Annotated in this window: 212 protein-coding genes, 5 tRNA genes and 2 riboswitches (2 of these 219 only partly in view); of the genes, 118 read left to right on the forward strand and 99 right to left on the reverse strand. The window is 65.6% G+C overall.

Translation table 11 applies throughout. The features are described 5' to 3' along the window. Positions 1–153, forward strand: the final stretch of a protein-coding gene (locus U1769_RS09835) for a DUF5681 domain-containing protein (RefSeq protein WP_332715181.1). The gene continues 390 nt to the left of window position 1, outside the view; the window shows 153 of its 543 coding nt (coding positions 391–543); its start codon lies off the left edge, out of view; it ends in the stop codon at positions 151–153. 158 nt (positions 154–311) lie between these two features. Here the strand turns inward: U1769_RS09835 and U1769_RS09840 are convergent, their stop codons facing one another. The 4 genes from U1769_RS09840 to U1769_RS09855 form a co-directional block, all read right to left on the reverse strand. Continuing rightward, complete coding sequence (locus U1769_RS09840; protein ID WP_332715183.1) at positions 312–713, reverse strand: UrcA family protein; 402 nt, start codon at positions 711–713, stop codon at positions 312–314. Between the two features lie 124 nt (positions 714–837). Next, positions 838–3351, reverse strand: coding sequence for a DAHL domain-containing protein (locus U1769_RS09845; protein ID WP_332715185.1), 2514 nt, complete (start codon positions 3349–3351; stop codon positions 838–840). A 71-nt stretch (positions 3352–3422) separates the two neighbouring features. Continuing rightward, entirely contained in the window at positions 3423–4163 is a 741-nt protein-coding gene (locus tag U1769_RS09850) for a response regulator (RefSeq protein ID WP_332715187.1), read from the reverse strand. Between the two features lie 206 nt (positions 4164–4369). Beyond that, a complete protein-coding gene (locus tag U1769_RS09855) occupies positions 4370–5986 on the reverse strand; it encodes a GMC family oxidoreductase (protein WP_332715189.1) in 1617 nt (538 codons plus the stop codon). A gap of 440 nt (positions 5987–6426) precedes the next feature. Between U1769_RS09855 and U1769_RS09860 the strand changes: the two genes are divergently transcribed. Beyond that, positions 6427–7548: a GAF domain-containing protein gene (locus U1769_RS09860; protein ID WP_332715191.1), complete on the forward strand. Its 1122-nt coding sequence runs from the start codon at positions 6427–6429 to the stop codon at positions 7546–7548. A gap of 72 nt (positions 7549–7620) precedes the next feature. On the opposite strand, the gene U1769_RS09865 is transcribed toward U1769_RS09860, so the two are convergent. Next, a complete protein-coding gene (locus U1769_RS09865) occupies positions 7621–8859 on the reverse strand; it encodes an FAD-dependent oxidoreductase (RefSeq protein WP_332715193.1) in 1239 nt (412 codons plus the stop codon). A 165-nt stretch (positions 8860–9024) separates the two neighbouring features. Here U1769_RS09865 and U1769_RS09870 point away from each other — a divergent pair, with 165 nt between their 5' ends. Further along, the gene (locus tag U1769_RS09870; protein WP_332715195.1) at positions 9025–9390 is read left to right on the forward strand and encodes a hypothetical protein; all 366 of its coding nucleotides are present in this window, start codon (positions 9025–9027) and stop codon (positions 9388–9390) included. Positions 9391–9411: 21 nt separating this feature from the next. Here the strand turns inward: U1769_RS09870 and U1769_RS09875 are convergent, their stop codons facing one another. The 7 genes from U1769_RS09875 to U1769_RS09905 form a co-directional block, all read right to left on the reverse strand. Further along, complete coding sequence (locus U1769_RS09875; RefSeq protein ID WP_332715196.1) at positions 9412–9861, reverse strand: MaoC family dehydratase; 450 nt, start codon at positions 9859–9861, stop codon at positions 9412–9414. A gap of 23 nt (positions 9862–9884) precedes the next feature. After that, positions 9885–11129 (reverse strand): alkaline phosphatase family protein, encoded by a 1245-nt coding sequence (locus tag U1769_RS09880; RefSeq protein ID WP_332715198.1) that lies wholly within the window; start codon positions 11127–11129, stop codon positions 9885–9887. Between the two features lie 128 nt (positions 11130–11257). Next, the gene (ychF, locus tag U1769_RS09885; protein ID WP_332715200.1) at positions 11258–12358 is read right to left on the reverse strand and encodes a redox-regulated ATPase YchF; all 1101 of its coding nucleotides are present in this window, start codon (positions 12356–12358) and stop codon (positions 11258–11260) included. Between the two features lie 93 nt (positions 12359–12451). Continuing rightward, positions 12452–13054: a TIGR02466 family protein gene (locus U1769_RS09890; RefSeq protein WP_332715202.1), complete on the reverse strand. Its 603-nt coding sequence runs from the start codon at positions 13052–13054 to the stop codon at positions 12452–12454. Continuing rightward, entirely contained in the window at positions 13051–13626 is a 576-nt protein-coding gene (gene pth, locus U1769_RS09895) for an aminoacyl-tRNA hydrolase (RefSeq protein WP_332715204.1), read from the reverse strand. The genes U1769_RS09890 and pth overlap by 4 nt, the downstream gene beginning before the upstream one ends. 93 nt (positions 13627–13719) lie before the next feature. Then, positions 13720–14421: a 50S ribosomal protein L25/general stress protein Ctc gene (locus tag U1769_RS09900; protein WP_332715206.1), complete on the reverse strand. Its 702-nt coding sequence runs from the start codon at positions 14419–14421 to the stop codon at positions 13720–13722. A gap of 203 nt (positions 14422–14624) precedes the next feature. Next, positions 14625–15527 carry an SDR family oxidoreductase gene (locus U1769_RS09905; RefSeq protein WP_332715208.1) on the reverse strand — a complete coding sequence of 301 codons (903 nt, stop codon included), beginning with the start codon at positions 15525–15527 and terminating at the stop codon, positions 14625–14627. A gap of 99 nt (positions 15528–15626) precedes the next feature. Between U1769_RS09905 and U1769_RS09910 the strand changes: the two genes are divergently transcribed. Continuing rightward, positions 15627–16472, forward strand: coding sequence for a helix-turn-helix transcriptional regulator (locus tag U1769_RS09910; protein WP_332715210.1), 846 nt, complete (start codon positions 15627–15629; stop codon positions 16470–16472). Positions 16473–16479: 7 nt separating this feature from the next. Here the strand turns inward: U1769_RS09910 and U1769_RS09915 are convergent, their stop codons facing one another. Continuing rightward, positions 16480–17406 (reverse strand): TraB/GumN family protein, encoded by a 927-nt coding sequence (locus tag U1769_RS09915; RefSeq protein ID WP_332715212.1) that lies wholly within the window; start codon positions 17404–17406, stop codon positions 16480–16482. A 188-nt stretch (positions 17407–17594) separates the two neighbouring features. On the opposite strand from U1769_RS09915, the gene U1769_RS09920 reads away from it, so the two are divergent. The 5 genes from U1769_RS09920 (at position 17595) to U1769_RS09940 (ending at position 24875) form a co-directional block, all read left to right on the forward strand. Beyond that, on the forward strand, positions 17595–18434 hold the full coding sequence (locus U1769_RS09920; protein ID WP_332715779.1) for a glycine--tRNA ligase subunit alpha: 840 nt from the start codon (positions 17595–17597) through the stop codon (positions 18432–18434). Positions 18435–18591: 157 nt separating this feature from the next. Continuing rightward, positions 18592–20997, forward strand: coding sequence for a glycine--tRNA ligase subunit beta (gene glyS, locus U1769_RS09925; protein ID WP_332715214.1), 2406 nt, complete (start codon positions 18592–18594; stop codon positions 20995–20997). A gap of 75 nt (positions 20998–21072) precedes the next feature. After that, positions 21073–23739, forward strand: a complete 2667-nt coding sequence (gene ppdK / locus U1769_RS09930) for a pyruvate, phosphate dikinase (protein WP_332715216.1) — start codon at positions 21073–21075, stop codon at positions 23737–23739. A 42-nt stretch (positions 23740–23781) separates the two neighbouring features. Then, positions 23782–24357 (forward strand): DUF1214 domain-containing protein, encoded by a 576-nt coding sequence (locus U1769_RS09935; RefSeq protein ID WP_332715218.1) that lies wholly within the window; start codon positions 23782–23784, stop codon positions 24355–24357. Further along, complete coding sequence (locus U1769_RS09940; protein ID WP_332715220.1) at positions 24357–24875, forward strand: DUF1254 domain-containing protein; 519 nt, start codon at positions 24357–24359, stop codon at positions 24873–24875. Before U1769_RS09935 ends, U1769_RS09940 begins: the two co-directional genes overlap by 1 nt. On the opposite strand, the gene U1769_RS09945 is transcribed toward U1769_RS09940, so the two are convergent. The 8 genes from U1769_RS09945 to U1769_RS09980 form a co-directional block, all read right to left on the reverse strand. Then, complete coding sequence (locus U1769_RS09945; protein ID WP_332715222.1) at positions 24872–25162, reverse strand: hypothetical protein; 291 nt, start codon at positions 25160–25162, stop codon at positions 24872–24874. The genes U1769_RS09940 and U1769_RS09945 overlap by 4 nt on opposite strands. A gap of 82 nt (positions 25163–25244) precedes the next feature. After that, a complete protein-coding gene (locus U1769_RS09950; protein ID WP_332715224.1) occupies positions 25245–26240 on the reverse strand; it encodes a type II secretion system F family protein in 996 nt (331 codons plus the stop codon). Between the two features lie 21 nt (positions 26241–26261). After that, positions 26262–27236, reverse strand: coding sequence for a type II secretion system F family protein (locus tag U1769_RS09955; RefSeq protein WP_332715226.1), 975 nt, complete (start codon positions 27234–27236; stop codon positions 26262–26264). Positions 27237–27317: 81 nt separating this feature from the next. Further along, positions 27318–28607, reverse strand: a complete 1290-nt coding sequence (locus U1769_RS09960; RefSeq protein WP_332715228.1) for a pilus assembly protein CpaE — start codon at positions 28605–28607, stop codon at positions 27318–27320. Further along, positions 28608–29234, reverse strand: a complete 627-nt coding sequence (locus U1769_RS09965) for a CpaD family pilus assembly protein (protein ID WP_332715230.1) — start codon at positions 29232–29234, stop codon at positions 28608–28610. A 23-nt stretch (positions 29235–29257) separates the two neighbouring features. Continuing rightward, positions 29258–30916, reverse strand: coding sequence for a type II and III secretion system protein family protein (locus U1769_RS09970; protein ID WP_332715232.1), 1659 nt, complete (start codon positions 30914–30916; stop codon positions 29258–29260). 1 nt (position 30917) lies between these two features. After that, positions 30918–31901 carry a Flp pilus assembly protein CpaB gene (gene cpaB, locus U1769_RS09975; protein WP_332715234.1) on the reverse strand — a complete coding sequence of 328 codons (984 nt, stop codon included), beginning with the start codon at positions 31899–31901 and terminating at the stop codon, positions 30918–30920. 49 nt (positions 31902–31950) lie between these two features. Then, on the reverse strand, positions 31951–32424 hold the full coding sequence (locus tag U1769_RS09980) for an A24 family peptidase (protein WP_332715236.1): 474 nt from the start codon (positions 32422–32424) through the stop codon (positions 31951–31953). A gap of 48 nt (positions 32425–32472) precedes the next feature. Here U1769_RS09980 and U1769_RS09985 point away from each other — a divergent pair, with 48 nt between their 5' ends. The 3 genes from U1769_RS09985 to U1769_RS09995 are packed head-to-tail and all read left to right on the forward strand — an operon-like array spanning position 32473 to position 34743. Further along, positions 32473–33414: an alpha/beta fold hydrolase gene (locus tag U1769_RS09985; protein WP_332715238.1), complete on the forward strand. Its 942-nt coding sequence runs from the start codon at positions 32473–32475 to the stop codon at positions 33412–33414. A gap of 20 nt (positions 33415–33434) precedes the next feature. After that, complete coding sequence (locus tag U1769_RS09990) at positions 33435–34526, forward strand: NAD(P)/FAD-dependent oxidoreductase (RefSeq protein ID WP_332715781.1); 1092 nt, start codon at positions 33435–33437, stop codon at positions 34524–34526. A gap of 46 nt (positions 34527–34572) precedes the next feature. Beyond that, on the forward strand, positions 34573–34743 hold the full coding sequence (locus U1769_RS09995; protein ID WP_332715240.1) for a YegP family protein: 171 nt from the start codon (positions 34573–34575) through the stop codon (positions 34741–34743). 154 nt (positions 34744–34897) lie between these two features. Here the strand turns inward: U1769_RS09995 and U1769_RS10000 are convergent, their stop codons facing one another. The 8 genes from U1769_RS10000 to ispH all read right to left on the reverse strand — a co-directional run bounded on the left by U1769_RS10000 (position 34898) and on the right by ispH (position 45818). Then, positions 34898–35893, reverse strand: a complete 996-nt coding sequence (locus tag U1769_RS10000; protein ID WP_332715242.1) for a helix-turn-helix domain-containing protein — start codon at positions 35891–35893, stop codon at positions 34898–34900. Positions 35894–36120: 227 nt separating this feature from the next. Next, entirely contained in the window at positions 36121–36441 is a 321-nt protein-coding gene (locus tag U1769_RS10005; protein ID WP_332715244.1) for a hypothetical protein, read from the reverse strand. Positions 36442–36872: 431 nt separating this feature from the next. Beyond that, positions 36873–37532, reverse strand: coding sequence for a transposase (locus tag U1769_RS10010; protein ID WP_332715246.1), 660 nt, complete (start codon positions 37530–37532; stop codon positions 36873–36875). 407 nt (positions 37533–37939) lie between these two features. Beyond that, positions 37940–42304: an RHS repeat domain-containing protein gene (locus U1769_RS10015; RefSeq protein WP_332715248.1), complete on the reverse strand. Its 4365-nt coding sequence runs from the start codon at positions 42302–42304 to the stop codon at positions 37940–37942. Between the two features lie 34 nt (positions 42305–42338). Further along, positions 42339–43001 carry an Ig-like domain-containing protein gene (locus U1769_RS10020; RefSeq protein WP_332715250.1) on the reverse strand — a complete coding sequence of 221 codons (663 nt, stop codon included), beginning with the start codon at positions 42999–43001 and terminating at the stop codon, positions 42339–42341. 438 nt (positions 43002–43439) lie between these two features. Beyond that, positions 43440–43889 carry a ribonuclease HI gene (gene rnhA / locus U1769_RS10025; RefSeq protein ID WP_332715252.1) on the reverse strand — a complete coding sequence of 150 codons (450 nt, stop codon included), beginning with the start codon at positions 43887–43889 and terminating at the stop codon, positions 43440–43442. Continuing rightward, positions 43886–44845, reverse strand: coding sequence for a homoserine kinase (gene thrB / locus U1769_RS10030; RefSeq protein WP_332715254.1), 960 nt, complete (start codon positions 44843–44845; stop codon positions 43886–43888). Before thrB ends, rnhA begins: the two co-directional genes overlap by 4 nt. A gap of 4 nt (positions 44846–44849) precedes the next feature. Continuing rightward, positions 44850–45818: a 4-hydroxy-3-methylbut-2-enyl diphosphate reductase gene (ispH, locus tag U1769_RS10035; protein ID WP_332715256.1), complete on the reverse strand. Its 969-nt coding sequence runs from the start codon at positions 45816–45818 to the stop codon at positions 44850–44852. Positions 45819–45937: 119 nt separating this feature from the next. On the opposite strand from ispH, the gene U1769_RS10040 reads away from it, so the two are divergent. The 7 genes from U1769_RS10040 to gcvPB all read left to right on the forward strand — a co-directional run bounded on the left by U1769_RS10040 (position 45938) and on the right by gcvPB (position 52198). Next, on the forward strand, positions 45938–46579 hold the full coding sequence (locus tag U1769_RS10040; RefSeq protein ID WP_332715258.1) for a hypothetical protein: 642 nt from the start codon (positions 45938–45940) through the stop codon (positions 46577–46579). A 41-nt stretch (positions 46580–46620) separates the two neighbouring features. Continuing rightward, a complete protein-coding gene (locus tag U1769_RS10045) occupies positions 46621–47250 on the forward strand; it encodes an MOSC domain-containing protein (RefSeq protein ID WP_443030340.1) in 630 nt (209 codons plus the stop codon). Positions 47251–47302: 52 nt separating this feature from the next. Further along, positions 47303–47434, forward strand: a riboswitch (glycine riboswitch). Further along, positions 47435–47547, forward strand: a riboswitch (glycine riboswitch). 56 nt (positions 47548–47603) lie between these two features. Continuing rightward, positions 47604–48731 carry a glycine cleavage system aminomethyltransferase GcvT gene (gene gcvT / locus U1769_RS10050; protein ID WP_332715262.1) on the forward strand — a complete coding sequence of 376 codons (1128 nt, stop codon included), beginning with the start codon at positions 47604–47606 and terminating at the stop codon, positions 48729–48731. A gap of 1 nt (position 48732) precedes the next feature. Beyond that, complete coding sequence (gcvH, locus tag U1769_RS10055) at positions 48733–49104, forward strand: glycine cleavage system protein GcvH (RefSeq protein WP_332715264.1); 372 nt, start codon at positions 48733–48735, stop codon at positions 49102–49104. Positions 49105–49149: 45 nt separating this feature from the next. Continuing rightward, positions 49150–50508 carry an aminomethyl-transferring glycine dehydrogenase subunit GcvPA gene (gene gcvPA, locus U1769_RS10060; protein ID WP_332715266.1) on the forward strand — a complete coding sequence of 453 codons (1359 nt, stop codon included), beginning with the start codon at positions 49150–49152 and terminating at the stop codon, positions 50506–50508. Continuing rightward, the gene (locus U1769_RS10065; protein WP_332715268.1) at positions 50505–50633 is read left to right on the forward strand and encodes a hypothetical protein; all 129 of its coding nucleotides are present in this window, start codon (positions 50505–50507) and stop codon (positions 50631–50633) included. Before gcvPA ends, U1769_RS10065 begins: the two co-directional genes overlap by 4 nt. Continuing rightward, positions 50630–52198 carry an aminomethyl-transferring glycine dehydrogenase subunit GcvPB gene (gene gcvPB / locus U1769_RS10070; RefSeq protein ID WP_332715270.1) on the forward strand — a complete coding sequence of 523 codons (1569 nt, stop codon included), beginning with the start codon at positions 50630–50632 and terminating at the stop codon, positions 52196–52198. The genes U1769_RS10065 and gcvPB overlap by 4 nt, the downstream gene beginning before the upstream one ends. A gap of 10 nt (positions 52199–52208) precedes the next feature. Here the strand turns inward: gcvPB and U1769_RS10075 are convergent, their stop codons facing one another. The 3 genes from U1769_RS10075 to U1769_RS10085 form a co-directional block, all read right to left on the reverse strand. Continuing rightward, the gene (locus U1769_RS10075; RefSeq protein ID WP_332715272.1) at positions 52209–53120 is read right to left on the reverse strand and encodes an oxygenase MpaB family protein; all 912 of its coding nucleotides are present in this window, start codon (positions 53118–53120) and stop codon (positions 52209–52211) included. Between the two features lie 116 nt (positions 53121–53236). After that, positions 53237–53704, reverse strand: coding sequence for a methyltransferase family protein (locus U1769_RS10080; protein WP_332715274.1), 468 nt, complete (start codon positions 53702–53704; stop codon positions 53237–53239). Between the two features lie 53 nt (positions 53705–53757). Continuing rightward, positions 53758–54654, reverse strand: coding sequence for a DMT family transporter (locus U1769_RS10085; protein WP_332715276.1), 897 nt, complete (start codon positions 54652–54654; stop codon positions 53758–53760). A gap of 103 nt (positions 54655–54757) precedes the next feature. Between U1769_RS10085 and proS the strand changes: the two genes are divergently transcribed. Beyond that, positions 54758–56293: a proline--tRNA ligase gene (proS, locus tag U1769_RS10090; protein ID WP_332715278.1), complete on the forward strand. Its 1536-nt coding sequence runs from the start codon at positions 54758–54760 to the stop codon at positions 56291–56293. Positions 56294–56415: 122 nt separating this feature from the next. Here the strand turns inward: proS and hmgA are convergent, their stop codons facing one another. The 5 genes from hmgA to U1769_RS10115 all read right to left on the reverse strand — a co-directional run bounded on the left by hmgA (position 56416) and on the right by U1769_RS10115 (position 60938). Beyond that, complete coding sequence (gene hmgA / locus U1769_RS10095) at positions 56416–57699, reverse strand: homogentisate 1,2-dioxygenase (RefSeq protein ID WP_332715280.1); 1284 nt, start codon at positions 57697–57699, stop codon at positions 56416–56418. A 173-nt stretch (positions 57700–57872) separates the two neighbouring features. After that, complete coding sequence (hppD, locus tag U1769_RS10100) at positions 57873–58946, reverse strand: 4-hydroxyphenylpyruvate dioxygenase (protein WP_332715282.1); 1074 nt, start codon at positions 58944–58946, stop codon at positions 57873–57875. 90 nt (positions 58947–59036) lie between these two features. Beyond that, the gene (locus U1769_RS10105; protein WP_332715284.1) at positions 59037–59417 is read right to left on the reverse strand and encodes a DUF427 domain-containing protein; all 381 of its coding nucleotides are present in this window, start codon (positions 59415–59417) and stop codon (positions 59037–59039) included. Positions 59418–59469: 52 nt separating this feature from the next. Next, entirely contained in the window at positions 59470–60219 is a 750-nt protein-coding gene (locus U1769_RS10110) for an SDR family NAD(P)-dependent oxidoreductase (protein ID WP_332715286.1), read from the reverse strand. 140 nt (positions 60220–60359) lie between these two features. Further along, positions 60360–60938 carry a TetR/AcrR family transcriptional regulator gene (locus tag U1769_RS10115; protein ID WP_332715288.1) on the reverse strand — a complete coding sequence of 193 codons (579 nt, stop codon included), beginning with the start codon at positions 60936–60938 and terminating at the stop codon, positions 60360–60362. 82 nt (positions 60939–61020) lie between these two features. Here U1769_RS10115 and U1769_RS10120 point away from each other — a divergent pair, with 82 nt between their 5' ends. Both U1769_RS10120 and U1769_RS10125 read left to right on the forward strand, forming a co-directional pair. Beyond that, positions 61021–61473 (forward strand): MarR family winged helix-turn-helix transcriptional regulator, encoded by a 453-nt coding sequence (locus U1769_RS10120; protein WP_332715290.1) that lies wholly within the window; start codon positions 61021–61023, stop codon positions 61471–61473. Between the two features lie 68 nt (positions 61474–61541). Beyond that, positions 61542–63626: a malate synthase G gene (locus tag U1769_RS10125; protein WP_332715292.1), complete on the forward strand. Its 2085-nt coding sequence runs from the start codon at positions 61542–61544 to the stop codon at positions 63624–63626. On the opposite strand, the gene U1769_RS10130 is transcribed toward U1769_RS10125, so the two are convergent. Beyond that, positions 63623–64609 carry a hypothetical protein gene (locus U1769_RS10130; protein ID WP_332715294.1) on the reverse strand — a complete coding sequence of 329 codons (987 nt, stop codon included), beginning with the start codon at positions 64607–64609 and terminating at the stop codon, positions 63623–63625. The genes U1769_RS10125 and U1769_RS10130 overlap by 4 nt on opposite strands. Before the next feature lie 187 nt (positions 64610–64796). Here U1769_RS10130 and U1769_RS10135 point away from each other — a divergent pair, with 187 nt between their 5' ends. From U1769_RS10135 to U1769_RS10150, 4 genes are all read left to right on the forward strand, one after another. Beyond that, positions 64797–66293 carry a flavin-containing monooxygenase gene (locus U1769_RS10135; protein ID WP_332715296.1) on the forward strand — a complete coding sequence of 499 codons (1497 nt, stop codon included), beginning with the start codon at positions 64797–64799 and terminating at the stop codon, positions 66291–66293. A 450-nt stretch (positions 66294–66743) separates the two neighbouring features. Further along, complete coding sequence (locus U1769_RS10140; protein ID WP_332715298.1) at positions 66744–68189, forward strand: EAL domain-containing protein; 1446 nt, start codon at positions 66744–66746, stop codon at positions 68187–68189. 61 nt (positions 68190–68250) lie between these two features. Further along, complete coding sequence (locus U1769_RS10145; protein WP_332715300.1) at positions 68251–70710, forward strand: ATP-binding response regulator; 2460 nt, start codon at positions 68251–68253, stop codon at positions 70708–70710. Between the two features lie 66 nt (positions 70711–70776). Continuing rightward, positions 70777–71166, forward strand: a complete 390-nt coding sequence (locus U1769_RS10150; RefSeq protein ID WP_332715302.1) for a response regulator — start codon at positions 70777–70779, stop codon at positions 71164–71166. On the opposite strand, the gene U1769_RS10155 is transcribed toward U1769_RS10150, so the two are convergent. Next, positions 71163–72011: a class I SAM-dependent methyltransferase gene (locus tag U1769_RS10155; RefSeq protein ID WP_332715305.1), complete on the reverse strand. Its 849-nt coding sequence runs from the start codon at positions 72009–72011 to the stop codon at positions 71163–71165. The genes U1769_RS10150 and U1769_RS10155 overlap by 4 nt on opposite strands. Positions 72012–72054: 43 nt before the next feature. Here U1769_RS10155 and U1769_RS10160 point away from each other — a divergent pair, with 43 nt between their 5' ends. From U1769_RS10160 to U1769_RS10175, 4 genes are read left to right on the forward strand one after another with little or no spacing between them, the layout of a single operon-like run. Continuing rightward, positions 72055–72789, forward strand: coding sequence for a ComF family protein (locus U1769_RS10160; protein ID WP_332715307.1), 735 nt, complete (start codon positions 72055–72057; stop codon positions 72787–72789). A 31-nt stretch (positions 72790–72820) separates the two neighbouring features. Then, the gene (gene grxC / locus U1769_RS10165) at positions 72821–73078 is read left to right on the forward strand and encodes a glutaredoxin 3 (RefSeq protein WP_332715309.1); all 258 of its coding nucleotides are present in this window, start codon (positions 72821–72823) and stop codon (positions 73076–73078) included. Then, a complete protein-coding gene (locus U1769_RS10170; protein WP_332715311.1) occupies positions 73075–73899 on the forward strand; it encodes a carbon-nitrogen hydrolase family protein in 825 nt (274 codons plus the stop codon). Before grxC ends, U1769_RS10170 begins: the two co-directional genes overlap by 4 nt. After that, positions 73896–74339, forward strand: coding sequence for a DUF1178 family protein (locus U1769_RS10175; RefSeq protein ID WP_332715313.1), 444 nt, complete (start codon positions 73896–73898; stop codon positions 74337–74339). The genes U1769_RS10170 and U1769_RS10175 overlap by 4 nt, the downstream gene beginning before the upstream one ends. A 43-nt stretch (positions 74340–74382) precedes the next feature. Here the strand turns inward: U1769_RS10175 and U1769_RS10180 are convergent, their stop codons facing one another. From U1769_RS10180 to U1769_RS10215, 8 genes are all read right to left on the reverse strand, one after another. Beyond that, positions 74383–76356, reverse strand: coding sequence for a serine hydrolase domain-containing protein (locus U1769_RS10180; RefSeq protein ID WP_332715314.1), 1974 nt, complete (start codon positions 76354–76356; stop codon positions 74383–74385). Positions 76357–76402: 46 nt separating this feature from the next. Then, positions 76403–77977, reverse strand: coding sequence for a serine hydrolase (locus tag U1769_RS10185; protein WP_332715318.1), 1575 nt, complete (start codon positions 77975–77977; stop codon positions 76403–76405). Further along, a complete protein-coding gene (locus tag U1769_RS10190) occupies positions 77974–79098 on the reverse strand; it encodes a YkvI family membrane protein (protein WP_332715320.1) in 1125 nt (374 codons plus the stop codon). The genes U1769_RS10185 and U1769_RS10190 overlap by 4 nt, the downstream gene beginning before the upstream one ends. Further along, entirely contained in the window at positions 79086–80141 is a 1056-nt protein-coding gene (locus tag U1769_RS10195; protein ID WP_332715321.1) for an N-acetyltransferase DgcN family protein, read from the reverse strand. The genes U1769_RS10190 and U1769_RS10195 overlap by 13 nt, the downstream gene beginning before the upstream one ends. A 1-nt stretch (position 80142) precedes the next feature. Next, positions 80143–82344, reverse strand: coding sequence for a TonB-dependent receptor (locus U1769_RS10200; protein ID WP_332715323.1), 2202 nt, complete (start codon positions 82342–82344; stop codon positions 80143–80145). A 97-nt stretch (positions 82345–82441) separates the two neighbouring features. After that, positions 82442–83710: a peptide MFS transporter gene (locus tag U1769_RS10205; RefSeq protein WP_332715325.1), complete on the reverse strand. Its 1269-nt coding sequence runs from the start codon at positions 83708–83710 to the stop codon at positions 82442–82444. Further along, positions 83707–84720 (reverse strand): dipeptide epimerase, encoded by a 1014-nt coding sequence (locus tag U1769_RS10210; protein ID WP_332715327.1) that lies wholly within the window; start codon positions 84718–84720, stop codon positions 83707–83709. Before U1769_RS10210 ends, U1769_RS10205 begins: the two co-directional genes overlap by 4 nt. Then, positions 84720–86723 (reverse strand): serine hydrolase domain-containing protein, encoded by a 2004-nt coding sequence (locus U1769_RS10215; RefSeq protein ID WP_332715330.1) that lies wholly within the window; start codon positions 86721–86723, stop codon positions 84720–84722. Before U1769_RS10215 ends, U1769_RS10210 begins: the two co-directional genes overlap by 1 nt. A gap of 120 nt (positions 86724–86843) precedes the next feature. Here U1769_RS10215 and U1769_RS10220 point away from each other — a divergent pair, with 120 nt between their 5' ends. The 3 genes from U1769_RS10220 (at position 86844) to U1769_RS10230 (ending at position 88938) form a co-directional block, all read left to right on the forward strand. Further along, complete coding sequence (locus U1769_RS10220; protein WP_332715332.1) at positions 86844–87539, forward strand: helix-turn-helix domain-containing protein; 696 nt, start codon at positions 86844–86846, stop codon at positions 87537–87539. Further along, positions 87536–88762, forward strand: a complete 1227-nt coding sequence (locus tag U1769_RS10225; RefSeq protein WP_443030322.1) for a dipeptidase — start codon at positions 87536–87538, stop codon at positions 88760–88762. Before U1769_RS10220 ends, U1769_RS10225 begins: the two co-directional genes overlap by 4 nt. Positions 88763–88861: 99 nt before the next feature. Further along, positions 88862–88938: transfer RNA gene (locus U1769_RS10230), tRNA-Arg, on the forward strand. A gap of 46 nt (positions 88939–88984) precedes the next feature. Here the strand turns inward: U1769_RS10230 and U1769_RS10235 are convergent. Both U1769_RS10235 and U1769_RS10240 read right to left on the reverse strand, forming a co-directional pair. Continuing rightward, positions 88985–89257, reverse strand: coding sequence for an SWIB/MDM2 domain-containing protein (locus tag U1769_RS10235; protein ID WP_332715335.1), 273 nt, complete (start codon positions 89255–89257; stop codon positions 88985–88987). A gap of 179 nt (positions 89258–89436) precedes the next feature. Then, complete coding sequence (locus tag U1769_RS10240) at positions 89437–92049, reverse strand: TonB-dependent receptor (RefSeq protein ID WP_332715337.1); 2613 nt, start codon at positions 92047–92049, stop codon at positions 89437–89439. 228 nt (positions 92050–92277) lie between these two features. On the opposite strand from U1769_RS10240, the gene folE reads away from it, so the two are divergent. From folE to arsH, 11 genes are all read left to right on the forward strand, one after another. Continuing rightward, a complete protein-coding gene (gene folE / locus U1769_RS10245) occupies positions 92278–92898 on the forward strand; it encodes a GTP cyclohydrolase I FolE (RefSeq protein ID WP_332715339.1) in 621 nt (206 codons plus the stop codon). A 6-nt stretch (positions 92899–92904) separates the two neighbouring features. Then, entirely contained in the window at positions 92905–93690 is a 786-nt protein-coding gene (locus tag U1769_RS10250) for an SDR family oxidoreductase (RefSeq protein WP_332715341.1), read from the forward strand. Continuing rightward, positions 93683–94051, forward strand: a complete 369-nt coding sequence (locus U1769_RS10255) for a dihydroneopterin aldolase (protein WP_332715344.1) — start codon at positions 93683–93685, stop codon at positions 94049–94051. Before U1769_RS10250 ends, U1769_RS10255 begins: the two co-directional genes overlap by 8 nt. A 712-nt stretch (positions 94052–94763) precedes the next feature. Continuing rightward, positions 94764–96281, forward strand: a complete 1518-nt coding sequence (locus U1769_RS10260) for a glycosyltransferase family 39 protein (RefSeq protein ID WP_332715347.1) — start codon at positions 94764–94766, stop codon at positions 96279–96281. A gap of 188 nt (positions 96282–96469) precedes the next feature. Then, the gene (locus U1769_RS10265) at positions 96470–96757 is read left to right on the forward strand and encodes a hypothetical protein (RefSeq protein WP_332715350.1); all 288 of its coding nucleotides are present in this window, start codon (positions 96470–96472) and stop codon (positions 96755–96757) included. 359 nt (positions 96758–97116) lie between these two features. Beyond that, positions 97117–97602: a low molecular weight protein-tyrosine-phosphatase gene (locus U1769_RS10270; protein ID WP_332715352.1), complete on the forward strand. Its 486-nt coding sequence runs from the start codon at positions 97117–97119 to the stop codon at positions 97600–97602. 55 nt (positions 97603–97657) lie between these two features. Next, the gene (locus U1769_RS10275; protein WP_332715354.1) at positions 97658–98110 is read left to right on the forward strand and encodes an ArsI/CadI family heavy metal resistance metalloenzyme; all 453 of its coding nucleotides are present in this window, start codon (positions 97658–97660) and stop codon (positions 98108–98110) included. Continuing rightward, positions 98101–98466, forward strand: a complete 366-nt coding sequence (locus U1769_RS10280) for an ArsR/SmtB family transcription factor (protein ID WP_332715357.1) — start codon at positions 98101–98103, stop codon at positions 98464–98466. Before U1769_RS10275 ends, U1769_RS10280 begins: the two co-directional genes overlap by 10 nt. Further along, positions 98463–98891, forward strand: a complete 429-nt coding sequence (gene arsC, locus U1769_RS10285) for an arsenate reductase (glutaredoxin) (protein ID WP_332715360.1) — start codon at positions 98463–98465, stop codon at positions 98889–98891. The genes U1769_RS10280 and arsC overlap by 4 nt, the downstream gene beginning before the upstream one ends. Next, positions 98888–99964 carry an ACR3 family arsenite efflux transporter gene (arsB, locus tag U1769_RS10290; protein ID WP_332715362.1) on the forward strand — a complete coding sequence of 359 codons (1077 nt, stop codon included), beginning with the start codon at positions 98888–98890 and terminating at the stop codon, positions 99962–99964. The genes arsC and arsB overlap by 4 nt, the downstream gene beginning before the upstream one ends. 58 nt (positions 99965–100022) lie before the next feature. Beyond that, positions 100023–100763 carry an arsenical resistance protein ArsH gene (arsH, locus tag U1769_RS10295; RefSeq protein WP_332715364.1) on the forward strand — a complete coding sequence of 247 codons (741 nt, stop codon included), beginning with the start codon at positions 100023–100025 and terminating at the stop codon, positions 100761–100763. Between the two features lie 21 nt (positions 100764–100784). On the opposite strand, the gene U1769_RS10300 is transcribed toward arsH, so the two are convergent. Then, positions 100785–101567 carry an SDR family oxidoreductase gene (locus U1769_RS10300; protein WP_332715366.1) on the reverse strand — a complete coding sequence of 261 codons (783 nt, stop codon included), beginning with the start codon at positions 101565–101567 and terminating at the stop codon, positions 100785–100787. A 127-nt stretch (positions 101568–101694) separates the two neighbouring features. On the opposite strand from U1769_RS10300, the gene U1769_RS10305 reads away from it, so the two are divergent. Genes U1769_RS10305 through U1769_RS10315 form a run of 3 tightly spaced genes read left to right on the forward strand, consistent with a single transcriptional unit; the run spans position 101695 to position 103072 of the window. Next, on the forward strand, positions 101695–102057 hold the full coding sequence (locus U1769_RS10305) for a winged helix-turn-helix transcriptional regulator (protein WP_332715368.1): 363 nt from the start codon (positions 101695–101697) through the stop codon (positions 102055–102057). 11 nt (positions 102058–102068) lie between these two features. Further along, the gene (locus U1769_RS10310) at positions 102069–102437 is read left to right on the forward strand and encodes a ribonuclease HI (RefSeq protein WP_332715371.1); all 369 of its coding nucleotides are present in this window, start codon (positions 102069–102071) and stop codon (positions 102435–102437) included. Continuing rightward, on the forward strand, positions 102434–103072 hold the full coding sequence (locus U1769_RS10315; protein ID WP_332715373.1) for a glutathione S-transferase: 639 nt from the start codon (positions 102434–102436) through the stop codon (positions 103070–103072). Before U1769_RS10310 ends, U1769_RS10315 begins: the two co-directional genes overlap by 4 nt. Here U1769_RS10315 and U1769_RS10320 read toward each other — a convergent pair. Next, positions 103069–103749, reverse strand: coding sequence for an NAD(P)H-dependent oxidoreductase (locus U1769_RS10320; RefSeq protein ID WP_332715374.1), 681 nt, complete (start codon positions 103747–103749; stop codon positions 103069–103071). The two genes, U1769_RS10315 and U1769_RS10320, sit on opposite strands and share 4 nt — an antisense overlap. Before the next feature lie 218 nt (positions 103750–103967). On the opposite strand from U1769_RS10320, the gene U1769_RS10325 reads away from it, so the two are divergent. The 5 genes from U1769_RS10325 to paoC all read left to right on the forward strand — a co-directional run bounded on the left by U1769_RS10325 (position 103968) and on the right by paoC (position 111554). Further along, positions 103968–106358: a phosphoketolase family protein gene (locus U1769_RS10325; protein WP_443030341.1), complete on the forward strand. Its 2391-nt coding sequence runs from the start codon at positions 103968–103970 to the stop codon at positions 106356–106358. Continuing rightward, entirely contained in the window at positions 106346–107455 is a 1110-nt protein-coding gene (locus U1769_RS10330; protein ID WP_332715379.1) for an acetate/propionate family kinase, read from the forward strand. The genes U1769_RS10325 and U1769_RS10330 overlap by 13 nt, the downstream gene beginning before the upstream one ends. A gap of 315 nt (positions 107456–107770) precedes the next feature. Beyond that, positions 107771–108400 (forward strand): aldehyde dehydrogenase iron-sulfur subunit PaoA, encoded by a 630-nt coding sequence (gene paoA, locus U1769_RS10335; protein ID WP_332715382.1) that lies wholly within the window; start codon positions 107771–107773, stop codon positions 108398–108400. Next, on the forward strand, positions 108397–109353 hold the full coding sequence (locus tag U1769_RS10340; protein WP_332715385.1) for an FAD binding domain-containing protein: 957 nt from the start codon (positions 108397–108399) through the stop codon (positions 109351–109353). Before paoA ends, U1769_RS10340 begins: the two co-directional genes overlap by 4 nt. Beyond that, positions 109350–111554, forward strand: a complete 2205-nt coding sequence (paoC, locus tag U1769_RS10345) for an aldehyde oxidoreductase molybdenum-binding subunit PaoC (RefSeq protein WP_332715387.1) — start codon at positions 109350–109352, stop codon at positions 111552–111554. Before U1769_RS10340 ends, paoC begins: the two co-directional genes overlap by 4 nt. Positions 111555–111608: 54 nt before the next feature. Here paoC and leuA read toward each other — a convergent pair whose 3' ends face one another. The 7 genes from leuA to miaA form a co-directional block, all read right to left on the reverse strand. Further along, a complete protein-coding gene (gene leuA / locus U1769_RS10350) occupies positions 111609–113267 on the reverse strand; it encodes a 2-isopropylmalate synthase (RefSeq protein WP_332715390.1) in 1659 nt (552 codons plus the stop codon). A gap of 182 nt (positions 113268–113449) precedes the next feature. After that, positions 113450–114064, reverse strand: coding sequence for a TMEM175 family protein (locus U1769_RS10355; protein ID WP_332715392.1), 615 nt, complete (start codon positions 114062–114064; stop codon positions 113450–113452). Next, complete coding sequence (locus tag U1769_RS10360; protein WP_332715394.1) at positions 114061–114672, reverse strand: YceI family protein; 612 nt, start codon at positions 114670–114672, stop codon at positions 114061–114063. The genes U1769_RS10355 and U1769_RS10360 overlap by 4 nt, the downstream gene beginning before the upstream one ends. Before the next feature lie 116 nt (positions 114673–114788). Then, entirely contained in the window at positions 114789–115808 is a 1020-nt protein-coding gene (ilvC, locus tag U1769_RS10365) for a ketol-acid reductoisomerase (protein WP_332715396.1), read from the reverse strand. Positions 115809–115974: 166 nt separating this feature from the next. Then, positions 115975–116490 (reverse strand): acetolactate synthase small subunit, encoded by a 516-nt coding sequence (ilvN, locus tag U1769_RS10370; protein ID WP_332715400.1) that lies wholly within the window; start codon positions 116488–116490, stop codon positions 115975–115977. After that, on the reverse strand, positions 116490–118235 hold the full coding sequence (locus U1769_RS10375) for an acetolactate synthase 3 large subunit (RefSeq protein WP_332715402.1): 1746 nt from the start codon (positions 118233–118235) through the stop codon (positions 116490–116492). Before U1769_RS10375 ends, ilvN begins: the two co-directional genes overlap by 1 nt. Positions 118236–118317: 82 nt before the next feature. Continuing rightward, positions 118318–119256, reverse strand: coding sequence for a tRNA (adenosine(37)-N6)-dimethylallyltransferase MiaA (gene miaA / locus U1769_RS10380; protein WP_332715403.1), 939 nt, complete (start codon positions 119254–119256; stop codon positions 118318–118320). On the opposite strand from miaA, the gene serB reads away from it, so the two are divergent. Continuing rightward, on the forward strand, positions 119249–120130 hold the full coding sequence (serB, locus tag U1769_RS10385) for a phosphoserine phosphatase SerB (protein ID WP_332715404.1): 882 nt from the start codon (positions 119249–119251) through the stop codon (positions 120128–120130). The two genes, miaA and serB, sit on opposite strands and share 8 nt — an antisense overlap. A gap of 897 nt (positions 120131–121027) precedes the next feature. Here the strand turns inward: serB and U1769_RS10390 are convergent. Beyond that, positions 121028–122047: an SPOR domain-containing protein gene (locus tag U1769_RS10390; RefSeq protein WP_332715406.1), complete on the reverse strand. Its 1020-nt coding sequence runs from the start codon at positions 122045–122047 to the stop codon at positions 121028–121030. A 194-nt stretch (positions 122048–122241) separates the two neighbouring features. Between U1769_RS10390 and U1769_RS10395 the strand changes: the two genes are divergently transcribed. The 3 genes from U1769_RS10395 to U1769_RS10410 are packed head-to-tail and all read left to right on the forward strand — an operon-like array spanning position 122242 to position 125244. After that, positions 122242–122961, forward strand: a complete 720-nt coding sequence (locus tag U1769_RS10395; RefSeq protein ID WP_332715407.1) for an AAA family ATPase — start codon at positions 122242–122244, stop codon at positions 122959–122961. A gap of 3 nt (positions 122962–122964) precedes the next feature. Beyond that, on the forward strand, positions 122965–123960 hold the full coding sequence (locus U1769_RS25625; RefSeq protein ID WP_443030323.1) for a hypothetical protein: 996 nt from the start codon (positions 122965–122967) through the stop codon (positions 123958–123960). 21 nt (positions 123961–123981) lie between these two features. Further along, a complete protein-coding gene (locus U1769_RS10410) occupies positions 123982–125244 on the forward strand; it encodes a tetratricopeptide repeat protein (protein WP_332715408.1) in 1263 nt (420 codons plus the stop codon). A gap of 281 nt (positions 125245–125525) precedes the next feature. Here U1769_RS10410 and U1769_RS10415 read toward each other — a convergent pair whose 3' ends face one another. Beyond that, positions 125526–126506, reverse strand: coding sequence for an AraC family transcriptional regulator (locus U1769_RS10415; protein WP_332715409.1), 981 nt, complete (start codon positions 126504–126506; stop codon positions 125526–125528). 287 nt (positions 126507–126793) lie between these two features. Between U1769_RS10415 and U1769_RS10420 the strand changes: the two genes are divergently transcribed. Then, the gene (locus tag U1769_RS10420; protein WP_332715410.1) at positions 126794–127699 is read left to right on the forward strand and encodes a diiron oxygenase; all 906 of its coding nucleotides are present in this window, start codon (positions 126794–126796) and stop codon (positions 127697–127699) included. Positions 127700–127722: 23 nt separating this feature from the next. After that, positions 127723–128286, forward strand: a complete 564-nt coding sequence (locus U1769_RS10425; RefSeq protein WP_332715411.1) for an OsmC family protein — start codon at positions 127723–127725, stop codon at positions 128284–128286. Positions 128287–128342: 56 nt separating this feature from the next. Here the strand turns inward: U1769_RS10425 and U1769_RS10430 are convergent, their stop codons facing one another. The 5 genes from U1769_RS10430 to U1769_RS10450 form a co-directional block, all read right to left on the reverse strand. Then, positions 128343–129569 (reverse strand): dihydroorotase, encoded by a 1227-nt coding sequence (locus U1769_RS10430; protein ID WP_332715413.1) that lies wholly within the window; start codon positions 129567–129569, stop codon positions 128343–128345. Beyond that, complete coding sequence (locus U1769_RS10435) at positions 129566–130555, reverse strand: aspartate carbamoyltransferase catalytic subunit (protein WP_332715415.1); 990 nt, start codon at positions 130553–130555, stop codon at positions 129566–129568. The genes U1769_RS10430 and U1769_RS10435 overlap by 4 nt, the downstream gene beginning before the upstream one ends. Positions 130556–130688: 133 nt before the next feature. After that, positions 130689–130865, reverse strand: coding sequence for a hypothetical protein (locus U1769_RS10440; RefSeq protein ID WP_332715417.1), 177 nt, complete (start codon positions 130863–130865; stop codon positions 130689–130691). Positions 130866–131024: 159 nt separating this feature from the next. Then, positions 131025–131630, reverse strand: a complete 606-nt coding sequence (locus U1769_RS10445) for a hypothetical protein (protein ID WP_332715419.1) — start codon at positions 131628–131630, stop codon at positions 131025–131027. Beyond that, positions 131627–131809 (reverse strand): hypothetical protein, encoded by a 183-nt coding sequence (locus U1769_RS10450; protein ID WP_332715420.1) that lies wholly within the window; start codon positions 131807–131809, stop codon positions 131627–131629. The genes U1769_RS10445 and U1769_RS10450 overlap by 4 nt, the downstream gene beginning before the upstream one ends. 302 nt (positions 131810–132111) lie before the next feature. Between U1769_RS10450 and U1769_RS10455 the strand changes: the two genes are divergently transcribed. From U1769_RS10455 to U1769_RS10465, 3 genes are all read left to right on the forward strand, one after another. After that, on the forward strand, positions 132112–133854 hold the full coding sequence (locus U1769_RS10455; RefSeq protein WP_332715422.1) for a flavin monoamine oxidase family protein: 1743 nt from the start codon (positions 132112–132114) through the stop codon (positions 133852–133854). A 1-nt stretch (position 133855) separates the two neighbouring features. Then, positions 133856–135556, forward strand: coding sequence for an alpha-keto acid decarboxylase family protein (locus tag U1769_RS10460; protein WP_332715424.1), 1701 nt, complete (start codon positions 133856–133858; stop codon positions 135554–135556). Positions 135557–135801: 245 nt separating this feature from the next. Continuing rightward, positions 135802–135954: a hypothetical protein gene (locus U1769_RS10465; protein ID WP_332715426.1), complete on the forward strand. Its 153-nt coding sequence runs from the start codon at positions 135802–135804 to the stop codon at positions 135952–135954. 125 nt (positions 135955–136079) lie between these two features. On the opposite strand, the gene U1769_RS10470 is transcribed toward U1769_RS10465, so the two are convergent. The 4 genes from U1769_RS10470 to U1769_RS10485 all read right to left on the reverse strand — a co-directional run bounded on the left by U1769_RS10470 (position 136080) and on the right by U1769_RS10485 (position 140443). Beyond that, a complete protein-coding gene (locus U1769_RS10470) occupies positions 136080–137294 on the reverse strand; it encodes a nucleotidyltransferase domain-containing protein (protein WP_332715428.1) in 1215 nt (404 codons plus the stop codon). A 1-nt stretch (position 137295) separates the two neighbouring features. After that, a complete protein-coding gene (locus tag U1769_RS10475) occupies positions 137296–137598 on the reverse strand; it encodes a PqqD family protein (RefSeq protein WP_332715430.1) in 303 nt (100 codons plus the stop codon). 84 nt (positions 137599–137682) lie between these two features. Next, positions 137683–138618, reverse strand: coding sequence for a hypothetical protein (locus U1769_RS10480; RefSeq protein WP_332715432.1), 936 nt, complete (start codon positions 138616–138618; stop codon positions 137683–137685). Position 138619: 1 nt separating this feature from the next. Beyond that, entirely contained in the window at positions 138620–140443 is a 1824-nt protein-coding gene (locus tag U1769_RS10485) for an asparagine synthase-related protein (protein WP_332715434.1), read from the reverse strand. A 582-nt stretch (positions 140444–141025) separates the two neighbouring features. On the opposite strand from U1769_RS10485, the gene U1769_RS10490 reads away from it, so the two are divergent. Further along, a complete protein-coding gene (locus tag U1769_RS10490) occupies positions 141026–141190 on the forward strand; it encodes a hypothetical protein (RefSeq protein ID WP_332715800.1) in 165 nt (54 codons plus the stop codon). A gap of 438 nt (positions 141191–141628) precedes the next feature. Here the strand turns inward: U1769_RS10490 and U1769_RS10500 are convergent, their stop codons facing one another. The 5 genes from U1769_RS10500 to U1769_RS10520 form a co-directional block, all read right to left on the reverse strand. Beyond that, positions 141629–143332, reverse strand: coding sequence for a CHASE2 domain-containing protein (locus tag U1769_RS10500; protein WP_332715435.1), 1704 nt, complete (start codon positions 143330–143332; stop codon positions 141629–141631). Beyond that, complete coding sequence (locus U1769_RS10505; RefSeq protein WP_332715436.1) at positions 143329–145278, reverse strand: M48 family metalloprotease; 1950 nt, start codon at positions 145276–145278, stop codon at positions 143329–143331. The genes U1769_RS10500 and U1769_RS10505 overlap by 4 nt, the downstream gene beginning before the upstream one ends. Beyond that, positions 145275–145640, reverse strand: coding sequence for a hypothetical protein (locus tag U1769_RS10510; protein WP_332715438.1), 366 nt, complete (start codon positions 145638–145640; stop codon positions 145275–145277). The genes U1769_RS10505 and U1769_RS10510 overlap by 4 nt, the downstream gene beginning before the upstream one ends. A 201-nt stretch (positions 145641–145841) precedes the next feature. Further along, entirely contained in the window at positions 145842–146306 is a 465-nt protein-coding gene (gene ruvX, locus U1769_RS10515; RefSeq protein ID WP_332715440.1) for a Holliday junction resolvase RuvX, read from the reverse strand. Further along, the gene (locus tag U1769_RS10520; RefSeq protein WP_332715442.1) at positions 146303–147409 is read right to left on the reverse strand and encodes a DUF3089 domain-containing protein; all 1107 of its coding nucleotides are present in this window, start codon (positions 147407–147409) and stop codon (positions 146303–146305) included. The genes ruvX and U1769_RS10520 overlap by 4 nt, the downstream gene beginning before the upstream one ends. 127 nt (positions 147410–147536) lie before the next feature. Here U1769_RS10520 and U1769_RS10525 point away from each other — a divergent pair, with 127 nt between their 5' ends. From U1769_RS10525 to U1769_RS10565, 9 genes are all read left to right on the forward strand, one after another. Continuing rightward, the gene (locus U1769_RS10525; protein WP_332715444.1) at positions 147537–149333 is read left to right on the forward strand and encodes a DUF4153 domain-containing protein; all 1797 of its coding nucleotides are present in this window, start codon (positions 147537–147539) and stop codon (positions 149331–149333) included. A 41-nt stretch (positions 149334–149374) separates the two neighbouring features. After that, a complete protein-coding gene (gene gatC / locus U1769_RS10530) occupies positions 149375–149662 on the forward strand; it encodes an Asp-tRNA(Asn)/Glu-tRNA(Gln) amidotransferase subunit GatC (RefSeq protein WP_332715446.1) in 288 nt (95 codons plus the stop codon). A gap of 58 nt (positions 149663–149720) precedes the next feature. Continuing rightward, complete coding sequence (gatA, locus tag U1769_RS10535) at positions 149721–151205, forward strand: Asp-tRNA(Asn)/Glu-tRNA(Gln) amidotransferase subunit GatA (protein WP_332715448.1); 1485 nt, start codon at positions 149721–149723, stop codon at positions 151203–151205. Beyond that, the gene (locus tag U1769_RS10540; RefSeq protein ID WP_332715450.1) at positions 151202–151549 is read left to right on the forward strand and encodes a hypothetical protein; all 348 of its coding nucleotides are present in this window, start codon (positions 151202–151204) and stop codon (positions 151547–151549) included. The genes gatA and U1769_RS10540 overlap by 4 nt, the downstream gene beginning before the upstream one ends. A 69-nt stretch (positions 151550–151618) precedes the next feature. After that, a complete protein-coding gene (locus U1769_RS10545) occupies positions 151619–151915 on the forward strand; it encodes an AbrB/MazE/SpoVT family DNA-binding domain-containing protein (RefSeq protein ID WP_332715452.1) in 297 nt (98 codons plus the stop codon). Next, on the forward strand, positions 151912–152325 hold the full coding sequence (locus U1769_RS10550; RefSeq protein WP_332715454.1) for a type II toxin-antitoxin system VapC family toxin: 414 nt from the start codon (positions 151912–151914) through the stop codon (positions 152323–152325). The genes U1769_RS10545 and U1769_RS10550 overlap by 4 nt, the downstream gene beginning before the upstream one ends. Then, a complete protein-coding gene (gene gatB / locus U1769_RS10555; protein ID WP_332715455.1) occupies positions 152318–153793 on the forward strand; it encodes an Asp-tRNA(Asn)/Glu-tRNA(Gln) amidotransferase subunit GatB in 1476 nt (491 codons plus the stop codon). Before U1769_RS10550 ends, gatB begins: the two co-directional genes overlap by 8 nt. Positions 153794–153962: 169 nt before the next feature. Then, positions 153963–154286 (forward strand): hypothetical protein, encoded by a 324-nt coding sequence (locus U1769_RS10560; protein ID WP_332715457.1) that lies wholly within the window; start codon positions 153963–153965, stop codon positions 154284–154286. Further along, positions 154283–155083 carry a hypothetical protein gene (locus U1769_RS10565; RefSeq protein ID WP_332715460.1) on the forward strand — a complete coding sequence of 267 codons (801 nt, stop codon included), beginning with the start codon at positions 154283–154285 and terminating at the stop codon, positions 155081–155083. The genes U1769_RS10560 and U1769_RS10565 overlap by 4 nt, the downstream gene beginning before the upstream one ends. A 35-nt stretch (positions 155084–155118) precedes the next feature. Here the strand turns inward: U1769_RS10565 and U1769_RS10570 are convergent, their stop codons facing one another. Further along, a complete protein-coding gene (locus U1769_RS10570) occupies positions 155119–155334 on the reverse strand; it encodes a hypothetical protein (protein WP_443030324.1) in 216 nt (71 codons plus the stop codon). Between the two features lie 12 nt (positions 155335–155346). Beyond that, on the reverse strand, positions 155347–155529 hold the full coding sequence (locus U1769_RS10575; protein WP_332715463.1) for a hypothetical protein: 183 nt from the start codon (positions 155527–155529) through the stop codon (positions 155347–155349). 95 nt (positions 155530–155624) lie between these two features. Here U1769_RS10575 and U1769_RS10580 point away from each other — a divergent pair. From U1769_RS10580 to U1769_RS10610, 7 genes are all read left to right on the forward strand, one after another. Next, positions 155625–155709: transfer RNA gene (locus U1769_RS10580), tRNA-Leu, on the forward strand. A 78-nt stretch (positions 155710–155787) separates the two neighbouring features. Further along, a complete protein-coding gene (gene tig / locus U1769_RS10585; protein ID WP_332715466.1) occupies positions 155788–157446 on the forward strand; it encodes a trigger factor in 1659 nt (552 codons plus the stop codon). A gap of 207 nt (positions 157447–157653) precedes the next feature. Continuing rightward, entirely contained in the window at positions 157654–158601 is a 948-nt protein-coding gene (locus U1769_RS10590) for a glycosyltransferase family 2 protein (protein WP_443030325.1), read from the forward strand. Positions 158602–158663: 62 nt separating this feature from the next. Continuing rightward, positions 158664–159389, forward strand: a complete 726-nt coding sequence (locus tag U1769_RS10595) for an ATP-dependent Clp protease proteolytic subunit (RefSeq protein WP_332715470.1) — start codon at positions 158664–158666, stop codon at positions 159387–159389. 140 nt (positions 159390–159529) lie between these two features. Continuing rightward, entirely contained in the window at positions 159530–160798 is a 1269-nt protein-coding gene (clpX, locus tag U1769_RS10600; protein ID WP_332715472.1) for an ATP-dependent Clp protease ATP-binding subunit ClpX, read from the forward strand. Positions 160799–160961: 163 nt separating this feature from the next. After that, positions 160962–161561 (forward strand): GNAT family N-acetyltransferase, encoded by a 600-nt coding sequence (locus U1769_RS10605; protein ID WP_332715474.1) that lies wholly within the window; start codon positions 160962–160964, stop codon positions 161559–161561. A 117-nt stretch (positions 161562–161678) separates the two neighbouring features. After that, positions 161679–162197 carry a DUF4240 domain-containing protein gene (locus U1769_RS10610; RefSeq protein WP_332715477.1) on the forward strand — a complete coding sequence of 173 codons (519 nt, stop codon included), beginning with the start codon at positions 161679–161681 and terminating at the stop codon, positions 162195–162197. 272 nt (positions 162198–162469) lie between these two features. On the opposite strand, the gene U1769_RS10615 is transcribed toward U1769_RS10610, so the two are convergent. The 4 genes from U1769_RS10615 to U1769_RS10630 are packed head-to-tail and all read right to left on the reverse strand — an operon-like array spanning position 162470 to position 166892. After that, positions 162470–162805 (reverse strand): ArsR/SmtB family transcription factor, encoded by a 336-nt coding sequence (locus U1769_RS10615; RefSeq protein WP_332715479.1) that lies wholly within the window; start codon positions 162803–162805, stop codon positions 162470–162472. Further along, positions 162802–163278: an SRPBCC family protein gene (locus U1769_RS10620; RefSeq protein ID WP_332715481.1), complete on the reverse strand. Its 477-nt coding sequence runs from the start codon at positions 163276–163278 to the stop codon at positions 162802–162804. The genes U1769_RS10615 and U1769_RS10620 overlap by 4 nt, the downstream gene beginning before the upstream one ends. 57 nt (positions 163279–163335) lie before the next feature. After that, positions 163336–164805: an NCS1 family nucleobase:cation symporter-1 gene (locus tag U1769_RS10625; protein ID WP_332715483.1), complete on the reverse strand. Its 1470-nt coding sequence runs from the start codon at positions 164803–164805 to the stop codon at positions 163336–163338. A gap of 56 nt (positions 164806–164861) precedes the next feature. Then, entirely contained in the window at positions 164862–166892 is a 2031-nt protein-coding gene (locus tag U1769_RS10630) for an elongation factor G (protein ID WP_332715485.1), read from the reverse strand. Between the two features lie 247 nt (positions 166893–167139). On the opposite strand from U1769_RS10630, the gene U1769_RS10635 reads away from it, so the two are divergent. Then, positions 167140–167553, forward strand: coding sequence for a YbaN family protein (locus U1769_RS10635; protein WP_443030326.1), 414 nt, complete (start codon positions 167140–167142; stop codon positions 167551–167553). Here U1769_RS10635 and U1769_RS10640 read toward each other — a convergent pair. The 6 genes from U1769_RS10640 to U1769_RS10665 all read right to left on the reverse strand — a co-directional run bounded on the left by U1769_RS10640 (position 167547) and on the right by U1769_RS10665 (position 173038). Continuing rightward, positions 167547–167852 carry a UBP-type zinc finger domain-containing protein gene (locus tag U1769_RS10640; protein WP_332715487.1) on the reverse strand — a complete coding sequence of 102 codons (306 nt, stop codon included), beginning with the start codon at positions 167850–167852 and terminating at the stop codon, positions 167547–167549. The genes U1769_RS10635 and U1769_RS10640 overlap by 7 nt on opposite strands. Before the next feature lie 12 nt (positions 167853–167864). Beyond that, positions 167865–169256: an FAD-containing oxidoreductase gene (locus tag U1769_RS10645; RefSeq protein WP_332715490.1), complete on the reverse strand. Its 1392-nt coding sequence runs from the start codon at positions 169254–169256 to the stop codon at positions 167865–167867. Continuing rightward, the gene (locus U1769_RS10650) at positions 169253–169708 is read right to left on the reverse strand and encodes a DUF4126 domain-containing protein (RefSeq protein ID WP_332715492.1); all 456 of its coding nucleotides are present in this window, start codon (positions 169706–169708) and stop codon (positions 169253–169255) included. The genes U1769_RS10645 and U1769_RS10650 overlap by 4 nt, the downstream gene beginning before the upstream one ends. Before the next feature lie 108 nt (positions 169709–169816). Then, positions 169817–170530 carry a phytanoyl-CoA dioxygenase family protein gene (locus tag U1769_RS10655; RefSeq protein WP_332715494.1) on the reverse strand — a complete coding sequence of 238 codons (714 nt, stop codon included), beginning with the start codon at positions 170528–170530 and terminating at the stop codon, positions 169817–169819. Beyond that, the gene (locus U1769_RS10660; protein ID WP_332715495.1) at positions 170527–171009 is read right to left on the reverse strand and encodes a DUF5681 domain-containing protein; all 483 of its coding nucleotides are present in this window, start codon (positions 171007–171009) and stop codon (positions 170527–170529) included. Before U1769_RS10660 ends, U1769_RS10655 begins: the two co-directional genes overlap by 4 nt. Before the next feature lie 298 nt (positions 171010–171307). Beyond that, positions 171308–173038: a M1 family metallopeptidase gene (locus U1769_RS10665; protein WP_332715497.1), complete on the reverse strand. Its 1731-nt coding sequence runs from the start codon at positions 173036–173038 to the stop codon at positions 171308–171310. Between the two features lie 162 nt (positions 173039–173200). On the opposite strand from U1769_RS10665, the gene lon reads away from it, so the two are divergent. The 5 genes from lon to U1769_RS10690 all read left to right on the forward strand — a co-directional run bounded on the left by lon (position 173201) and on the right by U1769_RS10690 (position 180793). Beyond that, a complete protein-coding gene (gene lon, locus U1769_RS10670) occupies positions 173201–175597 on the forward strand; it encodes an endopeptidase La (RefSeq protein ID WP_332715499.1) in 2397 nt (798 codons plus the stop codon). A 144-nt stretch (positions 175598–175741) separates the two neighbouring features. Then, positions 175742–176014, forward strand: a complete 273-nt coding sequence (locus U1769_RS10675; RefSeq protein WP_332715501.1) for an HU family DNA-binding protein — start codon at positions 175742–175744, stop codon at positions 176012–176014. A gap of 149 nt (positions 176015–176163) precedes the next feature. Beyond that, positions 176164–176238, forward strand: a tRNA-Val gene (locus U1769_RS10680). Between the two features lie 242 nt (positions 176239–176480). Further along, positions 176481–178061 (forward strand): beta-helix domain-containing protein, encoded by a 1581-nt coding sequence (locus U1769_RS10685; protein ID WP_332715503.1) that lies wholly within the window; start codon positions 176481–176483, stop codon positions 178059–178061. Positions 178062–178129: 68 nt separating this feature from the next. Then, positions 178130–180793: a TonB-dependent receptor domain-containing protein gene (locus U1769_RS10690; protein WP_332715505.1), complete on the forward strand. Its 2664-nt coding sequence runs from the start codon at positions 178130–178132 to the stop codon at positions 180791–180793. 58 nt (positions 180794–180851) lie between these two features. On the opposite strand, the gene U1769_RS10695 is transcribed toward U1769_RS10690, so the two are convergent. Together U1769_RS10695 and U1769_RS10700 are read right to left on the reverse strand one after the other, a co-directional pair. Beyond that, on the reverse strand, positions 180852–181544 hold the full coding sequence (locus U1769_RS10695) for a pentapeptide repeat-containing protein (protein WP_332715507.1): 693 nt from the start codon (positions 181542–181544) through the stop codon (positions 180852–180854). A 58-nt stretch (positions 181545–181602) separates the two neighbouring features. Beyond that, positions 181603–182286, reverse strand: a complete 684-nt coding sequence (locus tag U1769_RS10700; protein ID WP_332715509.1) for a prolyl hydroxylase family protein — start codon at positions 182284–182286, stop codon at positions 181603–181605. A 137-nt stretch (positions 182287–182423) separates the two neighbouring features. On the opposite strand from U1769_RS10700, the gene U1769_RS10705 reads away from it, so the two are divergent. From U1769_RS10705 to U1769_RS10805, 21 genes are all read left to right on the forward strand, one after another. Then, entirely contained in the window at positions 182424–183281 is an 858-nt protein-coding gene (locus tag U1769_RS10705; RefSeq protein WP_332715511.1) for a type II secretion system protein N, read from the forward strand. Next, a complete protein-coding gene (gene gspD / locus U1769_RS10710; protein WP_332715513.1) occupies positions 183278–185479 on the forward strand; it encodes a type II secretion system secretin GspD in 2202 nt (733 codons plus the stop codon). Before U1769_RS10705 ends, gspD begins: the two co-directional genes overlap by 4 nt. Beyond that, entirely contained in the window at positions 185476–187065 is a 1590-nt protein-coding gene (locus U1769_RS10715; protein ID WP_332715515.1) for a GspE/PulE family protein, read from the forward strand. The genes gspD and U1769_RS10715 overlap by 4 nt, the downstream gene beginning before the upstream one ends. Then, the gene (gspF, locus tag U1769_RS10720) at positions 187058–188284 is read left to right on the forward strand and encodes a type II secretion system inner membrane protein GspF (protein WP_332715517.1); all 1227 of its coding nucleotides are present in this window, start codon (positions 187058–187060) and stop codon (positions 188282–188284) included. Before U1769_RS10715 ends, gspF begins: the two co-directional genes overlap by 8 nt. 20 nt (positions 188285–188304) lie before the next feature. Then, positions 188305–188784, forward strand: a complete 480-nt coding sequence (gspG, locus tag U1769_RS10725; protein WP_332715519.1) for a type II secretion system major pseudopilin GspG — start codon at positions 188305–188307, stop codon at positions 188782–188784. A gap of 1 nt (position 188785) precedes the next feature. Beyond that, a complete protein-coding gene (locus U1769_RS10730; protein ID WP_332715521.1) occupies positions 188786–189259 on the forward strand; it encodes a GspH/FimT family pseudopilin in 474 nt (157 codons plus the stop codon). Further along, the gene (gene gspI / locus U1769_RS10735; protein ID WP_443030327.1) at positions 189259–189738 is read left to right on the forward strand and encodes a type II secretion system minor pseudopilin GspI; all 480 of its coding nucleotides are present in this window, start codon (positions 189259–189261) and stop codon (positions 189736–189738) included. Before U1769_RS10730 ends, gspI begins: the two co-directional genes overlap by 1 nt. Then, entirely contained in the window at positions 189735–190391 is a 657-nt protein-coding gene (gspJ, locus tag U1769_RS10740; protein WP_332715523.1) for a type II secretion system minor pseudopilin GspJ, read from the forward strand. Before gspI ends, gspJ begins: the two co-directional genes overlap by 4 nt. After that, complete coding sequence (gene gspK, locus U1769_RS10745) at positions 190357–191367, forward strand: type II secretion system minor pseudopilin GspK (protein ID WP_443030328.1); 1011 nt, start codon at positions 190357–190359, stop codon at positions 191365–191367. The genes gspJ and gspK overlap by 35 nt, the downstream gene beginning before the upstream one ends. Continuing rightward, positions 191364–192458: a type II secretion system protein GspL gene (gene gspL, locus U1769_RS10750; RefSeq protein ID WP_332715527.1), complete on the forward strand. Its 1095-nt coding sequence runs from the start codon at positions 191364–191366 to the stop codon at positions 192456–192458. Before gspK ends, gspL begins: the two co-directional genes overlap by 4 nt. Beyond that, on the forward strand, positions 192455–192934 hold the full coding sequence (gspM, locus tag U1769_RS10755) for a type II secretion system protein GspM (RefSeq protein ID WP_332715529.1): 480 nt from the start codon (positions 192455–192457) through the stop codon (positions 192932–192934). The genes gspL and gspM overlap by 4 nt, the downstream gene beginning before the upstream one ends. Continuing rightward, a complete protein-coding gene (locus U1769_RS10760) occupies positions 192931–193656 on the forward strand; it encodes a type II secretion system protein N (RefSeq protein ID WP_332715531.1) in 726 nt (241 codons plus the stop codon). The genes gspM and U1769_RS10760 overlap by 4 nt, the downstream gene beginning before the upstream one ends. An 80-nt stretch (positions 193657–193736) precedes the next feature. Further along, positions 193737–193813 (forward strand) — tRNA-His (locus U1769_RS10765). Positions 193814–193838: 25 nt separating this feature from the next. Next, positions 193839–194891 (forward strand): Leu/Phe/Val dehydrogenase, encoded by a 1053-nt coding sequence (locus U1769_RS10770; RefSeq protein WP_332715533.1) that lies wholly within the window; start codon positions 193839–193841, stop codon positions 194889–194891. Positions 194892–194990: 99 nt separating this feature from the next. Continuing rightward, positions 194991–195713 (forward strand): heme ABC transporter permease CcmC, encoded by a 723-nt coding sequence (gene ccmC, locus U1769_RS10775; protein WP_332715535.1) that lies wholly within the window; start codon positions 194991–194993, stop codon positions 195711–195713. After that, positions 195710–195817: a heme exporter protein CcmD gene (gene ccmD / locus U1769_RS10780; protein ID WP_332715537.1), complete on the forward strand. Its 108-nt coding sequence runs from the start codon at positions 195710–195712 to the stop codon at positions 195815–195817. Before ccmC ends, ccmD begins: the two co-directional genes overlap by 4 nt. Further along, positions 195814–196248 (forward strand): cytochrome c maturation protein CcmE, encoded by a 435-nt coding sequence (gene ccmE, locus U1769_RS10785; RefSeq protein ID WP_332715540.1) that lies wholly within the window; start codon positions 195814–195816, stop codon positions 196246–196248. The genes ccmD and ccmE overlap by 4 nt, the downstream gene beginning before the upstream one ends. Then, positions 196245–198212, forward strand: coding sequence for a heme lyase CcmF/NrfE family subunit (locus U1769_RS10790; RefSeq protein WP_332715543.1), 1968 nt, complete (start codon positions 196245–196247; stop codon positions 198210–198212). Before ccmE ends, U1769_RS10790 begins: the two co-directional genes overlap by 4 nt. Continuing rightward, complete coding sequence (locus U1769_RS10795) at positions 198209–198739, forward strand: redoxin family protein (protein WP_332715544.1); 531 nt, start codon at positions 198209–198211, stop codon at positions 198737–198739. Before U1769_RS10790 ends, U1769_RS10795 begins: the two co-directional genes overlap by 4 nt. Before the next feature lie 215 nt (positions 198740–198954). Continuing rightward, on the forward strand, positions 198955–199332 hold the full coding sequence (locus U1769_RS10800; RefSeq protein WP_332715546.1) for a cytochrome c-type biogenesis protein: 378 nt from the start codon (positions 198955–198957) through the stop codon (positions 199330–199332). Next, entirely contained in the window at positions 199332–199979 is a 648-nt protein-coding gene (locus U1769_RS10805) for a tetratricopeptide repeat protein (RefSeq protein ID WP_332715548.1), read from the forward strand. Before U1769_RS10800 ends, U1769_RS10805 begins: the two co-directional genes overlap by 1 nt. A gap of 243 nt (positions 199980–200222) precedes the next feature. Here U1769_RS10805 and ald read toward each other — a convergent pair whose 3' ends face one another. Continuing rightward, positions 200223–201329: an alanine dehydrogenase gene (ald, locus tag U1769_RS10810; protein ID WP_332715550.1), complete on the reverse strand. Its 1107-nt coding sequence runs from the start codon at positions 201327–201329 to the stop codon at positions 200223–200225. Between the two features lie 188 nt (positions 201330–201517). Here ald and U1769_RS10815 point away from each other — a divergent pair, with 188 nt between their 5' ends. The 3 genes from U1769_RS10815 to U1769_RS10825 all read left to right on the forward strand — a co-directional run bounded on the left by U1769_RS10815 (position 201518) and on the right by U1769_RS10825 (position 204063). Then, a complete protein-coding gene (locus tag U1769_RS10815; protein WP_332715552.1) occupies positions 201518–203434 on the forward strand; it encodes a potassium transporter Kup in 1917 nt (638 codons plus the stop codon). Beyond that, positions 203431–203940 carry a 2'-5' RNA ligase family protein gene (locus tag U1769_RS10820; RefSeq protein ID WP_332715553.1) on the forward strand — a complete coding sequence of 170 codons (510 nt, stop codon included), beginning with the start codon at positions 203431–203433 and terminating at the stop codon, positions 203938–203940. The genes U1769_RS10815 and U1769_RS10820 overlap by 4 nt, the downstream gene beginning before the upstream one ends. 46 nt (positions 203941–203986) lie before the next feature. Beyond that, positions 203987–204063 (forward strand) — tRNA-Met (locus tag U1769_RS10825). A 72-nt stretch (positions 204064–204135) separates the two neighbouring features. Here U1769_RS10825 and U1769_RS10830 read toward each other — a convergent pair. After that, a complete protein-coding gene (locus U1769_RS10830; protein ID WP_332715555.1) occupies positions 204136–204618 on the reverse strand; it encodes an NUDIX domain-containing protein in 483 nt (160 codons plus the stop codon). Between the two features lie 167 nt (positions 204619–204785). On the opposite strand from U1769_RS10830, the gene U1769_RS10835 reads away from it, so the two are divergent. The 3 genes from U1769_RS10835 (at position 204786) to trxB (ending at position 207807) form a co-directional block, all read left to right on the forward strand. Then, positions 204786–205898, forward strand: a complete 1113-nt coding sequence (locus U1769_RS10835; protein ID WP_332715557.1) for an S-(hydroxymethyl)glutathione dehydrogenase/class III alcohol dehydrogenase — start codon at positions 204786–204788, stop codon at positions 205896–205898. Continuing rightward, positions 205898–206734: an S-formylglutathione hydrolase gene (gene fghA / locus U1769_RS10840; protein WP_332715559.1), complete on the forward strand. Its 837-nt coding sequence runs from the start codon at positions 205898–205900 to the stop codon at positions 206732–206734. Before U1769_RS10835 ends, fghA begins: the two co-directional genes overlap by 1 nt. Positions 206735–206841: 107 nt before the next feature. Next, the gene (gene trxB, locus U1769_RS10845; RefSeq protein ID WP_332715561.1) at positions 206842–207807 is read left to right on the forward strand and encodes a thioredoxin-disulfide reductase; all 966 of its coding nucleotides are present in this window, start codon (positions 206842–206844) and stop codon (positions 207805–207807) included. 23 nt (positions 207808–207830) lie between these two features. Here the strand turns inward: trxB and mdoH are convergent, their stop codons facing one another. The 5 genes from mdoH to U1769_RS10870 all read right to left on the reverse strand — a co-directional run bounded on the left by mdoH (position 207831) and on the right by U1769_RS10870 (position 214055). Further along, entirely contained in the window at positions 207831–209672 is a 1842-nt protein-coding gene (mdoH, locus tag U1769_RS10850; protein ID WP_332715563.1) for a glucans biosynthesis glucosyltransferase MdoH, read from the reverse strand. Next, positions 209669–211081, reverse strand: coding sequence for an OpgD/OpgG family glucan biosynthesis protein (locus U1769_RS10855; protein ID WP_332715787.1), 1413 nt, complete (start codon positions 211079–211081; stop codon positions 209669–209671). Before U1769_RS10855 ends, mdoH begins: the two co-directional genes overlap by 4 nt. Before the next feature lie 202 nt (positions 211082–211283). Then, positions 211284–212531, reverse strand: coding sequence for an efflux RND transporter periplasmic adaptor subunit (locus tag U1769_RS10860; RefSeq protein WP_332715565.1), 1248 nt, complete (start codon positions 212529–212531; stop codon positions 211284–211286). Beyond that, a complete protein-coding gene (locus U1769_RS10865) occupies positions 212524–213555 on the reverse strand; it encodes a TolC family protein (RefSeq protein ID WP_332715567.1) in 1032 nt (343 codons plus the stop codon). Before U1769_RS10865 ends, U1769_RS10860 begins: the two co-directional genes overlap by 8 nt. Positions 213556–213782: 227 nt before the next feature. Beyond that, positions 213783–214055, reverse strand: coding sequence for an acyl carrier protein (locus tag U1769_RS10870; RefSeq protein WP_332715569.1), 273 nt, complete (start codon positions 214053–214055; stop codon positions 213783–213785). Positions 214056–214160: 105 nt separating this feature from the next. On the opposite strand from U1769_RS10870, the gene U1769_RS10875 reads away from it, so the two are divergent. Genes U1769_RS10875 through asnB form a run of 3 tightly spaced genes read left to right on the forward strand, consistent with a single transcriptional unit; the run spans position 214161 to position 218840 of the window. Further along, entirely contained in the window at positions 214161–215705 is a 1545-nt protein-coding gene (locus U1769_RS10875; RefSeq protein ID WP_332715571.1) for an acyl-CoA ligase (AMP-forming), exosortase A system-associated, read from the forward strand. Beyond that, positions 215702–216934, forward strand: coding sequence for a pyridoxal-dependent decarboxylase, exosortase A system-associated (locus U1769_RS10880; protein ID WP_332715574.1), 1233 nt, complete (start codon positions 215702–215704; stop codon positions 216932–216934). Before U1769_RS10875 ends, U1769_RS10880 begins: the two co-directional genes overlap by 4 nt. A 43-nt stretch (positions 216935–216977) precedes the next feature. Continuing rightward, a complete protein-coding gene (asnB, locus tag U1769_RS10885) occupies positions 216978–218840 on the forward strand; it encodes an asparagine synthase (glutamine-hydrolyzing) (protein WP_332715576.1) in 1863 nt (620 codons plus the stop codon). A 10-nt stretch (positions 218841–218850) separates the two neighbouring features. On the opposite strand, the gene U1769_RS10890 is transcribed toward asnB, so the two are convergent. From U1769_RS10890 to U1769_RS10900, 3 genes are all read right to left on the reverse strand, one after another. After that, positions 218851–219282 carry an MAPEG family protein gene (locus U1769_RS10890; RefSeq protein WP_332715578.1) on the reverse strand — a complete coding sequence of 144 codons (432 nt, stop codon included), beginning with the start codon at positions 219280–219282 and terminating at the stop codon, positions 218851–218853. 161 nt (positions 219283–219443) lie between these two features. Then, positions 219444–220493, reverse strand: a complete 1050-nt coding sequence (locus U1769_RS10895; protein WP_332715581.1) for a 1,9-bis(guanidino)-5-aza-nonane synthase — start codon at positions 220491–220493, stop codon at positions 219444–219446. Positions 220494–220645: 152 nt separating this feature from the next. Beyond that, complete coding sequence (locus U1769_RS10900; RefSeq protein WP_332715583.1) at positions 220646–221866, reverse strand: type III PLP-dependent enzyme; 1221 nt, start codon at positions 221864–221866, stop codon at positions 220646–220648. A 134-nt stretch (positions 221867–222000) separates the two neighbouring features. Between U1769_RS10900 and U1769_RS10905 the strand changes: the two genes are divergently transcribed. Both U1769_RS10905 and U1769_RS10910 read left to right on the forward strand, forming a co-directional pair. Then, the gene (locus U1769_RS10905) at positions 222001–222969 is read left to right on the forward strand and encodes a threonine ammonia-lyase (protein WP_332715585.1); all 969 of its coding nucleotides are present in this window, start codon (positions 222001–222003) and stop codon (positions 222967–222969) included. Continuing rightward, positions 222969–223169 carry a hypothetical protein gene (locus U1769_RS10910; protein WP_332715587.1) on the forward strand — a complete coding sequence of 67 codons (201 nt, stop codon included), beginning with the start codon at positions 222969–222971 and terminating at the stop codon, positions 223167–223169. Before U1769_RS10905 ends, U1769_RS10910 begins: the two co-directional genes overlap by 1 nt. Before the next feature lie 41 nt (positions 223170–223210). Here U1769_RS10910 and U1769_RS10915 read toward each other — a convergent pair whose 3' ends face one another. Next, positions 223211–223867: an alpha/beta hydrolase gene (locus tag U1769_RS10915; RefSeq protein WP_332715589.1), complete on the reverse strand. Its 657-nt coding sequence runs from the start codon at positions 223865–223867 to the stop codon at positions 223211–223213. A gap of 146 nt (positions 223868–224013) precedes the next feature. On the opposite strand from U1769_RS10915, the gene U1769_RS10920 reads away from it, so the two are divergent. Together U1769_RS10920 and U1769_RS10925 are read left to right on the forward strand one after the other, a co-directional pair. Continuing rightward, complete coding sequence (locus U1769_RS10920; protein ID WP_332715789.1) at positions 224014–225042, forward strand: cysteine desulfurase family protein; 1029 nt, start codon at positions 224014–224016, stop codon at positions 225040–225042. Continuing rightward, on the forward strand, positions 225039–225678 hold the 5' portion of the coding sequence (locus U1769_RS10925) for a cysteine desulfurase family protein (RefSeq protein ID WP_332715591.1). It continues 455 nt past the right edge of the window; only the first 640 of its 1095 coding nucleotides appear in the window; the start codon lies at positions 225039–225041; its stop codon lies off the right edge, out of view. Before U1769_RS10920 ends, U1769_RS10925 begins: the two co-directional genes overlap by 4 nt.

A 225678-nucleotide genomic window follows, 5' to 3' on the forward strand; every position in this document is an offset into this window, starting at 1 on the left:
AACGTGGTCGAGCGGGCCGACCCCGACCTTGACTGGCTCGGCGACGGAGCGCCGGCGGAGCGAGCTTCCTATACTGATGATGTGGTGTTCGATTCGCGGTCCGGGACGGTGGTGTTCCGGAATCTGGCGGGGCGAGGGGACGCGGAGGAGTGATCTCCGGTCGCCATGCTTGTGGGGCCAGAAGATCGAGGCCGGCCCCGCCGGGATCGAAGCGATGTCCGATCCCGGCGGATTGCCCCCGGCCGGCCCCGGCCGATGCTCAGCCTGCGTCGCTGGTGGCACTCCGGCGGGCGGATCGAGCCGGCGCGACGTCAGCGGCGGTTCAGTTGACCGAGCACCTGGCTGCGGGTGGTGGAGTCCGCGTTCAGGGCCGCGAGCGGACGCGATTCGGCCCGAGGTCCGTCAGTCCGCGTTTCAGCAATCCGCGTTTCGGCAGGCCGAGTCCGGGCGAAGAAGCCGCGGGACGCCATGTTCTGCCAGGCAGCGGTCTCGGCCCGGCGGACGCAGCGATTGGACGAAATCCGGCTGACCCCGATATCCGGGCCGCAGACCGACCGGGCCGCACGGTGGATGCGGCGGTCGAGCCGCTTGCGGCCCTCGACCGAATTCAGATCGAGGTCGGCGGTCCTGACTGCGACGGATCGGTTCTCCTCATCACTGGCATGAGCGGGGGTGGCAACCACGGCTGCCAGAAGCAGCGGCAGCACGGTCATATACAGGGCCGTGGAGACGGGATGGATCGAGCGTAGCATCTTGATAGTCCTTCCAGAGAAAAGCCATTTCGGCTGTCTCCCCTTTCGGACATGGCGGTTGCGCCGCGATTGCGCGTGCCGCCTATCAGATGACATATGTAATGTGGCCCGGCTGGGCGCTGGGGCGCGCGTCGCGATGGGCCGGAGCGGGGGCGTCGAGGCTGCGGCGCAGGGCTGCGGCCAGCTCGGCGGGGCCCGGCGGGCAGGGGATGACCGCGCTGATTCCGGCCTCGGCCAGCCGCGCGGCGGGCGGCCGGCACGACGCGCCGATCGCCAGGATCCGGGGCAGGGCTGGGCAACGCCGCTTGATCGCGGCCAGCAGGGACCAGATCGCTTCATGATCGTCCATCGCGCAGATCAGCACTGCGTCGAACCCATCCGGCTGCCGTTCGAGTGCCTCCAGGAGCCGCGCGGGGGATTCTACCCCGACTGGCTCATAGCCGAGCGCAGCGAGCAGATCCTCGCCGGCGAGGCGCATGCGCAGTTCCGGGAACATGGTGAGCACGACTTCGCCATTGCCGCGCGCGCGCAGCGGAAGCCGCGCCGCGCCGGGCGGCGCTGCCGCGTCCCGGTCATGCAGCGGGAGCCAGATCCGGGCGGTGGTGCCGACGCCCGGCCGGCTGCCGATGGTGATGACGCCACCAAGCTCGCGCACGATCTCGCGCGCGGTGGAGAGGCCGAGCCCGTTGCCATAAGGCTTGGTCGTGTAGAACGGCTCGAACAGCCGGTGCAGGCGATCGCGCTCGATGCCGACCCCGCTGTCGGCAATGGTCACCGTGGCGTAGCGCCCGGCGGGGACCGGGCCGTGCGGATGCTGCAGCGGCTCGGTCAAAACCCGGATGCTGGTTTCCATGCGCACCGTGCCGCCGTCCCCCATCGCCTGGGCGGCATTGGTGCACAGGTTAAGGAGCACCTGCTGCAACTGCGCGGGATCGGTCAGCACCAGCGTATCGTCCACGGCAGGCGCAACGACGATCGCATGGCGCGGGGCGAGCGCCGCCTCGGCAAGATTGCCGGTTTCGCGGGCCAGCGCGCCGAGATCGACCAGATCCTTGCAATAATCGCGGCGCCGGCCGTAATCGAGCAGGCCCTGGACGAGATCGCGGCCGCGCTGGGCGGCCAGCTGGATCTGATCGACATGCTGCATCGTCGCGCTGTCGTCCTGCAGCCGGACCTGGACCATCTCCGCATGGCCGCCGATCGCGCCGATGAGATTGTTGAAATTGTGCGCGATGCCGCTGGTGAAGGCGCCGATCGTTTCCATCCGGCGCGCCCAGACGAGCTGTTCGGCGAGCCGGCTGCGCTCCCGTTCAGCCGCATCGTGATCGAGCGCGAGGCAGATCGCGTCGAAGGCCGTCCGCAGCACGGTCATCTGGCCGGCGGGGCGCCGGTTGCGGCGCACGGCGACGTCGAAGGCAAGGAAGTCCCCGGTCGCATTTTCGCCGACGCCGCGGACGCAGATCCATTTTTCGGCGCCGAGCACCTGCAGCAGGCCGGCCTCGCGCAGTGTCGTCGCCCGGTCGTCGAGGCGGAGCAGGGTGATGCCGGCGCTGTCGGGATCGCGCCCTTGCGCCAGTGCGACGGCTGCCGCGATATTGCCTTGCGCGGCCTCACCGCCCGGCGATGCCCATAGGGTCTGTGCGTTGTCGCGGTGGAAATAGCCGCGCGTCGCGCCCAGCGCGCCGGCGACTTCGGCCAGGCCCGTCCGCACCCGATCGACGAGATCGTCGCCGCCGCCGATCAGGGCGGTGGAGAGCGAGACGACGGCATGTTCGAGCGCCACCTGGCGCCTGAGCTCGGCCGCGCGCAGGCGCAATTGCCGCTCCCGCTTCAGCAGCAGGTACAGGAGGACGAGCGAGATCCCGTAGAGCAGGAGGCGAAACTGGACCGACGCCGTCTCGACCGAGCGCTCCCGTTCATCGAGATGCGTGCGCAGCCGCTCGATCGCCGCGCCGCGATCGGTGCCGACGAGCCCGGCGACGGTGCGGTCCACGCGCGGGATGAGATCATGCAGCAGGCACGCATGGGCGATCAGCATCTCCGCATCCGCGGGACAGCCGGCCTGGCGGCACGACGACCGCACCTTGGCGATCATCGCATCGACCTCGGCGATCGTGCCCTGGGACGTATCCAGGGTGAGGTGGAGGACTTCGCCGGAAAGCCCTTCGAGGGCGCGCATCGAAGCACCGTCAGCCGGGCGACGGCCGAGCCGATCGCTGAACAAGGCGAAATCGGCCAGCGAGTTGCGCAGCAGTGCATTGCTCTTCGTGAAGCGTTCGGTGAGCGCCGCTTCCGTTGCGGCATCGGCAGCAATCGGCGCCAGCAGGCGCGCTGCCGCCGCGTCCTCCAGATTGAGCTGCACCACCGCGAGCTCGCGGCGCATCTCGGTGATATGGCTGGCGAGCGGGGCATAGCTGCGCAGGATGCCGGCGCGGGCGCGCAGGACATCGCGGTGCAGCGCGCCTTGCGCCGACGCATAGCGATCGAGCGCCCGCCGCGCCCCCTCGGTCTGCGGATCGGGCGGTTGCAGGCCCCTGACCAGCAGCCAGGTGAGCAGGACGATCAGGCCGACCGCGATCGCGCAATCGGACAGGCGCACGAGCACACAATCACCGTAGCGATCGGACCAGCCGCGGGCCGCCACCCGCCGGCACCAGGACGAAAGACCGTTCAGAACAACGTCTCCACCGGGGCGTCGAACAAGTAGCCGAGCCCGCGCTCGGTCCGGATCAGCTTGGGCTCGGCGGAATCCGTTTCGAGCTTGCGCCGCAGCCTGAGCACCTGCACGTCGATGCTGCGATCGAAGATGTCCTCGTGAGTCCGCGTCGCCTGCAGGAGATGCTCGCGCGAAAGCGGCCGGCCCGGCGATTCGAGGAACGCGACCAGCAGGCCATATTCGTTCTTCGTCAGGTTGACGATTTCGCCGTTCGGATCAGTGAGGGTGCGGGTGCGGCGCCTGAGCTCCCAGCCGTTGAAGCGATAGCCGCCGCGGAGCGACGTGGTGGTCGATTGCCGGCCCATTTCCTGGCGCCGCAGCACGGCCCGGGCGCGGGCCAGCAGCTCGCGCAGGTTGAACGGCTTGCTGATATAGTCGTCGGCGCCGAGTTCGAGGCCGACCACCCGATCGATATCGTCCTGACGTTGTCCGGTGATCATGATGACCGGGACGTCGGAGCGGGCGCGAATCTGCCGCAACAGATCGAAGCCGTCGACCGGCCCCAATTGCACGTCGAGGATGACGAGGCTGAACTGATTGCCTTCGAGATGTTGCAGCACGTCGTCGCCGCCGCTCGAACCGACGGCGAGACATTGATGATCGTTCAGATAACTGATGATCATGTGCCGTACGGCCGAATCGTCATCGACCACGAGCACGCGGCCCGGTTGACCCCGGGGCTGATCGACCGGCATTATCGAAACTCCGATGTGGCTGGCGTTCAGGATTTGATGCATCGAGCCAGAACCTTCCGTTTGAGGGGGATGGGAAGCGCCCGTGCCCGCCCTTGCGGCGGGGCACGCTACAGAGCCGCAACAGGAACGGGCGCTTGTGTTACAATCGTCACCGGTGCGACGGGTGTGCGACGGAAGCGTCATGGACCGCCCCGTCGCCGCGACGGTCAGAGCCCGTGGGCGTCGCGCAGGAGGCGGGCGGCCCGTTCGCCGATGATCGCGCAGGGCGCCTGGGTATTCCCGGTGGCGATGCGCGGCATGATCGAGCCGTCCGCGATGCGCAGCCCGTCGATCTCATGGACCTTGAGAGCGCCGTCGACGACCGCCATCGCATCACGCCCCATCCTGGCCGTGCCGCTCTGGTGCCAATAGGTGACGGCGGCATCGCGCACGAATTGTTCGAGCGCCGGCCCGCCGAGATCGCCCGGCATCGCCTCGCCGCGGACGAGCGGACGGAAGGCAGGCGCGTTACCCAGCTCCCGGCACAGCTCGACACAGGCGATCGCCGCTTTCATATCGTCCGGATGGGACAGCATGTTCGCATCGATCGCGAGCGGGGCGAGCGGATCGGCGTCCTGTAGCCGCACCTGGCCGCGGCTGGCGGGCTGGGCGAGGCCGGCGAACATGGTCCAGCCATGTTCCGGCGTGCCGCGCGCGGCCGTTTCCGGGCTCGGCACGGGAAAGCCGAGCTGGCAGAACAGCAGATCCGGGGATTCGAGTTCGGGGCGGCTCTTCCAGTACAAAGTCGCCTCGCTGCCGCCATTGTGCGCGACCGGCTCGGCATATTCCCAGATACAGCCGTACGAGACATGGTCCTGCAGGTTCTGGCCGACGCCGGGCAGATGCTGCACCACCGGGATGGAGAAGCGCTTCAGTTCCGCCTGGTCGCCGATCCCGGAATGCATCAGCACCCTGGGCGTGTTGATCGCGCCCAGGGACAGCACCACCTCGGAGCCTGCGCTTATAACCTGGACCACCCCGTCGCGCACGATCTCCACGCCGATCGCCTTGCGGCCGTCGAGCACCACGCGGCGCACCACCGTATCGGTCAGCAATGTCAGATTGGGCCGGTCGAGCCAGGGGCGGACATAGGCGCGGAACAGCGAATGACGTCGTCCGTCGCGGACCAGCACGTCAGTGAAGGAGGCGCCGCCCGGGCCCTCCATCATCCGGCCGTTCGGGCTGCCGAAGGTCGGGATGCCGATCTGGCCGGCGGCATCGAGCATCGCCCGCGCGACGGGGCTGGGATCGGCGCTGGGCTGCACCCAGACCGGGCCGCCAGTGCCGCGGAATTCGGGATCGGGCGCGCCCTGCCAATTTTCGATGCTGCGGTAGATATCGAGCACCGCGGCATAGCCCCAGGCCTGATCGCCCGATTGGGCCGCGAAATAATCCCAGTCGCTGCGGTGCCCGCGCGCCCAGAGCATGACGTTGATGCTCGATCCGCCGCCGAGCACCTTGCCCATCGACATCGGCAAGGCGCGGCCGTTGAGATGCGGGTTGGGTTCCGCCATGAATCCCCAATCCCGCTCGCTGCCGAGATTTGTGGGCCATTGCGCGGGATCCAGCACGGCATCGCGGTCGTCGCTGCCGCCGGCCTCGATCAGCAGGACCTGCACATCGGCGTTTTCGGCCAGGCGGCGGGCGACGACCGAGCCCGAGGACCCGGCGCCGCACACGATGAAATCATAATGGGGTTTCAGATCGGCGATCAGCTGCGCCTGGTTCTCCCGCGCGCGGCGGGCATGGTCCTGGTCTTCGTGGGCATGAATCGGGCTCGTCATGGGGACTTCCTCTTCTGGGCGTTCATATCGGTCGGACGAGGAGCGTCGCTGGCGGGGAGGAAAGAGCCGGAGGCTGGCGATGACGGGATTCGTCGCGGGGCCCCGTCTTGGGACGGGGCTTGCTCCGAGGCGTCATGCTGTCTGGTTTCCTGCACAAAAGCTCACGCTGCTCACAAAACGGATCCAGCCGCCGTCCTCCGGCTATGCGCGCGGCGGGACGGCCAGGCTGGATTCCGGCACCGGCGCGATGGGGCAGGGGGACACCCGTCATCGTCCGGAGCGAGAGCGCATATATCAATTCTATCAGTTTTATCAAATAAATTATTTTTGCACGATTCCCAACCCATGTTAGAACCATCTTGCGGACGCTTCGTTGGTGCCGCGTGCCAGGCGAGAATTCTCTTGTCCTGCGGCATCATGTGGGACGATCTGCACAAGAAATGGAAAAGGACATTCTGACCACGGCCGAGACGGCCAAGCTGCTCGGCGTCTCGACCCGCACCGCGCAGCTGCTCATCGAGGGTGGTTCGGTGCCGTCCTGGAAGACCCCGGGTGGGCATCGCCGGGTGTACCGTGCCGACATCCTGGCGATGATGGCTGGAACGGTGCCCGCTTCGCCGCTGCCTTCGGCGACTGTGGCGATCATCGCCTCGGCTGAACGCCTAGCGCTATACGATCAGCTGTTCGCGAATGTCGGCGAGTGCACGGTTGATGGCTTCTCCGATGTCCATGCCGCCTCGTTCGCGATCGGCGCCGATCGACCGGCCGCCATCATCGTCGACCTGGCGGAGGCGCACGAAGAGCGGCTTGCGCTGTTGCGCAGCGTCGCGGCCAACCCGGCGCTCGGCCATAGCCGGATCATCGCGGTCGCCGCGCCGCGCACCGTGGCGCAGGCCGACCTTCCCGAGGGCGTGGTCCGCGTCGACGCATCGGACGAGGCGGTCGCCGCGGTTCGGGCGTTTCTCGGCGATCCAGGTGAAGGCCTCGTCCTCCCGAGCGACACGTCCTTTCCGATCGGTTCCAACGAGCGCCAGCGGCTGGTTGCGCTCGAACGTACCGGGCTGGTCGACAGCGTGCCGGAAGAATCGTTCGATCGCCTGACCTGGCTGGCCGCGCAGAATCTCGACGCGCCGATCGCGCTGATGGGCATGCTCACGCCGACACGCCAATGGTTCAAGTCGCGCTTCGGCCTTGACATGACCGAGACGCCGCGCAGCTGGGCGTTCTGCAATCATACGATCCTGCAAAAGGGGGTGTTTTCGGTCGAGAATCTGGCGACCGATCCACGGTTCGCCGACAATCCGGCGGTCGCCGCCGATCCCGGATTCCGCTTCTATGCGGGAGCGCCGGTGACCGATCGCGAGGGTTTCGTCGTGGGGTCGCTGTGCGTCATCGACTATAAACCGCGCACCTTGGACGACCGCCAGGCGCAGATCCTGCTGGCGCTTGCCGCCATCGCCTCCGCCGAAGTGCGGCTGCGCGAGAGCGATCGGAAACTGCATCAGGCGTTGCGTTCGGCGGAGCGGCCGGCGAGCCGGGCGAAGCTTCTGGCCAGCGGGTAGCTCGGGTGCGAAACAGTCCGCGCTGACTGGCCCGTTCCCTCATGTAGCGGGTTCGGACTTGTCGATCCCAGGTCACTCCGTGGCGTTCGCCTCCTCGACGGCAGAAATCATCGACGTGTTCAGCAGATAGGCACGCGCGCGTGCCGGATCGGCAGCGATCGCCCTGAGCTCTTCCTGGCGCTCGCGGCGCACGGCCGGATCGGTTTCCTCGAGAAGCCGCTTGTTGCGGATGCTGAGCGCCTGCACGGCGCGGATGTTGAACGGCCTGCGTTGCCGGTCGTAGCGCGCGAGCAGCGGCGTGTGGGGCGCGCCATGGCGGAGGATTTCGACCAGCATCGCGGCTAGGCTGGCCGCGTCCTGCACGCCGCCGTTGAGGCCGAAGCCGCCGAGCGGATTGTTGAGGTGAGCGGCGTCCCCGGCGAGGATCAGCCGGCCTTCCGCGAACCGCTCCGCGACGCGCTGATGCACCCGGTAGATTGAGGTCGCCGCAAGCGGATAAAGCCCGTCCGGCGGCGTCACCCCCATCGCGCCGAGGATGCCCCGCAGATTGGCCTGCACCGTCGCCGGATCGAGCGCGGCGGCATCGTCGACCTCCGCGGGAACCGGATAGACCACCCGCCACACGCCGGGCGGACCATCGCCGGGCAAATGGAAGAATGCCGCCCAGCGTTCCGGATCGGCGATATAGCCGGCATTGGCGAAGCCGTGCTGCGCCAGATCGAGTGTCAACACGGAAACGAGGAAGCGCTCCGGCCAGGTGAAGCCCTCGAACGCGATGCCGGATGCCTGGCGGACAACGCTGCGTGCGCCCTCGCACCCGATCACGAACGGTGCGGCGATCCGCTCGCCCCCGGCGAGATCGACCCACGCGGTGTCCCTGTCCTGGCCGGCATCGACGACCGGGCAGCCGAAGCGCACCGTCACGCTCGGCGCGGCTTCACCTATGCGATCGAGCAACAGCCGGGCGAGGCGCCCCTGTTCGAGATGCAGGCGGTAGGGGAACGGCGTACGATCGGCGAGCAGGCCAAGGTCGAACTCGGCGACCAGGCCGTCGACAAGGTCCCAGATCTGCCAGACCGGCGCGGCGATGCCGATGCGCCGCATGGCATCGACGATGCCGAAGCGCGCGAAGATTTCCAGCGTCGGCGGGTGATAGGCCGCGCCGCGCGATTCTTCGTGCAATGCGCTCTCGGCTTCCAGCAACGTGACCGGGATCCCGGCGAGGCCGAGCGACAGGGCGAGCGTCAGTCCCGTCGGGCCTGCGCCGACGATGACGACGGGGCTGTGGCTGGGATCGTCGGGTTGGGTCATCCGCATGCCCTGCGGCAAGGCAGGGAGCCGCGTCAAATCCCGATCGCGTGCGGGCGCGCGGCCCAGGAACCGTCCGGCGGAACCGTCCGGCGATTTCACCGTTCATTCCGCATCGGGCGCCGCTGCCGACACCACTCCGGCGCTCCCAACCATGGGAGTTGCGTCATGTCTCCAATCAAGCTTTCCCTTGCCGGTCTGGCGCTCGCCGCCGGCCTCGGCACCACCGCGTGCACTGACGGCTATGGATATTCCGGCGTCTCGGTCGGCTACGGCGCGAGCGACTGGGATCCCTATTATGGCGGCTATCGCGCCGATCCCTATTGGGGTTGGTATGGCGACTATTATTATCCGGGCACTGGCTATTACGTCTATGACCGCCAGAACCGCCGCCATCGCTGGAACGACGGCCAGCGCGGCTATTGGGAAGGCCGGTCGCAGACGTGGCGCGGTGCGCGGCGGGAAATGCGACCGATGTGGCGCGACTACGGCGTCACGCGCGACAATCGCGGCGGCGGGCGTCGCCGGCGCTGAGGGTGCGGCGGGCCGGCGGTCTCAGCCCGCCGGCCGGGTCGCGATCAGCCCGATCGAAATGAAGGTCATCACCGGGGCATCGTCCTGGTTGAGCACCGTCATGCGGCTGCGGTAGCTGCCCATTTCGGGGCGGCTTTGCGATGCGCGCTTGTCGAGGATTTCCGTCTCGCAGCGCAGCACGTCGCCGGGATAGACCGGCTTCAGCCAGCGCAGCTCGTCGACGCCGGGCGAGCCGAGGCCCGCCTGATTGTGCGCCTTCAGGTTTTCGACGACCATCGACATGGTCATCGCACAGGTCTGCCAGCCGCTTGCGGAAAGGCGGCCAAAATGCGTCGCCGCGGCTGCCTCGTCCGAGAGATGGAAGGGCTGGGGATCATATTTCGCGGCGAACGCGATCACTTCGTCGCGGGTGACTTCGTAGCGGCCGAAGCGCGCCTTGGTGCCGACCTCGATATCCTCGAAATATTGCATCGCGATCTCCTTCGGGGAAAGCGCTAAGGGGCCTTGGCCAACCCGGCAAGGGTGCTCGCGTCGCCGTCGTTCGGCAGTGGCACGACCCCGATCAGCCGCGCCAGCATCGGATAGAGATCGACATTGTCGAACCGGGTCGGCACGCGCGCGCCGCGCCGGAAGGCTGGGCCGTTGACGAGGAACAGCGCCGTCATCTCGGGATCGTCGGGATCATAGCCATGATCGCCGTTGTTGGTCGGCATGCCGGGCATCACCTCGCCGCCGGGCGCGGCCATGCACACAAAGGCGGCTACGCGGGGATTGGCGCCATAATGGAAGCGCGCCGGGATATCGGCCTTGCGCCAGCAGGTCATATCCGGGTTGGGCGCAAGCAGGACGGCGGCCACCTGTTCCTCATGGCCGGGCAGGGGATCGAGTGTGGCGAACGGGCCGTAGCTGACCAGCCGGTAACTCTCCCGGGGCAGGATCCTGTCGAGCGAGACGGTGCGTTCGGGCCGGATCGCGCGCATGCCGTGATCGGAGACGATGACGAAATTGACCGGCTGGCCGAGCGCGTCGAGCGCCTGTTTGAGATTGCCGATCAGGCCATCGATAGAGCGTACCGCCGCGATCTCCGCGTCGGATCGCGGGCCCTGCTTGTGGCCGGCCTTGTCGACATCGTCAAAATAGATAGTGACGAAGCGGGGCCGGATCGCCGCCGGGCGCCGCATCCAGTCCGTCACCGTGCGAATGCGCTGCTCGCTGGTGAAATTGGGATCGAACCGCACCCAGTCATAGGGGCGGACGTCGCCATGCGCTGCCTCCTCGCCGGGCCAGAACATCGTGCCGCTATGGATGCCCTGCTTCTCGGCGGTGATCCACAACGGTTCCGCCCCGGCCCACCAGAACGGGTCCGAACTTTCCAGATCCTTGTTGTAGAAGCGGTTGGCCGGGCGCCGGGGATCGTAGAAGATGTTCGCAACGATGCCGTGGCGATCCGGCAGCAGCCCGGTCACCAATGTAAAATGGTTCGGGAAGGTGAGGGTCGGGAAGCTCGGCCGCATCGTCGATTGCACGCCGTCCCGCGCCAGAGCGTCCAGCACCGGCGTATCGCCGCGTCCGAGACGGTCCGGGCTGAGCGCGTCGATCGAGATCAGGATGGTGACGGGCGGGCGCTGCTCGCCCGTCACCACTCGCGCTGCGGTACGCGGTGCAGGCGGTGGTGTAGCGGCACAGGCGGAAACGCCGATGGCGAGCAAGGCTGCAAGAAACGGGCGAATGCAAGCCATCGGCGACTCCGGAAGATTCGCCGCCTATTGCCCGAGCGAGAGCTTTGCGAACAGCGTGTAACTGACCGGCGCGTTGCCATTCGGCCGCATCGAACGCGCCGGGTCACCAGCGCGTCACGCGCGCCTGCTTATACGTTGAAGCGGAACAACAGTACGTCGCCGTCCTGAACGACATACTCCTTGCCCTCGGACCGCAGCTTGCCGGCATCCCGCGCGCCGGCTTCACCCTTGAACGCGACATAATCGTCAAAGGCGATCGTCTCGGCGCGGATGAAGCCGCGTTCGAAATCCGTGTGGATCTCGCCCGCCGCCTGCGGTGCACGGGCGCCGACATGGACGGTCCAGGCGCGCGCTTCCTTTGGTCCGACGGTGAAGAAAGTGAGGAGATGCAGCAGCTTGTAACCGGCGACGATCACGCGGGCGAGGCCGGTCTCCTCGAGCCCAAGCTCCGACAGGAATTCGCCGCGCTCCTCGGGCGCCATGGTGGCTATCTCGGCCTCGATCGCGGCGGACACCACGACCGCCTCGGCGCCCTCGGCCTTGGCCTTCTCGAACACGCGGGCCGACAGGGCGTTGCCATGTGCCGCATCGCCTTCATCGACATTGCAGACGTAGAGGACCGGCTTGGCGGTGAGCAACTGGGCCTGGGCGAAGACGCGCGCTTCTTCCTCGTCCTTCGGCTTGGTCAGCCGCGCCGGCTTGCCTTCGCGGAGCAGATCGAGCGCCTGGCCGAGCACCGAAGCGGCGATCTTCGCTTCCTTGTCGCCCTGCGCGGCCTTCTTGACGAAATTGGGCACGCGCTTTTCGAGGCTTTCCAGGTCGGACAGCATCAGTTCGGTTTCGACCGTCTCGGCATCGGCGATCGGATCGACCTTGCCCTCGACATGCGTGACGTCGCCATTCTCGAAGCAGCGCAGCACATGGACGATCGCGTCGACCTCGCGGATATTGCCGAGGAACTGGTTGCCCAGGCCCTCACCCTTGGACGCGCCGCGCACCAGCCCGGCAATGTCGACGAAGCCGAGCTGAGTCTCGATGATCTTGGCCGAGCCGGCGATCGCGGCAAGCTGGTCGAGGCGCTTGTCCGGCACCGCGACGTTGCCGACATTGGGCTCGATCGTGCAGAACGGATAATTCGCCGCCTGCGCCGCTGCCGTCTCCGTCAGCGCGTTGAACAGCGTCGACTTGCCGACATTGGGCAAGCCCACGATACCACAACGGAAACCCATTCTCGTTCCTTGTCAGATTGTCGCGACCGCGGCCCTTGCCGGATCGTCCGATGATTGCGCGGCCAGATAGGCGTTTCGGGCCGCCAATGCCAGCTAGCGATAGTTGAAGCTGATGCTGATCCGCTCTTCCTTCGAGGCGCCGGGCGGCACTTCGTGGCGCAGCCAGCTTTCCCAGAGCAGGATCGTGCCTTCTTCCGGCGCGACATAGACGAAGCTGCGCAAGTCTTCCGGCGCATCGTCGAGGCGTGTCGGCGCGGCCATCATCAGCGGCAGGCGGGGATCCTCGAGCTTGAGCGGGCCGGCACCGGGTGGCACCGCGACATAGGCGGTGCCCGAGACGACGCTGTGGGGATGGATATGCCCGGAATGCGTGCCGCCGGGCTTGAGCACATTCACCCAGAAGCTGTCGAGCTTGAGCTTGCGCCCGCCCAGATCGAAGGCGCATTCGGCCGCGAAGGCGGCGATATGCTTGTTCAGCCGCCTGGCCAGTTCGCCAAAGGTCGGGTCGCGCTGCGGCAGATCGTTGAGCGACGCGTAGGACGTATAGCCGCGATAGCCATGGGCCTTGGACCAGGCGCGCCCGGCGCGGTCGTCCTCGGCCAGCACGCGGCAGGCATGATCGAGCTCGGCCACGAAGTCCGCGTCGTTCAACGCGCCCTCGTAAAGTCGCGTCGCGAACAGGCTGCGCACCGTCATTTCGTATCTCCCAGCCGCAGCGCGACATCGCTCATGAAGCGCCCATCATTGCCTTCGGCGAGCCATTTCGCCTCGGCCGCGACCGCGCCGAGCAGGTCGGCGAGCGGGTCCATCTCCGCCTTGGCATAATTGCCGAGCACATAGGGGCTGACCTTATCCTTGTGTCCCGGATGGCCGATGCCGATGCGCACCCGGCGGAATTCGTTGCCGATATGGGCTTCGGTCGAGCGCAGGCCGTTATGGCCCGCGGTGCCACCGCCGGTCTTCACCTTCACCTTGAACGGGGCGAGATCGAGCTCGTCGTGGAAGACGGTGACGTCGCCGACATCGACCTTGTAGAAGCGCATCGCCTCGCCGATCGACCGGCCGCTCTCGTTCATGAAGGTAGCCGGCTTGAGCAGCAGGATCTTCTCGCCCGCGATGCGACCCTCCTGGGTCCAGCCCTGGAAGGCCTTCTTCACCGGGCCGAACTCATGCACTTCGGCGATCGTGTCGACCACCATGAAGCCGACATTGTGCCGCTGCAGCGCATATTGCGCGCCGGGATTCCCGAGGCCGACCCAGATCTGCATGGCGCTCCCTTAGCCAAAGAAAAGGGGCAGGGAAGCTGTTGCTTCCGCTGCCCCCGATCCTGTTCCGCACCGTTGCCGGTGCGGATCGTTGGTTCAGCCTTCCTTGGCCTCGGTCTCGGCGGCTGCATCGGCAGCGGCTTCGGCCTCGACTTCGGCGGCATGCTCTTCCGACTCGGCTTCGGCAGCAGCGGCTTCCTCAGCCTCCGCCTCGAGCGTCTCGGACTTGAGCGCCGACGGCGCGATCAGCGTGGCGATGGTGAAATCGCGATCGTCGATCGCCGAGGTGACGCCCTTGGGCAGCTTCACGCTCGAGATGTGGATCGAATCGCCGACATCAGTGCCCTTGAGCGAGATGGTGATCTCGTCGGGGATCTCGGCCGCGTCGCAGATCAGCTCGAGCTCATGGCGCACGACGTTGAGCACGCCGCCGCGCTTGATGCCCTTCGACTCTTCCTCGTCGATGAACACCACCGGCACGTTCACGTGCACGGTCGCGTGCTCGGAGATGCGGAGGAAATCGACATGGGTCGGGCGATCGGTCACCGCGTCGAACGCGACATCCTTGGGGAGGGTGCGCACGGCCTTGCCGCCGACGTCGACCATCACCACCGAATTCATGAAATGACCCGTCATCAGCAGGCGCATCAGCGCCTTTTCCTCGACATGGATCGAGGCGGGGTCTTGCTTGTTGCCGTAGATCACGGCGGGTACGCGGCCTTCACGACGAAGCGAACGGGAGGCTCCCTTGCCAACCTGTCCACGCGTCTCGGCTGCGAGCGTCAGCTGTTCGCTCATTGCAGTCTCCGATATGCTTGGTTCAAATTACCGGCCAGGCCTCCAGGGATGACCCTGACCGGAAGCGCGCGCCTATAGGGGAGTCCCGCCAAAGAGGCAAGCTCGCCGCTGCCTGCCCCGCTTCCTCCGTCCAGACGAGAGGGAGGTTTCGAAAGCACCGCAGTCCGGCGTGATGCTGGGCCGCTTTCGCGGGACTTTCGAGTCTATTCGGCCGGCGCGGCTCGATAGTCCATGCCATCGAGATCGGCGAGCAGGCCGGGACCCGTCGGCTCCCAGCCGAGCCGCTCGCGCGTCCATACGCTCGAGGCGCGCATGTCCACCCCTGCAAAGATCGCGAGCCAGCCGAAATGCTCCGCCACCGCCTCTGGCGAAAGCGAGACGACCGGTACATTCAGGCCAGTGCCGATTGCTTCGGCGATCGCGCGCACCGGCACGCCCTCTTCGGTCACGGCATGATAGCGCGCGCCGGGCTCGCCGCGCTCAAGGGCAAGGCGATAGAGCGTCGCAACGTCCGACACATGCGCTGCCGACCATTGGTTTAGCCCGTCGCCGACATAAGCGGAGATGCCTTTGGTCCGGGCGAGGTCGACGGCCGGCGTGATCAGCCCCTGTTTGACGGTGTCGTGAACCTGGGGAAGCCGCACCACGATGACATTGACGCCTGCGGCCGACAGCGCGGCGCCGGCGAGTTCGGAAGCGACGCGGGGGTTGCCGTGCTGCGGGTCGAACACGTTCTCGGTTGCGCGCTGGCCCAGACCGGGCGTGCCCATGCCGATCCCCGAGGTGATGAGGAGCGGTCGATCGGAGCCGGCGAGCACGCCGCCGATCGCTTCGATCACGCGCCGATCCTTCTCGCAGTTCGCCGCGAAATGCGCGAAATCGTGATCGAACGCCGTGTGGATGACGGCGTCCGCCCGCGCCGCGCCGCTGCGCAGGCTGTCGAGATCCTCCAGGTCCCCGCGATGCGCCTCGGCGCCGGCCTCGGCGAGCGCACGGGCGCCGGCGTCCGAGCGGGTGAGGCCAAGGACCTGGTGCCCGGCATCGAGCAGATCGCGCGCGATCCTTGCGCCGATGAAGCCGGTCGCGCCGGTGAGAAATACGCGCATGGAAGTACCTCCGGTAATTGTTGCCGGGGCGCTATCCCGTCAATCACCATCCTGTTAAAGTAGTGACTTCATCATGGTATAACCGTCAACAGGATCGCCATGCCAGCAAGACCCGCCAGCCAGCTTGGCAATTATCTGCGGGATCGCCGGAGCCGGCTGGATCCGGCGGTGTTCGGCTTTCCGGGCGGCCGCCGGCGCACGCCCGGTTTGCGGCGCGAAGAAGTCGCGCAACGCGCCAATATCAGCCCGACCTGGTACACCTGGCTCGAGCAGGGGCGAGGTGGGGCGCCGTCAGCCGATGTTCTCGACCGGATCGCGGCCGGCCTCATGCTGACCGAGCCCGAGCGCGAGCATCTCTTCATGCTTGGCCTCGGTCGCCCGCCCGAGGCCCGCTACAAGCGAGTCGATGGCGTGACGCCGCGCCTCCAGCGCATCCTCGACGCGCTCGAGGTCAGTCCGGCGATCGTCAAGACCGCCACCTGGGATGTGGTCGCGTGGAATGCCGCGGCCTCGGCCCTGTTCACCGACTATGCGACGCTGGCGCCGGATCAACGCAATATCCTGCGCCTGATATTCACCAATCCGCGGGTGCGGGCGGCACAGGAGGACTGGCAGAGCGTGGCCCGGTTCGTGGTCGGTGCGTTTCGCGCCGATGTCGCGCGCGCCGGCGCTGTCGCGGAGATCACGCGCCTTGTCGAAGAATTGTCCTCGCTCAGCTCGGAATTCGAGGCGTTGTGGCGCGACAATGAGGTCATCGCGCAGGGCGAAGGCATCAAACGCATGCGGCATCCGGAGGCCGGACTGCTCGAACTCGAATTCTCCGCCTTCTCCGTCGATGGCCGGCCGGATCTCGGCATGGTCGTCTATAATCCGGTGACGGCCGCTGATGGCGACCGCATCCGATCGCTCATAAGGTCCCGTGCGGGTGCAATAGCCGTCGCCTAGGCGCGGCCTAGTATTTTACCCGCCGGGCCTTCAGGCGATAGGGCTTCAGCTGCACTTGCACGCTATCCGCGCCGGCAAGGTGACCGGCGCCGACTGCGATGAACACCACGCCGGGCTGCTTCATCCGCTCGTTGATCCATCCGGCCCAATTCTTGTTGCGATTCACCAACAGCACCTGCTTGACCTCGGGCGAAGCCTGCAGATCTTCGTTCATCGTCTTGCCCAGCGCATCCGGATCGCCCTTTGCCCAGCTGTCCACCATCGCCTTCATCGTCGAGTCCACCTTGGGCAGCTCGTCGATCGTGTTGGTCAGGAAGGCGACCTGGGCCGGCATCGACAGGCTGTCGAAATAGCCGAGCTGCTGCTCCGCCGTTTCGAGGCCCTTGACCGGCTTGCCGGCGGCGGCGGCCGCCTTGCTGATCGACTGTTCCGGTCCGTTGCCGACATCATAGCCCTTTTTGATGAGCGGCAGCAGCGACAGGTTGGTCGCGGCGTACCAGGGCTCCATCGCGTCGAAGGCGGTTGCCGGCAGGCCGAGATCGGTCAGCGCCTTGGCCAGCGCCGGGCGCTTGTCCTTGGGCAGCCGCTCGGTCAGCTTGATGCCGTCATGCGCCATGCCCTTCGCCGTGATCAGCGCCTGCATTGCCGCTGGATCGGGCATCACCAGCTCGAGCACGACCTGGCCGGACTGGTCGAACGCCTTCTTCACGCCATCGTCGAACCAGGTCATGCCCGGCCGCAACAGGTGGATCGTACCGAACAGATAGATCGTCGTATCCTTGTCCTTCACGACCCAGAGCGCCGGATCGGCGTCGACCGTCGCGGCCTTGCCGGCGGGCGTCGGGGACGGGGCAGGGGCCGGCTGCGCGCAGGCGGGCGCGGCGAACAGCAATATCAGCGGCGCTATCAGCTTGCCGAGCATCTTCATCTGCATTTGGTATCCCGAGAAAATTTGCGCGTCCTTACCGGCAATTCTGGCGTCACTCCACCCGGTTCACCGCGATTCCGGCGTTCCGGACCGGTTGACCCGTTTGGGGCCATGCGCCAAAGCGACGCGCAGCGATTTTCCGCAACTGCGAAGGGTTTTTCCGGACCGTGACCGAGCCGCTGAGCTTCCAGCGCATGATCCTCAAGCTCCATGATTACTGGAGCGAACGGGGCTGCCTGATCCTCCAGCCCTATGACATGGAGATGGGCGCGGGGACCTTCCACACCGCGACCACGCTGCGTGCGCTTGGCCCGGAGCCGTGGAATGCGGCCTTCGTCCAGCCCTGCCGCCGACCGACCGACGGCCGCTACGGCGAGAATCCGAACCGGCTCCAGCATTATTACCAGTATCAGGTGATCCTGAAGCCGAGCCCGCCGGACCTGCAGGAACTGTATCTCGGCAGCCTGGCGGCGATCGGCATCGATTTCACGCAGCACGACATCCGCTTCGTCGAGGACGATTGGGAATCGCCGACGCTCGGCGCCTGGGGGCTGGGCTGGGAAGTCTGGTGCGACGGCATGGAGGTGACTCAGTTCACCTATTTCCAGCAGATGGGCGGCTTCGACTGCAAGCCCGTCGCCGGCGAGCTGACCTATGGGCTCGAGCGGCTGGCGCTGTACCTGCAGAACAAGGACAGCATCTACGATCTCGCCTATAACGACGCGGGCGTGAGCTATGGCGACGTGTTCCTGGAAAACGAGATCGAGCAATCGACCTGGAATTTCGAGGTGGCCAATACCGAGGCGCTGTTCGACCTGTTCCGCAAGGCGACCGCCGAATGCGAGAACTGCCTGGAAGCGAAGCTGCCGATCCCGGCCTATGAGCAGGCGATCAAGGCCAGCCATGTGTTCAACCTGCTGCAGGCGCGCGGCGTGATCTCCGTGGCGGAACGGCAGGCCTATATGGGCCGGGTGCGCGATCTGGCGAAGGGCAGCTGCCAGGCGTGGATGGAGAAGAACGGGTGGGTGGCATGATGGGCCTTTTCATCATCTCCCTCTCCCTCTCCCAGCGGGAGAGGGAAGGGGCCCGTGCGAAGCACGGGAAGGGTGAGGGTGACCATTGCGGTACCTTGCTCACCCTCACCCTTCCGCAGCTTCGCTGCTCCCTCCCTCTCCCGCTGGGAGAGGGAATTTGACCGATTTCCTGCTTGAGCTTCGCTCCGAAGAAATCCCCGCACGCATGCAGGACAAGGCGCGCGACGATCTTGCGCGCCTGTTCGCAGCCGAGCTCGACAAGGCAGGCTTGCGCGCCGATGCGATCGTCACCTTCGCGACGCCGCGCCGGCTGGCGCTGATCGCGCGCGATCTGCCGCTCGAAACCGAGGCGACGCGCGAGGAACGCAAGGGGCCGCGCGCCGATGCGCCCGCCCAGGCGCTGGAGGGATTCCTCCGCTCGACCGGCCTGACCCGCGACCAATTGGAAGAGCGCGACGACGGCAAGGGCAACAAGATACTGTTCGCCGTCACCGAGAAGCCCGGCCGCGCCACGGCCGATGTGCTGGCCGAGGCGATCCCGGCGATCGTGCGCGCCTTTCCCTGGCCCAAGTCGATGCGCTGGGGCGATGCCTCCATCTCGACCGAAAGCCTGCGCTGGGTCCGCCCGCTGCAGGGAATCGTGGCGCTGCTCGGCGACGATGTGGTCCCGTTCGAGATCGCCGGCGTGGCGGCGGGCGCGGCTACGGTCGGCCACCGCTTTCACCATCCCGGCGTGATCACCATCGGGTCGGCCGCGGACTATGCCGAGAAGCTGCGCGCCTGCCATGTGATCGTCGACCAGGACGAACGCCGCACCTTGATCCGCGATCGTGCTTCGGCGCTCGCCGCCGAGGCCGGGCTTGAGTTGATCGCGGACGAGGGCCTGGTCGGCGAGAATGCCGGGCTGACCGAATGGCCGGTGCCGCTACTCGGCCGGTTCGACGCTGCGTTCCTCGAAGTGCCGCCTGAGGTGATCCAGCTGACGGCGCGGGTGAACCAGAAATATTTCGTTTGTCGCGACGGCGCAGGAAAGCTCGCCAACGCTTTCATTTGTACGGCGAATATCGACGCGATCGATGGCGGCGTGAAGATCGTCGAGGGCAACCGCAAGGTGCTCGCGGCGCGGCTGTCGGATGCGAAATTCTTCTACGAGACTGATCTGAAGGTGCCGCTCGATGAGCAGGCGAAGAAGCTCGAGAAGATCGTCTTCCACGAAAAGTTGGGGACGGTTGCCGACAAGGTCGAGCGCGTCGCCAAGCTGGCACGATGGCTGGTGGAAGAGGGGATCGTCACCTCTTCTCCCTCTCCCCTTGTGGGAGAGGGAAGGGGCCCATCGCGCAGCGATGGGAAGGATGAGGGGGACACTCGCTCAGGTCTCGAGCCTCATCCCCCTCACCCTTCCGTCGCTTCGCTCCTCCCTCCCTCTCCCACAGGGGGAGAGGGAATGAGCCTCGCCGACATGGCCGAACGCGCCGCGCGGCTGGCCAAGGCGGATCTGGTCACCGGCATGGTCGGCGAGTTCCCGGAGCTTCAGGGCCTGATGGGCGGCTATTATGCCCGCGCCCAAGGCGAGCCGACGGAAGTCGCCGACGCCGTACGCGATCACTACAAACCAGTCGGGCAGGGTGATGAAGTACCGACCGCGCCCGTGACGATTGCGGTATCGCTGGCTGACAAACTTGACACGTTGCTCTCCTTCTTCGCGGTAGGCGAAAAGCCGACGGGGTCGAAGGATCCGTTCGCGTTGAGGCGGTCAGCGATCGGTGTGGTTGCCGTGTTGCTTGGCGCGAATATCAGGCTTCCGATATCGATGGTGGAGCAGGGCGCGCGACATGCGCTGTTGCAACAGTTGTTCGGAAAGATCGAGGTGCTCGGACCGGACATCCCGCACGGGCAAGCCGCCAGCATGAGCCTGCGCGAAGCAGAAGGCGACACCGCCGCGGTCTACTCGATTTCAAACCGTGAAGATGTCACGATTACCGGACCTGAGGCGGTGGAGATAAAGCGCCTCATGGAGTTGATGGCCGCGCTGCAAGAAGCTCCGTTCGACATCGTCGACTTCTTCGCCGATCGCCTCAAGGTCCAGCAGCGCGAAGCCGGCGTCCGCCACGACCTGATCGACGCGGTGTTCGCGCTTGGTGGGGAGGATGATCTCGTCCGCCTGCTCGCCCGCGTCTACGCGCTGCAGGCATTCGTGACGACTGAAGACGGCACCAATCTCCTCGCCGGCTACAAACGAGCGTCGAACATCCTGAAAAAGGAAGGCTTCGTCGCCGCGGCCGCCGGGGATAACGCACCGTCCTACACCCCCGAACCGGCCGAAGCTGCTCTCATCGCCGCCCTCGACGACGCCGCGCCGCACGCGGCTGCGGCCGTTGCGGCGGAGGAGTTCGAAGCCGCCATGGCCGCGCTCGCCTCGTTGCGCGCGCCGATCGATCGCTTCTTCGATGACGTGACCGTCAACGATCCCGATCCCGCCAAACGCAGCGCCCGTCTCGCGCTGCTCGCGCGGGTGCGGGACGCGGTGCATTCGGTTGCCGATTTCTCCCGGATCGAGGGCTGACGCCACGCCCGTCCGCTCCGCCCCTTCATTGCCTCGCCTCCCCAGCGAAAAGCCACACACGCAGAGGACTGACGAATGACGCAGTACGTATATCGCTTCGGCGGCGGTGTTTCGGACGGGGGCAGGGGCGATCGCAACCTGCTTGGCGGCAAGGGTGCCAACCTTGCCGAGATGGCTTCGATCGGCCTGCCGGTGCCCCCGGGCTTCACCATCTCGACCGAGTTCTGCGCGGTCTATTATGACGAGGGCGGCCAGTTTCCCGAAGGGCTGCGCGCCGAAGTCGCGACCGGCATCGGCCATATCGAGGGCGTGACCGGCAAGAAATTCGGCGATGCGGCCGATCCTTTGCTCGTCTCGGTTCGCTCCGGCGCCCGTGCGTCGATGCCGGGCATGATGGATACGGTGCTCAATCTCGGTCTCAACGACGAGACGGTGCAGGGCCTTGCCGCGACCTCCGGCGATGCGCGCTTCGCGTGGGACAGTTATCGCCGCTTCATTCAGATGTATTCGGACGTGGTGCTCGAACTGGATCATCACAGCTTCGAGGAAGCGCTTGAAATCGCGAAGGAAGACAAGGGCTATTTCCTCGACACCGACATGACGGCCGAGGATCTTCAGGCGCTCGTGATCGAATACAAGGCGCTGGTCGAAGCGCAGTGGAACAAGCCCTTTCCGCAGGACGTGCACGATCAGCTGTGGGGCGCCGTCGGCGCCGTATTCGGATCGTGGCAGTCCGAGCGCGCCAAGGTGTATCGCCGCCTGAACGACATCCCGGCCGACTGGGGGACCGCGGTCAATGTCCAGGCGATGGTGTTCGGCAATATGGGCGAGACCTCGGCCACCGGAGTCGCGTTCACGCGCGATCCGGCCAAGGGCGATCGGGCCTATTATGGTGAATTCCTCATCAACGCTCAGGGCGAGGACGTCGTCGCCGGCATCCGCACGCCGCAATATCTGACGCTCGCCGCGCGCGAGGCCGCCGGGGCCAAGCCGGCCTCGATGGAAGAGGCGATGCCGGGGACCTTCACTGAGCTGGCCAAGGTGTTCGACCTGCTTGAGACGCATTACCGCGACATGCAGGACATCGAGTTCACGGTGCAGCAGGGCAAGCTCTGGATGCTCCAGACCCGATCGGGCAAGCGCACCGCCAAGGCCGCGCTGAAGATCGCGGTCGACATGGCCGAGGAAGGGCTGATCACGCGCGAGGAAGCCGTCGCGCGGGTCGATCCGGCGGCGCTCGACCAGCTGCTCCACCCGACGCTCGATCCCGCCGCAGTGCGTGACGTGATCGCCAAGGGTCTGCCCGCCAGCCCCGGCGCGGCCTCGGGCGCAGCGGTGTTCGACAGCGACACGGCCGAGAAGCGCTCGAACGCCGGCGACAGCGTCATCCTGATCCGGATCGAGACCAGCCCCGAGGACATTCACGGCATGCACGCCGCGCGGGGCATCCTGACCGCACGCGGCGGCATGACCAGCCATGCGGCGGTGGTTGCGCGGGGCATGGGGCGTCCCTGCGTCTCCGGTGCCGGCACGATCTCGATCGACGCCAAGGCGGGCGTGATGCGGGTCGGTGGCCGCGAGGTGCGAGAGGGCGATATCGTCACGATCGACGGCTCGACCGGCGAAGTGATGATGGGCGCGGTGCCGACCGTCCAGCCCGAGCTCGCCGGCGATTTCGGTACGCTGATGGTGTGGGCCGATGGCGTGCGACGCCTCAAGGTGCGCGCCAATGCCGAGACGCCGCTCGACGCGCGGGTCGCGCGCGAGTTCGGCGCCGAGGGCATCGGGCTGTGCCGTACCGAGCACATGTTCTTCGATGCGGCGCGGATCACCGCGGTGCGCCAGATGATCCTGGCAGAGGACGAGCAGGGGCGGCGCATGGCGCTCGACAAGCTGCTGCCCGAGCAGCGCGCCGATTTCATCCAGCTGTTCGAGGTGATGGCCGGCCTGCCGGTGACGATCCGTCTGCTCGATCCGCCGCTGCATGAGTTTCTGCCGCATGAGGAAGCGGAGTTCGCCGAGGTCGCGACCGCGGCGGGGGTCGATATCGACTATCTCAAGCGCCGCGCGGCTGAGCTGCACGAGTTCAACCCGATGCTGGGCCATCGCGGGTGCCGTCTTGGCGTCACCTATCCCGAAATCTACGAAATGCAGGCGCGCGCGATATTCGAGGCGGCGATCGAAGTGGCCGAGAAATCGGGTGCTGCGCCGATCCCCGAAGTGATGATCCCGCTGGTCGCGACGCGGCGCGAGCTTGAGCTGATGAAGGCCGTGGTCGACAAGGCCGCAGCCGCGGTGTTCGCCGACAAGGGGCGGACGATCGAGTATCTCGTCGGCACGATGATCGAACTGCCCCGCGCTGCGCTAAAGGCCGGCGAGATCGCCGAGGTAGGGGCGTTCTTCTCGTTCGGGACCAACGACCTGACCCAGACGACGCTCGGCGTCAGTCGCGACGACGCCGCGCGCTTCCTGACGACCTATGTCGAGCGCGGCATCTATCCGAAGGACCCGTTCGTCAGCCTGGATATCGAGGGCGTGGGCGAGCTGATCCAGCTGGCGACCGATCGCGGTCGCGCGACGCGGCCCGACATCAAACTCGGCATCTGCGGCGAGCATGGCGGCGATCCGGCATCGATCGCTTTCTGCGAGAAGATCGGGCTCGATTATGTGAGCGCATCGCCATATCGCGTGCCGATCGCCCGGCTGGCGGCGGCGCAGGCGGCGCTGGCGGCGCGGGGATAAGCGATCTCCCGCGCTTCTCTGGCAGACGTGTGGGGAGGCAACATGAAGCTCTGGGCGAGATATTTGATCGGCGCCGTCGTCGGCATCCTGATCGGCACGGGCGGCGCGATCTGGAGCGTCCGCGCGGGCGCGCTCGGCTCGGCCGAACGGATCGGTCCCTGGACCACGGGCCGCGATTTCGGCACCGCCCAGGCGAGCGCGCATACCCGCGCGGTGGTCGCGCTACGGGGGCTGCTCGCGCTGCCCGCTACCGAAGCGCGCTATTACACCGCGGCGGTCGATGATGCTGGGCGGCCGCTCGAGGGGCGCTGCCGCTATGTGATCAATGGCGGCGGGTTGCCGGCGAAGTGGTGGAGCCTAACGCTCTACGACCGGGCCGGCTATCTCGTCGCCAACCAGCCGGGCGTCTATTCGGTCGGCAGCGCCGGCCTGCCCTCGTCGGAACAGGCGCACTGGACGGTCGTCGTGGCTCCACAGCGGCAGGCCGGACACTGGCTGCCGACCGGCGGGATCGAGCGGTTCGAGCTGACGTTGCGCGCCTATCTTCCTGACGATGGCGGCAAGGGTAACTTCACGCAGGCGCAATTGCCCAGCATCGTGCGGGAGGCCTGCGCGTGATGCGGCGCTGGATCGGGCCGCTGGTCGTGGCGCTGCTGCTTGGCGCCGCAGCGTGGCATGCGACACTGGTGGCCGCCCCCGACATGCTGATGCGGCTGGCGTTGCAGCGCGTATCGAAGGCGGGTGGGGAGAACGGCTTCAGCCATGCGCCGCTCGCCACCGCGGCATCGCGCGCAATCGTTCGGCCGAGCCCGGACCTGGCCTATTCGTCCTGTCCTTTCGATCTGTCGAAAGGTCCCTTGCTGATCGATGCGGTGCCGGTCCTTGCGCCCTATTGGTCCCTGTCGGTGTTCGACACCCACACGGACGTCGCGCTCGTGAGGAATGGCGCAACGGCGCAATATCGGCCGTTCAGGGTCGCCATCCTTGCGGTCGGCCAGACCGCCCCGGTGGAATATGAGGCAGTCCATGTCGACGGAACGCGCGGCATCGCCTTGATCCGTATCCTGGTTGACGACCGCGCGCGCTTCGCGGCGATCGAGAAGGAACGTCGGGCGACGACCTGCCGGGTGGCTTAAGCCGCGTCCACTTCCCGCAGCCGTGCCTCGAGTCCGGCGATCCTGGCGGCATCATCCCGGCGCTGGCGTTCGAGCGCGGCCAGGTCGCGTTCCAGTTCGCCGATCCGGCGTGCGGATGCGTGGACCCGGTCTTCGGCTTCGGCGCGATAGACCGCGACCTCGTCGGACTGCTGCGCGGACAGCCTGCGCCATCTGCGGCCGCTCGAATGGCTGGCGAACCCGATCAGCCAGAAGCCGATGGCGACCAGCGCGAGGACGATGAAGTGCGATGAAGTGCTGAACAGCATGACGCGCCCTTATCCCGACGATATCGCAGCCACCCGATCCTGCCGCCTCCCGCGCCGCGGAGCAAGTGCCCCACGCGCGGCGTCAGATCCCGCCCTTGAAGGCGTCGGAGATCGAACAGGCAGCCGGCCCGAGAATGACCACGAACAGCACCGGCAGAATGAACAGGATCAGCGGCACCGTCATGATCGCGGGCAGGCGCGCGGCCTTTTCCTCGGCGCGCATCATGCGTTCGTTGCGGAACTCGGCCGACAGCACGCGCAGCGCCGACGCGAGTGGCGTTCCGTATTTTTCGGTCTGCACCATGGTCGTGACGACACCCTTCAGCGCATCGAGCTTGACCCGCATGGCGAGGTTCTCGAACGCCTGGCGACGTTCCGACAGGAAGCCCAGCTCGATCGCGGTGAGGGTGAATTCATCGCCCAGCTCGGGATAGGCCCGGCCCAGTTCGCGTGCGACGCGATTGAAGGCGGCATCGACGGTCAGGCCCGCTTCGGCGCAGATCACGAGCAGATCGAGCGCATCGGGCAGGCCCTTGCGGATTGCGTTGGAACGCTTGTCGATCTTGTTCTTGAGGAAGAGATCGGGCGCCTTGTACGCGAGGATGAAGGTCACCGCGACGATACCGTAGCGCTTCAGCGGGCTGTAGGTGGCAAACGAGTCCGTACCGTAGACGATATAGAGCATCAGCCCGCCGAACACGATCGGCAGGACCAGACGGCCGAAGATGACCGCGACGGCATATTCCTTCGAGCGGATGCCGGCCTGCATCAGCTTGATCTGGGCGGCCTTGACCTGGCTGTCCTGCAGCACCTTGAGCGACGAGAGGATCGTTTTGATCCGATCCGTCGTCTCGTTCTTGGTGACCAGCTTGGCGCGGCGCTTGGTCGAGGCGGTGATGCCGGCCTTGAGCTGCTCGCGGCGCTCGTTCAGCGCCTTGACCCGCTTCACCATCGGGTCGCGGGCGGTGGTGGCGGCATAGACCGCCAGCAGCACCGAGAACGCGGCGACGCCCGCGAGCAGCGTGGCCACCCACATCACATCGACCCCGAGGATCGTCGGTCCAGCCATTTCGCCCATGATGCCCCGCGCCGCTCCCGTTCAGATTTCGAAGTTGATCATCTTGGCCATGATGAAGGCACCGATGGCCATCCAGATCATGCCGCCGCCGCCGGCGACCATCAGCCGCTGATCGATGAAGAAGGTCTGCATATAGTTGCCGTTGATCATCCAGATCATGCCGAACACGATGAAGGGCAGCGATCCGATGATGTAGGCCGATGCCTTGGATTCGGACGACATCGCCTTGATCTTGAGCTTCATCTGGCCGCGCATGCGCAGCACGTTGGCGAGATTGGCCAGCGTTTCCGCCAGGTTGCCGCCGGTCTCGCGCTGGATCGCGATGGTGATGACGAAGAACTGGAATTCCGGGGTCGCCAACCGATCGGCGGTTTCCTGGAGCGCTGCATCCATCGTCCGGCCGATCTTCATCTTGTCGGTGATGGAGCGGAACTCGATGCCGACGGGGCCCTCGACTTCCTGGCCGACGACCGAGATCGTCTCGGTGATCGGCAGGCCCGAGCGAAGGCCGCGCACGAGCAGCTCGATCGCATCGGGGAATTTGGCGGTGAATTTCGCGATGCGGCGCTTGATGAAAAAGCCGACGACGAAATGCGGGATGCCGGCGCCAAGCATCAGCCCGACCAGCAGCGACAGCAGGATCGGCAGGCCCTGGAACGCCAGCAGCGCCGATACGATGATCGTTATGCCCAGGGTCGTCATGCCGTACTGACCGACCGTCCAGGTCTTGCCCGTCATCGAAAGCCGCTTCTTGAGCAGGGCGGGGCGAGGCAGGAACCGCATCGCGGCGGCATCCATGCGCGTGCTGCGGGCAGCGGTGATGCGGCGCATCTGCGCCTCGACCAGCGCGTTCGACGAATCGCTGTGCCGCGCTCGCAACGAGCCCAGCCGGCGATCGCGCGCGCGTTCCGCGGACGGGCCGGCAAAGGCGAAGGCCATCAGCACCAGCACCGTGGCCGCGCCCGCCAGCATCATCAACAAGGGCATCAGTTCCATGGCGGTATCAAGCGCTCCGCTTCGTTGACGGGCGGTTTACGCGCCCGCGGTTTATCCGGTGCCCGTTGATGGGCACCGGCATCATTTCTTGGCCGACCGTTTCGGCATCATCGACTTCAGATCGGCGAACTTGCCCATCAGCGTGGCGCTCGAGGCGGCGGATTTCTTTTTCCGGCCGTCATCGATTTCACCAGCATCGCCGACCCCGAGCAGCTTGGTCGCGAGTTCGACCATCGGTGCGATGGTCTTCGATCCCTTGCCGGCCTCTGCCAGCGGCTTGCCCAACTTGGCAGCCTGCGCACCGAGCTTCTGGTCGAACGGAATGACGAAATCGATCTTGCGCTCGATCGAGCCCTCGAAATCCTTGCGGCTGATCTCGAGCTGCCCACCCATGTGCATCTTGTTGGCGACGACGAACACCTGGGTCTGCGGCGCGTTCGATTTGAGCCAGGACAGGATCCGGATCGAATCGCGGGCAGCGGCAAGGGTCAGCTCGGTCACCACGACCGCGACCTGAACGTCGCTGATGAGATGCGGGTGCAGCACCAGCATGTTGCGCGGCAGATCGACGATCGTGCATTCGAACGCCGCCCGCATCTCCTCCTGGAGCTGGTAGAAGGCGGCGCCGTCGGTCAGCACCGGCGCATTGATCGGGGCTTCGGCCGAAAGCACCGACAGCGTCTCGCTGGCCTTCACCATCGCGCGTTCGATGAACAGCCCGTCGATGCGGCTGGGATTTTCGATCGCGTCGGTCAGGCCGCGGCCGGGTTCGAGATCGAGCGAAAGCGCGCCGGTGCCGAAATGCACGTCGAGATCGAGCAGGGCAGTGGACCGCCCGCCCTTCTCACTGAGGATCCAGGCGATCGAGGTGGCGAGGGTCGATGCACCGACGCCGCCGCGCGCGCCGATGATCGCGGTGGAGCAATGCGGGCGCTCCTCGCCGCCATCGACCGATTTCGGCGCGTTGAGGATGGTCTGCGCGTGCGTGAAGGCTTCGCGCAGCATGTCCGGGTTGAGCGGCTTGAGCAGATAATCCTGGATGCCGCTGACCACGAGGTCGCGGTAGAGGCGGACATCGTTGACCTGGCCGGCCGCGATCACGACCGTGCCGGGTTCGCAGACCTCGGCCAGGCCGTTGATGTCGGCCAGCGGATCGCCGGATTCGGACAGGTCGACGAACAGGATCTGCGGACTGGCCGATACGGACAGCGACTGGACGGCATTGCGCAGCCCGCCCTTGTTCACCTTTTCGGCGACCCAGCCCATCTCGATGGCGACGGGCCGCACGATTTCGGCAGTGGTTTCGTCGCAGACAAAGGCGACGAAGGGTTCGCGGTGACCGGCGCGGCCGGTGCTGAAGGGAGCGTTCATTTAATTGGTCCCCGGATCTTTCAGGCCGCCTGCCCCGGTGGGGACGGCCGCGCGGTAAGTGCCGATCGCGCGAGACGATACGGCATTGTCGTTGACCTCTGCGCCCGGCTGACCGCGCACGAGATCGACCGGATTGGCGACCATCGCCGCCAGGTTCGCGTTGACGGCGCAGCCATAGTTGGACGAAGTGTTGCTCTCATATTCCGGCTGGCTGACCCGGCTGTAATCCGGGCATCCCGGTACCGAGGCTTTCATCCGGCTGACGACGACCCGGACCGTGCCCGGTGCGAGCGGGGCGCCGGTGACCGGCGCGTCGTCCGACAGCAACAGGCCATAATGCCCGAGCATCTTGCCGACTTCGTCGCGCAGGGGGCCGTTATAGCGATTGGGATCGTCGATCGCGACTCGGTCGCCATAGCCAAGCCGCAGGGAGTCCATCCACCCGGCCAGGCGTCGTGCTTCGCCGCCGGCCAGCCTGTTGCCGCTGGTGTTGACGTCGAACACATAATCGGTGCGGCTCACCACCGGCTGATGGACCGCCTCCAGACCGCGGCGCGGCGTGTTGGCGCACGCCCCCAGCGACAGGGCCGGAATGAGCGCGGATGCGAGAAGGATACGCTTGATCATGAGTTTGTCCCTCGAGTCAGCGGTCAATTGAAGCTGAAGCCGGGTGCGACGGTCGCGCCCTTCTTCGATTTCGATTTTGGCTCCGGCGGCGTGTTCTTAGCGACGGGCTCTTCGCGGCGCTGTTGCGGGCCGGGTTCGGGTGCCGGAAGAACCGGGACCGGTGCGGCCGCGCCAAAGGCTGGGCCGGCGCCGACCGGCGGCGCCATGCTTGGCTTGGGCCGGTCGCCGCCGGTGATGCCGGAACCGAGCTGGCCCATCATCAGCCGGTCGAAATCGGTCGGCGCCTTGTACCCGTCGGTGGGCAACGCAATGTCGTTCCCGTTGACCGGCTTCACCAGATAGGGGGTGATGATGATCACGAGCTCGGTCTCGTTGCGCTGAAAGGCGTTGGAGCGGAACAGCGCGCCGAGAATGGCCACGTCGCCCAGGCCCGGCGTCTTTTCGAACGAGTTGTTGTGCGAGTTCTGCAGCAGCCCGCCGATCATGAAGCTCTGGCCGGAGCCGAGCTCGACCGTGGTTTCGGCGCGTCGCGTCGTCAGCCCCGGCACCCTGGTGCTGTTGATCGTGACCGCGTTGGAATAATCCAGCTGCGACACCTCCGGCCGCACCCGGAGCGAGATGCGCCCGTCGGCCAGCACCGTGGGCGTGTAGGCCAGGCTGACGCCATATTGCTTATATTCCACCGAGACGACGCCGAGCGCCTGCGCAATCGGCACCGGCACTTCGCCGCCGGCCAGGAACGTACCGGTCTCACCCGACAAGGCGGTCAGATTGGGGTTGGCCAACGTCGTCACCTGGCCAACCGTTTCCCCCAGATCGATCGCGCCGAGCAGGTCGAGGCCGAGCAGGCGGCCGGCCAGGCCAAGCGTGGTGTGCTGCGCGCCATTCGTGAAGGAATAGCTGGTGCCGGCCGGGGGCGTGCCGGGTGTGATCGTACCGGGATCGCGGCCTGTGCCGATACCGAACAGGAAGCCGCCGGTGCGATCGAGCGATTTCAGGTTCACGCCCATATTCTTCACGAAACTGCGGCTGACCTCGGCGAAGCGCACCTGCAGGTTCACCTGGAGCGGGGTCGCGGTGCGCAGGCGGTTGAACACGCCGATCTTGAGCAATCCGCCCGGCGCAACCCCGGGATTGAGCAAGGCCGTGACGAGCCGTTCGGCCTGCGCGCTGTCGTCCGGCGCCGCGACCGTGCCCGTCAGCACGGCAAGCTGGCCGGTCGTCGATACGCGGATATCGGCGTCGGGCATCGCGAGCTTGATCATGCGATCGATCGTGGTGATGTTCTGGCTGACCCGGATGTTCGCTGAATAGACGACACCGCCGAGCGCATTGGTGGCGAACACCGTAGCCTCGCCGAATTCCTTGCCGAACAGGTGGATCTGGCGCTTGTTGCTGACATAGACGTCCGACACGCCGGGATTGGACACCCATACGTCGACGACGTCGGCCGGAAGGGTGATCAGCTCGCCCTGGCCGACCGAGAGCAGCACTTCGCGCGTCGGGCGCTGCGTGCCCGCCGGCGGCTTGCCGATCCGGGTCTGCGGCCGGGGTTTGGCAACCGCGCGCTTGGCGACCGCACGCTTGGCTGGTGCCGCTCCGGCGGTCACGGGCAGGGTGGCGACCAGGGCGGTCGCCGCCGTCACCGCTACCGAGCGGTGCAAGAATGTCCTGATACGCATCTTATTTCTTCCCCCCGACCGGAACAGCGGTCACCGTATTTCCGCGCGCGACGTTGATCACCGGCCCGGCCGGCGCAGCGCCGTTTTCCGGCGGCTTGCCGGGCACGGTGCGGCGCTGGAAGCGCGACACGTCGGCACCCGTCGCCAGTGTCGAATTGCCTGCCTGGGGCAGGCTTGCGACCTGCAGCATCATGGCTTTTTCAGCCTTGGGATCGTCCGTCTCGGACACCTTGATCGCACCGCTGGCGATCGCTTCCTCGAGCTCGCTGTTGTTGTCGGCGATCGAGCGCAGCGAGAGCGAGAGCGAACCGAGCGTCTGCGCTACCGCGATCTTCTCGGCGATCTTGGGCGTCGCTTCGATCGTCACGTTGGAGAAGGTGTGGACCTCGGTCTTGCCGTCCTCGCCGATGGTGTTGTCGGTGCGCTGGTCGGTGGCGAGCACGCGCAGGTTGCGCATGACCGTCTCGGCGACCTTGAGCGGCGGACCGTCGCCGCCCCCGGCCACCGTCTGAGTCAGCACCAGATCGACCCGGTCGCCCGGAAAGACGAAGCCGGCGACCGCGGTCTGGGCCGACACCGGCACCGTTACCGCGCGCATGCCGGCACCGAGCGCCGCCGCGAGGAAGCCGCGGTCGCCCGGCTTGACCAGCGCGCCCTGCGTGACCGGCTGACCCGCGGTGATCGCGTTGCGGACGACCGTGCCTTGCAGCGACTTCAGGTCAGTGTCCTTCTTGATGTAATAGGCGTTGTCGACCAGTTCCTTGGGCCAGGGCTGGAACTTCAGCGCGGTGGCATCGAGGATGGTGCCGACGGGCAGGGCGCGCGTGGCGACCAGCACTTCGGGGCCGTCGACCGGCGCTGCTGCGGCGGCTGCGGCCGCGGCCTGCGGCGTCGTTCCGCCGACAATCAGGCTGCGGGCCATGAACGCAGTGATCGCGGCGACGATCAGCGCACCCACCAGAAGAATGATCTTGCGACTATCCATGACGTTTCAGACCTTTCGGGCGCGGTACGATTGAACCCGCATTAAGCATTCACTGGAATCGGTTAAGAATAGGTTCGCGAAGCGCGAGCAGGGCGGCGAGCGCGATGGCGACGCCGTAGGGAATCTCGATCGCGCCGGTCCGTTTGCGGACGGCGCGCTCGGCCACGAGCAGCAACGTAAGCGCGCCGCCGAGCAGCGACATCACGATCAGCATCCAGGCCAGCGCATGGAGCGGAAGCCACAAGGCGAGCGCGCCGATCATCTTGACGTCGCCCCCGCCCATCCAGCCCATGACGAAGGCGCCGTAGAAAAAGGCGAAGACGATGGCGGCCATGCCGACCTGAATCGCCATGTCGGGCCATATCGGGAGCGCATTGGCCCACCACCACAAGGGCGCGAGCGCGAGGATCACCGCGTTCTTCCAGTTGGCGATCTCGCGCGTCCGCGCGTCCTGGATTCCCGCCGAGACAAGAAGCAGCGCCAGCGTGACCAGCAATACTGCGTGTGGTGTTTCCCCGCCCATCCGCAATATCCCTAGACGACATGGCTTTCTAAAAAGTAACCAGCACCAATGGTCTCCCCGCAACTGTATCGCCGCGCCATTCCGGCCACCGCCAGGATCACGCACTGGACGGCCCCGGACGGCTGGCGACTGCGGCGATTCGACTGGCCGGCCGATGCCCATCCGCGCGGCAGCATCCTGTTCCAGGGCGGGCGCGGGGATATCTTCGAGAAATATCTCGAGGCATTCGCCCATTGGCATGGGCTGGGCTGGTCGATCACGTCGTTCGACTGGCGCGGGCAGGGCGGATCGGGCCGGCTCTCGCCCGATGCGCATGTCGGCCATGTCGAGAATTTCGAGATCTTCGTCGACGATTTCGCTGCCTTCTGGGCCGAATGGTCGCGCGACGCGGTCGGGCCGCATGTGGCGATGGGGCATTCGATGGGCGGGCATCTCATGCTGCGCGCGCTGACCGAGGGCGTGGCCCGGCCGGACGCCGCCGTGCTGATCGCGCCGATGTTGGGCCTGCACAGCCCGCTCGGCGCACGGCTGGGCGAGCGGCTCGCCAGGATCCTCGCCGGCGCGGGCAACCCGGCGCGGCCGGCGTGGAAGGTCAATGAGCGCCCGGCGACGACCGCGAGTCGCCAGACGCTGCTCACGCATGACGTCGACCGCTATGAGGACGAGCTGTACTGGCAGGCCAGCAAGCCGGAACTGCTGCTCGGCCCGCCAAGCTGGCGCTGGGTGGTCAAGGCGTTCGAATCGACCCGGCTGCTGCGCGACGATCCCCGGCTGAAGACGATGACGGTGCCGGTGCTGATGATCCTGGCCGAGGCCGATCAACTGGTGAGCGCCGGCGCCGCGCTGCAGGTGGCGGCGCGTCTGCCCGATGTGGAGGTGGTGCGCTTCGGGGCCGAATCGGCGCATGAAGTGCTGCGCGAGGCGGACGGCGTGCGCAACCGGGCGATCGGCGCGATCGACGCCTTCATCGCCGCGCGCGTGCAGCGCTGAACGCTGCCGGGGGCGTGACCTTGAAGCAGTATGACGTAGCGATCGTCGGCGCCGGGATCGCCGGGGCCAGCCTCGCGGCCGAGATCGCGCCGCACGCCTCGGTCCTGCTGATCGAGGCGGAGGATCAGCCGGGCTATCACGCCACGGGGCGATCGGCGGCCTTCTGGTCGGAAAGCTATGGCGGGCCGGGCGTCCAGCCGCTCACCACCGCCTCGGGCCCGGCGCTGCTTGAAGGCGGGTTCCTCGCGCCGCTTGGGTCGCTCCATATCGGCCGGGCGGAGGATGCGGCGAAGGTCGATGCCTTCATCGCCGCCTTTGCCGGCACCGTGACGCTGGAGCGAGTCGATCCGGCCCCGTTCGTGCCGGGCCTGCGCGACGAGTGGACGCTGGGCGTGATGGAAGCGAGCAGCGCCTATATCGACGTGGCCGCGCTGCACGCCGATTATCTGGCCCGGGCGCGGCGGGCGGGCGCCGCGCTGGTGACCGGCGCCCCCCTGCGCGCCGCCGCCCGGACGGACGGTCAATGGCGGCTGGAGACCGGCGCGGGCGCCTTCGCGGCCGGGCTGATGGTCAATGCCGCCGGCGCCTGGGCCGATGACGTCGCGCGGATCGCGGGCGCCGCGCCGATCGGCATCCAGCCCTATCGCCGTACCATGGTCCAGCTGCGCACCCATCCTGCCGTCCCGCCGGGCGTGCCGCATGTCACCGATATTTCCGGCGCCTTCTATTTCAAGCCGGAAGCGGGCGGGCGGCTGTGGCTGAGCCCGCATGACGAGACGCCGGTCGATCCGGGCGACGTGCAGCCCGAGGAACTCGACGTGGCGATCGCGATCGACCGGCTCGAGCACGTCGTCGACTGGCGAGTCGCGGCGGTCGAGCGGCGCTGGGCGGGGCTGCGCAGCTTCGCGCCGGACCGGCAGCCGGTCTATGGTTTCGACCCGCGGGTGCCGGGTTTCTTCTGGTGTGCCGGGCAGGGCGGGTTCGGCATCCAGACCGCCCCCGCCGGGGCGCTGCTGGCGGCGGCGTTGTTGCTGGAGCGGCCGGCCGACCCGGTGGTCGCTGCGATCGATCCGGCCCGATATGCGCCGGACCGTTTCCGTCAACTGGCGTGACACCCCGCGCGGGCCTAACCTGCATCGATCCAGCAGGAGAGATGCCATGGCGCATAAATTCGTGATCGAGCAGAACAAGGCCGGCGAATATGTCGCGAAGTTCAAATATAACAGCGAAGTGATCTTCTGGACCGAAGGCTATGCGAGCAAGGCGGGGGCGCAGAATGCGATCGATTCCGTGAAGAAGAACGGACCGGGCGCGCCGACCGAGGATTGATTTCCGCGCGCGCGGCGTGCGGTGATTCGACCATCCTGCGGCGCCGTACCTTCGTTTTGCGGCAGGCCCGGCAGGGGACGGCGGAACGGACTGCAGTGCAGCATGCGTGACCGGCGCGCCTTTCGGCGGCGCGGATTCGAGTGCTGGCTGACGTTCACGGCGGATCAGCCGTCGGCGGTCGGGGCGGGCCATAGCCGCCGCCGTTGCGGGAAAAGAGCTCGAACAGCGGGCGCGGGGGCGGAGCGGGAGCCGGTGGCGGCGGAGGTGGCGTTCGCGAGGGCGCGGCCGGGCTCTCCTGCGGGGGCATGGCAGTCGCCGGGGGTGGCGGATCATCCCGTTGCGGATCGTGTGGCGGGTCTTCCTCCAGCCTCGCCGGCTCTGGATAGATCTGCAGATCGGGATGCGGCGTGCCCCCTCTCGGGGGTGGCGCGGGGGCGTCGTCCATGGCCGGCGCTGCGCCTGACGCAAGCGTATCGCGCGAAGCAGGGCTGGCATGGACACCGGATGGCGCTCGCGCCGCTTCTGGCTGCGGGCGCCGGGCCGGGGCGGGTTGCGGAGCGGCGGCTTTCGGGCGCGGGGGCGCCGGCGGGGGCGGGGGCGGGGGCGGAGCTACGCGTGCGGACGACGCGGAAGGCGGCTGGGGCGACTGCTGGGCGGAACGCCTTTCCCCACTCTCGCGCAGCGTCTGGCACATCCTGCGGATGAAGGCTTCGTCCCACTCGTCATCGTCCCAATTATCCTCGTCCCAGTCCGGATCGTTCCAGGCTTCCTCTATGGTCTTGGAGAAGGGTTCCTTGCGCACGCCCCATTTCCTCGGCTGGCGGACGCGGAGCCAGTGCAAAGCGGCCTGGGTGTCGGGCGGGAGATGATCCGTATAGGTCGCATAGACCGGATCGGGATCGGCGGCCGTCCTGAACACCTTGGTGCGCTGAACGCTGCACCCCACGGCGCGGGAATAGAGCGCGCGCTCGACACGATCATCGGCCAACTTCTTGCCGGCGACGATCGCCTCGGCGAATGTCACATAGGTGTGGCGCCAGCGATAGATGGTGCGGACGCTGACCCCGTAATGCTCGGCGAGTTCCTCGTCGGTGGCGCCGAGCTGGCACATCTCGCCCGCCTCTTCGGCGAATTCGTGTTTGTAGATCATGGGACGGGGATAGCGGGGGCGGCGGGTGGTTTGAATCGATGGGTTGGGAGCAGAATGTCATGCTTGTTGTGACATTCTTCCGACGCGTTAATTTCATAAATAATATAATAATATCAGTGTCTTATTTAAGGTCAGCCTGCCGCGGCGATATCAACGCCAATGGGCAAACTATCCCGTCATTCCGAAATTGATCGAGAAGCCCTTCAATTCGAAAAAGGCGATCCGGGTCAGGGCATCGGTTTGAGATGATCGCCATGTCGGCCATAGGCTGCGTTCAGATCGAGCAAGCGGTGGCCCAGCACTGTTCTCAGGCGTCGATCCACCACGACGACCAATAGCGTGTTGAAGCGTCCGGTCCCGATCAGGACCTGATCGAAACGTTCGTGAGCATCCCGATACACGTGCTGCACGTCGTTGAGCCCGGACAAGCCCAGGGCATCGAGATCGAGGCTGTCGACATAAGGCCAGATGTCCAGGACCGGCTCCGCGCTTTCCGTCACATTGCGCATTGGCTGCGCGAAGCATGCCTCAAATTCCTGGAGGGCCAATAGATGACCGGGTTGCATCAGGCGGGCATATCAGCCCTGAAGGAAGTTCGTAAGCGGGTTCGACACGATCCCTCCTCGGGCAAGCGTGGCACTCAAATACCGTGTCTCACTCAAGGGGTGCAGTCCAATAGAGTGCTTCATTCGAAAATGAGGAGTTTGCCGGCCTCCCGTTGACGCTTCGAACACCTGTCGTCACCGACATACATCCATGCGACACCACCATGATCATCAGCGTATCGCGCCATGCATATATTGGATGTGATCGATCTCTCATACGCGCGGTATCCGAGCCTGTAACCGATGGTCGATGAACCGAGCGCTATGAGGATGGCCAATATCACCATGACAGCGTTTTTCTTCATTTTTTATCGTCCTCGACTTCAGCTCCGAGACCGGAATTACGGTGACGAATTACGGTGACAGTTTACTAATTAGTCTTTGCGCTTCGGTCCGCGTCTTTGCGGCGCGAGCGTTCGGCCGGTTTGCCGCTCGACCGACTCGATCCACGCGATGCCGCCCAACGGCCTGCCGGTCGTCTCGGACTGGCGGAGCGCTGCATAGGCTGCGGCATCCTCCTCATCGCCGAGAAAGGCGCGGAAATCGCCCGTTCGGTCGAGCACTGGCCGTACCCTGACCACGCCGTCGTCCTTGCCCGCGAAATGGGCGGCGGTGCTCGACCAGCGCCAGTCCTCCGGCCTGTCGACCAGGCGCGCCCGAACCGGGTTCATCGCGACGTAGCGGGCGGCACTGGCCAGATAGGCATCGTCCATCGCCACCGAGCCGAACCGGCCCTGCCACAAATGCCCGGTCCAGTGATGTCGAGCGTTGATGATGCGGGTGTAACGGCGATGAAGCTCGGCGAAAGTGCGGCGCAGGCCATCGGGGTCCGACGGAGTCAGGATGACATGGACATGGTTGGGCATCAGGCAATAGGCCCATATTTCAGCCTCCGCCTTGCCGGCCGCATCGCCGAGCAGGTCGCGATAGAGCGCATAATCCGCGTCTTCGAAAAAGGTCTGGCCGCGCCGGTTGCCGCGCTGCGTCACATGGTGCGGGACACCGGGGATCACGACTCTTGCCAGACGCGCCATGTGTTGATCATAGCGAGGTTGAGGTAATTAGTAAACTGTCACCGTAACTCCACGCTGCGTGACGTGGTGGGGGTGACCCGGGAATACTGCGCGTGCCAGACGTGCCATGCGGGAAGGCTAGCGCGGAGACGGGGTGAATGCAATTTGTGCACTGTCACCCTTATTCCCTCGTCACCCTTATTCCCTCCTGAATCGCGCTACGCGCCTGTGTCGGAATCTACTCCCCGAAATGGTTTCTTTGGTCATCAGCCATAGATCGACGCTTATAATTTTTGAAAATTACTATTCCGCAAATCATCACTATAAATGCTAAGATGCCAACCGTCCAACGATATTGAAATGACGGAGATAACATCAATAGTGCAGCTCCGAATCCCGACAAAATTCTCCCGACAAGAATCAAAATTTTATTTGTCGATGGGTGCATAGGGACTCTCCGCCATCAAAGGATCTTTGTCTCCCGCTGCAAAAAATACTAGACCTCCTAGAGCTGCAGCTCCAGATTTTAATCCAGGATAAATGGTACTGGCAGCAGCTATTAAAGCTCCAACCCCTTTTTCAAACATTCCAAAGGCCGTATTATGTCTTTCAACGTTGTCATTTCTAATCGATCGACCCAATGGACTAGACATAAAGTTAGAATGTGCTGCCGATGCGGCGCGAAAACACGCCATCGTTTTGCAATCGCGTATATTACCTGCTAGCTCTCGGGCATATTGATTGCCAGCAGTCTTCTCGGCATCAGTCGCAGATCGCTCCCTCACGCCATTTTCGTTCATGGTTTCAGCCGCTTGGCCCGACGCAACCAGACCATCGCGCGCGGCGGTTTCGCGGCTTGAGGCGCCGGCAGACCTTACACTTCCTGCGCCATCGCTTGTGCCTGCTCCGTTAAGGCCGGGGTTAAGGGTGTTGGAGTTCGCGCCCTTGGTGTTTCCGTCAGGGCAAACAAGTGTGCCGGTGCAGCCGCTTCCTGTTTTTTCTGCTAATCCAGTTGGATCCCGCGCGTTCAGTGGATCGTTGCCGACATAGGCGTAAAGATTGATCTGGTCGTTGTATCCGATCGGATCGGTCTGCAGGAACCGTCCAAGCCGCGACGAATAGATCCTTGCCTTGTAATAATACATGCCGAGATCGGGAAGCCAGGCCTGCCCTGTATATTGGAAAGTCCCGATATTGCCGGCTCCCGGCACGCCATATTCGTCATAGGTGTTGATCGCGACCGGCGCCCCGCTCGCATCGGTTACCGACACGATCGAGCCCTGATGGTCGCTCTGCAGCGAGCGGCGGTCGGTGAGGCCGGCTCCCTCATACCAGAGCAGCGGATCGTCTTCGGCGGGGCCATGGACATAGCGGCGCAGCACGTTGCCGGCGGCGTCATATTCAAGCACCAGTTCATCGCCGTCGTAGAGGAAGCGCCGCGTGCCCGAAGTGCCGACCGTCTGGAACAGGCGTCCGTTCGGGTCATAGGTCATCGCGGTCGTCAGGGTGCCCGCCGCCGACACCAGCCGGTTCTCGACATCATAAGTGAAGCTGGTGCCGCCGTTCGAGGCGAGGTTGCCGTTGGAATCATAGCCGAGCGCGCCGGCACCGACCGCGGTGTACTGGTTGAGGTCATTGACGGCGTAGCTGTTGCTGGCGGGCACGTACCCCGCGAACGCATATGTATCGTTGGAGCGCGTCCGCGTGACCATCTGGCTCGCCGGGTTGTAGGCGAAGGTGCTGGCCACATCGGCGGCGGTGCCGGACAGATCGTCGGTCAGGCTGGAAAGGCGCGATGCTGCGTCATAGCCGTAGGTCGAAAGGACTGCGCCGCGTGCCGTGTTGGCGCGCCGGCCCTGGGCGTCATAACCGATGCTTGCGATTTGGGCGGCGCCATTCTCCTTAACCGCGATCGCGCGACTGAGGCTGTCATAATCGTAGGCGAAATATATGCCGTCCGGGTGGGTGACCCGTACGCGGTTACCGGCGGCATCATATTGATAGGTCAGCGTCCGGCTGGTTCCGCCCATCGCGGTCGTGCTCGATACGACACGGCCAAACCCGTCATAGGCAGTGAGAACCTTGTCAGCGCCCGTTGCGGAATCGAAGTGAGCCTCGGTTTGAAGCCCTCGCACATCATAGAGATAATAAACATTTCGCACGGCCCCTGCCGGTGGTGTCGTGCAGGCATATCCGGCCACGCATGTGCCGTTAAGCACCTTCGAAGTGACCCGGTTTAGCGCATCGTAGTTGTAGGTCAGCGTTCGGCCGTCACGCTTGCGTAAAGCGGTGCGGTTGCCGATCGCATTATAACCATATGCTTCATAGTCTGTTACGCTGGATGCCCCTGCGGTTGCCAGTGCGGTAGCCTGAGTCGACGGATTATACCCCGTGACGATCCCCTGCGCGGGGAACTGCCACTGCACCTGCCGGTCGAATCCATCGTACAGCATCCGCGCCCGGTTGCCGTTCGCGTCGATGACATATTCCTGCGCGCCGTTGGCCGTGTAGCTGTACGTAGCATAGGCCTGCTCGAGTGATGTTCCGACGGCCTTGCGCACCTGAAGCAACTGGCCCGCCGCATCGTAGACGTTCCTGGTGACGCGATCCGGGCCGCTGGGCCCGGTGAGCTGCGCCAGGCAAGCGTTCGACTGCGCCGCCCATTGCGTCGCATCCATTCGAACGGCCTGGCAGATGGGCTTGCCGCGATCGGAAAACGACTGATCGGTTACGGCGGAGACAGTGCCGCTCGCCGAGGTGCTGACGCGCACCGGGTAGCGCCGGCTATCATAGCCGGTATCGGTCCGCTCGGATACGGAGAGGGCAGTGCTCGTTGCGCTCGGGATCGTGCCCATCTCGACGCTGACGACCTTGTCGTCAGAATCGCGATACGTATAGCGCTGGGCCATATACAAACCGCTTGGCGCACGCTTCCCGATTTCCCAGGTTTTCCGGCCATGGACGTCGTAGCGAAAATAGGTCGTGTCGTCGGTGCCCGGGAGAGGGCCATCGACCGACAGGAGTCGCCCGGCGCTGTCGTACGCGTAGTTGGTCGTCAACGTGATCCCACGGGCCGCGTCAATTTCGCGCTTGACGCTCGGTAAATTGGTGGTGCCCCAATAATCATATTCGGTCCGGATTTCGGCCGAGGTGCCGCACGTCGTCGTATCACCGCAAACGCGAATGACGCTGGGGCGGGACGGTCCTCCTATGTACGTAATATATGTTTTTCGTCGAACGCCGGCGCTGTCCGCCGGGTCAGTTTGCTCGAGCAGCTGGCCGTTTCCATTGTATATATAGTCGGTCTGACGATTGAGCGCATCCCGCGACCACACTGGCCTGTAGCAATTTACGCCAATGCAATTGACGGTATCTACATAGGCCGATTCAACGCGGTTCGCGAGCCCCGAGCCCGCCTTTGCAATATAGCTTTTCTGGATCAGGTTGCCATAATCGTCATAAACGACGCTGACCTTATTGCCTTCGGGGGAGGTGACAATTGTGGGACGGTTTCGGTTGTCGTATTGAAAGGTCGTGGATCGGCCGAGTCGATCAATCCACGTATTGATGTAGTTCCGCTTCTGCGTAACGGTGATCAGATACTGATCCGCTAGGCCATCCGGGCCAGTAACCGTTATCTTGTCGAAATTATATCCAGTGCTGGTATCATTGAGATCAAGGCCGACATAGCTGTAATTCCAGTTCACACCGTCCTGATTGACGGAGCCCACAACCGTTGCGCTCGGATTCTGGGTTACGTCCTTCGTGGGCGCGCTTTCGCCAGGAAGCGTGATGGAGCCGGCCCAGGTTTCAACATCGTTGCCCATTCCGTTGGCGCAACCGTTGCAGTTATAGATTCTGCCGCCGATGTCGGTAATTGTCGTGGTATTTATACTATAGGTCATCTTGCCGAGCGCTATGGTTGGCGCAGCGATCGCATAGAGCGTTGCGTCCTTGGGGCTCTGCCACAAGGCACTATAGGTATCGCTCTGGTACGTGACGGAGATGGCGTAGCCCAAATTCGATGTGACAGTTGTCGGGCGGTAATATGTTCTGACTCCGGCTACGTAAGTTTGATAGCTATATGTCAGTATCTCGCCGTCCGGATACTGAACCGATGACGCGTAATTCAGGTAAGTTCTTTTTTGCGCGTTAGAGATGTCGAAAGAGACGAGATTGAAGTTATATCTCGCGCCAGACCCGGATCTGATCAGTATGTTTTCAAACAACGTTGAGCCGGAACCAGTCACATTCTTGCAGTTGTCCGAGACGCATCGAAACGACTCAGAATTTGTCGCGCCAAGGTGCGCCGAGAAATATGATGCGGTGGTGTCAGGGTCGCCTCCGGGGATAGAGCCGGTCAGATAGGGAGCGATATCCTGCAATCGAGAAAAGGTGAGGCGCGGCGCGGCAGGGACCGATAGCGTGGGCAGATCGATTTTGGTTCGCCCGTCAACCAGGTTGACGCCATTGCGATCGTTCACGACTTCCAGCGGCGTAATCACGGGCGGCGGATCATTTTGGGCAAGAGCTGAAACAGGCGACAAGAGCCCAGCCAATAGCGGCCACAAGATGGATTGCCTCCAGCGGTGAGCTTTTGAACTGTCGGCCAGCGGAGGGTGCTCGTGCTGCGGGCCGATAGGCGACGCGCAAAGCATGTCGAACGATTTTTGAAAAATGCGCTTCGAGATGTTGAGCACTTTTACCCCCGGTGCATTAGATGGTGAAGTCCGCCCGTTGGGGAGGTGGTTCCGCACAGAAGAAGACACATCGTTCTTTGTCGGAAATGACATTGTCGGTACTCTTGCGCGCGCAGGTCCGGCATTCTCAGGAGTTCGGATTGCAAGCGTTCGTCGCACCGGTCGATGTGACGACAAGGGTGCCGGTCGAGGTCGCGCCGAGGCTGTCTCGAACTACGTAGCTAAAGTTGATGGTACCTTTCAGATCCGTAATGATCTGGACCGTTGACGCGCTGATCACCGATGCTTCGGCAGAAACCCCGCCCGTCCGGCTAATCGATAACAGCACCAGGGGTATATTGCCCTCCGGATCACTGTCGTTTGCGGTCAGATTTACCGTTCCGGTCGACTGACAATGGATGCTGGCCGTGTCAGCGACCGCCACTGGTGGCAGGTTGGTAGGAGTTGGTGTGGGCGTCGGGGTCGGTGTGGGCGTTGGAGTCGGTGTGGGCGTTGGAGTCGGTGTGGGCGTTGGAGTCGGGGTGGGCGTTGGAGTCGGGGTAGGCGTTGGAGTCGGTGTCGAACAGGACGCGGGTGCCGCGGTGCTGACGTCGTAGCGCAACCGATTGCCTGCCGGATCGAAACAGGTGGCCATGGTCACGCCATTGCTCGGGCCGCCGGTGCGGCTGGTCGCGATCAGGCGGCCGAGGGCGTCATAAGCGAAGCTGGTGGTTTCCGATGCGCTGGCGGGCGATCCGCTCATGAAAAGCGCGCACGCGGTTCCGGACAGCAACAGCGAACGTGCGCGCATGCGATTTTCCCCCGTCGGGCGGTGCGCCGCCTAAGCGGCGATCCGTCCCATGGTACCGATGGTGACGAGCGGGGGTGGTGGCGTCAATCGCCGCGGGACGGACTATAACCGATATGGATCAGATAGATGCGCGGTCGGGAGGGTGTCGCTTAGGAGTGGGTCGGAACCGCGTCGTTTTGGATGGGACGGGCCGCCCTGGCGACGGCGTCGGGGCTTTCGCGGGGCTGTGGCAAGGAAGTATTGCGCTACGCCGGGCCGGGACGGCCAGAGTTCTGTCGCGCAATTGAACGGCGTGGCTGACGGAATATCGACCGCTGCGCACAACAACCAGCGTCCCCCGACTGGGCCCCGGCCTTCGCCGGGGAGCGGTTGGGTTTTGATTGGCGACTTGCTTCAGACTGACGGCGAGGGTGCGGCAGGCACCCCCAGACCGCCCACCTAGCCCCGCCCGGCCACCACCGCCGCATCGCTTGCCAGCTTGTCGGCGCGTTCGTTGTCTGGGTGGCCGTTATGGCCCTTTACCCACACCCATTGGATGCGGTGGGGTTTTGCCGCGTCGAGCAGGGCCTGCCAGAGATCGGCGTTCTTGACCGGCTGTTTCGCGGCGGTCTTCCAGCCATTCTTCTGCCAGCCTTTGATCCATTTGGTCAGGCCGTCCATCACGTAGCGGCTGTCGGTCGAGAGGACGACGTGGCACGGGCGCTTGAGCGCGTTCAGGCCCTCGATCGCGGCGGTCAGCTCCATGCGGTTGTTGGTGGTGAGCTTCTCGCCGCCGGAGAGGTCGCGCTCGCTGGTGCCGGAGCGGATCACCGCGCCCCAGCCGCCCGGGCCGGGATTGCCCTTGCAGGCGCCGTCCGTGGCGATTTCGACTTTGGTGAGCTCGGTCATGCGATATCCAGCGGGGTCGTGCGCGCCGCATAGGCATTCAGGCGGCGCAGATAGGCGAGGGGATCCTTGCGCGTGACGAGCGCGTCGGCCGGCGTGTTGAGCCAGTCCCACGCGCGCGACAGCAGGAAGCGGATGCAGGCGCCCCTGGCGAGGGGGATCAGCGCGGCGCGTTCGTCGGCCGTGAGGTCGATCGACTGGGTATAGCCCTGGATCAGCGCGCGGCCGACCGACCAGTCCGCGTTCGTGCCAGTCGCATCGAACGACCAGGCGGTGTGCATGACGGCGAGATCATAGGCGCGGATGTCCGTGCAGGCGAAATAGAAGTCGATCAGGCCCGTGACGGAATCGCCGCGCATCAGCACATTGTCCGGGAAGAGATCGGCATGCACCGTCCCGGTCGGCAGCCCGGCGGGCCAGTGCGCGAGGACCTGGTCGAGCGCGACGCCGACCGAATCGTACAGCCCCGGCGCGATGCCATCGAGATCGCGGCCGCAGCGATCGAACAGCGGGCGCCAGCTGTCGACGCCCATCGAATTGACGCGGGTCAGCGGAAAATCGGCGAGCGCAGCGTGCATCTGGCCGAGCGCGGCACCCGCTGCAAAGGCCTGGGCCGGGGTGGGATGCGAGACGGAGACGCCGGTGAGGAACTCGATCAGGCAGGCGGGGCGGCCTTCGAGCTGGTGGATCACCACGCCTTCCCGGTCGGGGAGCGCGCGGGGCACCGGCAGGGCGTGCGCGCCGAGATGATCGATCATGGCGAAGAAGAAAGGCAGATCGTCGAGATCCACGCGCTTCTCGTAGAGCGTCAGGATGAAGCGGCCTTTGGTCGTATCGACCAGATAATTGCTGTTCTCGACACCCTCGGCGATGCCTTTGGCGGAGACGAGCTCGCCATGATCGAAGCGCGCGAGGAAGGCGCCCAGCGCCTCCGCCGAAACCTGAGTATAGACGGCCATGGGGTTACGCTGCGGCTTCGAGGCCGCGGGGCAGCTTGAAGGCGATCGTCTCGCGCGTCGTCTCGACTTCGAACTCGCTGACGTCGAAACGCTCGGCCAGCCGGTCGACCAGCTCGCGCACCAGCACTTCCGGCGCCGAGGCGCCGGCGGTGAGGCCGAGCGTGCGGACGCCGTTGAGAAAAGCGAAATCGAGCTCGCTTGCGCGCTGGATCAGCCGGGCAGGCGTGCCTTCGCGCATGGCGACTTCGACCAGCCGGACCGAATTGGACGAATTGGGCGCGCCGATCACCAGCATCGCATCGCAGGCAGCGGCGATTTTCTTGACCGCGGCCTGGCGGTTGGAGGTGGCGTAGCAGATGTCCTCGCCGCGCGGTGCCTGGATCACCGGGAAGCGGCGCTGCAGCGCCTCGACGATCTGCGCGGTGTCGTCGACCGAAAGGGTGGTCTGGGTGAGGAAGGCGAGGTTGTTCGGATCGGCCGGCTGAAGCGCGTCGGCATCCTCGAGCGTCTCGACCAGCGACATAGAGCCTTCGGGGACCTGGCCGAAAGTGCCGATCACTTCGGGATGGCCTTCATGCCCGATGAAGATGATGTGGCGCCCCGCCGCGACCAGCCGTTCGGCCTGGCGATGCACCTTGGAGACGAGCGGGCAGGTGGCGTCGAGATAGGAGAGGCCGCGCTGCGCCGCCTTGTGCGGGACGGCCTTGGGCACGCCGTGCGCCGAGAAGACGACCGGCACGCCGTCCGGCACCTGATCGAGCTCCTCGACGAAGATCGCGCCCTTGTCGCGCAGGGCATCGACGACGAACTTGTTGTGGACGATCTCATGCCGGACATAGACCGGCGCGCCATATTTCTCGATCGCAAGCTCGACGATCTGGATCGCGCGATCGACCCCGGCGCAAAAGCCGCGCGGGGCGGCGATCAGCAGTTCGAGCGGGGGTTTGGCGGGGGCGGGCGTCAACTGGTGCATCACCGGCGGCTCTACGCGATTGCTTGCGTGCGGGAAAGCCGGTTCCTATGGTGCGCGTCGTTCCGGGGCCCGGCGCGCGAGCGCGAGGCCCCTTCCTGTGTGATAAGGTGCGTGTGCCCGTGACAGCCCGGAAATTTGCCGTTCCCGTCCTCCTGCTGCTGGTTGCGGGGGGCTGTCGCTCGACCGGCGACATCGACCAGACCGGGGGCATCAGCGCGGTGCGATCCGCCTGCCCGACGGTCGGCGTGCCGGCCGCGACCGGCGACATCACGCTGTTCGATCCCGTAACCAGCACTGTCTCGACCGCGATCGACGTGACCGCGGCGATGACCAATGTGCGTTCGACCTGCGCGGATGCGACCGACGATATCGTCACCACCGTTACCTTCGACATCCAGGCGCGGCGTGCCCGCACCGATGCGGCGCGCGACGTGAGCCTGCCCTATTTCATCACCGTGGTGCGCGGCGGCACGGCCGTGATCGCCAAGCGGGTCGGCCATGTCACGATCCATTTCGAGGCGGGCAAGGACCGCGCGACGGCGAGCGGCCAGGCCACCAGCATCGTTTCGCGCGCGGCCGCCACGCTGCCCGAGGACGTGCGCAAGAAGCTGACCGAGAAGCGCAAGGCCGGCGATACCGACGCCGCGGTCGATCCGCTGAGCCGGCCGGAGATTCGCCAGGCCGTGCTGCGCGCCAGTTTCGAGGCGCTGGTCGGGTTCCAGCTGACCGACGCCCAGCTGAAGTACAACGCCACGCGGTGACCGAGGCAACGGCTTTCGCGCTGCTCGCGGGCCAGGCCCGCATGTTCGCCCGCGGCGAAGCGAGCGCGATCGCCAAGGCGCCCGTCGCCGGGCCAGTGAAGATCGGGTTCCTCGGGCTGGAGGGCGACGAGCAGGCGGACCGGCGCGTGCATGGCGGGCCGGACAAGGCGTTGCATCACTATCCGCACGATCATTATGCCCGCTGGCGCGACGGGCGGGACGAGCCGCTGCTCGCGGCGCCCGGTGCGTTCGGAGAGAATGTCGCGACCCTGGGCCTGACCGAGGAACAGGTGTGCATCGGCGACCGCTTCCGGCTGGGCAGTGCGCTGGTCGAGATCAGCCAGGGGCGGCAACCCTGCTGGAAACAGGGCGAGCGGCTGCACTGGGCCGCGCTGCCGGCGCTGATGGTCAAGGAACGGCGCAGCGGCTGGTATTACCGCGTCATCGAGGAAGGCGTGGCGGTGCCCGGCGACTCGCTCGCGCTGGTCGATCGCCCGCTGCCGGCGTGGACGGTGCGGCGCGTGTTCGGCCTGCTGGTGGCGGGCGAGCACCGCAAGGATTCGGCCGCGCTGACCGTGCTGGCGGCCATGCCCATGCTTTTTGCGGGCTGGCGGGCGCGTGCCGCCGAATTGGCGGCGTTTATGGCCAGTAACGGCGCCAAGCCCGATTGACACCTATGCTGCACCGCGTCACACCGGACCGGTCGATGGCGGGCAACCGGCATGGGCACGCGCGGGAGAGACCCCGGACGCGAAACCCAGCCGAAGCATTTGTTTTGGCCGGGTAACGTGATCCGAGGCGCCGAAGGAGCAACCGCCCCGGAATCTCTCAGGCACACCGGACCGCGCGGGCCTATCGACACTCTGGAAAGCGGCCGAGGCGACGTTCGCCCGGCCCACCGAAGGGGTAAACCGTCGCGCTTCGGCCGATGGTGAAAGCTCTCAGGTTCCCGTGACAGAGGGGGCGGCGGATCGTGGCGCATCAGGCGTCATGCTGCGCCGTTGCACCTTGACGGAGACCAGCTTTGAGCGACACCGAAGGCCCCGAAATCGAAACCCTGGCCCTGCCGCTGGACGGGTGGCACCGTGCGCGGGGCGGCCGCATGGTCGAGTTCGCCGGCTATCACATGCCCGTCCAGTATGACGGCATCATGGCGGAGCATCTTTGGGTGCGCGAGTCCGCCGGACTCTTCGACGTGAGCCATATGGGACAGCTGCTGTTCGCCGACGACGAAGCGGCGGCGGCGCTGGAGGCAGTTCTGCCCGGCGACATCACCGGCCTCGGCCTGTCGAAGATGCGCTATTCGCTGCTGCTCGCCGAGAATGGCGGGATCCTCGACGATCTCATCGTCACGCGGCGCGAGGACGGCCTGTACATGGTCGTCAACGGCGCGACCAAATATGACGACATCTCCTATCTGCTCGATCATCTGCCCGACGACATCACCATCAACATCCTGGAGGAGCAGGCATTGCTCGCGCTTCAGGGGCCGAAGGCGGTCGATGTGCTCGGCCGGCTGGTGCCGGGCGTCGCTGCGCTGACCTTCATGAGCGCGGGCGCGTTCGAGTGGAACGGCACCCCGCTGTGGATCAGCCGCTCCGGCTATACCGGCGAGGACGGCTTCGAGATATCGGTGCCGGCCGAGGCAGTGGTGGCGCTCGCCGATGCGCTCACCGCCGAGCCGGAAGTGAAGCCGATCGGGCTGGGCGCACGCGATTCGCTGCGGCTCGAGGCGGGGCTGCCGCTCTACGGCCATGATCTCGATCCCGAGACGACGCCGGTGATGGCCGATCTCGGCTTCGCGCTGTCGAAGCGGCGGCGCGAGGAAGGCAATTTCATGGGCGCCGAGCGCATCCTGGCCGAGCGCGAGCAGGGGCCGGTGGTCAAGCGCGTCGGGCTGCTGATCGAAGGCCGCCAGCCAGTGCGCGAAGGCGCAGCCGTGATCGATGGCGACGGATCCGAAGTCGGCCGGGTGACGAGCGGCGGGTTTGCGCCGAGCGTCGGTGCGCCGATCGCCATGGGCTATGTGCCGACCGCGCTGGCGGCGCCCGGCACCGTCATCCAGATCGCGCAACGCGGCAAGGTCCACCAGGCGACCGTGACCGCGATGCCCTTCATCCCGCACAATTATGTCCGCGCAGGAGGCAAATGAGATGAGCCGTTACTTCACCGAAGATCATGAGTGGGTCGACGTCGACGGCGATACCGGCACGGTCGGCATCAGCGAATATGCGCAGAGCCAGTTGGGCGACATCGTGTTCGTCGACGTGCCCGCAGCGGGCAAGGAACTCGCCAAGGGCGACGAGGCGGCAGTGGTCGAATCGGTCAAGGCCGCATCCGACGTCTATTCGCCCGTCTCCGGCACGGTGATCGAGGGCAATGCCGCGCTCGGCGACAATCCGGGGCTCGTCAACGAGGAGCCCGAGACCGGCGGCTGGTTCTACAAGCTGACGCTCGGCGATCCCGACGAACTGAAGGCCCTGATGGACGAAGCTGCCTACGCTGCCTTCGTCGCGAAGCTCTGAATTCCTCAGGCCCCTCCCCGAGGGGGGAGGGGAGAAAGACTGCGCATGCGCTATTTGCCTCTTACTGACAACGATCGCCAGGCGATGCTCGCCACGATCGGTGCCAAGTCGATCGATGACCTTTTTGTCGACGTTCCCGCCATCGCCCAGCTCGACGGGCCGATCCACGGCCTGCCCGGCCATGCCAGCGAGCTGGCGGTGGAACGCCATATGTCAGCGCTGGCGCGCAAGAACCTGGCGGCCGGCGATGCGCCCTTCTTCCTGGGATGCGGCGCCTACAAGCATCACGTCCCGGCAAGCGTCGACCACCTCATCCAGCGCGGCGAATATCTGACGGCCTACACGCCCTACCAGCCCGAGATCGCGCAGGGCACGCTGCAGATGCTGTTCGAGTTCCAGACCCAGGTCGCGCGACTGCTCGGCACCGATGTGGCGAACGCGTCGATGTATGATGGCTCGACCGCGTGCTGGGAAGCGATCGGCATGGCGCGCCGGGTGACGAAGCGGGCCAAGGCGATCCTCTCGACCGGGCTGCATCCCCATTATGTCTCGGTCGCGAAGACGATGGCGAAGTTCACCGGCGACGTGCTCGAGACCGGAACGCCTGAGCTCTCGGCCGAGACCGATATCGCGGCGCTGATCGCCGCGATCGACACCGATACGTCCTGCGTGGTGGTGCAATATCCCGATATCCTCGGCCGGATCGAGGATCTGTCGGAACTGGCGGCCGCCTGCCACGCTAAGAAGGCGCTGCTGATCGCGGTGGTGACCGAGCCGGTCGCCCTGGGCGCGATCCGGTCGCCGGGCGAGATGGATGCCGATATCGTCGTCGGCGAAGGCCAGTCGATCGGCGTCGGGCTTCAGTTCGGCGGCCCTTATGTCGGGCTGTTCGGCTGCAAGGAGAAATATGTCCGCCAGATGCCGGGGCGGCTGTGCGGCGAGACCCAGGATGCCGATGGGCGTCGCGGCTTCGTGCTGACCCTGTCGACCCGCGAGCAGCATATCCGCCGCGAAAAGGCGACATCGAACATCTGCACCAATTCGGGGCTGTGTGCGCTGGCCTTCTCGATCCACATGACCCTGCTGGGCGAGGCGGGCCTGCGGGCGCTGGCCGAGACCAACCATGCCGGCGCGGTCGCCGCAGCCGAGCGGCTGGCCGCGGTGCCGGGCGTCGAGCTGGTCAACACCAGCTTCTTCAACGAATTCACCCTGAAGCTGCCGGTCGAGGCGCGGCCCGTGGTGCGCACGCTGGCCGATCGCGGCATCCTGGCGGGCGTGTCGCTCGGGCGGCTCTATCCGGGTGAGGGGGGGCTCGCGAACGGCCTTGTCGTCGCGGTGACCGAGACGACCACGGCGGAGGATGTCGAGACACTCGCCTCCGCGCTGCAGGAGGTTCTGGCATGACCACTCCTCCTTCCATTCGCCCTGAGCTTGTCGAAGGGCTGTTCTTTTCTTTCAACCGTTCAAAAGAAGGGCAGGGCTTCGACAAGCTCAGCCCGAACGGGTTTGTGCGGGGAGTGCTGGCATGACGATCAACGCAAGCGGCTGGCGCCCGGAGCGTCCCGAAGCCGGCGCCGCAACCGCCCCGACCTTTACCGGCAACAAGGCGCTGATGCTGGAAGAGGCGCTGATCTTCGAGATCGGCTCGATCGAAACGACGGGTGTCGAGGTGGCAGCGCCTGCCAAGGTCGCGTCGCGCCTCGGCAGCCTGGGCCGCTCACGGCCGATCGGGCTTCCCGGCCTGTCCGAGCCCGAGGCAGTGCGGCATTATACCCGCCTCTCGCGGCAGAATTACGCCATCGATCTTGGGCTGTTTCCGCTCGGCTCGTGCACGATGAAGCATAATCCGCGCCTCAACGAGAAGATGGCGCGGCTGCCCGGTTTCGCCGACATCCATCCCCTCGCGCCGATCGATACCGTGCAGGGCGCGCTCGAGGTGATCCACCAGCTGGCGCACTGGCTGGTCACGCTGACCGGCATGCACTCCGTCGCGATGAGCCCCAAGGCGGGCGCACATGGCGAATTGTGCGGGATCCTCGCGATCCGCGCCGCGCTCGAAGCGCGGGGCGAGGGGCATCGCAAGGTAATCCTGGTGCCGGAGAGCGCGCACGGCACCAATCCCGCGACGGCGGCCTTTGCCGGCTATTCCGTCGAGGACATCCCCGCGACGAGCGAAGGCCGGGTCGATCTGGCGGCGCTGACCGCGCGGCTCGGGCCGGATGTCGCCGGCGTGATGATCACCAACCCCAATACCTGCGGCCTGTTCGAGCGGGACATGCGCAAGATCTCGGACGCGGTGCATGCGGCGGGCGGCCTCGTTTACTGCGACGGCGCCAACTTCAACGCGATCGTCGGGCGCGTGCGTCCGGGCGATCTCGGCATCGATGCGATGCACATCAATTTGCACAAGACCTTCTCCACCCCGCATGGCGGCGGCGGACCGGGCTCGGGGCCAGTGGTGTTCTCGGAGGCGCTCGCCCCCTATGCGCCGCTGCCGTTCGTCGAGCAGACCGCCGACGGCTTCCGTCTCGTCGAGGAGGAGACCGCCGAGGAGCATCATGCCGGCAGCTTCGGCCGCATGGTTGCCTTCCAGGGCCAGATGGGCATGTTCACGCGCGCCCTGACCTACATCCTCAGCCACGGCGCTGACGGACTGCGCCAGGTCGCCGAGGATGCGGTGCTGAACGCCAATTACATCCTGCGCTCGCTGGACGGCGTGCTCGACGCGCCGTTCGGGGCGTCCGGGCCGTGCATGCACGAGGCGTTGTTCTCGGATTCGAACCTGGCCGAGGGCTTCTCGACGATCGACGTCGCCAAAGGGCTGATCGACGAGGGCTATCATCCGATGACGATGTATTTCCCGCTCGTCGTGCACGGCGCGATGCTGATCGAGCCGACCGAGACGGAGAGCAAGGCGACGCTCGACGAGTTCATCGGCGCGCTGCGATCGGTAGCGGAACGCGCCAAGGCGGGCGACGTCGCGCTGAAATCGGCACCGCATTTCGCGCCGCGCAGCCGGCTCGACGAGACGCTCGCGGCGCGCAAGCCCGTGCTGGTGTGGAAGGATGCCGAGGTCGCGCTCGCGGCGGAATAAGAGCTTCGGGTCAGGCTCGCCGATACAGGTACTTCGCCGGCAGGCCGAGCCTGAGGCTGGCTTGTACCGGCGGGCTGCTCGGCAGCAGGAGCCGGTCCGCCGCCGCGGCGGCCGCGCGGACCAGCGGGCGCTGCCAGGCTTTCAGCCGCCAGCCGTCGAGACCCAGCCGCTCGATCAGGGCAGCGGGGAGCATGTCGACCGCGGCGCGAACGAGCAGGTGCTGGACCGGCCGCAGCGCAGCCGGCAGGGCCGGCACCGTCCTCATGATATCCAGGAATTCGACGATGATCGGCGAGGGGACGAGCCGGCTGTCCATCCGGGCAAACAGCGCCGCCAGTTCCGCTTCGGAGCGCGGTGCACCAGTTGCGCCGTAAAGCCGTGCCGAGGGTTCGGCTTCGGCAAGGAACGCATCGCGCTCGGCCTGGCGGAGCGCCCGGGCATAACGGTGATAGGCATTCATGAAGCCGAACGAAGCGGTCGCCTGCACCCAATCGAGCAGGATTGGGTCGTTCGCCTCGTAAGGCGTGCCTTCGCTCGTCTCGCCGACGACACTGCCATGCGCGCGGACGACGTGCGCGATCATCGTTTCGGCCCGGCTGCGCGGGCCATAGACCGTCATCATCGCGGCGAGGCCAGTGCGTTGCAGCCGGGTGAGCGCGTCGGTGCGAAAGCTGCTATGCTGCCAGACGCCATCGCGCACGCTTGGCTCCGCCAGTTCCAGCACGACTGCGCCAACCCCGCCGATGAACAGCGCGACCGGGTTCTTGAACACCCGCCACGAAATCGAGTCCGGCGGCACCAGCGCCGCTTCGCCCGCGGGCTCGCTGAAATTCCATTGCGGGCCGGACGGCAGCAACCGGCTCGAAGCGCGGTCGATGCGGCGCTGGAGTGGGCCGGGCAGCCATAGGGCAGTCGCGCTCATGTCGCTCTCCGAAGGGAGGGCGATCAACGGGGCGTTGCGCAAATGGTTGCTGCGGTATCGCATATGGATCGGCGCGCGGGTCGGCATGGTGGATTGCCGGGACGAGCCGCCGGCCATCAGAACCAGCGCGGCACCCGCTTGCGGTAGGCGACATAGTCGGCACCGAACCGGTCGGACAGATAGCGCTCCTCGCGCGCGATCACCTGAGTCCGGATCAGCAGGATCGCCACCGGCAGAAGCATCAGCGCGGTGAAGCTGTCGAAGCAGATCGCAAGACCGGCATGAAGCAGTGCCATGCCCAGGTACATCGGGTTGCGGGTGAAGGCGTAGATCCCTGTCGTGACCAGGCTGGTCGTGGGCAGCCAGGGCCTCGGCTCGGTCCCCGCGCGGCGGAAGCGTTCGGTGCCGGCAAGAATCACCGCCACGCCGGCGACGAGCAGCGGAACGCCCGCGACAAAGGACAGCGTGCCGGCAGGGCCGAGCCGACCGGTCAGGCCGGTATAGGCGAAGCCGAGGAGCAGGGTGCCGAGATAGACGAGCGGCGGCGGAAAACCGACCTTCGCGCTGTCCTGATCGACTCGCATCTTTGTGCTCCCGTTCGGCCCATCATGACCGGGCCGTGGAGGTGAAGGCAAGCCTAGACGATCGCCTGTTCGGTCTCGGTCTGGCGTCGGATATGCTCGCGCCAGACGATGTAGAGGCCGCTGCCGATGATGATCGGCGCGCCGATCCAGGTCGGCAGGCCGGGTAGCGTGCCGAACAACAGCCATCCATAGAGCGTCGCCCAGAGCAGCGCGGAATAGTCCATCGGGACGACGATCGACACCGGCCCGAGCTTGAGTGCCGAGGTGAGCGCGAGCTGCCCGAGATTGCCCGCCACCCCGACGCCGATCAGCAGCAGCCATACGCCGAACGGATGATTCTGGTGATCATGAGCATAGGCAATGCCCAGCGGCACCATCGACAGGGTGGTGAACCAGAAGACGGTCGTCATGGCGCTTTCCGTCCGGCCGATCTGGCGCAGCAGGATCGAGACGACGGCGGTGAGGAATCCGGCGGACAGGCCGGCGACGGTGCCCCACAGGGCGAAATGGCCCGAGCCCGGCCGGGCGACGATCAACACCCCAACAAAACCCGCCACGACCGCGAACCAGCGGTGCCAGCCGGTCGGTTCGGCCAGTACCAGGGCGCCGAGGATCGTCGCGAAGATCGGCACGGTGAATTGCAGCGTGGTCGATTCGGCGAGCGGCAGCATCGTCAGCGCGGAGAACAGGCAGGCCATGCTGATCAGGCCGACCACGGCGCGCGCGATATGGGCGCGAAGCTGGCCGGTGCGGATCGTCGCGAGGCCCGGGCCGAGCGCGATCACCGTCGCGACCAGCGGGATGCCGATCGCCTGACGGAAGAACAGGATCTCCGACAGATGCGCGCCGCCCATCTCCGCCAGCTTCACCAGCGCGCCCATCGTCGCGAGGCATACGACCGAGAGCAGGCGCAGCGTGATGGCGGGAAGGATGCGATCGTTGGTTGCCAAATCAGTTCATCCGTCATGCCGCGCCGCCGCCGCTCTTGCGGGACAGCAGGCCGCGTAACAAGTCCGGGGTGACGAATGGGTTCGATGTGGCTAATCGCACCGCATGATCAAGCATGCGCTCCCCGTCACCCGCGAGGCCGACTTCTCCGCCTGGTACCAGTCCGTCATTTCGGAGGCCGATCTCGCCGAGGAATCCGGCGTGCGCGGCTGCATGGTCATCCGGCCATGGGGCTATGGCATCTGGGAGCGGATCCAGCGCCTGCTCGACGACCGGATCAAGGCGACCGGCCATGAGAATTGCTATTTCCCGCTGTTCATCCCGCTGTCCTATTTCGAGAAGGAAGCGGAGCATGTCGAAGGTTTCGCCAAGGAGATGGCGGTCGTCACGCATCACCGGCTGGTGAGCGACGGCAAGGGCGGGCTCATGCCCGATCCGACAGCCAAGCTGGAAGAGCCCCTGGTCGTGCGGCCGACGTCGGAGACGGTGATCGGCACTGCCTTTGCGCGCTGGGTCCAGTCGTGGCGCGACCTGCCGGTGCTGATCAACCAATGGGCCAATGTCGTGCGCTGGGAAATGCGCACGCGCATGTTCCTGCGCACCAGCGAGTTCCTCTGGCAGGAAGGGCATACCGCGCATGCCTCGGCCGAGGAAGCACGCGAAGAGACGCTGAAGATGCTCGAAGTCTATCGCAGCTTCGCCGAGGATTGCCTGGCGCTGCCGGTGGTCGCGGGCGAGAAGCCGGAGAATGAGCGCTTCCCCGGCGCGGTCGCGACCTATTCGATCGAGGCGATGATGCAGGACGGCAAGGCGCTCCAGGCGGGCACCTCGCACTTCCTCGGCACCAATTTCGCCAGCGCGCAGGGCATTCGTTTCCAGAATGCCGCGGGCGAGCTGGAACTGGCCAATACGACGAGCTGGGGCGTGTCGACCCGCATGATCGGCGGCGTGATCATGGTTCATGGCGACGATGACGGCCTGCGCGTGCCGCCGCGCATCGCGCCGTGGCAGATCGTGATCGTGCCGATGCTGCGCGATCAGCCGGAGGACGCGGCGATCGTCGAGTATTGCAAGGCGCTACAGGCGGAGCTGGCGAAACTGTCGGCGTTCGGCGAGCCGGTGCGGGCGCTGCTCGACCTGAAGCCGGCCAAGGCAGCGACCAAGCGCTGGGGCTGGGTCAAGAAGGGCGCGCCGATCGTGATCGAAGTCGGCGGCCGTGATGTCGCGGGCGGCAACGTCTCAGTGATCCGTCGCGACCGGCTGTACCGTGAGGACGGCAAGCTCGACAGCGCCGTAGTGGCGCAGGCCGATTTCATCAGCGAGGCGACAGCTACGCTGGAGGGCATCCAGACGAGTCTGCATGCCGAGGCACGGGAGCGGCTCGAGGCGAACATCGCGCGGGACGTGACCGATTTCGCTGGCATCGAGCGTGCCTTTGCCGAGGGTGTGAAGAACCCGGGCTGGGTCGAGGTGCAATGGTCGAAGCCGACCGGTGCGGCGCTCGAGAAGGTGGTGGAGCGGCTGAAGGGGCTGAAGCTGACGATCCGCAACGCCGCTCTGGATGCGGCTGCGGCGGACGGCGCGTGCGTGTTCACCGGTGAGCCGGCCATCGAGCGGGTATTGGTGGGGCGGTCTTACTGAACGCTGCCAACCTCCGTTCGCCCTGAGCCTGTCGAAGGGCCGTTCTTCCTCCTACGGTCGAGAAGTACGGTGCTTCGACAAGCTCAGCACGAACGGGGACAGGGTTGGTCGCTGCCGTTGAGTTACTCCGGCAGATCCGCCTTCGGGAAACCCGTCCACACCTGATCATAATCCTCGTCGAGCGCGCTGGTTTGCAGCGCCTGGTCGGTCGGGTGGAACACCCAGCGGCTTTCGATCATGAAGGCCATGGTGCCGTCGATCCGGTGCGGCTTGAGATCGGCCTCGCTCGCGCCTTTCCAGCTGGCGACATCGGGCCCGTGCCCGCTCATCTGGTTGTGCAGCGAGAGAGCGCCCGGCACGAACCCGTCGGCCTTCGCGTCATAGGCGCCGGAAATCAGGCCCATGCATTCGCTCATCACGTTGCGGTGGAACCAGGGCGGGCGGAACGTGTCTTCGGCCACCATCCAGCGCGGCGGGAAGATGACGAAATCGATGTTGGCGGTGCCGGGCACGTCGCTGGGCGAGGTCAGCACGGTGAAGATCGAGGGATCGGGGTGGTCGAAGCTGACCGTGCCGATCGTGTTGAAGCGCGCCAGATCATATTTGCACGGCGCGTAATTGCCGTGCCACGCGACGACGTCCAGCGGCGAGCGACCAAGCTCGGTCGTCCACAATTTGCCGAGGAATTTCTGGACCAGCTCAAAATCGCCCTCGCGATCCTCGTACCAGGCGACCGGCGTCTCGAAATCGCGCGGATTGGCGAGGCCGTTGGCGCCGATCGGGCCGAGATCGGGCAGGCGGAACGGCACGCCGTGATTCTCGGCGACATAACCGCGCGCCGGGCCATCGGGCAGCATCACGCGGAAGCGCACGCCGCGCGGGATCAGCGCGATTTCGCCCGGGCGGACGTCGATGCGGCCGAGCTCGGTGAACAGGGTGAGGGCGCCCAGTTCGGGCAGGATCAGCAATTCGCCGTCAGCCGAGACGAAAGCGCGATCGACCATGTCCTTCGCGCAGCGATAGATGTGCATGGCGACGCCGGCCTGGCTCGCCGGGCCTGATCCGGCGACGACCATCGTCGTCAGGCTGTCGAGCCAGTCGACGTCGAGAATGTCGAGCGGGGCCCAGCGCAGGCGGTTGGGGGCGAGCGGTTGCTGGCTGATGCCGGGGGCAAAGGCCTTCGCGCCATCATACCGGGTGAAGGCGGGATGCGCCGCCGAGGGGCGCAGGCGATAGAGCCAGGAACGGCGATTCTCGTGCCGCGGGGCGGTGAAGGCAGTGCCGCTGAGCTGCTCGGCGTAAAGGCCGAAGGGCGGCTTTTGCGGCGAGTTGCGGCCGATGGGGAGGGCGCCGGCGACGGCCTCGGTCGCGAAGTGGTTGCCGAAGCCTGTTTGGTAGGTGGACAATGCCTTGCTCCTCTACCCCTCTCCCCTTGTGGGAGAGGGAGGGGCCCATCGCGCAGCGATGGGAGGGTGAGGGGGACACTCGACCGTCTCGAGCCTCATCCCCCTCATCCAACTCCGACTAGGCAGCAAGCTGCCAAGTCTCCGTATCCTTCTCCCACAGGGGGAGAAGGAAATCAGGCGTCGACCTTCCCCGGCACGACGCCGCGGCGGATCTGGTCGAGTTCGATGCTTTCGAACAGGGCCTTGAAATTGCCCTCGCCGAAGCCGTCATTGCCCTTGCGCTGGATGATCTCGAAGAAGATCGGGCCAACCATATTCTCGGTGAAGATCTGCAGCAGCAGGCCGCCGCCGGTTTCCGGCGCGCCGTCGATCAGGATGTCGCGCTTGCGCATTTCCTCGACATTATGGTTGTGGCCGGGCAGGCGCTTGTCGATCAGGTCGAAATAGGTTTGCGGCGTGGTCTGGAAACGGATGCCGTTGGCGCGCAGCGCATCGACCGTGGCGAAGATGTCGTCGGTCGCCAGTGCGAGATGCTGGATGCCTTCGCCCTTATAATCCTTGATGAATTCCTCGATCTGCGAATGCTCGTCCTGGCTCTCGTTGAGCGGGATGCGGATCTTGTCATCCGGCGCGGTCATCGCCTTGGAGAACAGACCGGTCGCCTGACCCTCGATGTCGAAATAGCGGATCTGGCGGAAGTTGAAGATGCTCTCGTAATAATTCGCCCAATAATCCATCCGGCCACGCTGCAGATTGTGCGTGAGATGGTCGAGCGTGTGCAGGCCGACCGTGTGCTGGTCGGGCGAGGCGCCCTCGACCGGCTCGAAATCGATATCGTAGATCGTCGCGGCGCCGCGACGATCGACCAGATAGAGGTTGGCGCCGCCGATCCCCTCGATCGCCGGGATGTTGAGCTCGGCCGGACCGACCTTGCCCTCGACCGCCACCGCGCCGCGCTCGACGGCGCGCTTCAGTGCCTTGGCGGCATCGGCCACGCGGAACGCCATCGCGTTCGCCGATGGGCCGTGCTGCTCGCGGAAATTGGCGACCTGGCCGGTCGCATCCATGTTGAGCAGGAAATTGATGTCGCCCTGCGCATAGCGGCGCACATTCTTGGAGCGATGCGTGCCGACATGGGTGAAGCCCATCTTCACGAACAGGTCGGCGAGCGCTTCGGGGTTGGGCCCGGTGAATTCGACGAACTCGAAGCCGTCCAGGCCCATCGGGTTGTCTTGCAGGTCGGTCATCGCGAATCTCCGAGGCGGAAAGTGGTAACAGATGAAACTACATATGGCAGTCCCATCCGTTCGTCCACCTCCGAACGCGGCGAAACGTGATCAGGACGGGGGAAATTGCTCGATCGTGACCCGGTCGGGATAGAAAGCGAGGTGATCCCGGATCGACGCGACGGCGTCGTACGGCGCCTCATAGGTCCAGATCGCATTCTCCGCCCGGTCGGCGCCGGCGGGCAGCGAGAAATAGGAAGCGTCGCCCTTGTACGGGCAATAGGTCGAATGATCGCTGCGCGAGAGCAGCGCCAGGTTCGCGTCCTTGCGGGGGATGTAGAAGACCGCCGGGTAGGTGGCTTCGCGCAGGACCAGGGCTTCGGCCGTGTCGGCGATGAGCTGGCCGTTCGCCGTCACCTTGACGCGCACGGAAGCGGGTTCGACGGAGATGGGGTGATCGGGGCCGGGGATGCGGATCGGTTTATCGGTCATGACGAACTCCTAAAGAAAAAGGGCGGCCCCGGAGGACCGCCCGATAATGCTATCAGAGGGCGGCGCGCTTGCCGCCATCGACGTTGATGACATGGCCAGTGATGAACGAGGCCTTGTCCGAGCCGAGGAAGACGATCGCCTGGGCGATCTCGTCCGGGGCGCCGGTGCGGTTCATCGGCAGCGTTGCGGCGAGGCCGGCCTTGCCTTCGTCACCACCGGTAAAGCGATCGAGCATCGGCGTATCGATCGGGCCCGGCGCGACGGCGTTGACGCGGACGCCGGACGGAGCACCCTCCAGCGCGGCGGCCTTGGTCAGGCCCTCAACGGCATGCTTGCTCGCGGTATACAGCGCGGCATTGGCGTAGGCAGCCTGGCCGAGCACCGAGGAGATGTTGACGATCGAGCCCGAGCCCTGTGCCTGCAGCACGCGCAGCTCATGCTTCAGGCTGAACAGCACGCCGAGCACATTGGTGTCGAACATCGCGGCATAGCTTTCCGGCGTCTGATCGGTGATCGGGCCGAACTGGCCTTCAGTGCCGGCGTTGTTGACGGCGATGTCGAGCCGGCCGAACTTCGCGACCGTGCCATCGACCAGCGCACGGACATCGTCCTCATGGCGGACATCGGCGCGGATGAAATGCGCCTCGCCGCCGAGGGTGCGCAATTCGGTTGCGACCGCTTCGCCAGCTTCCGCGTTGCGGCCCGAAATCACGACTTTCGCGCCCTCCCGGGCAAAGGCTTCGGCGGTGGCGCGGCCGATGCCGGTAAGGGCGCCGGTGATGAGGACGACTGGTGCTGACATGATCTGATCCCTGATGAATAAGCGGGGCCCATGCCCTGCGGATCAGCAAATATGTACGTCCGTATTATCTACAAGGGGCAGTTTCGTTCGTGTGTGTTTTAAATCGGGGGCGTCCGCGTTTGCCCGGCTCACCCAAGGTCTCAGCGCAACAGGCAGTCGAAGACGATGCGCTTCAACCCAATCATCGGCTCGGGGCTGTGCTCCACCTTGGCGACCAGATTCGCACCCTGCACCGCCGTCATGATGAAGGCGCCAACTGCGTCGCAGTCGAGATCGGCGCGGACTTCGCCCGCCGCGACCGCCGCCTTGAGGCAGGACGCGACGGCTTCGTTCAGGTCAGCGAAGATCTCGGCGAGACGGTGCTGGATCGCACCGTCCGGCGTCGCTTCCGCCGCGAAGTTGCCGATCATGCAGCCATTGCAGACCATCTCGCAGGACACGCGGGCGATGTTCACGTCGAGGAAAGCGCCGAGCCGCTCGATCGGGGAAAGCGCCTCGTTGCGCAACGTCGTGGCGATCACGTCCAGGCTCTGCTGGAAATAGATGTCGAGCACTTCGAGCCCGAATGCCTCCTTCGAGACGAAGTGATTGGTGAACGATCCCTGCGGCACGCCGGCCGCCTGGACGATATCGCGCACGCTGGCGCCGCCGAAGCCGCGCTCATGCACCACCTGGAGGCCGGCGGTGAGGATTTTCTCCCTGTTGGAAACCTTTGTCATGACAGGAAGATGGCCGTCCATCTTCTACTGTCAAGTATGACACCGGGGTGACGCGGCGCGAGGCGCGCGCTAGCGATGGGACATGCCCAGCCTGAAGCTCGACCAATTCCTGCCCTATCGCCTGTCGATCGCGTCTAATCGCGTGTCTTCGGCGATCGCGACGGCCTATCAGTCGCTGTTCGGCCTGCGTATTCCCGAATGGCGCCTGATCGCGGTGATCGCCGAGAGCGACGGCCTGACTCAGCAGGCGCTGGGCGCCGCGACGCGGATGGACAAGGTGACCGTCAGCCGCGCCGCCATCGCGCTGGTCGATCGCGGGCTGGTGCAGCGCCGCCCCAATCCCGACGACCAGCGATCGCACTTGCTGTCGCTGACAGACGCCGGGCAGACCCTTTACGAAAGCGTGGCGCCCAAGGCGCTCGAGCTCGAGGCGCAGGTCTTTGCCGGCTTCTCGGCCGAAGAGATCAGGGCATTCCGCGCGATGCTCGACCGGCTCGAGGCGTCGGCCGCGCCGCTCGATCCCGAACAGGCTTGATAGGCGGCCCCGGCCTGTCCTAAGCGCGGATGGTCCTCCCCAGGCCGTTGACCATATCAGGAGGTGTAATGTCCGAAATGCTCGATCGTGCCGGCCTGTCGGTCGCCCCGCAACTCGTTGCGTTCGTCGAGCAGGCGGTATTGCCGCCGCTCGGCATCGATGCGGGCGTGTGGTGGCAGGGCGTGGCCGACATCTTCGGACTGTTCGCGCCGGAGAACCGCGCGCTGCTGGCCAAGCGCGACATTTTCCAGGAGGAGATCGATTCGCGCTACGCCGCCGGCGGTGTGGCTGACGAGACGTTCCTGCGGCGGATCGGCTATCTCGTCCCCGAGCCGGCGCCGTTCGAGATCGGCACCCTTAATGTCGATGCCGAGATCGCGACGATGGCCGGGCCGCAGCTGGTCGTTCCGGTGCTCAACGCGCGCTTCGTGCTGAACGCGGCCAACGCGCGCTGGGGCAGCCTGTACGACGCGCTGTACGGCACGGACGCGCTGCCCGGCATGGCGGTGCCCGGCGGCTATGATCCGGTGCGCGGCGCCCAGGTGATCGATTATGCCAAGGCCTTTCTCGACGATGCGGTGCCGCTGGCGGGCGAGAGCTGGTCGGCGTTCCGGGGCGGCACGCCCGAGCTGGTCGATCCGGCGCAGCTGGTCGGCCGCAACGGCGACTCCATGCTGTTCCGCCACAACGGGCTGCACATCGAGGTCGTGATCGATCGCGATTCCGTGATCGGCGGCGGCGATCCCGGCGGCATTTCCGACGTCATCCTCGAATCCGCGCTGACCACGATCGTCGATCTCGAAGATTCGATCGCTGCGGTCGATGCCGAGGACAAGGTGGCGGCCTATGCCAATTGGCTCGGGCTGATGCGCGGCGACCTGGCCGAAAGCTTCGAAAAGGGCGGCAGGACGATCACGCGGCGGCTCAATCCGGATCGCAGCTATGACACGCCCGACGGCGGCACGCTGACCCTGGCCGGCCGCAGCCTGTTGTTCGTCCGCAACGTCGGTCATCTGATGACCAATCCGGCGATCCGGCTGGACGATGGCACCGAAGCGCCGGAGGGCGTGCTCGACGCGATCATGACCAGCACCATCGCGCTGTTCGACCTGCGCGGCCTGGGCGCGCACCGCAACAGTCGCGCCGGCTCGGTCTATATCGTCAAGCCGAAGATGCACGGGCCGGAGGAAGTCGGCTTCACCAACCGGCTGTTCGACGCAGTCGAGGATCTGCTCGATCTGGACCGCCACGCGATCAAGGTCGGCGTGATGGACGAGGAGCGCCGCACCTCGGCGAACCTCGCTGCCTGCATCGCGGCGGTGAAGGACCGGATCGTGTTCATCAACACCGGCTTCCTCGACCGCACCGGTGACGAAATGCATACCGGGATGCGCGCCGGGCCGATGATCCCCAAGGCCGAGATGAAGTCCAGCGACTGGATCAAGGCCTATGAGGACCGCAATGTCCGCATCGGGCTGGCGCACGGTTTTTCGGGCAAGGCGCAGATCGGCAAGGGCATGTGGGCTGCGCCCGACCGCATGGCCGACATGATGGAGCAGAAGATCGGGCATCCCCGATCGGGCGCCAACACCGCCTGGGTTCCCAGCCCGACCGCGGCGACGCTCCATGCGATCCATTACCATCGGGTCGACGTGTTCGCGCGCCGCGCCGAGATCGCGCGCGAGGCGATCCCGAGCCTCACGCCCTTGCTGACCGTGCCCATCGCCAAGGGGCGCAACTGGACGCCCGACGAAGTGCGCACCGAACTGGACAATAATGCCCAGGGTATCCTCGGCTATGTCGTGCGCTGGATCGATCAGGGGGTTGGGTGCTCCAAAGTGCCCGATATCCACGATATAGGCCTGATGGAGGACCGCGCCACGCTGCGCATCTCGTCGCAGCACATCGCCAACTGGCTGCTCCATGGGGTCGCGACCGAGGCCGATGTCGATGCGGCGTTCGTGCGCATGGCCGCCAAGGTGGATGTGCAGAATGCCGGCGACCCACTGTACCGGCCGATGTCCGGGCACGCGGGTTCGAGCCTCGCCTATCAGGCGGCGCGGGCGCTGGTGTTCGAAGGGCTGACTCAGCCCAACGGTTATACCGAGCCGCTGCTGCACGCCTATCGGGCGAAGGCCAAGGCGGCCGGTTAACGCCCGTCGGCGAAAGGCCGGTCTGCGTTCGGATTGTCGAGGCTCCTGCGGATACGCTCCCGGCCCTGCTCTAACGTCGCACGGCTCCGTTCGTTGAGGCCGGACTGTTCCTTGCCGAGTTCGTCGAAGCGCGTGGCATGCGCCTGAAACTCCGTCAGCTCGGCCCGGCTGGTGAACATGAAGCGGTCGCCCTCGCTGACCCAGTGGCGGCGGCGCAGTATGCGGCACATCGCGACGGCCTCGTCGATCAGCGTCCGCTCGATGTCGAAGGTACGCGCGAGCGCTTTCGCATCGCGGGTGCGCGACAATTCCATGCCCTTGCGGAAGCTGGAGATGACTCTGGGCGCCAGATCGAGCTTGCCGGCCCGATCGAGTGCCTGCTGCATGCGCAGGTTCTTCTGGCGCTGATAATGGCTGGCCGCATCCTTGAGCGACAGGAACCGATCGCAATCGTTCACGAAGCCGGGATGAGCGGCGACATAATCGGCCTTCAGCAGGTTAGGGTATCCAGAGTCCTGCAAGGAGGCCTTGTAGGTCCGCAGATTGTCGTTGAGATCCCTGGCCATCGTCGCGATGAGCCGTGACATCGGCCCGCGCGTCGCCATGTCGGGCGGCACGATCATCCTGCCTTCCTCATCGGCCCTTATCTCGCTGAGGGCGGCCATATCGGCCCGGATCGCCATGTTGGAGCGACCGAGCGCGGCGATGCCCGCCAGCAGCGCGACGGCGCCGATCGCCGCGAGCGACCCCACCATCCAGCCGTGCGAGGCGTGGCGGATGGTAATCGCGAACGCGATCCCGCCGACCAGCACCGCCGTCGCGAAAGTCGCCCCGACGGCATAGAAGAGGCTGCTACCGGTGGGTATCGCGACGCCCACTATCAGGATCACGACCGAGCCGATGATCGCCGCCACGAGCGGATGCGAATCCGGGCGAGTCAGTTCGATTTCCCAGTCTTCGCGCTCGTCCCGCCTTCGTCCCATGCATTCCCCCCCGGAACGGAGCACCGCGCGCAGCCCCGTCGGCGCGACCGACCCCATCGCGGCGATCTATATCGGCGATCTCGCCGTGGGGCGACCCCATGGATGGCGGCTAAAGCATTGCAGATCGAAACTGAACTTTGCGTCGCCCGGAAAAATCGAATATCGGGTATCGCGGGAGACCGATAAAATGGCTGTTGAGCATTTCGATGTGGTCGTGGTGGGCGCCGGCATTTCGGGCATCGGTGCGGGCTATCACCTGCAGAAGCTGAGCCCGGATCGCAGTTATGTGATTCTCGAAGGCCGCGCGGCGATGGGCGGGACCTGGGATCTGTTCCGATATCCCGGCATCCGCTCCGATTCAGACATGTATACGCTCGGCTATTCCTTCCGTCCCTGGACCGAGGCGAAGGCGATCGCCGACGGCCCCTCGATCCTCAAGTATGTCAACGACACCGCGCGCGACCATGGGATCGACAAGCACATCCGCTATCGCCATCACGTCAAGCGCGCCGCCTGGTCGACGCCGGACGCGCGCTGGACGGTCGAGGCCGACGGGCCTGAGGGACCCGTCGCGTTCACCTGCAATTTCCTCTTCATGTGCAGCGGCTATTATAACTACGCACAGGGCCATACGCCCGAGTTTGCCGATGCCGGCACGTTTGCCGGCCGCATCGTACACCCGCAATTCTGGCCCGAGGATCTCGATTACACCGGCAAGCAGGTCGTCGTGATCGGCAGCGGTGCGACGGCCGTCACGCTCGTCCCGGCCATGGCCGAGCGCGCGGCACATGTGACGATGTTGCAGCGGTCTCCGTCCTATGTCGTGTCGCGCCCGGCGGAGGATGGCTTCGCCAATTGGCTGCGGCGCAAACTGCCGGCGATGCTCGCCTATGACATCACGCGGTGGCGCAACGTGCTGTTCCAGATGTTCTTCTACAACCTCGCGCGCAAGCGGCCGGAAAAGACCAAGGGCCGCCTGCTCGATATGGTCAGGACCGAACTCGGTCCCGATTACGACATCGCGACCCATTTCACGCCGCGCTACAATCCCTGGGACCAGCGGCTCTGCCTTGTGCCGGACGGCGATCTGTTCGAGTCGATCAGGACAGGCAGGGCCTCCGTCGAAACCGACACGATCGACCGTTTCACGCCGGCCGGGATCAGGCTGGCCTCCGGCAAGGAGCTTCCCGCCGACGTGATCGTCACCGCGACCGGGCTGGAGTTGCAATTGCTGAGCGATGTCGCCTTCACGGTCGACGGCGCTCCGGTCGATCTGTCGAAGACGTTCAATTACAAGGGCATGATGTACAGCGACGTGCCCAATCTGGCATCGTCCTTCGGCTACACCAATGCGTCCTGGACGCTGAAGGCCGATCTTACCTGCGCCTATGTCTGCCGCTTGCTCAACACGATGCGCAAACGCGGGCTGCGCCAGGTGACGCCGCGGATCGGCGACGATGTGCTGACGCCCGAACCGTTCCTCAGCTTCACCTCAGGCTATGTCACGCGCGCCATGGAGAGGTTCCCCAAACAGGGCAGCAAGAAGCCCTGGAAGGTCCACCAGAATTATGCCCGCGATGTCGTCGCGCTGCGCTTCGGTTCAGTCGACGACGCGATGGAGTTCTCCAATCCGGTACCGCGGGATCAATCGGCCGAAGCGCCGCGCCCGCCAGTGCCTGCTTGAGATAGCGTGCGCGCGGCCCGCGGGCGGCGCGGCGCCTTCTGAGAGAAGCCGCCAATCTGGAGTTAAAATAAATCCGTTCCCGCCATTTCCTGCAGTCCCGATACGGGACGAGGGCGGTGCCGCGGCCTTCGCGCCGTCAGCTCATCGGAATTTGGTGCCTGGACCGCACCTTCTGGAAATATCGACCCGACCCCGGACAAAATCTTTATAAAACAAGGAGTTTTGGCCAAAGATCGAGTCGATGAACTCGGTTACCAGGGGCGAACGCCCTCGCCGTAGATCAGCGCGATAATGAATTGCAGCACTAGCTTTCTCCCGTGTACGCCCAGTCGAGCGCCCCTAATAATTAACGAAAAATTAATCATAGAGCAATCGGATTTCCGCGGTTTTCTGGTTCGTTGCGGGACGTTTTAAGAGTTCCTTCAGGGTCGGCTGATACCGCTCTCAGCGATGGCTCGCGCTTCAGACAAATATCGTCCCTTGGGGACCCCCGAACATCGCAGCGCGCGGTTGACGGTGCCGGCCGCGCTGCGGCACCGGCCGGACGACGAATATGGAGCGACGACCCATGCGGAGGCGCCCGCTCGCGGCAACGGGTTCCTGCATCCCGTCGCTGTCCCGCGCGACGATCCGCGTGACCCATTGCCCCCGCTCCCGAAGGCGTGGCAGTTCCTGTGCCTGGCGGAAATCGCCAATTTCTCGGCGCTGCGCCGCCATCTCGGCCGGTCACGCGCCAACCGTCTGGCGATCGATGTGAGCGGCCGCATCAATGCCAGCCTGGCCAATGCGCGCATCTCGGTCATCGGGCGCGACATGGTCGAAATAGGCTTTGAGGGAGATTCGCTGACCGATCTGGCGGCCGCGCTCGGCTGCCTGACCGCGGATTTCGATCTGCCGCTCGATCTCGACGGCGAACAGCACCGGCTCCGCATGCATTTCGGCGCGGCCGCAGCGCCCTTTGCTCATGCGGAAGAAGTCAGGCTTTCGGAAGAAGCCGAAAGCGCGCTCGATCAGGCGCGAAGCGAGGCACATGCGGTGATCCGCGATCTTTCCGCGGGTACGCCGGCATTCGACCGGCTGACGCTGACGCGCGAACTGCCGAGCGCGATCCTGAACGGCGAGATGTTCCTGCAATATCAGCCCAAGGTGCATGTCCGCCGGCAGGAAATCGCCAGCGCCGAGGCTTTGGTGCGCTGGCAGCACCCCACCCGCGGCCTGATCCTGCCGGGCGACTTCATCACCGTCGCGGAAGAAGCGCGCGAGATATCGGCACTGACCTTGTGGACGCTGGACCAGGTGATCCACGACCAGCGGCTGCTCGCGGCCGATGGCAATGACCTGACCATCTTCATCAACATCTCCGGCCAGTTGCTCGCCGATGTGCGGTTCGTGAAGCTCGCCTGCGCCAAGGTGCGCGAAAGCGGTGCGCGGATCGGGTTCGAGATCACCGAGACATCGGTGATCCGCGACCCGCAAAGCGCGATCTTCAACCTGCAGGCCTTTGCCGATGTCGGTATCACCATTGCCATCGACGATTATGGCGCCGGGCTTTCGTCGCTTGCCTATCTGAAACAGCTTCCCGCCAAGGAGCTGAAGATCGACAAGATGTTCGTGCTCCAGCTCACCAGCAGCAATCGCGATCCGCTGATCGTGCGCTCCACCATCGATCTCGCGCATGCGCTGGAGATGGAAGTGACCGCGGAAGGCGTCGAGACGCAGGCGGCGATGGCCCTGCTGAGCGTGATGGGATGCGACATGGTGCAGGGGTATCTGATCAGCCGACCGGTTTCGATCGAGGCGTTCCGGCAATTTCTGCGCGACGACAAGGCGCGCGCGCCGGAAGCGCCGGGCCACGCCATGTTCCGCCGCCCGGCGAGCTTCTGGAAAAGCGCTTGAATGGATAGTAATGAGCGTAATTCAGCGCGTATTTGACATGTTGTATGCAAGATGGTCCGCGATGACGGGTCTCATCCTTCGCGCCCTGCTCGGGGCCGTGCTGATCGCGCTGGCGCTGCCGGGCAGCGCGAGCGCCGCTGCGTCCGCCGCTGATCCGGGCGATCGCTTCGATGCAATGATCGCCGACGCGAAGGCGACCATGCTGATCGACCCTGCCAAGACGATCGCCAAGGCAAAGGCCGCCGAAACAGCCGCGGCGGCGCTCAGTGCCCGCGAGCGGACCACCGGAATCGCCACCGCAAAATGGCTGCAGGGCGAAGCCTATCTCCGTCTGAACAACGCGAAATCGGCGAAATCGCTGATCGACCAGGCGCTCCAGGCGGTTTCGACCGGCGGCCGGCCGACAAAACTGAACGGCGATCTCCTGCTGTCCCGCGGCGGGGTTCACACCATGACGGCCAATGTCGCGGCCGCCCTGAGCGACTATCAGGAAGCGCACAATATCTTTCGCGCGATCGGGGCCACCCGCAGTCGCGCGGTCGCGTTGCAGAGCATCGCCCTCCTGTATCAGGAAGCGGAAGACTATGAGAACGCGCTGACCTATTATCGGCAGGCGGGTGACGTTTACCAGGGCGATCCGTCGCTTGCCTTCACCAATTCGAACAACCGCGGAGTCTGTCTCAACGGATTGACCCGGTTCAGGGAAGCAGAGCGGGAGTTCCGGGAAGCGTTGCGTTTGGCGCGATCGATGCGGAGCACTGGATTGGAAGTGCTCGTGCTGCGCAACATTGCGCGCGCGGACCTGGCCATGGGCCGGCTCGATGCCGCGGAACGGTCGATCGCGGAAGGCGCGCGCGTGTCTGCTCGCGCCGGTGCGTCTGCCGTCGCGGAACAGGACTGGAGCGTCGCCGCCCAGGCCGCCCTTCAACGCGGGCAGTTTACCCGGGCTGCGGCGCTGATCGAGCGGACTTTCCGGGGTGTCCAGTTGACCGAGACGACCTTGTCGTTTCGCGACGCCCATCGGACGGCTTATGATCTGTTCAAGAAGATGGGTGACGAGAAACAGGCGCTCATCCATCTCGAGGCGCTCAAGCGGCTCGATGATCAGACTTCAACCCTGGCGGCTTCGACCAACACCGCGCTCGCCGCCGCCCGTTTCGATTCCGTCAATCAAAAGGCCCAGATCGAAAAACTGCGGGCCGACGAATTGCAGCGCAACATCGATTTCGAACGTGCGCGCGCCCAGAACCAGCGGTTCATCTTCATCGGTGCCGGGGTAACGACGGCCATCATCGTCGCCATGCTCGGCATCGGCCTCGTCACCATTCGGCGCAGCCGCAACGATGTACGCGCCGCCAACATCGATCTCGCCTCGACCAACCGCGCGCTGGAAAAGGCGCTTGCGGCAAAGACCGAATTTCTCGCCACCACCAGTCACGAAATCCGCACGCCGTTGAACGGCATTCTCGGCATGACTCAGGTGATGCTGGCGGACCGGAGGCTGGAGGAACAAACCCGTGACCGCATCGAGGTCGTGCACGGCGCCGGGCTCAGCATGCGCGCGCTGGTCGATGACATCCTCGATGTCGCGAAGATGGAAACCGGCAACATGACGATCGAGCGCGCCGCGTTCGACCTGAAAGCGATGCTGCGCGAGGTCTCTCGTTTGTGGGAGGAGCAGGCGCGAGAACGCGGCATTGCCTTCACGCTGGATCTTGCCGACTGCCCCGACCGGATCGAGGGCGACGCCGGGCGCCTGCGCCAGATCGCCTTCAATCTTCTCTCGAACGCGCTGAAATTCACCGAGGCCGGGTCGATCGCGATGCGCGCGTTCGTCGGCGGCGATGCTGCGCAGCAAACTCTGGTGATCGAAATCGCCGATACCGGCGTCGGGATTCCGGCGGAGAAGCACGAGATCATCTTCGAATCCTTCCGCCAGGTAGATGCCGGGACGACGCGCAAGTTCGGCGGCACCGGGCTGGGCCTGGCGATCTGCCGGAATCTCGCCCGCGCGATGGGCGGCGATGTGACCGTACGCAGCGCGGCGGGGGCAGGAGCTACCTTCACGTTCTACCTGCCGCTGGTCCGGGCTGGCATGCCGATGGCGGGCGTGGAAGCATCCGAAACGGGTGGGTTGCTGATCCTCGACCGCAATCCGATCACGCGCAGCATGCTCCGCGCCGTGCTGCATCCAAGGTGCGGCACGGTCACCTTCGCCGCCACGGTCGCGGAAGCGCTCGCGCTTATGGCGTCGGACGATATTGCGATGATCCTGATCGACGATGCGACGATCCGGGACGAGGATGACGTCGTCGGTACGCTGACCGCGCTGGCGCGCGGTGAAAGACTCACGGCGCTGCTCTGGCCCGGGCCGAGCGACGATCAGCGCGCGCAATTCGTGGCAGCAGGCGTCGATATCATCGTCGCAAAGCCGATCGCCGGCGCAGCGTTGGCCGAGGCGCTTTACCCGGGCAAAAGCGACGGTCGGAATGACAGGCGACTTGTAACGCGTGCGGCATGAAACGATAGAGACATCCAATATGGTTCTATTTTCCCGCCCCCCGCCCGATGCCCCGGCATGCCGGCCATGAATGTCCTTTTTATCGAAGATGATCCGATGAACCGGCGCGTCGTGAAGGATATGCTCGACGTGGCGGGCGCGACCATGGTGGGCGCGGAAAGCGGCGAGATCGGCCTGCGGATGATCGAGGAACAGGATTTCGACATGATCCTGGTCGATCTGCGTATGCCGGGCATGGATGGGATCGAGGCCATCCAGCATATCCGCGGGCGGGGCGACGCCAAGGGCGATCTGCCGATCATCGTGGTGACGGCGGATACGGCGCTCGACTTGCGCGAGCGCTGCCTGTCGGTTGGTGCCGACGAAGTGCTGTTCAAGCCGGTGGCGATGGATGCCCTGTTCGACGCGATCGGCCGGATGCTGGCCCGCGGAACGGGCCATGGGATGATCGCCTAGCGGCCGGCCTGGGGAAACGCCTTGAGCGCGTCCGCCAGCGAAGCGGTGGCGCTGCCGCGCCGTGCGGGTTGCGGCTGGGATGGGGCAGGGGCCCAACCCGTCAGGAAGATGATTTCGAAACGCTCCGCAGTGCGGCCATCCGGATCGGCACGCGCAGCGAACGCGTCGCCGGCGCGGGCGAGGGTGTCGCGGCGCAGCGGCGTGCGCCCGACGAGCAGGCTGGTCGCGGCCATGCCCCGAAGGTCGCCCAATAGCCGCCCGACATTGCCGTAGCGCACGGTCAGCGATTCCACATCGGCCACGGGCAGGGCGAAACCGGCGCGGACCAGCAGGTCGCCGGCCGAGCGCACGTCGATCTGCGGGTGGATACGCGCCGCCGGACGATCGCGCTCGGCGTCGCGCAGGACGGCGCGCAGCGTCGCCAGGCTGCCGGCGCCGGTAAAGGCCGCGAGGAAGAGACCATCGGGTCGCAGTGCGCGCCGGATCAGGGTCAGGGCGCCCGGCAGGTCGTTGACGCTGTCGAGCACGCCGGCCGACACGACCAGATCGAATGACCCGTCCGCGAAGGGCAGGCGATCCTCGTCGGCCTGCACGCCATTGGCGGCGCTCGCGAAAGCAAAACCGGCGTCGCACCGAACGATATGCGCACCCGGCGGCGGCGGGAATCCACCGTCGAAGCAGCCAAGGTCGAGCACGTCCCCGAAGCTGCGGGTGACCGCGCCAAGTCTTTCCTGGATGCCGTCCAGCATTGCCAGACGCAGGAAATCATGGCCGGCGAAACCGGCGGCGGCCCGGTCGCGCCGCTGGCGCCGCGCGACGCGGTCGAAGATGTCGGGGTTGCTCACGGCGCAGGCTTGTGCCGCCGGATACGGAGCGCGACAAGGGTTCGTGTCGCGCTTTCTCATGCCCTTGCGGGTCGCCGCCGATCTCGCGCTGCCGCCGCGTTGCCCAGGCTGCGGCGCGGTGACGGGCGCTGATCACCGATTCTGCGCCGAATGCTGGGGCGCGTTGCGCTTCCTGGGGCCGCCGTGGTGCGCCGCGTGCCACGCGCCATTCGCCTATGACCGCGGCCCGGGCGCCATCTGTGCAGCCTGTCACCAGCAGCAGCCTCGCCATGCCGGAGTGCGGGCGGCGGTGGCTTATGGCGATGTCGCGCGCACGGTCGCCCTGCGGCTCAAATATGGCGGGCGCACTGCCTTTGCCGAGACGGTGGCGCGGCAGATGGCGCGGCTGATGCCGGCCGGTGCCGAACTGCTCGTGCCGGTGCCGCTGCATCGCTGGCGCATCTGGTCGCGCGGCTTCAACCAGGCGGCCCTGATCGCCCGCGCGCTGACTCGCACGACCGGCATCGCGAACGATCCGCTGCTGCTTCAGCGCGTGCGGGCCACGCCGGTGCTGCGCGGGCTGGGCGCGCGTGGCCGTGCCAGAGCGGTTGCCGGCGCTTTTCGGATCGCGCCTGACGCCCGAGACAGGCTGCGCGGCAAGGCGATCGTCCTGATCGACGATGTGCATACCAGCGGCGCCACCAGTGACGCCTGCACGCGCTGCCTGCTCGGCGCCGGGGCGGCCAGCGTCACCATCCTGTGCTGGGCGCGTGTGCTCGATCCGGCGGCGGACGATTGACAAGCGGCGGGAGCGCCCACATTTCAGGTGCATGGCAAAGATCGAAATCTACACCAAGGCTTTCTGCCCCTATTGCACCCGTGCGATGCGCCTGCTCGACAGCAAGGGCGTCGCGGTCGAGGAATTCGACATCACCATGGGCGGGCCGAAGCGTGCGGAAATGGTACAGCGCGCCGGCGGACGCAGCACTGTGCCGCAGATCTTCATCGATGGACAGCATGTCGGCGGATCGGACGATCTTGCCGCGCTCGAGCGTGAGGGCAAGCTCGATCCGCTGCTCGCAGCATGAGGATCGCGCTGCTTCAGATGACGACGGGGATCGACCCCGCCGCCAATGCGCGCACCCTTACCGGAGCGATCGCCGAAGCCGCGAAGGGCGGCGCGGCGATGCTGTTCACCCCGGAGATGTCGGGCCTGCTCGACAGCAATCGCGCGCGGGCGGCTGCGTCGCTTCACGCGGAAGCTGACGATCCCGTGCTGGCGGCGGTGCGCGAAGCGGCACAGGAGCAGGGCATCTGGGTCCATCTCGGCTCGCTCGCGGTGCGCGGGGATGACGGCAAGCTCGCCAACCGCGCTTATGTGATCGATCCCGAGGGCGTCATCCGCGCACGCTACGACAAGCTGCACCTGTTCGATGTCGATCTGCCGACGGGCGAGAGCTGGCGTGAATCGGCATCCTATACGCCGGGCCGCGGCGCGGTGGTGGTCGATACGCCGGTGGGGCAGCTCGGCCTCGCCATCTGCTACGATATGCGCTTTCCCGACCTGTTTCGCGCGCTGAGCGATGCCGGGGCGACCGTGCTGGCGGTGCCGGCGGCCTTCACGCGGCCGACCGGCGCGGCGCACTGGCACATCCTGTTGCGCGCGCGGGCGATCGAGGCAGCTGCGTTTGTCGTCGCGGCGGCACAGACCGGCGTCCACGAGGACGGGCGGGCGACCTATGGTCATTCGCTGGTGATCGATCCCTGGGGCGAAGTGTTGCTCGACATGGGTGAGGCCGCCGGGATCGGCTTTGCCGAGATCGATCCGGCGCGGACCGCCGACGTGCGCGCGCGCATCCCGGTGTTGGCGCATCGTCGCGCAATCCCGGAGGTCGAGACGGCGTCATGATCGTGTTCGACCTGCGCTGTGCGAACGACCATGTGTTCGAGGCGTGGTTCGGATCGAGCGACGCGTTCGAGGAGCAGCGTGGGCGCGGCCTGTTGTCCTGCCCGATCTGCAGCGACGGCGATATCGGCAAGGCAGTAATGGCGCCCAACATCCCGGCCAAGGGCAACCGCCAGAGCGCGCCGCCAGCCGACGCACCGACGCCGGCCGTGATGAAGGCGGCGATCCGTGCCCTGGCCGAGGCGCAGGCGAGGGCGCTCGAAAAGTCGGAATGGGTCGGGAGCGCCTTTGCGGACCGCGCCCGTGCCATGCATCTGGGCGAAACCGATCAGGCGCCGATCCATGGCCAGGCGACGCTGGGCGAGGCCAGGGCCCTGGCCGAAGAGGGCGTGCCGATCGCGCCCCTTCCATTCCCTGTTCCGCCGCCCGAGGCAATCAACTGACGGCCTTACCCGCTCCGCCGCGCGACGGAGCGGGTGCCCGATCTCAATAGTTGAGATTGAAGCCGATCAGATTGCCCATCCAGGCCACCCATACAATGCCGATCAGCGCAGCGGCGACGATCACGCTCCGCACCCGGGCAGTCCAGCCCCGTCCGGTGGCGAACGTCGTCCCCGCATTCCACACGCCGATCACCGCGCCCGCCAATGGAATGATGGCCGCGATCTGGAGCGCCCTGATCCAGCCGTCCAATCCGGCGTTGTAGACCTCCACCCGGCTCTGCAGGATCGGCGCGAGGATCATGTACCAGCCCCCGAGATAGGCGAGGTCGCCGACCGCCGAGAGGCGAGTCAGAAACTGCAGCCTGGCCGCACGTCCGGTCACGACGGCCCGCCCCGGATAGGTACGGCGCAACCCGGCGGCGACCGGCCAGAGCAACGCCGTTGCCAGCAGCACGAGGACCGACAGGCCGCCGACCAGCATGTTGAGCGTCGAGTTGCGTACGGCGGGGACGGCCTGCATCACGGAAATGGGGTTGGCGCTATCGACGATGGTTCGGCGGCCGCCCGTCTCGGTGACGAGCAATTGTCTTGGGCCGTCCACCTCTCGCCAGAGGTTGGGTGCGATCTCGCGGAACTTCTTGTCCTCGATCGACGAGACACTGATCGTGCCGTCCTCATTCGCCGTGATCGCGTCCTGCTGAATCAGGTAGAACAGACTGATGAAGCCCGTTTCAACGCGTCGTGAGCCTTCGTAGTGGCCCGCGATCGCTTCGGCATGGTCCGCAGCGTTGGCGATCGCCGCCGGGGTCACGGCGGGCGGTGCCGGGAAATAGCGATCCATGAACAGATCGAACAGCCGCTGGCGCGCGCCGTAGGCGGCGTCATTCTCGCCGCGGCTGTTAAAGCTGACGAAGAAACCGACTCCCTGTTCGGGCAGCAGGTTCATGTCCGTGTGGAACACGATCGTATCGCCGCCATGACCGACGACAAGCCTGCCATTGCGACGTTCGTTGAAGAAGCCGTGCGCCATGGCCGCAAAGCCGGGCTGAGGCTGGATCACCGGACGTCGAGTCAGGCCCGCCGTTTCGGGACGCAGGATCTGCCCGTTCCCGAAGCGCCCGTCCTGCAAAAGCGCGATCATGAAATTCGCCATATCGCCGCCAGTCGTGCTGGCGCTGCCTGCCGGCGCCGTTTCGACCAGTTCGAAGGGCCCGGGTGCCATGTTGCTCTGGTGATACCCCTTGGACATCGACGCGGCGAGGGCGCGGGGCAGGGGCTGGACGAAAGTCGTCCGGGGCATCTGCAGCGGAGTCAGGATGTGATGTTCGACATAAGCGGCGAACGGCTCGCCGGACACGCGTTCCACGATATAGCCGGCGAGCGCCGCGCCATAGTTGGAATAGGCCGGCACCGCACCAGCCGGGAACAGCTGAGGGCGCTGATTCTCCTTCAGATAGGCTTCGGTCGTCTTGAGCCGGGCCGGATCGGTCGCGAGGAGATCCTTCAGGCCCTCCTCGAATCCGGCGCGGTGCGTCATCAGGTCGTTCATCGTGATCGGCCGGCCACTCTTCGGCGTGATCCGGAAATCGAGATAACGGTTGATATCGGCGTTCAGATCGATCTTGCCCGCCTCGACCAGTTGCAGCACCGCGGTCCAGGTGAACAGCTTCGAGGTCGATCCGATGCGCATCAGCGTGCGATCGACATCCATCGTCTTCTTGGCGGCGACGTCGGCATAGCCATAGCCCTTCTTGACGAGGACCTGGCCATCCTTGACCACGACGACCTGCGCGCCGGCTATCTTTCCCTGCAGCAGCGCGGCCGGGAGATTGCCGTCGAGCCAGGCGCCGAGATCGGCGGCCGTGAGCGCGGGCGTTCCGGGCGTGGGGACGGCCGCGACGGGCGGCACGACTGCCGGTGCCGGTGCGGGCCCCACCGGCTGTTGCGGTTGCGAACCCGCCGGTGCCACCGCCAGCATGCAGGCGAGCAGAGCGATCAAACCTGTCTTCCTGGTCATCATCTATCCCTTCGAAAGCCTCGATATGATGCGCACCGGCTGCGCTCTATTTCGTCGTTTGAGTCGGTTCGAACGCCAGATCCCGATAGTCGAAACTGAAATCGGCGATCGGAGACACGGGTGCGGCAGTGATCCGCGATACACGGCCCTCGGCATCGAGTGCGAAAGTCAGGTACGCCGCTTCGAGTGCCGGATCGTCGAACCGCGCGATGAACGTGTCATACTGGTAATGCTCGAGACGCCCCTTCATCCGCGGCGTCGGCGTGTAGTCGACGGTCAGGCCCCGTCCGTCAGTGCCGACGGCCAGCACTCCATACCAGGGGTCGACATATTGGCCCGCATAGCGGTCGAGCGGCAGCGACGGACCGATCTTTGCCGGCGCCGTCGTTTTGGCCGCAACCGCCGCCTCGGCCGCGGCGATCCGCTGCTTGCGGTACACGCCGAACCGAGCGGGCCAGTCCTGCTTCGGCCGCCCGAGATAGTGATCGAGCAATTCGTACATCAGCCCATGGCGCGGCTCGGCCTCTTCGCTGTTGAGCTCGATCGAGAAGCCGACCTGTTTTTCCGGGATCAGCACCACGACCGAGGTCGATCCATAGACCCCGCCGGCATGCCAGACGATCTTCGCACCGTGATAGTCGCGGACTTCCCAGCCCAACGCGTAGGACTGGAAGGTCGGTTGCGTGCCCGAGACCGGCTCGGGAAGGGTGGCGATCGGAATCGGCGTTACGGGCGCCCACATCTCCCTGGCCTGGGCCTCGCTGAACAGCCGTCCGCCGCCGGGCACTGCACCCTGCGCCAGCTGGATCTGAAGCCAGCGCGCCATGTCATTGGCGCTGGCCGCAACGAGGCCGGCGGGCCCCGATGCCTGGGGCAGGTGATCGCGCTCGTCGAGCATCCGCATCTCGCCCGTCCCGCGCACGGCACCGCCATAGCGAGCGTGCGACTGGGAACGGTTGGCGACGGTGAAGATGCGCGTGAACTCATCCTCGGCATGAGTCATGCCGCCCGGTTTGAACACGTGCTCGCGGAGATAGTCCTCCCAGCTCTGGCCGCTGACTGCCTCGATCAGCTGGCCGGCGACGATGTAGAGCACATTGTCATAGGCATAGCCGCTGCGGAAGCTCGTGGCCGGTTTCACGTAGCGCAGGCGCCTGACGATCTCGGCGCGCGAATAGCTGCCGCGCGGAATGTAGAGCAGGTCGCCCGCGCCGAGCCCGAGGCCGCTGCGATGCACCAGCAGATCGCGCACCGTCATTTCGCGCGTGACCCAGCTATCGTACATCTGGAAGCCGGGCAGATGATCGATCACCTTGTCGTCCCAGCCGAGCTTGCCGGCATCGACGAGCGTGGCAAGCGCCGTCGCGGTCATGGCCTTGGCGGTCGATCCGATCGTGAAGATCGTGTCGGCATCGACCTTCTGCGGAGCGCCGAGTTTGCGCACGCCATAGCCTTTGGCGAGCACGACCTTGCCGTTTTCGACGATCGCCACGGCCATGCCCGGCGTGCCCGATGCCTTGCGCAGCGCCTCGACCCGCGCGTCGAAACCGGCGGGAAGCTCGGCGGCCGCCGGTGCGGCAAGCAGCGCCAGGGGCAGGGCGAAAGCTGATAACCTGTTCATAGGGCCTCCGGCTGGGTGGCCGTGCCCGTGAAGTGTCGATAGGCGACAATCAGCAGCAACGGCAGGACATAGATGGCGATCAGGATCCAGGCGAGCGCGCGGTAACCCGACGCGATCAGGGTCACGAGGCCGATGCGCTCGGCGAGCAGCATGCAGGGGACCAGCAGCGCCATCGCCGCGAGCGCACGGACGGCGGGCGACAGGACCAGCCTGCGGCCGCCGGAATGCAGGATGCGTTCGTTGACCGCGTGAACCGCGCCGGTCCCGCTTTCGAGCAGGGCGCCGAGGATCATGATCTGGAAGACGATGTGGAAGACGGGATGGCCAAGCCGGCTCAGGATATAATCCGACGGGAGCACTGCGTTCGCGATATCGGGCAGGAATGCCGTCATGCTGACGAAGAACAGCAGCGCCGGCAGCATGGCGAGCGGTGCTGCGATCAGGCCGGCGGCCACCGCATCCCGACCAGAGCGGAAATGCCGCGTGACGGGCAGCACCACGACCGCACCGACGATGTTGTAACCGGCATAGGTGAGGCCACCCAGAGCCCAGCTACCCTGCGGCGGTGGCGACATGGCGAACGCCGTGGCGATCCGCTCGCCGACGCCGCTCAGCGCCAGCAGCAGGAATATGGCGTAGGTGCCGTACAGCAGCGCCGACACCCACAGGAAGACGCGCTCCACGCCGGTATTGCCGAAGGCGACGCAGGCGGCGATGCCGATCATCAATGCGAGGGTCCCGGCGATCGGCGGCGCCCCGAAGGTGGCCGCCGCGATTTCGCCTGCCGCCGCGCCGAATACCGCCAGGATCAGGATGAGGAAGATCGCATAGGCGATCTCGAATATGATCCACCCGCGCCCGAGCAGCGCCTTGAAGAAGGTGCGATAATCCTGTGCCTGGGTTGCGTGCGCGAAGGCGAAAGTCGCCGCGGCCACGATCGCCCAGATGATCGTGGCGAGCAGCATCGCGAGCAGCCCGCCCCAGGGGCCTGCCGGCAGGAAGAATTCGGCGATCTCCCGCCCCGTCGCATAGCCGCCGCCGATCACCACGGCCTTGAAGGCGAGGCCGGGCAGGACGAACCGGCGGAAGCGATCGATCGTCGCGGGGCTCAAACCCGGCATGCGTCGAGCAGGCGTTCGAACGCGGGGCCTCCCCGGATCGGATCCGCGGCCGGCAGATCGAGCTGGGCGCTCGTCGAAGCGATCGCCCGCTCCGCTGCGTCCTGTTCCATCCCCGCGGTATTGAGGCTGATGCCGGCACAGCGGATCGCGGGATTGGTCAGCCGCCCCAGCATCAGCGTCTGTTCGATGACGGCTTCGATCGGGGGCACGCCATAGCCCGGCGCGCCCAGCATGATCTCGCGGCCCGGCTGATGGCAGACGATAAACAGATCGGGCTGGCTGCCGTGCAGCAGCGCCAGCGACACAGCGGCGTAGGACGGATGGAACAGCGATCCCTGGCCTTCGATCACGTCGAGATGGTCGGCCGCGGCGTCGGGGCTCAACAGTTCGGCGGCGCCTGCGGCGAAATCGGCGATCACCGCGTCGATCGCGATACCCTCGCCGGCGATCATGATCCCCGTCTGGCCGCTTGCGCGGAAGGTCGCATCGACGCCGCGCGCTGTCAGGCCGCGGGCAATGGCGAGCGCGGTATATTTCTTGCCGAGCGCGCAATCGGTGCCCACCGTCAGCAGGCGCCGCCCGGTGCGCTTGCGCCCGTTTCCGACCGGGAGATCGGCCGGCGGCACGCGCAGATCGATCAGGCGCCGCCCGCGCCGTGCGGCGAGTTCGCGCAACGGCGCGATGTCCGCCAGCTGCACATGCATGCCGGCAACCAGGTCGAGGCCCGCCTCCAGTGCGGCGAGCAGGGCGGGTATCCATGACGGAGGGATCAGCCCGCCGGGATTCGCCACCCCTACCACCATCGCGCGAGCGCCCCGGGCAGCCGCCTCCGCTGGCGTCATGCGCGGCAGCCCGGTCGTGACCGAGGCTGCCGGCAGGGCATATTCGCCCAGGCAGCGCTCCCCAGCCCAGTCGCGCAGCCCGAACGCCGTCTTGGCGAATCCCGGTTCGACCGTGTCGCCCAGGAACAGGAGATAAGGCGCGGGGAGGGCATGGATTCCGCCCTCCCGCGCTGAACGCTCCAGTGACAAAAGCTCTGTCACCTTAGAAGCCTGCGCCCAAGGTTATCCCGATCGTGCGCGGACGGATCACGCCCGCGTCCGCGAGGCCGAGCGGCACATTGCCGTTATAGTCGAGCGATGTCTTGCCATCGCTGTTGGTCAGATTTTTCGCGTAGATCTCGAGCGAGTAGGGGCCTTTGGTGACGCCGGCACGAAGATCGACCACTTCATAGCCGCGCATCGACGGCTGCCGGCCGTTGGCATCGCGCAGCCCGCGATTGAACGTCGCGGGCTGGCTCGACAGCGACCGGATCGATGCCCCGACATAGGCCTCCGTGGTGCCCCCCAGCGCCCATTGATAATCGACATTGGCGGCGACGCTGTACGGCGGCGTATAGGGCAGCTTGTCTCCGGCGAGGCCGCCCACTTCGGGCGGCGTATCGTCGCGCAGCTTCGCATCGGTATAAGCGCCGTTGAGCGACGCCGTCAGCCCGGGTGTTGGCTTGAGCGTGGCGGTGAACTCGAAGCCCTGACTGCGTGCCCTTTTGCCGTTGAAATTGAGGTTGTACAAACCGATCGAGCCGAACACCTGGATATTTTTCCAATCCACGCGGAATGCGGCGGCATCGATCGAGAAAGTGCGGTCGGCCGTTTGCGCCTTCACCCCGACTTCGTAGCTGATCACACTATCCGACCTGAACGTGCGAAGCTCGGGCGGCGCGCCGGGGGTGAGCGAATTCGGCCCGCCGGGACGGAAGCCCTTGGCGACACGGGCATAGGTCGACACATTGTCGCTGATCTTGAATTGGGGCGCGACCGAATAGGTAAACACGCCTTCCTTCGATCGTGCGGTCGGCAGCGTCAACGGCCCACCCGCCAGGGCGCCATCGGCGGACTGGTCCACGCGCTGTCGGTTGTGGCTGTAGCGGCCACCGACCGTCACGTCGAAGCGGCTGCCGAGGTGCAGGGTGCCGTTGGCGAACCCGGCGATTTCCTCGTATCGCGAGTTGAGTTGCGCGATGCCGAGCAGGGGCAGGCCGGCGATCGGCGTTACCGTACCCGGCGTGGAGGCGACGAAGGTCTGATCGATCAGACCTTTTTCATGCGTGTAGAAGCCACCGACCAGCCATTCGAAGACATCGCTCTTGCCCGATTCCAGCCGTACTTCCTGCGTGAAGCGATCGACTTTGGTCGTTTGGTCCTGGAAGAAATTGTTCGGCACGCCGAACACTCCCTCGACCAGGGCGCCGTAAATCGGGGTGTAATCGGAACGGAAATTCTGCCGCAGCGTGCTGTAGCTGGTGGCGGAGACGAGGCTGGCAAAGCCGAAATCGTAATCCAGGATCCCGCTATAGACACGGTACCGGATGTCGCTGAATTCCGGCACGAACTGCGATTGGGTAAGCGTGCCATAGGCGGTGATCCCGGTCATCGGATCGGCGTCGACACTGTCGCTCGCCTTCACATCCAGGTTTTGCAGATAGGCGCTCAACTGGATCGAGAAGTCATCGACCGGCTTGAACAGGACCGAAGCGCGGCCGCCATAGCTTTTCGACTGGTTGATCTCCTTGGCGACGTCCGATCCGTCGGTGCCGACCGAATCAATGAACCCGCCAAGATTGCGATAGAAGCCCGATGCGCGCACGGCCAGTTTATCGCCGAGCGGCACGTTGAGAACCGCGCTGCCCATATAGGATTCTCCGCCGCCTTCCGTGGCCTCGACGCTGGCGCGGCCGCGCGCTTCGATCCTGGTCGTGTCGGGCTTGTTGGTGACGAACTTCAGGATGCCGCCCAGCGCGTTCGCGCCGTACAACGTGCCCTGCGGCCCGCGCAGCACTTCGATCCGCGCGATGTCGAACGTGTCGAAATCGCCTGCCAGGATCGCGCCGTTGACCAGTCCGGTCGACGAGCCGAAGATCGTTTCGTCCTGATACACGGCGACGGTGGAAGCGACGCCACCGGTGTTGACGCCGCGCAATACCAGCCTTCCGAAGCCGGGAGTGGACTGATTGAGCTGCAGGCCAGGGACGAGCTTGAGATAATCCTTGAAATTGGTCGCCTGCTGCCGCTCCAGCGCCGCGCCCGAGACGACGCTGACCGATTGCGGCACGTCGATCAGCAGCTGCTCGCGCTTCTGCGCGGTCACGATGATGTCATCCGGATTCTCGGTGCCCGTGGAGGCGCGCTTCGTATCGGGCGACGTCTGCGCCATCGCTGCGCTGACCGGCGCCAGGATGGCAACCATGGTGGAAACGGACAAAAATAACCGCGCTTTTCTCATTTTAGCCATCCCTGAGCGAATATCTATTATTTCAGGAGTATTTGTCCTGAATAGAAAACTGTCAACCCAATTCGGCGCGTCGACGCACGCCACGCTCGAACCGGTCGATTAGCCACAACAGGCCGGCGGCGACGGCGGCGAGCGCCGCCAGGATGGCGAAGAAGTCGGCATGCCGGGTCTGGCTCCACAAAGTCCCGACCAGCCCCGCCGCGAGGCTGCCGGCGAAGCTCGCGAGGAACCACGCGGCGACAGTGGTCGATCCGAGCCCACGCGGTGCGAGCCTGGCGAACAGACCCAGCCCGGTGGGGAGGATGTGGAGCTCGCCCAGCGTGAGCAGGAGGAAGAACAGGACCAGCCACAGCCAGTGGGCGGTCCCGCCTGCCGCCGCGAGCGCCGTGAGCAGCAGATAGGCGAGGGCCACGATCGCCGCGCCCACCGCCATCCGGCGTGCCGGCCGATCTTCCCCGCCGCGTGCCGCACGACGGCGCCACATTGCCAGCAAGGGCGGCGTCATCACCATCACCAGCAACGGGTTGAGCGACTGGAACCAGGTCATCGGGATGACCGCCGTGCCGGCATGCCGATCGACGCCGGCATCGGCCCAGAGCGGCAGGGTGTTGCCGACCTGTTCATAGGCGCCGCGGAACACGGTGACCGAGAGGGCGATCGCGGCTAGCAGGAGCAGCGTATCCCGCGGAAAGCTTCCCCGCGGCGTCGCCTGTTGCTGCTGAACCGGCGGCGCTTTCGCCTGTGCCGGGAGATAGCGCTGGCCCCAGATATAGACGCAGAGCCCGGTCAGCATCCCAATGCCGGCAAGGCCGAAGCCCCAATGCCAGCCATAAAGTTCCCCTACCGTGCCGCACACCAGCGGGGCAAGGAAGCCGCCGATATTCACCCCGACATAATAGACATTGTACGCCCATCCGACGCGCGGATCGCCCGGTTCGTACAGGTCGTCGATCTGGCTCGGCAGGCTCGGCAGGAACAGGCCGTTGCCAAGCGCAATGGTCGCGAGTGCCGGATAGAAAAGCGGCTCGAACGCCATCATGAAGTGGCCGGCGGCCATCACCAGGCCGCCGGTGATGATCGCCCGTCGCTTGCCCAGCCAGCGATCCGCGATCACCCCGCCGATGATCGGCGTGAAATAGGCGCAGGCCGTATAGGCGCCGTATACGACCGAAGCCGAAACCTGCGCCATCATCAGCTGCTTGGTCATGTAATAGACCAGTAGCGCGCGCATGCCGTAGTAGGAAAACTGTTCCCACATGTTCGTGAGGAACAGGATGGTCAGGCCGCGCGGCTGGCCGAACCAGGTACGCTGATCGGTCATGCCGGAACGGGCTCTCCCGCGCCCCACACTTCAGGCCCGGCGTAGAGCATGCCGTCAGTATAGCTGACCGCGGGGCTGCGATCCCGCGAGAGGAAGGTCGGCCCGTCGAGATCGACCAAGTCGGCCGATTGCCCGAGGATGAAACCCGGCGCGGTCGCGAGGCTGGTGCCGATCATCGTGCCGACCATCACGCCGAGCCCGAGCCGGCGTGCCTCGGCCGCCATCAGCAATCCCTCGGTAAGGCCGCCGCACTTGTCCAGCTTGATATTGACGACGTCGAACCGCCCGACGGCACCGGGCACGTCCGCCAGCGACAACAGGCTCTCGTCGCCCGCCAGCGGGATCGCCGAATGGAAACCCTCCAGTTCGGCCTCGCAGCCGCGCGCCAGCGGCTGTTCGAGCAGGGAAACCCGGTGTTCGACCAGCCCCGCGACGAGCGCTTCGAGATCGCCGCGTACGAAGCCCTGATTGCCATCGACCCCAAGCCATACGTCGGGCCGTGCCGCGCGGATCGCCGCGACCCGCGAGAGATCGAGGTCGACGGCGCCGGTCAGCTTGACCTTGATCGACTTCGCACCGGCATAGCCGATCGCCGTGGCCGCCATCGCCTCGGGCGTGTCGGCGCTCACCGTGAAAGTGGTGACGATCGGGCGGGGCGGGGCGTCCAGCCCGGCAAGCGCCCACACCGGCCGACCGGCGCGGGCCGCCTCCAGTTCCCACAAGGCAGCGTCGATCGCGTTGCGCGCTCCGCCGGGGGGAAGGACCCCGCGCAATTCCTCGCGGGTCAGGCCCGCCTCGACGGCATCGCGCGCGACCTCGACCGCCGCGCGCATATTGGCCAGGTCGTCGCCGAGATAATAGGCGCCCGCCGCCTCCCCGCGGCCGCGTTGGACACCGTCATCGAGCGAGACGACGAGGACGTCGGCGGTTTCGAACACATAGCCCGCGATGCGGAACGGCTGGGCCAGTTTCAGCGTGTCGGTGACGACGCTCAGCGAGAGGCGCGCCATCAGTAATTCACCGTCATCGCGAGCAGGCTGTAGGCCGAGGCGGTGTAGAGGACGATCAGCCCAGCGAGGAGGATGAGCAGGCTCCACAGCTTGCGGGTCCAGCGGCGTCCGTCGCGCCAGGTCAGCCATGCATTCCAGGCGGCAATACCGACCATGCCGACAAAGACGATCGCGCCGCAGATCTGGAGGAACCACAGCAGAGTGTCGGCGCCGGCCGTCAACATGCTGATATCGCCGAACAGCATCGTGATCGCCGCCATCCAGCCGCCCAGCACCGCCAGCACCAGCAGCGCCATGATGCGCGTCGCGCGATAGGCCTTGAACGCCCGACCCGTCACGCCGATGGGCGCGGCATAGCGTCGGCGGATGAGCCAGCTCACCGGCCAGTAGAGGACGGTCAGCAGCAGCACCAAGATGCTCGCATAGAGCGCCGGGAGCAGCCATGCGGCCGATCGGATGGCCGGTACGCGATCATAGACCATGAAGGGCGAGATCAGATCGAAGCTCCACCGGACGACCTTGCCGTCGACCACCTGCGCGGCGAGCCGATCATGCCCGGTACGATCGCGCCACACGAACGGCGCGATCTCGTCCCATTTCTGCACGGCACCGCCCGGGCCCTTGAGCGCCGGCACCATCAGCTCACCCTTGTCGTCGAGCGTGATTTCCGTCTGGCCGACGAGATTGAGGATGTTGATGAAGTTCGACACCGAGCGGCGGCTGACCTCCCAATGGCCAACCATCATCCGCGCATGCTCAGCGGCGGTCTTCGCATCGACCCGGCCGTCGCGCTCGGTCGACGGGAAATAGCGGTCGGCGAAATCCTGGAACAACTGCCCGCGCACGACATGCGCCGCGCCCTCGCGCCCGGCGCTGTTGAACGACACGTAGAAGCCGACATGGTCGGCCAGGAAAAGATGCAGCGAGGTGTGGAAACTATCGGTATCGCCGAGATGGGCGATCACTTTGCGCCCGTTGATGTTGGTTTCGAAGAAGCCGAGCTCCATCCGGTTGAGCGGCGGGATCAGCGACTTAGGATTCACCCGATCGAGCGGGTTGTCGTGCATCAGCGCCGTGGTTTCCGGCTTGAGAATGCCTTTTCCATTGTCGAGATGCGCGATCATGAAGCGCGCCATGTCGAGGCCCGAAGCCGACAGCGAGCCGGCCGGCGCCGGGCCGACGAACTCGAAGCCCTTGGGGGGCAGGGAAGCGCGGTCGTAACCGGTCGCCATCAGCGGCTGCAGCGCCTTGGGCAGCGGCTGGCGGAAGCTCGCGGTGCGCATGCCGAGCGGCGCGAACACGCGCTGCTCGACATAATCGTCGAACGGCATGTGCGACACGCGCTGGACGACATAGCCCGCCAGCGCGGTTGCCCAATTCGAGTAATCCGGCGTGGTCCCGGCATCGAAGATCCGCGTGGGCACCCAGCGCTTGAGATAGACTTCGAGCGAGGTGTTGTTGCCCGGATCGTAGAAGATGATGTTCTTGAGCACTTCCTCGAAGCCGCCGGTATGAGTCATGATCTGACGCATGGTGACGGGCTGGCCGTTGCGCGGCGGAATCTTGAAATCGATATAGGTATTGATGTCGCGGTCGAGATCGATCTTGCCCGCTTCCACCTGCTGCATCACCGCCGTCCAGGTGACGAGCTTCGACGTCGATCCAGGCCGGAACAGCGTCTTCGCCGGATCGACCGGGCGACGCTTGGCGATATCCGCATAGCCATAGCCGCGCGCCGCGATCACTTGGCCATCCTTGACCACCGTGACGACCGCGCCCGCGATATCGCCGTTGTGCAGGGCGTAGGGCAGATAGCCGTCGAGCCATGTTTCGACATCGGCGCCTGTCAGCTGGCGAGCGCCGGGCGTCGACGGCTGCGACGCAGTGGGGAGTGGGGCGACGATCGGGGCGGGGGATGCCGGCCCCGGCACGGCAGGATATTGAGCAGTCGCTACACTGCCTATCAGCGCCGCCGCGATCGCGGCCAGCCTTGCCAAACGCATCGACTTTCTCCCCTTACCCATTGCGGAGCCATTCCGGTTTCGATACCATCGTTGGGTTGCTCCAATTGGGACGGTTTTATCCTGATTGGAAATTTCGTCAATGGCTGAGAAAGGTCTTCCTTGTCGACTCCTTCGCCGACGCTTGGCGTCCTGTTACGTGGCCTGCGCGCGCGGGAGGGATGGACGCTCAAGGAGATGAGCGCGAAAACCGGGATTCCGGTGTCGACGCTGTCCAAGATCGAGCATGATCGCCTGACCCTGACGTACGACAAGCTGCAGCAGTTGGGGCAGCGGCTCGGGCTGAGAATGTCCGAATTGTTCGCGGAAACCGACGAGGAAACGGCCCAGCCGGTCACGGCGCGCCGCAGCCTGGGCGATGTCGCGCGATCGGTTCGCGTCGAGACGCCGAATTATGATTATTATTATCTCTGCACCGAGCTGCGCCGCAAACGTATGATTCCGGTGATCACCAAGATCCGGGCGCGGTCGGCGCAACAGTTCGGCGATCTCGTCCGGCACAGCGGCGAAGAGTTTCTCTATGTGCTGAGTGGCAAGGTCGTCGTCCACACGGAATTCTACGATTCGGTCACCTTGGAGCCTGGTCAGGCCCTCTATATCGACTCGAGCATGGGCCACGCCTATCTCGCGGCGGAGGATTGCGATGAAGCGGAGGTGCTGGCGGTGATGTCGAGTGCGGAGGAGGAACTGATGGAATCGCTGCTCACTATCCACGAGGAACAGCGCCAGGGCGCCACCGCGGCGAATGATGGCGGTGCTGCACCAAGCGCTGATCGTCGCGTCAGGAAAGGGCGTTGAAGCGCTTCCTCCTGCTGCTGTCCGCAGCAGCCACGATTGCCACCCCGGCGCTGGCCCAGGATTACCAGGCGCGTGTCGCCCGCGTCCTGCGGACAACGCCGCTGATCGACGGGCATAATGACTGGCCTGAGGCGCTGCGCGAACGCGAGGGCGATGCGCGGTGGACGAAGGATCTGAACGATCTGTCGCAAAACCCCGTCCGCTACAACACTGACATAGCGCGGTTGCGCAAAGGCCTGGTCGGCGCGCAGTTCTGGTCGGTCTGGGTGGCGCCCGATCTGCCCGGCAAGGAGCAGGTCGAACAGACGCTCGAGCAGATCGATCTCGTGAAGTCGATCGCTGCGCGCTATCCGCAGACCTTCATGATGGTGCGGACGGCCGACGATATCGTTCGTGCCCATGCCTCCGGCCGGATCGGATGCCTGATCGGCGTCGAGGGCGGGGGGCAGATCGACGGCAATCTCTCGGTGCTGCGCAGCTATGCTGCGCTGGGCGCCGGCTATCTGACGCTCACGCATTCGCGCACCATCGAATGGGCGGATTCGGCGACCGACAATCCCAAGCATGGCGGCTTGACGGAGTTCGGGCGGTCAGTCGTGCGCGAGCTCAACCGGCTCGGCATGCTCGTCGATCTCAGCCATGTCAGCGAGGCGACGATGCGCGACGCGCTCACCGTGACCAGGGCGCCCGTCATGTTCTCGCATTCGAGCGCACGGGCGATCGACGACCATCCGCGCAATGTTTCCGACGCGATGCTCAAGCTGGTCAAGGCGAATGGCGGCGTCGTGATGGTGAATTATGCACCAGCCTATGTTTCCGACGCCTATCGCCGCTGGTCGGCGGATTCGGTGGCGGAGAAGAGTCGGCTGAACTCGCCGCCTTTCAATGGCCTCGACATTGGGCAACCGGAAAAGGCCGAGGCCGATTATGCCGCCTGGCTCAAGGCGCATCCGGCGCCGCGGGTGACCTTGTCCGAGGTGGCGGATCACATCGTGCACATCGCCCAGGTGGCTGGTGTGGATCATGTCGGGCTCGGGTCCGACTTCGACGGGGTCGGAGAGACGCTCCCGGACGGCCTCCAGGACGTCGCGACCTACCCGGCGCTGCTCGCCGAGCTGATGCGCCGAGGGTGGAGCGACGCGGATATCGCCAAGCTCGCCGGCGGCAATGTGCTGAGGGTGATGCGGGCGGCGGAGCGGGTCAAGGACGCTGCTCCGCGCTGAACCGTGGCGCCCCTATGGGCGCCGGGGTTTTTCCTTGACCACCAAATCCGAACACGCCAGAGATGCGAAAGCCGCGGATTTCCGCGGTTTTTGACGGGTGCCCCCGTAGCTCAGCAGGATAGAGCGACGGTTTCCTAAACCGCAGGCCGGTGGTTCGAGTCCACTCGGGGGCACCAGCACCGCTTGCGCGGCCAGTGCTCGCCCGAGTGTCCCGTGGGTCGCTTACGCCTTTACGTGCGCAGCGATGTACTTGTTCATTTCGAACATCGTGCACGACTTGCGGCCGAACACCTTCTCAAGCTTTGCATCCGCCAGAATCTCGCGCTTGTTGGCGGGGTTCTGCAGGTTGTTCGCCTTGATGTATTCCCACACCTTGCTGATCACCTGGCTGCGCGGCAGCCGGTCGTTGCCGACGATCGCGCCCAGCTCTGGGGACGGCTGCACCGGTGCATGGATGCCGCCGGTCTTGGGAGCTGCCGTGGGTGTCTTCGCCATAAATTGTCCTTCCTGATGTGTCGTTCATGTCGACATCGGTTTCACGCCTGCTTCAGCGTGCGCCGCTTGTGCGCCGCCTTTTCGGGATTGTCACTCCTTACAATGCCATCGGTGCCCCGAGAGGGGACGGCTGGAGCGGTTTTGCGACGGGAGTGCGACCATTGCGGCTTCCTCCTTGATCAGAAGGTCTTGCGCAACGTCGCGCCATAGGTGCGCGGCTGGTTGGGATAGCCGCTATAGCTGCCGTCCTGCGCGACGGTGGGGAAAGTGGAGATGAGGGAATCGTCCTTGTTCAGGTTGCGGACCCAGAACATCAGCTCGAGCTGCGCGCCGCGGCTGGTGATGCCGAAGCTGGCGTTGACCTGCTGCGAGCCATAGGTCGACAGCTCCGGCGGGGTCGTCTCGGTCAGCTGGAAGTCGCTCATATAGTTGAACTCGCCGCGCAGATAGGCGCCGATGCCGCTGTCGAATTCATGCGACAGCGTGGCCGCGGTCGAGAAGCTCCACTTCGGAATGCCCGCCGGCCGCTCACCCGACAAGTCGCGGAAGGACGGTCGCAGGCCCGTCGTCGGATTGACCGGGCAACGCACCGTATCATAGGCCACGCAGGCCGCGCCGGTGAAGGAATCATATTTCGGATCGAGATAGGTGACCGCGCCGGTCAGCGAGAGGGCGTTGAACGGGCGATAGGCGGCGTCGGCCTCGAACCCGCGAACCGATTCTTTGCCGGCATTGACCAGGCTGTAGCCGAGGCCGGTAAAGGCGTTGGACTGGAAGCCCTTGATCTCCTGCTTGAACACCGCGAGGTTGAAGAAGCCGCCGCGGAACTTGGCTTTCAGGCCGGCTTCATAGACCGTCACTTCCTCCGGCGCGGCCGATCGGCCGACGCCGTTGAGCGGCGGGCGGCTGTCCGACGACAGGTTGATCGCGCTTGCCTTCCAGCCGGTCGAATAGCTGGCATAGACGTTCACGAAATCCAGGTCGTACGCGATGCGCGCCGCATAGGTGAGCTTGTCACCCTTGATGATGCCCGATTCATTGGCGTTGGGATAATTCACCGGGCCGTGCACCGGTGAATTGGCGTAGAAGAACTGGAGTGCGTTGAGCGCGAAGGGGTTCGTTCTCGCCGCAGACGCCGGGCACGGTGTCGAGCCCGGCCCAGGCAGCGAAGCCCCGAGGCTTGCGCCGAACAAGTTCACCGGGAGCGTGGCGCCGAGAGTATAGCCCTTCTGCTGAAGGCAGCCCAGCAGCCCCGCAAACGTCGGGTTCATCGCCGCTTGGGCCGTGGGAATGAAGCCAAGCCCGGCGATATTCTCAAGATTCAGCGCCGAGAATTTATCGTTGAGCACGACGTTCGACACCGCTTTCTTGCGATCGTTCATATAGGCGAGGCCGCCAGTCAGGGTCAGGCGATCGGTGACCTTGAAATCAACCTGGCCGAACAGCGAGTAGGAGCGCTGTTTCAGCCGATAATTGTCGGCGATGCCCTGGCCGGGCATGAAATAGGTGCTGCCGGGGACGACGCCGGGCGTGCCGACGGCCGCCTGCAGCGTTTCAAGCCCTGTGATCAGCCCCTGGGAGAGGGCGTTGACGAACGCCCGTGCATCCTTGCCGAAGCGGATGTCGCGGCCGGTGTCGAGCTTTTCGTCCTGGTAGTAGCCGCCGACCAGCCAGCTCAGCGGACCATCCCCGGTCGAGGTCAGGCGGAGTTCCTGGCTGAAGGTCTTGGCTTCGTTCGCCGTCCGGTTGTTGGCGATGTCCGCACCGGTGAAATCGACGTCCTGATCGGACTGGTTGATCTGGTTGCGATAGGCGGTGATCGAGGTCAGCTTGGCGATGCCGACATTCCAGTCGACCTGCCCGGAAATGCCCATGCCGCGCACGCGGTTAGAGGGGTCGGTGTTGAAAATGACGTCCCGGTCGAAAATCCGGGTGGTGTCGGAGACGGGGAAGCCGAGGGCCTTGATGGCCTGGGTCGCCGGTCCGTTGTAAATCGAGGTGACGCCGCAGCACACTTCCTTGATCAGATTATAGTCGGCGATCACGCGGACCGAGAAGTCGGACGATGGCTCGAACAGCACGTCGCCGCGGACCGACCAGCGATGCCGATTGTTGACGTCGTTGCCGGTCGTCAAATTCGTGAAATAGCCGTCACGCTCGTTGAGGCTGCCCGACACCCGGAAGGCGAGCGTATCGCTGAGCGGGCCGGTGATGGTCGCCTTGGTCTGCATCAGGCTGTAATTGCCGATGCTGATCTCGGCCTTGCCGCCCCAGTCGAACGCCGGGCGCTTGGTGACGATGCTGATCGCGCCGGCCGACACGTTCTTGCCGAACAGGGTCGATTGCGGACCGCGCAGCACCTCGACACGCTCGATCTCGGGCAGATCGTCAAGCGCAGAGGCCGAGCGCGACCGGTACACGCCGTCGATGAAGACGCCGACCGAGCTTTCGATGCCGTCATTGCCATTGCCGTTGCCGAAGCCGCGGATGATGAAGTTGGTCTGGCCCGCGGCGTTGAACTGCGCGACCTTGAGCGAGGGCACGACCGACTGGAGATCGATCAGATCGCGGATCTGCGCCTTTTCGATCGTCTCGACACCCGTGACCGACACGGAGATCGGCACGTCCTGCAACGTCTGTTCGCGCTTGGTCGCGGTGACGATAATGTCGTCGCTATCGGTCAGGACCTGCTCGTCCTGCGGGGCCGCGGGAGCCGGCGTGGTCTGCGCCAGGGCTGGCGTTGCGGACAACAGTGCGATAGCCGACGCCGCGAGCAGTTCGAATTTCTTCATGATGACATCCCCTCTGGCCGGCCCGCCGGTCTGTTGCCGCCTGAGCCCTGTTCGTATTTTTGGTATGCGAAGTCTGCGTCCATGGGAATCAACCGTCAATGGGGAATGAAGGAAAGCGGCGGGCTTACAGAGTAGTTGCCCAAATGAAACAGTTTCGAAATAGAACTGAAATCGCCAAGAGCATGGTTGCCGTAACGGCAAGTTCGAACAAGGCCTAGAGAAATGAGTATGGAACATCGGCCCGCTGGACCGGAAAATGGTGACCTCGTCGCTGCAACACCCAAGATTCCTGTGCCCGACGAAGTAGCCGAGGCCGTGCGGACTCTGATTCGCTGGTCGGGCGACGATCCCGGTCGGGAGGGTCTGCTGGACACGCCGCAGCGCGTGGCGCGCGCGTGGAAGGAATATTGCTCGGGCTATGGCGACGATCCCGCGCATCATCTGTCGCGCGTGTTCGAGGAAGTCGGCGGCTATGACGAGATCGTCCTGCTGAAGGATATCCCGTTCCAGTCGCATTGCGAACATCACATGGCCCCGATCATCGGCAAGGCACATATCGCCTATCTGCCGGGCAATTATGTCGTCGGCATCTCCAAGCTGGCGCGCGTGCTGCACGCCTTCGCCCGGCGCCTGCAAGTGCAGGAGCGGCTGACCGCCGAGGTGGCCGATTGCATCTGGGAGAATCTCAAGCCGGATGGCGTCGCGGTGGTGATCGAGGCGAGCCACGCCTGCATGACAGCGCGCGGCGTGCGTACGCCCGGCGTGTCGATGGTGACGAGCCGGATGATGGGCGTGTTCCGCGAGGACGACCGCAGCCGCAAGGAAGTGCTCGCCTTGATGGGCTATTGAACGACCATGCGCGGAACTGACCGCACGGTGCTGGTCACGGGCGCGGCGCGGCGCATCGGCGCGGTGATCGCGCGGCATCTCGCCGGGCTCGGCTGGCGGGTCGCGGTGCATCACCATCACTCGCCCGAGCATGCGGAAGCCCTTGCGGCCGAATTGCCCGGGGCCTGCGTGCTGACCGGCGACCTGGCCCGGCCGGAGACGGCGGCGCAGCTGGTGGCGCAGGCGCGCGCAGCCTTTGGCTGCCCGCTGGCCGCGTTGGTCAACAATGCCTCGCTGTTCGCCTATGACCGGCCGCCGCTGACCGACGCGGCACTGCTGCGCGAGCATCTGGCGGTCAATGTGGAGGGGCCGGTGCTGCTCGCCTCTGCCCTCGCGGCGCAGGACGATCTGGCGACAGGGACGGTGGTCAACATCCTCGACCAGAAGGTGGCCAATCTGAACCCCGACTTTTTCTCCTACAGCTGCGGCAAGATCGCGCTGGCCGGGGCGACGCCGATGCTCGCCCAGGCGCTGGGGCCGCGCATCCGGGTCAACGCCGTCTCGCCCGGCCTCTCCCTGCCGAGCCTCGACCAGAGCGAGGCCGAATTCGGCGCGGTGGCGAACGAGAATCTGCTGCGGCGTCCGGTCGAGGTGACGGCCATTGCCGAGGCGGTCGCTTTCCTGCTGACGGCGCATGGCATCGCCGGGCAGAATATCTTCGTGGACAATGGCCAGCATTTTCTGCCGCGCGACGGCGACGTGATGTTCGAGACCCGAAAGGGGCAGCACGGGCAGGGGGTGGCGCATGGCTGAGCGCGTACGATTCACGACGATCCTGGAGGGGCTCGAACTCGTCATGGGGCTAGGCGTGCACGCCGAGGAGCTGGCCGGGCCGCAGCGCGTGATCGTGAGCGTACGGATGGACGTCGATTATCCCGCGCCGCCGTCCGATGACCGGATCGAGCAAGTGCTCGATTATGATTTCGTGCGGGACGGCATCCGCGCGCTGGCGGCGGGGCGGCATTTCCACCTGCAGGAGAGCCTGTGCGAGGCGGTTGCGGCGCTGTGCCTCGCCGATGCGCGGGTGGCGCGGGTGACGGTGCGATCGCTGAAGCCCGATATTTATCCGGATGCTGCGGTCGGGTGCGAGATCGTGCGGGAACGGCCGCAGTAACCGGCGCGAATAGCTGTTGGGAGTCGTCGCGCTTTGCGGAAATTCGCCAAGTAACCGCCGATTTATGTCACCCGCTTGCGAGAGGCGCGTTTTGAAGCTTTTCTTGGCGCTTGTCGAACCGTTGTCGAATAGCGCCATTCCTGCACTGAGGGGTTTCTGTACGATAGCGAGCCGGTGCCGAAGATCGTATTGATACTCCATTGTCATTTTACTTCCCGACTTATGTCAATGGCATGTCCATTAGTGCCGTATTTCTTGACGCCGCCGTTCATGGCCTGAACCTCCGATCCAACCCGCAGGCGGGGCTCGTGCGAGTTGAGCAGGGAACTGCAAAAGGTTGAATCAGGCGGGGGCGCGGGATCCGGCGGCAATGACTTTACCGCGGGGCTTGCTTCTCCGGGTGGGATGCCCGACCTGCCGTCGATCCTGTTCGTCTGCCTCGGCAATATCTGCTGGCCGCGGCGGCGCTGCGCGCGGACAGCGCGATTTCCGCGGCCGACAGAGCGGTGCGACGGGACACAGGAAAGAGGTTTATTAACCTGACCCGTCCCAACATGCCTGCTGCGCACAGCCATCTGGATCAGTAACCCGAAAGACCACAGATTCCGCACTTCACCATATCGTTAGCCGTTTGCCCCCGGTCGGATCGCGCGAAGTCTCCCCCGACGCCGGCCCCGCTCCACGCTTTCGGCTAGTTCCAGCGAAGGGCCACATGAGTAACAAAGCCGTGCCAAAATACCCTGGTTCTGGCGTCGGGATGGCCAGTTGGGCGCCGGCGGTCCTGATCCTGAGCGTGCTGCCGATTTTCGGATCGGTCGGATATCTCGGCGGCGGGGGCGACGACTGGTATTATCTGGAAGCGGCCAGGTGTCTTGTGCAGCATGGCGTGTGCGTTCCCGCAACGCACTGGGCGACCCGCTGGCCGCTCGTGGCACCCCTTGCCGGAGCGCTCGCTCTGTTCGGGGAGAGCCGGTCGAGCGTCGCGATCGTGCCATTCCTCTACGCCGTCGTCGCCACGATCCTGCTGGCCGAGAATGTGAGGAAGCGGTTTGGCGGGTCCGCGGCCATGTGGGCCGCCGTGGCGCTCGTGCTCACGCCGGCCTTCTTCGGCCCGATCCTGCAGCCCTCGGTGGATATTCCCGAACTTGCCTGGGTGCTTGCGGCGCTGTTGGCAGGCCAGGTGTCGCTCGACCGGGGTAGTTTCAAGGCGGCAGCCCTGTGCGGTGTCGCACTCGGCCTTGCCATTCTCACGCGCGCGACAGCGCTTGCCTTTCTCGTCCCGCTGGCCCTGGGGTGGCTGGCGCTGCCGCGGTCGCGGCGGGCTCTGGCCTTCCCGGTTGCGCTGGGCATGCTCGCCGTCCTGACGGCAGATGGGGGTTTTTACGGGCTTATTGCAGGCGACCCCGTGCTCGGCTGGTCCCTTTCCCTGCACCATACCGCAATTCCTTCAACGGAGCTGCCACCCGGAGTCGACCTCAGCAAATCTGCGCTCCTGAACATCGAGTTCATCCGGAACTGGCGCCGCAGCATGGGGATCGAGGTCCATTGGATAGTTGACCCGTTGCTGAATCTGCTCGCCGACCCGAAGTGCGGCTTGACGCTTCTCGGTGCGGTTCTGCTCTTCTTCGCACGGCGCAAGGACCTTGCCACGCGCGATCCGATGGGGTGGCTCGCCTGGGCGGCGGCAGCCGCGCTGATCCACTTTCTGGTGCTAACCTTCGTCCTTGCGACTGATCCCAAACCCCGCATGTTCCTGTTCGAGATTGCCGTCGCAGCCGCCGTGATCGGTGTGATCTGCGCCAATCGCGGACGGGCGGCGCCCCCGCTGCTTGCAGGGGCGGTTCTGGCGCTGATGGCCCTTCGCGCGCTTCTCCTCAGCTACGATGCGATCGATCTCTCCCGCGCCTCAATGGCGGCCAAGCACTGGGCATCGGCACAGCGTGGCCGATTGGCGGTGGACGAATGGACCAGGCGGACCTTCGCGCTCGTTCCAGCTGTAAGGGATCTGCCACTTCCCGATAGCGCACCTCGCCTGCCGGTGCTCGGGCTTGCCAAAGGTTCGTGCGCGAATGTCGATACGAGCGGCCCACACGGGACGCCGCTGCGGGAGGCGCGGTTCTATCAAAGTGACCCGAGCTTCCTCCGCTGGATGCGATCGCATCATATCGCCGTCGCAGAGAAGCCGGTTCCGATCTTGTGCATCTATGCTCCGATGCCATCGTCACGGTAGAGGCGCCCGGTCCCGAATGCCGATACGGCGCTGTGGGGATTGAGCATTCCCGGCGCGCGCTAAATACAGCGCTAAGGGATCCGTTGGGGGCGATCGAGGGGCATCGGCCGCTAAGTCCGTTCGCATAGAATTTCTTAACCGGTGGGTGGCATTGTCAGCCGGTCTGTAAATCCGCGGGAGTGATCGCTGTGGCACGCAGAATGCAGAAACGCCGCGCATCCGGACATGCCCGGCCACTCTATCATGAAGTCCAACCCGGTGGTGTCGCTCCACGTCGCCAGCCCGGCGAAGACGGGCCGGTACGGGAACGGGCCGATGGTTTTGAACTGGTCCTATGGGCTCTGGTCGCGCTGATTGTCCTGATCATGATCGACACCTATGTCTGGAATGGGCGATATCGACATGGGTTCTGGGTCGCGCTCAATGCCCAGGCGGAATCCGCCCGTACCTGGACTGAAAGGCTCTGGCTCAGCTGAGAACCCACAAAAGGTGGCGTGAACAGGATCGGCTGCAATTCATCCGGACCAGCTGTTTCGGCTAAGGCGGGGCCGCCGAAAAGGCATTCGTCCGCTTTGTCCACGCTATTGTCCGGCAGCGCGCGGCCAGCGTGCTTGCAGGGCGCACAGCGCCATTTCGAGCGAAAGCTTACCGTCCCGAGGACGCCGAACCCAAGGCGTTGAGTCCTCGGTGAAACCCAAAGCCAGCCGACCTTGCCCACTTGACCGCACCGGGTTCGACCAGGACTATCCACGCCGCCATTTGCGGAAGTTGACCCGCACAAGCGTACGGTCCGGCGGCGATGACTTTACCGCCGGGCTCGCCTATCTGGCTGGGGATGCCCGACCTGCCTTCGATCCTGTTCGTTTGCCTCGGCAATATCTGCCGGTCGCCGCTGGCCGAGGCGGCGCTGCGGGCGGAGGCGGTACGGATCGGGCGGGCGATCACGGTGGACTCCGCCGGAACCGGGGACTGGCACGTCGGCAGCCCGCCCGACCGACGCGCGCAGGCCACGGCGCTGCGCCACGGCATCGACATCTCCGACTATCGCGCGCGCCAGGTCGAGTCCGGCGATTTCCGGCGGTTCGACTATATCCTCGCGCTCGACCGCGACAATCTCGCCAGCCTCATGGCGATCGCGCCGGGCGATGCGACGGCGGCGGTGGGCCTGCTGCTCGACCTGGTGCCGGGCCGGGCCGGCGAGGGGGTGCGGGATCCCTATTTCGGCGACGAATCCGGGTTCGAGCTGACCTGGGCCGAGGTGAGCGCCGCGGCGCAGGCGATCGTCGCGCTGATGGGAAGCGTGAAGAGTGGCGATGATTGACTCGATGATACTACGGATATACCCGTAATATCATCGAGTCGTCAGGAGCCAGCCGATGAAGCGCATGCATCTGCACGTCAACGTGTCAGACCTTACTCGGTCGATCGCGTTCTATCGTATCTTGTTCGGCACCGCCCCGATCGTCGTGAAGGACGATTATGCCAAATGGATGCTCGAGGATCCGAAGGTCAATTTCGCGATCTCGCAGCGCGGACGGACAATGGGGATCGACCATATCGGCATCCAGGTCGACAGTGCCGATGAACTGGCGGAGCTGGCCAATCGCCTGAAGTCCGCCGGCACCGACACGCTCGACCAGACGGCCACCACCTGCTGCTATGCCAGATCCGACAAGAGCTGGGTGAACGACCCGTCCGGCGTGCGGTGGGAGACGTTCTTCACCTTTGGCGAGGCGACCAGCTATGGTGAGGATGACGTTCCTCCCGCACCACCCGCCAGCACCGGCAGCGGTCCGGCCCGCGCCACCGCTGCACGGGCATGCTGCTGATGGATACCGGCGCTGCCGTTGCGGCCTTGTCGGCGCTTGCTCATGCCGGCCGGCTCGAAGTCTTCCGCCTGCTCGTCCGCGCCGGCGAGGCGGGCATGGCGTCGGGCGAGATCGCGCGGGCGACCGGGCATGTGCCCCAGACGCTGTCGGGTAACCTCACCATCCTGGGCCATGCCGGCCTGGTCGCTTCCCGGCGCGAGGGGCGATCGATCATCTACACTGCCGCTTATGGCCAAATGAGCGACCTGCTGGGCTTCCTGATGGAGGATTGCTGCGCGGGGAAGCCGGAGATCTGCGCTCCGCTCGCGGAGATGGTGGCGAAGGCGGCCTGTTGCCAGCCGGGCGCGGTCCAATGACCGACATCGTCATTTACCATAATCCCGCGTGCGGAACGTCGCGCAACACGCTGGCGATGATCCGCAACGCCGGGGTCGAGCCCCATGTCGTCGAATATCTGAAGACTCCACCATCGCGCGCGATGCTGGTGTCGCTGATCGAGCGCATGGCGCTGACGCCGCGTGCGCTGCTGCGCGAGAAGGGGACGCCCTTCGCCGAACTGGGCCTCGCGGATCCGTCGCTCGGCGACGACGCGATCGTCGACGCGATGATGGATCACCCGATCCTCATCAACCGCCCGATCGTGGTCGCGCCGCTCGGGGTGAAGCTGTGCCGGCCTTCCGAAACAGTGCTCGATCTGCTGCCGGGCGAGCAGCATGGCGCCTTTACGAAGGAAGATGGCGAGCGAGTGATCGACGACAGCGGACAGCGGATCGCATCATGAGCGCCGCCACCGTGGGGGGCGTTACGCCGACCAGGCCGGCGATCAGTCCATTCGAACGCTATCTCAGCGGCTGGGTCGCGCTGTGCATCCTGGTCGGCATCGCGCTCGGCCATGCGCTGCCCGGGCTGTTCGCGACGATCGCCTCGGCTGAGGTCGCCCGGGTCAATCTTGTGGTTGCGGTGCTGATCTGGCTGATGATCGTGCCGATGCTGCTGAAGATCGATCTGACCGCGCTCGGCTCGGTACGGCAGCACTGGAAGGGTGTCGGCATCACGCTGTTCATCAACTGGGCGGTGAAGCCCTTCTCGATGGCGCTGCTCGGCACCCTGTTCCTTGGCTGGCTGTTTCGCCCGTTGCTGCCGGAAGCCGAGATCAGTTCGTATATCGCGGGCCTGATCCTGCTGGCGGCGGCGCCCTGTACCGCGATGGTGTTCGTCTGGTCCAACCTTTGCGACGGCGATCCTGCCTACACGCTCAGCCAGGTCGCGCTGAACGATCTCATCATGGTGTTCGCGTTCGCACCGCTGGTCGGCCTGTTGCTCGGTGTGGCGTCGATCACGGTGCCGTGGGGTACGCTGCTGCTCTCGGTTGCGCTCTACATCGTCGTGCCGGTCATCGTCGCCCAGCTCCTCCGGCGCGCGGTGCTGGCGTCGGGCGGTCCGCCCGCGCTAGAAAGGCTGCTTACGCGGCTTGGGCCGGTTTCGCTGGTCGCGCTGCTGACGACACTGGTGCTGTTGTTCGGGTTCCAGGGCAAGGCGATCATCGCGCATCCGCTGGTGATCGCCCTGATCGCGGTGCCGATCCTTATCCAGGTCTATTTCAATGCGGGACTCGCCTATTGGCTGAGCCGCCGCTTCGGCGTCGCCTGGTGCGTCGCCGCGCCCGCCGCGCTGATCGGCGCCTCCAACTTCTTCGAGCTGGCGGTCGCCGCCGCAATCAGCCTGTTCGGCTTCAATTCTGGCGCTGCGCTAGCGACCGTGGTCGGGGTGCTGGTAGAGGTGCCCGTGATGCTATCCGTGGTCGCAATCGTGAAGAAGACCCGGCCCTGGTACGAAGGGCGGGTTCCGGCATGATCGCGACCATGGCCGGTGCGGTGGCCGGCGCTGCTCTCCTCTCAAGTCGGATCAACTGATGTCGCGTCTTCGTATCCTCGCCGATCCCGACTACCTGCCGGCGCTCGATCGCTCACTGGTGCGGACTGACCTTGCCAAAGGGCTCGGCCAGCGCGATCCCAAGCCGCGCATCCTCCTGCTCTACGGCTCGCTGCGCGAGCGATCGTTCAGCCGGCTGGCCGTCGAGGAAGCTGCGCGCCTGCTCATCCTGTTCGGCGCGGAGGTGCGGATATTCGATCCCGCCGACCTGCCATTACCCGATCAGGTGGAGGGCGACGATCACCCGGCGGTGCATGAGCTGCGCCAGCACGCGCTGTGGTCGGAGGGCATGGTGTGGTGCAGCCCGGAACGGCACGGCCAGATCACCGGCATCATGAAAGCGCAGATCGACCATTTGCCGCTCGAGTTCGGCGGCATGCGCCCGACCCAGGGCCGTACACTCGCCGTGATGCAGGTGTCCGGGGGATCGCAGTCGTTCAACGCAGTCAACACGCTGCGGCTGCTCGGCCGCTGGATGCGGATGATCACGATTCCGAACCAGTCGAGCATCGCAATGGCGTGGCAGGAGTTCGACTCGGCCGGCCGGTTGAAGCCGTCGAGCTATTACGACCGGATCGTCGATGTGATGGAGGAGCTGGTCCGCTTCACCGTCTTGACGCGCGGCCATGCCGCCCAGCTCGTCGATCGTTATTCCGAACGCAAGGCCGCGGCGGCAAAACGGGACGCAACCCAGGATCTCGCGTCCCGCTCCACCGCCTGAACCAGGGCACTGGCCGAGCGGCTAGACCGTCGGCACGGTGCCGCCGTCGATGACATATTCAGTGCCGGTGATCGCCGCGGCACGGGGCGAGACGAGGAAGGCGATCAGGTCGGCAACTTCGTCCGGCCTGGCCGGGCGGCCGAGCGGGATGCCGCCGAGGCTGTCCATGATGATCTGCTTGCCGCCGGCATAATCGGTGCCGGCCTGGGCGGCGAGCCGCTCCGCCAGCGCCACCGATGCGTCGGTCTCGACCCAGCCGGGCGAGACGCGGACGACGCGCACGCCTTTGGGGGAGACCTCCTTCGACAGCGCCTTGCTGTAAGTCGCGAGCGCGCCCTTGGCGGCGGCATAGGCAGTGGTGGATTCGGGCAGCGGCAGCGCATGCTGGATCGAGGTGACATGGATCACCACGCCGGATCCGCGCTCGACCATCGCCGGCACCAGTGCGCGATCGAGCCGCACTGCCGCCATCAAATTCTGGGCGATCTCCCGTTCCCACTGCTCGTCGTCGAGCGCGGCGAAGCCTCCGCCCGGCGCGCTCGATCCGCCGAGCACGTTGACCAGGATATCGACGCCGCCCAGCGTCTCGCGGGCGGCCTGGGCTAGCGCGGCGCAGCCGGCCGCCGTCATCAGGTCAGCCGCGACGAAATGAACGCCAGCCGGCACCGTTTCGGGCTGTGACCGGGCGCTCGTCATCACGGTGGCGCCCGCGGCCTGGAGCGCCGCGACCACCGCCGCGCCGACACCCTTGGTACCGCCGCTGACCAGAGCACGGCGGCCGGTGAGATCGATCCAGCCGGCCATCATCCGATCTCCAGCGCATCGGCGAGGGCAGGTGGCAGGGCTTGAATCGGATCGGGCATCGCTGTCTCCCAGGCGCCGGCGCGGCGCCGCTGTTGCTCTGCGATCCAGATCGTCCTAGCGGGCGATAATGACAAGAACCGACGAAAAAGTAGGGTACTTACCTGAAGGTAAGCCCGTCGAGCACACCCCGTTCTCGGCGGCATCGGGCGTCGAGCAGGTCATCCGGATGCTCGAGGGGCGGTGGAAGCTGGTGATCCTGTTCCATCTGTTCGGCGGGAAGCTGTTGCGCTTTTCCGATCTCGAACGCGCGATCCCGGCGATTTCGCAGAAGATGCTGATCCAGCAACTGCGTCAGATGGAAGCCGACGGGATCGTCACGCGGCTGGTCCATCACCAGGTGCCGCCGAAAGTGGAATATGGCCTGACCGAGTGGGGCCAGTCGCTGTGCCCGGCGCTCGACGCGCTGCTCCACTGGGCGGAGCAGCGCTGAGGGTGGCGCGCGTGAAAATCTATTTCGATGGGGGATGCCGGCCCAATCCCGGCGCGATGGAGCTGGCGGTGGTGGCCGGCGGGCAGGCGCATGTGCTGCGCGCGCTCGGGCACGGGACGAGCATGGATGCCGAGTGGCTGGCGCTGATCCATGCGCTGCGCGTCGCGCAGTCGATCGGCGCGGCAGATGTCGTGCTGCTCGGCGATTCGGTGGCGGTGATCGGGCAGGCCAATGGGACGGTGAAATGTCGCGGGGCTGCCGTGGCGCATCTGGCGGCGTTGCGCACGCTGGCGGGCGCGGCGGGGATGCCGCGCATCCGCTATATCAAGCGATCGCAAAATCTTGCCGGGATCGCGCTGGCGAGGTTGCACGCGGGATGACGGATGTGCCGATCCTCTACAGTTTCCGGCGCTGCCCCTATGCGATGCGCGCGCGGCTGGCGCTGCTGGCGAGCGGGGTGCCGTTCGCGATCCGCGAAGTCGTACTGCGCGACAAGCCGGCTGTGCTGATCGCCGCGTCGCCCAAGGCAACCGTGCCGGTGCTGGTGCTGGCGGACGGCACGGTGATCGACGAGAGCATCGACATCATGCGGTGGGCGCTCGGTCGCAACGACCCCGAAGCCTGGCTGGCGGGGGCCGATGCGGCGCTGATCGAGTTGTTCGACACGCAGTTCAAGCCGGCGCTCGACCGCTACAAATATGCCGGACGCCATGATGCCGACCCGATCGCGTACCGGGACGCCGGACTGGCGCTGCTGCACCTGCTGGAAGAACGGCTGGTGGACGGAAACCTGTGCGGTATGCAGCGGACGCTTTCGGACATGGCGATCATGCCGTTCGTGCGGCAGTTCGCTGCGGTGGACGGGGCATGGTTCGCGGCGCAGGCGATCCCGCTGGTGCAGGCCTGGCTGGCGCGGCACGTCGGATCGGCATTGTTCGACCGGGCGATGGTGCGGCTGGCGCCGTGGGCGCCGGGCGATGCGCCGATCCTGTGGCCGTCCGGCGAGACGGGCTAGTCGAAAGTGCCGTCCTTCACGGACGAGGCGGCTGAGGATCGTGCGGCGGTCAGCGCAGCACAGGTTTCGCGAGCCTGCTCCTCGACGCGCTGCAGGATCCGCTCGGCCTCGGCAGGATCGAGATCATGCTCGATGGAGTCGAAATGGGTATGGCCGCCGTCCTGCATGCCGAAGATCGAGAGCAGATAGGAATCGAACGCCTGGCGGAGCGCCTGCCACTGCCCCTTTGCTTCAAGCCAGTCGCGCGAGGCGCTGGAGGTGGAGAAAGTGGCGAAACGCTTCCCGCGCAGGATCGCATCGTCGACATCGTTGATGATGTCCGCCGGGGTGAGGGCGGCGCCGAGCACGCGATCGACATAGCCCTTGATGATCGCCGGCGGCATGCCGAACCACAGGGGATAGACCAGCACGATTGCCTCGGCCTGGCGCAGATAGCCGAGTTCGGCCGCGACGTCGCCGGTGAGGCTGTTGCTGGCCAGGCCGGGCCGGTTGACGGCGCGCAGGCGCGGATCGAATTCGAGCGCGTACAGATCCCGCACGACCACTTCCTGCCCGGCGTCCCTGACGGCCGCCCGGTAGCGCGCGGCAATCGCGTGATTGAAGCTGTCCGGCGCGGGATGCCCGAGGATGACGACGTGGCGTGGGGGATGCGAGTCGCGCGCGTGGTTCGGGCTCAAGGTCTTTTCTCCAATGTGCTCGGCCTAGCATGAACGCCGCGATGTGGCTCGGGCGAGTTCGCCGAATCCTGCAAGCGGCACGATAGCCTGAGTAGGCGGAACTGACAGGGGCGTGTAGGGTGCGATCCTGGCTTTCGCTCATTGTTTGGCGATTGCGACGCGCGGGAGGATCCCTTTCCGCGACCTGCGCCACAAGATTTAAGGTGGACGAGACGATGATGACCCCACCTGAAGCGCCGGCCGCCGCCGGCTCGAAAGACCTGCCCTTGTCGCCCGACATGCTGCGTCGGATGGACGGTTACTGGCGCGCGGCCAATTACCTGTCGGTCGGGCAAATCTATCTGCGCGCCAATCCGCTGCTCGAACGGCCGCTGACGATCGAAGACGTGAAACCCAGGTTGCTCGGCCACTGGGGCACGACGCCGGGGCTGAACCTGCTCTACGTCCATCTCAACCGGCTGATCGTGGCGCATGACCTGAACATGATCGCGGTGATCGGGCCCGGCCATGGGGGCCCGGGGCTGGTGGCGAACACTTATCTCGAAGGCTCCTACACCGAGCGTTACCCGGCGATCGAGCGGAGCCGGGGCGGGATGGAGCGGCTGTTCCGCCAATTCTCCTGGCCGGGCGGGATCCCAAGCCATGTCGCGCCGGAGACACCGGGATCGATCCACGAAGGCGGCGAGCTGGGCTATTCGCTGGCGCATGCGTACGGCGCCGCGTTCGACAATCCCGACCTGATCGTCGCCTGCGTCGTCGGCGACGGCGAAGCGGAAACGGGTGCGCTCGCGACGAGCTGGCACAGCAACAAGTTCCTGAACCCGGTGCGGGACGGCGCGGTGCTGCCGATCCTTCATCTCAACGGCTTCAAGATCGCCAACCCGACCGTGCTCGCGCGGATCGACCGCGAGGAGCTGGTGAGCCTGTTGCGCGGCTATGGCCATGAGCCGTGGTTCGTCGAGGGCGATGAGCCGATGGCAGTGCACCAGGCGCTCGCCGCGACGCTCGATGCGGTCACCGCGCGCATCGGCGAGATCCAGCGGGCGGCGCGATCGGGCGAGGACGGCGGGGTGCGGCCGCGCTGGCCGATGATCGTGTTGCGCACGCCGAAGGGCTGGACCGGGCCCAAAATCGTCGATGGCAAGCCAGTCGAGGGCACGTGGCGCGCGCACCAGGTGCCGATCGCCGATTTTACCGATCCGGCGCATCTGGGTCAGCTCGAGCAATGGATGCTGAGCTATCGCCCGGACGAGCTGTTCGACGAGCGCGGCAAGTTCCGCGAGGACTATGCGTCATTGGCGCCGACTGGCCATCGCCGGATGGGATCCAACCCGCATGCCAATGGCGGCGAGCTGCTGGTGCCGCTGTCTTTGCCCGATTTCCGCGACCATGCCGTGGCGGTCCCGGCGCCGGGCGGCGTCAAGGCTGCCGCGACGGCCGTGCTGGGCGGCTATCTGCGTGACGTCATGGCGTTCAACATGGAGGCGGCCAATTTCCGCCTGTTCGGCCCCGACGAAACCGCGTCCAACCGCCTGCAGGCCGTCTATGACGTCACCGGCAAGGCGTGGATGGCGGAGATCGACCCGGTCGATACCGACCTCAGCCGCGACGGGCGGGTGATGGAGGTGCTGAGCGAGCATCTCTGCCAGGGCTGGCTCGAGGGCTATCTGCTGACCGGGCGGCACGGCCTGTTCTCGTGCTACGAAGCCTTTGTCCACATCGTCGATTCCATGCTCAACCAGCATGCGAAGTGGCTGAAGGTGACGTGCGGGATTCCGTGGCGCAAGCCGATCGCCTCGCTCAACTATCTGCTGACGTCGCATGTCTGGCGGCAGGACCATAATGGCCTGTCGCATCAGGATCCGGGCTTTATCGACCATGTCGCCAACAAGAAGGCGGGTGTGGTGCGGATCTATCTGCCGCCGGACGCCAACAGCCTGCTCTCGGTCGCCGATCATTGCCTGCGCAGCCGCCATTATGTGAACGTCATCGTCGCGGGCAAGCAGCCCGAATGGCAATGGCTGGGGATCGATGCGGCGGTGCGCCACTGCTCCGCCGGTGCCGGCATCTGGGACTGGGCGAGCGACGCCGGCGAGCCCGATGTGGTGATGGCCTGTGCCGGGGACGTGCCGACGCTGGAGACGATGGCGGCGGTGACGATGCTGCGCGCTTATGTGCCGGACATCCGCATCCGCGTCGTCAACGTCGTCGACCTGATGGTGCTGCAGCCGCAATCGGAGCATCCGCACGGGCTGGACGATCGCGCGTTCGATGCGCTGTTCACCACCGACAAGCCAGTGATCTTCGCCTTTCACGGCTATCCGCCGCTGATCCACAAGCTGACCTATCGAAGGCACAACCACCATAATATCCATGTGCGCGGCTATAAGGAGGAGGGCACGACGACCACGCCGTTCGACATGGTCGTGCTCAACGATCTCGACCGCTATCGGCTGGCGCTCGATGCTATCGAGCGGATCCCGCGGCTGAAAGATCGCGTCCCGGCCGAGACCGCGCGCTATTGGACGACGATGGAACGCCACAAATTGTACGTCGCCGAGCAGGGCGACGATCTGCCGGAGGTGCGGGACTGGCAGTGGCACCGGTGACGGGGGACGAGCGCACTGTCCTGACGCTCAACGGCGGGTCGTCCTCGCTCAAATTCGGGCTCTACCGGGAGGCGGGCGAAGCGATCGAGCCGCTGGCGGTCGGCGAAACGGGGGCCGCGGCCGGGTTCGACGCGGTGTTCGAGCAAGTGGCGGCGGCCCTGCATGGCGCAGCGCCCGACGCGATCGGCCACCGGATGGTGCATGGCGGCCCCAGTTTGTTTCGACCGGTCGCGATCGATGCCGACGTCATCACCGCCCTGCAGGCGGCCAGCGCCTTCGCGCCACTGCATGGCCCGGCGTCGCTCGCGCTGGTCGAGACGGCGCGCGCACACTATCCGGACAGGCCGCAGATCGCCTGTTTCGATACCGGATTTCACGCCGACCTGCCGGAGATCGCCGCGGTGTTGCCGGTGCCGCGCGTGCTGCGAGCCCGGGGCGTGCGGCGCTACGGATTCCACGGCCTTTCCTGCCAGTCGATCCTCCACCAGCTCGGCGATGGCGTGCCGGAGCGGCTGATCATCGCGCATCTGGGCAGCGGGGCCAGCGTCACCGCAGTGCGCGGCGGCCGCTCGGTCGATACGAGCATGGGGCTGACGCCCAGCGGCGGCGTGGTGATGGCGACGCGGAGCGGCGATATCGACCCGGGGCTGCTGCTGTTCCTGCTGCGCGACGGGGGCCTGGATGGCGCGGGCCTGGAGGAACTGATCGACCGTCAGTCGGGGTTGCTTGGCATCTCCGGCCTGTCACCCGACATGCGCCGACTTCACGCCGCGGCCGAGACGGATCGCGATGCGGCGCTGGCCGTCGCGATCTTCTGCCGCTCGGTCGCACGGCAGATTGCGGGAATGATGACGGCCCTGGGCGGCGCCGACCTGATCGTGTTCACCGGTGGCATTGGCGAGAACGACGCAGTGGCGCGTGCGGCGATCTGCCGCGATCTTTCCTGGGCCGGGGTGGCGCAGGGCGAGGGAGCGGCCGGGACGGTCGCAGTCAGGAGCCTGCCGTCCGACGAAGGCGGCCAGATCGCGCGCGAGGTGTTTGCCGTGCTTGGGCCGCCTCAAGGGCTTCGCCAGGGACTGTTTCCCGCGCATTCATGAATTCGGCGCATGACAACATGCAGCTTTGACAGGGTAATCGCGCGGCGCCCCGCAGTGTAGTCTTGGGGCATGCGTAAAGGAGACCCATCATGAAGTCGAGTGGCTCGACCCGGGCGGTGATGCCCAGTATCGCGGTGCCTGGATGAGGTCGCGCGATCCCTTACGAAGCTGGACAATGGGTTCATGTCGAATGCGGCATCAAGCGGATGCATCGCGAGGCGGGTTTCGTGCGTTGGGCCGAGCATAAGAAATCGCTCGTGTCGCTGCGTAGTGCTTCGCCTGTTAGAAGAATTTGGAAAAGGAATGGGTCCCAACATGGCTGGCGATCTGGAAATATCACGGCGCGGCGTTCTGGCGGCAACCGCTGCCACGGCCGCGCTTACTGCCGTGCCCCGGGCCGAGGCACAGGGCGTGCCGCCGCGCACGACGCCGTCGATGATGAAAGTGGCGCTCGAGGTGAACGGCAAGCGGCGGGAGCTCGAGCTCGATACGCGCACCACGTTGCTCGACGCGCTGCGCGAGCATCTGCAGCTGACGGGCACGAAGAAGGGATGCGATCATGGCCAGTGCGGTGCCTGCACGGTGCTGGTCGACGGCAAGCGGATCAATTCCTGCCTCAGCCTCGCGGTGATGCATGAGGGCGACAAGGTGACGACGATCGAAGGCCTGGGCACGCCGGGCGACCTGCATCCGATGCAGGCGGCCTTCATCAAGCATGACGGCTATCAATGCGGCTATTGCACGCCCGGCCAGATCTGTTCGGCGGTGGCGGTGCTCGGCGAGATCAAGGCCGGCGTGCCGAGCCATGTTTCGGCCAGCCTGACGGAGCGGCCGCAAGCGACCAACATGGAGATGCGGGAACGGATGAGCGGCAATATTTGCCGCTGCGGTGCCTATTCCAATATCGCCGAAGCGATGGCCGAAGTCGCGGGAGGCGCGGCATGAAACCGTTCAGCTACGAACGCGCCGAAACGCCAGGCGCAGCGGCGGCTGCCGTCGCACGGACGCCGGGTGCGAAGTTCATCGCCGGCGGCACCAATCTGCTCGACCTGATGAAGCTGGAGATCGAGGCGCCCGCGCATCTCGTCGATGTAGGCCCACTCAAGCTCGACCGGATCGAGAAGACTGCGGAAGGCGGCGTTCGGATCGGTGCGCTGGTGACCAACACGACGCTTGCGTCGGACGATCGCATCCGGCGCGATTACGGCGTGCTGACTCGCGCGATCGTCGCGGGCGCGAGTGGCCAGCTGCGCAACAAGGCCACGACCGCGGGCAATCTGCTCCAGCGGACTCGCTGTCCCTATTTCTACGATACCAACCAGGCATGCAACAAACGCAAGCCAGGGTCGGGCTGTGCCGCGATCGGCGGGTTCAGCCGGCAGCTCGGCGTGATCGGAACGAGCGACGCCTGCATCGCGACCTATCCGGGCGACATGGCTGTGGCGCTGCGGCTGCTCGACGCAACGGTCGAGACGGTCGATGCGACGGGACTGGCACGGACCATTCCGATCGCTGATTTCCATCAGTTGCCCGGCAAGGCGCCGCATATCGAGACGGTGCTGAAGCGCGGCGAGCTGATCACCGGCGTCACCTTGCCCAAGCCGATCGGTGGGACTCATCTCTACCACAAGGTGCGCGATCGCGCGTCCTACGCCTTTGCCCTGGTTTCGGTCGCTGCCGTGATCCGGCCGGACGGAACCGGTCGCGTCGCGATCGGCGGCATCGCGCCGAAGCCGTGGCGGGTCGAGGCGGCTGAAGCGGCAATGCCGCGCGGAGCGAAGGCGGTTGCCGCGCAGCTGTTGGCAGGTGCCAAGCCAACCCATGACAACGCCTTCAAGGTGCCGCTGGTCGAACGAACGATCGCGGCGGTGATGAGCGACGCGAGGAACCAGGCATGAAGTTCGATACGCCCGCGGGCACGAACCCGATCGACCAGCTCAAGGTGATCGGCAAGCCGACCGACCGCATCGACGGTCCGCTCAAGACCACCGGCACCGCGCCCTATGCCTATGAACGGCACGATGCGGTGGCGAACCAAGCCTATGGCTATATCGTCGGCAGCGCGATCGCGAAGGGCCGGATCACCCGGATCAACGCGGAACAGGCAAGGGCTGCGCCGGGCGTATTGGCAGTCGTCACCACGCTCGACATGCCGAAGCTGACCAAGGGCAATTTCGCCATCGCATCGCTGTTCGGTGGGCCTGAGGTCCAGCATTATCATCAGGCGGTCGCGATCGTCGTCGCGGAGACGTTCGAGCAGGCGCGGACCGCCGCGAATCTGGTGCGGGTGGATTATGCCCGCGGGAAGGGCAATTTCGATCTGGCCGCGCTTGCGCCGACGGCGCCCTATACCGGCGACGACGATGCCCCGAAGATCTCGCGCGTCGGCAATTTCGAAGGGGCGTTTGCCGCCGCGCCGGTCAAGTTGGACGCGACTTATACGACGCCCGATGAATCCCACGCGATGATGGAGCCGTTCGCGACCATCGCTGCATGGGAGGGCGACAAGCTGACGCTGTGGACATCGAACCAGATGATCGCCTGGACCAAGGGCGACGTGGCGAAGACGCTGGGCATTCCAAAGGAGAATGTGCGGCTCGATTCGCCGTTCATCGGCGGCGGCTTCGGCGGCAAGTTGTTCCTGCGGGCGGATGCCATCCTCGCGGCGCTTGGCGCAAAGGCAGCGAAGCGGCCGGTCAAGCTGGCGATGCCGCGGCCGATGATGATCAACAATGCGACTCATCGGCCGGCGACGATCCAGCGCATCCGGCTGGGCGCCACGCGCGAGGGACGGATCACCGCGATCGCGCATGAGAGCGCATCGGGCAACCTGCCGGACGGCAAGCCCGAAACGGCGGTGCAGCAGACGAAACTGCTTTATGCCGGCGAGAACCGGCTTACCGCGATGCGGCTTGCCGAACTCGACCTGCCCGAGGGCAATGCGATGCGCGCGCCGGGCGAGGCGCCGGGCCTTATGGCGCTCGAGATCGCGATGGACGAGATGGCGGAAAAGCTGGGCATGGACCCGGTGCAGTTCCGCATCCTCAACGACACCCAGGTCGATCCGGAAAAGCCGGAGCGCAAATTCTCGCAGCGGCAGCTGGTCGAATGCCTGCGCCTCGGGGCAGAGCGGTTCGGCTGGGATCGGCGCGTCGCCAAGCCGGCTTCGGTGCGCGAAGGGCGCTGGCTGATCGGCATGGGTGTGGCCGCGGGTTTCCGCAACAACCTGCTGATGAAGTCGGCCGCACGGGTGCGGCTTGACGGCAAGGGTGTCGTGACCATCGAAACCGACATGACCGATATCGGCACCGGCACCTACACGATCCTCGCGCAGACGGCAGCCGAGACGATGGGCATCGGTCTCGACAAGGTCGTGGTGAAGCTGGGCGATTCCGATTTTCCGGTGTCGGCGGGTTCAGGGGGGCAATGGGGCGCCAACAATTCGACAGCGGGCGTCTATGCCGCATGCATGAAGCTGCGCGAGACGGTGGCGCAGCGGCTTGGCTTCGATCCTGCCGCCAGTGCCTTTGCCGACGGGAAGGTGCGATCGGGGAAGCGCAGCGTCGCGCTGGGGGATGCGGCGCGCGACGGCGAGATCGTCGTCGAGGACAGCATCGAATATGGCACGCTCGACAAGCAATATCAGCAATCGACCTTTGCCGGCCATTTCGTCGAGGTGGCCGTCGATGGCTTCACCGGCGAGACGCGGGTGCGGCGCATGCTGGCGGTCTGCGCGGCGGGCCGGATCCTGAATCCAAAGGCAGCGCGAAGCCAGGTGATCGGCGCGATGACGATGGGCGTCGGCGCGGCGCTGATGGAGGAACTGGCGGTCGACAAGCGCTTCGGCTTCTTCGTCAACCACGATCTGGCCAGCTATGAGGTGCCGGTCCATGCCGACATCCCGCATCAGGACGTGATCTTTCTCGACGAGGTCGATCCGATCTCCTCGCCGATGAAGGCGAAGGGTGTCGGCGAGCTGGGGCTATGCGGGGTCGGCGCGGCGATCGCCAACGCGATCTACAACGCGACCGGCGTGCGGGTGCGGGATTACCCCATCACGCTGGACAAGCATCTCGACCGGCTGCCGGAGATCGTGTGAGAGTTGGGGAGGGGGTGGCTTGCGCTGTTCCCCTCCTCAGCCCCGGGTCGGTGGTCAGACCGCGTTCGCCGCGCTGAGGACCGCGCGCACCGAGGCGGTCGCGATATCCGCGTCGATCCCCACACCGAATACCGTGCGGCCATCCGACGCGCGGCATTCGACATAGGCCGCCGCCTGCGCATCGGCGCCGTGGCCGATCGCATGTTCGCTGTAATCAACCACATCGAGTTGCGGCCCGGTCGTTTCGCCGAGCGCGGCGATCACGCCCGAGATGAGGCCGTTGCCGCGGCCGCTGATCGATCGTTCCTCGCCGCCGATCGCCACCCGGCCAACGAACAAGCGATCGCCCGAGGCGCCGCTCTCATGGTAGTCGAGCAGGGTGAAGCGATCGCCGTCCTTGCGCAGATAGGCTTTTTCGAAGGCGCCCCAGATGTCCTCGGCATTCAGCTCGCGGCTCGTCTCGTCGGCGAGCGCCTGGACGTGGCGGCTGAAATCGGCCTGGAGCCGCTTGGGCAGCTTGAGGCCCTTGTCCTGTTCGATCACCCAGGCGACGCCGCCCTTGCCGGATTGCGAGTTGACGCGGATCACCGCCTCATAGCTGCGGCCGAGATCGGCAGGGTCGATCGGCAGGTACGGGACCTCCCAATATTCGTCGTTCCGCTCGGCCTGCGCCGAGAAGCCCTTCTTGATCGCATCCTGATGGCTGCCGGAAAAGGCCGTGAACACCAGCTCCCCGGCATAGGGATGGCGCGGGTGCACGGGCAGCTGGTTGCAATAGGTGACCGTATTGATGATCTGATCGATATCCGAAAAATCCAGTTTCGGATCAATGCCTTGGGTGTACATGTTGAGGGCGACCGTCACCAGATCGCAATTGCCGGTGCGCTCGCCATTGCCGAGCAGGCAGCCCTCGACGCGGTCGGCGCCGGCCATCAGGCCGAGCTCGGCCGCGGCGACGCCGGTGCCGCGATCATTGTGCGGATGCAGGCTGATCACCACACTGTCCCGGTTGCGGATATTCTTGCCGAACCATTCGATCTGGTCGGCATAGATGTTCGGCGTGGCGGCCTCGACCGTTGCCGGCAGGTTGAGGATCAGCGGGTGATCGGGGGTCGGCCGCAGTATCTCCATCACGGCCTCGCAGACCTCGATCGAGAAATCGAGTTCGGCGGTGGAGAAGGTTTCGGGGCTATATTCGAAAAACCAGTCGGTGTTCGGCTGCGCGGCCGCGCAATCGCGCAGGATCTTCGCGCCCTCGACCGCGATCTGGCGGACTTCGTCGCGGCTCATGCCGAACACGATCTTGCGCCAGGCCGGGCTGACCGCATTGTAGAGATGGACGATCGCCTTGGGTGCGCCGCGCAGGGATTCGAAGCTGGTCTCGATCAGGTCGCGGCGCGACTGAGTGAGCACCTGGATCGTCACGTCATCGGGGATGCGGCCGGTCTTCACCAGGCCGGAGATGAAGTCGAACTCGGTCGCGCCGGCGCTGGGGAAGCCGACTTCGATCTCCTTGATGCCGACCTTGCAGATCAGGTCGAAGAAGCGGGTCTTCTTCTCGCCGTCCATCGGATCGATCAGCGCCTGGTTGCCGTCGCGCAGATCGGTCGAGAGCCAGCGCGGCGGCTGAGTGATGGTTCGCGACGGCCATTGGCGGTTGGGCAGATCGATCTGCGGGAAGGGGCGGTATTTGGTCGAGGGGTCACGCAACATGATGTTCTACTCGCTGCTCGCGGTCGTCGTTCGGGTCGGAAGAGGCCCTTAGGCGGGTCGCGCGCGCCAGTGGCGCACGGCGAAGGTCGCGCCTAAGGGCGCGTAAGTCGAAGCAGCGAAAGGCGAAGGGCCTGCGTCATTGCCAGCGCGTTACCGCGTCCGTGCGGTGATTGTCCAGCCCGTCAATCGAACAACCGGTCGAACGAGCTTTTCGGCAGGCACCAGAACAGGGCCACAAGCGCCGCGCAGACGATGCCGAGCCAGGGCGACAGGAAGCTGAGGGGGATGCCGGCGACATAGAGCATCGTCGCGAACAGGCCCTTGCGGGTCATCTGCCGGTGATAGGCTTCGGCCGCGGGACCCTGTTTGCCGGTGCGGCGGATGATCGACTGGAGACGGACATAAGCGAGTGACGGCAGCAGCATAGTCACGAGGTACAGCAGTGTCGCATCGCGGTGGAAATGATGCTCGCCGAGATAGGCAGTGGCGAAGGGCACCAGCGACAGGGTGAACAGCAGCAGCATGTTCGCCCAGATCAGGCCGTTGGTGACATGAGTCGCGTGCGTGAACAGGCGGTGATGGTTGACCCAGTAGATCGCGACATAGGCATAGCTCAGCACATAGGCGAGCATGACCGGCCAGAGCGCCCAGAGCTTGTCCCACCCCACCATTTCGGGAGGATGGAGTTCGAGCACCATGATCGTGACGATGATCGCGACGACGCCGTCCGAGAAGGCTTCGACCCGGCCAATACCCGGCCGGCCTTCCTCATCCCCGGACGGCGCCGAATCGCTCACGGCGCGACGAAGCCGGCGTTGATGACGAGATCGACCTTGTCGGAAACGGCGGGAATGATGAAGTTGATGCCGTAATCACTGCGGTTGATGGTGGTGGTCGCGGCGAAGCCGAAGTTGAGCTTCTTGGCGCCCATCGTGGCGTTGCCCGCGCCGATGAAGCGCGCCTTCAGGACGACCGGCTTGGTCACGTCCTTGAGCGTCAGGTTGCCGGCGATCGTGGCGGTCGTGCCGGTGACCGTCACCTTGGTGGAGACGAACTTGGCGGTCGGGAATTTCGCTGCGTCGAAGAAATCCGGCGCCTTCAGATGCTCGTCGAGCTGCGGAACCGTGGTCAGCACATTGGCGATCGGGATGGTAATATCGACCTTCGAACTGCCCGGGTTCGCGGCGTCCAGCACCAGAGTGCCGGTCGGGTTGGTGAACTGGCCGGTATATTCGGTGAATCCGAGATGGTTGACCGTGAACAGGACCTGGGTGTGGCGCGGCTCTACCTGATAGGTGCCCGACACGACTTTGGTGGCGTCCGGCGTGCCGGGAGGGCCTGGCGGGGTTTGCGCAAGCAGTGGGGCGGTGGCGAGCGCCAGAACGGCGACAAGGGCAAAGCGCATAAGGGATTCTCCGACAGGGAAGGGCCGCGCCAAGATGACGCGGCCCCCTGCGAATGCAAGCGCCGAAGCGGAAACGGTCCGTTGGCCGCGAGCAGCCTTGACGGACCGGCCCGCCGTCAGTTCTTGTCCTTGTCGACCAGCTTGTTCGCGCCGATCCATGGCATCATCGCGCGCAGCTCTGCGCCGACCTTCTCGATCGGGTGAGCAGCGGCGGCCTTGCGGGCAGCCTTCAGCTCGGGCTGGCCGGCGCGGTTGTCGAGCACGAAGTTCTTGACGAAGCGGCCGCCCTGGATGTCGGCGAGGACTCGCTTCATCTCGGCCTTGGTCTCGGACGTGATGATGCGCGGGCCGGTGGTGATGTCGCCATATTCGGCGGTGTTCGAGATCGAATAGCGCATGTTGGCGATGCCGCCTTCATACATCAGATCGACAATCAGCTTCACTTCGTGAAGGCACTCGAAATACGCCATTTCCGGGGCATAGCCAGCTTCGGTCAGTGTCTCGAAACCGGCCTGGATCAGGTGCGTCAGGCCACCACAAAGCACGGCCTGCTCGCCGAACAGGTCAGTCTCACATTCCTCGCGGAAATTGGTCTCGATGATGCCCGAACGGCCGCCGCCGACGCCCGAGGCATAAGCCAGCGCGATGTCGTGCGCGTTGCCGCTCTTGTCCTGGTCGATCGCGATCAGGCAGGGCACGCCGCCGCCGCGCACATATTCGGAGCGCACAGTGTGGCCCGGGCCCTTCGGCGCGATCATGATCACGTCGAGATCCTCGCGCGGCTCGATCAGCGCGAAATGCACGTTCAGGCCGTGCGCGAAGGCGATCGCCGCACCCTTTTTCAGGTTAGCGTGCAGATCGTCGGCATAGATCGCGGCCTGATGCTCGTCGGGCGCGAGGATCATGGTGATGTCGGCCCAGGCGGCTGCCTCGGCATTGGTCATCACCTTGAAGCCGGCATCCTCGGCCTTCTTCGCGGTGGCCGAGCCGGGACGAAGCGCGATCGCGATGTCCTTGACGCCCGAATCGCGCAGGTTCTGCGCATGGGCATGGCCCTGGCTGCCATAGCCGATGATCGCGATCTTCTTGTCGGTGATCAGGTTCAGATCGGCATCGCGATCGTAATAGACACGCATTGATTATTCCCTTTCTTATCCCTCTCCCAGCGGGAGAGGATACGGAGACTTGGCAGCTTGCTGCCTAGTCGGAGTTGGTGAGGGCGAGGGGGCGTGAAGGCTCTCACCTTCACCGTCCCACCGCTTCGCGGCGGGCCCCTCCCTCTCCCGATGGGAGAGGTGTATTTTACGCCGAGTCTTTCCCCCGGGCGATCGCGACGATGCCGGTGCGGGCGACCTCGATCAGCCCGACCTCGCGCATCAGCGTGATGAAGGTGTCGATCTTGTCCGGCCCGCCGGTCACCTCGAACACGAAGCTCGACGTGGTCGCGTCGACCACGCGCGCGCGGTAGACATCGCCGAGGCGGAGCGCCTCGATGCGGTGATCGCCGGTGCCGCGCACCTTCACCAGCGCCAGCTCGCGCTCGACGTGCGGCCCGAGCGCGGTGAGATCGGTCACTGAATGGACCGGGATCAGCCGGTCGAGCTGAGCCAGCATCTGCTCCATCACATGATCGGACGCCGAAGTGACGATGGTGATCCGGCTCACTGCCTTGTCGGCAGTGACGTCCGACACCGTCAGGCTCTCGATATTATAGCCGCGCGCGGTGAACAGGCCGGCGATCCGGGCGAGAATGCCCGGCTCGTTGTCGACCATGATCGCCAGCGTATGCCGGCGGGAGGTTTCTTCCTTGATGTGCATCAGACCAGGGCCTTCGCTTCGTCGTCCATCTCGCCCGAAACTTCGGCGGCCTGGAGGAGCATGTCGGTGTGCGCCGCGCCCGAGGGGATCATCGGGAAGCAGTTGGCGAGTTTCGCCACCATGCAATCGACCAGCACCGGCCCGTCATGCGCCAGCATCGCGGCGATGCCGTCCTCGAGCTGATCCGGCCCCTCGATGCGGATGCCCTTCCAGCCATAAGCCTCCGCCAGCTTCACGAAATCCGGCAGGGAATCGCTGTAACTCTCCGAATAGCGGCTGGAATAGGTCAGTTCCTGCCACTGGCGGACCATCCCCATATACTGGTTGTTGAGGATGAAGACCTTGACCGGCAGGCGATATTGCGTCGCCGTGCCCAGTTCCTGGATGTTCATCTGGATCGAGGCCTCGCCGGCGATATCGATCACCAATGCGTTCGGATTGCCGAGCTGCGCACCGATCGCGGCGGGCAGGCCATAACCCATGGTGCCGAGCCCGCCCGAGGTGAGCCACTTGTTCGGCGCCTCGAAATCGAAATGCTGGGCTGCCCACATCTGGTGCTGGCCGACCTCGGTCGTGATGATCGGCGATTTTTTGTGGGTCGCCTCCCACAACGCCTTGATCGCGCGCTGCGGCATGATCTCGGTCGGGCCGTCCGTGAAATCGAGGCTGCGCACCGCGCGCCAGCCGTCGATCCGCCGCCACCATTCGGCGAGATCGGGCTTGGGATGGCGCCGCGCCTTGTACACGCGGACCATATCCTCGAGCGCATGGCCGACATCGGCGATAATCGGGAGGTCGACGCGGACATTCTTGTTCACGGACGACCGGTCGATATCGACATGGATCTTGCGCGAATGCGGGCTGAACGCATCGAGCCGCCCGGTGACCCGGTCGTCGAAGCGCGCGCCGAGGCAGACGATGAGATCGGCCTGGTTCATCGCAAGATTCGCTTCATAGGTGCCGTGCATGCCGAGCATGCCGAGCCACTGATCGGACGAGGCAGGGAAGGCGCCCAGGCCCATCAGGGTCGAGGTGACCGGCGCGCCGGTGATCCGCGCCAGCTCGCGCAGCAACTGGCTTGCGGCCGGGCCGGCATTGATGATGCCCCCGCCGGTGTAGAAGATCGGGCGCTCGGCTGCCGCGAGCATGTCGACGGCCTGCTCGATCAGGCTCTGGTCGGCCTTGACCTGCGGGCGATAAGTCTTGTGCTTGATCGGGCCGGGTTTGGTGTAGCGGGCGCTGGCGACCTGGACGTCCTTGGGGATGTCGACCACGACCGGGCCGGGGCGGCCCGAGGTCGCGATGTGGAACGCCTCATGGATGATGTCGCCGAGCCGCGCCGGATCCTTCACCAGGTAATTATGCTTGGAGCAGTGCCGCGTGATGCCGACGGTGTCCGCCTCCTGGAACGCGTCGGTGCCGATCAGGGCGGTCGGGACCTGGCCAGTGATGACGACCATCGGGATCGAATCCATCAGCGCATCGGTGATGCCGGTGACGGCATTGGTCGCGCCCGGGCCCGAGGTGACGAGCACCACGCCGGGCTTGCCCGTCGAGCGGGCATAGCCCTCCGCAGCATGAGTCGCGGCCTGCTCGTGGCGAACCAGGATGTGCTTGATCCGGCCGGTCCGGAACAGCGCATCATAGATCGGAAGCACCGCGCCGCCGGGATAGCCGAACACGACCTCCACGCCGAGATCGCACAGCGCCTCGACCAGGATATCGGCTCCGCTTTGCTCCGTCATCGTCTTGTTCCCACTCGTATGGCGTACCCGCTACGCAATATTGCTTCGCGAAGGGCGCCGTTAATGATCGAAAATTTGTTCGTCAAGCTTGTTCAAGGAATCTAGTTTCAAAATTGCCCAGCAGCGCGCATGTTTCTGTCGCTGCCTCGCGCGGCCACATAGCGGGAGGTTGGTTCCGAAACCACGTAAATTGTCGTTTGGCATATTGGCGGGTGGCGAGCTGCGCCGCGGCGAGCGCCTCCGCCATGGTGGCCGTGCCCGAAAGCATGGCGCCGATCTCCGGTACGCCGATCGCCAGGCGGACGGGGGCGGTGGGCAGGATATCGGTGCGAGCCAGCACGGCGCGCGCTTCCTCGATCGCGCCGCCGGCGAACATCGCCTCCAGCCGCGTGTCGCACCGCGCGAGCAGCCAGGCGCGATCGGGCAGCAGGACAGCCGGCATCAGCTGGATCCGGCCGGCGATACCGCCGACCTTCGCCTCCTGCCACGTCGCCAGCGGCTTTCCGGTGGAGCGGACCACTTCGAGCGCGCGGGCGACGCGCGTCGTATCGGCCGGCGCGAGGCGGTCGGCGGCGGGCGGATCGAGCTCGGCGAGGCGCGCATAGGCATCGGCCACCGGCATCGCGCGCACCTCGTCGCGGATGGCCGGGTCGATCGGCGGTACGGGGGCGATGCCGTCGAGCAAGGTGCGCAGATAGAGTCCGCTGCCACCGACGAGCACCGGCAACAGGCCGGCGGCGTGAGCATGCGCGATTTCTTCCCGTGCCTCGGTTGCCCAACGTGCGGCCGAATAGATGTCGGCGCCGTCGACATGGCCGAACAGCCGGTGCGGCGCCTGCGCTTCTTCCTCCGGGCTCGGTCGGGCCGACAGTACCCGCAGATCGGCATAGACCTGGGCCGAATCGGCATTGATCACCACGCCGCGATGCCGGCGGGCAATGGCGATCGCCAAAGCCGACTTGCCGCTGGCGGTCGGCCCTGCGATGAGCGCCACGCTCGGCAAGGGAGGCTTCATGTTCATTGCGACGCTGATAGCAGCGGGAAACCTTAGCGGGGGCGATATTTCGGCCGCGCAGGACCGGCTCGACGAAGCAGGCTGCCTGCCGGCGGCCCATGTCTGGCTGGACGAGGGATTCGCCGGCGACATCATGTTCGGTATCGAGCCCGATGCGGCGCGCGGTACGCTGGAGGGCGTGTTGCCCGGCGTGGACGTCGTCGTCCAGCGGGCCGAGGGCCGGGCCAAGCAGTTGCTCGTCGCCGACATGGATTCAACCATGATCACGATCGAGTGCATCGACGAGCTGGCCGATTATGCCGGAATCAAGCCGCAGATCGCGGCGGTAACCGAAGCCGCGATGCGCGGCGAGCTCGATTTCGAATCGGCGCTGGATGCGCGGGTCGCGCTGCTCGAAGGGCTGGACGAAGGCGTCATCGCGCGCTGCCTGGCCGAGCGCGTGACGATCATGCCCGGCGCGGTGGCGCTGATCCGCACGATGAAGGCGCGCGGTGCGCTGACCATCCTCGTGTCGGGCGGCTTCACCCGCTTTGCCGAGCCGGTCGCCGGGATGATCGGATTCGACCGGGCCATCGCCAACCGGCTGGAGATTGCCGACGGCATGCTCACCGGGCGGGTGACCAAGCCGATCGTCGGATCGGACACCAAGGAGCGCACCTTGCTGGAAGCGACGGCCGAGCTTGGCCTCTCGCCCGTAGCGACTCTGGCGGTGGGTGACGGCGCCAACGATCTGGCGATGATCAGGCGGGCAGGGCTCGGCGTGGCCTATCACGCCAAGCCGATCGTCGCCGCGGCAGCCGCGGCGCGGATCGACCATAACGATCTGACCGCGCTGCTTTACGCGCAGGGAATCGCACGGGCGGACTGGATCGAAGCCTGAGTTGTAATAATCGACAAGATGCGGTGTTGGAGATGACGCCGAGCCGCGAAAAAGCGCCAAGTAACCGCGGACTTTTGTCACCCGCCCAGGAGAGGGCGATTTCGGAACGATCTTAGCGCCCGTGCAGGATTTGCCGAACAGTGGCGGAAGCCGGTGACGTGGCGTCTTTGCCCGAGCGGTAGCGACTCGATTCCAGCACAGCGGCTTGACTGCCGCATGACTTGACCGAGTTTTGTCAGTGGGGGTTGATTTTCCTGCGCGGCATTTCGGCGTTCCGAACCAATAGTATCGCATCCCGCACCTCCGGATCGATCAGGCTGACTGATCGCGACACGATTTCAGCAGAGATCGACGCCCGGTTGAATCTCCGTCCGAGCGCGGGCTTTTTCCCAGCGCCGTGAATCGAGAAGCAGAATGCGATGCAATAGGGAGTAGGAGTTTGCCGCCAGTGGCGTACCAAATCAAAGGCCTCTAAAACGGCCTGATGGTTATCGGCTATCTCGCGCTTGTCGCAGCCTCTGTCTCAGCCAGCACCGCGGAGCAGCATAAGTCATATCCGTGCTATTGGGTAACCGGTCGCCTTGCATACTCCAATGGCACGCCAAGTCTCAGAATTTGGCCGCGCAATAGCCATCGTCTCCTAGGGGTGCTGAATCGCAAATCTCAAGCGGATACTGACGACGCCTTGCCAGCCACGATCAAAAGGTTGGAGCCGAGCTTTGACCGCAGCATCTGGGGAGACTTCCGTGTTTGCCCACTCGCGTCCGAACGAGCGGGGTGGATGCGGATGGTATACATCACCGCTACCGCAAAACTCAAAGTGGTGCCGTATCGCTAGCTATAAAGCTCTTGCGACCTTTTTGGGCTCACCGAATTCAGGGCGCCTGCAACCCGGCGCTATCGCCGTCCTTGCTGGTGATCGACCTGATGGTCAGGCGCAATCGGCACGCAAGGCGTTCCGGTCGGCCGGACGGCCGCGCAGACCCTGACCGCATCTGCGGAGGAGGGCAGGGAGCCTGCCTGGAGCTTCGTCAGGGTGTCGTTACGCACGAAGACCGGCTCGAGGCCGCTCAGGGCGCTGACCTGTTCCCTGAGCCTGTCCCATAAAGCCGTCGCATTGGCTTCGTCGCGAAAGGCGCCGAATTGAAGGCGCCAGCCCGCCGTCGCCGGTATCGCTCCCGGGCGGGGCGCCGCCACGGCGATAGACGGCGCGTGGGGCGGTGGGATCGCCGCTGGGGCCGGTTCCGCGCCATGCTGGTCGAAGTCGGAAGGTGGCAGATCGGTGACCTGCATCGCTGCCTCGCTGCCCTGTCCGAGGATCTCGGATGGCAGGACCGAGCGCGGCACCGCTGCCGCGTAGCGGCTGGCCAGGGCAAGGCCCGCCCGGCGATCGATGAGGGAGACATGCTCGTCCATCTGCGCCTTGAGTTCGGTAGCGCGGGGCTGGCCCGCCGCGGCCGCACGGGTCAGAAGTGCATAGGCGCGCGGCCAGTCACGGTCGACGCCGTCACCCGTATAGAGCATGGTGCCGAGCGCGAGTTGCGCGCGCGGATCGCCCCGGGCGACCGCCTGTTCGAGCCAGGGCAGCGCCTCCTCGCGCTTGCCGTTCTGAAACAGGGTCAGCCCGTAATTGATCCCGGCCTCGCTCTGCCCCTGCAGTGCCGCCTCGCGGAACCAGCGTTCGGCCTGGGCCAGGTCGGCCGGCACGCCGCGGCCGAGGCGATAGGCCTGGGCCAGGTTGAACTGGGCGTCGGCCTCGCCCGCGCTCGCAGCTGGACGCCATTCCTCCACGGCTTTCCGATAGTCGCCGCGACGCCAGGCATCCACGCCCGCCTTGACGTCGCCCCAGGCCGGTGACGCCACCGCGAGGATCATGACGGCAAGCCCCGAGGCCGCCGGTCGAAACGTCTTGCGCATGACAGTCTCCATCCCGGCCAAGCCGCCGGGAACCCGCTTTCGCTAACCGCGATCGGGCAAAGATTTGGTTAGGGACGGCAGTGCGGAAAGGGTCTCGCCAGGGGTGCGGAGCATCGATTCCGGCCTGTTAACCGCTTCTTGACGTCTCCCGTGGCAATTCTCGGTCAGGAATTGGCGGGAGTTGAAGGGGCACCATGCGCGTTCTCGCAATGGCATCACAAAAAGGCGGATCGGGCAAGACGACCCTGTCCGGGCATCTCGCCGTTCAGGCTCAGCTGGCCGGCGCCGGCCCGGTGGTGCTGATCGACATCGATCCCCAGGGCTCCCTGTCCGACTGGTGGAACGAGCGGCACAGCGAATTTCCGGCCTTCGCCCAGACGACGGTCGCCCGGCTTGCGGCCGACCTGGAAGTGCTGCGTCAACAGGGCTTCCGCCTGGCGATGATCGATACGCCGCCGGCGATCACCATGGCGATCCAGAGCGTGATCGCCGTCGCCGAACTGATCGTCATCCCGACCCGGCCGAGCCCGCACGATCTGCGCGCCGTCGGCGCCACCGTCGATCTTTGCGAACGCGCTGGCAAGCCGTTGCTGTTCGTGGTCAACGGCGCGACGCCAAAGGCCAAGATCACCTCCGAAGCCGCGGTCGCGCTGTCGCAGCACGGCACCGTCGCCCCGATTACCGTCCACCACCGCACCGATTTCGCCGCCTCGATGATCGATGGCCGGACCGTCATGGAAGTCGACGGCAACGGCAAGTCGAGCCAGGAGATCCAGGCGCTCTGGACTTATATCTCGGATCGGCTCGAGAAGAATTTCCGCCGCACCGTCTTCTCGGCCCCGACCGTCCCGAGCGGTTATGGCGCACCACGCCCCGCGGCAAGCGCCTTCGGGCGCCGCGTGGTCGGGAGCTGATCGATGTCAGTGATCGGGCAACCCAAACCGCTTGCCTCGCTTTCCTCTACCCTGCTCGCGCGCAAGGGACAGGCGCGGCCGGCCATGCGGCCGCAGGGCTTTGGTGGGTTCGGCACGATCCCCGGCGGCCAGGACGATCTCGGCTGGAACGACATGGGCCACCCGGACGATCTTCAGCCGGAGTTCCACGCACCCGATCAGGTGTTCGCGCCGCCGGCCGGCGTGCCGCCGGTCCTGCGGCAGCGCGAGGCGCTGCACGAGGAGTTCGAGGCGCCACGCGGGCCCGAGACACATGAGCCCGCCGACTATGCGCCGCAGGGTTATGCGCATGAGGCGTACGAGCCCGAGGACGATGAGCCGGAAATGGATGGGCCGGAAACGGACCAGCCCCAGGCCTATCACACCGAGGCGTACCAACCGGAGACCTATCAACCCGAGGTGTACCGGCCGGAGATCTATCAACCCGAGGCATACCAGGCGGAGGCTTATCAGCCCGAGGCCGATGCGGCGCCAGCCTATCAGCCCGAGACCCATCAGCCCGAGCCTTATCAGCCAGGGGCGTATGAATCCGGGGGCTATGAAGCCGGGGCCTATGAACCCGAGGCTTACGAGCCCGAGGCAGAGGAACCGGAGGTCGATGGGCCTGAGGCAAACCAGGCCGGGCGGCACATGCCCGAACTGTATGCGCCCGAGCCCGCACCAGTGCGGGAGCCGGCCTTCGAGCCGCGCCCCATGCCCGTCGCCCATGTCGCTCCGACCGCCACCGTTTCACTGGCGGCCGCTGCCCAAATCGGGCGGGAGACCGAAGCGAAGATGGGCAAGGCGGCTTTCACCTTGCGGCTCGATCACGATCGACATCTGCGGCTGCGCCTGGCGAGCGCGCTGCACAACCTGTCAGCCCAGGCCCTGGTGACCGAGGCGCTCGACAGTTTCCTGAAATCGCTGCCCGAAGTGGAAGAGCTGGCCAGCCAGCTGCCGCCACCGCGCGCGAAACATTGATACGAAATTGGGGGTAATCCGATGAAGACCCGGGCGATACTCACTCTTGGCGTCACCGCGATGGTGGCTTGTGGCGGGCTGGCCGGCATCGCCACGCATGGCGGCATGGCCTTTGCCAGCGCCCGCAGCGAACCGCAGGCTGAACTGGACGCGGCATCCGAGGCGGGCAAGGCGCAGAAGGCGCTTGCCAAGGGCAAGGTGTTCCAGGCGGTCACGCATGCCGAAGAGGCGGTGCGGTTGCGTCCGCAGGTTGCCACGTTCCGCGTGCTGCTCGCGACCAGCTACCTTCGCGCCGGTCGCTTCGTATCCGCGCGCCAGGCCTATGCCGATGCGGTGTCGCTCGAGCCGGGCAACGGTGCCGTCTCGCTCAACTTGGCCCTCGCGCAGATCGCCACCGGCGACTGGGCCGGCGCGCGCCAGACGCTCGATACGCACAAGGACAGCATCCCGGTCAGCGACCGCGGATTGGCGACCGCACTGGCCGGCGATCCGGCCGCTGCGGTGGAAATGCTGGCCGATGCCGTGCGCACGCCGGGCGCCGATGCCAAGGTCCGCCAGAATTTCGCCCTGAGCCTGGCGCTCGCGGGCCGCTGGCAGGATGCACGGACGATGGTTTCGCTCGATCTCGATCCCGCGCTGGTCGATCAGCGTATCGCGCAATGGGCCGAATTCGCCCGCCCGGAATCGGCCTCCGATCAGGTCGCCAGCCTGCTTGGCGTCACGCCGGTGCGGGATCAGGGCCAGCCGGTCGCGCTTGCTCTCAACAAGGCCCCTGACGTCGCTGTCGCCTCAGTCGAGACACCGGTCTCCGGCGAGGCCGGGGTGGCACCCGAAACCGAGGTCGCGGTTGCTCAAGCGCCCGTGCCCGCCTTTTCGGACGTGAGCTTCGGGCCGCGGGAGGAAATCGTGCAGCGATTGCCGTCGAAGGGTCGGGCAGCTGGCCCGGCGCGGCTGGCACGCGGCACCGCAGCGCCTCGCGCGCAGCCCAAGGGCGGCTATTTCGTCCAGCTCGGCGCGTTCCGCAATGCAGCCGTCGCGAAGGACGCGTGGACGCGCGTGCGCCGCGCCGATGCCCGCTTCGCGGCGCAGACGCCGTCGGGGATGAGCATCTCGTCCAAGGCGGGCAGTTTCTACCGCCTGTCGGTCGGCGGCTTCGCCCGCGGTGAGGCCGATGCGCTGTGCAGCGGCTACAAGGCCAAGGGCGGCACCTGCTTCGTCCGCGCCCATGCCGGAGACCAGGTGGCGGTATGGGCACGCCCCGGCGGGCAGCTGGCCTCGCGCTGATGTAACGAGAGCGGTGGAAACCGCTCCTCCACTATCGAATATCAACCGCGGGGGCTTCGGCTCCCGCCTTTTTTTGTGTTCCTGCCCGGCAAGGAAGCCATGCAGTGCCCGGGCGAAATCCGGCCAGGCCGGCTCGTCCGCCAGCAGCATGTGGTTTTCACTGTCACAGGACAGGAGCTGCGCGCCGGGGATAAGCCGGGCCATCTCATATCCGATCAGGCGATGGTCGTGCCACCGGGCGAGGTTCAGAGGGCGATCTTTCCGCCGCCCGCTACGGCGGGCTATGACGCCGGGGCGGTACCGTCGGCATCGTCGGTCTGGGGCAGTCTGCGCCGCCATATGCCGGGCGGATCGCCATATTCGCGCTTGAAGGCGCGGGTGAAGGCTGCCTCCGAATTGAAGCCGACATCATAGGCGATATTGGTGCTGCTCGCCCGGCCGTCGCGCAGCATGTTCGCCGCCATCCGCATGCGCCAGCGCGCGCAATAGCGCATCGGCGCTTCACCGGTCAGCGCAGTGAAGCGATCGGCAAAGGCGGAGCGCGACATGCCCACCTCGCGCGCAAGGCCGGTCACGTCGAGCGCCTCGGCATAGCGGCGGTGGATGATCGACAACGCCTTGGCGACGCCCGGATCGCGCAAGCCGGCGAGCCAGCCGCCTTCGCCTTCGGGCAGGCCCTCGACATAGCGTCGCACCGCTTCGCCGAACAGGAGCTCGGTCAGCCGGGCGACGACGGAGGGCCCGGCGCCGGACAATTGCCCCGCGGCGAAGCGGAGCGAGCTTTCCAGCCAGTCCTGGGTGGCGGGGTCACCGGTATGGATCAGCATCATGGGGGGAAGGCTCTGTATAAGCGCGTTCTCGGGCGAACTGCTGCCCAGGAAGCCGCAATAGATCAGGGTCTGGTTGCCATTGCCCTTGAGACGGATGCGGGCGGGTTCACCGCCGGGCCCGGGCTCGATCACATCGTCGGCCGCGATGGGCGGCAGCCCGGGCTCGGAATAGAGCAGATGCTGGTCATTGCGCGGGAGCAGGATGATGCACCCGGCCTCGGCCTGCGCCGGCGGCTCGCCGGCGACCTCGACCCAGATCCGGCCCGATCGGACATAGTGATAGGCGATCAAATGCGCGGGCTCGGCGAAATAGCGGGCGCAATGTTCCGTGGTGAACTGGGAGACCAGGCAGGACGGCTCGCCGAACTCGGCGTCGATCACGACGCTGCCGCTCAGGCGCATCGACGACAATATGTCGGCCAGTACGTTCATGCCCAGATTCTCCTCCTTTCCGGCGTTTCGATCAATTATTTCGGTCGGGCGGTCATTCTGTTCAGGGCCGGATCGGCTTAATCAGCGGTTAACGATTAGAAACCTGGTCGCATTTTTCGGGCAGCCCCCGCCCGTACCCAGGAGACCTTGCAGTGCATATCACCCCACCTCCCGACGTGAGCAAATTGCTGTTCGTCACGTGCGGCACGCTGATCTTCGGCAGCTTCACGCTGGCGCTGGCGCTCACGCCCTTCGGCATCGCCTGACCCTTCACGGAGATTTTTTTCATGTATCGCGACTTTACCTACGCGGAGGTGCTTGCCTCCGCGGAGCGCGCCGGCTGGCGCCTCGACGACGTGCTCGGGCCGGACGACCGGCTCGACTTCACCCGGCGCTTCATGCCCGAAACCCTGGCGCGAACCGATGCGGCACCCGGCCTGGACGCGGCGGAGCGCAAGCTGCTCAACCAGATCAGCGGCCATCAATATCTCAGCCTGTTCGGCGTGATCGAGGAATTCATCCTGCCGTTCGTGCTCGATCATGTCCGGCCGCAGCTCGATACCGACGATTACCGGGTTCGCGCGCTGCTCCAGTTCGCCGGCGAGGAAGCCAAGCATATCCAGCTCTTCCGCCGATTCCAGGAAGCCTATGTGCTCGGCTTCGGCACGCCGTGCCGGGTGATCGGCCCGGCCGAGGCGATCGCGGCGGAGGTGCTGCGACACGATCCGCTCGGCGTGGCGCTGGCCATCCTGCACGTCGAGTGGATGACGCAGAACCATTATCTGGACAGCGTCAAGGACGATGACGGGCTCGATCCGCTGTTCAAGAGCCTGTTGCGGCATCACTGGATCGAGGAGTGCCAGCACGCCAAGATCGACACGCTGATGGTGGAGGCGCTGGCCGACGGCCGGAGCGACGATGCGATCCTCGCGGCGGCGGGTGAATATCTCGAGATTATCGGCTTCATCGACGGCGGGCTCCGGCAGCAGGCCGCGCTCAACGTCGCCGCGCTGGAGCTGGCGACGGGTCGCCCGGTTGCCGATCGCGAGGGGCTGATCGCGCAACAGCACCAGGCCGCGCGCTGGACCTATCTCGGCTCGGGCATGGCGCATCCCCGGTTCACCGGCACGCTCTCAGCGATCTCGCCCCGCGCGCATGCGCTGGTCGAGGCTGCCGCGGCGCAATTCAACTGATCAACACCGGAAGGAGAATATCCATGCTCGACATGGTTTCGAACACGACCGTCAACGACATCGATCTGACCGCGCTCGGCGGCATGGTGGAAGCGATCCAGGCGGACCCCGCCAGGGCCAAAGCCGGTTTCCACGTCACCAGCCGGTGGATGGGCCAGACCCGCAGCGAAACCACGGTGGAGGCGATCACGCTGGGCGGCGAGCGGATCGCGCGCGATTTCCGCATCGTCGCGGACGAGCCCACCGAACTGCTCGGCACCAATGCCGCACCCAATCCGCAGGAATTGCTGATGAGCGCGGTCAATGCCTGCATGCTGGTCGGCTATGTCGCCGGCGCCGCGCTCGCCGGGATCGCGCTCGACCGGCTCGAGATCGAGACTCACGGCGAACTCGATCTGCGCGGTTTCCTCGGCCTGAGCGACGACGTGCCCGCCGGTTATCGCACGATCGACTATGACGTGCGGATCAGCGGCAACGGGACGACCGAGCAATTCGCGGCGATCCATGAAACGGTGATGGCGACCTCGCCGAACTATTTCAACATGAGCCGCCCGGTCCGGATGAACGGCCGGCTGATCGTGGGCTGACGCTTGGGTTCAACGGAGGCCCTTCCGCCGGCTGGCGGGAGGGCCTTTCGTTTGTCCTAGCGAAGCTCGGTGCCGCCCTTGAACAGGCGCAGCACCTTGCCTTGCACCGGCAGCTTGTCGAACGGGGTGTTGCCGGCCTTGGCGACCATGAGATCGGTGTCGATCTGCCACGGCGCTTCCCAGTCGAGCAGCATGAAATCGGCCGGGGCGCCGGGCGCCAGCGTGCCGGCGTCGAGCCCCAGGACCTTTGCCGGATTGGCCGCGAGCAGCGCGAACAGCGTGGCGATGTCGATGATCTCGTCGCGGACGAGGCCGAGCGAGAGCGCGAGCAGGGTTTCGGCGCCCGCCATGCCGGCGGCTGAATCGGCGAAGGGCAGGCGCTTGGCTTCGGGCCCGCGCGGATCATGCCCCGAACACAGCACGTCGATCGTGCCGTCGCGGACCGCGGCGAGCGCGGCCTGGCGGTCGCCCTCGCTGCGCAGCGGCGGCGAGAGATGCGCGAAGGTGCGGAAATCGCTCATCGCATTGTCCGACAGGAACAGATGGGCCGGGGTGATGCCGCAGCTGACCGGCAGGCCGCGGCCCTTGGCGCGGCGGACCAGCTCGAGGCCGGCGGCCGTCGTCACCTGACGGAAATGGAGACGCGCGCCGGTTTCCTCGGCGAGGATCAGGTCGCGGGCGATCGCCAACGCTTCGGCGGCTGCGGGCGCGGAGGGCAGGCCGAGGCGGGTCGCGGTCTCGCCCTCGGTGGCGACCGCGCCGCCGACCAGTCCCGCATCCTCGGCATGGGTGATTACGGTCAGGTCGCAGTCGTGGGCATAGGCAAGCACACGGCGCATCACGCCCGAATCCGCGATCCAGCCCCGTCCGGTCGCCACCGCGCGGGCGCCGGCATCGCGGGCGACGGCCATCTCGGCGAGATCGGTGCCGGCCAGGCCGCGAGTCGCGGCGGCGATCGGGTGGACCCAGATGTCGGGCTTGCCCATGTCGGCGGCGCGCTGGATGATGCCGGGATCGTCGAGCACGGGCGACTGATCCGGCATCAGCCCGACGCGGACGATGCCCCCGGCGCGGCAGGCCGCCTTGTCCACCGCGAACACGCCGAGATCGATGATCGCGGGGGCGATCAGGACCGAACGGCCGAGCGTGGCACAATCGGTGAGATCGGCGCCCGCGGGCACGTCATTGCCGCCGACCGAGACGATCTTCTCGGCATCGATCACCAGGGTAGCGACATCCGCCGGCGCGCCGACGAGTTTCGCGTTGGAGAAGGCGCGGATCATGCCCAGCCCTCCACCTTGCGCGCTCGTCGCGTGAGCACATCGAGGCACGCCATGCGCACCGCTACGCCCATCTCGACCTGTTCGGTGATGGCCGATCGCTCGACATGATCGGCGACGTTGGAATCGATCTCGACCCCGCGGTTCATCGGGCCGGGATGCATCACCAGCGCATCGGGCTTCGCGCGGGCGAGCCGTTCCAGGGTCAGGCCGTAGCGCATATGATATTCGCGGGTGGAGGGCACGAAGCCGCCCGACATGCGCTCGGTCTGCAGGCGGAGCATCATGACGACGTCGGCGCCGTCGAGCGCTGCGTCGAAATCGGTGAAGGGCGTGACGCCCATCCGCTCGATCGCGGCGGGCATCAGCGTCGACGGCGCGCAGACGCGCACTTCGGCGGCGAGCGCGGTCAGCGAAAGGATGTTCGAGCGCGCGACGCGGCTATGGAGCAGATCGCCGCAGATCACCACGCGCTGCCCCGCGACCGACCCGCAGCGTCGGCGGATGGTCAGCGCGTCGAGCAGGGCCTGGGTGGGGTGTTCGTGGCTGCCGTCACCGGCGTTGAGTACGGGGCAATCGACCTTGTCGGCGATCAGCCGCACCGCGCCCGAACTCATGTGGCGGATGACGATCACGTCCGCGCGCATCGCGTTCAGGGTCATCGCCGTGTCGATCAGCGTCTCGCCCTTCTTCACCGAGGATTGGGCGGCGTGCATGTTGACCACATCGGCGCCGAGCCGCTTGCCGGCGATCTCGAACGAGAGGAGCGTGCGCGTGCTGTTCTCGAAAAAGGCGTTGATCTGGGTCAGGCCCTCGAGCCGCTTGTCGCTCTTGGCGCGGCTGCGGTTCGCCTCGACCCATTGCTCCGATTCGTCGAGCAGGAACATGATCTCGTGCGGCTGCAAGCCGTCGATTCCGGTGAGGTGCCGGTGCGGAAAAACGGCGCTGCCCTGGATGAGGGTAGCGGGGCGGTGATCTGAAGCTGACATTAAAGGGATCGGGTAGCGAGGGTGGGGGCGGGGCGCAAGATGGCGTGAACGGAAGCGTGCCGAGAGGCACGCGTCGAGGAATTTCAGGCCATGGGCAAAATTTCACCGAACCTCGACACGTCGGGATTCACCCTCACTCGTCTGTCTGATCCCTCCGCATCACCACAAAGCCATTGGCGGCCAGAGCTTCAAGAATATCCTGCGCGAGCTCGTCATCACTCATCGGACGCACGCGCTCGATCAAGCCCGGCAGGACGCTCGATCGAAGCACATCCTCTATGATTGCAGCTGGATCGCGGGCTTCCGTCATGAGGTCCTCACCGTCGTTTGATCGAGCACACCGCTACCAGCTTGAGATAGTCCATCCGGTTCGCGGATGGCACCCATTCCTGGAGTTGCGGCCATCGTCTCTATACCCGCGGGCAACCAGGTGCGATCGATCGATGTGGCTGCCCCGGATGGCCCATCGCTACTCGGTAAGATGATCGAGCAGTGCGTCGAGCTTCTTCTGCGCTTCCTGTACGATGGCGATGCTTTGCTTGACCCGGGCGACAAAGGCCGCGCGGTCGGCCGGGGGGCGTCCGCAAAAGCCGTTAAGCTGGTGGACCCACATCTTGCGGGATTGCAGGCGGCTCATCTCGTTCGCCAGCTGGGTCGCCGCCTGGCGGGTGTCGCCGGGCTTGATGGCGGTCGACAAGGTCGCGACCTTTTGCTGAAGCACGGTCACGAGCGGAATGATCCGCTGGGCGGGCCGGCTGGCCATCGCTTCCACCGTGCGGGCATCGGTGGTGCAGGTGCCGATCTCGAGCGCATCGAGCACGGCGTTCTTTTCCCGCAATATGTCGGTGAGCGGGCCCTGGATGCCGTTGAGGAACCTGACGAACTTCAGCCGCGTGATGCCGTCGGCGATGGGTTGCGTGGCTGCCTGGATCGCGACGAAAACCCCCGCGAGCTTCGAGAACACGCCCCAATCCTCGCTCTCGTCCGGCGGAGACGCGATCGCCGCGCTCGCCGGCAGCATCAGCGCGGTCATGGTACCGGCAAGGAACAGCCGCCGATTCAATGATGTGGTCATGCCTTGGGCTTCCTTCGCAGGGATATCATCGTGCTGATGCCGAGATACAGGAAGAAGCCGATCGTGAAGACGAAGAAGATGTCCTTCGGATCGACATCAAGCGGCGCGAGAAACGCGACCAGGGCGGCGAGCGCGAGCCCGACGCAGAATATCGCGGCATGCCATGTAAGCTTTGTCACCATGATACTCCCCGTCAACGACGTATCAGCGGGTCGGGCGACCCGCAACATCTCCGTGGCGCACGCGCGAGGGGCGGTGGATCTCCCGATTGAACTGGGTCGGCCAGTCGATTGCCGGATCAGAGACAAATCCCGGGCATCGATTATTTGGTCCGCAAGTGAAGTCATAATGGTTTCAATAGCGATGGCGTCCGCCCGGCCGGCTGCTAGACTTTTTCCCGCTCGGTAAGCCCAGGCTTGGTCGTAAATCAGCGTGTCGACACCTGTCGAGAGCGCTTGCCGCGCTATGAGGGAGGGGCGGCATGGATCTCGATATAGCAGTAGTGGGCGGCGGCGTTTCGGGTGCCTATTCGGCGTGGCGGCTGCAGCAGGATCGCGGCAAGACTCAGCGGATCGGGCTGTTCGAATATTCGGATCGCATCGGCGGGCGGCTCTATTCGGTCTCGATCCCCGGCATGCCCAATGTGAAGGCCGAACTGGGCGGCATGCGCTATATCCCGACTCAGCACATCGTCGTCGCGGACCTGATCAAGCACCTGAAGCTCAAGACGGCGGATTTCCCGATGGGCGCGCCATCGCCGGTCGGATCGAACTGCAACCTCTTCTATCTGCGCGGCAAGCATCTGCGGCTCCACGAGCTCTCCGATCCGGAGAAAGTGCCGTACAACATGGCCTGGTCGGAACGTGGGCTCGGCCCGACCAACCTGCAGGTGCAGGTGATGAACAACCTTTATCCCGGCTTCGCCAATCTCTCCTTGTGCCAGCAGATGCAGGTCAAGGTGTTCGGCAAGCCGATGTACGAATATGGCTTCTGGGACCTGCTGTTCCGCGTGCTCTCCAACGAAGGCTATGCCTTCATGCGCGATGCCGGCGGCTACGAGGCGAATGTCGCCAATGCCTGCGCGGTGACTCAGCTTCCCGCCACCGAATATAGCGACACCACGCAGTTCCTGACGCTTGCCGACGGTTACGACATGCTGCCGATCACGCTGGCGCAGCAGTTCAATGACAAGTTCGACGGCAAGATCGCCAAGGGCAAGCGGCTGCACATGAATCACCGGCTCGCCTCGTTCGAGGTCGGATCGGGCGAATATCCCTACGCGCTCCACTTCATGCCGACGGTAAGCGACAAGAACCGCCGGACCTTCGATGCCGAGGATGCAAGCACGCGCACGGTGCGCGCGAAGCAGCTGATCCTGGCGCTGCCGCGGCGCAGCCTCGAGCTGATCGACAGCCCGTTCTTCGACGATCCCTGGCTGAAGAAGAACATCCCGTCGGTGCTGATCCAGACGGCGTTCAAGCTGCTGATGGCCTATGAAACGCCGTGGTGGCGCTCGCTCGGCCTGGTCGCGGGCCGTTCGGTCACCGATCTGCCGGTGCGCCAGATCTATTATTTCGGGACCGAGGGCGAACAGCCGGACGGCGAGCCCTTCCTCAATTCGCTGCTCATGGCGAGCTACAACGACATCTCGACCGTACCCTTCTGGAAGGGGCTGGAGATCGGCGAGGAATATAAGGGCTATCGCCCGGCCTGTATCGAGGAAGGGGCGGTCAACTGGATCCCGCTCACGCCCTATTGCGCGACGGCGGAGATGGTCGATGTCGCCAACCGCCAGATCGCCACGGTGCACGCGCTGCCCCAGGTGCCGGCGCCCTATTCGGCGGTCTATCACACCTGGAACGAGGATCCCTATGGCGGCGGCTGGCATGAATGGAAGGCCGGATACCGGCTCGATCAGATCATGTGCCAGATGCGCAAGCCGGTGCAGGGCCAGGAAGTCTATATCGTTGGAGAGGCCTATTCGCTGGGCCAGGGCTGGGTGGAGGGGGCGCTCGACATCGCCGAATCCACCTTGCAGGATTTCTTCGGGATGAAGCCGCCGCGGTGGCTCGATCCCAGCTATGCGCTGATGCCCAATCCGTGTCCGCCGGGCGATCCGTGCACGGGGTGCGGCGATCTCGACGGCTGCATCCCGTGCTTCAACTGCGGCACGATGCTGTCCTCGATCACGCCCAACTGCCTCTGCGCCGTCGAGGAGGGCTGACATGAACGTTGCCGAATATATCCTCGCCCGGCTGGGCGAGGCGGGGCTTACTCACATGTTCGCGGTGCCGGGCGATTATGCCGGCAAGTTCCTAGACGCGCTCGATGACGATCCCGCGATCACCCGCGTGCCGACGATCAACGAGCTCGGCTGCGGCTATGCCGCGGACGGCTATGGCCGTTTCAAGGGGATCGGCGCGGCGTGCGTGCAATATGGCGTGGGCGGGTTCGTCGCGCTCAATTGCGCGGCGGGCTCCTGGGTCGAGCGCGTGCCGGTGGCGATCATCTCGGCAAGTCCGGCGACGAGCGACCGGCTGCTCGAGGAGCAGCAACAGATTCTCTATCATCATTCGACCGGCAATCTGGCGGCCGATCGCAACGTCTATGCCCAGATCACCGTCGCGTCGGAGGTCATCACCGATCCCAGCCTCGCGCCCGACCAGATCGACCGCGCGATCACCGCGATGCTGACCTTCCACCGCCCGATCTATCTCGAGGTGGCGGCGAATGTCTGGACTCAGGCCTGCGGCAAACCCCGGGGAAAGCTGGCGGCGGTGAAGCTGGAGAGCAACGCCAAGTTCCTCGCCTCGGCCGTCGCCGCTGCGTGGGGCATGATCACCGCCGCGCAATCGCCGGTGCTGTGGTTCGGCGTCGAGATCCAGCGCTACGGCCTGCAGAAGCTGGCGCAGAAGCTTGTGGATGTCAGCGGGCTGCCCTTCACCACGACCAGCCTCGGCAAGACGGTACTCGACGAAGCGCAGCCGCAGTTCATCGGCACCTATGCCGGCCCGGCGTCCCCCGCGGTGACGCGCGACGTGATGGGATCGTGCGATTGCCCGGTCGCGCTGGGGGCGATCATCACGGACGATTACCTCAACATCATGGCATCGAGCTATGGCGAGATGATCGCGGTCAACGACGAATATGCCCGCGTCGGCGCGACCTATTTCGCGCAGGTGACCCTGGAGGGATTCCTCAAGGGACTGATCGAGCGGTTCCGAAAGGACAAGGATTTCCCGCGCAGCTGGACGCCGGTCGATCCGTGCGAGGACGACGAGGAGCCGGCGCCCCCGGGCCAGCTCACTTACAACCGCTTCTATCATCAGCTCAGCGCCTTCCTGAAGGACGAGAAGCTGCTCGAGTCGAGCGTGCTGGTGCTCGGCGAGAGCACCTCGCTCTATGTGTTCGGCAATCTGTTCGGCCTGCCGCAGAACAGCTTCGTCGCCCAGGCGGCCTGGGGTTCGCTCGGGCACGAAACCGGCTGCGCGCTCGGCGTGGCGCTGGGCTCGGGAAAGCGGCCATGGGTGGTGGCCGGAGACGGCGGCTTCATGATGATCTGCCAGGAATTGTCGAGCCTGGCGCGCGCCAGGATCAATGCCGCCGTGTTCGTGATGAGCAACCAGGGCTATGCGATCGAGCAGGCGTTCGTCGATATCACGGCGTTTACGCCCAAGGGCGCGTTCGCGGCGTTCGACCTACTCCCGACCTGGGATTATATCGCGCTGGCCAAGGCGTTCGGGGTGAAAGGCTATCGGGTAGAGACGAACGACCAGCTTGCCGCCGCGCTCAGGGAGATCGAGAAGCTCACCGATGTGCCGGCACTGATCGAAGTGGTGATCCCGCAAAAGGATCTGGCGCCCCAGCTTGCCAGGCTAGCGGCCCCGCCGCCGACGCTGCGCAAGTACAAGAGCGTGGTGGAGTGAGAGCCATACTCGACCAGCGAGTCGGCGGTTTCGGGATTTGACGCGAAATCTGTTCCGGTAAGCTCGGCGCACCTTCCGCGGCTGGGGACCGGCCCGCTGGCCGGCGACTCATGCCTCCCGACAGTGGGTAAATAACCGGTTTATCGGGCTTGATGCACCGCCGCACATATGGTGTAGCCGGATGGCGCCTGGGCTGCCGAATGGCTCCTAACACTGCGCGCTGCTGATAAAGACGGGAGTATTCCATGGGACATGATCATACGGACGAAGAACGCGCGCTTGAAACGAAGCTCGAGTGGCACCGCCCGTCAGCGATCTCGCTTCCCATAGAGGAAATCACCCTCGGCAAGCTTGGCTCGGAATTTGATGGTCCCGGGCAAATGGATTTCTCGTCCTAAGATTGGCTTCGTCGGCGCCGGTCGGTGTCGCAAGCTTTGACTGTTCGATCAGCTTGCGCGCCAGCGCCGGTGCCAGACGCGAAAGCATTCACCAAGACGGTTCTCACATAAGACGTGATCTGCCGTCAGCGCCGTTGGTCAAGATGACGCCTCAGCCGGTTGATCCTGTCGATCGAACGGCGTGTGCCGCCCCTGTCGCTTGCCCAGGCGAATAGGAGTGGAAGTTTTCCACGCGAGATGGCCACGAGGCGGCGGGCATAGGAGCGAAGGTCGGCCCAATTGGATTGGTCCGGCCGGCCGTACCGGGCTCTTACCTCGATCCTCGGAGGAACCAGGCCATTCCACAATGCCTCGAGACGCGTACGCCAACCAAGGCCGCCGGCCAGAGCTTTACCAAGCCGTGCGTCTGCGACGGTCATGAATGCCGGGTACTGACCCAGCGAAGCCGGCCCCTGCGGTAGCAGCGCGAGGAGTGTCGGATCGGGGGCATCGTTTGAAAAATCTTGTGTCGGAACCCCGAGCAGGCGGGTGACGAGATTGAGGGTCGCCTGCACGCCTTCGGTAAGGCCCCAGGCATGGGCCCGTGCCCAGATCACTGGCCAGTCGAGCGGCAGGACAGGGCAGTCGAGCAGTTCCGCGATGTCCCACAGGCTTGTCGCCGGCACCTCGAAGAGATGCTGTTGCAGATGCAGGCAAAGATAAACGAACAGATCCTCGGCCGCCATCACCCGGGCGCCCTGAGGAAGCGTGGGATGCGGCAAGCTGCGCGACCAGATTTCGGCCATGTCGATCGCGTTGCCGAGCGCGCCGTCGGCCAGGCGCCAGTGGAGCTCGAACGGAAGCTGGCCCGGCCCGGGCGGTGCGTAAATGACATGATGGTGCCACTCGGCCGCGCGCATCCCGGCATCCGGGACGCCGGATGCGGTGAAACCGCGATCGATCAGGTGTGCATGATAGGCCATGGCGTCCTCGCCGTGGACGAGGAAGTCGACGTCGCCCATCTGGCGATGTCCGGCATTGCCGTAGAGGCGATCGCCGAGGTCGATACCTTTCAACAGGAGCATCGGGCGGCCAGTGGCGGCAAGGGCTTCGGCCAGAACGCCGCGCGCCTGCAGGGTCCTGCCGGCCACGGCGAAGGTGTGACCGCGCAGGCGTGCTGCGATTGCCGCGGGCGGATTGATCCCGGCGCGCCGAAGACGGCGGGCGAGCAGCGGGACGCCAGCGCTGCGTTCGACCGCGACAAGCAGATCGGACCATTCAGCGCCGCTCAGCGCAGCAAGGCGTTCGCGGCCGGCTTCGTCCCATCGCAGGAAACCAAGGGTCGTGTCCGCCAGACCCATGTCAGCGCATTGCACCGGATTCGGCTTGAATGGAGATCAGGCCTTGATCGAGCAGTTCTCGTATGAAGACAGTGACGTCCTGCGCGATCGTGTCGAGGCTTGCGTTGAAGCGCCGTGATAGCCTCGCGCACAAATCAGCGAGGGCAATCGGCGCTGCGAGACCGTCCCATATCTCGCGACCGATCGCATCGAGCCCAACATAATGGCCCCGGGCGACATCCAGGATTATGAGATCATCGTCGACAGGCGCTGCGGGCAAATCCGGATTGCGAACGACCACGGTGTCCATGCCGATCAATGTCATTTCCGTCCCATTTTGTCTGCGATTCCGTGGCGATAACTGCCCTGCTGCCGTGCAGCAAGGTTCGCGGAGGATAAATGTGCCGGCTCAATCGGCCAGGATTGCGGCCAGAACGGCGTCCATGGTCCACTCGCCATCCGGGCGCGTAATGCGGAGCATCTCCACATTCTGCAAAGCCCGCGCGACCAGCATCGCGCGCGGCGCGATCGCCTCGATCAGATACGGCCCGAAGACACTGTTCAGCAACAAGGGCAGCTTGGCCCGGCCGGTGATACGATCGACCTGGACGGTCAGGACCGGGCCGCGTTCCAGATGAACGATCCGGCGAAGGCGTGCGCCGCCACGTTCGCGCTCCACAAGGGCGGGCACGGCCATCTTCATGCGATGCCAGGCGTTCTGCGTAAGGCCCTGCGTATCGAACGCCAGCGCGTGCGAGGCCGCCTCAAAAAGATGGACGTGCCCGGCACCGGCCGGCACTTCGATGCCGACATTCTCGTCCAGGCGAAGCGCGCTGACGTCGTCAGTCTGCAGGGGCCAGCCGAGCCGGGTCAGCGCGGCAGCCGTGGTCGATTTTCCGGCGCCCGAATCGCCGCAGATCAGCACGACGCCGCCCGGTCCGACCACCCCGGAGGCATGGAGTACGAACAGGTCGCGCTGGCGCAGCAGGGCGGCCATCATCGGATGCAGCAGGATGTGCTGGAACCGCGTTTCGTCGCATTCCGGCCCGCGCTCGAACAGGATCGAGTTGCCGTTTCGCGCAAGGAACCGGCCCGCGGCAGGCCCGCCGCGCAACAAATACGCGTCGGGTGATGCTTCGTGCATCGCGGTGCTTACCCGGGCGTCGCTCAGCGAGTCGGGAATATCGCCGTCGCGCACCACGACATCCGGAACTGCCCCTGCATCGGCTGGGCTCAGATCGTCGCATGCGAACGGCAACGATATGGTCAGGCCATGCGCACGATAGAGGTGAGGCAGGCGTTCTGCGTCGGCGCGAAGGCTCGCGCCGCTTTTCGTCATGCTCATGTCAGTACCGCGTGCCGAAGCCGTTGACGAAAAGCCCTGCCATCAAGCCGCGGGTCAGCAGCGATGCCGAGAGACTAAGCGCCTGACGGCTGTCTTCGGTCTGCACCTGCGTCCATACGCGCCGCATTTTCTCCACATCGACAAAGGCCGCCCCAGGGCCTGCCGCGACTTCGGCCAGCGCCTCCTCGACGTCGCCGGAGAACTGCCGCAACCGCGGAACCAGGTCGCCGGACTGCCGGCCGGTCGAACGATTGAGGCGCACCGCGTCAGGGAGTTTCCCTTTCATTGCCTCTCGTACCAATGCGCGCCCCACGCCGGTGTCCGGGTCGACATAGACGGAGTCGGGAATCGACAGGCAGAACTCGAGCAATCGAGGGTCGGCAGTTGGATCGGTGATGGAAATGCCCGTAGCTGCACCAACCTCTGCATATAGGCCTCCGAGCTTCGATGCGCCCGGCCGGATGAAGCGCAGGCGTTGCTCCCGGCAGGGTCGATAGGGGCCCTCCATAGGATCGTCACACCGACGCTCTGTAAGCCTGATCCGGTTGGCGAAGTCGGTCCGGATCGCTGAAGTCGGAAAGCTGTTCGCCGCGCGAACGCGTCGATAGAGGCGCTCGGCCGGCCAGGGCAGCATGCGGCGCAGCCGCAGCTTCGCCATTCCCATCGCGCCGTCTTGCGCAAACTGATGCCGGAGCGGCAGCGACGTAGGGTCGCCGTCCCAGGAAATGCCGCCATTACCCATTTGGCCGAGCAGCAGCACGCGATTGCCGTCGCGCGCCGCGGTCCTGAACAGGTCGAGCAGCCAGAAGAAGCCCGGGGCGGCATGCTCCGGCTCGTGCGTGATGGCGAGCATCTCGCGGATCGCGCCGATCGGCGAGATAGTCGCGGCGCTGATCGCCGTCAGATCGATCGTTCCCGCCGCTTTCGCGGTAGCGGATGCCAATGGGAACTCATCGCCCATGCCGCGCCCGACATAGGGCCGCGGATCATAGACCGGGGTTGAGACATAGGCGGAAAGGCGCCTGCCGCTTTCCGCCAGCATCGGGGCGGCGGTCGTGGCGACCGATCCCGAGTCCAAGCCGCCGCTCAACGTGGCGGCGACACCACCGGTCGGTGGCAGGCGCTGCCTCACTGCCTGGTCGAACAGCTCGTTGAACCTGTCGACATAGTCGGCGCGTCGCCGGAACCGGATCGCGGGGGCGTCTTCCAGTCGCCAGTAACAATGCTTGTCGAACCGGTCGGGCGTGACCTGAAGATAGTGAGCCGGCGGAAGCCGCGACATCGAGGCATGGGCGGTGCGATCGCCATGATAAGCGAACCAGGAGACGACCGTCTGCGCCAGATAGAGTTCGTCCATCACCGCCGGGGCGAGATTGAACGCTAGCAGGTCTTCGCGCGATGAGGAGAAGGCGAAAATATGGGGCGCGACGTGGTAATAGAGCGCGGTGTTGCCGAACGGATCGCGTGCCAGGAGCAAGCTGCGGGCGTGGGGATTCCAAGCCGCGACATGCCAGTCGCCATGTATTCGCCCGCATGCGGCAGTGCCCCAACGGGCGAACGCTTCCCGCAGCAGGATGTGGTCGGCCGGACCGTTCGATCCCAGTCCGAGTTCCGTGGCCAGTTCGCGGCGATTGTGCACCGATCCGTCACCAATGATGGCTGATGGCGACGGCGCTCCCCCATCGGGAAAATGACGGCCCCACAACACTGCTGCGGCGCCGCAATATGCCGGATTGCCACAGCGAGCCCGGCCGATCGATTCAAGCTGAGCACGGGCTTCGAAAGCTACCGGGTTGCGTAGAAAAAAACCGAGGAATCCTGACATTGCTGGCGCCTAGCCGCTCCGGCTGATGCTGGCGACAATTGGCGTCCCCAAAATGGGGCATCTCCGCGTCATTAGACTTGGTGCGGCGCAACAATTATGGGCAAGGCCTGCCGGTCGGTAAGTTGCTGGCTGGCACACCGCCCCACGAGATTGATCAATAGGGGCGCTTTATAGAAAGCGTTCGCTACGACGGGGACTGAGCACTCGAAATGAAGTTCGAATGGCATAGCCCATCGATGATGTTGTTGGCGGTCGAGGACATCACCTTGGATAAGCTCGGTTCCCTCTTTGACGGGATCGGGCAGCCAGTAGCTTTCGACGGTGAGTGACCTGTCCCAGTGATTCGCTCGTGGCCGTGCACCCCATATTCCCGGATTTCCGCGTTCGTGCCAGCCCGGCATTTCGGGTGCTCGCTGTTCGGAACGCTGTTGGAGGTAGTGTCGCTCCCCAATATGGGTCGGTGCTAGTTCACCCTGTTGAAACCTCGTAGAAATTGTGGTTTAGGGCGCCGGTTTTAGGGCGGATTGTTGGTATGGCACGCCTAAAAAAACGGATAGTTAATAATCCAATCTGGAGAATTTGATGGCGATCATTCGTTCGGATGAAGAAAATACGCTCGATAAGAATCTCGATTGGCGCAGCCCATCAGTTATATCGGTGCCCATCGAGGATATTACTTTAGGCTTAGGTAAACTTGGCTCGATGTTTGATGGACCAGGGCAGCCGGCCATCTTTGACGGCGAGTGAACGCGCGTAAAGCTCTTCTATTTCGAGAAGGCAATTGCGTGCTGCGTCAGGCAGATCGGCCGCACGCACTCTACTGACGGCGGGATGTCGGCGACGCCAGGGCGTTGCCGGCCAGAAGAGCGCTGGCCGCGCCACGGCGCGAAAAAATATAGACCCGGTCGAAGTCCTCCTGCCCGCGGACCAGTGCGTCGATCGGGCCCGCGAGAAGATCGGCAGGTCGAGATCCTCCTCATTGTGGGGAAGGGCCCGGCTCGACTGGCTGCGCCGGCTCTCACTACGATCCGGGCCACCTGCTGTTCCGCGATCAGCGTGGCGAGGGCGGTCTTGTCCTTCTGGAACTTGGTCCGGCGGATCAGCACTGCCTGGCTGGCGAAGCTCCAGCCCGCATCGCCAACGCTCGGGAAGTAGGGACTGGACCCGGAATGGGGGCACAACGGCTTACTTGACCGGTTCGTCCGAGGTTTTGGCGAATTTCGCGAGAAGTGCGTCCCTCCAGTTCGCGACCAAACCGCTGAAGAAAATGACATGGAGCGTGATGATCGGACCGGCCATTTCAGTGAGCGGCAGATCAGTCCACGACAACGCCAGGATGATCAGCGATCCCAGGCAGAACATGATCGCGACATAGGAAAGGGGGGCAAGCAGGTGCATGCCCCAGCCTGGCGCAACTGCCGACAAGCGGATGCACAGCACCTCCCACAACCACGTCATTGCGTGAAACAGGATCACGACCAGCACGATCATCGCGAGCCAGCCGACGAAGCTCGCCTCCGCCGTGTGAAAGCGATCGCCGAAGGTGATCAGGTTTTCGAGCGCCACGGCATGCATGTACACACCGGGAATGGCGCCGTTGATCGGTGATGCGAAACTATCGCCTGCCTGAGGCAGGTTCACCCCGAGCAGAACGATTCTGTCCTTCAGGAAAGCGTCCTGAATGCTTTGGTGTTGTTGCCCATCCGCGGTCGGTTCTGGGCCACCGAACCGGCGGGGGTCGAGCAGGGCCGCGGCGGAAATCGTGTCGATGTACACGCATCGGCGGTGGGTGCTCTTTCCCAGCCGCCGCTCGATTGGGCCGAGAAGATGCAACAGGTAGTTTTTCAGGGGATCGAATCTATTGCCGTAGAACTGGTCGTAGCAGGCGTCGGTGCCATACGCATTTCGGAAGAATTTATTCATGTTCCGGCTCAGGCCGATGCCCCAGCGCGGCGACATTTCTCCGGCGGCCTTGCCATGAAGCTCATAGGTGCGGAGCCCGTCTCGCGACGGCGGTGTCGTCGCGACCTCGATCGATTGTGCGAGACGCATGAAATGAGGCTGGCTGCAAATCTCCCGGGCGCCGTTCGGACAATGCTTCGCATAGGCGGCGAACAACGCCAGTGCGGGAGAGGCGATATAGCCCTTGTGTTCCTGCTGTAGCCCCCGGCAGTTTCCCTCCCCGGTCGTGGCGGGGGCGAGCTGATAGTCGCCGGGGTTGCCGCGCCAGGAAGCATCGACCACTTCAAGGTTGGCGCCGGGCTTCGGTCCGGGGAACAGCTTGTCCAGCAAGGGGGCTGCGATAAGGTTATGAGCGCGAATGCTGCCGGTCGGTACGAAGTCGACCCCGCATGACTGATTGGCCTCCGCAAGTTCCACACTGGAAGAGATGCTGTCGCCGAGGAAGACGGGCACCTCGGGGTTGAGCTGGCTCAGACGAGTACCAAGCATATCGAGTGCTTCGGCCCGCGAATTGCTCCCGCCATCGACGATCTCGCGCGGGGCATCAGGAAATCCGATATCGACGAACACGGCCTTCGGGCCTGAGTCGACGATCCGTCGGATCACCCCCATGGTCAACATATCCACCGGCATCGGCCAGATCGGCTTGGCGCCCTGCGGACGTACCGCCCGGAAATATTCCGGATCGATCAGAACCACCGTCACGACCTTTTGACCCGGGGTTTCCTTGCCGCCGCCATAGAAAGGCGCGGTCACGAGCTGCAGCGTCTGCGTAGCGCGCGCTTTGATCGCGTCTTCAATCCCGAACGGATTGGCGATCTGCACGACGATTTCCACGGCCAGGACGATGACGAGGACGGCGAGGAACCGACGAAACCCGGCAGTACGGCGGCGCGCAAAGGAGCGCATCCATGACGCGGCGCTCAATCGAAGATTCCGGTGAGCGACGTTATCGTACGGAAACTCCTCTCTATCCCCTTGGTCGCGAACGCCTTCTTGCCCTCGGCGGTCTTTGCGGACTGGCCTTTGGCCATTGGATCATAGCCAAGCGTCGCCGCGCATCGTGGGTAAAGCTCCCCGTTTGCATAGGTGGAGCATCTGGCCGCCGCCACCTCTGCCGCGGCCATGTCGTCTCGCGTCACGGCAGCGGCCACGACCAGGTCGAGGACGGGGGCGCTCGTCCCGATCAGCTTGGTGTGTCGGGCGATCAGGGCATCCAGCTCGGCCTGACTTGGCGCGCCGGAAATCGTGCCGCCAAGACTCCTCGCCATGTCGACCGAGGCGAAATCGGACCGCAGGCCGCGCCGCCATGCACCCTGCGCGCCGCCAGTGTCGCCATCGACCGCATGGAGCATCCCCTGCATTTCCCAGGTGACCGCGGCGCCGTCGGCACCGAAGCCCGAACTCGTTGAGGGTCTGGAAGGGGCGGGGCCTTTCGTACCTTTTTTCTCTTTTACCGGCTGTGCAGCCTGTCTGGGGGTCGCGACCCCCGCTTGCTTCAGCGCGGCGCCGATCTGCGCGACCTGGTCGGCATCCTGGGCCGCCGGCCTGGTCTGCGTCAGGATGTCGCGCACCTCGATGGCGCGCCGTACCTGGGTCAGCAACCCGGCCAGGGCGGTTTCGCGACACACCGCGTTCATGCCGGTCGAATCCCGGCGCAACAGCTTGCCGTCCGGACCTTGCTCCGCGTTCGGATAATTCTGCCGGACATACCGGGCGACAAAGGCCTTGCGCTCCTCCGGATCCGGATGTTCCTTGGTTTGGCGGATGATGATTTCGACGATCTGTTCCGACATCGCCTTGCTGGAAAAGGATATGAGGTCCTTCACCAGCCCGCCGCCGCTGCCGCCGACTTCCTTGGCGGTCTTCGCCGCAACCTGATCCATCATCGCGTTGACCACGAACCGCAACGCTTCCACGCGACGGCTGCGTCGAAGCGAATCTTCCCCATGTTTCGAGATGAAACGCAGGACTTCGCCCTCATTCACGACATACCCTGCGCGGCGAGCGAGATCGACGCCGACGCGATCCGCTTCCAGTTCGCGTCCACGGCCGAAACTCGGGGCAAGCAGGTCCTGCACGAGGGTGGAAGCGGCCAGGCCGCCGACGAGACCCTGCACCATCATGCGTTTGTCGCCTTCGCCTTGCAGCCTGCCGTTGACGAAGTGGCTGTCCTTGACTGCCGAATAGGCGATGAGAGCGCTCGCTGAATAATTGAGCATCCTGCTGATCGTGCGGATCGACTTCTTGCCCTCGATATGGCCGAGCAGAATGTGGGCGAGCTCATGCCCCAGCAGAAGTGCAAGCTCGTCAGTGGTCGCTGCGCCCTTTGTGTTATCGGCGTTGAACGTGCCGAGGCGTACCAGGATCATTCCCGATTCCGTCGCACGGGCGCCGTAGAAGGGTTCGGCCACCACCCGGACCCTCACGGCGATCTTTGGCCCTTTGAGTTGTGCCAGCAGCTTGTCCACGATCCCCTGGGCATAGGCCTCGGCAGCGGGCGCGCTGACGAATTGCGTGCCGCTCACGATTTCGAAGGCGACGGGCGCGCCGAGGGTGCCGGCGAGATAGGGCTGCAGCAATTTTTCCGGCGGCGTATAAAAGCCCTTCGACCACTTCCCCTTGCTCTCGAGCTGGTCGAGGATGGTGCCCCGGCCGAGCTCCTTGGTCAGTTCCTTGTCCAACGGCACATCGGGCGCGACCATGTCGGGTGGCAGGGCAGGTGCCGTTTCCTTCGCGGCCACGGGTGCGCCCCGTCGCGGCTTTTGCTTCTTTCCCTGCGCGGATGCCGTTGCAGCGAGCGAAAATGTCGCCATGCAGAGCAGGATCAGGTGGCAAGTCCGCAAGTGCATCCGCCCGCGGCTGAAGTTCACTGCGGGCAGCCTTCGCCCGAACCTACGGTGAGTGCCTGATTCTGGGCCGATCCGCCCCCGGACGATATACTGCGCGTTATGGGTTTGGCGCAGAATTCCAGGTCGAGGTCCTTCGCCATGATCCAGCGCACCTCTCCGGCAGCATCGGTCAGCTTGACGAGGTCATAATCCGGGTTCCATTCGAGCAACCCGGGCCGCAACTGCCCGCGCAGATCAGTGACGAGGCCAGGCGATCCGTCCCTGCTGTAAATCTTGATCTTTTGAGGATCCGAGCGCCAACCCTTGACGTTCGCCACCGTAATCGACGCCTGCTGCGCCCCGGCGCACGGGGCGACCGCCATGAGTCCGGCAACCATGAGCACTCGCATGATTATTGTTCGGATTCTCACGACCGCCCCCGCAGTTCCTAGCCCCGACACGCCGATTCTTGCGACGTCATGGTGTCAAAGGTATTGGGGCAGAAACAAAGATCAAGCGAATTATCGTTAACTTCGGATTCACTTGATCCGGACTGGAGCGTTTTTGCGGTCGCAGGCTGCGACGGTGCCATTCCGCTACTTGGTCTACCCGCTGACCAGTGCGTCGATCGCGCCTTGCAGGATATAAGCGGCGGCCATCTTGTCGACTCGCTCGGCCCGCTTCGCGCGGCTGACATCCTGTTCGATCAAGGTGCGCGTCACTGCCTGGGTCGACCAGCGCTCGTCCTGCAGGAAGATCGGCAGGCCGAGATCCTCCATATTGCGGGCAAAGGCGCGGCTCGACTGGCTGCGCGGGCTCTCGCTGCCGTCGGTGAGGTTGAGCGGCAGGCCGATGACGATGCCGGCCACTTGCTGCTCCGCGATCAGTGCGGCGAGGGCGGTCTTGTCCTTCTGGAACTTGGTGCGGCGGATCAGCGAGGCCGGGCTGGCAAAGCTCCAGCCCGCATCGCACAAAGCCGTGCCGATCGTCTTGGTGCCGACGTCGAGCCCGATCAGCCGCCCGCCATGGGGCAGGGCATCGCGGAAGACGACGCGATCGGTGGTGATCATCGCGCGGCCTTGAACGCCGCCAGCCGCCGCGCCGCATCGGCCCGGATGTTCGCCCAGAACATGCTGTAATCATAGACATGATAATTGTTGCCGGGCAGCACATAGCCGCCAAGATCGGGCGGCGTGCCGATCATCAGCAGGCCCCGCCCCGCGCAGCGCGCGCCGATCTGGCCGGCCTGGATCGTCGCGCTGTTCAGGTCCTTGGCCGGCAGCAGCGTGCCCAGATTGGCCGTGGGAGGCGCCGAGGCGTTGGGCGTGCCCGTGAGCGGGTTGGTGCAAACCATCGGCGTGTCCTTGCGCGCCGCACCGGTAAAGCCCGACGTGGCATCATAGGCGTCGAGCAGCAGCGCTGGATCGGCGGGCTCGGCGAAGCTCTGCCATGACAGGATGCAGCCCGCCTGATCCGCCATGGTGCATTCGGGCAGGCCGAGGCGCGGCAGATCGGCGGTCTTCGATACCGGCCAGCCGACGACATAGGCCGCGACGATCCGCTTCGCGAGCGGCGTGCCGGCGATGCGGTCGCGCAGCAGCCGGGTGAGATGCAGTGCACCCTGGCTGTGCCCGGCCAGGATGATCGGGCGGTCGCCGGCTTCCTTCAGGAACTGGTCGAACGCGGTTGCGACGTCGCCATAAGCGAGATCGAGCGCCTTGGTCGCTTCGGCCTTGTTGGTCAGGAAGGCGCCGAATGTCGCCTGGCGATAGCGCGGCGCCCAGATCGCGCCGGCCTCGTTGAAAGCAGTCGCCTGGCCACGCAGGAACAGCTCGGCATAGGCATTGGCCTCCGGATCGTCGATCGGGCCGTTCCAGTGCGCGCTGCTCATATAGGAGGTAGGGTGGATGAAGAAGACGGCGGCGCCTGGCGCGGCGGCGGGCGTGTAACCGGCAGGCGTCCACAATGCCGGATTGCCGGGTCGGTCCGGTCGCGCGATCCACATTGCCGGTTTCGCATAGGCGTTCGGCGCCACAGGGGGCTGGGCTTCGAACGTAGCGCTGGGGACCTTCGACCAGCGCAGCAGCTGCACGCCGAACAGCGCATAGGCAAAGCCGGCGGCGATCGTCAGCACGATCAGGACGGCAAAGGCATAGAGGAACTTGCGGGCCAAGGCCTGGTGTCTCCGAACGGCAGCGCGGCACGGGATGGCCGCGGTTATGGGGATTCCGTGCAGCAGGAAGGCGGCGCTTGCAATCGGCTTCAGTCCTGCGCTCAGTGTCCGCCGAGGGGATCGCGCGATGTTGGACCGGGATGTGGAGAGCAGTGAACCAGCCGGAGCATGGCGCCTGCGACCGGTAATTCTGGCGGCGATCGGTGCGGTGGCGGCAATCCTCGTTCAGCAGCTGATCGATCGCCCCTATCGCTATTCCGGCCCGCCGCTGGAGGTGTGGCGAATTGCCGTCTCCATCGCGATCGGCACCGGGGCGATGACCTTCGGTTTCGGCGCGGAACGCGTGCGCCTGGCCTGGGCGGCCGGCTTTGCGCTGCTGGTCGGCGCGGTGGCGGGCCTGATCTATTACTGGAACGGCGGTAATGCCGGCTGGGCCGATCTCGGCGACTGGCGCTATGCGAGCCTGTTCCTGTCGATCGCGATCGCGGTACCATTGTTTCAGACGGCGCGTGACGAAGGGAGGTGGCGCTTTCCTTATCGCGACGTGCACGACCACGCCTGGACCAACGTGTTGCTCTGGTTCGCCTGCTCGGGGTTCGTCGGCATCGTCTTCGCGCTGGCGTGGCTGCTGGCGGCTTTGTTCGACCTGATCGGCCTGCATTTTGTGCGTGAGATGCTGGAGCGGGACTGGTTTGCAGCCGGGTTGGCGGGCGCTGCATTCGGCGGCGCGCTGGGCCTGTTTCGCGAGCGGGACCGCATCGTGCGCCTGCTTCAGCGCGTGGTGACGGCGGTGCTTGCCGTGCTCGCGCCAGTGCTGGGTGTCGGGTTGGTGTTGTTTCTCGTCGCGCTGCCGTTCACCGGGCTCGGTGCGCTGTGGCAGGCGACCAAGGCGACGACGCCGATCCTGCTGAGCTGCGCGATCGGCGCGCTGATCCTCGCCAATGCTGTGATTGGGAACGGCGAGAAGGAGGAAGCGACCAATCCGGTACTACGCTGGGGTGCGATGGCGCTGGGGCTGGCGATCCTGCCCTTGTGCGTGATCGCCGCGATCGCGACGGGACTCAGGATCGACCAATATGGCTTCACCCCCGATCGCTTGTGGGCACTGATCTTCGTGATCCTCGCTACCGCGTATGGCGTTGCGTATCTGGCGTCCCTCGCACTCGGCCGGAACGCCTGGGCGGCGCGAGTCCGGCCGGCGAATCTGCGCATGGCGTTCATCATTGCCGGTGTCGCGCTGTTCCTCGCCACGCCGATCCTCAGCTTCAACGCGATCTCGACGGCGGACCAGGTCGCGCGGCTCGAATCCGGGAAGATCGCGCCGGACAAGTTCGACTGGCGCGCCTTGGAAAACGACTATGGTATGGCAGGCAGGGGAGAGTTGAAGCGGCTGAAGGGATCGAAGAACAGCGAAATCCAGCGCATTGCGCGAGCGATTCCCGACTTTACATATCGCGACAAGCTACGCGAGGCTCGGGCCGAGATGGCCGCGCGTAAGGATTTCGCCGCAAATATACGCGTCCTCCCACAAGGGGCGGTCTTTCCTGTCGAGTTGCGTAACGCTCTTTTGGAGTCGCGTCGTTCCCGCCCATGCAGCCCGGACAATCCGTGCACGCTGGTGATGAGTGGGGATGGACGCGAGGGTTTTCTGATGGAGGATAATTGTCTGGGCAAGGCAGCGGAAGCGCGGGATGCGTATGGCCACGCCTTTAAAGCTTCCCTGCCGAGCGCTTGCCTGAACGCGCAGCATTTCGTGTTAAGCGCGAGTAGATGGGTTCCAGCCGAGTCCAGCGCTGCTATCGCGACCGAGAGCGAGCGTGTGGCGGCGCTGTCTGGGTACAGGGCGGGTAGGATCGACATTCGACCGGTGCGGCGCCGCCAGATTTTCGTGAACGGCTTGCCTGTAGGGCAGCCGTTTGAATAGCGACGCTTGATGGGCGGCGGCGTGACTGCTAGCCGCGCGGCATGTCAGTCGATATCGCAACCGTAAAGAAGATCGCGAGCCTTGCCCGCATCGCGATCACCGAGGAAGAGGCCGCGCGCATCGCGCCGGAGCTCGACAACATCATGGGCTGGATCGAGCAGCTCGGCGAGGTCGACACGTCGTCGGTCGAACCGATGACCGCCGTCATCCCCAACCATCTGCGCCTGCGCGACGACGTCGTCACGGACGGCGATGTGCGCGATGCGGTGCTGTCGAACGCGCCCCAGGCCGAGCATGGCTTCTTCACCGTCCCGAAGGTTATCGAATGATGATCTCGGATCAGCATTCGATCATCCCGGCGCAGGCCGGGATCCAGGAGCCAAAGGCATGACGGACCTGACCGATCTCGGCGTCGCGGCGATCCGCGACGGCGTACGCACCGGCGCCTTTTCGGCGCGGGAAGTCGCGGATTCGTTCATCGTCAAGGTGAGCAAGGCCAAGGCGCTCAACGCGTTCCTGGTCGAAACCCCCGATCACGCCATTGCCGCCGCGACCGCGGCCGATACGGCGCGCGCGGCCGGCGAGACGCTGAAGCCGCTGGCCGGCGTGCCGATCGGCATGAAGGACCTGTTCTGCACCAAGGGCGTGGCCTCCACCGCGGCGAGCCACATCCTGGAGGGCTTCACGCCGCCCTATGAATCGACCGTCTCCGGCAAGCTGTGGGATGCGGGCGCGGGCATGCTGGGCAAGCTCAACATGGACCAGTTCGCCATGGGTTCGTCCAATGAGACGAGCTATTTCGGCAACGTCATCTCGCCGTGGCGGCGCAGCGACGGCGGCAACGCGCCGCTTGCACCAGGCGGCTCCTCGGGCGGCAGCTCCGCGGCGATAGCGGCGCGGCTGTGCCCGGCGGCGACCGGCACCGATACCGGCGGCTCGATCCGCCAGCCCGCTGCGTTCACTGGCATTTCGGGCATCAAGCCGACCTATGGCCGTTGCTCGCGCTGGGGAGTCGTAGCGTTCGCGTCGTCGCTCGATCAGGCCGGGCCGATGGCGCGCGACGTGCGCGATTGCGCGATCATGCTCGAGGCGATGGCCGGGTTCGATGCGAAGGATTCGACTTCGCTCGATCTCGCCGTGCCGAAATGGGAGGCCGGCCTGTCGTCGAGCCTCGCCGGCAAGCGCATCGGCATCCCCAAGGAATATCGCGTCGACGACATGCCGGCCGAGATCGAGGCGCTGTGGCAGCAGGGCATCGACTGGGCACGGGATGCCGGCGCCGAGATCGTCGAAGTCTCGCTGCCGCACACGACCTATGCGCTGCCGGCCTATTACATCATCGCGCCCGCGGAAGCCTCGTCGAACCTCGCGCGCTATGATGGCGTGCGGTACGGCCTGCGCGACCTGCCCGAAGGCGCCAACCTGCAGGACATGTATGCGGCGACCCGCGCCGCCGGTTTCGGCGACGAAGTGAAGCGCCGCATCATGATCGGCACCTATGTGCTCTCGGCCGGCTTCTACGACGCATACTACACTCAGGCACAGAAGGTCCGCACGCTCATCGCGCGCGATTTCGAGCGCGCCTGGGAAAGCTGCGACCTGCTGCTGACGCCGACCGCGCCGTCCGCTGCGTTCGCGCTGGGCGAGAAGAGCGCCGATCCGCTCGCCATGTACCTCAATGACGTCTTCACCGTGCCGAGCTCGCTCGCCGGCCTGCCGGCGATGTCGGTGCCCGGCGGCCTCGACAAGGCGGGCTTGCCGCTCGGCCTGCAGATCATCGGCAAACCGCTCGACGAGCAGGGCGTGCTGAACGCCGGGCTGGCGCTGGAAGAACGCGCCGGCTTCGTCGCGCGGCCGGAGGCGTGGTGGTGAGGTTAAAGCCCGGCTCTATTGGCCGGGCGGCGGATAAGGCCCCGCATACGGGGATCTGGGTAACTCCAGTCGACGGCTGGGGCTTTGCAGAGGCGATAGACGGCGCGCTTAGCCCGCGGTTTGAACTCCGGATCACGGAGGCCGGCATAGATGTCGGCGGCGGCATTCTCGGATGGCGCGGGGACGTTCTGTCGGCGCGACATAAATACGCGGGCATGCAGGTGAGGATGACGCCGCGCCATACCGAGTGGAGCGAGATCGTGGTTCTTTCAGTATTTGAAGGACACAAAATCGTGTTCAGCGGCATGGCAGAGACCAGTGGGCTGGAATGTGATTGGAAATGAGCGCGCAAAGAGGCCGTCGAGCGATGCGCGAGCTAGACGGTATTACCGAAAATCGGTAATACTTTACGCATGAGCAAGCAGAGCAACCTCACCGTAAAGGGCCAGGTCACGATCCCGAAGGACGTGCGCGACGCGCTTGGGCTAAAGCCGGGCGAGCCAGTCGAATTCGACTGGAATGCGGAAGGGGAAGCGGTAATCCGCAAGCCTCGCCAGGATGCCGACGCGTTCGATATCCGCTATCGCGCCGCCTTGGCGAAGCTCGATCGCGTGGCCGAGAAATTCAAGCATCTGCGGACGGGCGAAGATACCGACGCCTATATGGCGGAAATGCGCGAGCCGGTGCCGGAGCCTCGGTCGAGCACGTGATCTTCATCGACAGCAATATCGTCATCGATCTGGTCGAGAAGACCGCCCGCTGGTCGCCATGGTCGCGCGAAGCCGCGGGCAAGGCGATTGCCGACGGCCCGTTGCTTGCAAATGCCATCGTCCTGGCGGAATGCGCTCCGCGCTTCGAAAGCGTGGAGGAGGAGCTGTTCTATTTCGACCTGACCGGGATAAGGATTGCGGAGATTCCCGCCATCGCGGCATTCAGGGCCGGTAGGGCGCATCGCGATTATCGCCGTGCCGGTGGAGAGAGGACCTCGATGGTTGCCGATTTTCTGATAGGCGCGCACGCTTCTGTACTTGGCGCCAGGCTTCTGACACGCGACAGACAACGTTTCTCATCCTATTTCCCCGAACTCACCCTCATCACACCCGAGAATGACAATGGCTGAAGCAGAAACCTACCGCATCCGTGGCGCCACCGGCGATTGGGAGGTCGTGGTCGGCCTCGAAGTCCATGCGCAGGTGACATCCAACGCCAAGCTCTTCTCGGGCGCCGCGACCACTTTCGGCGCCGAGCCGAACACGCAGGTGTCGCTCGTCGACGCGGCGATGCCGGGCATGCTGCCCGTGCCGAACCGCGAGTGCATCCGCCAGGCCGTGCGCACCGGCATGGCGATCGAGGCGCAGATCAACAAATGGTCGCGGTTCGACCGGAAGAATTATTTCTACGCCGATCTGCCCCAGGGCTATCAGATCAGCCAGCTCTACCATCCGCTGGTCGGCGAGGGCGCGATCGACATCAGCCTGGACGACAAGAATCCCGACGATGCGACCAAGCGCATCGGGGTCGAGCGGATTCATGTCGAGCAGGATGCCGGCAAGCTGATGCACGATCAGCATCCGACGCGCTCCTATGTTGACCTGAACCGCTCAGGCGTCGCGCTGATGGAGATCGTGTCCCGGCCCGACATGACATCGCCAGCAGAAGCAGGGGCTTATCTGCGCAAGCTCAGGTCGATCCTGCGCTATGTCGGCTCGTGCGACGGCAATATGGAAGAGGGCTCGATGCGCGCCGACGTCAATGTCAGCGTGCGCAAGGCAGGCGATCCGCTCGGCACCCGGACCGAGACCAAGAACGTCAACTCGGTCCGCTTCGTGATGGCCGTGGTCGAGCAGGAGGCGCGCCGCCAGGTCGAAGTGCTCGAGGATGGCGGACGGATCGTCCAGGAAACGCGCCTCTACGATCCGGACCGGAACGAGACTCGGTCGATGCGCTCCAAGGAGGATGCGCATGACTATCGCTACTTCCCCGATCCCGATCTGCTCCCGCTCGAGCTCGACGATGCCTTCCTCGCTGAATGCCGCGCCAGCCTGCCCGAACTGCCAGACGCCAAGCGCCGCCGCTACGAGGCGCTCGGCATCACGCCGTACAACGCCGCTGTGCTGACCGCTGAGGTCGAGGCCGCGCGCTGGTTCGATTCGCTGCTCGATACGGGCGCCAAGCCAGTCGCCGCCGCGAACTGGGTGACGTCGGAGCTGTTCGGCGCGCTCAACCGGCTCGGCAAGGACATCGAACATTCGCCGGTCAGCCCGGCCCAGGCCGGCGAGCTGCTCGGGCTCGTTGCTGACGGCACGCTGTCGGGCACGCTCGCCAAGCAGGTGTTCGAGATCATGCTCGAGACCGGGCAGGGCGCTGGGACGATCGTCGAGGAGCGCGGGCTCAAGCAGACCAGCGACACCGGCGCGATCGAGAAGGTCATCGCAGAGGTGATGGCCGCCAACGAAGACAAGGTCGCCGATTACCGTTCGGGCAAGGACAAGCTCTTCGGCTTCTTCGTCGGCCAGACGATGAAGGCGATGGGCGGCAAGGCGAATCCGGGCGTGGTCAACGACTTGCTGAAAAAGGCGCTTGCCTGATCTCGACCCCTCGATAAGATACTGAAAGACTTATCGGGGGATGGCTGAAATGTTACGGTTGAGATCGGTCGCGTTTGCGGCTGCAATTCTGCTCGCGGGTCCTGCATATGCAGCAGACAAGGAGCAGGGGGACGACACCAGCAAGTTCTTCATGTTCTATGGGGAAGGCGTGCCGGCAGACGTCGCGCGGGCCGATCTGACCTATTGCATGGCCTTGTCGGGACGCGCCGGGCCGGCGCCGAGGGGCACGCGCTACGCAGCCGCGATGGGCGGCGGCTTGCTGGGCGGTATCATGGATGCGATCGCGATGAGCGTCGAACAGCGTCGCCGTCGCGATTCGTCGATGCGCAACTGCATGGCCTTGCATGGCTACACCCGCTATTATGTGCCGGAAGCGGATTGGAACACGATCGTCCGCGGCGACGGTGCCGTCGATCGCATGGTGGCCTTCATGACAGGCCCGGTTCCCACGAGCAGAAAGCTTCCAGCATGAGCCGCTTCATCCTCGCCATGGCCGCCGTCGCTGGCGTGATGGCGCCTTGCGGCGCCTACGCCTCCAAGCAGATCAAGAACAAGGCGCCGATCGTCGTCGACGCCAAGCTGGGTTATGTCCTGCTCCGGGTGGGACCCACATTGTCCGACAAGGGCTATGCGCCCAACGTGATTCTCTACCGGATCGATCCGGCAACAAGTCGCCTGCGCACGGCCCAGAAGGCCAGCGCGAACCCGGTTGCCAAAGGTGAGGATGTCACCGCGATTGCGGGCGGTTCGAGGCCATTTGGAAACGCCACGTCGTCATCCGTTTCGACGGGCGTGTTCCTGACGTCGTTGACCCCCGGCGAATGGGTGATTGCCGGAACCGAATCCACCTGCTTTTGCATGGGAAGCTACCGGTTCACGGTGCTGCCCGGCGAGATTACCGATCTCGGCACGGTGATCACCAACCTGCCGAACGAGAATACTGGCGTGGCTGAATTCGCTGGTCAGACCGTCGCTGACGATCTTGCCGACAAGGCCTACACCATGCCGGATCTGATGGTTGTCCGCCCGGCGGTAGAAGGCGACGCCGTGCCTGCGCTACTGGCATCGTTGCCGCGCAAGCGGGCTGAACTGACCTATACCCGATTCGACAATGCCGGCGGCTGGATGGTGAGCCGGATGGCGGGGCTTCCAGCCATGGGCCACGAAACTGCTGAGGCGGCCGCTGCAGTGACGGATCCGCGCGTGCCGATGGGAACAGGCGCCAACCGCTGGCCTGACGTAAAGGACGAAACGCCGCCGCAGAAATAACGGCGGCGCCTTTCCGTTTGCCGGGACGTCGACGCCTATTGAGCGTCGTCGTCCTGGTTCTTCACTACGCCCCCGGTACCGCCGACTCCATCCGGCAGCCCGGCCGAGGTAAAGGCATCCGGCTCGCGCCCGCCTTCGCCGCGCTCGACCGCGTCCTTCCTCGCCTCGACGACCTGTTCGATATCGCTGCGGTCGTCGTCATCGACGTCCGGCGGGCTGTCGGGGTGCGGATCCCGGTTCTGGTCGCTCATCATCGATCTCCTTCAGCGAAAATTCGTGCCGCCGACCGGCTGTCCGGGCACGGACGCAGGCGCGGGGTCGTTGGCCGGTTGAGGCGAGGGGAAGTCGATATCCGGCTGAGTCGGGGCGACTTCGGGCGGTGGCGCGGCGGGCTGCGCCGGCTGGCTTGGCTCGGGTGGCAATTCGGTGGGCGGTGTCGTGGCCATGGTGTTTCTCCTCGATGGCCCAACGCACTTGTACCGCACCGGGTTGCTACGCGCGTGCGACTTGCTATAGACGCCGCCGACCGACGGTGTCCCCTGCGGGCGTGGCGGAACTGGTAGACGCGCCTGGTTTAGGTCCAGGTATCGCAAGATGTGGGGGTTCGAGTCCCTTCGCCCGCACCAGTCTCGTCGCGCAAGGCGAGGGGGGCCGCGAACATGATTCCCTGAAAAGGCCCAGAGCTAAAAAAGGCAAGTGTTGAAATGCAGACTGTCGAGACGTTGAACGAGGGCCTGAAGCGCGCCTACACGCTGAAGATCACGGCGAAGGACATCGATTCCAAGGTCGATGCCGAACTGAAGCGCGTCGCGCCGCAGGTGCGCATGCCCGGCTTCCGCCCCGGCAAGGTGCCCGCCAATCTGGTCCGCAAGATGCACGGCCCTGCGCTGATGCAGGACGCGCTCAACACCTCGATCCAGGAAGGCGTGCAGACCCTGCTCGCCGAGAAGAAGCTGCGCCCGGCGATCCAGCCATCGGTCAGCCTCGACGAGGGCTATGAGCTGGGCAAGGATGCCGAGGTCAAGGTCGAGCTCGAAGTGCTCCCCGATGTGCCCACGCCTGCGATCGACTCGCTGAAGCTCGAGCGCCTGACCGTTGCCGCCGATGACGCGGCCGTTGCGGAGCAGCTGCAGAAGTTCGCTGACCAGCAGAAGCGCTGGGAAGATGCCAAGCCGACCTACAAGGCGAAGACCGGCGACCTCGTCGTCATGGACTTCACCGGCAAGGTCGACGGCGTTGCGTTCGAGGGCGGCACCGGCACCGACATGTCGGTCGAGCTCGGCTCGGGCCGGCTGATCCCGGGCTTCGAGGATCAGGTCGTCGGTGTGAAGACCGGCGAGGAGCGCCAGATCAACGTCACGTTCCCGGCGGATTATCAGGCAAAGGATCTGGCGGACAAGGCCGCGACCTTCGATCTCAAGATCACCGCGGTGAAGACCGCCGGCGAGACCGCGATCGACGACGCGCTGGCGACGTCGCTCGGCCTCGAAAGCCTCGATCAGCTCAAGGAGCTGCTCAAGGGCCAGATCGAGCAGGAGCTCAACGGCCTCACCCGCACCCACATGAAGCGCAAGCTGCTCGATCAGCTCGCCGAGGGCCATGATTTCCCGGTTCCGCCGACGATGGTCGAGGCCGAGTTCGCTCAGATCTGGCAGCAGCTTGAGCATGAAGCCACGCATGAGGCCGATCCCGAGGCGGCGATCGCCGAAATGGAATCCGAGCGTGCCGATTATCAGGCGATCGCGGAGCGTCGCGTGCGCCTCGGTCTGCTCCTGTCGGAAATCGGCCAGGCGAACGGCGTCGAAGTCAGCCAGCAGGAAATGAACCGCCTGATCGCGCAGGCAGCGTCGCAATACAGCCCGGAGGACCGCACCCGGTTCATCGAATATGTCCGCTCCGAGCCGATGGCGGCAGCTCAGCTGCGCGCGCCGCTCTATGAGGACAAGGTGGTCGACTGGCTGTTCGACAAGGCCGAGATCACCGACCGCGAAGTGACGCGCGAAGCGCTGGAAGCCGCAATCGAATCCGAGGACGGCTTCGATACCGGCACGCACTCGCACGATCACGACAACCACAAGCCCAAGGCGAAGAAGGCCGCTGCCAAGAAGGCAGCCCCTGCCGAGGACGCAGCCGAAGAAGCAAAGCCGGCCAAGAAGGCCGCTGCCAAGAAGGCCGAGCCGGCTGCCGAAGTCGCCGATGTCGAAGCGCCTGCCGAGGAGCCGGTGAAGAAGCCGGCGGCCAAGAAGGCAGCCAAGCCGGCGGCTGAAGCGGCTCCGGCCGAGGAAGCAGCTCCGGCCGAGGACGCTGCGCCTGCCAGGAAGCCGGCAGCCAAGAAGGCTCCGGCCAAGAAGAGCGACGCCTGATCATAAACCCCTCTCCCCCAGGGGGAGAGGGTTGCGCAGACTTGGGTCGCGTACTTCACGCGACCCTGGTCGGAGCTGGGTGAGGGGTAGTGCTGCTTGCAGCACGCGGTGCAAAGCGCCGCTCACCCAACTACGACTAGGCAGCAAGCTGCCAAGTCTTCATATTCTCTCCCCTAAAGGGAGAGGAAAGTGGGGGCGGTAACGGCTTTGACGAGAATCGCGGTCCTGCTGCCCTGCTATAACGAAGAAGCCGCCATCGCACAGACGGTGGCGGGCTTTCGCGCCGCGCTGCCCGATGCGACCATCTACGTCTATGACAACAACAGCAGCGACCGCACGATCGAGGTCGCGCGCGCCGCTGGCGCGATCGTCCGGACCGAGCGCATGCAGGGCAAGGGCAATGTCGTCCGCCGCATGTTCGCTGACGTGGATGCCGATATCTATGTGATGGCGGATGGCGACGCGACCTATGATGCCGCCTCCGCGCCGGCGCTGGTCGCATGCCTGCTTCAGGATCAGCTCGACATGGTGGTCGGCGCCCGGGTGACCCAGGCCGACGCCGCCTATCGCCGCGGCCACCGGATGGGCAATGCGGTGCTCACTGGCATGCTCGCGCGGCTGTTCGGGCGTAGCTTCACCGATATCCTCTCGGGCTACCGCGTCTTTTCGCGCCGCTTCGTGAAAAGCTTCCCGGTCCTTTCAGCGGGCTTCGAGATCGAGACCGAGATCAGCGTCCACGCACTCGAACTCAAGATGCCGGTGGCGGAGGTCGACACCCCCTATTTCGCGCGGCCCGAAGGGTCCGAATCGAAACTCAGCACTTATGGCGACGGCTTCCGCATCCTGTGGACGATCGTTCAGCTCTACCGGATCGAGCGGCCGGTGCTGTTCTTCGGCAGCATCGGTGCGGTGCTCGCCGGAATCGCGGTGATCCTCGCCGTGCCGTTGATCGTCACCTATATGCAGACTCATCTGGTGCCGCGCTTCCCAACTGCGATCCTGGTGACTGGCCTGATGATCCTCGCCTCGCTCAATCTGTTCGCGGGACTCATCCTCGATACGGTGGTACGCGGGCGGCGCGAGGTGCGGCGTCTCGCCTATCTGGCGCACCGCGCGCCGGGCACCGAAGAGGGTGAGGATCGGGGCAGGGCTTGAACTCGTTTCAGCCAGCGCCGATGTATGGCATCTACTGGGGCATAAGGATCTAAAGGTACATCATGCATAACCCGTTCGAGACCGGCGACTTCATGCGTCCGCTCACTTCCAATGGCTTCACCGCCCAGGCGCCGCAGGCCAATACGGCGTATCCGCAGGCCGGCCTCGTTCCGATCGTGATCGAGCAGTCCAACCGCGGCGAGCGCAGCTTCGACATCTATTCGCGGCTGCTGCGCGAGCGGATCATCTTCGTGACCGGCGGCGTCGAGGACCATATGGCCTCCGTCATCAGCGCTCAGCTGCTCTTCCTGGAGTCGGAAAACCCCAAGAAGGACATCTTCATGTACATCAACTCGCCGGGCGGCGTCGTCACGGCGGGCATGGCGATCCATGATACCATGCAATATATCCGTCCGCGCGTCGGCACGGTCTGCATGGGCCAGGCCGCGTCGATGGGCAGCTTCCTGCTTGCCGCCGGCGAGCCCGGCATGCGCGTCGCGCTCACCAATGCGCGGATCATGATCCACCAGCCGTCGGGCGGCGCGCAGGGCATGGCCAGCGATATCGAGATCCAGGCGCGCGAGATCCTGCGCATCCGGCATCGGATGAACGAGCTCTACGCTCATTATACCGGCAAGCCGATCGGCGAAATCGAAGTCGCGATGGACCGCGACAAGTTCCTGTCGGCCGATGAAGCGAAGGAATTCGGGCTCATCGACGAAGTATTCGACAAGCGCCCGGCGATCGCCGACGATTCGGCACCGACGCCGATTCTGCCGGCTTCGTAAGCCGATTTTGGCTTCTTTGGCCTTTTGGCGCTATGCTGACGGCGGCATATGGTCGATTTGGTGATTGTGGATGTGAAGGTGGCCGGTCTAACATGGTCACCCGCACGAACGCGCAATGTACCGCGCGAAGGATGGATTGAATGACGAAGCTCAGCGGCGGCGACTCGAAAAGCACGCTCTATTGCTCGTTCTGCGGCAAGTCGCAGCACGAGGTGCGCAAGCTCATCGCTGGGCCGACCGTGTTCATCTGCGATGAATGCGTCGAGCTCTGCAACGATATCATCCGTGAGGAGACCAAGTCGGCGCTCGTCTCGAAGAAGGACGGGGGCGTGCCCACGCCGCAGGAGATCTGCGACGTGCTCGATGATTATGTCATCGGGCAGAAGCGCGCCAAGCGGGTCCTCTCGGTCGCGGTGCACAATCACTACAAGCGCCTCAACCACGGCCAGAAGGGCGCGGATGTCGAGCTCGCAAAGTCGAACATCCTGCTCGTCGGGCCGACCGGCTGCGGCAAGACGCTGCTCGCCCAGACCTTGGCCCGCATCCTCGACGTGCCCTTCACCATGGCCGATGCCACGACGCTGACCGAAGCGGGTTACGTCGGCGAGGATGTCGAGAACATAATCCTGAAGCTGCTCCAGGCCTCGGACTATAATGTCGAGCGGGCGCAGCGCGGCATCGTGTACATCGACGAGATCGACAAGATCAGCCGCAAGGCCGAAAATCCGTCTATCACGCGCGACGTGTCGGGTGAGGGCGTGCAGCAGGCGCTGCTCAAGCTGATGGAGGGCACCACTGCCTCCGTCCCGCCGCAGGGCGGCCGGAAGCATCCGCAGCAGGAATTCCTGCAGGTCGATACGACGAACATCCTGTTCATCTGCGGCGGCGCCTTCTCGGGCCTTGAAAAGATCATCGGCGATCGCCTCCAGGGCAAGTCGATCGGGTTCGGCGCTTATGTCGCTTCCCCCGAGGAACGCCGCACCGGCGAGACGCTGAAGGCAGTCGAGCCCGAGGATCTGCTCAAGTTCGGCCTGATCCCCGAATTCGTCGGCCGTCTGCCCGTGATCGCCACGCTCGAGGATCTCGACGTGCCGGCGCTGGTGACGATCCTGACCGAGCCGAAGAACGCCCTGGTCAAACAGTATCAGAAGCTGTTCGAGATGGAGGAAGTGAAGCTCGGCTTCACTGACGACGCGCTGGTCCAGGTCGCCCGCAAGGCGATCGACCGCAAGACCGGCGCGCGCGGCCTGCGCTCGATCCTGGAAGGCATCCTGCTCGATACCATGTTCGATCTGCCGGGCATGGACTCGGTCGACGAGGTGATGATCGACAAGGACGTGATCGAGGGCCGCAAGGAACCGATCCGCGTCTACGCCAAGAAAGACAAGGCAGGCGCCGGCGCGGCTTGATTTCTCTTCTTTCCCTCTCCCCCTGTGGGAGAGGGAGGGAGGAGCGAAGCGACGGAAGGGTGAGGGGGACACTCGTTGCGGTTCCTAACCTCACTCCCCCTCACCGGCGCTCCGCGCCACCTTCTCCCACAGGGGGAGAAGGGTTTGACCGTAGCCCAACGGCATGACTGAGCGCGTTCCTTCTATCCGCGTCGCTGCCAACACCGACCGCACCGCGATCGCGGCCATGCTCGCCCGTGCCTTCGCGGACGATCCCGCCACCAGCTTCATCTTCCCCGACCCAGTCGAACGCGCAAAGCGCCTCCCACGCATGTTCGCCCTGCTGTTCGACGAAGACGCGCACGGCATGCGGCTGATGACGGAGAGCGGCGAGGCGGTGACCTTATGGCGTGGTCCCGGCCGTAATCGAACCACATGGCTCGATCTGTTCCTCCACGCCCTGCCGTTGCTGAGCTTGTTCGGCCCCGCGCTGGGCCGGGCGCTGGCCGTGTCCAACGCGATCGACGCCCATTTTCCGACTGGCGATTACTGGTACCTTCACATCGCCGGTTGCGATCCCGTATCGCAGGGCAAGGGGCTTGGCGGCGCAACGATTCGATCCGGGCTGGAACGCGTCGCCTTCAGTGGCCTGCCGACCTATCTCGAGACGCCGAACGAAAAATATATCGGCTTCTATCGTGGCCTCGGCTTCGAGGTGATCGGCGAGTGGACCGTGCCCAAGGGCGGCCCGCGATTCTGTTCGATGATGCGGCCGGCGGCCTGACGCTTGGGAGAAGGCACTATGAGAACCTGGACTGTCCTTGCCTTTGCCGTCTTGTCGGTCGCCGCAACGGCGTGCGCGCCGGCTGCTTCTGCACTGGAGGAGAGGAAGGCGAGCGAGGTGACCGAGGCACGTTTCTGGCAGATCGTCGGCGAATCGGCACGCAAGGGAATGGATCAGCAAAGTCAGGCGGATGGCCTGCGCGCCGCGCTTGATCGTCTGACACCGCGGGAGATCGAGGCATTCGCCGATATCTTCGAGGGGCTGATGCGCCAATCCTATCGCTGGGATTTATGGGGCGCTGGCTTTGTCGTTGAAGGCGGCATGTCCGACGACGGTTTCGAGTATTTTCGCCGTTGGCTTATTTCACGGGGCAAGGCGGCGTTTGACAAGGTCAGCGCCGACCCCGACGCGCTGGGGGATATCATTCCGCACGATCAGGATGGCGACTTCGAATTCGAGGAGTTCGGTTATATCGCCCGCGAGGTCTGGGCAAAAAAGACCGGCCGCGATGCCGAGGCCATGCCGAGCCATGCCCGGCCGTACAGCCACGACCCGTCCGGCGCGCCGTTCAGCGAAGATTCCGCCGCGCTCAGGAAACGCTATCCGAAATTATGGGCGCGGTTCGGCACTGATTGATCGATTCAAATTGCTCCCCAATCATTGCAGCACGGGCCGGGTGGGATGTCGCAGGCATCTGCCCCGCTCTTTGACATGGTGAAATGTTGGACGATTCCAGCAGCTGATCAGCGGAAGAAGCAGCGCATTTTGCGCCTTGTTTTCCTCTGTTATGCATAACAGGGAAAAGGCAGCTCAAGTCGCTGATCCAGCTCCGGAAAATCCAGCCAAAAATCCAACATAACAGGGAAAGAAAAAAAGGGATCGCCGAACAGAGGCGTTGTTGGAGCGAATCAGGCCTCCGCGAGGAAATCGCCCAGCCGGTCCAGCCTTCGCTCCACCGGCGATCGCCGGTCGCGGATCCACTGCTCCAGGATGGAGAAGCCGCCTGGCAGCAGCTGGCAGCTCCGCACCCGGCCGACCTTCTCGGTGCGCACCAGCCCGCAGTCCTCGAGCACCTGCAGATGCTGCGAAACTGCCGTCAGGGTGATGCCCAGCGGGGCGGCGAGGGTGGAGACGGAAAGCGGCCCGTCGGTCAGGCGCTCGACGATCGCGAGCCGCGACGGGTCGGCAAGCGCGCGCAGCACGCGCTCGACACTGGCCGCCGATCTGGTTTGGGGAATCGTCACGCTTCCGGCAATATCGCCCCCAGCCGGTCGAACAAGGCGTTCCAGCCATGTTCGCGCATCTCCGGCCCGTCAGAGCCTTCGAGGAACACCGCCTGGTGCGTGCAGATCAGGTCGGTCCCGCTATCGCTCGATAGCAGCTCGATCGTCAGCAGGGCGACGGAAATGGGCCTGCCGCCAAGCGTCATGGTGGCGGCGCTGACGATGCGCCGGTCGGGCACGATGTCGTGGAAATGCTCCTCGTTGACGAGTTCCACGCCTTCGAACGGCGTTTCCGGGCCGAGGCGGGAGCGGGCGACGGATTGACCGCCGACGCGGAAGTCCATCGTGAAGCTGGCGCCGGTTCGGCTATCGAGGTCGGAATACCAGCGTCGCTTCTGGTCTTCCCGGCTGAGCGCTTCGAACACGCGCTCGCGGGATGCGGGGTAGCTGCGTTCGATCACGAACGTGCTGGGAAGGACGGCCTGAGGTTCCACGATGTCACGACTCCTTAGTGAAGCGATGACTTCAGTATTGCTTTCGTCAGGTAATTGTCAATTCGTCACTTCACTATTGGCCCGGGAGTCGCGCATCAGCACGGTATAGATCCCGAGCGCGAGGAACAGGCCGGTGAACCAGGCATAGGCGTAGAGCCCGGTCCAGAACCCGCCGACCCATCCGAAAGCGCCCGGCGCGGCGGTGGCGAGGAAACCGGGCAGGTTGGGCAGCACGCCGACTGTGAAGGCGATGAGCGCGCGCCGGTTCCAGCCGCCCGCATAGGCATAGGCGCCGTCCTCGCGGTACAGATCGGCGACGTTAAGGCGGGTGCGGCGGATCAGCCAGTAATCGGCGATCAGGATGCCGGCGATCGGGCCGAGCAGCGCGCTGTAGCCGGTCAGCCACACGAAGATATAGCCGCCCGTCGTCGCCAGCAGCTTCCACGGCATGATCAACACCCCGATCACTGCCGTGATCAGCCCGCCGGTGCGATAGGAGATGCGCCCGGGCGCCAGCGACGAGAAGTCATAGGCGGCACACACCAGGTTCGCGGCGATGTTGCACGAGACGGTGTCGATCGTGATGACGATCAGCCCGAGCAGCACCAGCGGGCCGGACAGGGTGCCGGCCAGCGCCACCGGATCCCAGATCGCATGGCCGTAGATCACGACGGTGGCTGAGGTGGTGATGACGCTGGCGAGTGCGATCAGCCCCATGCCCGGCGGCAGGCCGATCGCCTGCCCGACGATCTGGTCGCGCTGGCTCTTCGCGAAACGGGTGAAGTCCGGGATGTTGAGCGCAAGCGTCCCCCAGAAACCCACCATCGCCGTGAGCGAGGGCCAGAAGACCAGCCAGAACTGCCCCTCGCGCGCGCCGCCGGGGACGAAGGCCGAGGGGCTCGAGAAGATCGGTCCGAGCCCGCCGGCTTTGTCGACCGCCCACCACACCAGCGCCGCGCAGACCAGGATCTTGATCGGCGCGGTCCAGGTCTCGAGCCGCCGGATCGTGGTGATGCCCTTGCGCACGAAGAACAGCTGCAGCGCCCAGAAAACCGCGAAGGACAGCAATTGCCCAATCCCGATGTCGAGCACCGGCACGATCGGGCCCTTCAGGCTCTGCCCGACGAACACGCCGAGCAGGGTCAGCAGCGCCTCGCCGCCGATCCAGGTCTGGATGCCGAACCAGCCACACGCTACCAGCGCGCGCGCCACCGCCGGCAGGCGCGCGCCGCGCGTCCCGAACGATGCCCGCGCCAGCACGGCATAGGGTATGCCGTAGCGCGTGCCGGCGTGGCCGATCAGCAAAAGCGGGGCGAGCACGATCAGATTGCCGAGCAGCACGGTCAGCGCCGCTTGGCCGGCCGACATGCCCTGCTCGATCAGGCCGGAGGCGAGCATCCAGCTCGGCACCGCTACGATCATGCCGATCCACAGCGCCGCATAATGATACCAGAGCCAGGTCCGCTGACTCGCGTCGGTCGGCGCGAGGTCGCGGTTCCAGAGCGTGTCGGCTGCTTGATCGGTCATATGGTCCCCCCAGGGCAAGTTGGCCGCAATTCCGCCGGCCGCGCAAGGGGGCTCGGTCAGGCCGGCTGGTGCAGTTGCTGGACGATGCCGTCAGCGACCTTCGCCGCTACCGGCGCGAGATGATCGAAATGCGCCTGGTATCGCGCCATGCCCTGGCTCAGCGAGCGCAGCTCGGCTTCCAGCTCGTGCAGCTCCGCCTCGGGCAGCAGCGCCTGCACGACATCCCAGCGCGACCAGCCCGGCAGCGGCGTCATGCCCAGCATCTGGCCTCGCCGGCTCGCCAGCGCCGAGGTGATCCGCGACGTCGCGCTGCCCGGCGCCTCGATCGTGACATGCGCGATCGGTTCGAGCAGATAGGGCGATGCGGCGGCGAGCGCGTCGGCCATGGCGATCCGCCCGGCCGTGCGAAACGCCAGTTCGGAACTGTCCACCGAATGGAACGCGCCATCGACCAGCGCGACGGCGACATCGACCACGGGCATGCCGAGCGGCCCCTTGGCCATCGCGTCGCGCACGCCTTGCTCGACCGCCGGAATCCATTGCCGGGGGATCGCGCCGCCCGTGATCCGGTCGTCGAAGCGAAAACCCTCGCCGCGGTCGAGCGGCGCGACCTCGATCGCGACGTCGCCGAACTGGCCGTGCCCGCCGGATTGCTTCTTGTGCCGACCGCGCTGGCTCGCCGGCTTGCGGATGGTCTCGCGGTACGCGATCACTGGCGGCCGTACCGAGACGTCGACGCCGTAGCGACGCTTCAGTCGGCCGAGCGCGACCGTCAGATGCTCGTCGTTGATGCCGTGCAACAACGTCTCGCGCGATCCCTCGTCCTGGCCCCAGCGCAGGCCGGGATCTTCCTCGACCAGTCGGTTGAGCGAGGTCGACAGGCGCACCTCGTCCTTGTGGTCCTTGACCGAAATCGCCAGCGCATGGTTCGCGGTCGGCCAGGCGGCCGGCTCGGCGCTCGCCGGCGCGCGCGCCGCGATGCCGATCAGGTCGCCGGCCCGTGCCGCATCCACCTTGGCGATGCCGATCAGGTCGCCCGGCTCGGCCCGCTGAATCCGTGTCGGCGTGCCGCCCTGCACCGCGAACAGGGCGCCGGCGCGCATCGCGGTGCCATCGGCCCCGATCAGCTCGGCACCTTCGGTCAGGGTGCCGCCGAACACCCGGCCCAGCGCCAGCCGGCCGATCGCGCTGCCGTGCGAGATCTTGACGATCCGCACGGCCGGGCCGGCGATGCCGATCCGTTCCGCCGTCTGCTGCGCCGTCGGCGTATCGTGGCGCAGCATCTTGAGCAGCCGGCGGATGCCGAAGCCGTTGAGCGCCGAGCCGAACAGCACTGGCACGACCAGCCCGGCAGCCGTCTCGCGCGCGAGATCGCCGAAGATCGTCGCCAGGCTCGGCACTTCGTCCGACAGGAGCTGTTCGAGCAGCACATCGTCATGGTCGGCGAGCTGCTCGAGCATGTGGAAGCGCGCGGCGCTCTCGTCCTCGCGCAGATGCGCCGCGAGCGGCACCTGCTGGGAACGCTGGCCGGGCTGGTAATGATAGGCCCGCTCGAGCGCGAGATCGACGAAGCCGGCGGTCCGCTCCCCGGCGCGGATCGGGATCTGCCGTGCGACCAGCGCGGCGGCGCTCATTGGCTGCAGCGCGGCGAGCAGGTCCTCGATGCTGCCGCGGGCCTGGTCGATCTTGTTGACGAACAGCGCGTGAGGGAGGCCCATGGCTTCCAGCCGTCTCAGCGTCGGCTCGACCAGCGGCGCGCGCGCTGGATCTGGATCGATCACCACCAGAGCGAGATCGGCCGTGGCCAGGGCCATCTCCAGGTCCGTCGCAAAGGCAGCGGAGCCGGGCGCGTCGGCCAGCAGGTAACGATCGCCCATCCAGTCGAGGCGTAGCAGGTTCAGCTCGGTCGATCCGCCCCGCGTTCGCGCTTCCGGGCTGGCATCGCCGACGCTGCTGCCGGCATCGACCGAACCGAGCCGCGGGACGGCGCCGGCGGCGAACAACAAGGCTTCTCCAAGGCTGGTCTTGCCCGCGCCGGCGGGCCCAACGAGCGCGACGGCACGCGCGCCTCTGCGGATCTCGTCCACTCCTGCTCTCCTCGTGCTGCCTCTCTGGCGGAGGCCGATCCTCGGACACGCCAGCGTCTGCCTATGACAGCGGGAACGCAAGAGCCTTGCGCCGGGAGGAGCGAGCGCCTGTTGCGAGCGAATCGCAAATACCTTAGGCAAGATGGCGCGGCCCGTATCGGGGTGCGAATCCAGCTCGAGGTAGCCGTGCCAAATCACGCCCCTTTCCGGAACGCCGAGGAGCAGATTGCGCCGAAGGGCAGCCATTTTGGATGATCGCGGCGCTCCCGCGGCAAGCGGCGTGCTGCGCGCCGGGTGGCTGATACTCGGCCTGTTCTTCGTCCTGCTCGGCGTGATCGGTGCGCTGGTCCCGCTGATGCCGACGACGATCTTCCTGATTCTCGCGGCGGGCTGTTTTGCTCGCTCTTCGCCGCGGCTCGAGGCGAAACTGCTCGCTCATCCCCGGTTCGGGCCGACCCTTCAGGCATGGCGCGCCGAGCGGGCGATTCCGCGCCGGGGCAAGATCGGCGCCTGTATCGGGATGACGATAGGTCTGGCGCTGTTCGTCTGGGGTGCGCATCCCGGTCCCACGGCCCTGGTCGTGGCGGCGCTGGCATTGCTGCTGTGCGCAGCCTGGATCGTCACGCGCCCGGCACCGGGCCCGGGTGCACCGGCTCAATAATAACGCGGGATCGGCCCGCGCTGCGGCGTCTGGTCGGGCAGGTCGACGATGATCTCGTCGACAAAGCACCAGCCCCAGCCTTCCGGCGGATCATAGCCCTCGATGATCGGATGGCGCGTCGCGTGGAAATGCGCGGTCGCGTGGCGGTGTGGCGAATCGTCGCAGCAGCCGACATGGCCGCAGCTTCGGCACAGGCGCAAGTGCAGCCACACGCTGCCCATCTTCAGGCATTCCTCGCAGCCCCGCGCGCTCGGCGTCACCTGATTGATCGTGGCCATATGGTCGCACTGCTCGGGCATGAACGCCGTCTCCTAGGCTGGCGGCTGCTGGTCGGCCGGCTTCAGGTCGAGCAGGATCGTCGGGATCAGCTCGGAAACGGTCGGATGAATCGGCACCGCCCAGCGCAGCGCGGCGACCGGCTGATCGCTGCTCATCATGTCGAGCACGCCGTGCACTGCCTCGTCGCCGCCGGTGCCGAGGAACGCCGCGCCCAGGATGCGCTGCGTATCGGCATCGGCGATGATCTTCATGAACCCCTTGGTCTCGCCCTTCTCGATCGCGCGGCCGACCCGGGTCATCGGCCGCTTCGATACCAGCACGGCGCGCCCGGAGGCGACTGCCTCGGTCTCCGTCATGCCCGCGCGGCCGAGTGGCGGATCGGTGTAGAGCGCATAGCCGGGAATGCGCTGGCCGAGCGTGCGGTCCTTGCCGTCGAGCAGGTTGGCGGCGACGATCTCGAAATCATTATAGGCGGTATGCGTGAAGGCGCCGCGCCCGTTGCAATCGCCCAGCGCCCAGATGCCGGGGATGTTGGTCTGCAACCAGTCATCGACCTGGATATAGCCGCGCTTGTCGGTCGTGACGCCGGCCAGATCGAGCCCCAGATCGTCGGTATTGGGGCGGCGTCCCACCGCAAGCAGCACATGGCTGCCGACAACGACCGGCGGCCCGTCGACGCAATCGACCGATACCGCTACCCCGTCGGGGTGCGGCGCAAAGGCGATGCACTCTGCGCCGGTGCGGACGGCGATGCCTTCATCCTCCAGGATCTCGCGGATCGCTGCCGATACGTCTTGATCCTCGCGCGCGATCAGCCGGTCCATGCGCTCGACGATCGTCACCTCGGCGCCGAAGCGCCGATACATCTGGGCGAATTCGAGCCCGATATAGCTCCCCCCGACCACGACGAGATGCCGCGGCACCACATCGAGCGCGACCATCGAACTGTTGTCGAGCCACTTCACGTCGTGAACGCCCGGCATGTCCGGCACGGCCGCCCGGCCGCCGACATTGAGGAAGATGCGCGGCGCCGTCAGCTCCTCCCCGTCGACCGCGATCGTCTGCGGCGCGGTGAAGCGCGCATGGCCGCGCAGGAAGGTGAGGCCGGGCATCGTCTCAAGCCAATGCTCGTTATTGCTCCGCGCCTTCAGCGTCACGGCATGCGCGCGCGCCGCGACGGCCGGCATGTCGATCCCGACCGGACCTGCGATCACGCCAAAATCCGCGGCGCGGCGGGCAAGATGCGCGGCATAGGCGCTGGCGACCAGGGTCTTGGTCGGCATACATCCTGTGTTGACGCAGGTACCGCCGACAAGGTGTCGCTCGATCAGCGCCACGCGCATGCCGGCGGCGGTCAGCCGGCCGGCGAGCGGCGGCCCGGCCTGGCCGGCGCCGACGATGATCGCGTCGAAGGACCGGCTCACAGGGACAGGACGACCGCCACGGACAGGGCGATCGCCACCGCGTCCTCGGTCAGCGCGGCGGGCAGGTCGCGGCCAAACGCCGTGGCCAGCCTGGCGCGCGCCACCGCGCCGCCCAGCGTGCCGATCAGCGCACCGGCCACGCCCAGCGCCAGGCCGATCGGCCATGATCCGCCCGCGATCCCGATCGCGGCGCCGGAGAGGCCGCCGCTGATAAGCCGGGCGGCGAATTGCGGCGGCACCTTGCGGCTCGCGGTGGATGGCAGCTTGTCGGTCACCAGCTCGGCGATCGCGAGCAGGCTGAAGATCCACGGCGTGAAGCGCCAGCCGAGAAAGGCCAGCCACGATCCTTCAAGCGCGAGCAGGCCGCAAGCGGCGGCCCAGGAGATAGCGGCGGGCGCCATCATGGCCCGTAAGCCAGCGACGATCCCGATCAGCAGCGACAGAATGAGCATGGCAATCCCCCAAAAATGGCCCCCGGGCAGCCCTTCATGCCCCAATTCGGCACGGAAGAACATGGGCGCCCTGCATCAAAGCAGCGGCTCGGCAGCTGGAGCGTCCGGTCAGATCCCGCGCCATGCCAGGCCGCCCGGCAAGCTCTCTGCGGCATAGTCCACCTGAAGCACACGCCGTCGGCGGGGCGCTCGGGCGGCATCGGAGGCATGGAGGATCGGTGTGGCATAGGCCCAGACGTCGCCGGCTTCCGCGCGGCAAGTCGCGACGCCGCACTGGTCTACGATCCCCTCGATATCAGGCTCGGCGATCCGCCCGAGCCGGTGCGATCCGGGCGCGACGAGCAGTGGCGCGTTGTCGTCGGTGACCGGATCGAGGTGAATCCGCAGCGTCACCATCCGCGACAGGAGCTCGAATGGCGGCGCGACGTGGAGCAACCCGGCCTTGACCGTCCAAGGGCCAAACCCCGGCACTGCGCGCCGCTCAGCGACCACGATCGTGCGGTCCTGGTGCCAGCCGAGCGACCAATTGGCTGCAGGACTCTTGTCGAACAGGATCGCCCGCACTGCACGCGCCTTGGTACCGATCGCCGCTGCCGCGACGGCGCCGATCGGACTTCCATCCTCAAGCAGGGGCGGCAATCCGCCAATGCCGTGCAGGCGGATTCCGGCTTGGTCAGGTGCTAGGCGCGCGGCGATCGCCACGATCTCCGGCAGACACCCCGTAGCCGCAGCGGGGAAGCGCGCCGCGCCGTCCCGTGCCAGTGTCAGTACGCGCTCTCCGTCCGTCCGGTCGAGCCATGGTACGGCGGTGGCGAGCGTCATCCGATCTCGTCCTCCTCAGCGGTGTTGCCTCGGATCACCACGCGGCCCGATCGCGAATCGATCAGGATATCGTCGGTATAGGATGCCGAGCCTTCACGTGCGTAAGGCGCCCGTTCCATCAGATTATAGACAGCGAGCTGGTCGCGCATCTGGGCGTCCTCAGCCCGCTGGACAAGCTCGGTCCAGCGTCGCTGTGCCATCTGATTGCCCTTCAGCGCGGCCGCGGTCAGCGATCGGAACACGGCTTCGTTGGCCGGCAAGTCGATCGACGCATCGCCTTCCGTGATGGAAACCAGCCGATATGCCTCTTTCAGGATCGCCGCCCGCGTCGGCTGGTCCGATCCGGGCAGGCGGTCGCCCGGCGCGCCCGTCGCGCGCCGCCCCGGCGGCCGCCCGGCCGGGTTGCCGGATATGCCTTTGCCGAAGGGCCGCCCCGGCCCGCGAACCCGCAGCGTCGATTCAACCTTCCGTCCGGTCATGCCATCTCTCCAGCCATGGATCGTCGGGCCTTCAAACCACATCGTGCAGGGCATTTGAATCAAGCCCCGGCTGTTTCGTGCTCAAGGCTGGCTGTTGTGCTGGCTGTTCCGTGGCTGTTGACGCGGAACAGCCAGCATCGATCTAAGTCACTCAAAGTAATCATGAAATTTACGGCGAATTTCCAACATAACAGCCAGCAAGAAAAATTCCGCCGGAATAACAGCGCAAACAGCCAGTCTCTGTCCCCGGATACTCCCCCCCGAATCGTTTCACGACGTCCGGGGCCGCACTTCCGGCTCAATATTTCGGCTTCCCCGGCGCTGCCTTCCACGCGTTATAGTCTTCCAGCGCGCGGGATCGCCTGAGGATGCGGCTGGCCGGGTCGATCACCACATGGGCGTCTGGGGCGATCGCGATTGCGCCCTGACCGCCGGTCATCGCCAGCCGCTCGACCTTGCCGTCGATCTGCACCTCGACCGGCATGGGGAAGGGGATGCCGTCCGGTGCCGCCCAGCGCAGCGTCAGCATGCCGTCGCGCCGCGTCTCGGTCAGGTCGGGCAGGGCGGCCTTGCGCAGATAGACGTCGAAGAACCAGCCATAATCCTGGCCGGTCACCTGTTTGACGAAGCCTTCATATTCGATCGTCGAACCGAAGCGCGGGGAGAAGTTGCCCGGCTTCGGATCGGTCCGGCCATAGACCGCCAGCCGCGTCACGTCGCGAAAGGCGCTGTCGCCGATCAGGTAACGCAGCGTGTGGAGCATCCAGGAGCCCTTGTAATAGATGTCCTGGCCGGGCCCGCCTTTGCCGGTTTCGTAGACTTCCTCCTCGGTGCGGGTCCTGCCCGAGATGAGCGGGCGCAGATTGGCGATCTTGTTGCGCTGGTCGTCGAGCATCGTCGCGTAGCGGGCGCTGCCCTCGCGCCACAGCCCGTAATAAGGCTGCATGTAGCTGCCATAGCCCTCGTGCAGCCAGTAATCGTCCCAGTTCGCGGCGGTCAGCTGGTTGCCGAAATATTCATGCGCGAATTCATGGTGGAACAGCCAGTCGAAGCCTTCCGGCGCCTTCGCATAGTCGTTGCCATAGGCATTGATCGTCTGGTGCTCCATGCCCTTGTGCGGCGTCTCGACCACGCCCAGCTTCTCGTCGCCGAACGGATAGGGGCCGATCTCGCGCTCGAAGAAATCGAGCGTCGGGGCGAATTCAGCGAACAGCGCCTTTGCCTTCGCTTCTTCCCCGGGCAAATACCAGTAGAACATCGGGATCTCGTTGCCGAACCGGCTCTTGTACGTCCCCGAAATCTCCTCATACGGCCCGACGTTCAGCGCAATGCCATAGGTGTTGGGCTGGCGCGCGCTCCAGTGCCAGACGGTGCGTCCGTCGGGCAGGGTATCGACGCCAAGCAGCTTGCCGTTGGACGGCGCCTTCAATCCCTTCGGCACCGTGATGTGCAGCGTGACGCGCCCCGGCTCGCCGGTCGGGAAGTCGAGGCAGGGCCAGAACAGGTCGCAGCCATAGCCCTCGGCCGTCGTCGCGATCCACGGCCGCCCATCGGGTGTCTTGGCCCAGACCATGCCGTCGTCCCACGGCGCTCGCACCGCGACATGCGGCGTGCCGCCATAGGTGATGGTCGCGGTTACCTTCTGGCCTGTCGTGACCGGCTTCGGCAGCCGGATCGTCAGCCGGCCGTCGGGGTCGGCGAAATCGGCTTTGGCGATCGGTGCGCCGTCGATCGCCACTGCGCTCGGGGCGAGGTTGCGGTCGAGGTCGATCAGCAGCCGCGTCAGCGGCGCCTTGGGGGTGAAGGTCAGCGTGGCGATGCCGCGCAGCTGCTGAGTTGCCGGCAGGACTTCGATCTGCAGGTCGACATGGTCGAAGCGCAGCTTCGCCTGTTCCGGGTCGATCTCCCCGCCCGAGCGCTGGGTCTGCGCGGTGATCGGCGGCTCGCCTTTCTTCGGCAGATCGGCCGCGGCGGCTGGCGTCAGGGTGCACAGGGTCAGTATCGGAAGCAGGGCTGGTTTGGGGAGCATTGAATACCTCAGCATGGCACGCGCGGACGGGAAGGCGGCCTGGCGGCGAACGTCACCATTTTGGCGCTGGTTGTGCCAATCGACGTTCGAAGATTGATGGATCGGTTACCAGCACCATATAAGGAAGAACTGGCGCCTCGTTCGGGCGCTCCCGGAGTATCCATGACCCAGTCCTACCCCGTCCTGCCGCTTCGCGATATCGTCGTCTTCCCGCACATGATCGTGCCGTTGTTCGTCGGCCGCGACAAGTCGGTCGCCGCCCTCGAAGCGGCCATGGCCGCCGACAAGGAGATTTTCCTCGTCGCCCAGCTCGATCCAGCCGAGGATGATCCCGAGCGTGAGGATCTCTACGATATCGGCGTCACCGCGACGGTGCTTCAGTTGCTCAAGCTCCCGGACGGCACGGTGCGCGTGCTGGTCGAGGGTCGCACCCGCGCTACGCTCGACGTGCTGACTGCCGGTGAAACCTATCTCACCGCGACCGTGGTCCCGGTCGAGGAAAAGGCGGCCGAGGGCGCTGCGGTAACCGCATTGATGCGCTCGGTGGTCGATCAGTTCGAGAATTACGCCAAGCTCAACCGCAAGCTCCCGGCCGAGACCGCGGTGCAGCTGGGCGAGATCGAGGAGGCGTCGCGCCTCGCCGATGCGGTCGCCGCGAACATCTCGGTGAAGGTGTCGGACAAGCAGTCGCTGCTGGTCGAATCCGATCCCGCGCGCCGGCTGGAAATGGCGTTCGCCTTCATGGAAGGCGAACTCGGCGTCCTGCAGGTCGAGAAGAAGATCAAGAGCCGCGTCAAGCGCCAGATGGAGAAGACGCAGCGCGAATATTACCTCAACGAGCAGCTCAAGGCGATTCAGCGCGAGCTCGGGAATGAGGGCGAGGAAGGCGAGGGCGACGAGATCGCCGAGCTGACCCAGAAGATCGCGACGCTGAAGCTCTCCAAGGAAGCCCGCACCAAGGCGACCGCGGAACTCAAGAAGATGAAAACGATGGCGCCGATGTCCGCGGAAGCGACGGTCGTGCGCAATTATCTCGACGTGCTGCTCGGTCTCCCTTGGGGCAAGAAGTCGAAGATCAAGAAGGACATCTCGGCCGCGCAGGCGATCCTCGACGAGGATCATTATGCGCTGGAGAAGGTCAAGGACCGGATCATCGAATATCTCGCTGTCCAGGCGCGCACCAACAAGCTGAAGGGGCCGATCCTGTGCCTCGTCGGCCCTCCCGGCGTGGGCAAGACCTCGCTCGGCAAGTCGATCGCCAAGGCGACCGGCCGCGAGTTCATCCGCCAGTCGCTCGGCGGCGTGCGCGACGAAGCCGAGATCCGTGGCCACCGCCGCACCTATATCGGCTCGCTGCCGGGCAAGATCGTGACGAACCTGAAAAAGGCCGGCACCTCGAACCCGCTGTTCCTGCTCGACGAGATAGACAAGCTCGGCCAGGATTTCCGCGGCGATCCGGCCTCGGCGCTGCTCGAAGTGCTCGATCCGGAGCAGAATTCGAAGTTCCAGGATCATTATCTGGAGATCGATATCGATCTGTCGGACGTCATGTTCGTGACGACCGCCAACACGCTCAACCTCCCGCAGCCATTGCTCGACCGCATGGAGATCATCCGGCTCGAGGGTTATACCGAGGACGAGAAGGTCGAGATCGCCGAGCGGCACCTGATCGCGAAGCAGATCGAGGCGCACGGCCTGAAAGACGGCGAGTTTACCCTCACGACCGAGGGCCTGCGCGCGCTGATCCAATATTACACGCGTGAAGCCGGTGTCCGCACGCTCGAACGCGAGATCGCCAAACTCGCGCGCAAGGCGCTGCGCCAGATCCTCGAAAACAAGGTGACGAGCGTCACCATTACGCCGGACAATCTCTCCGAGTTCGCCGGTGTGAAGAAATATCGCCACGGCCTGGGCGAGGAAGAGAACCAGGTCGGTGCGGTTACTGGCCTGGCCTGGACCGAGGTCGGCGGCGAGTTGCTGACGATCGAAAGCGTCACCGTGCCCGGCAGGGGCGCGGCCAAGGTAACCGGCAAGCTCGGCGACGTGATGAAGGAATCGATCGAGACCGCGTTCAGCTTCATCAAGGCGCGCAGCCCGAGCTACGGCATCAAGCCGAGCGTCTTCGCCCGCAAGGACGTCCATATCCATCTGCCCGAAGGCGCGGTGCCCAAGGACGGGCCGTCGGCGGGTATTGGCATCGTCACTGCGATCGTGTCGACGCTGACCGGCGTGCCGGTGCGGCGCGATATCGCGATGACCGGCGAAGTGACGCTGCGCGGACGGGTGCTGCCGATCGGCGGCCTCAAGGAAAAGCTGCTCGCGGCGTTGCGGGGCGGCATCACCACCGTGCTGATCCCGCAGGAGAACGAGAAGGACCTGGCCGAGATCCCGGCGAATATCCGTGAAGGGCTCACGATCATCCCGGTGGCGCATGTCGACGAGGTGCTGCGACTCGCGCTGACTGGCCCGCTGACGGCGATCGACTGGACTGAAGCCGACGATCTTGCCGCCCAGCCGCCGGCTGGCGTGGCGCCGATCGGCGGTGAAGTACATCATTGATCAAGTTGTCCCGGATTTCGCTGCCTTAGGCGAAATTTTAGGTCGTTTTGCTTTGACAGCCCCGTTTTGAGCCGTCTTACTGGGAAACCGGCTTCGCGCCGCGACTCATTTTTGTACATTTTTTCAAGACGGGGGTTCTTCGGCATGAACAAGCAGGAACTGATCGGGACGGTCGCTGATGCGTCCGGCCTCGGCAAGGGCGATGCCAGCAAGGCAGTCGAGGCAGTGTTCGATGCGATCTCGGGCGCATTGAAAAAGGGTGACGAAGTCCGCCTGGTCGGTTTCGGCACGTTCTCGGTCAGCAAGCGCAAGGCATCGACGGGGCGCAACCCGCGCACCGGCGAACCGATGACGATCAAGGCGTCGTCGCAGCCGAAGTTCAAGGCAGGCAAGGGCCTGAAGGACTCGGTCAACTGATCATCCGCCGGTGAAGTGGCGGGCGGGGCTGGACAAGCCGCGGCCGCTTTTCTAAGGCGACCACAGATGGGGCGGCGGCGACGCCGCCCTATTCCGTTGGCGGAAATGCCAACGAAGACATTGCGGCGGCCGATCGGCCGGGTCGCGATGGGCGCGTAGCTCAGCGGTAGAGCACACCCTTCACACGGGTGGGGTCACAGGTTCAATCCCTGTCGCGCCCACCATCTTCCAGCCCGTTGGTCGCCCCGCGACCGGCGGGCTTTTTGATTCCGGCCGGCAGCGCATTTGTCATCTCGCCGCAACAAACGTCACCAAACTGACATGTGACAGTCATCGTAAAGTCTTCGAATCCGCGCCGAGGAGTCACGCATGGGCCCTAGCGGAGGCTGCGAGGTCGGCAGGGGGAACACCGAGTCGATCCGGGGAGCGCGTCCGCTCCCGCTCACAGTTTCGAACGGAGACCTTCATGGCCAGCTTCAAGCGCGTTAGCCTAATTCTGTTGACCAGCTGCGCGGCAGCAGCACTGTCTGGCTGCGGAGCGAGCGATATCGCTTCTCCCGGCGAAGGCACAATCGTCATTCCAGCGCCAACGCCGACTCCGGCCCCGACCCCCACCCCCACCCCCACCGGCACGCTGGTTACACCGGCTGCTGCCTGCCCTACGATCGCAGGTCCCGACCAGCTGGTCGACACCGGCACGATCACCGGCCCGACCGGCACCTACCGCAACTGCGCTTTCCCGGCGCGATTCACCGCCAATACCCAAATCCCCAAGGCTGCTGGCGTGATCTATTCGCTCAACGGCCGGGTGGATGTCGGCACTGATCAGGGCGCGGCGAGCACCAACACCGTAGCCACGTTGGGCATCGATCCGGGCGTCATCATATTCGGCGCGACCGGCGTATCCTATCTCGCGGTAAATCGCGGCAACCGCATCGATGCGGTCGGCTCGCCTACCCAGCCGATCATCTTCACTGGCCGCAGCAACGTGACCGGGGCAGTGAACGACGACAGCTCGCAGCTTTGGGGCGGCATCGTGCTGCTCGGCCGCGCGCCCGTGACCGATTGCGCAGCACCGGGCGCAACGCCGGGCAGCGTCGCGTGTGAGCGCGATACTGAGGGTACCTCGAACGCGCTGTATGGCGGTGCCCAGCCCGCCGACAACAGCGGTCGCCTCAGCTACGTTCAAATCCGCTATTCCGGTTTCATCCTGTCGGCCGACAAGGAGCTTCAGGGCCTGACCCCGTCGGGCGTCGGATCGGCGACCCAGATCGATCACATTCAGGTGCACAACAGCTCGGACGACGGCATTGAGGTGTTCGGCGGCCGTCCAAACATGAAGTATCTGGTGCTGACCGGCAACGAGGACGACAATCTTGACACCGATGTCGGCTATAAGGGCTTCATCCAGTTCGTCATCGCGGTCCAGCGCGCAGGGGGTACGCTTGGCGACGCGATGATCGAGGCGGATTCGAACGGCAATGAAGATGCCGTTCCGCGCCAGAATGTCCGTCTGTCGAACTTCACCTTCATTTCGCGCGTCCTCACGAACGCGGATGCCGGTGCAATCCTGCTCCGCGGGGGCACTGACTATACCGCCGTAAACGGTGTATTGGTGACGGCAGCCGGCTTGCCATGCCTCCGCCTCAACGCACCGGCAGTGTTGCAGGCGGCAGATCCGGCCAAGGACGAACTCGGTGCGCCGAAGTTCAACTCGGTCGTGTTCAGTGGCTGCACTACTCCGTTCAGCGGTACGGGCGGCCCGACCAACGCCGATGTTGCAGCGGCTTTCAACGCCGGCACGAACAACAACTCGGCATTCACGTCGACGCTGACGAGCCTGTTCATCAACGGCACGGGCGAGACCGCAGTGACACCATTCAACGCTGCGACGCTGAACGACAGCACAGCCTACTTCATCAACACGCCATATATCGGTGCGGTCCGCAACGCGGCTGACACTTGGTACCAGAACTGGACCTGTAATTCGGCGACCGCGAACTTTGGCGGCACCGGCGGTCTCTGCACGACCCTGCCGACCAATTGATCTCGGCACGGCGAGGCGGCGGATTATCCGTCGCCTCGCCCCTTTTTGTTTCCAGGGGGATTTTCTCGATGTCGAAGCCGCTTTCGCTGGCGAGCCTGTTGCTGGTTTCCACGGCACTCTACGCGCCTGCCGCCCTGGCCCAGTCCGCCACACCGCAGTCCGATCCGACTGCCACGACGCCAGCCGCCGAACCGCAGGACGAGGCGGTCGATGTCTCGATCCCGGGTGGCGACATCGTCGTCGTGGGCCGCGCGCAGAACAACATCGTGAAATCGACTCCCCAGGTCATCTCGGTCCTGTCCAGCGCTGATATTGCGCGAACGGGTGAGGGCGATATCGCCGGCGCGCTGCAGCGCGTGACGGGGCTCAGCGTGGTCGGCGGTGGCTTCGTTTATGTCCGCGGCCTCGGCGATCGATATTCGCTCGCCTTGCTCAATGGCTCGCCGCTCCCCAGTCCCGAGCCACTCAAGCGGGTGGTGCCGCTCGACATCTTCCCGACCGACGTGATCGCCTCGTCGCTCGTGCAGAAAAGCTATTCGGTGAACTTCCCCGGTGAATTCGGCGGCGGCGTCATCAACCTGACGACAAAGTCGACGCCCGCCGACGACTTCCTCACCGTCAGTGCCTCGGTCAGCGGCGATACGGTAACCACCGGGCAACTCGGCTACACCTATTATGGTAGCGCGAGTGACTGGACTGGCTTCGACAATGGCGCACGAGACTTGCCGAAACCGTTCGCCGATGCCTTGGCCAGCGGCAATCCGATCCTGGAAGGCGCCGATTATACCAAGGCCCAGCTTGGCTTGCTCGCCTCGAGCCTGCTCAACGCGCGCACCACCGTGCTGCAGAAGAATGACAATATCCCCGTAAACTTCTCGGGCGATATTAGCGGGGGCGGTTCGGTGGATCTTGGGGGCACACGCTTCGGCGTGATCGCTGCCGCCGGCATTAACAACAAATGGCGCACACGCGAGACGCTGCAGCAATTATCGCTGAACGCCGATTTGTCAGGTGATCCGCAGACAAGTTACAACCGTGTGGTCACCGATAATCGCGTAGTGGTGAACGGGCTGCTCGGGCTCAGCGCCGAATTTGGCGAGAACCGCATCCGCTGGACCAACCTGTATATCCGCGACACGCTCAAGCAGGCGCGGCTGGCGGTGGGCGTCGACCAGAACCAGCAGGGTCGCGACATCATGAAGCAGGATACGGCCTGGTATGAGCGCCAGCTGATCAACACTCAGCTCGTCGGCGAATTCGATCTCGGGCCGGTCAAGCTCGATGCGCGCGGCGCCTATGCCAATACCCAGCGCGAGGCACCCTATGAGCGCGGCTTCACTTATGTCCGGACCAATCAGGCGGCCGATCCCACGGGCGGGAAATACGTCAACGATCTGGGCGGCAACAAAGGCGACGCGACAATCGCGTTCAGCGACCTGAACGAGGATCTCTACTCAGGCGGCCTGGATCTGACGTACAAGGCGACATCGGACATCACGCTTGGCGCGGGCTATGCCTATACCGATACCAGTCGCACTTCGGTCCGCCGCGCCTTTCAGTACCGCGCGTCGAACCTTCCCGTGCCGGTACAGCAGCTTCGCCCTGATTATCTGCTGTCCGATTATACGATCCAGACCTACGGCATCACCCTGCTCGAAACTTCGGCGCAGGACGGCACAGCGGCGTTCGATGCCGGTTTGCGCGTCCATGGCGGCTATGGTCAGGTCATTGCCCAACTGCTTCCCACCCTGAACCTTACCGCTGGCGTGCGCTATGAAACCGGCACGCAGACGGTCAGCGCGGTTGACTTGTTCGGCACCGGGCTGAACGGCGCGTTCAGCACCAGGCTGAAAAAGGACTACTGGCTTCCCGCGGTCACCGCTACGTTGGAAATAACGCCAGAGATGCAATTCAGGCTGAACGGATCGCGCACCATCGCGCGTCCGCAGTTCCGCGAACTGATCCGGCAGGTCTATATCGACACGGATTCGAACCGAACCTTCCAGGGCAACCCGTCGCTCGTCGACAGCACATTGTGGAATGCCGAGGCGCGTTACGAATGGTTCTTCGCCCGCGATCAGCGCGTCACGGCGGCAGCCTTCTACAAGAAACTCGACAATCCGATCGAAGCCTATTCGTCGATCCAGAGCTCGGATATCACGACCAGCTTCGCCAACGCGCCCAAGGCAGATCTCTACGGCATCGAGCTCGAAGCGCAGAAATATGTGCCGATGTCCGGCCTGTCAGGGGATTTCTTCGCTGATCGCAGGCTTGTCCTGATCGGCAATTACACCTTCACCCAGTCGAAGATCAAAGTCGGCCCGGGCGATACGACGGTGATCAACGGCGTGGTCCATCCGGCGTCGGAATATTTCGTCGACGGGTCGCCGCTGACCGGCCAGTCCGACCACATCGTCAATTTCCAGGTAGGCCTGGAGGACACCAGCCACCTGTCACAACAGACGTTCCTGCTGAGCTACGCCAGCGACCGCGTCACAACGCGTGGACCCTCAGGTCAACCTGACGTGAAGGAACAGCCGGGCCTGCGGCTCGATTTCGTGGCGCGCCAGGGCGTTTCATTGTTCGGTGTCGAATCGGAACTGAAGTTCGAAGCGCGGAATATCACCGCGACCAAATATAAGGAATTTCAGCAGTCGGGCGACAACCGAATCTATTACAACCTGTACGACGTTGGCGCATCCTTCTCGCTGGGGCTCAGCGTGAAGTTCTAAGAGCACAAACTTCTGATGCCGTTGCCCGCTCCCGCCGGACGGCGGGGGCGGGCGCGTCTCAGCGCACGTTGAGCCCCAGTTCGCCGAGAAGCTGCCCCGCCTGCTCACGGGAAATCGTCGCGCCGCGAAACAGGCTGGCGTCGATCAGCCGCAGCCCGCCCAGATCGGCGCCGCGAAGGTCGGCGCCATCGAACCGGCATCCCGCCATGCTGGCCTCGCGCAGGCTGCATTGCTCGAAGATCGTGCCGCGAAAGTCGCCATTGCGCAGATCGGCCTGGCTGAAGTCGATCTTGTGCAGCGTCTGCTTGCGAAACGAACAGGCCGGCAGCCTGGCATTGATCAGCAGGGTTTCCTCGAAGCTGACGTCGAGCGCTCTGGCCTCCGACAGGTCGGCACCCGTCAGCTTGCATCGCGTGAAGCTGGCCCCGGCGAGAGTAGATCGCCGCGCTACGCAATTGTTGAAATCGCTGGCGATGACGCTGGCATCGCTCAGATCGGCCCCGACGAACTGGGCCAGGGCCGCGCGGCACGATTGCCAGACCGTGCCGGCCAGCTTCGCGCCGGTGAAATCGGCGCGACGAAGATCGCAGCGCTCGAACGTCCAGCCTAGCAGATCCAGCCCGGCGAGATCGGCTTCCGCCAGGTCGCAGTCGATCAGGTGACCTGGGATCGACGAAGCTGCGAGGCGCTCGACATCGGAACGGCTCAATGCCCGGCCGCGCACCGCTCGATCGGAAAACAGATCATCCATCGCGGTTCACTAGGGTGATCCGGCCGCATTATCCACGCCCGGGATCCGGAAGCCTGGCTTACACCCAACCCCATGGTTTCTCGCGAAACCATTTGGTGATCACATATTTCACCCCGCTGCGCACTTTCATGCCCTGGTGGATCGTCGCGGGGTTCAGGCTGCCGTCCGGCCGGCGATTGTTCCAGGCGAGCAGTTTTCCGGTTTCCGGCTGGACGATCTTGTCGATCGTCTTGAAGCGGGTCGCGCCGCCCGCTTCGGGCTCGTTGAGATAGATCATCACCGTCCAGGTGCGATTGCCCGCCACGCCGCAGAATTTCTCGTAATCCACGCCGGTTGGCTCGAAATAGTCGGTATGGCCCTTGAACTCCTGTCCGACGGCATAACGCTGGCCCTGCATCGGCTCGCCATGGGTGGGATCGAGTCCGGTGAACGCCATGATCCGCGCCTCCACTTCGGCGACGACCGGATCGAGTGGATCGAGGTCGCAGGTCTCGCTGGTGCGGAACGCCGAATCGCCGATATCGTCGGAAATCGTCGAGGGGCGCCGCTGCGCGTCGATCCGCGCGATCACCGCGGCGCAGGTTTCGGGATCGAGAAAGCGGCGCCGCAGGAACAGGGTGAGCTTCGGGCTCGGTACGCGCTGCACGCCTGGCTGGGCGGTCAGATGCACGGTCATCGCCTCGGCCGGATTCCCCGATCCGAAGGGGGCGGGAGGGGCGGTCGTTTCGGGAGCATTGGCCATCGTCGGCGATCGTGCCAAAAACCAGGCGTGTTTTCCAGCGCGACCGCGTATATCGCCTTCGTCTCATATGGTTCACAGGAACGACCTACGACTGTAACAATCGCCGCCTAGCAGGTTCGCGATCGGGGATTTTCCGCATGCGTTTGGTTCTGGATGCTCGGGCGCGCGCGCTGTTGCGGCGGCTCCCCCGCACCAATGTTTACACGGCGCTCGAGCTGGTCCTGCTCGCCGGTCTCGCGGCGCAGTGCGCCCGGCTGTTCTGGGTCCTGGTCACGCCGGTCGGCGCGCTCGGGCTGTGGCAGCCGGCGCAGCCGGGCTTTGCCGGGTCGCCGACGGCCGTGTTGCAGGGCTTCGATCCCTTCTTCCGGCTCGGCGGCGGCGACACTGGCGCGGTGGTCGTCACCTCGCTCCAGCTCACCCTGTTCGGCACGCGCATCGATGAGGCGATGGGCGGCGGCTCGGCGATCATCGCCGGCCCGGACGGCGTGCAGCAGAGCGTCGCGGTCGGCCAGGAAATCAGCCCGGGCGTGAAGCTCAAGGCGGTGGCGTTCGATCACGTCACGATCGATCGCGGCGGCGCCGAGGAGGATCTGTTCCTCGATCAGAGCAAATCGGTGGCGCCGGCCGCGCCGCCGCAGTCGGAAACCGTCCCGTCGCTGTTGCCCGGCGTGCCGGCCCTGCCCAACGCGCCGCCCCCGCCCGGTGCCCGTGGGCTCTCGACCACTCAGCTTCGTGCCGACATTGGTTTCATCCCGCGCGTCGACGCTGGGCGCGTCAGCGGTCTCGTCGTACGGCCGCAGGGTTCAGGCGCAGCGTTCCGCCAGGCCGGCCTGCGCGAAGGCGATGTGATCACCGCGATCAACGGCCGCCCGGTGACCGGGCAGGGCGACATGGAACAGCTCGGCGCGCAGATCGGCAAGGGAGGTAGCATTCCCGTCACCGTCGAGCGCGGCAATGAAACGATTTCCCTCACCATCACGATCGCGGGCCAATGAAGAAACTGATCTTTGCACCAGTCGTCGCCGCCGTGCTCGCCAGCACGGTTTCGGCGCAGACGACGATGAACGTGCGCGATGCCGATATCCGCGCCTTCATCGCCGACGCCGCGCGGGTTACCGGGCGGACCTTCATCATCGACTCCCGGGTGCAGGGGAAAGTGACCGTCGTCACCGATCGGCCGCTGTCGCGCTCGGAATATTTCGAAGTGTTCCTGTCGACCCTGCGCGCCAATGGCCTGGTTGCGGTGCCGACGTCGAACGGCGCGTTCCGCATCCAGCCGATCGACAACGCCGCCGCGCAGCCTAGCCGGATCGGATCGGCTGGCGCCGCGCGCAACAGCCTGGTGACCGAGATCGTCCGCCTGCGCGCGATCGACGCGGCATCAGCGGTCGATACCGTCCGGGCGCTGGTCAGCGCGCAGGGCTCTGTTACCGCCAACCGCGGCGGCAATTCGATCGTGATCGTCGATTTCGCCGATAATGTACGCCGCGTACGCGAGGTGATCCGCCGTATCGATACCGACAATGCCTCGACCCGCGTCATCTCGCTGAAGAACGCCGGCGCGCGAGAGATCGCCACTGCGCTCCAGGCCCTGGTCGGCCAGAGCGCCGGGCAGGGCGGTGCCGCCGGCGCCAGCCAGGGGGCCAGCGTCGTCGCGGTGGTCGGGTCCAATTCGGTCGCGCTGCGCGGCGATCCCTCGACGGTCGCACGGCTCGCCGCCGTCGCTGAGGATCTCGACCGGCGCGCCAAGAACGGCACCGAGATCAAGGTCGTCTTTCTCGAAAACGCCGATGCCGAACAGCTCCTGCCGGTGCTGCAACAACTCGTCGGCCAGACGCCGACTCAGCCGACCCAGACCAACACCCTGTCGCGCTCCAATTTCGGCGGGACGGGCAACAATGACAGCCAGACCTCCAATGCTGCGCCGGCTCCGGTGCAGCAGGCCAACCCGACGAGCGCCGGCGGCACCGGCCAGCCGGCGATTGTGGCCGAGGGTGGCCGCACCGCCGCGGTGGTGACTCGCTTCACTGGCGCCAACGCGATCGTCATCGCGGCGCCTGCCGAGGTGCAACGCCAGCTTGCCGAGGTGGTGCATCAGCTCGATACCAGGCGTGAGCAGGTGCTGGTCGAGGCGATCGTTGCCGAGGTGTCGGACGCGACCGCCAGCAAGCTCGGCGTGCAGTTCCTGCTGGCCGGCCTGCCGGGCAGTGGTGTGCCGACTTTCGCCACTGCCTATAGCAACTCGGCGCCTAACCTGCTGACCATCGCCGGCGCGATCGGCGCGCGGGAGCTCGCGACCAGCACGACCACGGTCAACGGCACCACCACCGTCACGACAAACGGCAGCGCGGTCGGCGATTCGCTCGCGCAGTCGGCCCTGAACTCGATCCTCGGCGCCTCGGGTGGCTTCGGCGGCGGCGCGTTCAACATCGGCAAGGACGCGATCTTCGGCACGATCATCAGCGCGGTGAAATCCGATACCACGTCGAACCTGCTCCAGGCGCCGTCGCTCACCACACTCGACAATCAGCCGGCGCGTATCCTGGTCGGGCAGGAAATTCCGATCACCACGGGCCAGGCGCTTTCGACCAATTTCGACAATGCCTTCCGCACCGTCCAGCGCGAGAATGTCGGCATCCAGCTCGAGGTGCGGCCGCAGGTGAATTCGTCCGGTGCGATCAAGCTGTTCCTGCACCAGCAGGTCAGCAGCATCGCGGGCCCGGTCTCGAGCGACAATAGCGACCTGATCCTCAACAAGCGTGAGGTGGAGACGACGCTGACCGTCGATGACGGCCAGATCGCGATCATCGGCGGCCTGCTCAGCGACGACGAACGGCGCACCATCGAAAAGGTCCCGTTCCTTGGCGATCTGCCCGGGATCGGCGCGCTGTTCCGTTCCAAGGCGAAGCAGCGCACCAAGACCAACCTGATGATCTTCATCCGCCCGACCGTGCTCCGTACACCCGAAGACAGCCGGCGCGTGGCCGAACGGCGCTACGGCTATCTTCGCCTTCAGCAGGCCGGGCAGAACCCGGATTCCGAGCCAAGCATCGATCAACTGGTGCGCGATTATATGGGCGCTGCGGCACCGTTGCCGCCGCCGGGCCAGGACGGCAGCATCGAGGACCCACGCGTCGCCGTGCCGGTGATGCGCAACTCGACCAAGATCATCCGGCCGGCGAGGGACAAATGATTCAGATCGCGCATGGCACCGCTGACGATGCGGCCGCGCCGCTCGTGCTGTCGGAAGGCGTCGCGCTGCCCGATCGCATGATCGCGATCCCCTATGCCTTTGCCCGGCGCTTCGGCGTCGCGCTTGAAATCGGCGAAGGCAGCCATTTGTCGATCGCCATGCGCGAGGGATCTGATCCCAAGGTGCTGCTCGAACTGCGCCGTCATCTCGCCCGGCCGTTCGACGTGAGCTTCGTGACGCCGGAGGATTTCGATCGCCTCCTGTCGGATCGCTACGCGATGGACGGCCAGGCGGCCGCCGTTGCCGCCGGTACGCTCGGCCTGGGCGACGAGCTCGACCTGCTCGCCGGCGATCTGCCGACGGCCGATGATCTGCTCGACACGGCCGACGATGCGCCCGCGATCCGCCTGATCAACGGCATCATCGCCGATGCCGCGCGCAACGGCGTGTCGGATATCCATATCGAGCCGTACGAGACCGGCCTGGTGGTGCGCATGCGCATCGATGGCGTGCTGCGCGAGACGCTGCGCATGCCGCCGCATGTCGCACCGGTCGTGGTCAGCCGCGTCAAGGTGATGGCCCGGCTCGACATTGCCGAGCGCCGCGTGCCGCAGGACGGCCGCATCGGGCTGACGCTCGGCGGCAAGCTGCTCGATGTCCGCGTCTCGACCCTGCCGAGCCGCGCCGGCGAGCGAGTCGTGCTGCGTATCCTCGACAAGGAGAATGCCGGGATCACCCTCGACGTGCTCGGCATGACCAATGCGATCAATACCATGCTGAAAGGGGCGCTGTCCGAACCCAACGGCATCATCCTGGTCACCGGCCCGACCGGATCGGGCAAGACCACCACCCTCTATGCCGCGCTGCGCCTGCTCAACGACGGCAGCCGCAATATCCTCACCGTGGAGGACCCGGTCGAATATGCCATGGACGGCATTGGCCAGACCCAGGTGAACCCAAAGGTCGGCCTGACCTTCGCCGCCGGCCTGCGTGCGATTCTGCGCCAGGATCCGGACGTCGTGATGGTCGGCGAAATCCGCGACCGCGAGACGGCCGAGATCGCAGTGCAGGCCTCGCTGACCGGCCATCTCGTGCTCTCGACCGTCCACACCAACGACGCGGTCGGCGCGATTACCCGCATGCGCGACATGAAGGTCGAGCCGTTCCTGCTCGCCTCCACGCTCCGCGCGGTTATCGCGCAGCGCCTCGTACGCCGACTGTGCGAGCATTGCCGCCGTCCGGTGCAGGCTAGCGGCTCGGTCTCTGCGTTGCTCGGCTTCGATGCCGGTGCGGTGGTTTATGAGCCAGTCGGTTGCGAGCATTGCCAGAATTCGGGCTTCAAGGGCCGGATCGGCGTGTTCGAGGCAATCCGCGTCGACGAGACGATCCGCCGCCTGATCAATGACGGCGGCGACGAAGCGATTATCGCCCGGCACGCCTTCCTCCATGCCCCCAATCTCGGTTCCGCTGCGCGCCAGCTGGTGCGCGAAGGACTGACCACGCCTGAGGAAGCCGTGCGCGTCTCGCGGCGTGACATGGCCGATGTCGAGGCGCCGTTGGTGGTGGATGCGCCGACCGGTGGCTGATTTCGACTATCTGGCGATCGACACGCGCGGTCGGGAGACACGGGGGCATATCGCCGCCGAGTCGATCGACGATGCGCGCGCCGCGCTGGATCGGAAGCGCCTCTATGTCGTGAAGGTCGAGGCGGGAACGGGCCCGGCCGCGCGCGGCAAACCGTTGTTCTCCGATCTGCGTTTCGGCAGCAGGAAGATGAGCGCAAAGCAGCTTGCTCTGTTCACGCGCCAGCTCGCGACGCTGAACCGTGTGTCGCCGCTCGAGGAATCGCTGCGTACCATCACGCGCCAGACCGAACAGGACACGGTCCGCACGATCGTGTCGGCGGTCCATGCCGGCGTCGTCGAAGGCCGCCGCCTTGCCGAGGCAATGGGCCGCGAACCGAAGAGCTTCCCGCCGCTGTACCGTGCAATGGTCTCGGCGGGCGAGCGCTCGGGCTCGCTCCCGGTGATCCTCGAACGGCTTTCGGTGCTGCTGGAGCGACAGGCCGAGATCAACGGCAAGATCGTTACCACGCTCGCCTATCCGGCGGTGCTGGCGATCGTCGCGCTTGGCGTCGTCACCGCGCTGATGATGTTCGTCGTGCCGCAGGTGGTCGAGCAGTTCGATACGGTCGGGCAGGAACTGCCGATGCTGACGAAGGTCGTGATCGGTATCTCGGCGGTGCTGGTCGGCTATTGGTGGGCGATCCTGATCGCCATCGCGCTGATCGGCGTCGGGTTCTGGCGGGCGCTGAAGGATCCCGGCATCAGGCTCGCTTTCGACAGCTGGATCCTGCGTTTGCCCTTGCTCGGCCGCCTGATCCGCGATCTGCATGCTGCCCGCATGGCACGCACCCTCGCAACGATGGTCGCCAGCCGCCTGCCGTTGCTCGAAGGACTCACGCTCACTGCGGGCACGATCCACAATCGCCGCCTCAAGCTCGCCTCGGACGAGATCGTCGAATCCATCCGCGGCGGCGGCAGCCTGTCGGCGGCGATGCGCCGCGCCGCGGTATTCCCGCCCTTGCTCACCTATCTCGCCGCATCTGGCGAGACGGCCGGCCAGCTCGACGACATGCTCGAGCGCGCCGCAGACTATCTCGAGCGCGAGTTCGACCGTTTCACCGCCACGGCGCTCTCGCTGCTGGAGCCCGCGATCATCGTGCTGATGGGCGGCATCGTCGCCACCATCGTACTAGCCATCCTGCTGCCGATCCTGCAGCTCAACACGCTCGCCGGCCAGTGAAAGCCACCATGAGGACTGCCATGAAGACTCCCCATAAACCCGCTGCCAGCCAATCCGACGAAGGCAACCTCACGCCCGTGCGGCGCTCTGCCGAGCACGGCTTTACACTGGTCGAACTGATGGTCGTGATCGTCATCCTTGGGCTGCTCGCGACGATCGTCGCGGTCAATGTCATCCCGAGCGGCGAAAAGGCCAAGGTGATCAAGGCGAAGACCGACATCTCCACGATCGAGGGTGCGCTCGATACCTACAAGCTGCAGAACGACATCTATCCCACCACCTCGCAGGGCCTGCAGGCTCTGGTTTCCGCGCCGGCAGGCGCCGATCCGGCGAAATATCAGCGCGGCGGCTACATCAAGCGCTTGCCGAATGATCCCTGGGGCCGGCCCTATCTCTACGCTTCGCCCGGGCAGCATGGCGACGCCGATATCTGGACGCTCGGTGCGGACGACAAGGAAGGCGGCGAGGGCGCCGACGCCGATATCGGCAGCTGGCAGTAAATTGAGCCGGGCAGTCGCCTCTGGAAAGCGCACGCGGACGCGTGGCTTCACGCTGATCGAGCTGATGATCGTGATCACGATCATCGGCCTGGCCTCGGCTGCGGTGGTCTGGTCGATTCCCGATCCGCGCGGCCGGTTGCTTGACGAGGCGACGCGCTTTGCGGCGCGCACCCGCGCCGCGCAGCAAAGCGCGATCATCGTGGCGCGGCCTGTGAGCGTCTGGGTCACGGCCGGCGGCTATGGCTTCGATGAGCGCACGCATGGCGCCTGGGCCCCCATCGCCGAAAAGCCGCTCCGTGTGACGAGCTGGGGCAAGGGCACGCGCGCGCTTGTCACCGAGAATGGCGGCCGCCAGCGCGTTATGTTCGATTCGACCGGCCTCGCCGATCGCCAGCTCGACGTGCAGCTTGCCCGCGGCGACGAGGCCGTGACGGTGCGGATCGCCGCTGACGGCTCGGTCAAGGTCGGCGGTTGATGTATCATCTTTCTTTTTGTTCCCCCGCGAAGGCGGGGGGCCAGAGGCCACGGGCGGTTCGCTTTCGACTCTGGGTCCCCGCCTCCGCGGGGACGCTTTCGCGCAAACGCGAAAGTGGCTTCACGCTGATCGAAATGATGGTTGCGCTGGCGGTATTCAGCCTGGCCGCACTCGCCCTGATCCGGCTGGAGAGCGCGACGATCCGCGGCGCATCGTTGCTAGATTCGACGCTCACCGCGCAGATGGTCGCGCGTAACGTCGCGATCGAGGCGATGACGGACGCGAAACCGCCCGCCGCCGGCGTCGCGCGCGGGGTCGAACAGAATGGCGGACTGGCATGGAGCTGGACCCGCACGACTCGCCCGACCGCTGATGCCCGCATCGTGCGCATCGATGTCGAGGTCGCCGACGCGGCTGGCAGCCGCCAGGGCCATCTCACTGTCGTTCGCGCCGGCACGATCGGCGGCGCAGCGTCATGACACGCCGTCAACCATGCCCGGGCACCTGCGCGCGCGGGCGCGCCAATGGCTTCACCCTCGTCGAAGTGATGATCTCGCTGATGATCTTCGGCCTGCTCGCGGCCGCCGGTGTCGCCCTGCTTTCGTTCAGCGTCCGCGCCCAGGCGGCGACCGATACCAAGCTTGACGATGTCCAGGCGCTCAACCGCCTGTCCTCCGCGCTCCAGGCCGATCTCGCCCAGGCGTCGCTTCGCCAGACCCGCAACGAGGCGGGTGATTTGCTTCCGGCCTTCGCCGGCGCGGCGGGATCGGGCAACACACCGATGGTCCGTCTGGTCCGCTCCGGCTGGAGCAATCTCGACGCAGCGCCTCGCGCCGGCGAGCAGAAGGTCGAATATCGTCTGTCGGACGGGGCGCTCGAACGCGTCGCCTATCCGATGCTCGACGGGGCCGAGCCGCTGCCGCCGGCCGTGCTGCTGACGCATGTCCGTTTGGTGACTCTGCGCTATCGCATCAACGGGGCGTGGAGCGATCGCTGGGACGGCACGCCCGTCAATGCGCTGCCGCAGGCGATGGAGATGCGCATCCTGCGCGACGACGGCGTTGAATTCCGTCAGCTGTTCCTGGTCGGGGCCGGCTATGGCCAGCGAAAGGTGCCCGGTGCGTCCGGCTGATCGCCCCTCCGAACGCGGTGCGGCTCTCCTCACGGTGCTGCTGCTCGTCGCGCTGATCGCGGTGCTCGCCGGCACCGCGCTGGAGAAGTTGCGCCTTGCCACGCGCCTCGGCAGCAATGCCGTGGCGATGGACCAGGCCCGTGCCTACAGCTTTGCCGCCGAAACCCTTGCCCTTACCAAGGTCAGCGATCTGCTCGCTCGGGACAAGAGCAGGGTCACCCTCGCGGGCGGCTGGAGCGGCCGGCCGATCCCGCTGCCGGTGCCCGGCGGCGTCGCCACCGCGAGGGTGTCGGACGGCGGAAACTGCTTCAACCTGAACAGTCTCGTTGTCGAAACCACGCCCGGAACCTACGCGGCTTACACCCCGGCGCGCATCCAGTTCGCGCGCCTGATCCGGCTCGTCGGCGGTAATTCGGCCCCGGCCGAATCGATCGCGGCCGCGGTTTCGGACTGGATCGACAGCGACACCTATCCGATCAATCAGGGCGCCGAGGATTCGGCCTATGCCGGCCAGTCCACGCCCTATCGCACCGCCAATACCCTGATTGCCGATCCCGGCGAGCTCCGCGCCGTGGCCGGTGTGACGCCGCAGATCTACGCCAAACTCCGTCCGTGGATCTGCGTCTTGCCCATCGCCAAGCCCTCGAGGATCAACATCAACACGCTGCTGCCCGAACAGGCGCCTCTGCTCGCCATGTTGTTGCCCGACACGATGTCGGTCGAGGCAGCCCGCCAGGCGCTGCTGCAGCGGCCGCCCCAGGGCTATGAAAGCACGACGGCGTTCTGGAAGGTGCCATCGCTCGGCGGAACGACGCCGCCGCCGGGAGCTGAGGAGCAGACGGCGATAACGACCGGGTGGTTCGCGCTGCAGGTCGATGTGGCGGTCGGCGGCACTGAACTGGAGCAGCATGCGTTGATCGACGCGACGGAGCTTCCCGCGCGGCTCGCGGCGCGCCATTGGGGCGAGCCGTCATGACCGATACGCTTGTCCTCTTCCTGCCCACCGGCACTGTTCCCTGGCGCTGGCTCCGCATCGGCAACGATGGCGTCGTGGCGCGCGGGGAGGGGGTTCCCGAGCTGCCCGGCGAGGACGCCCCACCGCCGGTCGCCATCGCGCCGGCCGATGCGGTCACCCTGCACTGGGCCGAGCTGCCCGATCGCTCGACCGCGCAGTCCGTCACTGCCGCCCGCCTGGTCGTCGCCGATGCCAGCGCCGCGCCGATCGGCGAGCTGCACGTCGCGGTCGGGCGGGAGGGCGCCCATGCCGAGCGACCGATCGCAGTCGTCTCGACCGCGCAGATGCGGGCGTGGCTCGACACGCTGGCGCTGCACGGCGTCGATCCGGCGATGCTGGTGCCGTCGCCCTTGCTGCTGCCCCGTCCCGAACAGGGCTATCTCCGCGCCGATCTCGGCGGGGAGGGGGTAGTGCGCGGCCCTACCAGCGGCTTCGCTGACGAGGCGCGTCTTACTGAACTGATCACCGGCGGGGTCGCGCCCGAGATACTGGGCCGGGACGCGCTCGAACAGGCGATCGTCGCCGCCATCGCGTCGCCCGCCCTAGATCTGCGGCAGGGGCCTTTCGCCCGCCGCCGTCGCTTTGCGATCGACTGGGGCCTGATCCGCCGGCTCGCCTGGCTCGCGGTCGCGATCCTCAGCGTGACCCTGCTGATCAGCCTGGTGCAGATCCTGAAATATAATCTTGCCGCCGAATCGCTCGAACGCCAGACCGATCTGCTCGCCCGCCAGGGCTTGCCGCGTGGCGAGACGGTCAACAACGCCGATCGCCAGCTCGATGCCCGGCTGTCGGGCCTGCGTGGCGGCGGCCTGGGGTTCAGCCGCACCACCGCCGCCGTTTATGCCGCGGTGCGCTCGATCCCCGGCGCCGAGATTCGCGCGCTCGCCTTCGATCCCAATGGCGAGTTGCGCGTGACCGCCTCCGCCGAGACCGAGGGCCAGATCACCGATCTGCGGAACCGCATTGCCGCCTATGGCTTCGCTGTCCGCGTCGGCACGATCGAATCCGGCGCCGGGCGCTTCACCAGCCAGCTGACAGTGACCCCGCGATGACCGAGCGCTTCAAACTCTGGTTCGAGGGGCGCTCACTGCGTGAGCGGCGCCTGCTGATGGTGATGGCCGCGCTGCTGGCGCTGACCTTGTTGTGGCTCGCGATCATCCTCCCGGTGACGGACGGCCTGTCCTCGGCGCGCGAGCGTCACGCCGATGCGACGATCGCTCTCGCCGAAACGCGCATGCGGGTCCGCGAGCTCGAGACGCTCCAGCGCCAGCGGCCAGCGCGACTGGAAGCAGCGCTCGATGCCGTCATCCGGGACCGCGCGAACGATGCCGGCTTTGCCTTGGGCAATGTCACCGCCGACGGGCCGAATCGGGTGCAGATCGCGATTCCGACTGCCCGGCCCGGCGCGCTGTTCGGCTGGATCGCCGGTCTCGAATCGGCTGGCATCGTGGTCGATTCGCTTGCCACCACGGACAATGGCGACAAGACGATCTCGGCGCAGATCTCGTTGAAGGCACGTGGGCAATGAAGCGGATTCGCCTGACGACTGGCCCACTGGCCTTTTTCGGCGCTGCCTTCGTGGTCGCCCTGATCCTGTTCCTGCCGCTGCGGCTGGCGATGGGCTGGTTCGATCTTGGCAATACCGGGCTCACAGCACGCGAGGTACGCGGCAGCCTGTGGTTCGGCAGCCTGCGCGAGGCGAGCTTCGGCGGCGTTGCGCTGGGCGATCTGCGCGCCCGGCTGTCGCCGGTGCAGTTGCTCGTCGGGCGCGCGCGAATCGATCTGTCGGGACCGGGCCGGGCCGCCGGGCAACCGTTGCGCGGCGCGATCGGTGTCACGCGGCACAGCTTCGGCATCGACGATCTGACGGCGAATTTGCCGGCCGGGACGGTATTTGCGCCGGTGCCGATCTCGGCGCTCGATTTCGACGATGTCAGCGTGCGCTTCCAGGACGGCAATTGCCAGAATGCGGAGGGGCGAGTGCGCGCGACGATCTCGGGCGATCTCGCCGGGGTCAACCTCGGCCAGGGGATGAGCGGAACCGCGCGCTGCGACGCGGGCGCGTTGCTCCTGCCGCTCGCCAGCCAGGCCGGCACGGAACGGATCGCCCTGCGCCTCTGGGCTACTGGCCGTTTCCGGGGCGAGCTGACGGTACAGCCGGGCGATGCGGCGGCGATCGAGAAACTGGTGCTTAGCGGCTTTCAGGCGACGCCCGGCGGCTACACGCTCTCGATCGAGGGTCGCTTCTGACACGAACGCTGGCGTTGCAATCGTGCAAACGCTAATCTTGACGCTGCCATGGTCATCCCGCTAGGGGCGCTGGCTCTGCGGCGATCGTAGTTCAATTGGTTAGAGCGTCGGCTTGTGATGCCGGATGTTGCGGGTTCAAGTCCCGTCGGTCGCCCCATTTTTCAATCAGCCAGGATAATCGCGTGACCAGCGGCTGGGGATTCCCCGATTTCGACGATCATGAGGGCGTGCACCTCTTCACCGATCCGGCCTCCGGGCTGCAGGCAGTGATAGCGGTGCATTCGACTCATCTCGGGCCCGCGGCGGGCGGCGTGCGCTTCTGGCACTATGCCGACAGCAACCGGGCGATCACCGATGCGCTCCGCCTGTCGCGCGGCATGAGCTTCAAGAACGCGATGGCCGGCCTGCCGATGGGCGGCGGCAAGGGCGTCGTGCTCGCGGCGAATCGCGGCGATTCGATCACCGTGCCGCAGCTCGAGGCGTTCGGCCGCGCGGTCGAATCGCTCGGCGGCCGCTATGTGACGGCCGAGGATGTCGGCATGTCCGAAGCGAGCATGAAGACCATCGCGACGATGACGCGCCATGTCTCCGGCCTGCCGGTTGCGGAGGGCAACGCTGGTGGCGATCCCGGGCCCTATACGGCGATGGGCGTCTATCTCGGCGTGAAGGCCGCGGCGCAGCGCGCGCTGGGTGCGACCGACATGAAGGGCGTGCATGTCGCTATCCAGGGTGTCGGCAGCGTCGGCGGTGGCCTGGCTCGCCTGCTGGCGAAGGACGGCGCGAAGCTGACCCTGGCGGACGTGAACGCTGAGAAGGCAGCCGCACTCGCCGCGGAGCTTGGCGCTGACACGGCGCCTGCGGACGCCATCCTCGGCATCGAGGCCGATATCGTCAGCCCGAACGCGCTTGGCGCGATTCTCACCGAGGCCTCGATCGCCGCGCTGCGCACTACGGTTATCGCCGGCGGCGCGAACAACCAGCTCGCGACCGGGGCGGAGGGCGCGCGGCTCGCGGAACGCGGCATCCTCTACGCGCCCGATTACGTCATCAACGCCGGCGGGATCATCAATGTCGGCCTCGAATATCTCGGGCATGGCGACCGCGCCGAAGTCGAAGCCCGAATCGCACGCATCCCGGAGCGGCTGGCCGAAGTGTGGGACGAGAGCGACCGTACCGGCGCACCGGCGTCTGATGTGGCGGACATGCTTGCCAAGCGGTTGATTGGACGCGCCTGACCGCGGCGTCCCGCAGGCAAGTGTTGGCGCGATCCCACCGCTTGCCGCTGCATCAGCCGGTTGAGTAGCACCGCAACTCGCTCTAGACGCTGAGCCAACGTGCCAAGCCTCCATGCCCTCGCCAATCCCGCTCGCTTCGTGAAGCTTGCGCGGCCATTGACGCCGATCCTGTTCTGGACGGGCCTGACGCTGCTGGCCGTCGGCGTCTGGGGCGGTTTGACCCGGACCCCGCCCGATTATCTCCAGGGCGAGACGGTACGGATCCTCTATCTCCACGTGCCGTCCGCCATGCTCGGTATGGGCGGCTGGACCGGCATTGCGATTTCCTCGATCGTCTTCCTCGTCTGGCGCCATCCGCTGGCGATGGTGGCCGCCCGCGCGATCGCACTGCCGGGCGCGGTCTTCTCCGCGATCTGCCTCGCCACCGGCTCGATCTGGGGCCGGCCGACCTGGGGCACCTGGTGGCAATGGGACGGGCGGCTGACCTCGATGCTGCTGCTGTTCTTCGTCTATCTCGGTTTCATGGCGCTGGCCCGCGCCGATGCAGAACGTGGTGGCGACGGCCGCATCCCGGCGCTCTACGGCATCGCCGGTTCGGTCCTGCTGCCGATCATCCGCTACTCCGTGGTCTGGTGGAACACCTTGCATCAGGGTCAGAGCATCGGGCTGACCAAATCCACCATCGACAACGCGATCCTCTGGCCGCTGCCGTTCACCGTGCTCGGCTTCGGGCTGATCTTCGCGGCGGTCGTGCTGATGCGGATGCGGACGCTTCTCGCGATCGCCAAGGCCGAAGCGCGTATGCGGCGGATGGCGGCATGAATCCCTGGCCCTTCGTCATTGCCGCTTATGGCATCACCTTTGCCGGCGTGGGCGGTCTCGTCCTGTGGAGCTGGCTCGCCATGCGCCGGAGCGAACGTCCATGAAGGCCAAGCATCAGCGGCTCACCCTGGCCCTGTTGGCCGTCGCGGCAGTGATCGGTGCCGGGCTGCTCGCCCTGTCGGCGCTCAAGGATCAGGCGGCGTTCTTCTATGCACCGGGCGATGTCAGGAAAAACGAGCTGCCGCTCGGCAAGGCGGTGCGGCTCGGCGGCATGGTCGAGGCGGGATCGATCAGCAAGCTGCCCGACGGCGTCTCGATCCGCTTCGTCGTGACGGACGGCATCGCCAAGGTGCCGGTCGCGTTCCGGGGCATCGTGCCCGACCTGTTTCGCGAGAAATCGGGCGTGGTGGCGGAAGGCAGCTTCAACCCCGATGGCAGCTTCACCGCGACAAACCTGCTCGCCAAGCATGACGAGAAATACATGCCGCCCCAGATGGCAGGCAAGATGCACGAGACAAAGACGCTCGAACAATGATCGCTGAGGCAGGCCTTGCCGCGCTGTGGTTCGCCGCCGCGCTCGCCGCGCTGCAGCTGGCGCTGGCGGCGGTCGGTGTCCGCCGCGCGATGTTCTCCGGCGCGACAAGGGCCGGCGCGGACGATGTCGCGCTGACCAACCAGCTTCTCTCGGCGGTCCGCCCGGTCGCGGTGGTGCAGGGGCTGCTCGCCGGGCTCGCGCTGCTGCTGCTGATCGTCACGTTCGTCCGGTCCGACATGTCGGTGCTGCTGGTCGCGACGAACAGCCATTCGGACAAGCCGCGGCTCTACAAGATCGCCGGCGCCTGGGGAAATCACGAAGGCTCGATGTTGCTCTGGGTGACGATCCTCGGGCTCGCCGGGGGTGCGGTGGCGCTCCTGGAACATCGCCTGCAGCGCGCGACGCTTATCGCGACGCTTGGTGCCCAGGCGCTGATTGCCCTTGGTTTCTATGCCTTTCTGCTGTTTTCCTCCAACCCGTTCGCACGGTTGAATCCTGCCCCCGCAGACGGAAACGGGCTCAACCCGCTGCTGCAGGATCCCGGCTTGGCGTTCCATCCGCCGACCCTCTACATCGGCTATGTCGGCATTTCGGTCGCCTTTTCCTTCGCGGTCGGCGCGTTGGTTACGCGCGATGTCGGGCCGGCCTTTGCGCGGGCCATGCGGCCCTGGGTATTGGGTGCCTGGATATTCCTGACGCTCGGCATCACCGCCGGCAGCTATTGGGCTTATTACGAGCTCGGCTGGGGCGGCTGGTGGTTCTGGGATCCGGTCGAGAATGCCTCGCTGATGCCCTGGCTCGCCGCCACGGCTCTGCTCCATTCGGTCACCGTGCTCGCGACGCGCGACGGTCTGCGCGCCTGGACAGTCATGCTCGCCGTCGTCGCTTTCTCTATGTCGATGCTCGGCACCTTCCTGGTGCGATCGGGCATCCTGACCAGCGTTCACGCCTTCGCCGTCGATCCGAAGCGTGGCGCGTTCATCCTCGTCCTGCTCGCGCTCTATATCGGCGGCGCGCTGCTGCTGTTCGCGGCGCGCGTCGGCACGGTACGCCAGGGCACCACCTTCGATCCGGTCAGCCGCGAAGGCGCCCTGGTCGCGAACAATCTGCTGCTCACGGTGATCCTCGGCATCGTGCTGATCGGCACGCTTTACCCGATCGTCGCCGCCGGCATGGGCGTGCAGCTTTCCGTGGGCCCGCCCTTTTTCGACAAGACCGCCGGGCCGATCGCCTTGCTGCTTGTCGCGATCATGGGCGCCGGCCCGCTGATGCGCTGGCGCCGCGACGAGGCGAATGCAGTGCTTGGTCGCGTCATCGTGCCGGTCGCCGCGACCGGAGTCGCTCTTGCCGGATTCGCCGCGCTGGGTGGCGGGATTGGCATCCTCCCGCTGCTCGGCCTTGCCCTGGCGACCGGCGTCGGCGCGGCGAGCGTGGCGCCGTTGTGGAAACGCAATCTGCGCCGCACCCCGCTCTTCACCTGGGGCATGGTCATCGCGCATTTCGGCATCGCGGTCAGCCTGGCCGGCATGGCGTCGGACAGCGCCTTCACCAAGCAAACGCTCGTGGCGGCGCGCATCGGCGAGCCGCAGCGCGTCGGGCCGTTCACGGTGACGCTCGATCATATCCGCCCGGTGATCGGCCCCAACTGGTCGGCGCTCGAAGGCAAGCTGACCGTGCGGCGCGGTGACGGCACACCCTTCGTGCTGCGCCCGCAATCGCGCTTCTTCGCCTCTCCCCCGACCGTGACCAGCGAATCCGCCATCGCGACGCGGATCGACGGGCAGCTCTATACCGTGTTGGGCCAGGAGGACGAGCAGGGGCGCTGGCAGCTCCGCCTGTGGTGGAAACCCTTCGTGACCTTCATCTGGCTCGGCGGTGCACTGATCGCGCTGGGTGGTCTATTGTCGCTGCTTGGGCGGGTGCGACGCGAACGCCGCACCTCTATGCGGGAGGACGAGGCATGAAGAGGAAGCTGCTGCTCTGGCTGCCTTTTGGCGCGTTCGCCCTGTTGTTCGCGGTCGTGGCGAGCGGGCTGATCGCCCCGGCCGATCGCACGGTGAAGTCGGCGATGGTGGGCAAGCCGCTGCCGGCCTTCGCTCTGCCTCCGATCATCCCGACCAAGCCCGGCATCGCCACCGCCGCCTTCCGGCAGGGCAAGCCGCGCCTGCTCAACGTCTTTGCCAGCTGGTGCGTGCCCTGCATCGCCGAGGCGCCGCAACTGATGCAGCTGAAGGCGCTGGGCGTGCCGATCGACGCGATCGCGATCCGCGACACCGGCCCCGCGATCGAGGGGTTCCTGCGCCGCAACGGCGATCCCTATGAGCGGATCGGAGACGACAAGGTCAGCGCGGTGCAGCTGTCGCTCGGCTCTTCCGGCGTGCCGGAGACCTTCGTGATCGATGGCCGCGGGCGGATCGTGCAGCAGCATATCGGCGACATCCGCGCCGAGGACGTGCCCAAGATCCTCGAAGCCCTGCAGGCCGCGCAATGACGCCGCGGCACGCTAGCCATGCCACCGCGTCGCGGCCCCCATTTTCTCCTTCCCCGGCGAAGGCCGGGGCCCGGTTGGGGGAGTCTCGCGATGGCGCGCTGCGCTCGGTTTCCGCTGTCCTCCAACTGGATCCCGGCCTTCGCCGGGGAAGGAGAACAACTATTGGAAATGGTCGGGCGCCAATCCTCCGGCTGCTGCTCGCTGTCCTTCTGAGCTTGCTCGCGACCCCGCTATACGCCGACAGCGGCCTGCCGCCTGCGGCGCTGGCCAACACGCAGCTGCGCGATCCCGCGAAGGAGGCAAAGGCCCAGGCGTTGATGGTGGAATTACGCTGCCTCGTCTGCCAGGGCCAGTCGATCGCGGACAGCGATGCCGACATGGCCGGGGACATGCGCGCGCTGGTGCGGCAACGCATCCAGGCGGGCGAGAGCCCGGACGCCGTGCGACGCTGGCTGATCGATCGTTATGGTGATTATGTGACCTATGATCCGCCCTTCAACGGCGCGACCGCGGCGCTGTGGCTCGCGCCGCTGGCGATGCTGGCGGTCGGCGCCTGGCTCGCGCGCGGCAGCTTCAAGCGGCGGCGCGGCTGATGGGCTGGCTCATGCTCGTCCTGATCGGCGTCGGCACCGGGCTTGTGCTGTGGCTGGGGGGTGTGTCGCGGACGCTCTGGTCGTTCGTCGGGGCCGCGCTGATGCTCGGTGCGGCCGGCTATGCGCTGCAGGGCGCTCCCCTGAACCCCGGACATCCCGTCGCCAGCAGTGCCGAGCCGATCGAGATCGACCCGTCGCTGACCGAAATGCGCGACCTGATGCTGGGACGCTTCACCGCTGAAGGGGCGTATCTCGTCGCTGCCGACGGCGTGACGCGCGCCGGTGACACCAGGAGCGCCGTGCAGGCGCTGCTGGGCGGGATCAACAAATATCCGCGGAGTCTCGCGCTCTGGACCGGTCTCGGTTCGGCGCTGCAGCTGCACGATGGCACCGTTTCGCCGGCGGCCTTGTTCGCGTTCCGGCACGCGGCGGGGCTCAACCCGAAGCATCCCGCGCCGCCCTATTTCCTGGGCCTGGCCTATATCCGGTCGGGCGAATATGCGACGGCGCGGCCCTATTGGGCCAAGGCGCTCGAGGTGGCGCCGCCCGACGTGTCCTACCGCGCGGAGATCGCGGCGCAGCTCGCCCGGCTCGACGCGTTCCTGGCGATGGCCGAGCGGGCGCAAGCGATGCCGCCGGCCAACTGAGCGGGTCCCGCCTCTAGAGCGGGATGACATCGGGTGGAATCGGCTTCCCTCTCCGTTTAGCTAAAGTCATCCCGATCTAAACCCATCGCCATAGAAGTATCTGTAAATTTGGTCACTTCTCTGGAAGATCGCATCCGGAGAGATATGCGACACCAGTGTCCCCTATCTCTGAAAATACGTTGCGGCAGGGTGATTCAACCCGCTCGACCAATCCGATAATCAACCGTCATGGCCGGACGAATTTCAGCTTTCCCAAGGCTCGAACGGTAGGTCGATCGCGTCGGCGACCGCGCGGTGGCGAATCTTGCCGTCGGAGACGTTGAGGCCGTTGGCGAGGTGCGGATCCGCCTTCATCGCCTCTTCCGCGCCAAGCTTGGCCAGCTTCATCACGAAGGGCAGGGTAGCGTTGTTCAGCGCGAAGGCCGAAGTGCGGGCGACGGCGCCGGGCATGTTCGCCACGCAATAATGGATCACGCCGTCGACCACGAACACCGGATCCTCATGCGTGGTCGGATGCGATGTCTCGAAACAACCACCCTGGTCGATCGCGATATCGACCAGCACCGATCCGCGCTTCATCGTCTTCAGCATCTCGCGCGTCACCAGCTTGGGCGCCGCCGCACCCGGGATCAGCACCGCGCCGATCACCAGATGCGCGTTCTTCACCGCCGCGGCGATTGCCGCCTTCGATGCATAGGCCGTCTTGATCTGGCTGCCGAAGAACATGTCGAGTTCGGCGAGCCGCGCGTTCGAGATATCGTAGATCGTCACGTCGGCGCGCATCCCGACCGCCATTTGCGCGGCATTCACGCCCGATACGCCGCCACCGAGGATCGCGACTCGCGCCGGCGCAACGCCCGGCACGCCGCCGAGCAGCACGCCGCGGCCGCCCTGTTCCTTTTCGAGATAATGCGCGCCGACCTGAATCGACATGCGGCCGGCGACTTCCGACATCGGCTTGAGCAGCGGGAGGGAACGGTCGTTCGCCGTCACCGTTTCATAGGCGATGCAGGTGGCGCCCGATCTGATCAGTCCCTCGGCCTGCGGCTTGTCGGCCGCCAGATGGAGATAGGTGAAGAGCAGATGACGCGGCTCGAGCATCGCCACTTCGCCCGGTTGCGGCTCCTTGACCTTCACGATCATGTCGGAACGGTCGAACACACTCGCGGCGTCGGGCAGAATCGTCGCGCCGGCGGCGACATAGTCGGCATCTTCGAAATCGATGCCGAGGCCGGCGCCCGTTTCGACGAACACCTCATGGCCAGCGGTGACGAGTTCGGCCACCGAGGGGGGCGTAAGCCCCACCCGATATTCATGATTTTTGATTTCTCTGGGCACTCCGACGCGCATGGCTACGACTCCGGTTTCAAATGTTACTGCCATAGCCCAGCGCACCGCCATTGTCCCGTTGCCGGGGCAAGAGGTGCGTGCTACTGCGCCGCCTCTTCGAACGCAGGGGGCGCGGTTCGGTTCATCATGGGCTATCCAGTTGAAAATCGGGCAAGATTGTCCCTCCAGTGACTATTGACGCATCTCGCATGGGCGGGTCCGCGCCGGCGGATCCAGGCCAGGCGGCACCGGATATCCATCATCACCACAAGGATGGCCTCGCCAAGCTCGCGCTCGGCGCGATCGGCGTGGTGTTCGGCGATATCGGCACCAGCCCGCTCTATGCCTTTCGCGAAACCTTTGCCGGCCATCACAAGCTCGCCCTCGATCCGGCGCACATCTGGGGCGTCGTCAGCCTGATGTTCTGGTCGATGATGGTCGTGGTGACGTTCAAATATGTCTCGATCATCATGCGCGCCGACAACAAGGGCGAGGGTGGCAGCCTGGCGCTGCTCGCGCTGATCAGCGGACAGACCAAGACGCGGCGCTGGTCGAACGGCATCATCCTGCTCGGCGTTTTCGCCACGGCCCTGTTCTACGGCGACAGCATGATCACCCCGGCGGTGTCGGTGCTGTCGGCGGTCGAGGGCCTCGCGGTCGCCGCACCGGCGTTCGGTCGTCTGGTGATCCCGATCGCGGTGGTCATCATCATTGGCCTGTTCATGATCCAGCGCAGCGGCACCTCACGCGTGGGCCTGTTTTTCGGCCCGATCATGCTGGCCTATTTCGCGGTGATCGCGACCCTCGGCGTGCTGAGCATCATTCATACACCGGAGATTCTCTCGGCGTTCTCGCCGCATTATGCGGTCCGGTTCTTCATGCTCGATCCGATCCGCGCCTTCCTCGCGCTCGGTTCGGTCGTGCTCGCGGTGACGGGGGCGGAGGCGCTCTACGCCGATATGGGGCATTTCGGACGCAACCCGATCCGCGTCTCCTGGCTGTTCTTCGTCCTGCCCGCGCTGATGCTCAACTATATGGGGCAGGGGGCCCTGCTGTTCCGCGAGGGCGATCACGCGCTGCGCAGCCCCTTCTACATGCTCGCTCCGGAAAGCCTTCAGCTACCACTCGTCTTCCTCGCCACCGCCGCGGCCGTGATCGCGAGCCAGGCGGTGATATCCGGCGCTTTCTCGGTGACTCAGCAGGCGATCCAGCTCGGCTTCATCCCACGGCTGCGGATCGAACATACCAATGCCGCGACCGCCGGGCAGATCTACATCCCGCTGGTCAACTGGGCGCTGCTGGTGATGGTGCTGTTGCTGGTCATGTTCTTCCGCACCTCGTCGAACCTGACGTCGGCCTATGGCATCGCGGTCACGGGCGCGATGCTGATCGACACCTGCCTGCTCTCGGTCGTGCTGTTCCGGCTGTGGAAATGGCCGAAATATTACGCGATTCCGTTGCTCACCGTCTTCTTCTTGGTTGATGGCGCTTATTTTGCCGCGAACCTCACCAAGGTGCCGTCGGGCGGCTGGTTCCCGCTGCTGGTCGGGCTGATCATCTTCACTTTCCTGACGACCTGGTCGAAGGGCCGACAGCTGATGATCGATCGCATGCGGGAGGCCGCTATGCCGATCAAGGTGTTCATCCAGTCGGCCGCGACCTCGGCGACTCGCGTGCCCGGCACCGCAGTGTTCATGACGTCCTCGCCGGAGGGTGTGCCGCATGCGTTGCTCCACAACCTCAAGCACAACAAGGTCCTGCATGAGCGCGTGATCCTGCTGACCGTGAAGATCATGGACGCGCCCTATCTCCCCGAATCGGAGCGGTTCGTGCTTGAGGACCTTGGGGACGGCTTCCATCGCATGATCCTGCGCTACGGCTTCATCGAGGAACCCGACGTGCCGGTTGCGCTGTCGCGCGTGCATCAATGCGGCGCCGATTTTCGGATGATGGATACCAGCTTCTTCCTGGCGCGACAGACGCTGCTGCCCTCGGCACGGCCCGGCATGATGATCTGGCGCGAGAAACTGTTCGCCTGGATGCTCCGCAACGCAGAAAGCGCGATGGAATTCTTCCGCCTGCCGACAAACCGCGTGGTCGAGCTCGGTAGCCAGCTCGAGATTTGAACGACGCGGCGCCCATCATCGTCACGGCGCTGTTCGGCAAGACGGACGCCGCCTGGTTCGACGCCCTGCGCCGGCGGCACTTCCCCCCGGAGCGGAACCAGCTCGATGCGCATTTGACGATGTTCCATCACCTTGCGCCGTCGCTCGAAAGCGAACTCAAGCGCCGCCTCGCGGGCGAGAGCCGCGGCGTGAAGGCGCCGGCGGCGCGGCTGGCGGGCCTCATCTCGCTGGGGGCGGGCGTCGCCTTCCGGATCGAGAGCCCCGATCTCGCGGACATCCGCGACCGGCTGGCCGACGCCTTCGCGCCGATGCTGACGCCGCAGGACCGGGCCGGCTGGCGGGCGCACGTCACCGTCCAGAACAAGGTACAGCCTGCTGAAGCCAAGGCACTGCTCCGCGCGCTTGAGCTCGATTTCACCCCGCGCCCGGTCGTCATCGCCGGCCTGGCGAGCTGGCGCTATCGCGGCGGGCCGTGGGAGCCGCTGTCCCGTCACATGTTCGCTTGACCGGAACGGCCCGGCGCTCCTATAGGCGCCGCTCTCGAATGGCTGGGGCGGAGTAGCTCAGCTGGTTAGAGCACGGGAATCATAATCCTGGGGTCGGGGGTTCAAGTCCCTCCTCCGCTACCACTTTTCGTGGACCCACCTGCCATATCGAGATGCCGCAGGGGTTGGCACGCGCCAACCCCGCTCGCGGTGCCATCAGTCCGATGCTCTGAGCTCGCCCCGCAGCGACTCGATCCAGCCCAGTGCCCGCCGCGAGAGATCGGGCGGCAGCGACTCGAGATCCGCCTCGATCACTTCCTCGATTTCGATCGACCACCGGTTCGGCCGATAGGCCACGTTCCGGATGATGAAGATGGCGGCGTGATCCAGGCGATACTGGCTGCGTTCCTGCAGCTCGCGCGCAAGGAACGGATCGTCATGCGCGACCATCCCGATCTCCTCGCGCAGTTCGCGCAGCACGTTCTCGGTGGCGCTTTCCCGGCTTTTGCGGCCCCCGCCGGGGAGGTGCCAGCCCTGGGCATAGCTCAGGCGGACGAGGATGATTCGGCCTGCCGGGGTCAGCGCGATCGCATGGGCGCCGTGGACGTCGGGGCGCGTGATCGACCAGATGAGCCGGCGCACGCGCTGAAACACGGCAAGCAACCCCCGCAACGCGTATCGGTACAGGGCATGGATCAAGGGGTCGCCCGCCTAAGGCTGCCGCGCGTCGCAGGGATTGCGACGACACTGCGGAGGAATGGTGTTTCGTCACCGCGGAAGCAACCATGAAACGGCAATGAACCTCCCGCCTTTTCCGCCCGGCGCAATTCGGCTAGCGCGGGCTGATTCCATGAGAGAGGCGACCCATGAAGACCCGCGCAGCCGTAGCATTCGAGGCGAAGAAGCCGCTTGAGATCGTCGAGCTCGATCTCGAAGGCCCGAAGGCTGGCGAAGTGCTGGTCGAGATCATGGCGACGGGCATCTGCCATACCGATGCCTACACGCTGGACGGCCTCGATTCGGAAGGCTTGTTCCCGAGCGTTCTGGGCCATGAGGGCGCGGGCATCGTGCGCGAGGTCGGCCCGGGCGTCACCAGCGTAAAACCGGGCGACCATGTCATCCCGCTTTACACCCCGGAGTGCCGCCAGTGTAAGTCGTGCCTCTCGGGCAAGACCAACCTGTGCACTGCGATCCGCGCGACCCAGGGCAAGGGCCTGATGCCGGACGGCACCAGCCGCTTCAGCTACAAGGGCCAGACCATCTTTCATTATATGGGCTGCTCGACCTTCTCGAACTTCACCGTCCTGCCCGAGATCGCCGTGGCGAAGATCCGCGACGACGCGCCGTTCAAGACCAGCTGCTATATTGGCTGCGGCGTCACCACCGGCGTCGGCGCCGTGGTGAATACGGCCAAGGTGCAGGTCGGCGAGAACATTGTGGTGTTCGGGCTGGGCGGCATTGGTCTCAACGTGCTGCAGGGCGCGCGGATGGCAGGCGCCAACAGGATCATCGGCGTCGACATCAACCCCGACCGCGAGGAATGGGGTCGCCGGTTCGGCATGACCGACTTCATCGATGCGCGCGGCAAATCGCGCGAGGACACGATCGCGGCGATCCTCGCGCTGACCGATGGCGGCGCCGATTACACCTTCGATTGCACCGGCAACACCGAAGTCATGCGAACTGCGCTCGAAGCATGCCATCGCGGCTGGGGCACCAGCATCATCATCGGCGTGGCGGAGGCGGGCAAGGAGATCAGCACGCGGCCGTTCCAGCTCGTCACCGGCCGCAACTGGCGCGGCACCGCCTTCGGTGGCGCGAAGGGCCGCACCGACGTGCCCAAGATCGTCGACTGGTACATGAACGGCAAGATCGAGATCGATCCGATGATCACCCATGTCCTCAGCCTGGAGGAGATCAACAAGGGCTTCGACCTGATGCATGCCGGCGAGAGCATCCGCAGCGTCGTGGTCTATTGATGGAGACCATCAGCACCGCGCGGGTCCATGGCGGCGTCCAGGGCGTGTATCGGCACCAGTCGGTCGTCACCGGCACGCCGATGACCTTCTCCGTGTTCGTGCCCGAGCATGAGGAAGGCGCGACCTTGCCGGTGCTCTGGTATCTGTCGGGCCTGACCTGCACGCACGCGAACGTGACGGAGAAGGGTGAGTATCGCGCGGCCTGCGCCGAGCACGGCGTGATCTTCATCGCGCCCGACACCAGCCCGCGCGGCGATGATGTGCCCGATGACGACGCCTATGATTTCGGCAAAGGAGCCGGCTTCTACGTCGATGCGACCGAGGAGCCGTGGTCGGCCAATTTCCGCATGCGCAGCTATATCGAGGATGAGCTGCCGGCGCTGATCCTGACCGAGTTCGCCGTGGCCGACCTGGCGCGGCAGGGGATCACCGGTCATTCGATGGGCGGGCACGGGGCGCTGACCATCGCGTTGCGCAATGCCGGGCGTTTCAGGAGCGTCTCCGCCTTCGCGCCGATCGTGTCGCCGCTGCACTGCCCCTGGGGCGAGAAGGCGCTGACTGGCTATGTCGGCAAGGATCGCGAGGACTGGCGGACTTATGATGCCTGCGCGCTGATCGCCGACGGCTTCCGCGTACCGGAAATCCTGGTCGATCAGGGCGACAAGGACAATTTCCTTACGGAGCAGCTGAAGCCGGAATTGCTGCGCGAGGCGTGCGCCAAGGCCGGGATCGACCTGACCTTGCGGATGCAGCCGGGATACGATCACAGCTATTATTTCATCTCGACCTTCATGGCCGATCACGTCGCCTGGCACTCGGCGCGGTTGAAGGCCTGAAAGCAAAACTGCGCGCCGCCTGCCATTCCGATGGTGCCGCGGCGTAGCCATGTTGTCAGCGAACCCCTATCGCCTCTAGATGCGGGGGCCATTTTACGGACGATCCCATGACCACCCACACGACCCGCATGCTCATCCTCGGCTCAGGCCCGGCCGGCCTGTCAGCCGCGATCTACGGCGCGCGCGCCGGCATGGCGCCGATCGTGGTGCAGGGCATCCAGCCCGGCGGCCAGCTGATGACCACGACGGACGTGGAGAATTATCCCGGCTTCAAGGATGTGATCCAGGGCCCGTGGCTGATGGAGCAGATGCAGGCTCAGGCCGAGCATGTCGGCACGCGCATGCTGTGGGACACCATCGTAGAGGTCGATCTGACCCGGCGGCCCTTCCGCCTGATCGGCGACAGCGGCGACGTCTATCAGGGTGACGTGCTGGTTATCGCGACGGGCGCCCAGGCCAAGTGGCTGGGGCTCGACAGCGAGGAAGCGCTGAAGGGCAAGGGGGTCAGCGCCTGTGCGACCTGCGACGGCTTCTTCTTCCGCGGCAAGAAGATCGCGGTGATCGGCGGCGGCAACACCGCGGTCGAGGAAGCGCTCTACCTGACCAACCACAGCGACGACGTGACGCTGATCCATCGCCGGGATTCGTTCCGCGCGGAGAAGATCCTCCAGGAGCGGCTGTTCGCCCACAAGAACGTCAAGGTGCTGTGGAACAAGGAGGTCGAGACCTTTGTCGATGGCGGGGGCAATGCCGGTCTGGTCGCGCTCGACCTGGTCGACACGGTCACGGGCGAGAAGTCCCGGCTGGACGTGGAGGGTGGCTTCGTCGCGATCGGCCACCATCCGGCGACCGAGCTGTTCCGCGGCCATCTCGAACTCGATCACGATCATTACATCAAGGTCGAGACCGGCACGACCAAGACGAGCGTGCCCGGCGTATTCGCGTGCGGCGATGTGATGGACAAGGTCTATCGCCAGGCGGTGACTGCCGCTGGCACGGGGTGCATGGCGGCGCTCGATGCCGAGCGCTTCCTCGCCGAGGCTGATTTCGAAGTGGCTGAAGCGGCGGAATAACCGCGCGCGACGGCGCGCTGTTGTCAGGTGCTGTTTCCAACCCTCCGCACGGCATCGTCTGGCGTGGTCGCTGAACCGCCATCGGGTCGGTTGCCCTTCGCCGCATCGTTGATGACGGGCGGCGGTACCGTAAAATACCCCCGCGCATGGGCGCGATCGCCCCAATGCGCACTCGACGTATAGATGATGAGCAGGGGCGCGCTGAGCAGCCCGAGAATGACCGGCGACAGCCACAAGCCGGTGATTGGATCCAAATAGCCTGCCGCCAACAGGATCAGGCCGAGCATGATATGCTCGCGAACCTTGGGAAGGATGTCGTGAAAGGCCAGGCTGTCGACTTCGCGCGTCTGCGGCGTCCACGTGGAAGGAATGCCGAACAGGATCCCGAACAGGGCCTTGGTCTGAGTCACCATGACGACGGGCGCCAGCAGGATTGCCAGGGGAATCTCGATCAGCGTGGATTTAAGAACCGCGCCGGTGCCCCCGAAGCTTGCCCGGCGCGCGTTGTCAGCCAGGACCCACACGATCCCCATCAGCTTTGGCCCGAATAGCAGGAGCACGGTCAGCACCAGCACACTCGACGGCGGCCCGGCGGCCAGGAGGTTCTGGCGCCCCAGCAGCGACTGGCTCGTCTCGAGCAAAATCAACAGAAGCCAGGCCGGGGAGGTGAGATAGGCGGACGCGCCCATGAACAAATGAAGCCGGCTCGTCCAGTGCAACCCCACCGCGTCCAGCAGCCGCAGATGCTGCAGGTTGCCCTGCGCCCAGCGCCGGTCGCGGATCGCATGGTGGATGATCGTCGGCGGATATTCCTCATAGCTGCCGTCGATCATCACCATGTGCACGGCCCAGCCGCGCCGCCGCAGCAACGCCGCTTCGAGTACGTCGTGACTCTGGATGTGGCCGCCGAACGGCGCTTTCCCCGGCAGCTCCGGCAGGCCGCAGCAATCGGCAAAGGCCTTGGTGCGGATGATCGCGTTATGGCCCCAGAAAACGGCCTCGGAGCCTGACCACCACAGCAGCCCGGCCGAGGCGATCGGGCCGTAGGCGTAGGTGGCGAACTGAATCCAGCGCTGGAAGAAGGTGCGCGCGTTGATGATCATCGGCACCGTCTGCAACAGCCCGACCGACGGCTTGTTTTCCATGATCGACGCCATCCCGACCATGGCGCTGCCGCTCATCATGCTGTCGGCGTCGAGCACGATCATATGGGCATAGGCACCGCCGAAGCGTCGCACCCATTCGGCGATATTGCCCGGCTTCTTGCCGACATTTTCCGGTCGCCGGCGATAATAGATCTTAATCGGCGCCACCGTTGCCAGCTGGGCCCAGGCCTCTTCCTCGCGTTTTCCATGCAATTCGCTGGAATCGCTGAGCACGAAGAAATCGAAGAGGCCCGCCCCACCGGCCGTGGCAACGGACGTCGCCATCGCCTCGACCCGCGCGAAAATGTCTTCGACGCTCTCGTTATAGACCGGCATCAGGATCGCGGTGCGTTGGTGCAGCGCCCCGATCGGCTCCGGGATCGGCGCGAACCCGGGATGATCGCCGGTGATGAGCTTGATGAACCCAACCAGCGAGCTGACGAAGCCGAAGGCGATCCAGCTCAACAGCGGCAGGAACAGCGCCAGCACGGCGATGTCCAGCGGATCGTTCCCGTCGACCGACAGCGCATAGCGCACGTCGGTCGAGGCCTGCATGCCGATGACGGCGGTTGCCGAAATCAGCAACAGCCGTTTGGCGAGCAAGCCATGCGGGCGCGTGCTGACCTCGATCGTCGCCGGCTGGTTTCCGTCGAAACGCTGTTCCGGCATCGCGACCGGCGCTTCGGGCGGCAGGCGGTCGGGAAGGGTCGAAGTCGTCATGGTGCGATGGACTCGATCACGGTTTCGGACAGCGCCGACGAGCCTCTGCGCAGATAGAGGCGGAGCTCCTTTCCTTGCGCCTGATCCAGCCGCACATCCAGTACGACGCGCCAATGATTCTTCTGCCCAACGATCGGATAGGCGCTCAGTGACATGAGGGCCGGCGGCGCGACGTTGACGATCGCCTCAACACCGCTTTGCCGGTCCAGTCCGGCCAGTCCATCGCCCGCAAAGTCGATCACATATTTTCGGGCGCCTGGGATTGGTGGCGCGCCGGGTGTGCCTGCCGTGCCAGTCCACCGGTTCACGGCGCGCGCGACGCCACCATCGGACCGGTCGTCCGACGTCCAGTGCAGGGTGTAGCGGAATTCGCGCTGTTCGCCGGCGCGGGCAGGGCGGTCGTCGACCCAGAAAGCGACGATATTGTCTGCGGTTTCGGCGTTGGTGGGCATTTCGTAGAGAAGCACCGAACCCGGCCCCCAGGCGCCGACCGGCTCCATCCACAAATTGGGCCGGCGATCGTAAAAGGCCCCGTCATCCTGATAATTCTCGAAGCGCTGGTCGCGCTGGAGCAAGCCGAACCCTTTCAGGTCCTTCATGGCGAAGCTGTTGACGCGGGCGTGCGCCGGATTGGCGAGCGGGCGCCAGATGCGTTCGCCGTTGCCGGAGACGATCGCCAGGCCGTCGGAGTCGTGGATTTCCGGGCGCCAGTCGGTTGCCAGGTTGCGCTGCCCTTCGTCGTACCAGAACATGCTGGTTGCCGGCGCGATCCCAAGCCGCTCGATGTTCTGCCGGATGAACAGAACCGAATGCACGTCTTGATGAACCCCCGTCGCGTCCACCCGGCAGTCGAAGGAAAAGGCACCCGCGAGGCTGGGCCCATCAAGCAAGGCGTTAATGCGAAAACGGCCTTCGGCGACGGCTTCGATCCAGAAATCGGTGAAGCGCGGAAATTCCTCTGGGCGTTGAAGACCGGTGTCGACCGCGATCGCCCGCGCTGAAAGTCCATATTGGCCGGTTGAACCGGATGCACGAAAATAGGAAGCACCTAGAAAGGCTAACCAGTCATTCTTGAGACCCTGACTCAGGATACGAAATCCCGCCGGGTCCGCAAGACCGCCGCCGGCGAACAGGCCCGCCATGTCGCGAACCCGCCTGGCCCGGCCGTTTTGCACGATATGGATGCCGACTGGATGCGGCGCGATAGTCGTCGCGGGAAACAGCCTGATCCGGTCCGCGAGCCGCTCCGCATCGCCATAGGTGAGCCGACCGGCGGCATCGAAATCCCCCGCCACGGTGCGGGCGATCGGCGGATCCTGATAGCGCCGTGACGCCAGCGCCTTGGCCTGCTGGACCAGGCCGGCCCAGGAGAAAGGCATTTCCGGATCGAAGCGGGACGCTTGCGCCATGGCCGGGCGCGCATAGGCCGTCGCGATCAGGCCGGCCAGCAGTCCGCAGGCATTTCGGCGCGACAGGTTGGTAGGTCCGGTCAACTGCGCTTCATTTCCGATAAAGTGTCCCTTCAGCGCGCCTTATACGCATTTCCTGCCGGGCAGTTTCATTTCCTGCGCCGGCCCGTCGCGATTGGTGCACGCTTGGCATGCCGGAGCGTCATCGCAGTCCAACAATGACACGATCGCCCGCGGTCAGGGCATCGGAGGTGATCTCGGTCCGCTTCCCATCGTCGCCGCCAAGCGTCACCGGCACGCGCCGGGGCGTCCCGTCATTCTCCAACACCAGCACCGAATCCATCTGTTTCACCTGCCCTGGCTCCCGCTCCAGGCCGCTCACTCGGGCAAAACGCAGTGCCGCATTCGGCACCAGCATCACATCGCGGCGCAGGCCGAGTTCGATGCGAGCGTTCACCGTGGTGCCTGGCCGAAGCAGCAGATCCGGATTCTGAATGTCCAGCGATATGCGATAGGAACCGGCGTCAGGCCCAGCTCCGCTGTTAGAGGAGTCGGCCGGGGAACGCGCTACAGGCTGCGCCGGAACGATCGCGGCCTGACGCACGACGGCGGCGAAAGTCCGCCCCGGCAACCCCTCCACCGTCAGGCGGACCGCCTGACCCGCGGTCAATTTGCTGCCCAGCCCATCATTTGCGACGATATCGAGCTTCAGGCGGGAGAGATCCCCGGCAATTGTGAACAACCGCCTGGCCCGCGTCGTCCCCTCAAGCCGATCGCCCAGCCTGACATGCCGTTGCAGGATCACCCCCGCCACGGGCGAGCGGATTTCGGTCGCAGCAAGGCGTGCGCGGGCGGCGGCCACGGCTTCCCGACCCGGCGCAATCTCGAGCTGTGCAGCGTGCACCTCGTCATTGGCCCGATCAAGCTCCGACCGTGCGGCGACCATTTCGCGATCCGACGGCACCAGCCCGCCCGAGCGACGGCGCACGCCTTCGAAAGAGGCGAGCCTCGCCTGCAACCTGCCGACCAGCGCCTCAGCATTGGCCAGGCTTGCCTCGCGCGCCTCGATCAGCGCCTGGCTGGCGGCCACGGTATCCTGGAAGGGCAGGGGATCGATGCGGGCGAGGATCTGCCCCTGCTCGACTTGGTCACGGTCGTTGACGCGTATTTCGGTAATCGTGCCGGCCAGATCGGAGCTGACATCCCGCGCGCCGATCGCCTGTAATCGTCCCATGCCGGAGATGCTCGCGGGAAGATCATCCCGTACAAGCGGCACGGATAGATAATTCGCAGCCGATCCCCCACTGACGAAGCGGGCGAACAGCAGGACCAGCAATATCGCGCTCAGGCCGACGGCGATCCATTGCGCGCGGCTGCGCCAGGCGATCCTGGGCCGGGCACCGAGAAACTCGTCCAGTACGGCGGCCGATGTTTCCGGCCTTTCATTCATTCCCGGCGCTCTCGGCTCTATCCGGCGCGATGGCGTCGCGGTCCCATCCGCCGCCTGACGCCACGTACAGCGTGACGAGTGCAATGGCGCGGTCCGCCTTTGCCATGGCCAGTTCATTGCCGACCGACAGGAGCGTGCTTTCCGCATCCTTGAGGGTGGTGAAATCGGCCAGGCCCTCGCGATATTGTTTACGCGCCAGCTGGGCCGCCCGGTCGGTCGCATCAAACGCCCGATGCAGATCCGCCTCGCGCATTTTCGCACCTTCGAAAGAGGCGCGCGCATTTGCGAGGTTTTCGAGGGCGAGCAGGGTGCTTTGCTTTAGCGCGGCCGTCGCCATGGCGGTCGGCTTGCGTCGTCGATCGGATCGGGCGAACTTGGCTGACGCCAGGACGATATCAGGCCGCCGGGCGATGGCCTGTGCCGTGTCGCCGATGATCTCCGCGTCCGGCCCGACGGGTATTGGCGCGAGCGGGGTCAGGGCCTGCGTAAGGGCGACCGGGGATTGGCCGGTCAAAACGCCCAGGCGAGCCACATCCGCGGCGAAGCTCGTCCGCAAACCCGGCAGCATGGCCGCGACGCGCGCGCGCTCCGCTTCGGCCTGTTGGCGATCAAGTGCCGAGACGAGCTTCGCTTCCTCCCGGAACTTGAGGATTCCCAGATTTTCGTCCTGTCGCGCCAGGCTCTCGGTGATATTTTCCACCATCGCCTGTCGTGTTCGTGCCATCACATAGTGGCGCGCGATTTCCGCCCCGAGCGCGATCCGCTTCGCCGCGAAGTCTATACGACTTTTATTGATTCTCGCGGTCGTGAAGGGGCTGTCCGGCTTGAGCCGCGCGGCCGCGAGCTTCAGGTCGAGGTTTTCCGCAAGCCCAAGTTCGACGAACTCACCAAGCTTTCTGTCAGGAAACAGGCGCCACCATCTGTCCAGGTCGGGCGTCGTAACGCCGCTTGGGGTGCCTGCCGTGGATGCATCGGTCTGCAGGCCAAGCTGGCCGAGTGTCGGCGAAGGGCGTTCTTTGCCCATGCTGCATCCGGCAGCGCTCAGAGCCAGCAGGATGCCGGCGATTGGTGCCGTCGGCCGCGAAGAAATGATGTAGGTCAGCCCCCACCTCCGTTGCAGCGCCGGGTCACTCGTAAAATGGCAGGCGCAAGCTCTCGACTCTCTATCGGACAGAAGAACGCCCTTAGTCCATCGAGCGTTCGACATGGTTCCGAGCCGAGTGCGATTGCCGCTGCGACCGCCGTCAGGCTTCAGCCGTTCGCCTTGGCCCCAGCGAAGCGCACCAGAGCGCCGAAGGTTTCCAGCATCTCGCCATCGACCTCATCATCCTCGATCAGGATGCCGAGGCGTTCCTCGAGTTCGGTAAGCATGCCGGCCACCGCCATCGAATCCAGTTCGGGCAACGCGCCGAACAACGGGGTTTCGCTGCGAAACGCGGCAACCCGCTCCTCGCTCAGGCCAAGCACGTCCCGAAGCACCGCGCGTACTGCGGCATCGATCTCGGCAATATCGTCAGGAAGCACAGTTAACCCCGTTTCAGCCCTGTTGGCACCGCCCGTTAGAGAATGGGCGGAGGGATGCCAAGTGCAGGTCTTGGCAGCCTGCCTGCGTGCTGCGTATCAGAGCCCATGACCTCGCCCGATCCCATGCCATTCCCAATCGATACCGTGCCGTTGCGAGGCTTGGCCGGAGACGTGGCGCTGGTTGACCGAGCCGGAAGCCTGGACTTCGCTGGCCTAGAGGCGCTGACCGGCGCGGTGGCGGCATGGCTCGCCCGGCAAGGGCTGATACCCGGCGCGCGGGTGGCGTCCTGGTTGCCCAAGACGCGCCTTGCCTGTGTGTTGCCGATGGCGGCGCCGCGCGCCGGTCTGGTGCATGTGCCGATCAATCCGGTGCTGAAACGCGCGCAGGTTGCCCATATCCTGGAAGACAGCGGGGCCGGCCTGCTCGTGACTCAATCAGCCCGCACTGCCGCGCTGGAGACTGGCGACGTGCCGTCGGGGTGCGCGCTGGCGCTCGAGGACGACGTCACCATCAGTGGTGAAGTCATGCCGCCATCTCGCGCCCATCCCGACCTGCTGGCGGCGATCCTCTACACCTCCGGGTCGACGGGGAGGCCCAAGGGAGTGATGCTGAGCCACGCCAATCTGTGGCTGGGGGCCATCTCCGTGGCGCATTATCTGAAGCTGTCGCCGACAGATCGCGTGCTCGCGGTGCTGCCGCTGAGTTTCGATTATGGTCAGAACCAGCTTTTTTCGGCCTGGGCCGCTGGCGCCTCGGTCGCGCCGCTGGATTATCTGGCCGCACGTGACGTCATCAAGGCGGTCGACCGGGTCGGGGCGACGACGCTGGCCGGCGTCCCGCCCTTGTGGGTCCAGTTGCTTGAGGCGGAATGGCCTGCCGAAACCGCGGCGCGGCTGAAAAGGCTGACCAATTCCGGCGGCGCGCTGACGCCGGCCATGGTGAGCGCTCTGCGGCAACGGTTTCCGGAGGCAGATCTCTATCCGATGTACGGCCTCACCGAGGCTTTCCGATCCACCTATTTGTCGCCGGAACTGGTGGATTCACACCCCGATGCGATCGGGCGGCCAATCCCTTTTGCCGAAGTTATGGCTGTGCGCGCCGATGGAATGCGGGCGTCGCCGGGCGAGACCGGAGAACTGGTCCATGCTGGCCCCCTGGTGGCGCAGGGCTATTGGCGCGATCCCGAACGGACTGCGCAGCGTTTCCGGCCGGCGCCGAACTGGTCGCGGTATCGGGGAATGGCGGTCTGGTCCGGCGATACGGTGGTCGAGGATGAGGACGGCCTGTTCCGCTTCGTCGGTCGGGACGACGAGATGATCAAGAGCGCCGGCAACCGGATCAGCCCGACCGAGATCGAGGAAGCCGTGCTGGCGGGCGGCGAGGCGGCAGAGGCGGTTGCGACGGGCGTGCCCGATGCACGACTGGGCCAAGCGATCGTCGTCATTGCAAGGGCTATTGGCGATCCGGTGCAGGCGGAGGTCCGGCTGCGGGAGCGGCTGAGGCGGGAATTGCCGAGTTTCATGCAACCAATGCGCTATGAATGGATGACGGCGTTGCCGACCAACGCCAATGGAAAGCTCGATCGTGCCGCTCTCACCAAGGCTGTTCGCGCCACTTCCGACACAACCCGTAACGGAGTGACGTCATGAAGCCTATGGGGGCGCTACCCGCGGAATTCCGGGGTGAAGGACCGCTTGTCATCGCGGGCCGGAGCGCGGCGCATTGGATTGACGACGCCGGCGACACGCCGCTGTTCGTCTATGATGTCGGGATCGTCGCCGCACGGATCGCCCGGCTGCGAGCCGCGATGCCGGCAGGGCTCGACCTGCACTATGCGATCAAGGCCAACCCGTTCGCACCGTTGATTGCCGCCATGGCGCCGCTCGTCGATGGGTTGGATATCGCATCGGACGGGGAGATGGCGCTGGCGCTGGCGGCGAAGCCCGGCACGGCGATCAGCTTCGCCGGACCGGGCAAGAGCGACCGGGAGATCGCGGCCGCGATCGCAGCCGGGGTAACGCTCAATCTCGAATCCGAAGGCGAGGCGGACCGCGCCCTGGCGGTGGCAGAGCGGCTTGGCGTCACCCCCCGGCTCGCGGTGCGGGTCAATCCGGAGATCGAGCTGCGTGGATCGGGCATGCGGATGGGCGGGCGCGCCTCGCCCTTCGGCGTCGATGCCGATCGGGCCGGGGCGCTCGCAAAGCGCGTGGTTGCGGCCGGGGCGGACTGGCGTGGCTTCCATATCTTCGCCGGATCGCAGGCGCTCGATCCGCAGGCGATCATCGAGACCCAGGCGGAGACGCTGGCACTGGCCGGGCGGCTCGCCGACGAGGTCGGCCGCACGCCGCCTCTGGTCAATCTCGGTGGCGGATTCGGCATTCCCTATTTCCCGGGCGAGGTGCCGCTCGACGTCGAGGCAATCGGCGCTGCGCTCGCTGAACGCATGACGTCACTGCCTGACGCGTTGGTGGGCTCGCGGTTCGCGATCGAGCTCGGGCGCTGGCTGGTCGGCGAGGCGGGTGTGTATCTGACCCGGGTGATCGACCGAAAAGAGAGCCGGGGCGCGGCGTTCCTGGTGGTCGATGGTGGGCTGCATCACCAGTTGGCCGCTTCGGGCAATTTCGGTACGGTAGTGAAGCGGAATTATCCGGTGTCAGTTGCCACGGCTGTTGCCGATGCCCCGCTCGAGACGGTCAGCGTCGTCGGGTGCCTCTGCACGCCGCTGGACCGGCTCGCCGACCGAGTCTCGCTGCCCGTGGCGAATCCGGGTGACGTCATCGCGGTGTTCATGGCCGGAGCCTATGGGCTGTCGGCGAGCCCCTCGGCATTCCTCGGGCACGAACTTCCGCGCGAAATCCTTGTCGGCTCTGCCCTGTGAGCCGACGCTACTCCCTCGCGGACAATCGCTCCGGTCTGGCCTGATGAGCGGTATCGCCGGGATCTTCTATCCCGCCACGCCGAAGCCAGTCGCGCCCGCGCGAATCGCGGCGATGGTCGACGCGCAGGCGCACCGCGGCCCCGACGGATCGGCGATCTGGACCGGGCCTGGCGTTGGGCTGGGGCATTGCAGATTGTCGATCATCGACGCCGGCGGGAGTCCGCAGCCGATGGCAAGCGCGGACGGCGCGCTGACCGTCGCCTGTGATGGCGAGATCTATAATCTTGCCGAGGTGCGCGCCGACCTGGAAGCGCGCGGCTGCGTCTTCGCCACCAGTGGCGATGCCGAAATGTTGCTCCATGGCTGGACCGTGTGGGGCGCCGCGATGCTCGATCGGCTGAATGGCGTGTTTGCCTTCGCGCTGCATGATGCGCGGCAGCAATGCCTGTTCCTGGCGCGCGATCGGTTCGGTGCGAAGCCGCTACACTATGTGGCGCTATCGGATGGTGGGATCGCCTTTGCCTCGGAATTGAAGGGATTGCTTGCCCATCCCTTGCTCAGGCGCTCGCCGGATATTCGTGCGGTCGAGGATTATCTGGCGTTCGGCTATGTCCCGGATGACGCGTGCCTGGTTGCGGGCGTGAAGAAGGTGCCGGCAGCCCACGCGCTGCTGATCGAGCGCGGCAAGGCCGTGCCGGCGCCGGCGCGCTGGTGGAACCTGGATTTCACGCGGCGCGCGACCGGCAATGGACGAGCGCTGGAGGAGGAACTGGGCGTCCGGCTGCGCGAAGCCGTCGCCTCGCGGATGGTCGCCGACGTGCCGCTCGGTGCGTTCCTGTCGGGCGGCTTGGACGGTGCCATGGTGGTCGCGCTGATGGCCGAAGCCTCGAAGCGCGCGGTGAAGACCTATGCGGTCGGTTTCGACGCGGACGGCGAATGCGCCGATGCCAATCGGATTGCCAGGCGCTTCGCGACCGAGCACCACGAACGTCAGCTCCCGCTCGACGATTTTGCGCTGATCGATACGCTGGTCGCGGCATTCGACGAACCGTTCGGCGATGCCTCGGCGCTTACGACATACCGGCGGTGTGAACTGGCCCGAGAGAGCGTCACGGTCGCACTGTCCGGCGACGGCGCGGATGAGAGCTTCGCCGGTGCCCGTCGCTATCGAGAGCATGTTGCCGGGGAGCGGGTGAGGGCCCTCGTGCCCGCATCGATCCGGTCGGGCGTTTTCGGCGCCCTCGGGCGCCTCTATCCGCTCCGTGGCAGGGCGACGCTCCTGGCGTTCGCTGACAGTGGGGCCGAAGGCTATGCGGCTGCGGCCAGCTTGACCACGCCGGCTTTGCGGGGGCACCTGTTCACCGCGGATGCCAGGCGCGAACTGGACGGCCATCGTGCGGAGGATCGCTATGTCACCTCGATGCGCGACGCGCCGGCGCGCGCTTCGCTCGATCGGGCGCAATATGCCGATTTCCAGCACTGGCTGCCGGGCAATGTGCTGGCCAAATCCGACCGCATCGGCACGACGGTGGGCCTCGAGGTGCGCGAACCCTTGCTCGACCACCGCCTGGTCGAATTCGCTGCCACGCTGCCGGTCGCGATGCGGCTGCGGCGCGGACAGGGCCAATGGCTGCTGCGAAAGGCGATGCGGCGCTACCTGCCGCCCGATATCGTTCAGCCAAGCAGTTCGGCTGTGGGGCCGCCGGTCAGCGCATGGTTTCGCGGCCCGCTGGCCGACGAAGCGGCGCGCCTGGCCAACGCCCGGATGCTGACCGGCTCAGGCTGGTTCGATCAGCGAGCGATCGAACGGATCGCGTCGGACCACCGTGCCGGCCGTGCAGAACATGGCCGGACCCTGTGGAAGCTGGTCATGCTCGAACGGTCGATGACGCGGCTGTTCGGCTGACCTTCGCCGTTCAGAACACCATCATCGCGGCATGCAAGGTGAGAGCGATCAGGCAAAATGTCGCCAGCGTGAAGATAGTAAAACGGACGATCACCCGGTTCACCGTAACCTGCACGATGCTGTGGATGACGCGAAGCGCGACATAGGCCCAGGCGATCGTCAGGTTGATGCCGCCGCCGGCGCCGAGCAACGCCAGCGTGAGCGCGACGGCGTAGAACAACGTCGGCTGTTCCATCAGATGATTGTAATTGTCCGCTGGCCATTGCGCCTGGGCAGGAATCCGCGCGCGCAGGTCGGCGCCGTTGCCGCCGACCAGATTCTTCGTATCGATCCTGGCGGCGCTCATCGCAGGAATGCGCTTCGCATACATCCAGAGCCACATCACCAGGCTCCACGCGATCAGCGCCACGACGGGCGCGAGGATCGGGCTATGATCGGTCATCTCGGCATCTCCCCCTTCATTATGGCGGGGAAGCTGCCTCAATCATGACGGCCGCGCAACTTTCGCTGATTCGACCGGCGGAAATGAAAAGGGGCTCGGAGTGCGGCACTGCGGCCGCCCTCCAAGCCCCTGCATCAGCGTCCCCCGAAAGGGGATTGCCGTCAATCGAAGCTGGCACCCCAGCGGCGCTTGGTGCGGGTCTTCCACAGGCCACGGTGATAGGCGTCGGAGGCGAGCAGCGGCATCACGCTGCCGGCTTCGGCGAACACCATCTGCTCGATGCCGGTATTCACCTTTCCCCAGCTTGCAGCCTCCTGCAGCGTCGAGGACGAGCAGGCGCCGTCGCGTACGTCAGCGACGGTGATCTGCACTGCGTATTTGTGGACTTGCACGTCGTCATGACCGAGGATCTCGGCGCAGACGACGGTATCCTGGATGAAGTTCTTCGGCACGCCGCCGCCGATCATCAACAGGCCGGTGGTGCCCGCCTTGATCTTGATGTCGGTGAGCTCGCGGAAATCGGCGATGGCGTCGAGCACCATGTACGGCTTGCCTTCCTTGGTGCGGTCGACCTGGTGCTTGACCAGACCGAAGCCGGCCGAGCTGTCGACGAACGCCGGGCAGAAGATCGGCACGTCATGCTCATAGGCGAGCTTGACCAGGCTGTTGTCCTTCTTGCCATGCTCGACGAGGTACTTGCCCATTTCGCGAATGAACTCGCGACTGGAATATGGGCGTGCCTCGAGACCATTGGCGATCTCGTAGATCGTGTGGTCGCAATCCTGAAGCTGCTCTTCGTCGATATAGGTGTCGTAAATCCGGTCGATCAGGAGCGAGCGCAGCGTATCGTCGTCCGGCACTTCGAGCGCCTGATAATGCTTGTGACCAAGGCCCTCGAAGAAATCCATGTCGACGATCGACGCGCCGGTCGCGACCACGCCGTCGATCATGTTGTTGCGCAGCAGCTCGGCATAAAGGTCCATGCAGCCGCCGGCGGAGGTGGAGCCGGCGATCACCAGGAAGATCGAGCAATCGGGATCCGCCAGCATCTGGTTGTAGATATCGGTCGCGCGGCCGAGATCGCGGCTGGTGAAGCTCATCTTCTTCATCGCGTCGACGATCGGGCGCGCGTCGAACTTGGTGATGTCGATATGCTCGACTTTGGTCGAGAGCAGCTCGGCCTTGCGGGTGTCGTTGATGGCTTCGGTCATTGGATATCTCCTTATTCCCCCTTCCGCTTGCGGGAGAGGGCTAGGGTGTGGGCGCCCAGCTTGAGCGAACGCGCCGCTTGTTGATAACGCGAGCCCCCCTCGGTCCCCTCCCGCAAGCGGGAGGGGAGGAAGTAGGCCGTAGTGCTTGCTAGTTACAGCGTGACGACGTTCGAAGCGACCTCGCGCTCGTCGCTGAGGTACAGCGACGCCATCGGTTCGTCCTCGACGATCACCGTCTCGTCCGATCCGAAGCCGTTGAACGCGGTGCGCATCGCGCAGCCATAGGCGCCGAGCATGCCGATCTCGATATAATCGCCGGCACCAACGTCCGCTGGCAGCATGAACGGGCCGGCCATGTGATCCATGTCGTCACAGGTCGGGCCGTAGAAGCTGAACGCCATGTCGCGCGCGCGGCTGTCCGGCTCGCGGAGCAGTTCAACCGGGAAACGCCAGCCGATATGCGCCGCATCGAACAGCGCGCCATAGGCGCCATCGTTGATGTACAGCTCATCGCCGCGGCGACGTTCCACGCGCACGATCAGCGAACTATACTCGGCGCACAGCGCACGACCGGGCTCGCACCACAGCTCGGACGAGTAGCTCACCGGCAGACTCTCGAACGCACGGTGGATCGTCTCGAAGTAACGCTCCAGCGGGGGAGGTTCCATGCCCGGATAGGACGAAGGAAAGCCGCCGCCGACATCGATAACGTCAACCGTCACCGCTGCCTCGACGATCGCCGCCCGGACTCGCTCCATCGCATTGGCATAGGCTTCGGGCGTCATCGCCTGCGACCCGACATGGAAGCAGATACCGAGCGCATCCGCTGCCTGGCGTGCCGCGAACAGCAGCGCCTTGGTCTCGCCGGGTGCCGCGCCGAACTTCGACGCAAGGCTCAGCTTCGAATGCTCGGACGAAACGCGCAGGCGCACGCACAGCGTCAGATCCTCGGCCGACCGGGTCGCGCGAACGATCTTGTCCAACTCCTCGAGCGAATCGAGGGAAAAGACGCGGACGCCGTGCGTGAAATACGCCTCCTCGATCGCTTCCTCGGCCTTGACCGGGTGCATGAAGCACAGGGTCGCGCCGGGAATGGTGCGGGAGACGAGCCGTACCTCGGCGATCGAGGCGACGTCGTAATGCGTGATTCCGCTCTCCCACAGGACCTTCAGGAGGTCCGGCGAGGGATTGGCCTTCACGGCATACATCGACCGACCCGGGAACTTCTCGACGAAGAAGCGGGCGGCACGCGATGCGGCGTGCGGGCGAATGAGCGTTACCGGCTGAACCGGTCCGTGCTTAGCGATATCGATGCCGCGAACGGCGGTCGAAAGGGTGGTCGCTAACCCCAGCGCGCTATGATGCTTGTGCAACTCAAGGGACCTCCAAGTGCCTAATGGCGGACGAAAGCTGCCTTGCGGTTGGAAGTCCCATGGGGCAGCGGGAAGCGCGAAATAGGGTCGACTTTCGCCAATGTAAAGTGGAATTGGACCCACGGAGGCGTGATGTGACATTTGTGCGACAACCTACCCGGGCCGGTGTGCGAGATGCCGCAGCGAAGATTGCGGCAATCCTGCCGCCGTCGCCGCTGTTCGTCGCGGAAATCCGTGGAATTGCAGTGGCTTTCAAGGCTGAATCACTACAGCCGATCGGCGCCTTCAAGCTGCGGGGTGCCTGGCATCGGCTGACCGCGATCGACCAGGAAGCGCGGGCGAAAGGCGTCGTCGCCTTCTCCTCGGGCAATCACGCGCAGGGCGTCGCTTGGACGGCGAAGCGCCTTGGTATAGCGGCGGTGATCGTGATGCCGGCCGATGCGCCCAAATCCAAGCGCGACGGGACGCTCGCGCTGGGCGCCGAGGTGGTCAGTTACGACCGCGCGACTCAGAGCCGCGAATCGATCGCCGCTCAGCTTGCCGAGGCGCGGGGTGCCGTGCTGGTGCCGAGCTTCGACGATCCCTGGATAATCGAGGGGCAAGGCAGCGCAGGGATCGAGGCGTCAGCCCAGATGATCGAGCGCGGACTGGGGGAGCCAGTGCAGGTGATCGTGCCGTGCGGCGGTGGCGGGCTCGCGGCGGGCATCGCACTCGGGCTGCGTGACGCCTTCATTACCGTGGTCGAACCGGAGGGCTGGGACGACATGCGCCGCTCGCTCGAGGCGGGGTGGATCGAACCGGTCGGGGCGAACCCACCGACCACCGCCTGCGACGCGCTGCAAACCCCGCTCGTTTCGCCGCTGACGTTCGACGTGCTGTCGCGGCGCGGCGTACAGGGGGTGGCGGTGAGCGAGGCTGAGATCAGGACGGCGCAGCGCTGGGCGGCGGAACGCCTGAGGCTGGTGGTCGAGCCGGGCGGCGCGGTCGCGCTGGCGGCGCTGCTGGCGGGCAAGGTCGAGGTGGTGGCCGGCACGCTCGTCATCCTGTCGGGCGGCAATGTCGACCTCGCGGCCTATGGCGCCGTGCTGGCGGGGAACGCGTAGTGGAGGGGTATTTTTCGACGCTCGGCGGCGTGGCCCAGGCGATGGCGGCCCTGGCGCCGGCGATCAGCATGATCGCTGTGTTCGCGCTGATCTTCGGCGGCGTTCGCTTGTGGATGAAGCACCGCGACGGGAAGAAGGCGGCTCTCATGCTCGTGCTGGCGCTGGTATTGTTCGGCAACGTCCTGATCTGGACGCTGTGAACAGCTCGCTCTCGCCCCACGGTGGGGGCGAGGGCGAACAATCACCGGATCGGCGAGTTCGGGTCGAGCCGCATGTCGAGATATTTGTCCACCGAACCCATCAGTTCCGGCATCTCGTGCTCGAAGAAGTGGTTCGCCTTCGGGATGGTGTCGTGATGGATCGTGATGTGCTTCTGGGTGCGCAGCTTGTCGACCAGCTTCTGGGTCGCGAGCGGAGTCACGACCTCGTCGGCTTCGCCCTGGATGATGATGCCGGAGGCCGGGCAGGGCGCGAGGAAGGTGAAGTCGTACATGTTCGCCGGCGGCGCGACCGAGATGAAGCCGCGGATCTCGGGACGGCGCATCAGCAGCTGCATGCCGATCCACGCACCGAAGCTGACCCCGGCGATCCAGGTGGTCGAAGCCTCGGGGTGGAAGCTCTGCACCCAGTCGAGCGCGCTGGCGGCGTCCGAAAGCTCGCCGACGCCATTGTCGAACGTGCCCTGGCTCTTGCCGACGCCGCGGAAGTTGAAGCGCAGCGTGGCGAAACCGCGGCGCTGGAAGGTCTTGTAGAGCTCCTGCACGATGCGGTTGTTCATCGTGCCGCCCGACGAGGGGTGCGGATGCAGGATCATCGCCACCGGTGCGCGGGGGCGCGGGGCGGGAGCGAAACGGCCTTCGAGGCGGCCGTCGGGACCGGGGAAAATGACTTCTGGCATGGGACCTGCTGACAAAAATTCGGTGAGCGCGTGGGCCGCGCGGAATTGGGCGCTATATAGGCATGACGCGCCCTCGCGCAATCATTCTGCCCCGGAGACTCCCAGGCTTGGCCCGCATCTATCTCGATCACGCCGCGACAACCCCGATGCTGCCCGAAGCGATGGCGGCGGTGACTGCCGGGATGGTCCGTTGGGCGAACCCCTCGTCGCCGCATGCCGAAGGGCGCGCCGCGCGGGCCGCGCTGGAGGAAGCGCGCGGACGGATCGCCTCGGCCTATGGCTGGGCAGGCGAGGCGATCCTCACCAGCGGCGCGAGCGAATCGCTCGCCATCGCGCTCGGACGGTCCGTCGCCGAGCGCCGGCTGATCTCCGCGGTCGAGCATGATTCGGTGATGCGGGTGGCGGCCGGGGCGATAGTGCTGCCGGTGGTCTCGACCGGCGTGATCGACCTAGGCGCGTTGACCGAGGCGGTGGCCGGGCCGGGCCGGCCGCTGGTGGCGGTGCAATGGGCCAATAGCGAAACCGGGGTGCGCCAGCCGATCGCCGATATCGCGGAGGCAGTCCATGCAGCGGGCGGCCTGTTGCTGGTCGACGCAGCGCAGATGCCGGTCGGGGCCGATAAGGCGGTGGCGACTCATGCCGATTTCGTCGCCATCTCGGCGCACAAGCGTGGCGGGCCGTCCGGGGTGGGCGGGCTGCTGGTGCGCGACCTTGGCACGCTGATGCCGAGCGGCGGGCAGGAACGTGGGTATCGTGCAGGCACCGAGAATCTGCCGGGCGCGCTGGGTTTCGCGGCGGCGCTGGCGGTGCCCGAGGATCTGGACAGGCTGGGGGCGCTTAGACTGAAGCTCGATGACGCCATTGCCCGGTCCGGCGGCGAGGTCGTGGCGCGAGGCCAGCATCCGGCGATCGGCGCATACCGGATGCGTGGCCTGGTAGCGACGACGCAACTGATGCGATTCGACATGGCTGGCATCGCGGTGTCGGCCGGTAGCGCCTGCTCGTCGGGCAGCATGAAGCCGAGCCATGTGCTGGGCGCGATGGGCTGGAGCGTCGAGGCATCGCGTGAGGTCGTCCGGGTAAGCTTCGGCCGGACCACGACCGAGGCCGAGATCGATGCGTTCATTACCGAATGGCGCACTGTCTCGCGCGGCGCACGGGCGTTCGCGGCATGATCTATCTGGACTATCAGGCGACGACCCCGCTCGCGCCCGAGGCGCTGGCCGCGATGCTGCCCTGGCTCGAGCAGCAGCACGCCAACCCGCATTCGGCGCACGCGCCGGGCCGAGCCGCGAAGGCGACGGTCGAGGTGGCGCGCGATGCGGTAGCCGCACTGCTTCCGACGGGTGGATCGCTGAGCTTCACCAGCGGCGCGACCGAGGCGATCAACTGGGCGATCAAGGGAATCGGTCCGGGTGGCATCGTCACCCTCGCGACCGAACATGCCGCGACGCTCGACACGGTCGAGGCACTGGCGCGGGCGGACCGGCGGGTGACGGTGCTCCCGGTCGATGCTGACGGGCTGGTCGATCTGGCGAGGGCGCGGGCGGCGATCGGGCCGGGCACCGCGCTGGTTACAGCGATGCTGGTCAACAATGAAATCGGGGTGATCCAGCCGGTCGCCGAGCTTGCTTCCATCGCGCACGAGGCCGGTGCGCTGTTCCTGTGCGACGCGGTACAGGGTTATGGACGGATCGCAATTCCGGACGGCTGCGACCTGATCGCGATATCGGCGCACAAGATCCATGGGCCCAAGGGAATCGGCGGCTTGTGGATTCGCGACGGGGTAACGATCGCCCCGTTGCTGCATG

The sequence above is a fragment of the Parasphingomonas zepuensis genome (assembly GCF_036663735.1).
Lineage (GTDB): Bacteria > Pseudomonadota > Alphaproteobacteria > Sphingomonadales > Sphingomonadaceae > Sphingomonas.

Excerpts from the sequence above, each read along its gene's own strand:
- ald (WP_332715550.1), bottom strand. The coding sequence starts at position 201,329 with ATGCGCGTCGGAGTGCCCAGAGAAATCAAAAATCATGAATATCGGGTG.
- U1769_RS09935 (WP_332715218.1), top strand. The coding sequence starts at position 23,782 with ATGAAGCTCTGGGCGAGATATTTGATCGGCGCCGTCGTCGGCATCCTG.
- cpaB (WP_332715234.1), bottom strand. The coding sequence starts at position 31,901 with ATGGATAGTCGCAAGATCATTCTTCTGGTGGGTGCGCTGATCGTCGCC.
- U1769_RS10690 (WP_332715505.1), top strand. The coding sequence starts at position 178,130 with ATGTCGAAGCCGCTTTCGCTGGCGAGCCTGTTGCTGGTTTCCACGGCA.
- U1769_RS10865 (WP_332715567.1), bottom strand. The coding sequence starts at position 213,555 with ATGGGCAAAGAACGCCCTTCGCCGACACTCGGCCAGCTTGGCCTGCAG.
- fghA (WP_332715559.1), top strand. The coding sequence starts at position 205,898 with ATGGAGACCATCAGCACCGCGCGGGTCCATGGCGGCGTCCAGGGCGTG.
- U1769_RS09985 (WP_332715238.1), top strand. The coding sequence starts at position 32,473 with ATGGTCTCCCCGCAACTGTATCGCCGCGCCATTCCGGCCACCGCCAGG.
- U1769_RS10660 (WP_332715495.1), bottom strand. The coding sequence starts at position 171,009 with ATGACCGGACGGAAGGTTGAATCGACGCTGCGGGTTCGCGGGCCGGGG.
- U1769_RS10545 (WP_332715452.1), top strand. The coding sequence starts at position 151,619 with ATGAGCAAGCAGAGCAACCTCACCGTAAAGGGCCAGGTCACGATCCCG.
- leuA (WP_332715390.1), bottom strand. The coding sequence starts at position 113,267 with ATGTTGCGTGACCCCTCGACCAAATACCGCCCCTTCCCGCAGATCGAT.
- U1769_RS10875 (WP_332715571.1), top strand. The coding sequence starts at position 214,161 with ATGACCTCGCCCGATCCCATGCCATTCCCAATCGATACCGTGCCGTTG.
- U1769_RS09860 (WP_332715191.1), top strand. The coding sequence starts at position 6,427 with ATGGAAAAGGACATTCTGACCACGGCCGAGACGGCCAAGCTGCTCGGC.
- U1769_RS10110 (WP_332715286.1), bottom strand. The coding sequence starts at position 60,219 with ATGTCAGCACCAGTCGTCCTCATCACCGGCGCCCTTACCGGCATCGGC.
- U1769_RS10145 (WP_332715300.1), top strand. The coding sequence starts at position 68,251 with ATGACGGGTCTCATCCTTCGCGCCCTGCTCGGGGCCGTGCTGATCGCG.
- U1769_RS10395 (WP_332715407.1), top strand. The coding sequence starts at position 122,242 with ATGCGCGTTCTCGCAATGGCATCACAAAAAGGCGGATCGGGCAAGACG.
- U1769_RS10805 (WP_332715548.1), top strand. The coding sequence starts at position 199,332 with ATGGGCTGGCTCATGCTCGTCCTGATCGGCGTCGGCACCGGGCTTGTG.
- U1769_RS10200 (WP_332715323.1), bottom strand. The coding sequence starts at position 82,344 with ATGGTTGCCATCCTGGCGCCGGTCAGCGCAGCGATGGCGCAGACGTCG.
- U1769_RS09960 (WP_332715228.1), bottom strand. The coding sequence starts at position 28,607 with ATGAACGCTCCCTTCAGCACCGGCCGCGCCGGTCACCGCGAACCCTTC.
- U1769_RS10890 (WP_332715578.1), bottom strand. The coding sequence starts at position 219,282 with ATGACCGATCATAGCCCGATCCTCGCGCCCGTCGTGGCGCTGATCGCG.
- U1769_RS10170 (WP_332715311.1), top strand. The coding sequence starts at position 73,075 with ATGAGGATCGCGCTGCTTCAGATGACGACGGGGATCGACCCCGCCGCC.
- gspI (WP_443030327.1), top strand. The coding sequence starts at position 189,259 with ATGTATCATCTTTCTTTTTGTTCCCCCGCGAAGGCGGGGGGCCAGAGG.
- U1769_RS09965 (WP_332715230.1), bottom strand. The coding sequence starts at position 29,234 with ATGATCAAGCGTATCCTTCTCGCATCCGCGCTCATTCCGGCCCTGTCG.
- U1769_RS10650 (WP_332715492.1), bottom strand. The coding sequence starts at position 169,708 with ATGCTCATTCTGTCGCTGCTGATCGGGATCGTCGCTGGCTTACGGGCC.
- U1769_RS10135 (WP_332715296.1), top strand. The coding sequence starts at position 64,797 with ATGGCTGTTGAGCATTTCGATGTGGTCGTGGTGGGCGCCGGCATTTCG.
- U1769_RS09890 (WP_332715202.1), bottom strand. The coding sequence starts at position 13,054 with ATGACGGTGCGCAGCCTGTTCGCGACGCGACTTTACGAGGGCGCGTTG.
- U1769_RS10855 (WP_332715787.1), bottom strand. The coding sequence starts at position 211,081 with ATGGCGCAAGCGTCCCGCTTCGATCCGGAAATGCCTTTCTCCTGGGCC.
- U1769_RS10120 (WP_332715290.1), top strand. The coding sequence starts at position 61,021 with ATGCCCAGCCTGAAGCTCGACCAATTCCTGCCCTATCGCCTGTCGATC.
- ilvC (WP_332715396.1), bottom strand. The coding sequence starts at position 115,808 with ATGCGTGTCTATTACGATCGCGATGCCGATCTGAACCTGATCACCGAC.
- arsC (WP_332715360.1), top strand. The coding sequence starts at position 98,463 with ATGACCGACATCGTCATTTACCATAATCCCGCGTGCGGAACGTCGCGC.
- U1769_RS10835 (WP_332715557.1), top strand. The coding sequence starts at position 204,786 with ATGAAGACCCGCGCAGCCGTAGCATTCGAGGCGAAGAAGCCGCTTGAG.
- U1769_RS10075 (WP_332715272.1), bottom strand. The coding sequence starts at position 53,120 with ATGAGCGCGACTGCCCTATGGCTGCCCGGCCCACTCCAGCGCCGCATC.
- U1769_RS09840 (WP_332715183.1), bottom strand. The coding sequence starts at position 713 with ATGACCGTGCTGCCGCTGCTTCTGGCAGCCGTGGTTGCCACCCCCGCT.
- U1769_RS10685 (WP_332715503.1), top strand. The coding sequence starts at position 176,481 with ATGGCCAGCTTCAAGCGCGTTAGCCTAATTCTGTTGACCAGCTGCGCG.
- U1769_RS10445 (WP_332715419.1), bottom strand. The coding sequence starts at position 131,630 with ATGACCACATCATTGAATCGGCGGCTGTTCCTTGCCGGTACCATGACC.
- ilvN (WP_332715400.1), bottom strand. The coding sequence starts at position 116,490 with ATGCACATCAAGGAAGAAACCTCCCGCCGGCATACGCTGGCGATCATG.
- U1769_RS09950 (WP_332715224.1), bottom strand. The coding sequence starts at position 26,240 with ATGGGCGAAATGGCTGGACCGACGATCCTCGGGGTCGATGTGATGTGG.
- U1769_RS10130 (WP_332715294.1), bottom strand. The coding sequence starts at position 64,609 with ATGGGACGAAGGCGGGACGAGCGCGAAGACTGGGAAATCGAACTGACT.
- U1769_RS10605 (WP_332715474.1), top strand. The coding sequence starts at position 160,962 with ATGACTGAGCGCGTTCCTTCTATCCGCGTCGCTGCCAACACCGACCGC.
- U1769_RS10490 (WP_332715800.1), top strand. The coding sequence starts at position 141,026 with ATGGCGATCATTCGTTCGGATGAAGAAAATACGCTCGATAAGAATCTC.
- U1769_RS10695 (WP_332715507.1), bottom strand. The coding sequence starts at position 181,544 with ATGGATGATCTGTTTTCCGATCGAGCGGTGCGCGGCCGGGCATTGAGC.
- U1769_RS10455 (WP_332715422.1), top strand. The coding sequence starts at position 132,112 with ATGGATCTCGATATAGCAGTAGTGGGCGGCGGCGTTTCGGGTGCCTAT.
- U1769_RS10010 (WP_332715246.1), bottom strand. The coding sequence starts at position 37,532 with ATGGCGCGTCTGGCAAGAGTCGTGATCCCCGGTGTCCCGCACCATGTG.
- serB (WP_332715404.1), top strand. The coding sequence starts at position 119,249 with ATGTTCATTGCGACGCTGATAGCAGCGGGAAACCTTAGCGGGGGCGAT.
- U1769_RS09850 (WP_332715187.1), bottom strand. The coding sequence starts at position 4,163 with ATGCCGGTCGATCAGCCCCGGGGTCAACCGGGCCGCGTGCTCGTGGTC.
- U1769_RS10435 (WP_332715415.1), bottom strand. The coding sequence starts at position 130,555 with ATGTCAGCTTCAGATCACCGCCCCGCTACCCTCATCCAGGGCAGCGCC.
- U1769_RS10475 (WP_332715430.1), bottom strand. The coding sequence starts at position 137,598 with ATGACATTGATCGGCATGGACACCGTGGTCGTTCGCAATCCGGATTTG.
- U1769_RS09880 (WP_332715198.1), bottom strand. The coding sequence starts at position 11,129 with ATGGCTTGCATTCGCCCGTTTCTTGCAGCCTTGCTCGCCATCGGCGTT.
- U1769_RS10415 (WP_332715409.1), bottom strand. The coding sequence starts at position 126,506 with ATGAACGTACTGGCCGACATATTGTCGTCGATGCGCCTGAGCGGCAGC.
- U1769_RS10655 (WP_332715494.1), bottom strand. The coding sequence starts at position 170,530 with ATGACGCTCGCCACCGCCGTACCATGGCTCGACCGGACGGACGGAGAG.
- gatA (WP_332715448.1), top strand. The coding sequence starts at position 149,721 with ATGACGGACCTGACCGATCTCGGCGTCGCGGCGATCCGCGACGGCGTA.
- U1769_RS10150 (WP_332715302.1), top strand. The coding sequence starts at position 70,777 with ATGAATGTCCTTTTTATCGAAGATGATCCGATGAACCGGCGCGTCGTG.
- U1769_RS10425 (WP_332715411.1), top strand. The coding sequence starts at position 127,723 with ATGCTCGACATGGTTTCGAACACGACCGTCAACGACATCGATCTGACC.
- gspM (WP_332715529.1), top strand. The coding sequence starts at position 192,455 with ATGACCGAGCGCTTCAAACTCTGGTTCGAGGGGCGCTCACTGCGTGAG.
- U1769_RS09870 (WP_332715195.1), top strand. The coding sequence starts at position 9,025 with ATGTCTCCAATCAAGCTTTCCCTTGCCGGTCTGGCGCTCGCCGCCGGC.
- U1769_RS25625 (WP_443030323.1), top strand. The coding sequence starts at position 122,965 with ATGTCAGTGATCGGGCAACCCAAACCGCTTGCCTCGCTTTCCTCTACC.
- U1769_RS10140 (WP_332715298.1), top strand. The coding sequence starts at position 66,744 with ATGGCTCGCGCTTCAGACAAATATCGTCCCTTGGGGACCCCCGAACAT.
- U1769_RS10255 (WP_332715344.1), top strand. The coding sequence starts at position 93,683 with ATGGCTGAGCGCGTACGATTCACGACGATCCTGGAGGGGCTCGAACTC.
- gcvPA (WP_332715266.1), top strand. The coding sequence starts at position 49,150 with ATGCGCTATTTGCCTCTTACTGACAACGATCGCCAGGCGATGCTCGCC.
- U1769_RS09980 (WP_332715236.1), bottom strand. The coding sequence starts at position 32,424 with ATGGGCGGGGAAACACCACACGCAGTATTGCTGGTCACGCTGGCGCTG.
- pth (WP_332715204.1), bottom strand. The coding sequence starts at position 13,626 with ATGCAGATCTGGGTCGGCCTCGGGAATCCCGGCGCGCAATATGCGCTG.
- U1769_RS10570 (WP_443030324.1), bottom strand. The coding sequence starts at position 155,334 with ATGAGCGACCAGAACCGGGATCCGCACCCCGACAGCCCGCCGGACGTC.
- ccmE (WP_332715540.1), top strand. The coding sequence starts at position 195,814 with ATGAAGGCCAAGCATCAGCGGCTCACCCTGGCCCTGTTGGCCGTCGCG.
- U1769_RS09855 (WP_332715189.1), bottom strand. The coding sequence starts at position 5,986 with ATGACGAGCCCGATTCATGCCCACGAAGACCAGGACCATGCCCGCCGC.
- gspJ (WP_332715523.1), top strand. The coding sequence starts at position 189,735 with ATGACACGCCGTCAACCATGCCCGGGCACCTGCGCGCGCGGGCGCGCC.
- U1769_RS10705 (WP_332715511.1), top strand. The coding sequence starts at position 182,424 with ATGCGTTTGGTTCTGGATGCTCGGGCGCGCGCGCTGTTGCGGCGGCTC.
- U1769_RS10000 (WP_332715242.1), bottom strand. The coding sequence starts at position 35,893 with ATGATCTACAAACACGAATTCGCCGAAGAGGCGGGCGAGATGTGCCAG.
- ruvX (WP_332715440.1), bottom strand. The coding sequence starts at position 146,306 with ATGATCACCACCGATCGCGTCGTCTTCCGCGATGCCCTGCCCCATGGC.
- thrB (WP_332715254.1), bottom strand. The coding sequence starts at position 44,845 with ATGGCCGTCTATACTCAGGTTTCGGCGGAGGCGCTGGGCGCCTTCCTC.
- U1769_RS10700 (WP_332715509.1), bottom strand. The coding sequence starts at position 182,286 with ATGGCCAATGCTCCCGAAACGACCGCCCCTCCCGCCCCCTTCGGATCG.
- U1769_RS10485 (WP_332715434.1), bottom strand. The coding sequence starts at position 140,443 with ATGTCAGGATTCCTCGGTTTTTTTCTACGCAACCCGGTAGCTTTCGAA.
- U1769_RS10275 (WP_332715354.1), top strand. The coding sequence starts at position 97,658 with ATGAAGCGCATGCATCTGCACGTCAACGTGTCAGACCTTACTCGGTCG.
- folE (WP_332715339.1), top strand. The coding sequence starts at position 92,278 with ATGGAACATCGGCCCGCTGGACCGGAAAATGGTGACCTCGTCGCTGCA.
- U1769_RS10360 (WP_332715394.1), bottom strand. The coding sequence starts at position 114,672 with ATGCGCTTTGCCCTTGTCGCCGTTCTGGCGCTCGCCACCGCCCCACTG.
- U1769_RS10240 (WP_332715337.1), bottom strand. The coding sequence starts at position 92,049 with ATGAAGAAATTCGAACTGCTCGCGGCGTCGGCTATCGCACTGTTGTCC.
- U1769_RS10315 (WP_332715373.1), top strand. The coding sequence starts at position 102,434 with ATGACGGATGTGCCGATCCTCTACAGTTTCCGGCGCTGCCCCTATGCG.
- arsB (WP_332715362.1), top strand. The coding sequence starts at position 98,888 with ATGAGCGCCGCCACCGTGGGGGGCGTTACGCCGACCAGGCCGGCGATC.
- U1769_RS10760 (WP_332715531.1), top strand. The coding sequence starts at position 192,931 with ATGAAGCGGATTCGCCTGACGACTGGCCCACTGGCCTTTTTCGGCGCT.
- U1769_RS10065 (WP_332715268.1), top strand. The coding sequence starts at position 50,505 with ATGACCACTCCTCCTTCCATTCGCCCTGAGCTTGTCGAAGGGCTGTTC.
- gspG (WP_332715519.1), top strand. The coding sequence starts at position 188,305 with ATGAAGACTCCCCATAAACCCGCTGCCAGCCAATCCGACGAAGGCAAC.
- U1769_RS10325 (WP_443030341.1), top strand. The coding sequence starts at position 103,968 with ATGACCCCACCTGAAGCGCCGGCCGCCGCCGGCTCGAAAGACCTGCCC.
- U1769_RS09905 (WP_332715208.1), bottom strand. The coding sequence starts at position 15,527 with ATGCGCGTATTTCTCACCGGCGCGACCGGCTTCATCGGCGCAAGGATC.
- U1769_RS10185 (WP_332715318.1), bottom strand. The coding sequence starts at position 77,977 with ATGAACAGGTTATCAGCTTTCGCCCTGCCCCTGGCGCTGCTTGCCGCA.
- U1769_RS09995 (WP_332715240.1), top strand. The coding sequence starts at position 34,573 with ATGGCGCATAAATTCGTGATCGAGCAGAACAAGGCCGGCGAATATGTC.
- U1769_RS10595 (WP_332715470.1), top strand. The coding sequence starts at position 158,664 with ATGCATAACCCGTTCGAGACCGGCGACTTCATGCGTCCGCTCACTTCC.
- U1769_RS10340 (WP_332715385.1), top strand. The coding sequence starts at position 108,397 with ATGAAACCGTTCAGCTACGAACGCGCCGAAACGCCAGGCGCAGCGGCG.
- U1769_RS10465 (WP_332715426.1), top strand. The coding sequence starts at position 135,802 with ATGGGACATGATCATACGGACGAAGAACGCGCGCTTGAAACGAAGCTC.
- gatC (WP_332715446.1), top strand. The coding sequence starts at position 149,375 with ATGTCAGTCGATATCGCAACCGTAAAGAAGATCGCGAGCCTTGCCCGC.
- U1769_RS10270 (WP_332715352.1), top strand. The coding sequence starts at position 97,117 with ATGCCCGACCTGCCTTCGATCCTGTTCGTTTGCCTCGGCAATATCTGC.
- U1769_RS10410 (WP_332715408.1), top strand. The coding sequence starts at position 123,982 with ATGAAGACCCGGGCGATACTCACTCTTGGCGTCACCGCGATGGTGGCT.
- U1769_RS10920 (WP_332715789.1), top strand. The coding sequence starts at position 224,014 with ATGCTGCCCGAAGCGATGGCGGCGGTGACTGCCGGGATGGTCCGTTGG.
- U1769_RS10175 (WP_332715313.1), top strand. The coding sequence starts at position 73,896 with ATGATCGTGTTCGACCTGCGCTGTGCGAACGACCATGTGTTCGAGGCG.
- rnhA (WP_332715252.1), bottom strand. The coding sequence starts at position 43,889 with ATGACCGAGCTCACCAAAGTCGAAATCGCCACGGACGGCGCCTGCAAG.
- U1769_RS09910 (WP_332715210.1), top strand. The coding sequence starts at position 15,627 with ATGCCAGCAAGACCCGCCAGCCAGCTTGGCAATTATCTGCGGGATCGC.
- paoC (WP_332715387.1), top strand. The coding sequence starts at position 109,350 with ATGAAGTTCGATACGCCCGCGGGCACGAACCCGATCGACCAGCTCAAG.
- tig (WP_332715466.1), top strand. The coding sequence starts at position 155,788 with ATGCAGACTGTCGAGACGTTGAACGAGGGCCTGAAGCGCGCCTACACG.
- U1769_RS10300 (WP_332715366.1), bottom strand. The coding sequence starts at position 101,567 with ATGGCCGGCTGGATCGATCTCACCGGCCGCCGTGCTCTGGTCAGCGGC.
- U1769_RS10190 (WP_332715320.1), bottom strand. The coding sequence starts at position 79,098 with ATGCCGGGTTTGAGCCCCGCGACGATCGATCGCTTCCGCCGGTTCGTC.
- U1769_RS10215 (WP_332715330.1), bottom strand. The coding sequence starts at position 86,723 with ATGCGTTTGGCAAGGCTGGCCGCGATCGCGGCGGCGCTGATAGGCAGT.
- U1769_RS10250 (WP_332715341.1), top strand. The coding sequence starts at position 92,905 with ATGCGCGGAACTGACCGCACGGTGCTGGTCACGGGCGCGGCGCGGCGC.
- U1769_RS10080 (WP_332715274.1), bottom strand. The coding sequence starts at position 53,704 with ATGCGAGTCGATCAGGACAGCGCGAAGGTCGGTTTTCCGCCGCCGCTC.
- U1769_RS10105 (WP_332715284.1), bottom strand. The coding sequence starts at position 59,417 with ATGACCGATAAACCGATCCGCATCCCCGGCCCCGATCACCCCATCTCC.
- gspL (WP_332715527.1), top strand. The coding sequence starts at position 191,364 with ATGACCGATACGCTTGTCCTCTTCCTGCCCACCGGCACTGTTCCCTGG.
- U1769_RS10915 (WP_332715589.1), bottom strand. The coding sequence starts at position 223,867 with ATGCCAGAAGTCATTTTCCCCGGTCCCGACGGCCGCCTCGAAGGCCGT.
- U1769_RS10260 (WP_332715347.1), top strand. The coding sequence starts at position 94,764 with ATGAGTAACAAAGCCGTGCCAAAATACCCTGGTTCTGGCGTCGGGATG.
- gspD (WP_332715513.1), top strand. The coding sequence starts at position 183,278 with ATGAAGAAACTGATCTTTGCACCAGTCGTCGCCGCCGTGCTCGCCAGC.
- U1769_RS09865 (WP_332715193.1), bottom strand. The coding sequence starts at position 8,859 with ATGACCCAACCCGACGATCCCAGCCACAGCCCCGTCGTCATCGTCGGC.
- U1769_RS10020 (WP_332715250.1), bottom strand. The coding sequence starts at position 43,001 with ATGCGCGCACGTTCGCTGTTGCTGTCCGGAACCGCGTGCGCGCTTTTC.
- lon (WP_332715499.1), top strand. The coding sequence starts at position 173,201 with ATGACCCAGTCCTACCCCGTCCTGCCGCTTCGCGATATCGTCGTCTTC.
- ppdK (WP_332715216.1), top strand. The coding sequence starts at position 21,073 with ATGACGCAGTACGTATATCGCTTCGGCGGCGGTGTTTCGGACGGGGGC.
- U1769_RS10180 (WP_332715314.1), bottom strand. The coding sequence starts at position 76,356 with ATGACCAGGAAGACAGGTTTGATCGCTCTGCTCGCCTGCATGCTGGCG.
- miaA (WP_332715403.1), bottom strand. The coding sequence starts at position 119,256 with ATGAACATGAAGCCTCCCTTGCCGAGCGTGGCGCTCATCGCAGGGCCG.
- U1769_RS10390 (WP_332715406.1), bottom strand. The coding sequence starts at position 122,047 with ATGCGCAAGACGTTTCGACCGGCGGCCTCGGGGCTTGCCGTCATGATC.
- U1769_RS10480 (WP_332715432.1), bottom strand. The coding sequence starts at position 138,618 with ATGAGCATGACGAAAAGCGGCGCGAGCCTTCGCGCCGACGCAGAACGC.
- U1769_RS10125 (WP_332715292.1), top strand. The coding sequence starts at position 61,542 with ATGTCCGAAATGCTCGATCGTGCCGGCCTGTCGGTCGCCCCGCAACTC.
- ccmD (WP_332715537.1), top strand. The coding sequence starts at position 195,710 with ATGAATCCCTGGCCCTTCGTCATTGCCGCTTATGGCATCACCTTTGCC.
- U1769_RS10675 (WP_332715501.1), top strand. The coding sequence starts at position 175,742 with ATGAACAAGCAGGAACTGATCGGGACGGTCGCTGATGCGTCCGGCCTC.
- U1769_RS10665 (WP_332715497.1), bottom strand. The coding sequence starts at position 173,038 with ATGCTCCCCAAACCAGCCCTGCTTCCGATACTGACCCTGTGCACCCTG.
- U1769_RS10205 (WP_332715325.1), bottom strand. The coding sequence starts at position 83,710 with ATGACCGATCAGCGTACCTGGTTCGGCCAGCCGCGCGGCCTGACCATC.
- U1769_RS10895 (WP_332715581.1), bottom strand. The coding sequence starts at position 220,493 with ATGACCGAAGCCATCAACGACACCCGCAAGGCCGAGCTGCTCTCGACC.
- U1769_RS10795 (WP_332715544.1), top strand. The coding sequence starts at position 198,209 with ATGAAGAGGAAGCTGCTGCTCTGGCTGCCTTTTGGCGCGTTCGCCCTG.
- U1769_RS10525 (WP_332715444.1), top strand. The coding sequence starts at position 147,537 with ATGTTGGACCGGGATGTGGAGAGCAGTGAACCAGCCGGAGCATGGCGC.
- U1769_RS10440 (WP_332715417.1), bottom strand. The coding sequence starts at position 130,865 with ATGACGGAAGCCCGCGATCCAGCTGCAATCATAGAGGATGTGCTTCGA.
- U1769_RS10305 (WP_332715368.1), top strand. The coding sequence starts at position 101,695 with ATGACAAGAACCGACGAAAAAGTAGGGTACTTACCTGAAGGTAAGCCC.
- gcvPB (WP_332715270.1), top strand. The coding sequence starts at position 50,630 with ATGACGATCAACGCAAGCGGCTGGCGCCCGGAGCGTCCCGAAGCCGGC.
- U1769_RS10575 (WP_332715463.1), bottom strand. The coding sequence starts at position 155,529 with ATGGCCACGACACCGCCCACCGAATTGCCACCCGAGCCAAGCCAGCCG.
- U1769_RS09915 (WP_332715212.1), bottom strand. The coding sequence starts at position 17,406 with ATGCAGATGAAGATGCTCGGCAAGCTGATAGCGCCGCTGATATTGCTG.
- U1769_RS10210 (WP_332715327.1), bottom strand. The coding sequence starts at position 84,720 with ATGGCGCGCCTCTCGCTGAGCGTCGTCACCGACACGCTGAAACTGGCC.
- gcvH (WP_332715264.1), top strand. The coding sequence starts at position 48,733 with ATGAGCCGTTACTTCACCGAAGATCATGAGTGGGTCGACGTCGACGGC.
- clpX (WP_332715472.1), top strand. The coding sequence starts at position 159,530 with ATGACGAAGCTCAGCGGCGGCGACTCGAAAAGCACGCTCTATTGCTCG.
- U1769_RS09940 (WP_332715220.1), top strand. The coding sequence starts at position 24,357 with ATGCGGCGCTGGATCGGGCCGCTGGTCGTGGCGCTGCTGCTTGGCGCC.
- U1769_RS10715 (WP_332715515.1), top strand. The coding sequence starts at position 185,476 with ATGATTCAGATCGCGCATGGCACCGCTGACGATGCGGCCGCGCCGCTC.
- U1769_RS10375 (WP_332715402.1), bottom strand. The coding sequence starts at position 118,235 with ATGACGGAGCAAAGCGGAGCCGATATCCTGGTCGAGGCGCTGTGCGAT.
- paoA (WP_332715382.1), top strand. The coding sequence starts at position 107,771 with ATGGCTGGCGATCTGGAAATATCACGGCGCGGCGTTCTGGCGGCAACC.
- U1769_RS10045 (WP_443030340.1), top strand. The coding sequence starts at position 46,621 with ATGTTCGCCCGCGGCGAAGCGAGCGCGATCGCCAAGGCGCCCGTCGCC.
- hppD (WP_332715282.1), bottom strand. The coding sequence starts at position 58,946 with ATGACCGACCTGCAAGACAACCCGATGGGCCTGGACGGCTTCGAGTTC.
- U1769_RS10015 (WP_332715248.1), bottom strand. The coding sequence starts at position 42,304 with ATGTCATTTCCGACAAAGAACGATGTGTCTTCTTCTGTGCGGAACCAC.
- U1769_RS10280 (WP_332715357.1), top strand. The coding sequence starts at position 98,101 with ATGCTGCTGATGGATACCGGCGCTGCCGTTGCGGCCTTGTCGGCGCTT.
- U1769_RS10625 (WP_332715483.1), bottom strand. The coding sequence starts at position 164,805 with ATGACCGATCAAGCAGCCGACACGCTCTGGAACCGCGACCTCGCGCCG.
- U1769_RS10420 (WP_332715410.1), top strand. The coding sequence starts at position 126,794 with ATGTATCGCGACTTTACCTACGCGGAGGTGCTTGCCTCCGCGGAGCGC.
- U1769_RS09920 (WP_332715779.1), top strand. The coding sequence starts at position 17,595 with ATGATCCTCAAGCTCCATGATTACTGGAGCGAACGGGGCTGCCTGATC.
- U1769_RS10880 (WP_332715574.1), top strand. The coding sequence starts at position 215,702 with ATGAAGCCTATGGGGGCGCTACCCGCGGAATTCCGGGGTGAAGGACCG.
- ispH (WP_332715256.1), bottom strand. The coding sequence starts at position 45,818 with ATGCACCAGTTGACGCCCGCCCCCGCCAAACCCCCGCTCGAACTGCTG.
- U1769_RS10115 (WP_332715288.1), bottom strand. The coding sequence starts at position 60,938 with ATGACAAAGGTTTCCAACAGGGAGAAAATCCTCACCGCCGGCCTCCAG.
- U1769_RS10790 (WP_332715543.1), top strand. The coding sequence starts at position 196,245 with ATGATCGCTGAGGCAGGCCTTGCCGCGCTGTGGTTCGCCGCCGCGCTC.
- trxB (WP_332715561.1), top strand. The coding sequence starts at position 206,842 with ATGACCACCCACACGACCCGCATGCTCATCCTCGGCTCAGGCCCGGCC.
- U1769_RS09955 (WP_332715226.1), bottom strand. The coding sequence starts at position 27,236 with ATGGAACTGATGCCCTTGTTGATGATGCTGGCGGGCGCGGCCACGGTG.
- U1769_RS10470 (WP_332715428.1), bottom strand. The coding sequence starts at position 137,294 with ATGGGTCTGGCGGACACGACCCTTGGTTTCCTGCGATGGGACGAAGCC.
- U1769_RS10430 (WP_332715413.1), bottom strand. The coding sequence starts at position 129,569 with ATGATCCGCGCCTTCTCCAACGCGAAACTCGTCGGCGCGCCGGCGGAT.
- U1769_RS10235 (WP_332715335.1), bottom strand. The coding sequence starts at position 89,257 with ATGGCGAAGACACCCACGGCAGCTCCCAAGACCGGCGGCATCCATGCA.
- U1769_RS09900 (WP_332715206.1), bottom strand. The coding sequence starts at position 14,421 with ATGAGCGAACAGCTGACGCTCGCAGCCGAGACGCGTGGACAGGTTGGC.
- U1769_RS09970 (WP_332715232.1), bottom strand. The coding sequence starts at position 30,916 with ATGCGTATCAGGACATTCTTGCACCGCTCGGTAGCGGTGACGGCGGCG.
- proS (WP_332715278.1), top strand. The coding sequence starts at position 54,758 with ATGATCAAGCATGCGCTCCCCGTCACCCGCGAGGCCGACTTCTCCGCC.
- gspK (WP_443030328.1), top strand. The coding sequence starts at position 190,357 with ATGGCCAGCGAAAGGTGCCCGGTGCGTCCGGCTGATCGCCCCTCCGAA.
- U1769_RS10460 (WP_332715424.1), top strand. The coding sequence starts at position 133,856 with ATGAACGTTGCCGAATATATCCTCGCCCGGCTGGGCGAGGCGGGGCTT.
- U1769_RS10860 (WP_332715565.1), bottom strand. The coding sequence starts at position 212,531 with ATGAATGAAAGGCCGGAAACATCGGCCGCCGTACTGGACGAGTTTCTC.
- U1769_RS10565 (WP_332715460.1), top strand. The coding sequence starts at position 154,283 with ATGAGCCGCTTCATCCTCGCCATGGCCGCCGTCGCTGGCGTGATGGCG.
- ychF (WP_332715200.1), bottom strand. The coding sequence starts at position 12,358 with ATGGGTTTCCGTTGTGGTATCGTGGGCTTGCCCAATGTCGGCAAGTCG.
- U1769_RS10640 (WP_332715487.1), bottom strand. The coding sequence starts at position 167,852 with ATGCCCGAGCAGTGCGACCATATGGCCACGATCAATCAGGTGACGCCG.
- arsH (WP_332715364.1), top strand. The coding sequence starts at position 100,023 with ATGTCGCGTCTTCGTATCCTCGCCGATCCCGACTACCTGCCGGCGCTC.
- U1769_RS09945 (WP_332715222.1), bottom strand. The coding sequence starts at position 25,162 with ATGCTGTTCAGCACTTCATCGCACTTCATCGTCCTCGCGCTGGTCGCC.
- mdoH (WP_332715563.1), bottom strand. The coding sequence starts at position 209,672 with ATGACGACTTCGACCCTTCCCGACCGCCTGCCGCCCGAAGCGCCGGTC.
- gatB (WP_332715455.1), top strand. The coding sequence starts at position 152,318 with ATGGCTGAAGCAGAAACCTACCGCATCCGTGGCGCCACCGGCGATTGG.
- U1769_RS10815 (WP_332715552.1), top strand. The coding sequence starts at position 201,518 with ATGGGCGGGTCCGCGCCGGCGGATCCAGGCCAGGCGGCACCGGATATC.
- U1769_RS09875 (WP_332715196.1), bottom strand. The coding sequence starts at position 9,861 with ATGCAATATTTCGAGGATATCGAGGTCGGCACCAAGGCGCGCTTCGGC.
- grxC (WP_332715309.1), top strand. The coding sequence starts at position 72,821 with ATGGCAAAGATCGAAATCTACACCAAGGCTTTCTGCCCCTATTGCACC.
- asnB (WP_332715576.1), top strand. The coding sequence starts at position 216,978 with ATGAGCGGTATCGCCGGGATCTTCTATCCCGCCACGCCGAAGCCAGTC.